At 68.5% G+C, this 225,586-nt stretch carries 216 protein-coding genes, 2 tRNA genes and 1 pseudogene (2 of these 219 running past the window's edge); 109 read left to right on the plus strand and 110 right to left on the minus strand.

The window, feature by feature from the left end; all coding sequences use genetic code 11:
• From phoB to H5U26_RS01150, 15 genes are all read right to left on the minus strand, one after another.
• On the minus strand, nucleotides 1-127 hold the start of the coding sequence (gene phoB, locus H5U26_RS01080; RefSeq protein WP_290615777.1) for a phosphate regulon transcriptional regulator PhoB. Its footprint begins 563 nt before the window's first position; only the first 127 of its 690 coding nucleotides appear in the window; the start codon lies at nucleotides 125-127; the stop codon falls past the left edge of the window.
• A gap of 74 nt (nucleotides 128-201) precedes the next feature.
• The gene (locus H5U26_RS01085; RefSeq protein WP_290615778.1) at nucleotides 202-885 is read right to left on the minus strand and encodes a dienelactone hydrolase family protein; all 684 of its coding nucleotides are present in this window, start codon (nucleotides 883-885) and stop codon (nucleotides 202-204) included.
• A gap of 55 nt (nucleotides 886-940) precedes the next feature.
• On the minus strand, nucleotides 941-1,846 hold the full coding sequence (locus H5U26_RS01090) for a dihydroorotate dehydrogenase electron transfer subunit (protein ID WP_290615780.1): 906 nt from the start codon (nucleotides 1,844-1,846) through the stop codon (nucleotides 941-943).
• Entirely contained in the window at nucleotides 1,836-3,122 is a 1,287-nt protein-coding gene (locus tag H5U26_RS01095) for an amidohydrolase family protein (protein WP_290615782.1), read from the minus strand. Before H5U26_RS01095 ends, H5U26_RS01090 begins: the two co-directional genes overlap by 11 nt.
• Entirely contained in the window at nucleotides 3,115-4,101 is a 987-nt protein-coding gene (locus H5U26_RS01100) for an aspartate carbamoyltransferase catalytic subunit (RefSeq protein ID WP_290616831.1), read from the minus strand. The genes H5U26_RS01095 and H5U26_RS01100 overlap by 8 nt, the downstream gene beginning before the upstream one ends.
• A 5-nt stretch (nucleotides 4,102-4,106) precedes the next feature.
• A complete protein-coding gene (gene pyrR, locus H5U26_RS01105) occupies nucleotides 4,107-4,568 on the minus strand; it encodes a bifunctional pyr operon transcriptional regulator/uracil phosphoribosyltransferase PyrR (RefSeq protein WP_366055871.1) in 462 nt (153 codons plus the stop codon).
• Between the two features lie 22 nt (nucleotides 4,569-4,590).
• Nucleotides 4,591-5,004 (minus strand): Holliday junction resolvase RuvX, encoded by a 414-nt coding sequence (gene ruvX / locus H5U26_RS01110; protein WP_290615788.1) that lies wholly within the window; start codon nucleotides 5,002-5,004, stop codon nucleotides 4,591-4,593.
• Complete coding sequence (locus H5U26_RS01115; RefSeq protein ID WP_290615790.1) at nucleotides 5,001-5,564, minus strand: YqgE/AlgH family protein; 564 nt, start codon at nucleotides 5,562-5,564, stop codon at nucleotides 5,001-5,003. The genes ruvX and H5U26_RS01115 overlap by 4 nt, the downstream gene beginning before the upstream one ends.
• Before the next feature lie 165 nt (nucleotides 5,565-5,729).
• Complete coding sequence (locus H5U26_RS01120; protein ID WP_290615792.1) at nucleotides 5,730-6,614, minus strand: energy transducer TonB; 885 nt, start codon at nucleotides 6,612-6,614, stop codon at nucleotides 5,730-5,732.
• 13 nt (nucleotides 6,615-6,627) lie between these two features.
• On the minus strand, nucleotides 6,628-7,590 hold the full coding sequence (gene gshB / locus H5U26_RS01125) for a glutathione synthase (RefSeq protein ID WP_290615794.1): 963 nt from the start codon (nucleotides 7,588-7,590) through the stop codon (nucleotides 6,628-6,630).
• Nucleotides 7,583-8,884, minus strand: coding sequence for a glutamate--cysteine ligase (gene gshA, locus H5U26_RS01130; RefSeq protein WP_290615796.1), 1,302 nt, complete (start codon nucleotides 8,882-8,884; stop codon nucleotides 7,583-7,585). The genes gshB and gshA overlap by 8 nt, the downstream gene beginning before the upstream one ends.
• Before the next feature lie 152 nt (nucleotides 8,885-9,036).
• A complete protein-coding gene (locus H5U26_RS01135) occupies nucleotides 9,037-10,965 on the minus strand; it encodes a KUP/HAK/KT family potassium transporter (RefSeq protein WP_290615798.1) in 1,929 nt (642 codons plus the stop codon).
• A 43-nt stretch (nucleotides 10,966-11,008) separates the two neighbouring features.
• Nucleotides 11,009-11,641, minus strand: coding sequence for a peptide-methionine (S)-S-oxide reductase MsrA (gene msrA / locus H5U26_RS01140; RefSeq protein WP_290615800.1), 633 nt, complete (start codon nucleotides 11,639-11,641; stop codon nucleotides 11,009-11,011).
• Between the two features lie 67 nt (nucleotides 11,642-11,708).
• Entirely contained in the window at nucleotides 11,709-13,037 is a 1,329-nt protein-coding gene (gene rimO, locus H5U26_RS01145) for a 30S ribosomal protein S12 methylthiotransferase RimO (RefSeq protein WP_290615802.1), read from the minus strand.
• Nucleotides 13,038-13,156: 119 nt separating this feature from the next.
• Nucleotides 13,157-14,323, minus strand: coding sequence for a pyridoxal phosphate-dependent aminotransferase (locus H5U26_RS01150; protein WP_290615804.1), 1,167 nt, complete (start codon nucleotides 14,321-14,323; stop codon nucleotides 13,157-13,159).
• 65 nt (nucleotides 14,324-14,388) lie between these two features.
• On the opposite strand from H5U26_RS01150, the gene H5U26_RS01155 reads away from it, so the two are divergent.
• The 6 genes from H5U26_RS01155 to H5U26_RS01180 all read left to right on the plus strand — a co-directional run bounded on the left by H5U26_RS01155 (nucleotide 14,389) and on the right by H5U26_RS01180 (nucleotide 19,361).
• Nucleotides 14,389-14,973 carry an RnfABCDGE type electron transport complex subunit B gene (locus tag H5U26_RS01155; RefSeq protein ID WP_290615806.1) on the plus strand — a complete coding sequence of 195 codons (585 nt, stop codon included), beginning with the start codon at nucleotides 14,389-14,391 and terminating at the stop codon, nucleotides 14,971-14,973.
• Nucleotides 14,970-15,635: an endonuclease III gene (gene nth, locus H5U26_RS01160; RefSeq protein ID WP_290615808.1), complete on the plus strand. Its 666-nt coding sequence runs from the start codon at nucleotides 14,970-14,972 to the stop codon at nucleotides 15,633-15,635. Before H5U26_RS01155 ends, nth begins: the two co-directional genes overlap by 4 nt.
• The gene (locus tag H5U26_RS01165) at nucleotides 15,635-16,054 is read left to right on the plus strand and encodes a DUF1841 family protein (protein ID WP_290615810.1); all 420 of its coding nucleotides are present in this window, start codon (nucleotides 15,635-15,637) and stop codon (nucleotides 16,052-16,054) included. The genes nth and H5U26_RS01165 overlap by 1 nt, the downstream gene beginning before the upstream one ends.
• A 331-nt stretch (nucleotides 16,055-16,385) precedes the next feature.
• Nucleotides 16,386-17,480 carry a fatty acid desaturase gene (locus H5U26_RS01170; protein ID WP_290615813.1) on the plus strand — a complete coding sequence of 365 codons (1,095 nt, stop codon included), beginning with the start codon at nucleotides 16,386-16,388 and terminating at the stop codon, nucleotides 17,478-17,480.
• Nucleotides 17,473-18,426, plus strand: a complete 954-nt coding sequence (locus tag H5U26_RS01175; protein WP_290615815.1) for a diacylglycerol kinase family protein — start codon at nucleotides 17,473-17,475, stop codon at nucleotides 18,424-18,426. Before H5U26_RS01170 ends, H5U26_RS01175 begins: the two co-directional genes overlap by 8 nt.
• Nucleotides 18,423-19,361: a hypothetical protein gene (locus H5U26_RS01180; RefSeq protein ID WP_290615817.1), complete on the plus strand. Its 939-nt coding sequence runs from the start codon at nucleotides 18,423-18,425 to the stop codon at nucleotides 19,359-19,361. Before H5U26_RS01175 ends, H5U26_RS01180 begins: the two co-directional genes overlap by 4 nt.
• Before the next feature lie 137 nt (nucleotides 19,362-19,498).
• Here H5U26_RS01180 and H5U26_RS01185 read toward each other — a convergent pair whose 3' ends face one another.
• Complete coding sequence (locus H5U26_RS01185) at nucleotides 19,499-20,656, minus strand: CDP-alcohol phosphatidyltransferase family protein (protein ID WP_290615819.1); 1,158 nt, start codon at nucleotides 20,654-20,656, stop codon at nucleotides 19,499-19,501.
• A gap of 101 nt (nucleotides 20,657-20,757) precedes the next feature.
• On the opposite strand from H5U26_RS01185, the gene H5U26_RS01190 reads away from it, so the two are divergent.
• Nucleotides 20,758-21,696, plus strand: a complete 939-nt coding sequence (locus H5U26_RS01190) for a metallophosphoesterase (protein ID WP_290615821.1) — start codon at nucleotides 20,758-20,760, stop codon at nucleotides 21,694-21,696.
• 109 nt (nucleotides 21,697-21,805) lie between these two features.
• On the opposite strand, the gene lptG is transcribed toward H5U26_RS01190, so the two are convergent.
• Entirely contained in the window at nucleotides 21,806-22,867 is a 1,062-nt protein-coding gene (gene lptG, locus H5U26_RS01195) for an LPS export ABC transporter permease LptG (protein ID WP_290615823.1), read from the minus strand.
• Nucleotides 22,864-23,940: an LPS export ABC transporter permease LptF gene (gene lptF / locus H5U26_RS01200; RefSeq protein WP_290615825.1), complete on the minus strand. Its 1,077-nt coding sequence runs from the start codon at nucleotides 23,938-23,940 to the stop codon at nucleotides 22,864-22,866. Before lptF ends, lptG begins: the two co-directional genes overlap by 4 nt.
• Nucleotides 23,941-24,214: 274 nt before the next feature.
• On the opposite strand from lptF, the gene H5U26_RS01205 reads away from it, so the two are divergent.
• The gene (locus H5U26_RS01205) at nucleotides 24,215-24,937 is read left to right on the plus strand and encodes a phosphocholine cytidylyltransferase family protein (RefSeq protein ID WP_290615827.1); all 723 of its coding nucleotides are present in this window, start codon (nucleotides 24,215-24,217) and stop codon (nucleotides 24,935-24,937) included.
• A gap of 118 nt (nucleotides 24,938-25,055) precedes the next feature.
• Here the strand turns inward: H5U26_RS01205 and H5U26_RS01210 are convergent, their stop codons facing one another.
• Together H5U26_RS01210 and H5U26_RS01215 are read right to left on the minus strand one after the other, a co-directional pair.
• A complete protein-coding gene (locus H5U26_RS01210) occupies nucleotides 25,056-25,847 on the minus strand; it encodes a nucleotidyltransferase family protein (protein ID WP_290615829.1) in 792 nt (263 codons plus the stop codon).
• Nucleotides 25,844-26,980: a GNAT family N-acetyltransferase gene (locus tag H5U26_RS01215; RefSeq protein WP_290615831.1), complete on the minus strand. Its 1,137-nt coding sequence runs from the start codon at nucleotides 26,978-26,980 to the stop codon at nucleotides 25,844-25,846. The genes H5U26_RS01210 and H5U26_RS01215 overlap by 4 nt, the downstream gene beginning before the upstream one ends.
• 283 nt (nucleotides 26,981-27,263) lie before the next feature.
• Here H5U26_RS01215 and H5U26_RS01220 point away from each other — a divergent pair, with 283 nt between their 5' ends.
• The 6 genes from H5U26_RS01220 to H5U26_RS01245 all read left to right on the plus strand — a co-directional run bounded on the left by H5U26_RS01220 (nucleotide 27,264) and on the right by H5U26_RS01245 (nucleotide 34,248).
• Nucleotides 27,264-27,692 carry an HIT family protein gene (locus tag H5U26_RS01220; RefSeq protein WP_290615833.1) on the plus strand — a complete coding sequence of 143 codons (429 nt, stop codon included), beginning with the start codon at nucleotides 27,264-27,266 and terminating at the stop codon, nucleotides 27,690-27,692.
• A complete protein-coding gene (locus H5U26_RS01225) occupies nucleotides 27,689-29,488 on the plus strand; it encodes a fatty acyl-AMP ligase (RefSeq protein ID WP_290615835.1) in 1,800 nt (599 codons plus the stop codon). Before H5U26_RS01220 ends, H5U26_RS01225 begins: the two co-directional genes overlap by 4 nt.
• A complete protein-coding gene (locus H5U26_RS01230) occupies nucleotides 29,481-30,407 on the plus strand; it encodes an NAD-dependent epimerase/dehydratase family protein (RefSeq protein ID WP_290615837.1) in 927 nt (308 codons plus the stop codon). The genes H5U26_RS01225 and H5U26_RS01230 overlap by 8 nt, the downstream gene beginning before the upstream one ends.
• 72 nt (nucleotides 30,408-30,479) lie before the next feature.
• Complete coding sequence (locus tag H5U26_RS01235) at nucleotides 30,480-30,722, plus strand: phosphopantetheine-binding protein (RefSeq protein WP_068804383.1); 243 nt, start codon at nucleotides 30,480-30,482, stop codon at nucleotides 30,720-30,722.
• Nucleotides 30,723-30,736: 14 nt separating this feature from the next.
• Entirely contained in the window at nucleotides 30,737-31,951 is a 1,215-nt protein-coding gene (locus H5U26_RS01240; protein ID WP_290615841.1) for an aminotransferase class I/II-fold pyridoxal phosphate-dependent enzyme, read from the plus strand.
• Nucleotides 31,948-34,248, plus strand: coding sequence for an ELM1/GtrOC1 family putative glycosyltransferase (locus H5U26_RS01245; protein WP_290615843.1), 2,301 nt, complete (start codon nucleotides 31,948-31,950; stop codon nucleotides 34,246-34,248). The genes H5U26_RS01240 and H5U26_RS01245 overlap by 4 nt, the downstream gene beginning before the upstream one ends.
• A gap of 32 nt (nucleotides 34,249-34,280) precedes the next feature.
• Here the strand turns inward: H5U26_RS01245 and H5U26_RS01250 are convergent, their stop codons facing one another.
• Nucleotides 34,281-35,174 (minus strand): hypothetical protein, encoded by an 894-nt coding sequence (locus H5U26_RS01250; RefSeq protein WP_290615845.1) that lies wholly within the window; start codon nucleotides 35,172-35,174, stop codon nucleotides 34,281-34,283.
• Between the two features lie 354 nt (nucleotides 35,175-35,528).
• On the opposite strand from H5U26_RS01250, the gene H5U26_RS01255 reads away from it, so the two are divergent.
• Nucleotides 35,529-36,488 carry a class I SAM-dependent methyltransferase gene (locus H5U26_RS01255; protein WP_290615847.1) on the plus strand — a complete coding sequence of 320 codons (960 nt, stop codon included), beginning with the start codon at nucleotides 35,529-35,531 and terminating at the stop codon, nucleotides 36,486-36,488.
• Here the strand turns inward: H5U26_RS01255 and H5U26_RS01260 are convergent.
• The 15 genes from H5U26_RS01260 to H5U26_RS01330 form a co-directional block, all read right to left on the minus strand.
• Complete coding sequence (locus tag H5U26_RS01260; RefSeq protein ID WP_290615849.1) at nucleotides 36,473-37,324, minus strand: sulfotransferase domain-containing protein; 852 nt, start codon at nucleotides 37,322-37,324, stop codon at nucleotides 36,473-36,475. The two genes, H5U26_RS01255 and H5U26_RS01260, sit on opposite strands and share 16 nt — an antisense overlap.
• A gap of 172 nt (nucleotides 37,325-37,496) precedes the next feature.
• On the minus strand, nucleotides 37,497-38,582 hold the full coding sequence (locus H5U26_RS01265; protein ID WP_290615851.1) for an ELM1/GtrOC1 family putative glycosyltransferase: 1,086 nt from the start codon (nucleotides 38,580-38,582) through the stop codon (nucleotides 37,497-37,499).
• Nucleotides 38,583-38,738: 156 nt separating this feature from the next.
• Nucleotides 38,739-39,719 carry a VOC family protein gene (locus H5U26_RS01270; protein ID WP_290615853.1) on the minus strand — a complete coding sequence of 327 codons (981 nt, stop codon included), beginning with the start codon at nucleotides 39,717-39,719 and terminating at the stop codon, nucleotides 38,739-38,741.
• A gap of 163 nt (nucleotides 39,720-39,882) precedes the next feature.
• Nucleotides 39,883-41,274, minus strand: coding sequence for a TIGR00366 family protein (locus tag H5U26_RS01275; protein ID WP_290615855.1), 1,392 nt, complete (start codon nucleotides 41,272-41,274; stop codon nucleotides 39,883-39,885).
• Between the two features lie 49 nt (nucleotides 41,275-41,323).
• A complete protein-coding gene (locus H5U26_RS01280; RefSeq protein WP_290615857.1) occupies nucleotides 41,324-41,743 on the minus strand; it encodes a thioesterase family protein in 420 nt (139 codons plus the stop codon).
• 13 nt (nucleotides 41,744-41,756) lie between these two features.
• Nucleotides 41,757-43,850: an acetate--CoA ligase family protein gene (locus tag H5U26_RS01285; RefSeq protein WP_290615859.1), complete on the minus strand. Its 2,094-nt coding sequence runs from the start codon at nucleotides 43,848-43,850 to the stop codon at nucleotides 41,757-41,759.
• A 67-nt stretch (nucleotides 43,851-43,917) separates the two neighbouring features.
• Entirely contained in the window at nucleotides 43,918-44,388 is a 471-nt protein-coding gene (locus H5U26_RS01290; protein WP_290615861.1) for a c-type cytochrome, read from the minus strand.
• 51 nt (nucleotides 44,389-44,439) lie between these two features.
• Nucleotides 44,440-44,790, minus strand: a complete 351-nt coding sequence (locus H5U26_RS01295; protein ID WP_290615863.1) for a hypothetical protein — start codon at nucleotides 44,788-44,790, stop codon at nucleotides 44,440-44,442.
• A gap of 30 nt (nucleotides 44,791-44,820) precedes the next feature.
• Complete coding sequence (locus H5U26_RS01300) at nucleotides 44,821-45,873, minus strand: LLM class flavin-dependent oxidoreductase (protein ID WP_290615865.1); 1,053 nt, start codon at nucleotides 45,871-45,873, stop codon at nucleotides 44,821-44,823.
• 12 nt (nucleotides 45,874-45,885) lie between these two features.
• A complete protein-coding gene (locus tag H5U26_RS01305) occupies nucleotides 45,886-47,091 on the minus strand; it encodes an aromatic ring-hydroxylating dioxygenase subunit alpha (protein ID WP_290615867.1) in 1,206 nt (401 codons plus the stop codon).
• A gap of 121 nt (nucleotides 47,092-47,212) precedes the next feature.
• Nucleotides 47,213-48,352, minus strand: coding sequence for an alpha-hydroxy acid oxidase (locus H5U26_RS01310; RefSeq protein ID WP_290615869.1), 1,140 nt, complete (start codon nucleotides 48,350-48,352; stop codon nucleotides 47,213-47,215).
• The gene (locus tag H5U26_RS01315; protein ID WP_290615871.1) at nucleotides 48,349-48,714 is read right to left on the minus strand and encodes a DUF971 domain-containing protein; all 366 of its coding nucleotides are present in this window, start codon (nucleotides 48,712-48,714) and stop codon (nucleotides 48,349-48,351) included. Before H5U26_RS01315 ends, H5U26_RS01310 begins: the two co-directional genes overlap by 4 nt.
• Nucleotides 48,715-49,404 carry an HAD-IA family hydrolase gene (locus H5U26_RS01320; RefSeq protein WP_290615873.1) on the minus strand — a complete coding sequence of 230 codons (690 nt, stop codon included), beginning with the start codon at nucleotides 49,402-49,404 and terminating at the stop codon, nucleotides 48,715-48,717. It lies immediately after the preceding gene.
• The gene (locus H5U26_RS01325) at nucleotides 49,401-50,390 is read right to left on the minus strand and encodes a 4-hydroxythreonine-4-phosphate dehydrogenase PdxA (RefSeq protein WP_290615875.1); all 990 of its coding nucleotides are present in this window, start codon (nucleotides 50,388-50,390) and stop codon (nucleotides 49,401-49,403) included. Before H5U26_RS01325 ends, H5U26_RS01320 begins: the two co-directional genes overlap by 4 nt.
• Before the next feature lie 82 nt (nucleotides 50,391-50,472).
• Entirely contained in the window at nucleotides 50,473-50,862 is a 390-nt protein-coding gene (locus tag H5U26_RS01330; protein WP_068804416.1) for a hypothetical protein, read from the minus strand.
• A gap of 200 nt (nucleotides 50,863-51,062) precedes the next feature.
• Between H5U26_RS01330 and H5U26_RS01335 the strand changes: the two genes are divergently transcribed.
• From H5U26_RS01335 to H5U26_RS01355, 5 genes are all read left to right on the plus strand, one after another.
• A complete protein-coding gene (locus H5U26_RS01335) occupies nucleotides 51,063-51,884 on the plus strand; it encodes a p-hydroxycinnamoyl CoA hydratase/lyase (RefSeq protein WP_290615878.1) in 822 nt (273 codons plus the stop codon).
• A gap of 3 nt (nucleotides 51,885-51,887) precedes the next feature.
• Nucleotides 51,888-53,045: an acyl-CoA dehydrogenase family protein gene (locus H5U26_RS01340; protein ID WP_290615880.1), complete on the plus strand. Its 1,158-nt coding sequence runs from the start codon at nucleotides 51,888-51,890 to the stop codon at nucleotides 53,043-53,045.
• Between the two features lie 100 nt (nucleotides 53,046-53,145).
• Nucleotides 53,146-54,711, plus strand: coding sequence for a class I adenylate-forming enzyme family protein (locus H5U26_RS01345; RefSeq protein ID WP_290615883.1), 1,566 nt, complete (start codon nucleotides 53,146-53,148; stop codon nucleotides 54,709-54,711).
• 3 nt (nucleotides 54,712-54,714) lie between these two features.
• Nucleotides 54,715-55,146 (plus strand): PaaI family thioesterase, encoded by a 432-nt coding sequence (locus H5U26_RS01350; protein WP_290615885.1) that lies wholly within the window; start codon nucleotides 54,715-54,717, stop codon nucleotides 55,144-55,146.
• 72 nt (nucleotides 55,147-55,218) lie between these two features.
• On the plus strand, nucleotides 55,219-56,832 hold the full coding sequence (locus H5U26_RS01355) for an NAD(P)/FAD-dependent oxidoreductase (RefSeq protein WP_290615887.1): 1,614 nt from the start codon (nucleotides 55,219-55,221) through the stop codon (nucleotides 56,830-56,832).
• A 143-nt stretch (nucleotides 56,833-56,975) separates the two neighbouring features.
• Here H5U26_RS01355 and dxs read toward each other — a convergent pair whose 3' ends face one another.
• Genes dxs through crtY form a run of 9 tightly spaced genes read right to left on the minus strand, consistent with a single transcriptional unit; the run spans nucleotide 56,976 to nucleotide 67,132 of the window.
• On the minus strand, nucleotides 56,976-58,904 hold the full coding sequence (gene dxs, locus H5U26_RS01360) for a 1-deoxy-D-xylulose-5-phosphate synthase (RefSeq protein WP_290615889.1): 1,929 nt from the start codon (nucleotides 58,902-58,904) through the stop codon (nucleotides 56,976-56,978).
• On the minus strand, nucleotides 58,882-59,892 hold the full coding sequence (locus tag H5U26_RS01365; protein ID WP_290615891.1) for a Rieske (2Fe-2S) protein: 1,011 nt from the start codon (nucleotides 59,890-59,892) through the stop codon (nucleotides 58,882-58,884). The genes dxs and H5U26_RS01365 overlap by 23 nt, the downstream gene beginning before the upstream one ends.
• A complete protein-coding gene (locus tag H5U26_RS01370; RefSeq protein ID WP_290615893.1) occupies nucleotides 59,892-61,364 on the minus strand; it encodes an FAD-dependent oxidoreductase in 1,473 nt (490 codons plus the stop codon). Before H5U26_RS01370 ends, H5U26_RS01365 begins: the two co-directional genes overlap by 1 nt.
• Nucleotides 61,361-62,047: a class I SAM-dependent methyltransferase gene (locus H5U26_RS01375; RefSeq protein ID WP_290615895.1), complete on the minus strand. Its 687-nt coding sequence runs from the start codon at nucleotides 62,045-62,047 to the stop codon at nucleotides 61,361-61,363. Before H5U26_RS01375 ends, H5U26_RS01370 begins: the two co-directional genes overlap by 4 nt.
• A 2-nt stretch (nucleotides 62,048-62,049) precedes the next feature.
• Nucleotides 62,050-62,418, minus strand: a complete 369-nt coding sequence (locus tag H5U26_RS01380; protein WP_290615897.1) for a DUF2141 domain-containing protein — start codon at nucleotides 62,416-62,418, stop codon at nucleotides 62,050-62,052.
• Between the two features lie 53 nt (nucleotides 62,419-62,471).
• Entirely contained in the window at nucleotides 62,472-63,386 is a 915-nt protein-coding gene (locus H5U26_RS01385) for a phytoene/squalene synthase family protein (protein WP_290615899.1), read from the minus strand.
• The gene (locus H5U26_RS01390; protein WP_290615901.1) at nucleotides 63,383-64,867 is read right to left on the minus strand and encodes a phytoene desaturase; all 1,485 of its coding nucleotides are present in this window, start codon (nucleotides 64,865-64,867) and stop codon (nucleotides 63,383-63,385) included. Before H5U26_RS01390 ends, H5U26_RS01385 begins: the two co-directional genes overlap by 4 nt.
• Nucleotides 64,860-65,948, minus strand: coding sequence for a polyprenyl synthetase family protein (locus H5U26_RS01395; protein ID WP_290615903.1), 1,089 nt, complete (start codon nucleotides 65,946-65,948; stop codon nucleotides 64,860-64,862). Before H5U26_RS01395 ends, H5U26_RS01390 begins: the two co-directional genes overlap by 8 nt.
• On the minus strand, nucleotides 65,945-67,132 hold the full coding sequence (gene crtY, locus H5U26_RS01400) for a lycopene beta-cyclase CrtY (protein ID WP_290615905.1): 1,188 nt from the start codon (nucleotides 67,130-67,132) through the stop codon (nucleotides 65,945-65,947). Before crtY ends, H5U26_RS01395 begins: the two co-directional genes overlap by 4 nt.
• A 135-nt stretch (nucleotides 67,133-67,267) precedes the next feature.
• Between crtY and H5U26_RS01405 the strand changes: the two genes are divergently transcribed.
• Together H5U26_RS01405 and H5U26_RS01410 are read left to right on the plus strand one after the other, a co-directional pair.
• Nucleotides 67,268-68,137: a MerR family transcriptional regulator gene (locus H5U26_RS01405; RefSeq protein ID WP_290615907.1), complete on the plus strand. Its 870-nt coding sequence runs from the start codon at nucleotides 67,268-67,270 to the stop codon at nucleotides 68,135-68,137.
• A gap of 2 nt (nucleotides 68,138-68,139) precedes the next feature.
• Nucleotides 68,140-68,574, plus strand: coding sequence for a pyrimidine dimer DNA glycosylase/endonuclease V (locus tag H5U26_RS01410; RefSeq protein ID WP_290615909.1), 435 nt, complete (start codon nucleotides 68,140-68,142; stop codon nucleotides 68,572-68,574).
• A gap of 55 nt (nucleotides 68,575-68,629) precedes the next feature.
• Here H5U26_RS01410 and H5U26_RS01415 read toward each other — a convergent pair whose 3' ends face one another.
• The 17 genes from H5U26_RS01415 to leuC form a co-directional block, all read right to left on the minus strand.
• Complete coding sequence (locus H5U26_RS01415; protein ID WP_290615911.1) at nucleotides 68,630-69,958, minus strand: LLM class flavin-dependent oxidoreductase; 1,329 nt, start codon at nucleotides 69,956-69,958, stop codon at nucleotides 68,630-68,632.
• Nucleotides 69,959-69,970: 12 nt separating this feature from the next.
• Nucleotides 69,971-71,494, minus strand: coding sequence for a Sapep family Mn(2+)-dependent dipeptidase (locus tag H5U26_RS01420; protein ID WP_290615913.1), 1,524 nt, complete (start codon nucleotides 71,492-71,494; stop codon nucleotides 69,971-69,973).
• Nucleotides 71,472-72,977 carry an amidophosphoribosyltransferase gene (gene purF, locus H5U26_RS01425; RefSeq protein WP_290615915.1) on the minus strand — a complete coding sequence of 502 codons (1,506 nt, stop codon included), beginning with the start codon at nucleotides 72,975-72,977 and terminating at the stop codon, nucleotides 71,472-71,474. Before purF ends, H5U26_RS01420 begins: the two co-directional genes overlap by 23 nt.
• Before the next feature lie 14 nt (nucleotides 72,978-72,991).
• A complete protein-coding gene (locus H5U26_RS01430; RefSeq protein ID WP_290615917.1) occupies nucleotides 72,992-73,489 on the minus strand; it encodes a CvpA family protein in 498 nt (165 codons plus the stop codon).
• 19 nt (nucleotides 73,490-73,508) lie between these two features.
• On the minus strand, nucleotides 73,509-74,351 hold the full coding sequence (locus tag H5U26_RS01435) for an SPOR domain-containing protein (protein ID WP_290615919.1): 843 nt from the start codon (nucleotides 74,349-74,351) through the stop codon (nucleotides 73,509-73,511).
• A gap of 33 nt (nucleotides 74,352-74,384) precedes the next feature.
• On the minus strand, nucleotides 74,385-75,689 hold the full coding sequence (gene folC / locus H5U26_RS01440) for a bifunctional tetrahydrofolate synthase/dihydrofolate synthase (RefSeq protein WP_290615921.1): 1,305 nt from the start codon (nucleotides 75,687-75,689) through the stop codon (nucleotides 74,385-74,387).
• The gene (gene accD / locus H5U26_RS01445; RefSeq protein WP_290615923.1) at nucleotides 75,686-76,546 is read right to left on the minus strand and encodes an acetyl-CoA carboxylase, carboxyltransferase subunit beta; all 861 of its coding nucleotides are present in this window, start codon (nucleotides 76,544-76,546) and stop codon (nucleotides 75,686-75,688) included. Before accD ends, folC begins: the two co-directional genes overlap by 4 nt.
• The gene (trpA, locus tag H5U26_RS01450; protein WP_290615925.1) at nucleotides 76,543-77,370 is read right to left on the minus strand and encodes a tryptophan synthase subunit alpha; all 828 of its coding nucleotides are present in this window, start codon (nucleotides 77,368-77,370) and stop codon (nucleotides 76,543-76,545) included. The genes accD and trpA overlap by 4 nt, the downstream gene beginning before the upstream one ends.
• Nucleotides 77,367-78,578 (minus strand): tryptophan synthase subunit beta, encoded by a 1,212-nt coding sequence (trpB, locus tag H5U26_RS01455; RefSeq protein WP_290615927.1) that lies wholly within the window; start codon nucleotides 78,576-78,578, stop codon nucleotides 77,367-77,369. The genes trpA and trpB overlap by 4 nt, the downstream gene beginning before the upstream one ends.
• On the minus strand, nucleotides 78,571-79,203 hold the full coding sequence (locus tag H5U26_RS01460) for a phosphoribosylanthranilate isomerase (protein WP_290615929.1): 633 nt from the start codon (nucleotides 79,201-79,203) through the stop codon (nucleotides 78,571-78,573). Before H5U26_RS01460 ends, trpB begins: the two co-directional genes overlap by 8 nt.
• A gap of 3 nt (nucleotides 79,204-79,206) precedes the next feature.
• On the minus strand, nucleotides 79,207-79,983 hold the full coding sequence (gene truA, locus H5U26_RS01465; RefSeq protein ID WP_290615931.1) for a tRNA pseudouridine(38-40) synthase TruA: 777 nt from the start codon (nucleotides 79,981-79,983) through the stop codon (nucleotides 79,207-79,209).
• 21 nt (nucleotides 79,984-80,004) lie between these two features.
• On the minus strand, nucleotides 80,005-81,660 hold the full coding sequence (locus H5U26_RS01470) for a FimV/HubP family polar landmark protein (protein ID WP_290615933.1): 1,656 nt from the start codon (nucleotides 81,658-81,660) through the stop codon (nucleotides 80,005-80,007).
• Between the two features lie 81 nt (nucleotides 81,661-81,741).
• The gene (locus H5U26_RS01475) at nucleotides 81,742-82,767 is read right to left on the minus strand and encodes an aspartate-semialdehyde dehydrogenase (protein ID WP_290615935.1); all 1,026 of its coding nucleotides are present in this window, start codon (nucleotides 82,765-82,767) and stop codon (nucleotides 81,742-81,744) included.
• 68 nt (nucleotides 82,768-82,835) lie between these two features.
• A complete protein-coding gene (gene leuB, locus H5U26_RS01480) occupies nucleotides 82,836-83,921 on the minus strand; it encodes a 3-isopropylmalate dehydrogenase (RefSeq protein WP_290615937.1) in 1,086 nt (361 codons plus the stop codon).
• Nucleotides 83,918-84,577 carry a 3-isopropylmalate dehydratase small subunit gene (gene leuD / locus H5U26_RS01485; RefSeq protein ID WP_290615939.1) on the minus strand — a complete coding sequence of 220 codons (660 nt, stop codon included), beginning with the start codon at nucleotides 84,575-84,577 and terminating at the stop codon, nucleotides 83,918-83,920. The genes leuB and leuD overlap by 4 nt, the downstream gene beginning before the upstream one ends.
• A 10-nt stretch (nucleotides 84,578-84,587) precedes the next feature.
• Nucleotides 84,588-84,713, minus strand: a complete 126-nt coding sequence (locus tag H5U26_RS01490) for an entericidin A/B family lipoprotein (protein ID WP_290615941.1) — start codon at nucleotides 84,711-84,713, stop codon at nucleotides 84,588-84,590.
• Nucleotides 84,714-84,716: 3 nt separating this feature from the next.
• On the minus strand, nucleotides 84,717-86,126 hold the full coding sequence (leuC, locus tag H5U26_RS01495) for a 3-isopropylmalate dehydratase large subunit (RefSeq protein ID WP_290615943.1): 1,410 nt from the start codon (nucleotides 86,124-86,126) through the stop codon (nucleotides 84,717-84,719).
• Between the two features lie 177 nt (nucleotides 86,127-86,303).
• Here leuC and H5U26_RS01500 point away from each other — a divergent pair, with 177 nt between their 5' ends.
• Entirely contained in the window at nucleotides 86,304-86,705 is a 402-nt protein-coding gene (locus H5U26_RS01500; RefSeq protein ID WP_290615945.1) for a hypothetical protein, read from the plus strand.
• Here the strand turns inward: H5U26_RS01500 and H5U26_RS01505 are convergent.
• The 4 genes from H5U26_RS01505 to H5U26_RS01520 are packed head-to-tail and all read right to left on the minus strand — an operon-like array spanning nucleotide 86,662 to nucleotide 90,328.
• A complete protein-coding gene (locus H5U26_RS01505) occupies nucleotides 86,662-87,843 on the minus strand; it encodes an MFS transporter (RefSeq protein WP_290615947.1) in 1,182 nt (393 codons plus the stop codon). The two genes, H5U26_RS01500 and H5U26_RS01505, sit on opposite strands and share 44 nt — an antisense overlap.
• Nucleotides 87,833-88,933 carry a chorismate synthase gene (aroC, locus tag H5U26_RS01510; RefSeq protein WP_290615949.1) on the minus strand — a complete coding sequence of 367 codons (1,101 nt, stop codon included), beginning with the start codon at nucleotides 88,931-88,933 and terminating at the stop codon, nucleotides 87,833-87,835. Before aroC ends, H5U26_RS01505 begins: the two co-directional genes overlap by 11 nt.
• Before the next feature lie 8 nt (nucleotides 88,934-88,941).
• Nucleotides 88,942-90,102, minus strand: coding sequence for a cation diffusion facilitator family transporter (locus H5U26_RS01515; RefSeq protein ID WP_290615950.1), 1,161 nt, complete (start codon nucleotides 90,100-90,102; stop codon nucleotides 88,942-88,944).
• Complete coding sequence (locus H5U26_RS01520; RefSeq protein WP_290615951.1) at nucleotides 90,077-90,328, minus strand: sulfurtransferase TusA family protein; 252 nt, start codon at nucleotides 90,326-90,328, stop codon at nucleotides 90,077-90,079. The genes H5U26_RS01515 and H5U26_RS01520 overlap by 26 nt, the downstream gene beginning before the upstream one ends.
• A gap of 88 nt (nucleotides 90,329-90,416) precedes the next feature.
• Here H5U26_RS01520 and mobA point away from each other — a divergent pair, with 88 nt between their 5' ends.
• The 5 genes from mobA (at nucleotide 90,417) to accC (ending at nucleotide 94,931) form a co-directional block, all read left to right on the plus strand.
• Nucleotides 90,417-91,052, plus strand: coding sequence for a molybdenum cofactor guanylyltransferase MobA (gene mobA / locus H5U26_RS01525; RefSeq protein ID WP_290615953.1), 636 nt, complete (start codon nucleotides 90,417-90,419; stop codon nucleotides 91,050-91,052).
• The gene (pyk, locus tag H5U26_RS01530) at nucleotides 91,049-92,476 is read left to right on the plus strand and encodes a pyruvate kinase (protein ID WP_290615955.1); all 1,428 of its coding nucleotides are present in this window, start codon (nucleotides 91,049-91,051) and stop codon (nucleotides 92,474-92,476) included. Before mobA ends, pyk begins: the two co-directional genes overlap by 4 nt.
• 204 nt (nucleotides 92,477-92,680) lie before the next feature.
• The gene (gene aroQ, locus H5U26_RS01535) at nucleotides 92,681-93,127 is read left to right on the plus strand and encodes a type II 3-dehydroquinate dehydratase (RefSeq protein WP_290615957.1); all 447 of its coding nucleotides are present in this window, start codon (nucleotides 92,681-92,683) and stop codon (nucleotides 93,125-93,127) included.
• A gap of 16 nt (nucleotides 93,128-93,143) precedes the next feature.
• Nucleotides 93,144-93,575: an acetyl-CoA carboxylase biotin carboxyl carrier protein gene (gene accB, locus H5U26_RS01540; protein ID WP_290615959.1), complete on the plus strand. Its 432-nt coding sequence runs from the start codon at nucleotides 93,144-93,146 to the stop codon at nucleotides 93,573-93,575.
• 12 nt (nucleotides 93,576-93,587) lie between these two features.
• On the plus strand, nucleotides 93,588-94,931 hold the full coding sequence (gene accC, locus H5U26_RS01545; RefSeq protein WP_290615961.1) for an acetyl-CoA carboxylase biotin carboxylase subunit: 1,344 nt from the start codon (nucleotides 93,588-93,590) through the stop codon (nucleotides 94,929-94,931).
• A 24-nt stretch (nucleotides 94,932-94,955) separates the two neighbouring features.
• Here the strand turns inward: accC and fmt are convergent, their stop codons facing one another.
• On the minus strand, nucleotides 94,956-95,894 hold the full coding sequence (gene fmt, locus H5U26_RS01550; RefSeq protein WP_290615963.1) for a methionyl-tRNA formyltransferase: 939 nt from the start codon (nucleotides 95,892-95,894) through the stop codon (nucleotides 94,956-94,958).
• The gene (gene def / locus H5U26_RS01555) at nucleotides 95,891-96,400 is read right to left on the minus strand and encodes a peptide deformylase (protein WP_290615965.1); all 510 of its coding nucleotides are present in this window, start codon (nucleotides 96,398-96,400) and stop codon (nucleotides 95,891-95,893) included. The genes fmt and def overlap by 4 nt, the downstream gene beginning before the upstream one ends.
• Nucleotides 96,401-96,550: 150 nt before the next feature.
• On the opposite strand from def, the gene H5U26_RS01560 reads away from it, so the two are divergent.
• From H5U26_RS01560 to topA, 4 genes are all read left to right on the plus strand, one after another.
• The gene (locus H5U26_RS01560) at nucleotides 96,551-97,576 is read left to right on the plus strand and encodes a LysM peptidoglycan-binding domain-containing protein (protein ID WP_290615967.1); all 1,026 of its coding nucleotides are present in this window, start codon (nucleotides 96,551-96,553) and stop codon (nucleotides 97,574-97,576) included.
• 152 nt (nucleotides 97,577-97,728) lie between these two features.
• On the plus strand, nucleotides 97,729-98,682 hold the full coding sequence (gene dprA / locus H5U26_RS01565) for a DNA-processing protein DprA (protein WP_290615969.1): 954 nt from the start codon (nucleotides 97,729-97,731) through the stop codon (nucleotides 98,680-98,682).
• A gap of 8 nt (nucleotides 98,683-98,690) precedes the next feature.
• The gene (locus tag H5U26_RS01570; RefSeq protein ID WP_290615971.1) at nucleotides 98,691-99,176 is read left to right on the plus strand and encodes a DUF494 family protein; all 486 of its coding nucleotides are present in this window, start codon (nucleotides 98,691-98,693) and stop codon (nucleotides 99,174-99,176) included.
• Between the two features lie 78 nt (nucleotides 99,177-99,254).
• On the plus strand, nucleotides 99,255-101,555 hold the full coding sequence (topA, locus tag H5U26_RS01575) for a type I DNA topoisomerase (RefSeq protein ID WP_290615973.1): 2,301 nt from the start codon (nucleotides 99,255-99,257) through the stop codon (nucleotides 101,553-101,555).
• A gap of 75 nt (nucleotides 101,556-101,630) precedes the next feature.
• Here topA and gyrB read toward each other — a convergent pair whose 3' ends face one another.
• The 4 genes from gyrB to dnaA form a co-directional block, all read right to left on the minus strand.
• A complete protein-coding gene (gene gyrB, locus H5U26_RS01580) occupies nucleotides 101,631-104,039 on the minus strand; it encodes a DNA topoisomerase (ATP-hydrolyzing) subunit B (RefSeq protein ID WP_290615975.1) in 2,409 nt (802 codons plus the stop codon).
• On the minus strand, nucleotides 104,032-105,111 hold the full coding sequence (gene recF / locus H5U26_RS01585) for a DNA replication and repair protein RecF (protein ID WP_290615977.1): 1,080 nt from the start codon (nucleotides 105,109-105,111) through the stop codon (nucleotides 104,032-104,034). Before recF ends, gyrB begins: the two co-directional genes overlap by 8 nt.
• 15 nt (nucleotides 105,112-105,126) lie before the next feature.
• Nucleotides 105,127-106,230, minus strand: coding sequence for a DNA polymerase III subunit beta (dnaN, locus tag H5U26_RS01590; protein ID WP_290615979.1), 1,104 nt, complete (start codon nucleotides 106,228-106,230; stop codon nucleotides 105,127-105,129).
• 214 nt (nucleotides 106,231-106,444) lie between these two features.
• The gene (gene dnaA, locus H5U26_RS01595) at nucleotides 106,445-107,764 is read right to left on the minus strand and encodes a chromosomal replication initiator protein DnaA (protein ID WP_290615981.1); all 1,320 of its coding nucleotides are present in this window, start codon (nucleotides 107,762-107,764) and stop codon (nucleotides 106,445-106,447) included.
• Between the two features lie 173 nt (nucleotides 107,765-107,937).
• Here dnaA and rpmH point away from each other — a divergent pair, with 173 nt between their 5' ends.
• From rpmH to H5U26_RS01640, 9 genes are all read left to right on the plus strand, one after another.
• Nucleotides 107,938-108,075, plus strand: a complete 138-nt coding sequence (gene rpmH, locus H5U26_RS01600; protein ID WP_068804510.1) for a 50S ribosomal protein L34 — start codon at nucleotides 107,938-107,940, stop codon at nucleotides 108,073-108,075.
• 2 nt (nucleotides 108,076-108,077) lie between these two features.
• Complete coding sequence (gene rnpA, locus H5U26_RS01605; protein ID WP_290616833.1) at nucleotides 108,078-108,422, plus strand: ribonuclease P protein component; 345 nt, start codon at nucleotides 108,078-108,080, stop codon at nucleotides 108,420-108,422.
• Nucleotides 108,419-108,658, plus strand: coding sequence for a membrane protein insertion efficiency factor YidD (yidD, locus tag H5U26_RS01610; protein WP_290615984.1), 240 nt, complete (start codon nucleotides 108,419-108,421; stop codon nucleotides 108,656-108,658). The genes rnpA and yidD overlap by 4 nt, the downstream gene beginning before the upstream one ends.
• Before the next feature lie 16 nt (nucleotides 108,659-108,674).
• Nucleotides 108,675-110,327 carry a membrane protein insertase YidC gene (gene yidC / locus H5U26_RS01615; RefSeq protein WP_290615986.1) on the plus strand — a complete coding sequence of 551 codons (1,653 nt, stop codon included), beginning with the start codon at nucleotides 108,675-108,677 and terminating at the stop codon, nucleotides 110,325-110,327.
• Entirely contained in the window at nucleotides 110,324-111,661 is a 1,338-nt protein-coding gene (gene mnmE, locus H5U26_RS01620) for a tRNA uridine-5-carboxymethylaminomethyl(34) synthesis GTPase MnmE (RefSeq protein ID WP_366055872.1), read from the plus strand. Before yidC ends, mnmE begins: the two co-directional genes overlap by 4 nt.
• Before the next feature lie 51 nt (nucleotides 111,662-111,712).
• Nucleotides 111,713-113,257, plus strand: coding sequence for a class I SAM-dependent DNA methyltransferase (locus H5U26_RS01625; RefSeq protein WP_290615990.1), 1,545 nt, complete (start codon nucleotides 111,713-111,715; stop codon nucleotides 113,255-113,257).
• Entirely contained in the window at nucleotides 113,254-114,534 is a 1,281-nt protein-coding gene (locus H5U26_RS01630; RefSeq protein ID WP_290615992.1) for a restriction endonuclease subunit S, read from the plus strand. The genes H5U26_RS01625 and H5U26_RS01630 overlap by 4 nt, the downstream gene beginning before the upstream one ends.
• Entirely contained in the window at nucleotides 114,531-115,655 is a 1,125-nt protein-coding gene (locus tag H5U26_RS01635; RefSeq protein WP_290615994.1) for a Fic family protein, read from the plus strand. Before H5U26_RS01630 ends, H5U26_RS01635 begins: the two co-directional genes overlap by 4 nt.
• A 309-nt stretch (nucleotides 115,656-115,964) precedes the next feature.
• Nucleotides 115,965-119,177, plus strand: coding sequence for a type I restriction endonuclease subunit R (locus tag H5U26_RS01640; RefSeq protein ID WP_290615996.1), 3,213 nt, complete (start codon nucleotides 115,965-115,967; stop codon nucleotides 119,175-119,177).
• Nucleotides 119,178-119,249: 72 nt separating this feature from the next.
• Here H5U26_RS01640 and H5U26_RS01645 read toward each other — a convergent pair whose 3' ends face one another.
• Nucleotides 119,250-120,272 (minus strand): LLM class flavin-dependent oxidoreductase, encoded by a 1,023-nt coding sequence (locus tag H5U26_RS01645; protein WP_290615998.1) that lies wholly within the window; start codon nucleotides 120,270-120,272, stop codon nucleotides 119,250-119,252.
• Between the two features lie 62 nt (nucleotides 120,273-120,334).
• Between H5U26_RS01645 and H5U26_RS01650 the strand changes: the two genes are divergently transcribed.
• On the plus strand, nucleotides 120,335-120,775 hold the full coding sequence (locus tag H5U26_RS01650) for a GNAT family N-acetyltransferase (RefSeq protein ID WP_290616000.1): 441 nt from the start codon (nucleotides 120,335-120,337) through the stop codon (nucleotides 120,773-120,775).
• A gap of 173 nt (nucleotides 120,776-120,948) precedes the next feature.
• Here the strand turns inward: H5U26_RS01650 and H5U26_RS01655 are convergent, their stop codons facing one another.
• Both H5U26_RS01655 and H5U26_RS01660 read right to left on the minus strand, forming a co-directional pair.
• Complete coding sequence (locus tag H5U26_RS01655; RefSeq protein WP_290616002.1) at nucleotides 120,949-122,427, minus strand: AMP-binding protein; 1,479 nt, start codon at nucleotides 122,425-122,427, stop codon at nucleotides 120,949-120,951.
• A complete protein-coding gene (locus tag H5U26_RS01660; RefSeq protein ID WP_290616003.1) occupies nucleotides 122,411-123,334 on the minus strand; it encodes a hypothetical protein in 924 nt (307 codons plus the stop codon). The genes H5U26_RS01655 and H5U26_RS01660 overlap by 17 nt, the downstream gene beginning before the upstream one ends.
• A 126-nt stretch (nucleotides 123,335-123,460) precedes the next feature.
• Here H5U26_RS01660 and H5U26_RS01665 point away from each other — a divergent pair, with 126 nt between their 5' ends.
• From H5U26_RS01665 to H5U26_RS01675, 3 genes are all read left to right on the plus strand, one after another.
• A complete protein-coding gene (locus H5U26_RS01665) occupies nucleotides 123,461-124,315 on the plus strand; it encodes an SMP-30/gluconolactonase/LRE family protein (protein WP_290616005.1) in 855 nt (284 codons plus the stop codon).
• Between the two features lie 87 nt (nucleotides 124,316-124,402).
• A complete protein-coding gene (locus H5U26_RS01670) occupies nucleotides 124,403-125,485 on the plus strand; it encodes an amidohydrolase family protein (protein WP_290616007.1) in 1,083 nt (360 codons plus the stop codon).
• 40 nt (nucleotides 125,486-125,525) lie between these two features.
• Nucleotides 125,526-126,743, plus strand: a complete 1,218-nt coding sequence (locus tag H5U26_RS01675; RefSeq protein WP_290616009.1) for an aromatic ring-hydroxylating dioxygenase subunit alpha — start codon at nucleotides 125,526-125,528, stop codon at nucleotides 126,741-126,743.
• 68 nt (nucleotides 126,744-126,811) lie between these two features.
• Here the strand turns inward: H5U26_RS01675 and H5U26_RS01680 are convergent, their stop codons facing one another.
• Both H5U26_RS01680 and H5U26_RS01685 read right to left on the minus strand, forming a co-directional pair.
• Nucleotides 126,812-127,276: an acyl-CoA thioesterase gene (locus tag H5U26_RS01680; RefSeq protein WP_290616011.1), complete on the minus strand. Its 465-nt coding sequence runs from the start codon at nucleotides 127,274-127,276 to the stop codon at nucleotides 126,812-126,814.
• Between the two features lie 39 nt (nucleotides 127,277-127,315).
• A tRNA-Glu gene (locus H5U26_RS01685) sits at nucleotides 127,316-127,391 on the minus strand.
• Between the two features lie 101 nt (nucleotides 127,392-127,492).
• Here H5U26_RS01685 and pcnB point away from each other — a divergent pair.
• The 10 genes from pcnB to H5U26_RS01735 all read left to right on the plus strand — a co-directional run bounded on the left by pcnB (nucleotide 127,493) and on the right by H5U26_RS01735 (nucleotide 133,734).
• Entirely contained in the window at nucleotides 127,493-128,821 is a 1,329-nt protein-coding gene (gene pcnB, locus H5U26_RS01690; protein ID WP_290616013.1) for a polynucleotide adenylyltransferase PcnB, read from the plus strand.
• Nucleotides 128,818-129,348, plus strand: coding sequence for a 2-amino-4-hydroxy-6-hydroxymethyldihydropteridine diphosphokinase (folK, locus tag H5U26_RS01695; RefSeq protein ID WP_290616015.1), 531 nt, complete (start codon nucleotides 128,818-128,820; stop codon nucleotides 129,346-129,348). Before pcnB ends, folK begins: the two co-directional genes overlap by 4 nt.
• Before the next feature lie 62 nt (nucleotides 129,349-129,410).
• The gene (gene panB / locus H5U26_RS01700; RefSeq protein ID WP_290616017.1) at nucleotides 129,411-130,205 is read left to right on the plus strand and encodes a 3-methyl-2-oxobutanoate hydroxymethyltransferase; all 795 of its coding nucleotides are present in this window, start codon (nucleotides 129,411-129,413) and stop codon (nucleotides 130,203-130,205) included.
• A complete protein-coding gene (gene panC / locus H5U26_RS01705; RefSeq protein WP_290616019.1) occupies nucleotides 130,205-131,074 on the plus strand; it encodes a pantoate--beta-alanine ligase in 870 nt (289 codons plus the stop codon). Before panB ends, panC begins: the two co-directional genes overlap by 1 nt.
• Before the next feature lie 33 nt (nucleotides 131,075-131,107).
• Entirely contained in the window at nucleotides 131,108-131,488 is a 381-nt protein-coding gene (gene panD / locus H5U26_RS01710) for an aspartate 1-decarboxylase (RefSeq protein WP_290616021.1), read from the plus strand.
• A 323-nt stretch (nucleotides 131,489-131,811) separates the two neighbouring features.
• Nucleotides 131,812-132,189, plus strand: coding sequence for a hypothetical protein (locus H5U26_RS01715; protein WP_290616023.1), 378 nt, complete (start codon nucleotides 131,812-131,814; stop codon nucleotides 132,187-132,189).
• Nucleotides 132,190-132,193: 4 nt separating this feature from the next.
• Nucleotides 132,194-132,790: a hypothetical protein gene (locus H5U26_RS01720; RefSeq protein WP_290616025.1), complete on the plus strand. Its 597-nt coding sequence runs from the start codon at nucleotides 132,194-132,196 to the stop codon at nucleotides 132,788-132,790.
• Nucleotides 132,791-132,795: 5 nt separating this feature from the next.
• Nucleotides 132,796-133,089: a DUF1330 domain-containing protein gene (locus H5U26_RS01725; protein WP_290616027.1), complete on the plus strand. Its 294-nt coding sequence runs from the start codon at nucleotides 132,796-132,798 to the stop codon at nucleotides 133,087-133,089.
• Nucleotides 133,086-133,439 (plus strand): DMT family protein, encoded by a 354-nt coding sequence (locus H5U26_RS01730; RefSeq protein ID WP_366055857.1) that lies wholly within the window; start codon nucleotides 133,086-133,088, stop codon nucleotides 133,437-133,439. The genes H5U26_RS01725 and H5U26_RS01730 overlap by 4 nt, the downstream gene beginning before the upstream one ends.
• Nucleotides 133,440-133,443: 4 nt before the next feature.
• Complete coding sequence (locus H5U26_RS01735; RefSeq protein ID WP_290616029.1) at nucleotides 133,444-133,734, plus strand: DUF2845 domain-containing protein; 291 nt, start codon at nucleotides 133,444-133,446, stop codon at nucleotides 133,732-133,734.
• 235 nt (nucleotides 133,735-133,969) lie between these two features.
• Here H5U26_RS01735 and H5U26_RS01740 read toward each other — a convergent pair whose 3' ends face one another.
• Nucleotides 133,970-135,376, minus strand: a complete 1,407-nt coding sequence (locus H5U26_RS01740; protein ID WP_290616031.1) for a DUF1329 domain-containing protein — start codon at nucleotides 135,374-135,376, stop codon at nucleotides 133,970-133,972.
• A gap of 381 nt (nucleotides 135,377-135,757) precedes the next feature.
• Here H5U26_RS01740 and H5U26_RS01745 point away from each other — a divergent pair, with 381 nt between their 5' ends.
• The 6 genes from H5U26_RS01745 to H5U26_RS01770 all read left to right on the plus strand — a co-directional run bounded on the left by H5U26_RS01745 (nucleotide 135,758) and on the right by H5U26_RS01770 (nucleotide 141,816).
• Nucleotides 135,758-137,092 carry an MFS transporter gene (locus tag H5U26_RS01745; RefSeq protein ID WP_290616033.1) on the plus strand — a complete coding sequence of 445 codons (1,335 nt, stop codon included), beginning with the start codon at nucleotides 135,758-135,760 and terminating at the stop codon, nucleotides 137,090-137,092.
• A 132-nt stretch (nucleotides 137,093-137,224) separates the two neighbouring features.
• Complete coding sequence (locus H5U26_RS01750) at nucleotides 137,225-138,097, plus strand: xanthine dehydrogenase family protein subunit M (protein WP_290616035.1); 873 nt, start codon at nucleotides 137,225-137,227, stop codon at nucleotides 138,095-138,097.
• Between the two features lie 4 nt (nucleotides 138,098-138,101).
• The gene (locus tag H5U26_RS01755; protein WP_290616037.1) at nucleotides 138,102-138,581 is read left to right on the plus strand and encodes a (2Fe-2S)-binding protein; all 480 of its coding nucleotides are present in this window, start codon (nucleotides 138,102-138,104) and stop codon (nucleotides 138,579-138,581) included.
• Nucleotides 138,581-140,899, plus strand: coding sequence for a xanthine dehydrogenase family protein molybdopterin-binding subunit (locus H5U26_RS01760; protein ID WP_290616039.1), 2,319 nt, complete (start codon nucleotides 138,581-138,583; stop codon nucleotides 140,897-140,899). Before H5U26_RS01755 ends, H5U26_RS01760 begins: the two co-directional genes overlap by 1 nt.
• A 7-nt stretch (nucleotides 140,900-140,906) precedes the next feature.
• Nucleotides 140,907-141,173 (plus strand): MoaD/ThiS family protein, encoded by a 267-nt coding sequence (locus H5U26_RS01765; RefSeq protein ID WP_290616041.1) that lies wholly within the window; start codon nucleotides 140,907-140,909, stop codon nucleotides 141,171-141,173.
• A gap of 142 nt (nucleotides 141,174-141,315) precedes the next feature.
• Nucleotides 141,316-141,816 carry a C40 family peptidase gene (locus H5U26_RS01770; RefSeq protein ID WP_290616042.1) on the plus strand — a complete coding sequence of 167 codons (501 nt, stop codon included), beginning with the start codon at nucleotides 141,316-141,318 and terminating at the stop codon, nucleotides 141,814-141,816.
• On the opposite strand, the gene H5U26_RS01775 is transcribed toward H5U26_RS01770, so the two are convergent.
• Nucleotides 141,717-143,648 carry an EAL domain-containing protein gene (locus H5U26_RS01775; RefSeq protein ID WP_290616043.1) on the minus strand — a complete coding sequence of 644 codons (1,932 nt, stop codon included), beginning with the start codon at nucleotides 143,646-143,648 and terminating at the stop codon, nucleotides 141,717-141,719. The two genes, H5U26_RS01770 and H5U26_RS01775, sit on opposite strands and share 100 nt — an antisense overlap.
• A 226-nt stretch (nucleotides 143,649-143,874) precedes the next feature.
• On the opposite strand from H5U26_RS01775, the gene H5U26_RS01780 reads away from it, so the two are divergent.
• The gene (locus H5U26_RS01780; protein ID WP_290616044.1) at nucleotides 143,875-144,747 is read left to right on the plus strand and encodes a thioesterase family protein; all 873 of its coding nucleotides are present in this window, start codon (nucleotides 143,875-143,877) and stop codon (nucleotides 144,745-144,747) included.
• A 55-nt stretch (nucleotides 144,748-144,802) separates the two neighbouring features.
• On the opposite strand, the gene H5U26_RS01785 is transcribed toward H5U26_RS01780, so the two are convergent.
• The 4 genes from H5U26_RS01785 to H5U26_RS01800 all read right to left on the minus strand — a co-directional run bounded on the left by H5U26_RS01785 (nucleotide 144,803) and on the right by H5U26_RS01800 (nucleotide 148,316).
• Nucleotides 144,803-146,161 (minus strand): L,D-transpeptidase family protein, encoded by a 1,359-nt coding sequence (locus H5U26_RS01785; RefSeq protein ID WP_290616045.1) that lies wholly within the window; start codon nucleotides 146,159-146,161, stop codon nucleotides 144,803-144,805.
• Nucleotides 146,154-146,465, minus strand: coding sequence for a hypothetical protein (locus tag H5U26_RS01790; protein ID WP_290616047.1), 312 nt, complete (start codon nucleotides 146,463-146,465; stop codon nucleotides 146,154-146,156). Before H5U26_RS01790 ends, H5U26_RS01785 begins: the two co-directional genes overlap by 8 nt.
• A 78-nt stretch (nucleotides 146,466-146,543) precedes the next feature.
• The gene (locus tag H5U26_RS01795) at nucleotides 146,544-147,413 is read right to left on the minus strand and encodes a VOC family protein (RefSeq protein ID WP_290616049.1); all 870 of its coding nucleotides are present in this window, start codon (nucleotides 147,411-147,413) and stop codon (nucleotides 146,544-146,546) included.
• Between the two features lie 33 nt (nucleotides 147,414-147,446).
• On the minus strand, nucleotides 147,447-148,316 hold the full coding sequence (locus H5U26_RS01800) for an alpha/beta hydrolase (RefSeq protein WP_290616051.1): 870 nt from the start codon (nucleotides 148,314-148,316) through the stop codon (nucleotides 147,447-147,449).
• A gap of 173 nt (nucleotides 148,317-148,489) precedes the next feature.
• On the opposite strand from H5U26_RS01800, the gene H5U26_RS01805 reads away from it, so the two are divergent.
• Nucleotides 148,490-150,121, plus strand: a complete 1,632-nt coding sequence (locus H5U26_RS01805; RefSeq protein ID WP_290616053.1) for an AMP-binding protein — start codon at nucleotides 148,490-148,492, stop codon at nucleotides 150,119-150,121.
• Here H5U26_RS01805 and H5U26_RS01810 read toward each other — a convergent pair.
• The 3 genes from H5U26_RS01810 to H5U26_RS01820 all read right to left on the minus strand — a co-directional run bounded on the left by H5U26_RS01810 (nucleotide 150,082) and on the right by H5U26_RS01820 (nucleotide 152,188).
• The gene (locus H5U26_RS01810) at nucleotides 150,082-151,005 is read right to left on the minus strand and encodes a PA2778 family cysteine peptidase (protein WP_290616055.1); all 924 of its coding nucleotides are present in this window, start codon (nucleotides 151,003-151,005) and stop codon (nucleotides 150,082-150,084) included. The genes H5U26_RS01805 and H5U26_RS01810 overlap by 40 nt on opposite strands.
• 50 nt (nucleotides 151,006-151,055) lie before the next feature.
• On the minus strand, nucleotides 151,056-151,448 hold the full coding sequence (locus H5U26_RS01815) for a PA2779 family protein (protein WP_290616057.1): 393 nt from the start codon (nucleotides 151,446-151,448) through the stop codon (nucleotides 151,056-151,058).
• 161 nt (nucleotides 151,449-151,609) lie between these two features.
• A complete protein-coding gene (locus H5U26_RS01820) occupies nucleotides 151,610-152,188 on the minus strand; it encodes a DNA-3-methyladenine glycosylase I (protein ID WP_290616059.1) in 579 nt (192 codons plus the stop codon).
• A 385-nt stretch (nucleotides 152,189-152,573) separates the two neighbouring features.
• Here H5U26_RS01820 and H5U26_RS01825 point away from each other — a divergent pair, with 385 nt between their 5' ends.
• The 3 genes from H5U26_RS01825 to H5U26_RS01835 are packed head-to-tail and all read left to right on the plus strand — an operon-like array spanning nucleotide 152,574 to nucleotide 154,498.
• The gene (locus H5U26_RS01825) at nucleotides 152,574-152,834 is read left to right on the plus strand and encodes a hypothetical protein (RefSeq protein ID WP_290616061.1); all 261 of its coding nucleotides are present in this window, start codon (nucleotides 152,574-152,576) and stop codon (nucleotides 152,832-152,834) included.
• 48 nt (nucleotides 152,835-152,882) lie between these two features.
• Nucleotides 152,883-153,713: a DUF692 domain-containing protein gene (locus tag H5U26_RS01830; RefSeq protein ID WP_290616063.1), complete on the plus strand. Its 831-nt coding sequence runs from the start codon at nucleotides 152,883-152,885 to the stop codon at nucleotides 153,711-153,713.
• Nucleotides 153,710-154,498, plus strand: a complete 789-nt coding sequence (locus H5U26_RS01835) for a DNA-binding domain-containing protein (protein WP_290616065.1) — start codon at nucleotides 153,710-153,712, stop codon at nucleotides 154,496-154,498. Before H5U26_RS01830 ends, H5U26_RS01835 begins: the two co-directional genes overlap by 4 nt.
• A 38-nt stretch (nucleotides 154,499-154,536) precedes the next feature.
• On the opposite strand, the gene H5U26_RS01840 is transcribed toward H5U26_RS01835, so the two are convergent.
• Nucleotides 154,537-154,613, minus strand: a tRNA-Met gene (locus tag H5U26_RS01840).
• Between the two features lie 122 nt (nucleotides 154,614-154,735).
• On the opposite strand from H5U26_RS01840, the gene H5U26_RS01845 reads away from it, so the two are divergent.
• Together H5U26_RS01845 and lysA are read left to right on the plus strand one after the other, a co-directional pair.
• Nucleotides 154,736-154,891 carry a lipoprotein gene (locus H5U26_RS01845; protein WP_290616837.1) on the plus strand — a complete coding sequence of 52 codons (156 nt, stop codon included), beginning with the start codon at nucleotides 154,736-154,738 and terminating at the stop codon, nucleotides 154,889-154,891.
• Nucleotides 154,888-156,135: a diaminopimelate decarboxylase gene (gene lysA / locus H5U26_RS01850; protein WP_290616067.1), complete on the plus strand. Its 1,248-nt coding sequence runs from the start codon at nucleotides 154,888-154,890 to the stop codon at nucleotides 156,133-156,135. The genes H5U26_RS01845 and lysA overlap by 4 nt, the downstream gene beginning before the upstream one ends.
• 48 nt (nucleotides 156,136-156,183) lie before the next feature.
• On the opposite strand, the gene H5U26_RS01855 is transcribed toward lysA, so the two are convergent.
• Entirely contained in the window at nucleotides 156,184-157,410 is a 1,227-nt protein-coding gene (locus H5U26_RS01855; RefSeq protein ID WP_290616069.1) for a porin, read from the minus strand.
• A 341-nt stretch (nucleotides 157,411-157,751) separates the two neighbouring features.
• Here H5U26_RS01855 and H5U26_RS01860 point away from each other — a divergent pair, with 341 nt between their 5' ends.
• The 10 genes from H5U26_RS01860 (at nucleotide 157,752) to modC (ending at nucleotide 169,131) form a co-directional block, all read left to right on the plus strand.
• Nucleotides 157,752-158,228: a histidine phosphatase family protein gene (locus H5U26_RS01860; protein ID WP_290616071.1), complete on the plus strand. Its 477-nt coding sequence runs from the start codon at nucleotides 157,752-157,754 to the stop codon at nucleotides 158,226-158,228.
• A gap of 15 nt (nucleotides 158,229-158,243) precedes the next feature.
• A complete protein-coding gene (locus H5U26_RS01865; protein WP_290616073.1) occupies nucleotides 158,244-159,791 on the plus strand; it encodes a Ppx/GppA phosphatase family protein in 1,548 nt (515 codons plus the stop codon).
• 4 nt (nucleotides 159,792-159,795) lie between these two features.
• Nucleotides 159,796-160,161, plus strand: a complete 366-nt coding sequence (locus H5U26_RS01870) for a LysR family transcriptional regulator (RefSeq protein ID WP_290616075.1) — start codon at nucleotides 159,796-159,798, stop codon at nucleotides 160,159-160,161.
• 227 nt (nucleotides 160,162-160,388) lie between these two features.
• A complete protein-coding gene (locus H5U26_RS01875; protein ID WP_290616077.1) occupies nucleotides 160,389-162,356 on the plus strand; it encodes an AsmA family protein in 1,968 nt (655 codons plus the stop codon).
• A 131-nt stretch (nucleotides 162,357-162,487) separates the two neighbouring features.
• Complete coding sequence (locus H5U26_RS01880; RefSeq protein ID WP_290616079.1) at nucleotides 162,488-163,993, plus strand: aldehyde dehydrogenase family protein; 1,506 nt, start codon at nucleotides 162,488-162,490, stop codon at nucleotides 163,991-163,993.
• Nucleotides 163,994-164,323: 330 nt separating this feature from the next.
• Nucleotides 164,324-165,130: a TOBE domain-containing protein gene (locus tag H5U26_RS01885; protein WP_290616081.1), complete on the plus strand. Its 807-nt coding sequence runs from the start codon at nucleotides 164,324-164,326 to the stop codon at nucleotides 165,128-165,130.
• 57 nt (nucleotides 165,131-165,187) lie between these two features.
• A complete protein-coding gene (locus tag H5U26_RS01890; RefSeq protein WP_290616083.1) occupies nucleotides 165,188-166,528 on the plus strand; it encodes an OprO/OprP family phosphate-selective porin in 1,341 nt (446 codons plus the stop codon).
• Nucleotides 166,529-166,564: 36 nt separating this feature from the next.
• Nucleotides 166,565-167,332, plus strand: coding sequence for a molybdate ABC transporter substrate-binding protein (modA, locus tag H5U26_RS01895; protein WP_290616085.1), 768 nt, complete (start codon nucleotides 166,565-166,567; stop codon nucleotides 167,330-167,332).
• 3 nt (nucleotides 167,333-167,335) lie between these two features.
• On the plus strand, nucleotides 167,336-168,010 hold the full coding sequence (modB, locus tag H5U26_RS01900) for a molybdate ABC transporter permease subunit (protein WP_290616087.1): 675 nt from the start codon (nucleotides 167,336-167,338) through the stop codon (nucleotides 168,008-168,010).
• Entirely contained in the window at nucleotides 168,007-169,131 is a 1,125-nt protein-coding gene (gene modC / locus H5U26_RS01905; RefSeq protein WP_290616089.1) for a molybdenum ABC transporter ATP-binding protein, read from the plus strand. Before modB ends, modC begins: the two co-directional genes overlap by 4 nt.
• Nucleotides 169,132-169,139: 8 nt before the next feature.
• Here modC and H5U26_RS01910 read toward each other — a convergent pair whose 3' ends face one another.
• A complete protein-coding gene (locus H5U26_RS01910) occupies nucleotides 169,140-170,672 on the minus strand; it encodes a sigma-54 dependent transcriptional regulator (RefSeq protein ID WP_290616091.1) in 1,533 nt (510 codons plus the stop codon).
• A 509-nt stretch (nucleotides 170,673-171,181) separates the two neighbouring features.
• Here H5U26_RS01910 and H5U26_RS01915 point away from each other — a divergent pair.
• The 8 genes from H5U26_RS01915 to H5U26_RS01950 all read left to right on the plus strand — a co-directional run bounded on the left by H5U26_RS01915 (nucleotide 171,182) and on the right by H5U26_RS01950 (nucleotide 178,327).
• Entirely contained in the window at nucleotides 171,182-171,400 is a 219-nt protein-coding gene (locus H5U26_RS01915; protein ID WP_290616094.1) for a molybdopterin-binding protein, read from the plus strand.
• 108 nt (nucleotides 171,401-171,508) lie between these two features.
• A complete protein-coding gene (locus tag H5U26_RS01920) occupies nucleotides 171,509-172,294 on the plus strand; it encodes a class II glutamine amidotransferase (protein ID WP_366055858.1) in 786 nt (261 codons plus the stop codon).
• Nucleotides 172,295-172,587: 293 nt separating this feature from the next.
• Complete coding sequence (locus H5U26_RS01925; protein ID WP_290616098.1) at nucleotides 172,588-172,761, plus strand: YezD family protein; 174 nt, start codon at nucleotides 172,588-172,590, stop codon at nucleotides 172,759-172,761.
• Between the two features lie 137 nt (nucleotides 172,762-172,898).
• Nucleotides 172,899-174,248 carry an OprO/OprP family phosphate-selective porin gene (locus H5U26_RS01930; RefSeq protein ID WP_290616100.1) on the plus strand — a complete coding sequence of 450 codons (1,350 nt, stop codon included), beginning with the start codon at nucleotides 172,899-172,901 and terminating at the stop codon, nucleotides 174,246-174,248.
• Between the two features lie 39 nt (nucleotides 174,249-174,287).
• A complete protein-coding gene (locus tag H5U26_RS01935; protein WP_290616102.1) occupies nucleotides 174,288-175,385 on the plus strand; it encodes a sulfate ABC transporter substrate-binding protein in 1,098 nt (365 codons plus the stop codon).
• 114 nt (nucleotides 175,386-175,499) lie between these two features.
• Nucleotides 175,500-176,336 carry a sulfate ABC transporter permease subunit CysT gene (gene cysT, locus H5U26_RS01940; RefSeq protein WP_290616104.1) on the plus strand — a complete coding sequence of 279 codons (837 nt, stop codon included), beginning with the start codon at nucleotides 175,500-175,502 and terminating at the stop codon, nucleotides 176,334-176,336.
• A 3-nt stretch (nucleotides 176,337-176,339) separates the two neighbouring features.
• Complete coding sequence (gene cysW, locus H5U26_RS01945) at nucleotides 176,340-177,218, plus strand: sulfate ABC transporter permease subunit CysW (RefSeq protein ID WP_290616106.1); 879 nt, start codon at nucleotides 176,340-176,342, stop codon at nucleotides 177,216-177,218.
• On the plus strand, nucleotides 177,215-178,327 hold the full coding sequence (locus tag H5U26_RS01950; protein WP_290616108.1) for a sulfate ABC transporter ATP-binding protein: 1,113 nt from the start codon (nucleotides 177,215-177,217) through the stop codon (nucleotides 178,325-178,327). Before cysW ends, H5U26_RS01950 begins: the two co-directional genes overlap by 4 nt.
• Before the next feature lie 31 nt (nucleotides 178,328-178,358).
• Here the strand turns inward: H5U26_RS01950 and H5U26_RS01955 are convergent, their stop codons facing one another.
• From H5U26_RS01955 to H5U26_RS01965, 3 genes are read right to left on the minus strand one after another with little or no spacing between them, the layout of a single operon-like run.
• Complete coding sequence (locus H5U26_RS01955) at nucleotides 178,359-179,414, minus strand: PA0069 family radical SAM protein (RefSeq protein ID WP_290616110.1); 1,056 nt, start codon at nucleotides 179,412-179,414, stop codon at nucleotides 178,359-178,361.
• Complete coding sequence (locus tag H5U26_RS01960) at nucleotides 179,411-180,652, minus strand: multifunctional CCA addition/repair protein (protein WP_290616112.1); 1,242 nt, start codon at nucleotides 180,650-180,652, stop codon at nucleotides 179,411-179,413. Before H5U26_RS01960 ends, H5U26_RS01955 begins: the two co-directional genes overlap by 4 nt.
• A complete protein-coding gene (locus H5U26_RS01965; RefSeq protein ID WP_290616114.1) occupies nucleotides 180,649-181,041 on the minus strand; it encodes a gamma-glutamylcyclotransferase family protein in 393 nt (130 codons plus the stop codon). Before H5U26_RS01965 ends, H5U26_RS01960 begins: the two co-directional genes overlap by 4 nt.
• A gap of 230 nt (nucleotides 181,042-181,271) precedes the next feature.
• On the opposite strand from H5U26_RS01965, the gene H5U26_RS01970 reads away from it, so the two are divergent.
• The 5 genes from H5U26_RS01970 to H5U26_RS01990 all read left to right on the plus strand — a co-directional run bounded on the left by H5U26_RS01970 (nucleotide 181,272) and on the right by H5U26_RS01990 (nucleotide 183,907).
• Nucleotides 181,272-181,442, plus strand: coding sequence for a hypothetical protein (locus tag H5U26_RS01970; protein WP_290616116.1), 171 nt, complete (start codon nucleotides 181,272-181,274; stop codon nucleotides 181,440-181,442).
• A gap of 363 nt (nucleotides 181,443-181,805) precedes the next feature.
• Nucleotides 181,806-182,501 carry a hypothetical protein gene (locus tag H5U26_RS01975; protein WP_290616118.1) on the plus strand — a complete coding sequence of 232 codons (696 nt, stop codon included), beginning with the start codon at nucleotides 181,806-181,808 and terminating at the stop codon, nucleotides 182,499-182,501.
• Nucleotides 182,498-183,124, plus strand: a complete 627-nt coding sequence (locus tag H5U26_RS01980) for a DUF488 domain-containing protein (RefSeq protein WP_290616120.1) — start codon at nucleotides 182,498-182,500, stop codon at nucleotides 183,122-183,124. Before H5U26_RS01975 ends, H5U26_RS01980 begins: the two co-directional genes overlap by 4 nt.
• Nucleotides 183,121-183,558 carry a DUF488 domain-containing protein gene (locus tag H5U26_RS01985; protein WP_290616122.1) on the plus strand — a complete coding sequence of 146 codons (438 nt, stop codon included), beginning with the start codon at nucleotides 183,121-183,123 and terminating at the stop codon, nucleotides 183,556-183,558. Before H5U26_RS01980 ends, H5U26_RS01985 begins: the two co-directional genes overlap by 4 nt.
• Before the next feature lie 109 nt (nucleotides 183,559-183,667).
• Nucleotides 183,668-183,907 (plus strand): hypothetical protein, encoded by a 240-nt coding sequence (locus H5U26_RS01990; protein ID WP_290616124.1) that lies wholly within the window; start codon nucleotides 183,668-183,670, stop codon nucleotides 183,905-183,907.
• A gap of 73 nt (nucleotides 183,908-183,980) precedes the next feature.
• On the opposite strand, the gene mgtA is transcribed toward H5U26_RS01990, so the two are convergent.
• On the minus strand, nucleotides 183,981-186,518 hold the full coding sequence (gene mgtA, locus H5U26_RS01995; protein ID WP_290616126.1) for a magnesium-translocating P-type ATPase: 2,538 nt from the start codon (nucleotides 186,516-186,518) through the stop codon (nucleotides 183,981-183,983).
• A 100-nt stretch (nucleotides 186,519-186,618) separates the two neighbouring features.
• Between mgtA and H5U26_RS02000 the strand changes: the two genes are divergently transcribed.
• Together H5U26_RS02000 and H5U26_RS02005 are read left to right on the plus strand one after the other, a co-directional pair.
• On the plus strand, nucleotides 186,619-187,626 hold the full coding sequence (locus H5U26_RS02000) for a lysylphosphatidylglycerol synthase transmembrane domain-containing protein (RefSeq protein WP_290616128.1): 1,008 nt from the start codon (nucleotides 186,619-186,621) through the stop codon (nucleotides 187,624-187,626).
• Nucleotides 187,627-187,983: 357 nt separating this feature from the next.
• Complete coding sequence (locus H5U26_RS02005) at nucleotides 187,984-189,474, plus strand: alkaline phosphatase PhoX (RefSeq protein ID WP_290616130.1); 1,491 nt, start codon at nucleotides 187,984-187,986, stop codon at nucleotides 189,472-189,474.
• 119 nt (nucleotides 189,475-189,593) lie between these two features.
• Here H5U26_RS02005 and H5U26_RS02010 read toward each other — a convergent pair whose 3' ends face one another.
• Nucleotides 189,594-191,252 (minus strand): sigma-54-dependent Fis family transcriptional regulator, encoded by a 1,659-nt coding sequence (locus H5U26_RS02010; protein ID WP_290616132.1) that lies wholly within the window; start codon nucleotides 191,250-191,252, stop codon nucleotides 189,594-189,596.
• Between the two features lie 228 nt (nucleotides 191,253-191,480).
• On the opposite strand from H5U26_RS02010, the gene H5U26_RS02015 reads away from it, so the two are divergent.
• Genes H5U26_RS02015 through H5U26_RS02035 form a run of 5 tightly spaced genes read left to right on the plus strand, consistent with a single transcriptional unit; the run spans nucleotide 191,481 to nucleotide 196,415 of the window.
• Nucleotides 191,481-192,836 (plus strand): aromatic ring-hydroxylating dioxygenase subunit alpha, encoded by a 1,356-nt coding sequence (locus tag H5U26_RS02015; RefSeq protein WP_290616134.1) that lies wholly within the window; start codon nucleotides 191,481-191,483, stop codon nucleotides 192,834-192,836.
• The gene (locus tag H5U26_RS02020; protein WP_290616137.1) at nucleotides 192,826-193,353 is read left to right on the plus strand and encodes a 3-phenylpropionate/cinnamic acid dioxygenase subunit beta; all 528 of its coding nucleotides are present in this window, start codon (nucleotides 192,826-192,828) and stop codon (nucleotides 193,351-193,353) included. Before H5U26_RS02015 ends, H5U26_RS02020 begins: the two co-directional genes overlap by 11 nt.
• Before the next feature lie 19 nt (nucleotides 193,354-193,372).
• Nucleotides 193,373-194,713: an aromatic ring-hydroxylating dioxygenase subunit alpha gene (locus tag H5U26_RS02025; protein ID WP_290616139.1), complete on the plus strand. Its 1,341-nt coding sequence runs from the start codon at nucleotides 193,373-193,375 to the stop codon at nucleotides 194,711-194,713.
• A 13-nt stretch (nucleotides 194,714-194,726) separates the two neighbouring features.
• Nucleotides 194,727-195,269 carry a 3-phenylpropionate/cinnamic acid dioxygenase subunit beta gene (locus H5U26_RS02030; protein ID WP_290616141.1) on the plus strand — a complete coding sequence of 181 codons (543 nt, stop codon included), beginning with the start codon at nucleotides 194,727-194,729 and terminating at the stop codon, nucleotides 195,267-195,269.
• A 9-nt stretch (nucleotides 195,270-195,278) separates the two neighbouring features.
• Nucleotides 195,279-196,415 (plus strand): alkane 1-monooxygenase, encoded by a 1,137-nt coding sequence (locus tag H5U26_RS02035; RefSeq protein WP_290616143.1) that lies wholly within the window; start codon nucleotides 195,279-195,281, stop codon nucleotides 196,413-196,415.
• A gap of 272 nt (nucleotides 196,416-196,687) precedes the next feature.
• Here the strand turns inward: H5U26_RS02035 and H5U26_RS02040 are convergent, their stop codons facing one another.
• On the minus strand, nucleotides 196,688-196,843 hold the full coding sequence (locus H5U26_RS02040; protein ID WP_290616145.1) for a hypothetical protein: 156 nt from the start codon (nucleotides 196,841-196,843) through the stop codon (nucleotides 196,688-196,690).
• 271 nt (nucleotides 196,844-197,114) lie between these two features.
• Between H5U26_RS02040 and H5U26_RS02045 the strand changes: the two genes are divergently transcribed.
• Complete coding sequence (locus H5U26_RS02045; RefSeq protein WP_290616147.1) at nucleotides 197,115-197,720, plus strand: PEP-CTERM sorting domain-containing protein; 606 nt, start codon at nucleotides 197,115-197,117, stop codon at nucleotides 197,718-197,720.
• A gap of 262 nt (nucleotides 197,721-197,982) precedes the next feature.
• The gene (locus H5U26_RS02050; protein WP_290616149.1) at nucleotides 197,983-198,177 is read left to right on the plus strand and encodes a hypothetical protein; all 195 of its coding nucleotides are present in this window, start codon (nucleotides 197,983-197,985) and stop codon (nucleotides 198,175-198,177) included.
• Between the two features lie 150 nt (nucleotides 198,178-198,327).
• Here H5U26_RS02050 and H5U26_RS02055 read toward each other — a convergent pair whose 3' ends face one another.
• Entirely contained in the window at nucleotides 198,328-198,927 is a 600-nt protein-coding gene (locus H5U26_RS02055) for a TIGR00645 family protein (RefSeq protein ID WP_290616151.1), read from the minus strand.
• Nucleotides 198,928-199,174: 247 nt separating this feature from the next.
• On the opposite strand from H5U26_RS02055, the gene H5U26_RS02060 reads away from it, so the two are divergent.
• Nucleotides 199,175-200,731 carry a bifunctional GNAT family N-acetyltransferase/carbon-nitrogen hydrolase family protein gene (locus H5U26_RS02060; RefSeq protein ID WP_290616153.1) on the plus strand — a complete coding sequence of 519 codons (1,557 nt, stop codon included), beginning with the start codon at nucleotides 199,175-199,177 and terminating at the stop codon, nucleotides 200,729-200,731.
• Here the strand turns inward: H5U26_RS02060 and H5U26_RS02065 are convergent.
• From H5U26_RS02065 to dndC, 7 genes and pseudogenes are all read right to left on the minus strand, one after another.
• Nucleotides 200,728-200,955: pseudogene (locus tag H5U26_RS02065) on the minus strand (IS630 family transposase); the annotation flags it as partial. The gene H5U26_RS02060 and the pseudogene H5U26_RS02065 overlap by 4 nt on opposite strands.
• A gap of 78 nt (nucleotides 200,956-201,033) precedes the next feature.
• A complete protein-coding gene (locus H5U26_RS02070) occupies nucleotides 201,034-201,966 on the minus strand; it encodes a restriction endonuclease (RefSeq protein ID WP_290616155.1) in 933 nt (310 codons plus the stop codon).
• Between the two features lie 86 nt (nucleotides 201,967-202,052).
• Nucleotides 202,053-202,757 carry a DsbA family protein gene (locus H5U26_RS02075; protein WP_290616157.1) on the minus strand — a complete coding sequence of 235 codons (705 nt, stop codon included), beginning with the start codon at nucleotides 202,755-202,757 and terminating at the stop codon, nucleotides 202,053-202,055.
• Between the two features lie 176 nt (nucleotides 202,758-202,933).
• Complete coding sequence (locus tag H5U26_RS02080; RefSeq protein ID WP_290616159.1) at nucleotides 202,934-204,472, minus strand: DndE family protein; 1,539 nt, start codon at nucleotides 204,470-204,472, stop codon at nucleotides 202,934-202,936.
• Between the two features lie 2 nt (nucleotides 204,473-204,474).
• A complete protein-coding gene (locus H5U26_RS02085) occupies nucleotides 204,475-206,556 on the minus strand; it encodes an AAA family ATPase (RefSeq protein ID WP_290616161.1) in 2,082 nt (693 codons plus the stop codon).
• Nucleotides 206,556-206,759, minus strand: coding sequence for a DNA modification system-associated small protein (locus tag H5U26_RS14875; RefSeq protein ID WP_366055859.1), 204 nt, complete (start codon nucleotides 206,757-206,759; stop codon nucleotides 206,556-206,558). The genes H5U26_RS02085 and H5U26_RS14875 overlap by 1 nt, the downstream gene beginning before the upstream one ends.
• Before the next feature lie 25 nt (nucleotides 206,760-206,784).
• Complete coding sequence (gene dndC / locus H5U26_RS02095) at nucleotides 206,785-207,930, minus strand: DNA phosphorothioation system sulfurtransferase DndC (protein WP_290616165.1); 1,146 nt, start codon at nucleotides 207,928-207,930, stop codon at nucleotides 206,785-206,787.
• 229 nt (nucleotides 207,931-208,159) lie between these two features.
• On the opposite strand from dndC, the gene H5U26_RS02100 reads away from it, so the two are divergent.
• Complete coding sequence (locus H5U26_RS02100) at nucleotides 208,160-209,836, plus strand: amidohydrolase family protein (RefSeq protein WP_290616167.1); 1,677 nt, start codon at nucleotides 208,160-208,162, stop codon at nucleotides 209,834-209,836.
• Nucleotides 209,837-209,839: 3 nt separating this feature from the next.
• Nucleotides 209,840-211,024, plus strand: coding sequence for a sodium/glutamate symporter (gltS, locus tag H5U26_RS02105; RefSeq protein WP_290616169.1), 1,185 nt, complete (start codon nucleotides 209,840-209,842; stop codon nucleotides 211,022-211,024).
• Here gltS and H5U26_RS02110 read toward each other — a convergent pair.
• Nucleotides 211,013-212,227 carry a zinc ribbon domain-containing protein gene (locus H5U26_RS02110; protein WP_290616171.1) on the minus strand — a complete coding sequence of 405 codons (1,215 nt, stop codon included), beginning with the start codon at nucleotides 212,225-212,227 and terminating at the stop codon, nucleotides 211,013-211,015. The two genes, gltS and H5U26_RS02110, sit on opposite strands and share 12 nt — an antisense overlap.
• A gap of 63 nt (nucleotides 212,228-212,290) precedes the next feature.
• Nucleotides 212,291-213,073: an exodeoxyribonuclease III gene (locus H5U26_RS02115; protein WP_290616173.1), complete on the minus strand. Its 783-nt coding sequence runs from the start codon at nucleotides 213,071-213,073 to the stop codon at nucleotides 212,291-212,293.
• Nucleotides 213,074-213,499: 426 nt separating this feature from the next.
• Between H5U26_RS02115 and H5U26_RS02120 the strand changes: the two genes are divergently transcribed.
• The 3 genes from H5U26_RS02120 (at nucleotide 213,500) to H5U26_RS02130 (ending at nucleotide 215,520) form a co-directional block, all read left to right on the plus strand.
• Nucleotides 213,500-214,081 carry a hypothetical protein gene (locus tag H5U26_RS02120; protein ID WP_290616175.1) on the plus strand — a complete coding sequence of 194 codons (582 nt, stop codon included), beginning with the start codon at nucleotides 213,500-213,502 and terminating at the stop codon, nucleotides 214,079-214,081.
• 130 nt (nucleotides 214,082-214,211) lie between these two features.
• Nucleotides 214,212-214,853 carry an orotate phosphoribosyltransferase gene (pyrE, locus tag H5U26_RS02125; RefSeq protein WP_290616177.1) on the plus strand — a complete coding sequence of 214 codons (642 nt, stop codon included), beginning with the start codon at nucleotides 214,212-214,214 and terminating at the stop codon, nucleotides 214,851-214,853.
• The gene (locus H5U26_RS02130) at nucleotides 214,783-215,520 is read left to right on the plus strand and encodes a hypothetical protein (RefSeq protein WP_290616179.1); all 738 of its coding nucleotides are present in this window, start codon (nucleotides 214,783-214,785) and stop codon (nucleotides 215,518-215,520) included. The genes pyrE and H5U26_RS02130 overlap by 71 nt, the downstream gene beginning before the upstream one ends.
• Before the next feature lie 22 nt (nucleotides 215,521-215,542).
• Here the strand turns inward: H5U26_RS02130 and H5U26_RS02135 are convergent, their stop codons facing one another.
• Nucleotides 215,543-216,877, minus strand: coding sequence for an aromatic ring-hydroxylating dioxygenase subunit alpha (locus tag H5U26_RS02135; protein ID WP_290616181.1), 1,335 nt, complete (start codon nucleotides 216,875-216,877; stop codon nucleotides 215,543-215,545).
• A gap of 77 nt (nucleotides 216,878-216,954) precedes the next feature.
• Nucleotides 216,955-217,566: an isochorismatase family cysteine hydrolase gene (locus H5U26_RS02140; RefSeq protein WP_290616183.1), complete on the minus strand. Its 612-nt coding sequence runs from the start codon at nucleotides 217,564-217,566 to the stop codon at nucleotides 216,955-216,957.
• 95 nt (nucleotides 217,567-217,661) lie between these two features.
• On the opposite strand from H5U26_RS02140, the gene H5U26_RS02145 reads away from it, so the two are divergent.
• The 3 genes from H5U26_RS02145 (at nucleotide 217,662) to H5U26_RS02155 (ending at nucleotide 223,487) form a co-directional block, all read left to right on the plus strand.
• Nucleotides 217,662-220,094, plus strand: a complete 2,433-nt coding sequence (locus H5U26_RS02145) for an acyl-CoA dehydrogenase (RefSeq protein ID WP_290616185.1) — start codon at nucleotides 217,662-217,664, stop codon at nucleotides 220,092-220,094.
• Nucleotides 220,091-221,875 carry a long-chain fatty acid--CoA ligase gene (locus H5U26_RS02150; protein WP_290616187.1) on the plus strand — a complete coding sequence of 595 codons (1,785 nt, stop codon included), beginning with the start codon at nucleotides 220,091-220,093 and terminating at the stop codon, nucleotides 221,873-221,875. The genes H5U26_RS02145 and H5U26_RS02150 overlap by 4 nt, the downstream gene beginning before the upstream one ends.
• A gap of 349 nt (nucleotides 221,876-222,224) precedes the next feature.
• The gene (locus H5U26_RS02155) at nucleotides 222,225-223,487 is read left to right on the plus strand and encodes a dicarboxylate/amino acid:cation symporter (protein ID WP_290616189.1); all 1,263 of its coding nucleotides are present in this window, start codon (nucleotides 222,225-222,227) and stop codon (nucleotides 223,485-223,487) included.
• A 145-nt stretch (nucleotides 223,488-223,632) separates the two neighbouring features.
• Here the strand turns inward: H5U26_RS02155 and H5U26_RS02160 are convergent, their stop codons facing one another.
• The 3 genes in view from H5U26_RS02160 to H5U26_RS02170 are tightly spaced (at most 51 nt apart) and all read right to left on the minus strand, a layout consistent with a single transcriptional unit that may run on beyond the window.
• The gene (locus tag H5U26_RS02160) at nucleotides 223,633-224,118 is read right to left on the minus strand and encodes a cold shock domain-containing protein (protein ID WP_290616191.1); all 486 of its coding nucleotides are present in this window, start codon (nucleotides 224,116-224,118) and stop codon (nucleotides 223,633-223,635) included.
• A 51-nt stretch (nucleotides 224,119-224,169) separates the two neighbouring features.
• A complete protein-coding gene (locus tag H5U26_RS02165) occupies nucleotides 224,170-225,570 on the minus strand; it encodes an MFS transporter (protein WP_290616193.1) in 1,401 nt (466 codons plus the stop codon).
• A gap of 5 nt (nucleotides 225,571-225,575) precedes the next feature.
• On the minus strand, nucleotides 225,576-225,586 hold the 3' portion of the coding sequence (locus H5U26_RS02170) for an SDR family oxidoreductase (RefSeq protein ID WP_290616194.1). It continues 778 nt past the right edge of the window; 11 of the gene's 789 nt are visible here — the last part of the coding sequence; its start codon lies beyond the right edge, outside the window; the stop codon is at nucleotides 225,576-225,578.

The raw sequence follows: 225,586 nt of genomic DNA on the forward strand, positions 1-225,586 counted from the left end.
CGACTAGGGCACGGGCGCGGCGCACGTCGCCGGCCACATCGCAGCGGTAGCCGCTGTCGGCCAGCGCGAAGGTGAGCATCTCGCAGATGGCCGGCTCGTCTTCGACGATGAGGATGCGTATAGGCATGGATGCCCGCCTGGTCTATCGAGGCGCGTATTGGGCGATAGCATTGTTTCAGTTCGGCGACAGGCCGTAACAATTCAGCCCAGGTGCCGGCGCAGGAAATCCAGGCTGCGCTGCCAGGCCAGACTGGCCGCCGCCGCGTCGTAGCTGGCGCGCTGGTCGCAGTTGAAGCCGTGATCGGCCGGGTACACGTGCACTTCCGTTTCCTTCAGTCCGGCGATGGCGGCGCGCAGCTTGTCGACGTCCGTCATGGGTATGAAATGGTCTTTCTCGCCGAAGTGAAACTGGATCGGGCAGCGGATGTTGCCGGCCTCGTCCAGGAAGTTGGCGATGCCGCCGCCGTAGTAGGCCACCGCCGCGTCCGGCTGCAGGTTGGCCGCGCTGCGGTAGGCCAGCAGGCCGCCCATGCAGAAGCCCAGCACCGCCACCTTGCCGCCGTGGGCGCGACAATCGGCGATGCAGGCATCGATGTCGGCCAGCGCCTTGGTGTGGTCGAGCGCCTGCATCAGCTCGAAGCCGCGACCGAAGTCGGCCTGCTCGTAGCCCAGCTGCACGCCCGGCTCACTGCGGTGGAACAGATCCGGCGCCAGGGCGTTGAAGCCGGCCGCTGCAAGGCGGTCGCACACCGAACGGATGTGACTGTTGACCCCAAAAATCTCCTGGATGACGACCACGCTGCCGGCCGGCTTGCCGGAGGCGGTGGCCAGGTAAGCCGAAAACTGGCCGTCGCTGGTTTTGAGGGTGACATCTTTGCCGGGCATGGGGCTGCTCCTGTGATGTAAAGGTTGATTCGCCGGGCGGGCCGCGGCGAGCGGCTCAGGCGCCGGCGGTGTAAAGGTCCGGATAGACCGCTGCGGCATCGAACACCGGTCCGTCCACACAGACCCGCGCCATGGCCGGTCCATCGGGCGTCGCCAGTTCGACCACGCAACCTGCGCAGCCGCCCACGCCGCAGGCCATATGCTCTTCCAGGCACAGCTGCGCCGGCAACCCATAGCGGGCGGCCACCGCCGCGGCGGCGCGCAGCATGGGCGTCGGGCCGCAGGCGGCGATCTGGGTTTGCGCCAGCACATCCGCGCCAAGGGTCGCCAGATAGGCGTCGGCCAGTTCCGTGACGTGGCCCTCGTAGCAACCGGGAAAGCCCTGCCCGGATGCCAGGCGGCTGGGAATGCCCCAGTCCTCGGCCAGCGGCAGGGCGGCGATGATGCCCCGCGGCATGCCGTCCACCAGCATGGCCGACGGGCGCGGCTGGAACGGAAACGCCACTTCGGAGCCCAGCAGCAGCAGCGGCTGCCAGGGCACCGGATTGGGTGAGCGCAAGGTCTGCGCCAGGAACAGCATCGGCGGCATGCCGACGCCACCGCCGATGGCGAGCACCCGCGGCCGCGTCGGATCGGGGCGAAACGGCCTGCCGATCGGCCCCAGCACGCTGATCGCCTCGCCGCGCTGGCGCGTCGCCAGCTGCCGGGTGCCGACGCCGACCGCCTTGTACAGCAGCTCGATCTGCCCGCTGTGCACCGTGGCACGCAGAATCGACAGCGGCCGGCGCATCGGCAGGTCCGGCCCGCAGCGCAGGTGCACGAACTGCCCCGGCCGGGCGCGCGCGGCGATGCCCGGCGCCGTCAGGCGCAGCAGGTAATGGCCGCCCGGCAGCGCCTCGTTGGCGTCGACGATGGCGTCCTGCAGCAGGATGCTGCCCGGCGCGCCGGCCTCACCGGCCATCGGCGGGCTCCTGCAAGCGATAGACGGCCTGCCCGCCCAGCAGCGTCAGCAGCACCCGGCCGCGCAGCGTCCGTCCCCACACCGGCGTGCACTGCGCGCCGCTGTGCCAGGTGCTGGCATCCACCGTCCAGGCGCGACCCGGGTCCACCACGCACAGGTCGGCCAGGGCCCCAACCGCCAGGCGCCCGCCGTCGCCCAGCACCGCCGCCGGGCCGCTTGTGACGGCCGCCAGGGCCCGCGGCAGGGGCAGCCCGCCGCCCTGCACCAGGTCCAGGATCAGCGGCAGCAAGGCCTCGAAGCCGGCCACGCCGGCGGCGCAACGGGCGAACGGCTGGCGCTTGGCCTCGCCATCGTACGGCCGGTGGTCGGAGCAGACGGCATCCAGCGTGCCGTCGGCCAGCGCCTCGCGCAGCGCCGCCCGGTCGCCGGCCTCACGCAGCGGCGGGCGCAGGTGAAAGGCCGGGTCGTAGGCGCCGATGTCCAGGTCCGTGTAGTGCAGGTTCCAGATCGGCGTGTCGGCCGTCACCGGCAGGCCGGCGCCCTTGGCGGCGCGCAACAACGCCACGCCGGCCGCGCTCGACAGGCCGTGCAGGTGGATGCGCGTGTCGCAAGTGGTGGCCAGCGCCAGGGCCAGCGACAGCGCCGCCACCTCGGCGGCAACCGGAATGCCGGTCAGGCCAAGCTGCGCGCTGACCGCGCCCTCGTGCATGCAGCCGCCGGCGGCAAGCTGCGCGTCCTCGGCATCGACCACCACCGTCAGATCGTGCCCGCGCGCATATTCGAAAGCCCGGCGCAGCACGCGCGCGCCGATGGGCTGGCCACCCTGGCCGACCAGCCGGCAGCCGGCGCGCCGCAGCAGGCCAAGCTCGGCCAGTTGCTCGCCGCAAAGGCCCGCCGTCAGCGCGCCGATCGGCGCCAGGCGCAGCAGGCCGAGCGCCCGCGCGCCGTCGCGCAGGCGGCCGATGACGGCCGGGCTGTCCAGGCCCGCATCCACGCGCGGCGCAACGGCAAGCTGGGTGATGCCGCCGGCCGCCGCGGCCAGCAGCTCGCCGCGTGACAGCGCATCCGGGCTGCCGACCTGGCCGGACAGGTCCACCAGCCCGGGCAGCACCCAATGTCCGGCGACGTCGATGATCTGCCCGCGCGCGCTGTCCGGCGCCGCGCCAAGGCCGATGATGCGCCCGCCCTCGATGTGCACGTCCAGCTGCGCGTCGGTGCCGCTGGCCGGGTTGATGACCCGCCCGCCGCGCAAGGTCAGGCGCGTGGTCTCAGGCATCGGTGTCCGCTCCCCGGCCGGCGGTCTGCGCCAGCACCGCCATGCGGATGGCGATGCCGTTGGTGACCTGCGGCAGGATCAGCGAGCGCCCGCCGTCGGCCACCGCGGAGGCGATCTCGACGCCGCGGTTGATCGGGCCGGGGTGCATCACCAGTGCGTCGGGTTTGGCCACCGTGAGCGCCGTTTCGGTGAGTCCGTACAGCTCGAAATACTCGCGATCGGACGGCACGAAGCCGCCGGCCATGCGCTCGCGCTGCAGGCGCAGCATCATCACCACGTCGACGTCGGCCAGGCCCTCGCGCGGGTCGTGACAGACCCGCGCCCCCAGTTGCGCCAGGCGCTGCGGCACCAGCGTGGCCGGGCCGACCAGGCGGATGTCGCTGACGCCCAGCAGGTGCAAACCGGCCAGCTGCGAGCGGGCCACGCGCGAGTGCAGCACGTCGCCGACGATGGCCACCTTCAGGCCGGCCAGGCTGCCGCGGCGTTGGCGGATCGTGTACAGGTCCAGCAGCGCCTGCGTCGGGTGCGCATGGCAGCCGTCGCCGGCATTGACCACCGCCACCTGCGGCGCCACGTTACGGGCGATCAGGTGCGCCGCGCCGCTGTCGGCGTGGCGCACCACGAAGGCGTCGGTCTGCATGGCCTGCAGGTTGGCGATGGTGTCGAGCAGGCTCTCGCCCTTGGAGGTGGACGAGGCCGGCACGTCCAGCGTCACCACGTCGGCCGACAGCCGCTTGGCGGCGATCTCGAAGGTGGTGCGGGTACGGGTCGAGGCCTCGAAGAACAGCAGCACCACGGTCTTGCCGCGCAGCAGCGGCACGTTCTTGACGCTGCGCGCGCCAACCTCGACCAGCGAGTCGGCCAGCGTGAACAGCTCCTCCAGCGTCTCGCGGCGCAGGCCCTCCAGCGTCAGCAGATGGCGCAGGCGGCCCTGCGCGTCGTACTGGATGGCGCCCAGTCGCTGCGCCAGGCCGGACAACTCGCTCACGCCGCCTCCAGGTCGAGGTGCAGCGGGTCGGGCCCGCTCAGGCGCAGCCGCTGGCCGGGGGGCACGTCCAGTCGCAGGCCGACCGCATCGGCGCAGACCGGCAGCTCGCGCCCGCCGCGGTCGACCAGCACCGCCAGGCGCACGCAGGCCGGGCGGCCGAAGTCGAACAGCTCGCGCAGCGCCGCCTGCACGGTGCGCCCGGTGTGCAGCACATCGTCGACCAGCAGGATGTGCCGGCCGTCGACGCTGGGCGGCAGGTTAGACGGGCGGACCTGGCCCTTGAGGCCACCCAGGCGCAGGTCGTCGCGGTAAAAGCCGGCGTCCAGGCTGGCCAGCGGGGCGCTCACGCCAAGGCGCTCATGCAGCCAGCGCGCCAACCACACGCCGCCGGTCTCGATGCCGACCAGCAGCGGATCGGGCAGCGCCAGCGCCGCGCAGGCGTCGGCCAGCTGCTCCAGGCTCGCGGCCAGTTGCGCGTCGCTAATGCTGCTCGGCAAGCCAGGTCTCCACGATGATGGCGGCGGCCATGGCGTCGCGTTCGCGGCGCACCGCCTCGTGCCGCCGGCCGTCGGCCAGCAGGCGCGCCTCGGCCTCGTGCGAGGAAAGGCGCTCGTCGACCAGCGCCACCGGGGTGCCAGTGCGTTCGCCAAGCGCGGCCGCGAACTGTCGCGCGGCCAGGCTGACCGGCGTGTCCGTGCCGTCGGCCGCCAGCGGCAGACCGACCACCAGTTGCGTCGGTCGCCACTGGGCGAGCAGGGCATCGACATCGGCCCAGCCGGCGGCCTGCGGATTGGGCAGCGTGGCCAGCGGCGTGGCCGTGCCGGTCAGCGCCTGGCCGGTGGCCACGCCGATGCGCTTGTGGCCGTAGTCGAAGCCGAGCACCAGGCCGCTCACGCGTGTCCGGCGCGGTTGGGCAGCAAGGCGATGTCGACGCCGATCGAGGCCGCCGCGGCCCGCCAGCGCTGGTCGGCGGGCAAGTCGAACAGAATTCCGGCGCTTGCGGGAGCCGTCAGCCAGGCATTGTCGGCCAGTTCCTGTTCGAGCTGCCCGGCGCCCCAGCCGGCGTAGCCCAGGCAGACCAGGAAATCGTCCGGGCCGACGCCGCGGGCGATGCTCGCCAGCAGGTCCATGGAGCCGGTCAGGCCGATCTGGTCGGTCACCGGCAGGGTGGAGTCCCAGCGCCCGAGCGGGCGGTGCAGGATCAGGCAGGCGTTTTGCTGCACCGGGCCGCCGCCGTACACCGGCTGGCCGGCGATGGCATCGGTGGCCGGTTTCAGGCCAACCTGCTCCAGCAGGTCGCCGAGCGTGATCTCCAGCGGCCGGTTCACGATGAGGCCCAGCGCGCCGTGCTCGCCGTGTTCACAGACATAGCTCACCGTCTGACGAAAATTGTCGTCCGCCAGCGCCGGCATGGCGATCAGCAGGTGGTGGCTCAGATCGAGGGTTTCGGCCATGGCCGCATTCTAGCAGTGGGGCCGGCTAGGCCTGATTGAAAAGGCAGAATCGGTGGTGCCTGTCGCGCCGCTTCGCTGCGCGATGCTTTGTCATGTACACCCCATCGCCTGTCCACAGCGCCATGCAGCGCCCCACACCACCACCGGGTCCGGTTGCACCCGCGATCACTCGCCCGCCAGGGCACGCCCATCCAGAAATTGCCAGGTGCGGGTGATGACCAGTATGTCCGCCTCGGCGCGGATGTCCGGCGGAAAGGGCGCATACGGCGCCGCCCAGCGCACGATGTCCTGCGCCGCCCGATCGAGGACCGGGTGCCCGGAACTGCGGCGCAGGGTGGCGTCGACCAGACTGCCGTCGGGACTGATGCGCACGGCCAGGACGAGGCTGCCGGACAGGCCCTCGCGGCGCGCCTCGGCCGGGTAGTTGAGCTTGCCGACCGCCTCCACCTTGCGCCGCCAGGCCTCCATGTAGGCGGCGTATTTGTATTCACGCGTGCGGGCGGTGATGAACTTCTCGCGCGGAATCTTGGCGTAGGCGCGCTGCTGGCTGTCCAACCGGGCCTCCAGCTGCGCGTAGCGACGGGCGCCGCTGAGGAGTTCATCGGCGCTCGGTGGCTGCGCCACCGGTCCCGGCTGCGGCGCGGTCGGCACCCGCGCGGGCTTCGGTGTGGTGCTCGTCAGCAGCTGGCGCTGGACCGGCGCCGGCGCTGCCACGGCCGGCTTCGGTTTCGGCGATGGCGCAACCGCTGCCGGTGCCGGCCGGCCGGGGGCAACGCTGGTCGGCAGGCGCGGCTTGGACTGGTTGCCGCCGCCGTCCTGACTGGCCTCGGCCAGGTAGTCGGCGGACCTGGGGGGCTTGGCGGCCGGCGGGCGCTGCACCAGGGTGATTTCCAGCCGCGGCGCGGCGGCCGGGGCCGGCGGCCGGGGCGGCGTGATGTGCAGTCCGATCGCCAGCGCAAGATGCACCGCCAGCGCGTACAACACGGTCAGCGCCAGCCGGCTGCTGGCCGGCGTCGCTGGCGCCGGCGGCAGGACGGGCGCGTAGCTCATGCAACGGCGGCGGTCAGCGCCCGGCCAGGCGGCTCTCGATGGCGTCGAACACCTGACCGGCGATGTTCAGGCCGTAGATGGCATCCAGCTCCCGCGCGCAGGTGGGGCTGGTGACGTTGATCTCGGTCAGATACTCGCCGATCACGTCCAGGCCCACGAACAGCAGGCCCTTCTCGCGCAGCGTCGGCCCGACCTGGGCGGCGATCCAGCGGTCGCGCTCGGTCAGCTCGCGGCCCTCGCCGCGACCCCCGGCCGCCAGGTTGCCGCGCGTCTCGCCGGCCGCCGGGATGCGCGCCAGGGCGTGCGATACCGGCTCGCCGTCCACCATCAGGATGCGCTTGTCGCCGTGCACGATGTCCGGGATGTAGCGCTGGGCCATGATCGGCCGGGCCTGGTAGCGGGTCAGGGTCTCGATGACGACGCCCAGGTTCGGGTCGCCCTCGCGCAGGCGAAACACGGACGCGCCGCCCATCATGTCGAGTGGCTTGAGGATCACGTCGCCGTGCTCGTCCAGGAAGGCCCGGATGTGCCGCTCCGAGCTGGTGACCAGCGTCGGCGGCGTGCACTGGCCGAACCAGGCCGTGTAGAGCTTTTCGTTGACCTCGCGCAGCGCCTGCGGGCGGTTGACCACCAGCACGCCGGCATGCTCGGCGCGTTCGAGCAGATACGTGGTGTACAGGTATTCCTGGTCCACCGGCGGGTCCTTGCGCATCAGGATCACGTCCAGCTCCGCCAGCGGGCCGTACACCTCGCCGCGAAAGGCGAACCAGTGCTTCGGATCGTCGAACACCTCGACCAGCTTGCGGTTGGCCAGCACCTGCCCGTCGCGCATCAGCAGGTCCGACTGCTCCATGTAGTGGATTTCGCAGCCACGCCGCTGGGCCTCCAGCATCAGCGCCAGGGTGGTGTCCTTCTTGGGCTTGATGTGGTCGATGGGGTCCATGATGACCCCGACCCGGTACTTGAACTCAGCCATGGGCGGCCATCTCCCGCGCCGCCGCCACCAGCGCCAGGCGCGCCACCACGCCGTAGGCATAGAAGCGGTTGGGCGCGGCGTCCGGCGCCTGGCCGCAGTCCGGCGTGTTGCAGGGTTCGACGAAGGCCAGCGGCTCGAAGTGCATGCCGGGTGCGTTCAGGTTCTCGTCCGCGCCGCGCCCGGTGTGCACCCGGTAGAAGCCGCCGACCACGTGCTGGTCGATCATGTACACCACCGGCTCGGCCACGGCCGGCGGATCGCCCACGGTCTCGAAGGTATAAACACCCTCCTGCATGATGACCTGGCGCACCGCCTGGCCCTCCTTGCTGGCCGCCATGCGCTTGCGCTCCTTGCGGTTCAGGTCGCGCACGTCGTCCACGCTGCGGGCGGTCATCACGCCCATGCCGTAGCTGCCGGCGTCGGCCTTGATGATGACGAACGGTTCGCGGTCGATGCCGTACTCGTCGTATTTCTTGCGGATCGAGGTCAGCAGCACGTCCAGGTTGCCGGCCAGGCAGTCCTCACCGGTGCCGGCCATGAAGTCGACCTCGCCGCACTGGCGAAAGTACGGGTCGATGAACCACGGATCCAGGTCGATGCGGGCGCCGAACTCGCGCGCCACGTCGTGGTAGTGACGGAAATGCTCGGACTTGCGCCGCTGCGTCCAGCCCAGCGCCATCGGCGGCACCACCGGCTGGCTGATGCCTTCCAGGATGGCCGGCCGGCCGCCGGAAAGATCGTTGTTCAGCAGCACGAAACAGGGATTGAAGCCGGCCACGCCGACCCGGTCGTCACGGCGCTCGATCGGCTCCAGGCGCAGGCGGGCGCCCGACGGCAGGCTCACGGTCTGCGGTTCGGCGAGGTCCGGCAGCAGCGAACCGATGCGCACCTCGTAGCCGGCGCTCTCCAGGATGCGCCGCAGCACGACGACGTTTTCCAGATAGAACAGGTTCCGGGTGTGGCTTTCCGGCACCAGCAGCACACCACAGGAGCGCGGGCAGACGCGCTCGATGGCGGTCTGCATGGCCTGCACGCACAGCGGCAGGAAGCGCTCGCCAAGATTGTTGAAGCCGGCGGGGAACAGGTTGGTGTCCACCGGCGCCAGCTTGAAGCCGGCGTTGCGCAGGTCCACCGAGCAGTAGATCGGCGCCGGCGTGGCGCGAAACTGCTCGCGAAACCAGCCTTCGATGGACACCTGTGCCTGCAGCAGTTGCGTCTCCAGGCGCAGCAGCGGCCCGGTCAGGGCGGTGGTCAGGTGCGGCACCGTCGACAGTATGGGCAAGGGCTCGGTCATGGCGTGACTTCAGATCGCATAGCGGCCCGGTATTGAAGCACAGGCCGTGCGTCAGCCTCGCGGCCGAGGCGGGCGTGGGAGCGGCTCCCTCGCCGCGAACATCCGGCCGCTCGTTCGGCCCGAAGGCTGGCCTCCCACGATCGCCTGCCGGATCAGGCGCGGTCCGCGTCGCGCGCCCGCACCGGCACCGCGGCTTCCACCCACAGGCCGATTTCCACCGCCTGGCGCGGCGGGATGCGGTAGAAATCGGTGGCGCGCAAGGCGTTGCGGAACATGAACACATACAGCCGCTCGCGCAGGCGGTCGAACCAGGGCATGTCGGGCGGCACGATCAGCGTCTCGCGGCCGATGAAATACGTCACTTCGGTCGGGTCCACCGGCAGGCCGTGGGCCGAGGCCGCCTCCATCGCGCGGGGCAAATCCGGGCTCTCGGCAAAGCCGTAGCGCACGAACAGCCTGTAGAAACCCTGCTCCAGCGGTTCCACGGCGAGGCGCTCGTCGGGCGGCACCCGCGGCGTGTCACGGTTCTCCACCGTCAGCAGGATCACCCGCTCGTGCAGCGCATGGGCATGGCGCAGGTGGTGCTGCAGAGCCGGCGGCACGCCCAGCTTGGGCGCGGTCATGAACACCGCCGTGCCCGGCACGCGGGCCACCCGCTCGCGCGCCAGGTACGAGAACAGCGTCGGCAGCGGCAGGGTCTCGGTGCGCAGCATGCCGATCAGGTTGCTGCGGCCCCAGGTCCAGGTGCTCATCATGCCGTACAGCACGGCGGCGGCCGCCAGCACCATCCAGCCGCCGGCCGGCACGCGCAGCATGTTGGCGCTGAAGAACGACACGTCCACGATCAGGAACAGACCGGTCCACAGCGCCGCAAACAACAGCGGCAGACGCCAGCGCCAGCGCATGGCCAGGAACAGCATGCCGGTGGTGATGATCATGGTGGTGCTGATGGCAACGCCGTAGGCATTGGCCAGCGCCGCCGAGGAACCGGCCGCCAGCACCACCGCCAGCGTAATCAGCATCAGCAGGGTGTTCAGCGCCGGCACATAGATCTGCCCGCCGGTCTCGGCCGAGGTCTGAACGACCTGTACGCGCGGGATGACGCCCATCTGGATCGCCTGGCGCGTCAGCGAGAAGGCGCCCGAGATCACCGCCTGCGAGGCGATCACCGTCGCCACCGTCGCCAGCGCGATCAGCGGGTACAGCGCCCAGTCCGGCGCCAGCTCGAAGAAGGGCTGCTTGACCGGCTCGGGCGAGCTCAGGATCAGCGCGCCCTGCCCGAAGTAGCACAGCAGCAGCGCCGGGAACACCAGCGCGAACCAGGCGTACTGGATCGGCCGGCGGCCGAAATGACCAAGGTCCGCGTACAGCGCCTCGGCGCCGGTCACCACCAGGAACACCGAGCCCAGGATGCGCACCGCAGCCCAGCCCTCGTGGTACAGGAAAGCCGCGCCGTAGGCCGGGTTGATCGCCGCCAGCACGCCCGGGTGGCGCACGATCTGCACCGTGCCGAGCACCGCCATGACCACGAACCACACGGCCGTGATCGGCCCGAACCACACCCCGATGCGCGCCGTGCCGCCGCGCTGGATGCGAAACAGCGCCAGCAGGATGCCGACCGTGATCGGCAGCACCAGCGGTGCCAGCTGCGGCGCCGCGACTTCCAGGCCCTCGATGGCGCTGAGCACCGAAATGGCCGGCGTCAGCACGCCATCGCACAGCACCAGCGCCGCCCCTAGCACGGCCATTTTCTGCAACAGCGGCCCCAGCCGGGCGCCGCCACGCTGTCGCTGCGGCCGCAGCAGCGCCAGCAGCGCCAGGATGCCGCCCTCGCCGCGGTTGTCGGCGCGCAGGACGACCATCTGGTATTCGATCGAGATCAGGATGGTCAGGGTCCAGAAGATCAACGACAGCACGCCCAGCACGTTGTCGTGCGTGGGCTCCACGCCATGCGCCAGGCACTCGCGCAGGGCGTAGATCGGGCTGGTGCCGATATCGCCATAGACCACGCCCAGCGCGCCCAGGCCGAGCAGGCCCAGGCGGCGCAGCCGCGGCTGCCCGGAAACCACCGGCGGGCTCACGCTGTCAGCCCTGCCGAAGGCGTTGCCGGGTGCCAGGCGATCATCATCCGCAGCGCACGCCCGTGCCACCCAGGCCGCAGTAACCGCCCGGGTTCTTGGCCAGGTACTGCTGGTGGTAGTCCTCGGCGTAATAGAACGGCCCGGCAGGGGCGATTTCGGTGGTCGGCGGGCCGTAGCCTGCGCCCGCCAGCGCCTTCGCGTAGGCGTCGCGGGAGGCTTGCGCCGCCGCCAGCTGGGCGGCATCGAAGGTGTAGATGGCCGAGCGGTATTGGGTACCGATGTCATTGCCCTGGCGCATGCCCTGCGTCGGGTCGTGGCTTTCCCAGAACTCGCGCAGCAAGGCCTCGTAGCTCACCCGGGCCGGGTCGAACACCACCAGCACCACCTCGGCATGGCCGGTGGCGCCGCTGCAGACTTCCTCGTAGGTAGGGTTCGGCGTGTGGCCGCCGGCGTAGCCGACCGCCGTGCTGACCACGCCGTCGATCTGCCAGAAGCGCCGCTCGGCGCCCCAGAAACAGCCCAGGCCGAACAGCGCCTGCTGCAGGCCGGCCGCGAACGGGCCCTTGATCGGCTGGCCGTTGACGAAATGCCGGTTCGTCACCGGCATGGGCGTGGCCCGGCCGGGCAGGGCCTGGGCCGCGGTTGGCAGTTCCAGCGATTTTCCGAACAAGCGCATGAATACCCCCGCAGGCAGCGTGGTTGCGACGCAAAAGTATAGGCGTGCGCCCGGAACCGGCCGGAATTCAGCCCAATTGGGGCACGGCGTACAGGTCGTGCTCGTCGGCGTCTTCGACCTCGACCAGCAGCACGTCGCCGACCGCCACGCCCTCGGCGTCGGTCAGATGGACCACGCCGTCGATTTCCGGCGCATCGGCGTAACTGCGGGCGATCACACCCTCGTCGCCGACCTCGTCCACCAGCACCTCGATGGTGCGACCGATCTTGTCCTGCAGGCGCCGGGCGCTGATCGCCGCCTGTTTTTCCATGAAGCGCGCCAGGCGCTCGCGCTTGATTTCTTCCGGCACGGCGCCGGGCAGGGCATTGGCCGCGGCACCGGTCACCGGCGAGTAGGCAAAGCAGCCGACGCGGTCCAGTTGCGCCTGGTCCAGGAACTCCAGCAGGGCCGCGAAATCGGCCTCGGTCTCGCCCGGAAAGCCGACGATGAAGGTGCTGCGGATGGCCAGGTCCGGGCAGATATCGCGCCAGGCGCCGATACGTTCGAGCGTGTTTTCCACGTGTGCCGGGCGGCGCATGGCCTTCAGGATGTGCGGGCTGGCATGCTGCAGCGGCACGTCCAGGTACGGCAGCAGCAGGCCGTCGGCCATCAGCGGGATCAGCGCGTCGACATGCGGGTAGGGGTACACGTAATGCAGGCGCACCCACACGCCCAGCTCGCCCAGCGCGCGGGACAGCGTCAGCAGGTCGGTGCGCAGCGGCCGACCGCCGTGAAAGCCGGTGCGGTATTTGATGTCCACGCCGTAGGCGCTGGTGTCCTGCGAGATCACCAGCAGCTCGCGCACGCCGGCGTCGACCAGCGCCTCGGCCTCGGTGAGCACCTCGCCAATCGGCCGGCTGACCAGGTCGCCGCGCAGGGACGGGATGATGCAGAAACTGCAGCGGTGGTTGCAGCCCTCGGAAATCTTCAGATACGCGTAGTGCGGCGGCGTCAGGCGCAGGCCCTGCGGCGGCAGCAGGTCGACATAGGGATCGTGTTCGCGCGCAGGCGGCGGCGGCAGGTGCTTTTGTACTGCGGCGACCACCTCGGCGTAGGCGTGCGGACCGGTGACCGCCAGCACCTGCGGATGGCGCTCGAGGATGGCGCTGGCGTCGGCGCCCAGGCAGCCGGTGACGATGACCTTGCCGTTTTCGGCCAGCGCCTCGCCGATGGCGTCGAGCGACTCCTGCCGGGCCTCGTCGATGAAACCGCAGGTGTTGACCACCACCAGATCCGCGCCGGCGTAGCTGTCCGACAGCGCATAGCCGCCGCCGCGCAGCTCGGTCAGGATGCGTTCGGAGTCCACCAGCGCCTTGGGGCAGCCCAGGCTGACAAAACCGATCTTGGGGGGGCTCATGCGGCGGGGACGGGAAACGCGAGGGGCGACGATTCTATATCAGCGCCCGTCGGGGCACCGGCTGGCACCTGGCGACCCGCCGCACCGGCCGGGCAGAAGCATGTCGTCGCGCGGCGCCTTCATGCCAACAGGCGGCCGAGCCGGTCGATGGCCTCGCCGAGGCGCTCGCGGGAGGTGGTGTAGGCAAAGCGCAGGTGCGTGCGCGCCGTGTGCGGACCGAAGTCCAGGCCCGGCGTGGCGGCCACGCCGCCCTGGTCCAGCAGGCGCAGGCACAAGGCGGAGCTGTCATCCGCAAAGCGCCCGCAGCCGGCATAGATGTAGAACGCGCCCTGAGGCGTCACCGGAATGTCGAAACCGAAGCCGCGCAGCGCCGGCAGCAGCAGGTCGCGGCGGGCCCGGAACTCGTCCCGCCGCTGGTCGAGCAGCGCCAGCGTGGCCGGCTCGAAGGCGGCCAGCGCCGCGTGCTGGGCCGGCGTCGGCGGCGCGATGAACAGGTTCTGCGCCAGTTTTTCGACCGGCCGCACCAGCGCCTCCGGCACCACCGCCCAGCCCAGGCGCCAGCCGGTCATGCCGAAGTACTTCGAGAAGCTGTTCACGACGATGGCGTCGGCGTCGCAGGCCAGCGCCGTGGTGGTGTCGGCGTCGTAGATCAGGCCGTGGTAGATCTCGTCGGCGATCAGCGCCACGCGGCGCTGGCGCAGCAGCGCCGCAATGCGGGCGAGTTCTTCACGGTCGATGACGGCGCCGGTCGGGTTGGCCGGCGAGGCCAGCAGAACGGCCCGCGTGCGCGGGGTGAGCGCGGCCTCGATCTGCGCCGCGGTCGGCTGCCAGCCGGTGTCCGGGCCGACCGGCAGCTCCACCGGCACGCCACCGGCCAAGCGCGCGAAGTGCCGGTTGCAGGGGTAGCCGGGGTCGGTCAGCAGCACCTCGTCGCCGGGGCCGATCAGCGCCCACAGCGCCAGTTGCAGCGCGCCCGAGGCGCCGACCGTGACCACCACCTGCCGCGGCTCGACCGCCACGCCGTGGCGCGTGCGGTAAAAATCGGCAATCGCCTCGCGCAGCGCCGGCAGGCCCAGCGCCAGCGTGTAATGAGTGTGGCCGTCCCGCAGCGCGCGGATGCCGGCCTCGACGATCGGCTCGACAGTCGCGAAGTCCGGCTCGCCGACTTCCATGTGCACGATGTCGCGCCCGGCCGCGGCGGCGGCCTGGGCGTGGCCCATCACTTCCATGACGTGAAACGGCGCGATGTCCGCGATGCGGGTGGCGGGGCGAAAACGGTCGGTCATCACGTGATGCGGCGGGCAGCGAACGCGGGCCGGCAGTCTAGCAGCGGGCGCTAAAATGCCGCGCCATGAGCTCGCTTGCCGACACCATCGACGCCCTGCTGCCGCAGACCCAGTGCGGGCGCTGCGGTTACGAGGCCTGCCGGCCGTATGCGCAGGCGCTGGCGGCCGGCGAGTGCGACCTGAACCGCTGCCCGCCGGGTGGCGAGCCAACCATCGCCGCGCTGGCGACGCTGCTCGGCCGTCCGGCGCAGGCGCTGGACCCGGCCTGCGGGCCGGCACCGCCGCCGCAGCGGGCGTGGATCGATCCGGCAGCCTGCATCGGCTGCACCAAGTGCATCCAGGCCTGCCCCGTGGACGCCATCGTCGGCGCCAGCAAGCGTCTGCACGGCGTGATCGGGCAGGAGTGCAACGGCTGCGGCCTGTGCGTGGCGCCGTGTCCGGTCGACTGCATTCATCTGTTGCCGCAGCCGGCCGAAAGCAGCCAACAACGGGCCGCGCTGGCGGCCACCAACCGGCGCCGTCACGACGCGCGCCGGCGGCGCCTCGCCGCCAAGGCCGCCGCTGCGCCGCCGGCGCCAAGCGGTCCCTCGCCTGAGGTCCAGACTGCCCTGGCGCGGGCGCGCGCATTGCTGGCTGCCCGCGGCGCATGAACGCCCAAAAACGCAGGCAGATCTATGAACGCCTGCAAGCGGCCCTGCCGGCGCCGACCACCGAGCTGCACTACCGCTCGCCCTTCGAGCTGCTGATCGCGGTGATCCTGTCGGCGCAGGCCACCGACAGGAGCGTCAACCAGGCCACGGCGACGCTGTTTGCCGCCGCCAACACGCCGCAGGCCATGCTCGCGCTGGGGGTGGAGGGCGTCACGGCGCACGTGCGGCGCATCGGCCTTTTCAACAGCAAGGCGCAGAACATCATCAAGACCTGCCGGATCCTGGTCGAGCAGCACGGCGGCCAGGTGCCGCGCGACCGGGCGGCGCTCGAGGCGCTGCCCGGCGTTGGCCGCAAGACCGCCAACGTGGTGCTGAACACGGCCTTTGGCGAGCCGACCATCGCCGTCGACACACACATCTTTCGCGTCGCCAACCGCACCGGTCTGGCGCCGGGCAAGACCGTTCGCCAGGTCGAGGACCGCCTGCTGAAGGTCACGCCGCCGCAGTTCCGCCGCAACGCCCACCACTGGCTGATCCTGCACGGTCGCTACACCTGCACCGCGCGCCGGCCGCGCTGCGGGCAGTGCCTGATCGCCGACCTGTGCGAGTGGCCGGACAAGGCCGCGGCGGTGGCGGCGGCCGGCACCGCGCAGGCCGCCTGATGTTCGGCCAGGACCGCGACAGCCTGCGCCGGGCCTACACCGAAGCCTGGCAGCGCCATCGGGACGGCCTGCCGCTGGACGCGCAGCAGCAGCGCATCGCCGATGTGGTGGCGCTGCACCCGGAATATCAGGCCTTCGTGCTGACGCCGGACGCGCTCGCGCAGGACTTCGACGGCAGCGACGGGCGCACCAACCCGTTTCTGCACATGGGCCTGCACATCGCCATCCATGAACAGCTCGCCACCGGCCTGCCACCGGAAGCGGCGCAGGCGCACCAGCGTCTGGCCCGGCGCCTGGGCGACGCCCACGCCGCCGAGCACCGGCTGATCGACTGCCTGGCGCAGACCCTGTGGCAGGCGCAGCGCGACGGCCGCGCACCGGACATGGACGCCTACCGCGAGGCGCTGCGGCGGCTGTAGAAAACGGCCCCGCGGCCGGACTTCATCTTGATCCTGGCTCAAGGCGCCCCGATCTGCCCTGCTAAACTGCCCGCCAGTTCCGGCCCTGCGGCCGTGCCTGCGCAAACCGCCGATGAACTCATGCCCTCATTGGCCGGGCACCTGCCGCGGGAACGCCATGCAGGCGCGCCGGTCTTCGCCGAGCCGGCCGTGGCTGAAGATTCGCGGCGGGGCGCCGCTCCCACAAGGACGCCGCTTCCACAAGGGGCCTCACCGACCCCGATCAGTCGCCAGTGCGTGCACAGAACGACAGAATCTCCCCATCCGCGCCCACGCCAATGGACCACCCGGGATGAATGCACCCTCGCCCAACACCACCCCCGACCGCTTCGAGCTCGAGCAAATGCGCCGCCTGGTGGCGGACCTGTTCGCCTACCGACCGGCGCTGTACTGGGTCGATTTCATCCTCAGCGCCGGCCTGGGCTACGCGCTGGCGCTGGCGTACCTGACCGGCAGCGGGCCGGCGTGGGCCCAGGCGCTGGCCTTCGTCGGTGCCGGCGTGCTGCTGTTCCGGGCCGGCACCTTCATGCACGAGATCGTGCACATGAACGGCCAGGTCATGCCCGGCTTCCGGCTGGCCTGGAATCTGTTCTACGGCATCCCGCTGCTGATGCCGTCGCTGATGTACCGGAACCACCTGGATCACCACAACGTCAACCGCTTCGGCACGCCGCAGGACGGCGAGTACCTGCCGCTGGGCAGCGCGCCCACCGGCGAGACCATCAAGTACCTGCTCCAGGTGCCGATCCTGCCGCTGCTGGCGGTGCTGCGCTTCCTGGTGGTGACGCCGCTGTCCTACCTGCATCCGGGCCTGCGACGCTGGGTGATGCGCCGCGCCTCGTCCTACGGCTCCAATCCCTACTATCAGCGCCAGGTTCCGCCCGACGAGCCGCTCGCGCTGTGGGCGCTGCAGGAGTGGGCCTGCTTTGCCTGGCTGGCATTCCTGACCGGCCTGTTCGTGACCGGCGTGCTGCCTTGGGCGCTGCTGGGCAAGGTCTATTTGCTGATGACCTTCGCCATCGGCCTTAACTGGGTGCGCAATCTGGCCGCTCACAAGTACGTCAACACCGGCGCGCGCATGAGCCTGCAGGGCCAGCTCGAGGACTCGATCAACATCACCGGTCAGACCTGGCTGACGGCGCTGCTGTTTCCGATCGGCCTGCGCTACCACGCACTGCATCACCTGTTCCCGGCCATGCCGTATCACTCGATGGGCGAGGCGCACCGGCGGCTGATGGCGCAGTTGCCGCCCGATGCAGCCTACCGGAAGACCGACTATCCCAACTTTTTCGCCGCCGTTTCGCAGCTGTGGCACGGCGCCCGGCAAAGCGCCGGCAACGGCGCGCTGATGCAGACCTGGCGCCAGCACGGCGCGCCCGGTGGCTGAACAGGCAAGCGTCGGCGTCATCAGCAATCCGGCCAGCCGGCATAACGCCCGCGGCGGCCTGGCGGCGATCGAGGCGGTGCTCGCCGGCCAGCCGGCGATTCCCCACCGGCAGGCCCGAACGCCGCAGCAGATCGAGGCCGCGCTCGCGCAACTGGCCGCCGCCGGCACGAGCTGCGTGGTGCTCAGCGGCGGCGACGGCACCGTGCAGGCGGCGCTGACCGCCCTGTCGCTGCGCTCGCCGTTCGCCTCGCCACCGAGGCTGCTGGTGCTGGCCAGCGGCACCACCAACATGAGCGCCTACGACCTGGGCAGCCACGGTCGTCCGGAGCGGCTGCTGCGCCGTCTGCTGACGGGCCGGCTCGCCCTCACGCGCCGGCGCGTGCTGTGCGTGCGGGAGGCCGACGGCACCACCCGCTGCGGATTTTTCTTCACTGCCGGCGGCCTGCCGCAGGCGGTACGGGATTGCCGCGCGTTTCGCGAAACCAGCGCCCTGCCGGGCATGCGCGGCGCGCTGGGCACGGCCACCTGGATCGGCGGGCGACTGCTGCGCCTGCTGGCCGGCCGCGAACCTTTCGAAGCCTTGGCGCTCAGCTATCAGCCGGACGCCGAACCGGTCCGCCGCTGCGAGGCGCTGCTGCTGCTGGCAAGCACGCATCAGCGCCTCGCCCTCGGGCTGAGGCCGTGGTGGGGCGCCGGCAGCGGCCCGATCAGGACCACGTTGATCAGCCGGCCAGCGCGGCGCCTGGCGCGGGCGCTGCCGGGACTGCTGCGCGGGCGCCCGCCGGCCTTTGCGAATGCCGCCGCCGGCTACCAAAGCCATGCAGTCAGCACCTTGCATCTGACGCCGACCGGCGGCTACGCGCTCGACGGCGAGGATTACTTTCCACCCGCCGGCAGTGAGCTGGCGATCAGCGCCGGCCCCGAGTTCGAGTTCCTGCAGCCATGAGCGGCCCTGCCGGCGAGGCCCTGCGTGAGGCCATCGACCGCCTGATCGACGCGCCTGCCCCGCCGGGTGCCCAGGCCCTGGCGCAGGCGCTGCGCGCGCGCCACGGCGCCAGCGTGGCGGCGGTGCTGTTCTACGGCTCGAACTTTCGCCGCGCGGACGACCGCGAGGGCCTGCTGGACCTGTACCTGCTGGTCGACGACTGCCGCACGGCGCTCGGCAGCAGCCTGTCCGCGCTGGCCTGCCGGCTGCTGCCGCCCAACGTCTATTACCTGGAACTGCCGGTCGATGGCCGCACCGTGCGCTGCAAGTACGCGCTGCTGGAGCTGGCCGTGTTCGGCCGCTACATGACCGCCCGGCAAAGCTATTTCTGGGGCCGCTTCGGCCAGGCCAGCGGCCTGCTGTACGCACGTGACGCAGCAGCCCGCCAGCAGGTGATGCGGGCACTCGCGCAGGCCGTGCTGACCCTGCTCGGCAGTGCGCTGCCGCTGCTGCCGAATGAAGTCGACGAAGCCGCCTGGTGGCAGACGGCGCTCGCCGCCTGCTACGGCGCGGAGCTGCGCCCGGAGCGGCCAGGGGCGGTCGAGGGACTGGTGCGCGATCTGGCGCCCTGGCGTGAACGACTCACGCCGCTGGCCGCCGCCTGCCTGGACGGCGTGCAGCGGCAGGACGGGCACTACCGCATAACGCTGGCGCCCGGCCGGCGCTGCCTCGGGCGCCTGGGCTGGACAGTCCGCCGCCTGCTCGGCAAGACGCTGAACGTGGCGCGCCTGGTCAAGGCCGCGTTCACCTTCGCCGGCGGCGCCGACTACCTGCTGTGGAAGGTCGAGCGCCACTCCGGCGTGCGCATCGAGCCAACGCCCTTGCTGCGCCGCCACCCGCTGCTGGGCATCTGGGGCGTGGCCTGGCGGCTGTGGCGACGGGGTGGCTTCAGATAGCGCCGGGCGACCTGCGCGCGGGCGCAGTCATCCGGTCCGGAAGATTCGCGGCGAGGGCGCCGCTCCCACCGCAGGTGTAGAAGGCCCGCCCTCGGACCGAAGATCGTCGACGCAAGCCCCGGCCGAACACGGACACCTCAGCTGGCAAACCAGCGCACGGCGCGGCTGCCGGTGGGGATTTCACGCCCGACCTGCTCCAGCCACGACACCAGCGGGCCGCGTTGCCGTGCAACGATCCCCTGAGCGACCCGCACCCACAGCAGCAGTGTCGACAGCACCGTCCAGCCGGCCACCAGCCACAGGCCCAGCGCCGGCTGGCCGACCAGGGCGCACAGCGTCAGCATCAGCAGGTTCGGATTGCGCCGGGCGGTGATCAGGCGGTTGTAGGAGTCAAACGGCCGCCACACGAACAGCGAGAACCTGGCGCAGAAGCCCTGGAAGCCGCCCTCGGCCAGGCGCCCGCCGATGTAAGCTGCCACGATCACCCAGATCAGCGTCTGCGTCGGCACGCTGCCCTCGGGCAGGCCCAGCGCCCAGGCGGCGTACCAGAACGGCGGATGGATCAGGTCGATACCGTGGTCCAGGATGTCGCCAAAACGGGTGGACTTGACCGTCACCCGCGCCAGCTTGCCGTCGACCGTGTCCAGAAAGGTCATCAGCCAGGCGCACACCAGGCCCGGCAGCCACCAGCCGCCCCAGAAGGCAAGGCCGGCGGCAACGGTCAGCGCCAGGCCGGTCAGCGTCACCTGATTGGGCGTGATGCCGCGCCGGGCACAAAAACCGGTCGCCGCCCGCGCCGGCGCCGGCCACCACCACTTGGTGATGAAATCGGTGACGCCCTTGTAGGCGGTGCCGAACAGGCGCCGCTCCAGGTCGGTCTGCTCGGCGGGCGTAACGTGCAGCACGTAGGGCGTCGAAACCTTGCGCAGCTTCTTCTGATAGGCGGTGGTCAACGTAGTGGGGAGCTCGACCACATAGCCGTCGGGCGGCTGCTGTCCGGTCAGCACGGCCTGCGCACGCGTCGCACCGCCCACCGGTGCGTGCAGCGCCACCAGCGGGCCGTCATCGCTCGCGCGCAGCGCCACGCCGGGCGCATCGACCAGCGCCGCGATTACCCGCTCGTCGAACAGATAATCAGCGCGCAGGCACAGCACGCTGCGCTGCTGCGGCGGCGCGGCCCCGTCATCCAGCACCTCGATGCCGAGCTTGCCCAGCACGCGCCGCAGGCGTTCGCGCCCGCCAAGGCCCCACAGACGAACCGGCGCTTCGCCGGCAAGATACGCGACCGGTTTCACTTTTCAGACCCACTCATCGGCTGGCAAAAAAGCGTGCAATCGTATATCAAGCCTGCGCCGCCATCCGCGCGCCGCGCCCGCCTTCAGGCCACCCTGCTTTCGTGTCCAGCATCAAACCGAACGAGCCGAACCCCGCCAACGCCCCGCCGAGCGAATGGGCGCTGGCGCATTTGTCGGACCTGCACCTGACCGATCCGCTGGCAGACGCGGACGCGCCGCTGGCGATCAAGCAGCGCCTGGGTCGCGCCTCCTGGCGTCGCCGCCGCAGCCACGTCCATCAGCCGGCGCTGCTGGCCGCCCTGGCGGCAGACCTGCACGCCCAGGCACCGCGCCAGATCGCCATCAGCGGCGATCTGGTGCAGATCGGGCTGCGGCGCGAGTTCGAGCAGGCCGCCGACTGGCTGGCCGGCTTTGCGCCGCCGGCGCGCCTGCTGCTGGTGCCGGGCAACCACGAGGCCTACGTGGCCAACACCTGGCAGGCCGGCCGCGAATGCTGGCGCCCCTACCTGCCGGGCCCAGCCGACGGCGAACCGTGGCTGCAGCGTCGCGACTGGCTGCTGCTGATCGGCCTGTCGAGCGCCGTGCCGAGCTGGCCTGGCCTGGCCACCGGCACGCTCGGCGGGGCGCAGATCGCCGCCCTGGACGCGGCGCTGCAAGCGGGCGCCGACGAAGGGCTGTTTCGGGTCATCGTCGTCCACCATCCACCGGCGGCCGGCGTGGTCGGCTGGCGCAAGCGCCTGACCGATCATCGCCAGTTCGCGCAGGTCATCGCGCGCCGCGGCGCCGGGGTGATCCTGCACGGCCACGCCCACCGGGCGACGCTGTCACACCTGCCCGGTCCGACCGGCCCGGTGGCGGTGGTCGGCGCGCCGTCGGCTTCGGCACTCGACCAACGCCCCGACCGCATGGCCGGCTACAACCTGCTGCGCATCCGGCCAGCCGCGCACGCCTGGCAGCTGCGCCTGAGCCGGCGCGTCTTCAGGCCGCAGACGCGGGACTTCGACTGGCAGGAACACCACGACCTGACCAGCCACGGCTGAGACGGCCGCCTGCGCCGTGACAGGGCCGCCGCAACCGGCGCCTTGTCGTGCAAGCGCGATGATCGCCCGGCACAGCCGGGCTCCTACACGCGAATGCCGCAGCGCTTCCCTATCGCAAGCGACGCAACAGGCGCCCGGCAAACAGCAGGATCAGCGTCGGCAGGGCCAGCGCCGTCAGCGGCGCCGGCAGGTGCAGCAGCAGACCCAGGTAACCGAGCGTCTGGGTGACGAAATACAGCCCGATGCCGGCCACCGTGCCGGCCAGCACGCGGCGACTGAGCGTGCTCGAGCGGTTGCTGCCCAGCACCAGCGGGATGGCCACCAGCATCATGGCCAGCGTCACCAGCGGTTGTGCCAGCTGCTGCCACAGGCGCAGCTCTTCCTGCGGCACCTGCTCGTTACGGGCCCGCAGATCGCGCACGTAGAAATACAGGTCGATCGGCGACAGGGCTTGCGGCGGCACCACCAGCACGCCCAGCTGCTGGGCATCCAGGAACGAGTCCCAGTCCAGCTGCGCCAGCTGCTGCGCGCGCGCCGGCGGCGGCTCGAACTGCTTGACCACCACGTCCTGGAGCCGCCACACGCGGTCCTGCTCCAGACTCGCGCGCTCGGCATGCAGATAGCGCCGCAGACGCCCGGCGTCATCAAAGTCATACACCGTCACATCGGACGGGGTGCGCCCGCGCAGCATGCGCCCGACGTTCAGGAAACTGCGCCCGTCGCGCGACCAGAAGCCGCCGCGAAAATCCACCGACACATCCTCGGCCAGCGCCGCGGCGCGCATGCGCTCGGCGCGCATCTCCAGTGCCGGCGCCACGAATTGGGCCATCAGCAGCATCAGCATCAACAGCGTCAGGCCGGGCGCCAGCACCATGCCGATCAGCCGCCGCAGCGGCAGGCCGGCGGCGCGCATGGCCAGGATCTCGTTGCCGTCCGCGAGCAGGCCCAGCGGCACCAGCGTGCCCAGCAGGGCGATCACCGGCGTGGCATCCAGCAGCCGGCGCGGCAACATCATCAGCACGTACAGGAATGCGTCGACCAACGTGTAGGCGCCCTCGACGTCGTCGAGCTGCTGGATCAGCTCGATGAAACTGAACAGCGCCACGAACACCAGCGCCACCAGCAGGTAGCCCTGCGCCATGGCGCGGGCGATGTAACGGGCGAGAATCATCGGTGGCGGCGACGCCGCCACTGTGGCAGCACGATCAGCACGGCCAGCACCACGCAGCCGAGCAGGGGAACGAGCAACACCCCGGGCCAGGGCGCCAGCTCGCCGTTCTCCACCGCATCCATCACCACCGCCAGCAGGTTGTAGTACACGATGCAGCCGAGCAGGCCGACCGTCAGCTTGCTGGAGCGGCTGCGCCGCGGCGGCATGCGGCTGATCGGCACGCCCAGCAGGCCCAGCAGGACGGTGGAGAACGGCGCGGCGATGCGCCACTGCAGCTCGGCCGTGTCCTTCGGATCCGCGGACGCCGCCAGCTCGCCGTTCGCGGTGGCCTTGCGGCGCTTGCGCACGATGGCCTGCTCCTCGTCCAGGCGCAGCGCCAGCGTGCGGTAGCTGATGATCATGTCGCTGCCCAGGCTGTCGCCCGTGCCCGGATCGAGCTGGTAGTAGCGGCCGTCGAGGAATTCCACGACCTGCCGCCCGTCGGAGTCGGTGAGCTGGCGTGCCCGCTGGGCGAACACCACCCCATCGGCCTGGCCGCCGCTGTCGGCGTGGGTGAACACCTGCAGCCGCTCGTCACCGTCGGCCGCTTCGCTGAACATCACCAGACCGCCGGTGAAGTCGGCATAGAACCGGCCCGGCGGCAGGCGCGTCAGGTCGAAGCGGCGCTCGGCGCTGGCCTCCAGCCGGTAGACGTTCTGATACAGCTGCGGGCGCACCACCAGCGATGCGACTGCCACTACCGCCGCCACCGGCAGCGCCAGCCACAGCACGGCCTGGAACAACCAGCGTTCGCCGATGCCGCAGGCTGCCAGGGCGGTGGTCTCCTGATCGCGCTGCAGGCGCCCCAGGCCGAGCGCCACCGACAGCATCAGCGCCATCGGCACGATGGCGTCCAGGCTGATGAACAGCTTCAGCCCGATCAACACCGCCGCCAGGCTGCCGGGCAGTGCGCCGCTGGCCGCCTCGCCCAGAAAGCGCGCCGAGCTGTAACCGGTAAAAACCAGCAGCAGGCTGCCGCACACCACCGCAAACGGGCTCGCCAGCTCGCGCAGCAGGTAGCGTCTGAGGATCATGGCAAACGGTAAGGGCGTGGCCGGGACTGGATGTATCGGGGGCCGGCAGTCTAGCAGGCCGCATCAGCTCATTCGCCAGACCGCCACCACCGGCGGGCAGCCAGTCGCCCTGACCCGCCGCTACGCCAGCCGGACCGCGAACGCCGCTGTGCTAGGCTTTGCGGCCGGCGCAGGCCTGCCTGTCCCGGCATGCCGACCGCCCTGCTGGGCGTCCTGCCCCTTTCCCGGTCGTCGCCTGGCGGCCATCTCGTTTCGCGGAGTTCCGATCCAACCCATGCAGGCCGTCATCCTGAGCGCCGGTCAAGGCCGGCGCTTGCTGCCCCTCACCGCCGATCGCCCCAAGTGCCTGGTCGACCTGCACGGCAAGACGCTGCTGCAGTGGCAACTGGACGCCCTGCTGGCGGCCGGCGTCGGGCCGATCACCGTGGTCACCGGTTACGCCAGCGAGGCGGTCGAGGCGGTAATCGCCAGCCACTACGCCGGGCGCCCGGTGCAGGTCCAGTTCAACCCGTTCTTCCAGGTGGCGGACAACCTTGGCAGTTGCTGGATCGCCCGCGCCGCCTTCGACGGCGAGCTGCTGCTGCTCAACGGCGACACGGTGTTCGAGCCGGCGGTCGTGCAGCGCCTGCTGGCGGCGCCGGCGGCGCCGATCCGCCTGGCCATCGACCGCAAGGCCAGCTACGACGACGACGACATGAAGGTCATCGTCGATGGCGAGCGCCTGCTGCGCATCGGCAAGCAGCTGCCGGTGGATGCGGTGGATGCCGAATCGATCGGCATGCTGCGCTTCGACGCCGACGGGGCACGACATTTTCAGGCGGCCGTCGAACGCGCGCTGCGCGAGCCCGACGGCCTGCGCTGGTGGTATCTGTCGGTGATCGACCGGCTGGCCGACGAGGGCCTGGTCATGACCTGCTCGATCGAAGGCCTGCGCTGGGCCGAGGTGGATTTCCCGCGGGATCTGGACGCCGCGCGGGCGGTAGTGGCCGAAGGCTGATCCGTCCCCGCTCCCGGCCCCCGACCTGTCCGCGGCGGGGGCGCCGCTCACACAGCGCTTCCGCGGTGTGGGAAGCCCGCCCCCGGGCCGAATGTCAGCCGAATGCTTCGGCGTTTCCTTAGCCGGCGCCGGCCAACAGTCGCTCGACCAGCTCGAAATCGGCCACCGAATCGACATCCACCGCCGCCCGCGGATCGTCCAGCAACACGGCCCCGAGCCGCGCCCCTACCCGCCGCGACAGGCGTTCTAGGCCCGCCTCCAGGGTCAGCCAACCGCACAGGTACGCCAGCAGCGTACCCGGACCGAGCGCCGCGGCCAGCCGGTGCGGCTTCTTGCGCTGCTGCTCGATGTGGCGCCAGAACTCGGGCGCGCGCCGACCGGCCGGGGTCAGAAACGCAAACAGATTGCAGCCGCAGTAGGCGCCATCCCGAAACCGCAGCGCCGTGCGGCGCGACTGCGGAAATGCCGCCTGCACCGCCGCATGGCGCGCCAGGCCGACGACGGCATCCTTGCCGGTCGCCTGCGCCGCGGCGCAGAAGGCATCGACCCAGCCGGCCTGCAGCAAGGCGTGGTCGGCCGTCGTGAGCAGCACCGGCGTGTCCGCCGGCACGCTGGCCAGACCCGCCAGTGCACTCTGGCTGGGCGAGGGCGCCGGCGCCAACCAGCTCAGCTCGCCGTCGGCAATCCGCCGCGCCAGCGGCGGGCAGGCGGCGATCTGCTCCCGGCTCGGGCCGACCAGCGTCACCCCGTCCACCGCCGTGCTGCCCGCCAGCGCGTCCAGCACGCGCAGCAGCATCGGCTGGCCGGCCAGAGGCACCAGCGCCTTGCCGGCGGCGCCGACGTGGCGTGCCACCGGATCGTCGGCGCCGCGGTCGCCGGCCAGCACCACGGCATGAAAGCGGGCGCTCAAAGCGCCTTGCCGTAGATGCGGTAGCGCTTGTAGCAGCGGCTGCCCAGCGACTCGATGATGCTGCGCATGCCGCGGTTGTCCTCCAGAATCCACGACATCTCAGCCTGCTTGACACCGCGCCGCAGACCGGTCTGGCGGGCGGCATCGATCACCAGCATGGCCAAGGCGGTGCCCAGCCGGGTGCGCTGCAGGCGTTGGCGCACGCCCATCAGCGCCACCCGCACGGCCTTCGGGTGGCGCACCTTGAGCCGCCACAGCAGCCTGGCCCAGCCAAACGGCAGCAGGCGGCCATGCAGGTCCGCGATCGCCTCGTTTAGGTTGGGCAGCACGGCGATCATCGCCACCGGCTCGCCGGCCACCTCGGCGATCTGCACGAAGCCGGGGTCGACCAGCCACCGCACCAGTTGCCCCAGGGCCTTGAACTCGGCCTCAGTGAACGGCACGAAGCCCCAGTTGCCGGCCCAGGCATCGTTGAAGATGTCGCGCAGGATGGCGATGTCGCGGTCCAGGTGCTTGAGGTCCAGCGACCGCAGCGTGACCTGGTCACGCTCTCGCTCGAGCAGGCGCTGGGCCGCCGGCGGGAATCGAAAATCCGTACCGACTATGTAGGCCAGCAGATCCTTGGCCTTGGCATAGCCCTGCTCCTGGACGCGCGGCCCGTAGTACGGCAGGGCATGGCCCATCATCACCATCGGCGGGGTGTCGAAGCCGTCCACCAGCAGCCCGCATTCCTCGTTGACGGACAGGTTGAAAGGTCCGCGAATCTCGGTCATCCCCTGGCCACGCAGCCAGTCTTCCGCAGCGCCCAACAGGGCCGCGAATACCTGCGGGTCGTCTTCGGCCTCCAGCAGCCCGAAATACCCGACCCGCTCGCCGTGCGTCTGCTCGTGCAGCCGGTCCACCTGCGCGCTGATGCGCCCGACCACCTGGTCGCCGCGCTTGGCCAGCCAGGCCTGCCAGCGGGCGTGCTCGAACAGCGGATTGCGGGCCGAGAGCAGTTCATGCCGCTCCAGCAGCAGCGGCGGCACCCAGTGCGGATCGTTCCGGTACAGGCGCTGTGGCAGCGCCCAGAAAGCACGCCTGGCCGACCGCCCCATCAAGGGCGTGACGGTCAGCGACGCCAGGCCGTTCATGCGCACAGCCGGCGCGAGGCAAACAGACGAAAACGGATCATCGACCACCTGGCGGACAAGGAAAGCGCGGCCCAACCGGCCGCCGATTTTTCGAACACATGTTGGATACGTTATATTCCGCGGCAATTTTACGATTGTGACGAAATCATGTATCCGGCTCCCCGGCCCATGCATGCGGTCATCGAAGCGAAAGCCACACAGGGTTCAACTTGCTCGCCGTACCAGCCCAAGCCTTGTCTGCCTTTCGATCAGCGGTACATATACCGCCTCCTGACAGCCCGGCATGAACGCCACGGCGCGAAAATTCGGCGACCCGGCCACGCGCATCGCCACCTGCGGTGCCTGGACCGTGCTGCTGCGCCCACGCCAGCCGACGCTGGGCGCGCTGGTGCTGGTGTGTGATGAACCGGTACGCGCGTTCGGTGATGTGAGTGCGGCGGGCTACGCCGATCTTGCCCGAACCACCCGCCGCGTCGAGGCCATGCTTGGCGCCGCATTTGCTTATGACAAGATCAATTACCTGATGCTCATGATGGTGGACCCCGACGTGCATTTCCATGTCCTGCCGCGCTATGCGCAGGTCCGGCACTTCGCCGGGCATGCGTTTTCCGATCTGGCCTGGCCCAACGCCCCGGATCTGGGTTTCGATCATGCCATCGACGCCGCGACGCAGGCCACCCTCATCGCGCGCCTGAAAGAGGCGTGGCAATGAGCGGTGCGGCCCGGGCCAACCCGGACTTCGGCCACCGCGCGTCCATGACCCAGCCGACGCCGACGCACAATACCCTGCCGGTGCGTTTTGCCGACTTCGATACGCTGACCGACGCGCTCGATTACGCGGCAGCGGGCACCACCGGCAGCAATTTCTACAATGCGCGCGGCGATCTGGCGCTGGCGCTCAGCTACGCCCAGCTGCGTCGGGATGCGCTGGATCTTGCGCAGCGCTTCGCGGCTCTGGGCCTGCCCCGGCAGGCACGCGTGGCGCTGGTGGCGGAAACCGACCCGGACTTCGTGCGGCTGTTTTTCGCCTGCCAGTACGCCGGCCTGGTGCCGGTCCCCCTGCCCGCGGCGGTGCACCTGGGCGGGCGTGAGGCCTTTGTGCGCCAGTTGCGCACCATGCTGGACGGTTGCCAGGCCAGTGTGGCGATCGCGCCGCCGGACTTCGGCCCCATGCTGCACGCCGCCGCCGTCGGTATGCCGCTCGCGTTCTGTGGCACGCCCGATGAGTTCCGTGCGCTGGCGCTGGCGGACCGCCCGCCGCAGCCGTCGCAGCCCGACGAGCTGGCCTATTTGCAGTACACCTCCGGCAGCACCCGCTTCCCGCGCGGGGTGATGATCACCCACCGCACCGTGATGCAGAACCTGCAGGGCATCGTGCGCCACGGCCTGGCCATCAGCGACGCTGACCGCTTCATGTCCTGGCTGCCCTTCTATCACGACATGGGACTGGTCGGACTGGTGTTCTCGCCGCTGGCCGCGCAGCGTTCCGTGGACTACCTGGGCACGCGCGATTTCGCCATGCGGCCGCGCCAGTGGCTGGCGCTGATGTCGCGCAATCGCGCCACCATCGCCTTCAGCCCGCCGTTTGGCTACGCGCTGGTCGGGCGCCGCCTGCGGCCGACCGATGTCGCCCAGTACGACCTGTCGGCCTGGCGCATCGCCGGTGTCGGCGCCGAGACCATCCGCGCCGAGACGCTGGAAAAGTTCGCAGCGGTGCTGCACGACAGCGGCTTTCGCGCCGAGGCCTTCCTGCCGTGCTACGGCATGGCCGAGTGCTCGCTGGCGGTCAGTTTCGCGCCGCTGGGCCTGGGCATCGACACCGACACCGTGGATGCCGAAGTGCTTGGCCATCAGCGGGTGGCGCAAATCGCCGACGCGCAGACCGCCAGCGTCAACCGCTTCGTCAATTGCGGCACGGTATTGCCGGGACATTGCCTGGAAATTCGCGACGAGACCGGACGCCGACTTCCGCAGCGGCGCTGCGGCACCATTTTCGTGCGCGGACCCAGCGTCATGTCCGGCTACTTCGGCGATGCCGCCGAAACCGCCCGCGTGCTGTCACCTGACGGCTGGCTCAATACCGGCGATGTGGGTTATCTGGCCGACGGCCGCCTGTTCATCACCGGTCGCGAGAAGGACCTGTTCATCATCAACGGGCGCAACATCTGGCCGCAGGATCTCGAATTCCTGGCCGAACAGCAGCCGGAGCTGCGCCCGGAAGATGCCTCGGCGTTCGCCGTGCCCGACGCCAACGGCGACGACCTTGCGGTGCTGGTCGTGCAATGCCGCGAGCACGACCCGCTGCGTCGCATCGACCTGGTCACCCGCCTGCAGGGCCTGATCAAGGCCGAGCTTGGCATTCCCTGTTTCATCGAACTGGTGGCCCCGCACACCCTGCCGCGCACCTCGTCGGGCAAGCTGTCGCGTTCCGGCGCCCGCCGCGACTTCCTGGAGCGCAACGGCAACCAGGCGCTGACGCCCGATCGCCTCGCCAAGAGCGTTGACTGACGCCGGCAGCGGAACGGTCGCCATCACCGGCGCCAGCGGTTTCGTCGGCGCTGCCCTGGCCCACCATCTGGCCAGCCAGGGTTGGCGTTTGCGGCTGCTGGTGCGGCCGGGCTCGCAAGACCGCCTGCCCCGGATCGACGGTGCGCAGGTCGTCACCGGATCACTGGGCGACGCGAATGCCCTGCGGCAGTTGCTGGACGGCGCCCCGGCACTGGTGCACTGCGCCGGGGCGGTGCGCGGACTGACGCGCGCCGACTTCGACCGCGTCAATGTCGACGGCGTACAGGCGCTGCTGGACGCCACCGACGCGGCCCAGCGGGTGGTGCACATCTCGTCGCTGGCGGCGCGTCATCCCGGCCTGTCGCACTACGCCGCCAGCAAGCTGGCCGGCGAGCAGCGGGTGATCGACCAACTGCCGCCCCAGCGGCGGGTCGTGCTGCGCCCGCCGGCGATCTACGGCCCGGGCGACCGGGAACTGCGTCCGCTGCTGGACCGGATGATGCGCGGCCTGGCGCTGCTGCCGGGCCCACCGGGGGCTCGATTCTCGCTGCTGCACGTCCACGATCTGGCCCGCGCCGTCGGCTGCCTGTTGGCGGGCGATGCCGGCTGGGGCCAGACCCACGAGCCGGACGACGGCCACCGGCCAGGCTACGGCTGGCAGGATCTGCTGGACGCCGTCGCCCGGCTGCGCGGCGCGCCGGTGCGAGCCGTGCGCGTACCCGGTCCGCTGCTGTCGGCGCTGGGCGCCTGCAACGAACTGGCGGCCCGGCTCGCTGGCCGCGCGCCGATGCTCAGTCGCGGCAAGGCACGCGAGCTGCGCTGGCCGGACTGGCTCGCCGGCGGCAACGCCAGCCTGCTCGGCTGCGGCTGGCGGCCGGAAATCACACTCGATCAGGGGCTGCGGGACACGCTTGGCTGAGCCGGGCCGCTATACTCCCGCCGCCAGCCGCGCCAGTTGCGCGCAGGGCAGCAGGCGAGCGGGAGGAACCACATGGCAGTCAGCGCACAGCGCATCCTCGAAACCCTGCAGGATCGCCTGAACGCTCTTACCGGCGGCAAGGCGGTCAGCGGCGACACCGATCTGGTCGGCGACCTGGGACTCGATTCCCTGCAGGTCATGGAATTACTGATGGAAATGGAAGACGCATTCGACATCTCGATCCCGGTCAACGTGATGGCCGACGTGCGCACCGTCGGCGAGCTTGCCGCCGCCGTGCAAGCCCTGCTCGCCTGATCCGGCGGCCCGACATGGCTCTGTTCGACAAACTCGCGAGCGCTGCCGCGGTTCGCCGCGACGTGATCAGCTCCGGCGGCCTGGTGCCGTTCGGCGTCACCGTGGAGCGCATCGTGTCGCCCACCGAGGGCATGGTCGCCGGCCGTCGGGTGATCCTGGGCGGCACCAACAACTACCTTGGGCTGACCTTCGACCCCGAGTGCATCGAGGCCGGTGCCGCCGCGCTGCGCAGCGAGGGCACCGGCACCACCGGTTCGCGCATGGCCAACGGCAGCTACGCCGGCCACTTGGCGCTGGAACACGAACTGGCACAGTTCTACGGCTGGCCCCAGGCGATCGTGTTCTCGACCGGCTACCTGGCCAACCTGGGCATGATCGGCGCGCTGGCCGCGCCGGGCGACGTGCTGGTCATCGACGGCGACTGCCACGCCAGCATCTACGACGGCTGCAAGCTGTCCGGGGCGGAAGTCATCCGCTTCCGGCACAACAATGCCGCCGATCTTGACCGCCGTCTGGCCCGCCTGGGCGAGCGCGCCCAAAATGCCTTGGTCATCGTCGAGGGTATTTACAGCATGCTGGGTGACCAGGCGCCACTGGCCGATATTGCCGCGGCCACACACCGCCACGGCGCCCTGCTGATGGTGGACGAGGCGCACTCGCTGGGCGTGTTGGGTGCCAACGGCCGGGGCCTGTGCGAAGCCGCCGGCGTGATGGACAGCGTCGATTTCGTGGTCGGTACCTTCAGCAAGAGCCTGGGCGGGGTCGGCGGTTTCTGCGTCAGCCCGCACGCCGAGCTTGGCCTGGTGCGCTACACCAGCCGGCCGTACATCTTCACCGCCTCGCCCTCGCCGGCCACCATCGCCTCCACCCGCACCGCGCTGGCTGCGCTGCGCAGCCGCCCGCAGCTGCGCCAGCGGCTGTGGCACAACGTGTCGCGCCTGCACGCGGGCCTGACCGCGATGGGTCTGCCGCCGGCGGCCGAGCCGAGCCCGGTGCTGGCGGTGCTGCGGGACAGCCGCGACCAGGCCCTGGCCGACTGGCAGCAGTTGCTGGATGCCGGTGTGTACGTGAACCTCATGGTGCCGCCAGCCACGCCGGGCGGCATCAGCCTGCTGCGCTGCAGCATCAGCGCCGCCCACACCGACGCGCAGATCGACCAAATTCTCGCCGCCTTCCGCGCCCTGCCGGGCGCCGGTCACGCTGTCGCGGGGCAGGCTGCTCTGGCATGAGCCAAGCCGCCTCGCGGTCGACCCCGCCGGCACAAGCGCCCCTGCTCACCCCGGTGGTTTTCGAGGCGGTGGCCGGGGCCGCCGCCAGTCCGTTGCCGCCGGTGCGCATCTTTCTTGGCACCGAACCGGCCCAGCACCGGGCCGAGCGGGTGTTTTTCCACTCCCTGAAAAAGGTCCGCGATCCGGCGCGCCGGTACGAGGTGTACCGCATGACGCGCCTGCCGGGCTTCGCGCAGGGCCCGTGGCGCACCGGCTTCACCAACTTCCGCTTCGCCATTCCGGATCTGGCCGGTCGCCACGGGCGCGCGATCTACAACGACGTTGACGAGATTTACCTGGCCGACCCGGCGCCGCTGTTCGACCTGCCGATGGGCGAGGCCGGCTATCTGGCCCTGACCCCGGCCGATACCGCCGTGATGCTGCTCGACTGCGCGCGCATGGCCGAGGTGTGGACGCTCGAGCGCGCGCAGCGCCTGGGCAAGAAGACGCTGCTGGAACTGGCGGCCGAGAAGCCCGGCCTGTGGGCGCCGCTGCCGGCGCAGTGGCACGCGCGCGACATGGAGTACCAGCCGGGCTTCACCGCCTGCCTGCATTACACGGCGCTGAACCTGCAGCCGTGGCACCCCGCGCCGGACCAGTATTCCTACCACCCGCACCCGCTGGGCGAGCTGTGGCGCGACCTGGAGCGCGAGGCCGATGCCGCCGGCTACGAGATTTTTTCCGCCGCAAACCCGAGCCCGGCCTTTGCCGGCGCGGTGGCCCGTCTGGCAGCGGCGCCGCGCTGGCAGTTGCCAGCCGATGTCGCTGCGCTGGCCGGTCGCCCGGGCAGCGTGGCGGCGGTGGGACCGCTCGATACCAGCGCGCTGGGCGCGCCCGAGGTGGCGGAGCTGACGATCGATGCGCTCGCCGACGCCAAGGCCGACCTGGTCGCCGCGGCTCGCCTGGATCAGTGCCCGGCGGACGATCTGCCGTGGCTGATCGACGCCCTGTTCGCCGCCGCTCAGCGCGCCGTCTACCTGGCCGTGGCGCCGGCCGCTGCCGAAGAGCCGGCGGATACCGAGGCCTGGTGGCGGGCACGCTTGCGCGCCGCCGTGCGCCGCCACCCTGGCCGCGCCTGGCGGCTCGACGTGCTGGATGCCGCCGGCCAGCGAACGCACGGCTGGCAGGCCAAGGCGCCCGCCGGCATGGCACCGACCGTGTGGCGGCTGCACGGCAAGCACGCCGGCGACAACGCGCAGATCGACGCCTTGGCCGCCGCCCTCGGCTGGCCGAGTCGGCCGCACCGCCTGCGCTTCTCGCCGCGGTCACGTCTGCCCGGCTGGCTCAAGGGCGCGAACCGGCTGGGCCTACTCGGCAGCGAGCCGGCGCTCGAACCGCCGTGGCCGGACCTGGTCATCGCCGCCGGCCGGCGCAGCGCCAACGTGGCGCGCTGGATCGTCAAACAAAGCGGCGGGCGCACGCGCAGCGTGCTGCTGGGCCGGCCGCGGGCACCGCTGTCGACCTTCGATCTGGTGATCACCACGCCGCAGTACGGTCTGCCGGTGCGCAGCAACGTGCTGCACCTGCCGGCACCGCTGGCGCTGCCCGCCACCGCCGACGACGCCACGCTGGAGGCCTGGCGCGCGCGCTGGGCGGCACTGCCGCGGCCATGGATCGGCCTGTTGGTGGGCGGCGACCGCGCGCCGTACCGGATCGATGCCGACGCCGCCCGGCGGCTGGCCGCGGCAGCACGGGCGCTCGCCGCCCAGCGCGGCGGCAGCGTGCTCGCCACAACCGGCCCGCGCACCATGCCGGCGGCGGCCGAGGCGCTGGTCGCGGCGCTCGGCGAGCGCGCCTTCTGCCACCGCTATGTGCCGGGGCAGGCGGACAACCCGTACCGCGCCTTGCTGGCACTGGCCGACCAGTTCATCGTCACCGGCGACAGCGCCTCGATGCTGGCCGAGGCGGCGGGCACCGGCAAACCGCTCGCGGTGTTCGAACCGCCCCGCCAAAGCACCGCCGCCAAGCGCCTGCTGCACTGGCTCGAACAGCGCCTGGGCCTTATCGAGCGCGGCGCCGGCAGCCGCGGCACGGCTCGGCAGCAAAACCGCCTGGGCCGCGCCTATGACCGCCTGCTGGCGGCCGGCATCGTCGATCGCGAGCGCGATGTCGCCGCCGTGCAGCGCAGCCTGGGACTGCTCACCCTGCCGGCCGAGCCCGCGCCGGCGCAACTCGGGCCGGCGCAGCGGGAGCGAGCGCTCGCCGACGCCGCCGTGCGGGCGCGCGAATTGCTGACTGCCGAACAACGCCTCGACTGAGTCGGCGGCTGGCCGGCGCTGGGCGGCGAATCTCAGGCGGCGGCTTGTCGACGCACCCGCGCCAGCACCTCGAAGGCGTCGTGGCGCACATGGTCGCGCGCCATCTGCTCGCGCAGCATGGCCTCGGTCACCAGCCCCTGATCGAGACACTCGCCGAGCAGCTGGAAGAAAAACGCCTCCACGGCCGGCTGCGGGTGCGGTTCGTAGGTCGCCCGCGGTGCCGGCTTGCCCTTGATGCTGCGCACCATGCTGCGCAGCCGCCCGCCCAATGAGCGATCCAGATGCCGCGCCGAGGGCGTGAAATCCACCGGCAGGCCGGTCTTCCAAGGCTGCGTGCGGCGCTTGGTTGTGTGCAGCATCTGCGTGGCCGGGGTGAGCCGGTCGAAGTCGTTCCACTCGGGCTCCAGCAGCCCGATGGTCGCCGGATCCTCGCAGCGCAGCGAGATCCAATCCATGTAATCGCGCCGCATCTGGAACAGCTCCTCGAACTGCTCCTCGCAGCGCCAGTGCGTGAGCCTGGCGCAGTCGAGCAGCATCACGCTGGAGGCGTACTGCTTGGCACCCTCCCGCGCCCGGCACATGATGGCGCTGCCGTGCATGTCGCGCGTCAGCAGCGCGTGCACGTCGCCCACCGCGAACACGTCCGGGTCCACCACCACCGCCCGGCCCTGGTAGCCCATCAGTGCCGGCGGCAGGAAACGCAGCGGCGTGAACGACTGCAGGTCATCGTTGCGCCACACGCGCGTGGCGCCGTCGCGCAGGAAGGCGCGCCCCTCGTGCGCTGCCAGGAACGGCTGCTCCTCGGCCTTGATGATGCGCACCTCGAAGGCGTCCGGCTGGCGCGAATTGCGGCGCATGGCGTGGGCGGCAACGATGGCGCCGATGATCTGCTTCTCGTTGGTGTGGATAAAGACCGTGCCGTCCACGCTCGCCTCCGCTGGCCGCCTGACGCGCCCTCAACTGGCGCGCCTTGTCGGTTCGAAGGGTACCCGCGTCGGGGTGCGCCGCCAATTGCCCGCCGTCAAGCGCCGCGCTGCTTGGCGCCGGCTCACGCCAAGCCGCTGGGTGGCGCCGCACAGCGCTGGGGCTGGCGGCGCGACTGTTAAACTTCGCCCGAGCCGCGTGCGATCGCCCGCCGCTCCCGCGGCACCCGACGCCAATCACGAAATCCCCGCCAGGCACGCCTGAACGCGCCGCCCAGCAACGGCCCGATCACCAGCTAACTGCCGCGTCGGCGTCATGCCCGCTGTGGGCCCCTGCATCAGACGAGGTCACCACGCATGTCGAGTGTTCCGGTTCCGCTGTCGTCGCTGACGGACGCGCTGGGCGTCACACCCGGGCAGATCGATGAGCTGCTGGAACCGTTCGTGTCGGCGCAGGTATCGCGTTTCGATCGGCGCTGGCAGACACAGGTCTGGCGGCAGCGCTACAAGGTCCTGCGCCGGCTGTGGCGCGCCCCGGGCCACCAGGGCTCCTTGCCACAGGGCCGCAGCGTCGAGGTGGTGCAAGCCGAGTATGGCGATGTCTGGTCACGCTGGGCTTTCGACCGCTACGACCTGCGGCAGGCTTCCAGCGACGCCACGCCGTGGCTATGGCGTGGTCAGCGCCTGCTGGCGAACACCCTGGGCGCCACGCGCTGGCGCCAGCTGCTGTTGATCAAGGCCATCGAGCGGGTGCGCCCGAAGACGGTGCTCGAGGTCGGCTGCGGCAACGGCATCAACCTGCTGCTGCTGGCCTGCCGCTTTCCGGACATTGCCTTCACCGGCATCGAACTGACGGCCGAGGGACACGCCGCGGCACAATCCTTTCAGCAGACCCATGCGCTGCTGCCGGAACATCTGCAGGCCTTCGCGCCGCAGCCGCTGGCCGACCTGCAGGGCTTTCGCCGGGTGCGCTTCGTGCAGGGATCGGCGACCGAGCTGCCGTTCGAGAACGGTGCCTTCGACATGGCCATCACCGTGCTGGCGCTGGAGCAAATGGAGCAGATCCGTGCCCGGGCGCTGGCCGAAATCGCTCGCGTGGTGCGCTCGCACGCGCTGATGATCGAGCCGTTTCGAGACGTGAACCGCGGCTTCTGGCAACGCCTCAATGTCGATCGGCGCAACTACTTTCGCGGCAGCATCGGCGAGCTGGCCGACCACGGGCTGCGCCCGCAGGTGGCCTGCGCCGATTTTCCGCAGAAATACATCCTGCGCGCCGCGCTGGTTCTGAGCGAGCGGGTGAATCAGCCCAGCGGGTAGCCGAAGCTGGGATCCAGTTCGGCCCGCACCTGGGCGTCGATGCGGGCCACCTGCTCGGGCGTGTAGACCTCCCGGTAGCCGCCCACGCGCCCGCTGCGCACCTTGAACGACTGCGGGTTGTTCACGTCGCGCGGCTTGAGCCGACTGGACGCCCGCGGATCGTCGGCGTTTTGCCGCTCCAGGCGCTGCATGTTCTGGAAGGAACCGTACTCGACCGCCGCGCGCACCGCGGCCGGATCGACACTGCCGGCCACGAAGCGGATCAGCTGTTCCAGGGCCTCCTGCGGGGTGCGGCGCAGGTCTTCGTAACGCACGCGCAGCACGTCGTCGCGACCGGCGGTTTCCGCTGCCAGGCGATTCATGAAGGCGATCAGATTGTCGAGCCCGGTGCGCGGATGCTGGGTGAATTCCCACAGATCCAGCGGTCCGTATGGATAGTCGTTGACCCAGTGCTTGCCCGGCTTCATGCGGTGCTGCCAGTGGTGGTAGAAGGACACCAGCACGTCCCCGGGCTCGCGCACCAGCAGTACCAGTCGTTTGCCGGCATGCCAGGGCTGCGCGCCGCGCGCGCTCCAGTCACGGATGTAATTGTCGTGACTGAAGAACACCCCGACCGGCGCACCCGCCGCACGCTCGTAGGCGGCCAGCATGGTGGCAAGCCAGGTGCGTCCACTCTTGGCGTGCGACAGCACCACCGCATTGGCGCGCCCGATGCAGCGCGCCTCGTGCCAGCCGCGAACCTGGCGCGCAAAGCGCTTGCGCCGCGGCGGCGGCAACACACGACCCGCTCGCAGCAAGACGGCGCGCAGCAGATCATCGACTCTGGCAATCGACACGATGCCTCCGCAAGGTGAGCGGCTCGAACATGACCGGCAGTCCAACACGGACGCGCTCGATCGTGTGAGCCATCGGAAAACTGTGGGAGCCCGGCTGTGCCGGGCGATCATCGCGCAACGACGCTGCGCTTCGACCGGGGTTTCTGCCGGTGGGCAGGGCGCTGCGGGCGCGTCACGGTGCAGAACCCTCCAGCAGGACCAGCACACGGCTCCGGATTTCGGCCAGCTGCGCCGACACGCCAGCGCCATCGGATGGCGGCGAAAAACCCCGGTCCAGTGGCCGCGCCAAATCGAGCCGGTACAGGACACGGTGTAGCGCCGTCAGATCGCGCTGTGGGCGGCCGAGCCGGGCCGGCCACAGCGCCCGGGCACGCAGCAGCACCCGCGCCAGCAGCTGCCGTGGCCCTCGCCAGGCTGGCAACTCGAAAATCGCCAGCGGCCGCCCCAGACGCGCCACCTCGACCAGCATCGAGGCGCTGTCACCGGTCACCACGAAGCGGTCGGCCAGGGCCAGCAGCGCCAGGTAGGGGTTGTCAGACGCCTCGGCGCTCCAACGGAACAGCCTCGCGCCCGCCGGCAGCTTCGCCGCCAGCGCGTCGGCCACCCCAGTCGGGGTACGCCGGCTGGTGCTCACGTACAGGGTGCCGGCGCCACCGGTCGCAGCGAGCGTGAGGGCGATCAGCGCTCGCGCCTGGTCGGGACCGAAGCGAAACGGCTGTGTGGGGCCGCCGACCAGCACGGCGGTAATCGGCCGGGCGAGTGCCGCGAATTCGTCGCGCCAGCGCTCAACTGCCTCGCCGATGGCGGCCGGCGGCGGCACGATCAAGGGCAACTCAAGATTGATCACGTTCGCGCGCGCGGGCAGACGAAACTGCGGCGCGGCGATGATCAGATCGAAAGCCTCGTAATGGCCATGCGGACGCCCGACCAGTACCAGCCGCGTGCGGCCCCGTGACTGTTCCCGCAGCCAAAGAGCCACGTTCATCAAACGCCGCCCGCTGAGCACCACCATGTCCGGCCAGGGCGGCTCCAGTGCATCGCTCGCCGCCCGGTCGAGGTGTCCCAACCCGGCGCGGATCCTGGGCTTGCCCCGATGCCAGCGCCGGCGCATGCGCAGGCGCTTGACCGTGACCGGCAGGCCGACTGCCTCCAGCAGCGTGTCCACCTGCGCGTTGTCGCCGGCCTTCTCGGCCTGCAGCGCCCAGATCAGAGGCGTTGGCCGGGCCGCGTCGGGCGCTGGCGGAAACGTGGCATTCACGGGCGGGCTTTCTCGCGGCACTGCGACAGGTGCAGGCCGGCTGTGCGTCAGGAAGGCGGGGATTATCGTTGCAAACGCCCACCGGCACGGCGACCGGGAGCGTTCCAAGTGCCAGGCTTCGCCGCGTGCGCCTCAGGCGCTGAACACAGACGTTCTTCAGTCCCCGACCACGATGCGGGCAATTTCCGGACTCGGGAACATCAGCTCCAGCCAGTTGTCGGCCAATGGCTGGATCACTTCCACGAACAGGCCAGCCAGCGGCTGGCCGCCGTCGAAGTAGGCAAAGGCCATCAGGCCCGGGATGCTGGCGGACTGGCCGACCACGATGCCGCGCGGCGCCAACTCGGCCGCCGCGCGCTGGAAGTCCTGCGGCGACGCCAGGCTGACCATGATGTGGTGCACGCACTCGCCGCGCCGGTCGAGCGCGTCGCGGTAGACGGTGGGGCCGCTGAGCGGCTCGACCAATTCGAAGCAGGCGCCCTCGCGCCGACCGATGGCCAGGCGGGCGGTATGTTCGACCGGCCTGCCGTAATACTCGCAGCCGGGCATCTGCGCGCTGTCGATGCCGATGTCGACCCAGGCCTCGATGCCCAGCAACGCGCGAAAGCGCGCCTTCGCTGCCTCCAGGTCGCGCACCATCACCGACACCTGATAGAGCTTTTGCACCGGCAGGATGGCCTCGCCCGGCAGGTGCAGCGGCTCGCCGTGCGGGATCAGCGCGTCGGCGTCGGCGAACACCAGGCCCAGGCCGCCCAGCGCCGTGCGGCTGTCGAGCAGCCGGCGCCGGCCGCCATGCTCCGCGTGCTCGGCCAAGCTAGCCAGACCGGCGGCCGCCTGCGCCTGCGTCAGCGCTGCCCAGTCGGGGGCCGGGATCACCACATGGCTTGGCCCCTCGCCGCAGCGGTCGAGCGCCTGCGCCCATACCCCGGACTGCGGCTCGATCAGCTCGAAGCCAACGCCGTTGGCGTAACCCACCGCCTGCCGGTGGGCATACTCGTACCCGTCCTCGGTGCGCCCGGCGCAGTCGGCGACGCGCCAGTCGTTGATGCCGAAAAAGCGTGCGTACTGGGCAGCGGCGGCGCGGCAGTCGCGTGTCAGCACGCCGACCCGGGCGATGGCGGTTACCGGCAGCGACATGGTGGCCTCCTTCGATGTGGGAGCGGCGCCCCCGCCGCGAATCTTCGATCGAGCATTCGGCCCGAGGGCGGGCCTCCCACACCGCAGAACCGCGGTGGGAAATTCCATGGCTCCGGTGCAGGCGCTGAATGCTTCGGTGTTTCCTTTGGATTCAGGTGTCGACTCAAAGATTCGGCGGGATGAACAGCATGGCAATCATCATCATGATGCCGATCGGCACGCCGACCATGAACGAGTACCCGGCAAAGCGGCCGAAGCGGATACCGGTGATGGCGACGATGGGGATGGCCATGTACGGGTGGATCAGGTTGGTCAGCGAGCCGCCGTGCATGTAGGCAAGCAGCGTGGTGGTCACGGAAACGCCCAGTTCGCGCGCCGCCGGGATGACGTAGGGCGCCTCGATGATCCACTTCGAGCCGGCCGAGGGCACGAAAAAGTCCATGATCCCCGAGTAGACGTAGATCACCAGCGGGAACATTTCCTGGCTGGAGAAGCGCACGAACAGGCTGCTCAGCCAGTGTCCCAGCTCGGTGCCGGTCATCAGGCCGAAGATGCCGCCGTAGAACGGAAACTGCAGCACCACGCCGTAGGCCGAATCGAGCCCGCGGCGCACCGCCTGCACGAACGACAGCGGGTTGCCGTGCAGCAGCAGGGCGAGACCTAAGAACACGGCGTTGTAGGCGTTGATGTTCCAGGCCCGGGCGAAGCCCTGCGTGGCCATGTTGTAGCCGAGCGTGAACAGGATCATGCCGCCGGCCAGGTAACACCAGATGCGCCGGTTCTCCAGCCAGCTGGCGGGCGTGGCGCGCTCGGCCTCGATGCTGGGCGGCTGCGGCAGGATGGCGTCCAGGCGCTCGGCGTCCAGCGTTACTACCGGCGTCTTGCCGCGCGGATGCAGGGCGCAGATCGCGGCGATACTGATTACCGACAGCAGCGCCAGCAGCATCAGGTTGAAGTGGGCAAACACGGTCTCGGTGACCGGGTACAGGCGATCGACGATCGGGCTGCCGGCGGCGGGCTTCATCATCGGGTTGTCGGGCGTGGCCATGATCAGCGCCGCCGAGCCGGACAGCGCGGCGTTGGTCACCGTGCCGACGCCCATGAAGGCCGCCGCGCACAGCACGCGGATGTCGGTTTTCGGATTGCGCCGCGCCACGAACGGGATCAGCAGCGCGCTGACCACGAAGCACAGCGCCCAGTTCAGCAGCCCGGTCACGGTGGTGGTGACCGCCAGCAGCAGCACCGCCTGCACCGGTTTGTCCGGATTGGGGATGCGCGCCAGGCGGTCGAACAGCCAGAAGCCGGGCCGCGACATCACGCAGGCGTAGGCCGCGAACACCGAGATCGAGAACTGCATGGTGATCTGCAGCAGTCCCCACATGCCGTTGCCCCAGGCGGTGACCGCCCGCAGCGGCTCGGCATCGGCACCGAACACCGCCAGCGCGAGGGCGATGGCGGTCAGCACCATGCACACCACCCAGGCGTCCGGGATGTAGCGCTCGGCCACGCCCGAGGCGGCGTTGCCGGCGCGGCTGAAGGCTTCCAGCAAGGCCATCTCCCCTCCGTGTCGCGTTGTCGGGCGCCGGTCTTGGCGCCGTGCCCGGTCAGGCCGGGATTTTTTTCTGCAAGCGGGCGTTGAACTTCTCGGCGTCGACCACGAAGCGCTCGTGCGTGCCCTCGGCGATCTTGTCAATGCCGTCGTGGGCGCTGACGGTGAACTTCAGGCGCTTGCCGTCCACTTCGTCCAGGCGCACCTGCACGGTCACCGTCAGGCCCGGCGGGGTGGCTGCCAGGTGCGACACGTTGATGTGCGTGCCGACGCTCTGCTCGGCCGGCCAGTCCAGGTGCGGCTTGATGGCGTCGATGCAGGCCCACTCCAGCAGCGCCACCAGGTAGCCGGTGGCGAACACCCGCGGCATGGCCTGGAAGTCCGCCGCCTCGGGGTAGATGTTGGGCACCGTCTTGGCGTCGGTGACGGTGAACTGGAACGTGTGCTCCAGGCCGGGTTTGAGGCTGTCTTTCATGGCAGATTTCCGGTCAGTCGAAACGCGCAAGCGCGTCGATGAGGGTGGTCGGCGTGCCGGCCGGCGGCACGATGACGGGGTTCAGGTCCAGCTCCTTGAGGCTGTCGCGGTGCTCGTAGGCGAACTGCGACAGGCCGACCAGGGTGCTGACCAGCGAGGCCGTATCCAGCGCCGGCTTGCCGCGGTAGCCGTTCAGGATCTTGCGCACGCCGATGCGGTCGATCATGACTTCGGCCTGCTCGGGCGTGATCGGGCACAGCGCGTGGGCGTGCTTGTCGAACAGCTCGGCCAGCACGCCACCGGCACCCAGCGTCAGCACCGGGCCGGCCACGTGGTCGTGCACCACGCCGGCCAGCAGTTCCAGGCTGTCCGACAGGTCCAGCATGGGCTGGGCGATGATCGACCAGGTGGCCAGTTTCTGCTGCTCGGCGATGGCGGCCAGCACCTCGACCGCGGCCGAGCAGGCGGCGGCGTCGGCGATGCCGACCTTGACCGCGCCATGTTCGGTCTTGTGCGGCAGGCCGGGCGATTCGAGCTTGAGCACTGCCGGGAACGACGGCTTGCCCTCGCCGGCCTTGCCGGTGTGGTCGAGCAGGGTCACGTGTCCGGCGCAATTCAGGCCGTACGCCGCCAGCGGCTTGACCATGTCCGGGAAGGTCGCCACCGCCGGACCCTTCCAGCGCTTGGGTTCGTCGTTGCACCAGCCCTGCGGCAGGTAACCGGGCTTGTCGAAGTAGTCACGCATGGCCGCCAGGCCGCGCGCCAGTGCCTGCCCGCCCTGCACGTTGGGCATCGGATCACTGTCCAGCCAGTCGCGGTAGGTGTCCTTGAGCGCACTGGTCTCGATGCAGCTGGCCAGGATGGGCTTTTGGAGTCGGCCCTGCCAGGTGGCGACCGGCGCGTAGAAGCGCTCGCCGCCGTCCCAGTTGCCGAACATGATCGACACCGCGTCGAAGCCCTCGTGTTTGATCATCTCGTCGGCCATCTGGTAGTAGACCTCGGCAAAACCGTAGATCTGCGCCGTGATGTCGAAGGGGTTGTTGAAGGTGACGTTCTCGACCCAGCCGGGCAGCAGCCGGGTGACGCTCTCGGGCAGCGGCGGCGTTTCGATGCCCTCGTCGGCGAAATAATCACCCATCAGCGCCGACCAGCCGCCGGAGATGCTGATCAGACCTGCCGTGCGCACCGGCCGCCAGCTGCGCGGCGGCGTGACGGCGAACACCGAGGCGCGGTCGAGCGCCTCGTCCAGCGTGTCGACCGGAATGGCGCCGGCCGCCTCGATGGCGGCGCGCGTGATCGCGCCGGTGGTGGTGATGGCGCCGGTGTGGCCCAGCGCCGCGCCGCGGCCGGCTTCGGACCGGCCGATCGCCACCACGATCACCGGCGTGTTGTTGGCCCGGCACTTCTGTACTGCTTCAACGAAGTGCGGGTAGTCGCCGAACTGCTCGACGTAGGTCACCACCACCCGCGTGTCGGAGTTGGTGGCCAGGAAATTGAGCGCGTCGGTGAGCGCGAAATTGACCTGATTGCCGGTCGAGATCTGGAAGCTGATGCCAAGACCGCGGTCCCAGGTCAGGCAGCACAGCGCGCCCAGCACGCCGCTGGACTGGCCCAGCAGCGCCACCGTGCCGTGCCGGTAGGGGCGGTTGATGGGGCCGGTCCACAGGTGCAGGCCGGCGCCGGCGTTGATGTAGCCGTTGCAGTTGGGGCCGATGATGATCAGGCCCAGTTTCTCGGCCTGCGCCCGCAGCGCCGCCATCTGCTCGGGCTTCTCGAAGCCGGCCGCCAGCACATAGGCGGCCTTGCAGCCGGTGGCGGCGACCTGTTCCAGCATGCCCGGCACGTGTTTGGCGCCCAGCAGCACGGCGGCGATATCGGGTTTTTCCGGCAGGTCGGCCAGTGATTTGAAGGACTGGAAACCCAGCACCGAACTGCGCGACGGGTTGACCACGTACACCCGTCCCTGGAAACCATGGCCACGCAGGCCATCGAGCAACTGGCGCGACCACAGCGTGTCCGGTGAGGCGCCGATGACGGCAACGACCTTGGGATTGAAAAACGCCTCGACGGTGGCGGCGTCGTAGTGAGCCGCGCGCACAGCAGTCATGAAACCTCCTTGACGAAAAACGGCCGCGGGCCGGGCACCGGTTGGCACCCGGCCCGCGGAATCAGATTCAGTTGAGCTTGAGAATGGCCTCGATCATCGGCCGTACCTGTTCGGCGCTCAGCTGCGGATGCGCGATCATCGGCGTCGGCCCCCACACGCCACCGCCGCCGTGCAGGACTTTCTGCGTCAGCTTGTCCACGGCCTGCGGGTCGGTGCGGTACAGCCCCGCCACCGCGCGCAGCGGCGGGCCAATGCGGGCGCCGTTCACGTCGTGGCAGGAATAGCAGCCGTCCTTGATCAAGGTATCCGGCAGGCCGGCGGCCGCAAACGTTGCAGCCGCGCTTTCGGGTGGCAGGGCGGCGGCAGGCTCGGCTGCCGGGGCTTCGACCGGTGCGGGTGCCGGCGCAGCGGCAGGTGCCGACGCCGCAGCCGGCGGCGTTGCAGGCGTGCTGCTGGTCGCCTTTTCGGGCTGGTCCTGATCCTTGCCACAGCCGGTCAGGCTGGCCATGGCCAATGCCGCCAGAAGAAGCCCCTTCATCGGTATGCCTGACACTTGTCCCCCTCCCGTAACGGTGTGTTCTGGTAACGATCAGCTCGCCAGCAGGCGCCGCTCCATTGTTTCCGACAGCACGTCCATGTGCTCCGCACCCAGGCTCTCCGGCACGTCCGGCCCTTTGAACAGTTCCACACTCACCGCCGCTTCCATGAACATCAGGCCCAGATACAGCAACGGTTTTTGCTCGGCCGGCAGGTCGTCGATCGAGAACCGCGACAACTGCTCGGCCAATGCCTCCATGCGCGGCAGCAGGGTCCGATAATAGTCCGTCAGTTCGATCATGCTGGACGCCAGACGCTTGCGCATCCGCGCGTCCTCGGTCGGCAGCGCCCAGGTACGAAAGCGCTCCAGATCTTTGAACTCGGTCGGCCACTCGTTTGCCATGCGATTTCTCCTTGGTGATTCGCCAGCCGGTCAACGCAATGCCGGCATGACCTCGCGCGCGAACAGCGTCAGCGTGCGGGCGATCTGCCACTCTTCGAGCCCCCCGAAGTCGCCCATCACGGCCAGTTCCTGAAAGTCGTAATACTGACGGCGAAAACGCGCCAGCCAGTCCACGAACTGCGTCGGCGTGCCAACAAAGGCGATGTCGTTCTTGATGACGTAATCGTAGGTGTAGTCGTTGAGCTGGTTCAGGAAACCGCCGGCGTAGAAGTGGAAACCGCCCTCGCGCAGGCGGGCCTTGGTCTCCTCGCTGTTGATGCTGGCCTGCGGCACTGCCAGATTGCGATAGCTTTGCATCATCGCCCGTTCTGCCTCGCGGTGGGCGGTGGCCTCGTCGGCGGCCAGAAAAGCCGGCACCACCAGTCCCACGTGAGGGGCGTTGCCGACTTCCTTGCAGGTATTGGCGTAAGTGTGGACCGCCTCGGCAAACATCGGCGGCGAAGCGGCACCGACGAACACGCCCCAACCCTTGCGGGCGGCGTCGCCGAATACCCGCGCGCTGGTGCCGGTCTGGAAGATTTTCAGGCTCGGTTGCAGCGGCTTTGGCACCACCTGCACGTCGCGCACCTTGTAGTGCTTGCCCTCAAAAGAGAAGCGTTCGTTGCTCCAGGCGCGCTGCAGGATTTCGAGCGATTCCTCGTACAGGCCGATGCTGTCGGCCATCGGCACGCTGGCCGGGTCAAACAGCCAGCCGTGGCCGCGCCCGACGCCCACTTCCAGCCGGCCATCGGTCAGGTGGTCGCACTGCGCGATTTCACCGGCCAGCACCAGTGGGTTGTGCACCGGCAGGGTGTGGCACATGGCGCGGAAACGGATATTGCGCGTGCGCTGCGCCGCCGCGGCAAAGAACGCCAGCGGGTTGACCGAAATGGAGAAGGTGGGGAAGAAGTGGTGTTCGAGTGTCATGAACACGTCGTAACCGAGCGCATCGCCCAGTTCCACGCTGCGCAGGGCCTCGTCGTAGCGCTGCTTGTAATTGGCGCCGGGCGAGGCCTGGATTTCGTTGTAGATGCCGAACTTCACGAATGTTTCTCCTCAGCGCCCGACCAGCCGCTCGACGGTGCGGTACAGGTGCCGCACGGCCGCTTCCTGGTCGGACAGGGTGATGCTCTTGATGGCGCCGGAATTGAGCGCCCGCTGCGTGACTTCGTTGGTGTACAGGTCTTCCCGGGACAGGTCGCGCAGCACGATCTTGCTGAACTCCTGGCTGATCATCTCGGCCGCCGACTTGGGTTTCGGAAAGTAATAGGCCAGTTCGTACACGGTTTCGTTCTGCGACACCGGCCAGAAGGCGTCCAGGTAGTACCAGCCGGCGCCGACGTTGATGCGCGAGAACGGGAACAGGATGTTGAGCTCGAAACCCCAGTCGGCGCTCTTGTCCTGCTGGGTGCCCGGATAGGCGCCGCGCCCGCCCGTGCCCTGCGTGAACGTGGAACCGAACTTGAAGGCGAGCTGCTCGGTCGGCGACAGGTCGTGCGCCGGGTTGCCGGGTACCGACAGGTGCTGGTTGCCGTTCGGCTGCAGCTTCATGTAGCTGATGTTGCAGTATGGGTTGTCGGTGCCGGTGAAGGCATCCGGCGCCGAACGCTTGTGCACGAAGGCCACGTGATAGCCCTCCTGAAAGGCGTTCATGGTCACCTTCCAGTTGGCCTTGACGTGGTAGCGCCAGCGTCCGGCGCAGATCATCTGGTCGAAGGGAAACGGCTTCAGGTCCTGGTTGAAGTCACCCATCGCCTGTTCCAGCGTCTGGCGCGGCGTTTCATCGAAATTGACGAACAGGAAGCCGGCCCAGGTGTCCAGGTGCACCGAAGGCAGGCCCATCTTTGACTTGTCGAAATCGAAGAACTGGCCCTCGTCGGGCACGAACTGCAGGCTGCCGTCGGTGGCGAAGGTCCAGCCGTGGAAGTCGCACTGCCAGCCGCGCGCGCAGCCGTCGGCGGCGCGCACCAGCCGATTGCCGCGGTGGGTGCAGACGTTGTGGAAGGCGCGCAGCTGTCCGTCCGGGCCGCGGGCGACGATGACCGAGGTACCCAGCACCTCGATGTCGCGCACAAAGAAATCGCCCGGATTGGGAATCTCCTCGGCGCGCTTCAAAAGGTTGAACCACTGGTGGCGAAAAATCGCCTCCCGCTCGCGGGCGAAAAATTCCGGCGTGACCACCGTGTCGGTGCTCACCGGACCGGTGTCCAGACCAAAGGCTTGCGTGTGGCCACACTGTGGCCGGCCTGCGGGTGCGTTCATGTCTCCTCCATGCCGGGCGCGGCGGCGCCATCAGGCGCGCCTGACCGGGCGATCATTTAGCGGGCGCCGGGACGGAATCTAACATGCCGATCGGTCCACGGCAGACAAAAACGACGCGCCGTCAGGGTTCGAGCGTATCGGGCCGCACTGCGCAGGCGCGGTGATTGCCGGTCAGGGCCATGGCGACGTCCAGTTCCTGGCGCAGGATGGCCAGCACGCGCTCGACGCCGCCCTGTCCGCCGGCACCCAGGCCGTACAGCGCCGCCTTGCCGATCATGCAGGCACGTGCGCCCAGCGCCAGGGCTTTCAGGATGTCGGCACCGCGCCGCACGCCGCTGTCGAGGATGACGTCCGCGCTGGTACCCACGGCATCGACCACGCCGGCCAGCGCGCTGATGGTGGATGGCGCGCCGTCCAGCTGGCGCCCGCCGTGGTTGGACACGATGATGCCGTCAGCCCCGGCGGCAACCGCCTGGCGGGCATCGTCCGGATGCAGGATGCCCTTGACCAGCAGCGGCAGATCCCACTCGGCGCGCAGCCAATCCAGATCGGCCCACGAAATGCTGGGATCGATCTGCGTGTTCATGAAGGTGCCGAGCGCCACCACGTTGCTGTCCTGCCCGCCCCAGCCGACCAGGTTGCCCAGCGTCAGGCCACGGTGCGGCGCCATGCGCCACAGCCAGGCGGGGTGGCGCAGCAGGTCGAGCGCGGTGCGGCGCGTGAAGCGCGGCGGCACGGTAAAACCATTGTGGATGTCCTTCTCGCGCTTGCCGCCGCGGCTCAGGTCGACCGTCACCACCAGCGCCCGGTAGCCGGCGGCGCGGGCACGCTGCAGCAGGCTGCGGGCGAATTCGCGGTCGCGAAAGATGTAAAGCTGGAACCACATATTGCCCGGCGCGGCGTCCATCACCGCCTCCAGCGGATGACTGGAGGCAGTCGACAGCACAAACGGGATGCCGGCCGCCTTGGCGGCGCGCGCCAGCGCCAGTTCGCCTTCCGGGCGCACCAGACCGCACAGGCCCATGGGCGCGATCAGCAGCGGCAGGGCAAGCTGCTCGCCCAGCAGCGTGGTGGACAGATCGACCTGACTGACGTCGGTCAACACGCGCGGCGCGAAACGCAGCGGCTCGAAGTCGGCGGTATTGGCCCGCAGGGTGATCTCGCGCTCGGCGCCGCCATCGACGAAGTCGAACACCATGCGCGGCAGGTAGCGCTGCGCCTGGCGGCGCAGGTCATCGACGCTGGCGTAAACGGCGCTCACGGCTGGCGTGACTGGCCCGCCTCGGCCAAGCGATCCAGATACCGCTGCCACAGCGTGTCCTGCTCACGGCCCAGGCGGTACAGGTAATCGAAGCCGAACAGGCCGCTGTCGTGGCCATCCGAGAAGGTGATCTGCAGCGCGTAATGGCCGACCGGCTCGAGCCGGGTGATGGCGACCTCCTGCTTGCCGCCGACCAGCACGCCCGGCCCCGGTCCGTGGCCCTGCACCTCGGCCGACGGCGAGTGCACGCGCAGGAACTCGGCCGGCAGCCGGAACACGCTGCCGTCGGCAAAGCGCACTTCGAGCGTGCGCGTCGCCTGATGCAGGACGATGTCGGTCAGCTCGGGCGTCGCGACGGCCATTCAGGCACCCCAGTTGCGGCACAGGGCGAGCAGGCCGGCCGGCGAATCGATGCAGGCGTCGGCGCCCCATTCGGTTACGTCTTCACCGGGCGCGATGTAGCCGTAAGCGGCCACCACGGTGCGCGTGCCGGCGGCCTTGCCGGCGACCACGTCGCGCCGATCGTCACCCACGAACACGCTGGCCGCCGGCGCCACGCCCAGGCGCTGGCAGGCCAGCAGCACGCCTTCGGGATCGGGCTTTGGCTGGCGCAGCAGGTCGGGCGTGATCAGGCAATCGGCGTCCGGCCACACGTCCAGCGCCCGCAGCAGCGGCAGCGCGAAGCGCTCCAGCTTGTTGGTGACGATGCCGATGCGCAGACCTCGCCCGCGCAGCTCGCCTAGCACGTCCGCAAAGCCATCGAACAGCGTTGCCCGGCGGGCGCAGGACTCGGCATAGATGGCAAAAAAGCGCTCCCGCACGCGGGCGTAATCCGCGTCCGGCGGTCCGATGTCGAGCGCGCAGGCGAGCATGCCACGCGCGCCCTGCGATACGTAGGGCCGCAGCTCGGACACGGCCAGCGGCGCCATGCCCTGCTCATCGCGCAGGCGGTTCAGCGCCTGCGCGAGGTCCGCCGCGGTGTCGGCCAGCGTGCCGTCCAGGTCCAGCAGGACCGCCGCCAGCGGCGCTGCCTGGCGGGCGGCCACACTCACGCCGCGGCGGCGTCCTTGTGAAAGCCCTTGCCGGCCGCCAGGCTGGCGGCCTGACGCATGGCGGTCAGCATCATCTCGTGGCTGGCGATGCCCTTGCCGACGATGTCGAAAGCCGTGCCGTGCGCCACCGACATGTGGATGTACGGCATGCCCAGGATCATGGCGCAGTTGCCGACGAAGCCCCAGGTCTTGACCGCGATGTGGCCCTGGTCGTGGAACATGGCCAGCACCACGTCGTACTCGCCGTCGATGCACCAGCGAAACACGCTGTCCGGCGAGGCCGGGCCGGTCACGTTGATGCCCTCGGCCTTGGCCCGCTCCACGCCGGGCGCGATCTGGGTCTTGTCCTCTTCGCCGTAGGCGTGGGCGTTCAGGCCCGCCACGACGATGCGCGGGTTGGGGATGCCCCAGCGGGTGAAATCGTCGTGGATGGTGCGCAGCGCCTTGTAGACAAGGTCCGGCGAGATGATGTCGCACACCTGACGCAGCGGGATGTGGTCGGTCAGGTGCACCACCCGCAGCGGGCCGGTGATCAGGAACAGGTAGGTCTTGCCGACCTCGACGCCGACCACCTCGTCGAACTTGCCGGCCATCTTCAGGGCATCGGTGTTGATCGGACCCATGATGGTGGCCTGCACCTTGCCGGCCAGGGCCAGGCTTTCCATTTCCTTCAGCCAGGCCGCGCTGGCGCGCCCGCACTCGGCATTGGCCTTGGCCGGGGTGATGAATTTCGGGTCCAGCTGACCGGTGTCGTAGACGTCGATCACGGCCGGATCCAGTCCCGCACCCTCGACATCGCTGACACGGCGGACCTTCAGCTTCAGGCCGAGCATGTCTACCGCCTGCTGCACGGACTCGGTACAGCCAAACACCACCGGCCGGCACTGCTCGTACATGCCGCCCAGCGCCAGTGACTTGACCACCACTTCCGGCCCGATGCCGCACGGGTCACCGATCATGGTGGCGACCACGGGTTTGTTGGACATGGTGTTTCTCCTTAGTTATGGGTGGCGATGGAGATGCTGGCCGCCGAGCGACGGCGTGCTCGCGAAGGTCGGCCGATGCTCGTCAGTCGTTGCGAACCAGCGCCAGTTTCAGGAACAGGCCCTTGAGGTTGTAGTCGATCTTGTTGTCCACCAGCGCGGCGACCCGGTTCAGGGTGCAGACCAGGTTGAATTTCTGGCCGTGGATCATGTAGCCGTCGGCCGGCATCAGGCTGTGCGGGTTGGTCTTGCGGTCCCGGTAGTAGTCGATTTCGAGCACGCCCTTGATGGACAGGCCCATGGCTTCGGTTGTCAGCATGAGCTGGCGGGCCCGCTCCTCGCTGTCGAAGCCCAGGTACTCGACCAGCCGCGCCGGGTAGGCGATGGCGTTGATGAAGCGCGATTCCTGCCAGCGCAGTGCCCCCACCACGCCGTCCAGTTCCATCAGATCCTGTAGTTTCAGCGGTTCAGACATGGCCTGTACGTGCTCCGTGCGTTGCGCCCGGGCACCGGCGCCCGGGCTTTGAAGATGTGTATGCCGTGCATGGTAGTTCAGCAGCCCGGTCAGCTGCCACCGGCGCCCGGCGCGCACCCCCTGCCAAACGATCGTTATGGTTAAATTGCCGTCCCGCCGTGTGCGGGTACTCCATCCATAGCGCCTTAAGGGGGCCTGTCATGTCCAGTTACGAGTGCATCAACCTGACCATCGACGGCGACGTCGCGACCATCCAGTTCAACCGCCCCGAAAAGAAGAACTGCATGAGCCCGACGCTGCACAACAACGTGCGCAATGCCCTGGTGGAGGTCGAAAAGGCCCGCGTCAAGGTGCTGGTGATCACCGGAATCAAGGACGCTTTCTGCGCCGGCATGGACCTGGAGCAGTGCTTCTTCGAACCCTTCGACGATCCGCAGCGCATGGCCGCCATCAACGACGACGTGTTCACCTGGTTCCAGCATCTGAAGAAGTTCCCGGCGGTCACGATTGCCAAGGTCAACGGCTGGTGCTTCGGTGGCGGCATGGAACTGGCCGGCATCTGCGACATCGCCATCGTGGCCGACGAATCCACCTGGGGCTTGTCCGAGGTCAACTTCGGCATCTTCCCGGGCGGCGGCACCTCGTGGGCCTACGCGCACAACATCCCGTCGCGCAAGAAGGCGCTGTACTACGGCCTGACCGGCGAGACCTTCACCGGCAAGCAGGCCGAGGAAATCGGCTACGCCACCAAGTCGGTGCCGCTGGCGCAGCTGGACGCCGAAACCGACCGCGTGGTGAAGATGCTGACCCGACTGGGCCGCACCGTGCTGCGCAAGACCAAGGAGGTCTACGAGAAGGTCAAGTGGATGGACTTCGAGGCCGCCGTCGACTACGAGATGGCCAAGCTGTGGGAACTTTCGCGCGAGACCAACGACGACTGGATCCGCACCGCGCTGGCCTCGTTCAAGCGGCGCGAGTTCAAGCCCGGCACGCAGTCCTACAAGCTGACCAAGGACGTCTGAGTCATGGACTTCTCGCTCAGTCAGGATCAACAAATGCTGGTCGACCTGTGCGAGAAGATCGCGCAGGGCTTCGAGGACAGCTACTGGCAGAAGATCGACGAGGAGTACGGCTTCCCGCGCGAGTTCTGGAGCACCCTGGTCGAGCAGGGCATCCTGGGCATCACCATTCCCGAGGAGTACGGCGGCAGTGGCCTGGGCATGGTCGAGATGTGCCTGGCCGCCGAGGCACTGTCCAGCAACGGCGGCGACTGCGGCGGCATGTTCGTCGGCGGGCCGGTGTTCGGCGGCTGCCTGATCAACTCCGCCGGCACGCCCGAGCAGAAGGCGCAGTACCTGCCGGGCATCGTCAAGGGCGAGCTGTGGGCCGGTGGTTTCACGGAGCCGAACTCCGGCTCCAACATCACCACCATCCGCACCGAGGCGCGCAAGGAAGACGGGCACTATCTGGTCAAGGGCCAGAAGATGTACATCTCCAACATCAAGGTAGCCAGCCATATCGGCATCATGTGCCGCACCTCGCCCTACGACCCGGCGCGCCGCACCGAGGGCGTGTCCCTGCTGGTCGGCGACCTGCCGGGGGAGGGCCTCGAAGCACGGCCGCTCAAGAAGATGGGCAGCCACTTCATGGACACCAACGCAGTGTTCTTCGACGACTTCAAGGTTCCGGAAAAGAACCTGGTCGGCGAGGAAGGCAAGGGCTGGAAGGCGCTCTACGCGGTGCTGAACCCGGAGCGGCTGGCGATTGCCGCCAGCTGCATCGGCACCGGCAACTACCTGATCCGCAAGGCGGTGCAGTACGCCAGCGAGCGTTCCATCTGGGGCAAACCGCTGGCCACCCACCAGGGCCTGCAGTTCCCGCTGGCCGAGGCGCGCATTCAGCTCGAATGTGCGCGCCTGAAGGTGTATGAAGCCGCCTGGCTGTACGACCAGGGCAGGGAATGCGGCGTGCAGGCCACGTCGGCCAAGTACGCGGCGGCGCATGCCTCGCTGTATGCGGCCGATCGGGCCATCCAGACCCTGGGTGGCGCCGGCTACATCAGCGAATCGGGCATCGAGCGGCACTACCGCAACCTGCGCCTGAACCGCATCGCGCCGGTCACCGACGAGATGACGCTCAACTACATTGCCCAGCACGATCTGGGCATGCCGCGCTCGTACTGAGCCCGGCACCCCGCCGCAACGGCGGGACATACGGCGGTTCACGGACGAACCGCCGACGTTTTCGTCAGGACGACCCACCGCAGCTTCCAGAGGGGACAAGATGACACGCGACACCAACCTGCGCGAAATGCTGCACCGCGCGGCCAAGTGGTTTCCGAACAACGAAGCCGTGGTGGATGACCTGTACCGCTACACCTATGCGCAGCTGAAAGACCAGGTGCAGCGCATGGCCAAGCTGCTGCACACCCGCGGCGTGCGCAAGGGCGATCGCGTGGCGCTGCTGATGTATCCGTCGGTGCAGCACGTGGTGGCGCTGTTCGGCGCCTTCGAGCTGGGCGCCATCCCGTCCGCATTGCACCTGCGCGAATCGCCCAAGATCCTGGCGGCGGTGCTCGAACGCCTTTCCCCGCGGGTACTGATCTACGACGGTGCCCTGGAGGAGCTGGCCGGTGAACTGCGCCGCGCGGCGCCGTTGGTAAGTTTTGCTGTTCGTGCCATCTCCGAACTCACCCCGCCCGACAAGCGCGAGGGCGGCGACGATCCGATCATCCCGCGCGACCTGGCCGAGTACGCGCTCGACTTCGAGCCGATGCCGATCTTCAGCCACGACACGTCCATGATCGCCCTGTCGTCCGGCACCACCGGCGTGCCCAAGGGCATCATGCACACCCACCGCACGCAGATCGAAAGCGCGCGCGGCGGTGCCCTGGTGTTCGATGCCGACCCGTATGCCTGCATCGTCAACGTGTCCACCACCGCCTTCATCGGCTGGTACAACTGCACCATCCCGTTCCTGAACGCGGCCAGCAAGATCGTGTTCATGGCCCAGTGGGACGCCAAGCGGTTCCTGCAGAAACTTCAGGACGAGCGGGCCACCTTCGCCTTTCTGGTGCCCACCATGTGGCGCATGCTGTTTCGCGAGGATCTCGACAACTACGACCTGTCCAGCCTGAAGAAGGCCGGCTACGCCGGCGAGCCGATGGACACCCGCACCATGGGCCTGGTGCGCGAAAAAATCTGCTCCAACATCATCAACATCTACGGCACCACCGAAACCGGTTCCTGCGCCGGCGGCACCATGATGTACAACGAGGATTACCGCGACCCGAGCAAGCAGGAGAGTGTCGGCAAGCCGTTCCTGAATGCCGATGTGCGCATCATCCGGCCCGGCGGTGCCCTGACCGATGAAGTGCCTCCCGGCGAGGAAGGCGAGGTCATCATCCGGGGTCTTTCGGTGGCCGATCAGGTGTGGGATCAGCCGGCCCTGGCGCGCAAGATCTTCGAGGATGGCTGGTGGCGCTCCGGGGACATGGGCACGCTGGACACTGACAACTATCTGTACCTGCGCGGGCGCCTCGACGACATGATCATCTCCGGCGGCATCAACGTGCTGCCGAGTCAGGTCGAGGAGGCCGTTCTCAGCCACCCGGCGGTCAGCGAGTGCGTGGTGATCGGCATTCCGGACGAACAATGGGGCCAGCGCATCGTCGCCTTCGTGGTGGCCAAGGAGCCGGTCACGCCCGAGCAGCTCAAGGCGCATGTCGAGGCCAGCGACCTTGCGCACTACAAACGCCCGCGCGAATACCGGCTGGTCAGCGAACTGCCGCGCGGCAACACCGGCAAGGTCAACCGCCGCATGCTGCGCTCGCAAGTGGCCGGCCGATAAGCCATGACGACGCCCACCGCCAAGCCGGACCTGACCGTCATCGACCTCGACCGCCCGCCGACCATGGCGCAGTTCGGCGGCACCATCGCCGAATCCGCGCCCAATTTCGCGCGCCTGGTGTTCCCGTTCGATCAGCGCTGGTGCAACCCGCGCGGCTCGGTGCAGGGCGGCGTGCTGGCCGTGTACGTGGACGAGGCGGTCGGCTACGCCATGATGGCGACCTTCCCGGATCTGAAAACCGTGTGGACCACCACCAGCCTGACGTTGAACTACCTGCGCCCGATCACCGGCGGCGACATCACCGCCATCGGCCGGGTGATCCGCGTCGGCGCCCGCACCGGCTATGTGGAGGGTGAAATCCTGGACGCCGACGGCGCGCTGTGCGTGAAGGCGGTGTCCGGCTTGCTGATCCTGAAGCGTCCGGACGCCACCTGAGCCGGCGTTCAACGCCGGCGGCAGGAGCTTCCATCACGATGGTGGGCGCCGCAACCGACAAGGAGGAGAGCCATGCCCGCGACCGAACACCGCCAACTCGACGCCGTCGTCATCGGCGCCGGCTTCGGCGGCATGTATGCCCTGCATTTGCTGCGCGGGTTGGGACTGAAGGTGCGGGCCTACGACGACGCCGACAGCGTCGGCGGCACCTGGGCCTGGAACCGCTACCCGGGCGCGCGGGTGGATTTTCCCGGCGGGCCCTACTACTGCTACACCTTCTCGCGCGAACTGGTGCGCGACTGGGACTGGCCGGAAACCCAGCCCGACCAGCCCTCGGTGCTGGCCTATCTGAACCATGTCGCGGACCGCTTCGACCTGCGGCGGGACATCGAACTGCGCGCCCGCGTCACCGCCGCCCGCTATGACGAGGCCGCGCAGCGCTGGCAGCTGGACATCGCCACCGGCGAGCGCGTCAGCGCGCGGTTCCTGATCTGCGCCACCGGCGCCCTGTCGGCCGCCAACCGTCCCGACATTCCCGGCCTGGACCGTTTCGCTGGCGAGTGCTACCACACCGGTCTGTGGCCACAGCGGCCGGTCGACTTCGCCGGCAAGCGGGTCGGCGTCATCGGCACCGGCTCGTCCGGCGTGCAGGCCATCCCGGTCATCGCCCGCACGGCAGCGCATCTGAGCGTGTTCCAGCGCACGCCGCAGTACGCCATCCCGGCGCGCAACCGCCCGCTCGACGCGGCGTTCAGGCGAGACACGCGCGAAAAGTGGCCGCAGCTGCGCGCCATGATGCTGGAAACGCTGGCCGGAACGCCGTTCCCGTCGCCGACCCGCTCGGCGCTGGAGGATTCCCCACAGCAGCGCGAGGCGCTGTACGAGGAACACTGGCAACGCGGCGGGCTCGGCATCGCGTTTGGCACCTACGGCGACCTGATGAGCAACGCCGAAGCCAACGCCACGCTGTGCGAGTTCGTGCGCGAAAAGATCCGTCGCGCGGTGCGCGACCCGGAGATCGCCCGCCGCCTGCTGCCCGATTACCCCATCGGCACCAAGCGCCTGATCCTGGACGAGGGTTACTACGAAACCTACAACCGCTCCAACGTCACCCTGGTCGACCTGCGCGAGAACCCGATCATCGAGATCACGCCGCAGGGCGTGCGCACCGCGCGCGGCGAGCATGCGCTCGACATGCTGGTCCTGGCCACCGGCTTTGACGCCATCACCGGCGCGCTGACACGCCTGAACCCGCGCGGGCGCGGCGGCCTGCCGCTGGCCGAGGCCTGGGCCGGGCGGTTCAGCACCTATCTTGGACTGGCCGTGCGCGGCTTTCCGAACCTGTTCATGATCCACGGCCCGGAGTCGCCGTCGGTGCTGTACAACATGCCGCTGGGCGCCGAACGACAGGCAGAGTGGATCAGCGACTGCATCGCCGACCTGCAAGAACGCGGCCTGGGCGGCATCGAAGCCGCCCCCGGCGTCGACCTGGAGTGGGGCAGGACGGTGGCCGAAATCGCCGACCAGACCCTGTTTCCGCGCACCGACTCCTGGTACACCGGCGCCAACATACCGGGCAAACACCGCCAGTTTCCGGTGCACCTGGACGCGCCGCGGTATTTCGCCACGCTGCGGCAGGTGGCCGCTGCGGGTTATGCGGGCTTCAGCCTGGAACCGGCACGCTGACACTGACTCGAGGCGGGCATTGGCGAGTGCTGGATGGCACTGGCTCGATAGGCCCGCGGGCGGGCTTGCCACGACAGGGCGGCGCCGTGGGAGCGGCGCCCTCGCCGCGAAGCTTCGCAGTGCCGCGCGCGAGAATCGCCCGCTCAGCGTCCCGCCGTGCGCAGGTTGGGCGTTGCAATGCATCCGGGCAGGCTGCTCACCAGGGCACGTCCAGCGGCGGCAATGCCGGCGGCATCCAGACCGAACTCGGCCAACTGCGCCGCCGGGTCGCCGTGCTCGACCAGCCGGTCCGGCACCGCCAGCAGCCGCGCCGGCACGCTGATCCCCTCGCCGGCCAGGGCTTCCAGCACGGCGCTGCCGAAGCCGCCGGCGAGGGCATGTTCTTCCACCGTCAGCAGCGCCCCGCAGCGGCGCGCCAGCTGCGCGATGGCCGGCAGGTCCAGCGGCTTGACGAAGCGCGCGTTGAACACCGCGGCACTGATGCCCGCCTCGGCCAGCCGCTGCGCGGCCTCCAGCGCCGGCGCCACGCGGCTGCCCAGCGCCACGATGGCCAGATCCTCGCCATCCCGCAGCAGCTCGCCGCGGCCAATCGGCAGCGCCCGGATGTCGGCATCCAGCGGCACGCCAAGGCCGTTGCCGCGCGGGTAGCGCAGCGCCGCCGGCCCGGGATGTTCGATGGCGGTGCGCAGCATGTGCCGCAGCTCGTTCTCGTCCTTGGGCGCCATCAGCGTGATGTTGGGCAGGCAGCGCAGGTAGGCGATGTCGTACAGCCCCTGGTGGGTGGCGCCGTCGGCGCCGACCAGCCCGGCCCGGTCCACCGCCAGGGTGACGTCCAGGTTCTGCAGGCACACGTCGTGCGCCACCTGGTCGTAGCCGCGCTGCAGGAAGGTCGAGTAGATGGCCACCAGCGGCTTGCGGCCGGTGGTGGCCAGGCCGGCGGCGAAGGTCACGGCGTGCTGTTCGGCGATGCCGACGTCGAAGAAACGCTGCGGCAGGACCTCGGCAAAGCGGCTAAGGCCGGTGCCGCCGGCCATCGCCGCGGTGATCGCCACGATGCGCTCGTCCGCCTGCGCGAGCTCCAGCACGGTGTCGGCAAAGACGGCGGTATAGGACGGCGCCGGCGCGGCCGGCTTGGGCATGTGGCCGGTGACGACGTCGAAGGGCGTCACGCCGTGGTACTTGAGCGGGTCCTGCTCGGCCGGCGCGTAGCCGGCGCCCTTGCGCGTCAGCGCGTGCACCAGCACCGGTCCTTCGCCGTTGCCGAGCATGCCGCGCGCGTTGGTCAAGGTCTCCAACAGCGCCGGCAGGTCGTGCCCGGACACCGGTCCGATGTAGCGAAAGCCAAAGGCATCGAACAGCGCGCCCGGCGTCAGCAGGGCCTTGGCGGACTGCTCGGCGCGCCGCGCCAGCTCCTGCAGCGGCTGCGGCAGCGGCGCCAGCACGTCCTTGGCCAGGCGTCGCAGGCGCCGCGCCGACGGCGCCGACAGCTTGCGCGACAGGAAGGCGCCCAGCGCGCCCACGTTCGGCTCGATGGACATTGCGTTGTCGTTGAGCACCACCAGCAGGTTCGGTTGCCTCAGGTGCCCGGCGTGGTTCAGGGCCTCCAGGGCCATGCCGGCGGTCAGGCCGCCGTCGCCGATCAGCGCGATGGCGCAGGCGTTCTCGCCCGCCGCCTGCAGGCCGCGGGCCATGCCCAGCGCGGCGGAAATCGAGGTGCCGGCGTGGCCGGCGCCGAAGGTGTCGAACGGCGACTCGCCGCGGCGCAGGAACTTGGCCGGGCCGCCCTCTTGGCCGATGCGGGCAAAGCCCTCACGCCGCCCGGTCAGCAGCTTGTGGGCATAGCCCTGGTGGCCGACATCCAGCACCAGCCGATCGCGCGGCGTGTCGAACACGTAATGCAGCGCCACCAGCAGTTCCACGGCGCCGAGGCTGGAGGCCAGATGCCCGCCGCTGCGCGCCACCTGGGCCACGATTTCCTCGCGCAGGGCGACGGCCACCGCCGGCAGCGCGGCGGCCGGCAGCTGGCGCAGGTCGGCCGGCGTGTGGATGCTATCGAGCAGGTTCTGGTTCATCGGCGAAGCCCTGCGAGGGACATGAGGGAGCGGGTTCGGCGGCGGCCTGCTGGCGCAGCGCATAGCGGCGCTCGCAGTAGGCGGCATCCTCCACCCACAGGCGCCGGGCCGCAAAGCGCATGTACGGCGCGATCAGGGCGCCCAGCCGGCGCGCCACGGCAAAACCCGGCCGCGCCGAGGTGGCGAACACCGCCTCGGTGATCTGGCAGCGGTCCGGGCCCAGCGCCGTGCCGTGCGTTTCCACCACCGAGCCGGTGCCCTCGCCGGCGACGATGGTCATGGCGATGCAGCGCGCCTGCGGGCAATGAAAGCGCGCGTCCACCTCGACCGCCAGGGGGCCGGCGACGCGAAAGGCCACGCGCACGGTGATGCTGTCCTCGGCGCGCTCGAGCACCGCCAGGCGGGCGAAGGAATGGCGGTGGAAGTGCGCGCCGTGCCAGGGATCGAGGCGGTTTTCCAGCACCTCGCGCGGCGTGCAGCGGGCCGGCAGCGTCATCACCGACACCAGCGCCTGGGCCGGGCGCGGCGGCAGCACCGGCGCCGGCAGCGGCGCCTCGCCGGGCAGCTGCACCCACACCAGCACGCCGTCGTCGTGGACCGGCAGCAGCGGATTGCACGGCGCCGCCGGGTCGAAGGCCAGGCCGTGCCAGGGGCAGATCAGGCGCCCGCCGGCCAGGTGCCCGTCCGACCAGCGTGCGCCCAGGTGCGGGCAGTGATCGGCCGTCGCATGCAGACCCTGCGCGCCGCACCACAGCACCAGCGACTGGCCGAGCACCTGTGCCGCCAGCGGCTTGTCGCGCAGCGCCGCGGATGCCGCCACCACGTGCCAACCACCGGCCGGGCGCGCCAGCGCGCGCCGCAGCGCTTCGGCGATCCAGCGCGGCTCGGCGGCCTGCCAGTCCGGCTGCGCAGCCGGCGGCGGCGGGCCCAGATCCTGCCCGAACAGCCACAGGCGCCGGCCGTGGCGGTCTTCGGTGCGGCGCAGCATCAGGCCACCCCCGGCAGCGCCGCCAGCAGCCCGCGCTGCGGCCCGCTCCACAGCGGCGCCGGGTCCACCTGGCGCGTGGCCAGCAGGCCGTTGGCCGCCAGCGTGCCGGCGGCCACCGCCCGCTCCATCAGCGCGCAGGCAAACGGCAGGCGCAGGTGATCGCCGGCCAGCCACAGCGAGGCATCGGCGGTGCCGACGCCCGGCCGGACGGCGGCGCTGCCGGGCGGAAAGGCCGGGCAGTCGGCGCGCAGCAGGAACTGCTCGCCGAGCAGCTGCGCCGGCGCGGTCTCCGGATACACGGCGTGCAGCGCGGCCAGCAGGCGCCGGCGCAGCTCGGCCGGGTCCTCGCACTCCAGGCCATAGGCGTGCAGCTCCAGCACCGCGCCGCCGCGGCGGGCGGCCCAGTCTCGGCTCGGCTCGTGAAAGGCGCTGTACACGGATACGTTGTCCAGAAGGTCGTAGCCGGCGGTGCCGGCGAAGGCGGCGCGCCCGGCCGCCAGCGGCCGGTCCAGCCACAGCCGCCACACGGCAAACGGCCGCGTCGCCTGCTGCGCGCGCACCGGCGCGCGCACCGCCGCGGCGAGCGCGGGACTGGCCGCCAGCAGCGCCTGCAGACCCGGCACGTCCAGCGCCAGCACCACGGCATCCGCGCTCAGCGTGGCCTCGCCGGCCCGCACCTGCCAGCCGGTGGCCTGGCGCTCGGCGGCCTGCGCCGCGCAGCCCAGGCGCAGCTGCACGCCCAGCGCCTGCAGGTGCCGCTCGAACGGCTGCCACAGCCACTGCCCAAACGGCCGCCGCGCCACGTCGAACACCAGCCCCTCGCGGTTGCCAAAGAAGTAGTAGTGAAACAGCATCAGCAAGTCGGCGGCCGAGAACTCACCGGTCGGGTTGAAGAAGCTGTGCGCGAACACGTCCAGCAGGCGCATGCGCGCCGCCGGCGGGAAGTTCAGCCCCTGCAGCCACTGCTCGGCGCTGATGCCGTCCCAGCGCGCCGGCGTGCGCTGCGGGTGCCAGGCGAGCATGGCCAGCGCGTAGCCGACGCGCACCTGCCGCAGATCGCGCAGGCCAAGGCCCACCTGGCGCATCAGCGGCCACAGCGTGAGCAGCGGATTGGCCGGCAGCTTGGCAAAGCTCAGCGGCCCGGCCGGGGTCAGGATCGGGTAGTCGGCGAGCGGCAGCAGGCCATCCAGCGCCGGGTCCACCCGCCGCAGCAGCGCGCGCAGGTTGTAGTAGTGGCGAAAGAAGGCGTGAAACCCGCGGTCCATTTCGAAGCTCTCGCCGGCCACCTGCACCGGCCAGGCCGCCAGCCGGCCGCCGAGGCCGGCCGCGCGCTCGAGCAGCGTCACCTGCGCGCCGCGCTCGGCCAGCACGCAGGCCGCCGCCACGCCGGCCAGCCCGCCGCCGAGCACCGCCACGCGCAGCGGCGCATCGAGCCGGGCGCGGCCAAACTGCGGCTGCTCGAAGACCTTCACGCCGGCCGCCGAGCAACGAAGGTGTGCACGATCTGCCGCTGCCACAGGCGCCCGGGAATGACGCGCAGCAGCTCGAAGCCAGCGCCGCGGATGCGCGCCGCCAGGGCGTCGCGGCGGTCGAACTCGCGCACGCTGCGTTCCAGGTACTCGAACAGCTGCGGCGCGCCCGACACGGCGGCGCAAAACGGCCGCACCAGCGCCCGGCACATGAAGGTCCACAGCCGCTCGGCGCCCGGCCCGGCCAGGCTGTAGTCGTGCACCGCCAGCAGGCCGCCGGGCACCAGCAGGCCGCGCAGCTGCGCCAGCGTGGCGTCCGGATCGGCCACATTGCGCAGGCCGTAGCTGATCAGGATGCCGCCGAAGGGACCGTCCAGGCTGTCTTGCGGCGCCTGCGCGTCGCCGCGCACGAACTCGATCGGCGCCAGCGGCTTGCGCCGCGCCTGCTCGAGCATGCCCGGCGAGCCGTCGAGCGCCACGATCGGCACACCCGGATGCGCCCGGCGCAGCGCCAGCGTCGACAGCCCGCTGCCACAGCACAGGTCCAGCAGCCGCGGCTGCGGCAGCGGTGCCAGCGCCCGCGCCGCGTCGCCGAGCATGCCCATGTAGCCGGGATTGAGCCGGCACATCAGGTCGTAGCGCGGCGCCACGGCGTCGAAGGCGTTCGGAACGGCGGGCTTTTCCATGCTCAGAAGTACTTCATGTCGATGATGACGGGCTGCCCCGGCTGCGGCACCAGGCGCGCATCCTCGAAGCGCGGCGGGCCGAACAGGATGCGCGGGTTGTTGGACACGCCAAAGCCTTCCTTTGGCATGCCGAACAGGCCGGTGGCCATGCGCTTGTCGCCATCCTCGTCGTGCAGCACCGCCACTGCCAGCGCCTGACCGTCCGGCACGTCGCTGAAGCGGGCCTGCACCTGATCGGCGTCGATCGGTACTTCCACCCGCATGGCGGCCAGTTCGCCGCGGTCTGGAAAACCGCGCGGCTCGATGAACAGCGCGAACAGCACGCTGCCCTGGTGGTTGCGCAGACCGCGCGCGATGACCTCTACGTCCATGGCCTTGCCCTGCCCTGTCAGACCCAAGCACACCACCAGCCCGATGCCGCGCGCTACAGACACAGCTCGGGCCCGAATCGCACCTGCCGCGCCGGCACGCGGGTAACAGCGCGCGCACTGGTCGCCGCGCCGCATTGGCCGGCCAGCGCCAGCAGCACCTGCCCGGCCTTGCGCCAGCCCGGCAGGTAGGCGCGCCCGGCCAGCGGCTGGTAGCCCTGACGCGCCAGCGCCGTGCCGATGCCGCGGTAGATGCCCGCCGCCGCCCGCACGGCCAGCCCGCAGCGCCAGTCGAGCGCACCGATGCCGCCCATGCCGCAGCGGTAGTAGGCGTCCGCTCGCGCCAGCAGGTCGCGCACCTGCGCCGGCAGGCGGCCAGCAAGGTCGGCGTCGATCGGCCCGGCCAGCGCGGTACGCACGGCCGCTTCATCGGCAAAACCCAGCGCGCGGTACGGCAGGTACAAACGCCCGCGCTGCCAGTCCTCGGCCACGTCGCGGCAGATGTTGGTCAGCTGCATGGCCATGCCCAGCTGCGCCGCCTGTTCCAGCGCCGCATCGTCGGCCACGCCCATCACGTGACACATCATCAGACCCACCACGCCGGCCACCCGATAGCAGTACAGGGCCAGGGCGGCATGATCGGCATACAGCGCCGGCTCGAGGTCCATGGCCATGCCGGCCAGCAGTTCCTGCGGGTAGTGGCGCGGCAGGGCGCGGCGGCGCACCACCTGCGCGAAGGCGTCCAGCAGCGGGTCGCCAGCCGGGCGGCCTGCGTAGACGGCATCCAGCTCGGCTTGCAGACGCGCCAGGCCGACCGCCGGATCGGCCGCCAGGTCCACCGTGTCGTCGGCGCGCCGGCACCAGGCGTACAGCACCAGCACGTCGGCCCGCACCGCCGGCGGCAACAGCCGCGACGCCAGCGCGAAGCTCTTGGAGTGGTGCTGGATGAAGGCGGCCAGCGGCGCGTTCATCGCGGGAAATCCTCGTCCACCAGCGTCATGGCGGCCTTGGCCGAGTTGATCACGCCCGGCATGCCGGCGCCCGGATGCGTGCCGGCGCCGACCAGATACAGGCCTGGAATGTGCCGGTCGCGGTTGTGCGGACGCAGATACGCGCTTTGCCACAGCACCGGCGCCAGCGAGAAGCCGTTGCCTTGGTAGGCGCCCAGCTCGCGCTCGAAATCGCGCGGCGTCATCCAGCGCTTGACCGTGACGTGGGCACGCAGGCCCGGCATGGCATGCGCCTCCAGATAGGCCAGGATGCGCTCGGCGTACTCGGCGCCGGTGCGGTCCCAGTCGATGTCGGCATTGCCCAGGTGCGGCACCGGCGAGAGGGCGTAGAAGGTGTCGCCGCCGGGCGGCGCCAGCTGCGGATCGGTCACCGTCGGCGCGTGCAGGTACAGGCTGAAATCGTCCGGCAGGTGATGCCCGTTGAAGATCTCGCGCACCAGGTCGCGGTAGCGCGGCCCGAACAGGATGGTGTGGTGGCGCACCTGGTCGCGGTACAGGCGGTCGGTGCCGAAATAGACCACGAACAGGCCCATCGACCAGCGCGAGCGGGCCAGGCGCCGGGCCATGCGCTGGCCGCGCGGCAGCTGCCCGTACAGCCGGCTGTAGGTGTGCATCACGTCGGCATTCGAGACCACCAGATCGAAACGCTGCTCGCCGCCGGCGTGCGTCAGGCAGTGGTGGCGGCCGTCGAGGCGCGCGCTGTGCACCGGGCAGGACAGGCGCATCTGCCCGCCCAGTTCCTCGAACAGCGCCACCATGGCGCGCACCAGCGCGTGCGTACCGCCGCGCACGAACCACACGCCGTGCGTGCGTTCCAGATGATTGATGAGGGCGTAGATGGCCGAGGTGACGAACGGGTCGCCGCCGACGAACAGCGGGTGAAACGACAGCGCCTGGCGCAGCTTGTCCGAGCCCACGTAGCGGCGCACCGCCCCGTACACGGAGCGTTCGGCACGCAGGCCGACCAGCTTGGGCAGCGACCGCAGCATGCTGGTCAGAGTGACGAATGGCGCGCCGGCGAGATTCTCGTAACCCTCGCGGTACACCGCCTCGCTGTAGCGGGCAAAACGCGCGTAGCCGGGCCCGTCGCCGGGGGCGATGCGCTCGATCTCCTGCGCCAGCTGCTCAGCGTCGGCAAAGGCCTCGAAGTGCGTGCCGTCCTCCCACTGCAGGCGATAGAACGGATCGAGCGGCAGCAGCTCGACCCGCTCGTGCAGGCGCGCGCCGGCCAGCGCGAACAGTTCTTCCAGGCACTGCGGCGCGGTGACCAGGGTCGGGCCCATGTCGAACACGTGGCCGTTTTCGCGAAACGCATAGGCGCGACCGCCGGGCAGGTCGCGGGCCTCGAACAAGGTGGTGTGGATGCCGCGCGCCTGCAGACGGATGGCTGCCGCCAGTCCGCCGAAGCCGCTGCCGATGACCGCCGCGTGCCGCTCAGCCATATGCGCGCTCCAGACCGGCCAGCTCGCTCAGCACCTCGCGCACCGCCGCCTCCGGCAGCGAGGCGGCGGCCAGCAGATCGCCGGCCTTGGCCAAGGCTTCGTGCGCGGCGGCCCGGCCGGCCTCGCCGACCACCTCGGCCAGCAGCGCGCACAGCGGTCGCCAGTCGGCGCCCGCGGCGGCGGCGCGGGCCTGTTGCGTCAACATCAGGTACTCCCCCTCGTTGCAACTCTGGGCGGCCAGCGCCCACACCCAGGTCGGGCGGCCGAAGCGCAGATCCTCGCCGGCCTTGTCGTGCCGGGACGGCAGCACGGCGGTGAGGTCGTCCAGCATCTGCAGCGCCACACCCACCTGCTCGCCAAACCGCATGAGCAGCGCCACGCGCCGCGCGCTGCCGCCGGCGGTGAGCGCGCCAAGCCCAGTGCACAGCGCGGTGAGGCAGCCGGTCTTGAGGCGGCTTTGTTCCGCCACCAGCGAAGCCACCGAATGCTGCGGCAGCGTCCATACCTGAACGCCAAGGTCGAGCGCCTGGCCACGGTGGCAATCCAGCAGCGCCGCGGTGATCAGCTGCGCAGCGCGGCGGCGCCGCGACGCCGGCAGGCGCATTTCCTCCAGCAGCGCGTAGGGCCAGAAATACAGCCAATTGGCGGCATTCAGCGCCCGCTCGGGGCCGATCAGGCGGTGCAGCGCCGGACCGTCGCGACGGCACTCGGCGCCGTCCTGGATGTCGTCCACGATCAGCGAGGCGCTGTGCAGGATCTCCGGCAGCAGGCACAGCGCCGGCGGCGGGTCGCCGCACCCGTCGACCAGGCGCCAGCCATGACGCAGAAGGCGCGCCCGCAGCAGCTTGCCCGGCCGGGACAGGAACTGCGCCAACGGCCGGTACAAGGTCTCCTGCCAGACCATGCCAGACACCCCTTCTGCGCCCGGCAGCTCACTTACCCGGTGCTCGAAGAACGCGCCCAGATCGAGATCGGCGAGCGCATCGGCGGCGCCCGCGGTACGACGCTGCCGCGGCCCGACGGCAAGGGGCCGTTCCGAGCCTGCCGAAGGCGCGGACGCCGAGACTGCCAGGGCTTTCATGATCCGGCCTCCGAAGTGTGCTGCCCGGCCCGCCAGGCACTGCCAAAACCGCGCGGCGGGCGCCCGACCAGCAGACGCGCCACATCCAGCGCCGTGCTCTGCAGGCTGCAGAAGCGGCCGATCACCGGCAACGGCAGGCGGTAGAAGCGCGCGAACGGATGCCACATCAGATCCGGCCGGAAGCCGCGAAACGCCAGCCAGTTCAGCACCAGCCCCAGACGAAAGCGCCGCCGGTGACGCCGCCATTCGGCCTGCAGTGCGGCCAGCGGCTGGCGCCGGTGACGTGCCAGCAGCGCCGCCAGACGCAGCGCGCTGGAAGCGGAATAGCCGGTGGCCGGATGAAACCAGCCACCGGCATAGCCAACCGTGAGCGGCATCCGCGGTGCCGGAGGCATGCCCCGCCAGGGCATCGGCAGCAGGCCGCTTTCCTCGCGCACCACCGCGCGGATGCGCCAGCCGCTGGCCGCCGCGTAGGCGTGGATCGCGGCGCGTCGCTGCGCGGGGTCCAGCTCGGGTGTGCGGGCAAAGGCGGTGTCCTCGATCAGCAGCCGCCGCGGCGCCAGCGGCAACACATACATGAAACGGAACTGCTGCCCCTGCGCCACGCGGGCATCCATCAGCACCGGCCGGTCCAGACCGCTGTCGGCATCGAGTTCAACCTCCAGGCCCAGGAATTTCTGATACCCACCGCCCTCGCCACGGCCCGCGCCAGCCCGGGCGTCGATCACCAGCGGCGCGCGCAGCCGGCGACCGTCGGCCAACGTCACGCTGTGCCCGTCCAACGCCGTCACCGCGCAGCCTGTAAGCAGGCACGCCGTCGCCTGCGCGGCGAAGGCGTCCTGCAGTGCCGTGGCGAGCGCCGCGGACGTGAGGCAGCAGTAAGGCAGGTCCAGTGTGCGCTCGAAGCCCGGAAATGCCACCCGATAGCCGGGCCAGCCGATCAACGGCAGGCGCACAAACCAGGAGCCGATGTCCGGCGGCACGTCGGCGCGGTGAAAGCACCAGGTGTGATTGCCGGCCGGCCGATCGGCGCGCTCGACCAGTGCCAGACGCAGGGTCGGCTCGGCGTCCAGCAAGGCCAGCGCGATCAATCCGCCGTGCAGCCCGGCACCGGCGATCACCACGTCGTACTGCATCGGCTCGGCGGCGCAGCGTGGCGCTGGCGCGGTATCGGTTGAAGTCATGGAAGCCTTGGATCGCATCGGGCCGGCGGCCGGCATTTATTGATTTGTCATGGACAAAATACGTTTTTTGGTCAAAAGTAGGGGCCGATTCTTGCTTTGTCAACTGTTTGACTTGGACAAATGGACATTTCGCACTTGTCGATCGCCGCTCTCGCCCAGGAGACAGGCATCGCCAAAGACACGCTGCGCGTCTGGGAGCGGCGCTATGGCTTCCCGCAGCCGGTGCGCAATGGGCGCGGGCAACGCCTGTATCCGGCGCAGCAGGTGGCGCGGTTGCGGCACGTGCGTCGCCTGCTCGATCAGGGTCTGCGCCCCGGCCAGGTGCTGACGCTCAGCGCCGAGGAACTGGCGCAGGCGGTCGAACGGCAGCCGCCGTCCGGCGAGCCGGAGCCGGCGGTGATCGAGCTCCTCAAGCGTCACGACGACGATGCCCTGCGGCAGGAACTGCGCGCCCGCCTGCTGCGGGACGGGCTGCGCCAGTTCGTCACCCGCGCCGCGCCGGCCATGCTCGCCGCGGTCGGCAACGGCTGGGCACGGGGCGAGGTCGAGGTGTTCGAGGAGCACCACTTCTCGACGCAACTGGACACCCTTCTGCGCGAAGCCATGATGCAGCTGCCAGCAGCCAACAGCGGCCCGCGCGTGCTGCTGACCACGCTGCCGGGCGAACCGCACACGCTCGGTCTGTTGCTGACGCTGGCGCTGCTGCGCCTCGAAGGGGTGGCCTGCATCTGGCTGGGCGCGCAGACTCCGCAGAGCCAGATCGTGGCCGGCGCACGCGCTTTCGGGGCGCAGGTCGTGGCGCTGTCATTCTCGGAGTACGTCGACCCGGGCGCGGTGCGCCGCGGCGTATCGCAGCTGCGCCAGCGACTGCCGCCGAACACCGAACTGTGGTGCGGCGGCCGCTCGGCCGCGCGCCTGAAGCGCCCACCCGCCGGGGTGGCCATCTTCAGCGATCTGGATCAGCTGGCGCAGCGGCTGCAGGGCCGGTCCGCGAAGGCCGACTGAGCATGCGCCTGTGGTCGGTACATCCGCGTTGCCTGGATGCCACCGGACTGGTGGCGCTGTGGCGCGAGGCGCTTCTGGCGCAGGCCGTGCTGCGCGGCGAAACGCGCGGCTATCGCCATCATCCGCAGCTGCGGCGCTTCCAGGAGTGCGCCGATCCGTGCCAAAGCATCGCGGCGTACCTGTGGCCGGTACAGGCCGAAGCTGTCCGCCGCGGCTACCGGTTCGATGCCGGCAAGATACGGGGTCCGGCGGGTGCGCCGATGCTGACGGTCAGCGTTGGCCAGCTCGACTACGAGTGGCAGCACCTGACCGCCAAACTGAGCCTGCGCGCCCCCGATTGGCTTGCGCAGCTCGACCGCGATCCGCAGCCACACCCGCTGTTCACCGTGGTGCCGGGCACCGTCGCGCCATGGGAGGTCATGCGCGCGACAAGGTGACCAGCTTCATCCTGCCCGTGCCGGGCGCTTCACGGGCGGCAGCCGCCCGGCGGGCTCAGAAAAAGCGGTTGGCCGGCCGCGGCAGGCCCAGGTGCTCACGCAGCGTTGCGCCTTCGTAGTCGCGCCGGAACAGGCCGCGCCGCTGCAACTCCGGCACCACCCGGTCGACGAAGTCGTCCAGGCCCCCGGGCAGGTAGGGGAACATCACATTGAAGCCATCACAGGCGCGGCTTTCCAGCCATTCCTGCATCTGGTCGGCGATCATGGCCGGGGTGCCGATCATCTCCAGCGTACCGAAGGCGCCGCCCACGTACTGCGCCAGCTGGCGCACGGTCAGCTTGTCGTTGCGGGCCATGTCGACCAGCTTCTGGCGCGAGGTGTGGCTGGCGTTGGTGGGCGGCAACTCCTCCGGCAGCGGGCCGTCCAGGTCGAGCTTCGACACGTCGAAGCCCAGCTGCACGGACAGGGTGCCGATGCCGCTGGCCGGATGGACCAGGCTGTCGAGTTTGGCCTTCTTGGCGCGCGCCTCGGCGGCCGTGTCACCGACCACCGCGAACGCGCCCGGCATGATGACCAGATGGTCCGGATTGCGGCCGGCCGCCTGCGCGCGGCCCTTGATGTCGGCATACACGCGCTGGGCCTGCGCCAGGTCGCTGACGCCCGAGAACACCATCTCGGCGGTTTCGCCCGCCAGTTGCCGGCCGGCATCGGACTGGCCGGCCTGCACGATGACCGGCCAGCCCTGCACCGGCCGGGCCACGTTCAGCGGCCCGCGGCACTCGAAGAACTCGCCGTGGAAGTCCAGCACGTGCAGCTTGTCGGGGTCGAAGTAGACGCCGCTGTCGACATCGCGGATGAAGGCGTCGTCGGCCCAGCTGTCCCACAGGCCGGTGACCACGTCGTAGAACTCGCGCGCGCGCCGATAGCGCTGGTCGTGTTCCAGGTGCTCCTTGAGGCCGAAGTTGAGCGCCTCGAAAGGGTTGGTGGAGGTAACGATGTTCCAGCCCGCGCGCCCGCCGCTCAAGTGATCCAGCGAGGCGAACAAACGCGCCACGTGGTAGGGCGCGTTGTAGGTGGTGGACATGGTGGCGATCAGGCCGATGCGCTCGGTCACCGCCGCCAGCGCCGGCAGCAGTGTCATGGGCGCGAACGAGGTGACGGTGGCGCTGCGCTTGAGCGCCTCCATCGGCATGTTGGGCACGGCCAGGTGGTCGGCCATGAAAAAGGCGTCGAACTTGCCGTGTTCGAGCTTTTGCGTGAGGCGCTTGATCAGCGGCCAGTTGAAGTTGGCATCCGGCGTGCCGCCCGGGTAGCGCCAGGCGGCGGTGTGGATGCTGATCGGGCGCATGAAGGCGCCCAGGCGCAGCATTCGGGATTCGCTCATGGCCGGTCTCCGTCAGGGTGAGGGCGGCGGCTGCAGGGTCACGCCGGCCGCCAGCTGCGCCAGGGCCGCCAGGTAAATGGCCATGCCGCGGCGCAGGTGGTCCACTTCGAGTCGTTCGTTCTCGGCGTGGGCCAGCATCGGCCCGCCAGGAAAGCCCATGCCGAAGGCCACGAATCCAGGAAAGGCCTTGGCGTAGGTGGTGCCGCCGATGGCCATCGGCGCCGTCTGATCGCCGGTGAACTGCCGGTAGATGCCAAGCAGGGTCTGCACCAGCGGCGTTTGCGGATCGACCCACAGCGCCTCCTTGCCTTCGATCACCTCGAGCCGGGCCTGGTAGGGCGCCAGCGCTTGCGTCAGGCGCGCGCGCTGGGTAGCCAGATCGAGACCCGTTGGCACGCGGATGTTCAGCTGCGCGCGCAGACCCTCGTCACTGCCCGACAGCAGGCCCAGATTGACCGTGGAGGCACCAAGGTTCGCCACGCTGTGACGCAGGCCAAGCGTACCGCCATCGGTTTCAAGACCGAGCTGCTCGGCAATGAAGGCAACCGCCCGGCCCTGCGCCGATGCCGTGTCGATACCCAGCGCCTGGCGCGCACCGTGCAGCAGGCGGGCAAGGTGGGTGACGGCATTGATGCCGGCTTCGGGCTTGGCGCCGTGGGCCGCCTTGCCGCGGGTGGTGATCTCGACCCCGGTGGCGGTCTCGCGCAGCGCAAAGCTGGCCGGCGTGGCGCCGCCCTGGTAGGCGCCGATGGCGGCCTTGAGGGCAGCGGCGAGTTTGGGCGGCTCGCCGGCAAGGGACGCGGTGGCCGCTTCCGGCACCGCATTGGGCGCCGTGCCGCCCGAGAACTGCCGCAGCACCGGGTCGGCCGCACCGTCGAACCGAACAGCCACATCCAGATAGCTCTTCTCGGCGTAAATGACCGGGAATCCGGCATCCGCGGTCCAGCCCTCGGCCGGCACCAGGCCGGCGGCACGCACGGCGTCCAGATCACGCCAGTCCATGTTCTCTTCGCTGCTGCCGACGATCAGGCGCACCGGCCGGGTGAGCGGCAGGCCGGAATCCTTGAGCGCCGCCATGGCGTACAGGCTCGCCGCCAGCGGCCCCTTGTCGTCCAGGCTGCCGCGGCCCCACACGGCGCCGTCGACCAGTTCCCCGCCAAAGGGCGGGTGCGCCCAGCGCGCGGCGTCTCCGGCCGGCACCACGTCCGCATGCACCAGGATGCCGAGCGCGTCTGGACCCTGACCCAGCTCCACCACGGCCACCTGCTGACCCGACAACAGCCGGGCCGCCAGACCCAGGGCCTGCGCACGGGCCACCACGGCATTCAGCAGCGCGGTCTTGTCGGCGCGATGCGGGTCGCCGGCGGCGGTGATGCTGGGGATGCGCACCCAGGCCTGCAGGTCGGCCACCGCGGCATCCAGGCGCGCGGCGACGGCGCTGTCGAGTTCGGCTCGATCGAACGCATGCGCCGACGCTGCCGCGGCCAGCAGCAGCGCGGCGCCAAGCAGTGATCTAGACCACGATCTGCAGTTCATCGCGGGCCGCCACGGCACGCAGCTGCTTGGCGCCGTCGCTGCGAGTCTGGCCGATGTGGTCCAGGTACGGCTGATCCACGTCGCCGGTCACGTAGCGGCCATCGAAGCAGGAGGCGTCGAATTCGGTGATTCCGGGGTTGCCCTCGCGCGCTGCGTCCTTCAGATCCTCCAGGTCCTGGTAGATCAGCCAGTCGGCGCCGATCAACTCGCACACTTCCTGCTCGCTGCGGCCGTGGGCGATCAGCTCCTGCGGGTTCGGGATGTCGATGCCGTAGACGTTGGGGTAACGCACCGGCGGCGCGGCGGAGGCGAAGTAAACCTTGCGCGCGCCGGCCTCGCGGGCCAGCTGCACGATCTGCTGCGAGGTGGTGCCGCGCACGATCGAGTCGTCCACCAGCAGCACGTTCTTGCCGTCGAATTCGAGCTCGATCGGGTTCAGCTTCTGGCGCACCGAGCGCTTGCGCTCACCCTGGCCGGGCATGATGAAGGTGCGCGCGATGTAGCGGTTCTTGATGAAGCCCTCGCGGTACTTGATGCCCAGTTCGGTGGCCATCTGCATGGCGGCGGTGCGGCTGGTGTCCGGAATCGGGATCACCACGTCGATGTCGTGGTCGGGCCATACCCGGTGCAGCTTGTGGGCCAGTTTTTCGCCCATGCGCATGCGGCACTTGTGGACCGAGATGTCGTCCAGGATCGAATCCGGCCGGGCGAAGTAGACCAGCTCGAACAGGCACGGCGTCAGCTGCGGCGCCTCGGCGCACTGGCGGGCATGCAAACGGCCGTCACGGTCGATGATCACCGCCTCCCCGGGCGCCACGTCGCGCAGCAGGCGAAAACCCAGACTCGACACCGCCACGCTTTCCGAGGCCAGCACGTACTCGGTGCCGAGCAGGCTCTCGCGCACGCCGATCACCAGCGGGCGAATGCCGTAGGGATCGCGAAAGCCGACCACGCCGAAGTCGGTGATCATGGCCACCACCGCATAGGCGCCGCGGCAGCGCCTGTGCACCGCGCGCACGGCGGCGAACACGTCCTCGTTCGCGGCGCGCACGCGGCCGATGCGCTGCAGCTCGCCGGCAAACACGTTCAGCAGAACCTCGGAGTCCGAGTCGGTGTTCAGGTGCCGCAGCTCGTCCTCGGTCAGCGCCTGGCGCAGCAGGTCGGCGTTGGTCAGGTTGCCGTTGTGGGCCAGGGTGATGCCGTACGGGGAATTGACGTAGAACGGCTGCGCCTCGGCCGCGGCCGAACTGCCGGCGGTCGGGTAGCGCACGTGGCCGATGCCCATGTTGCCGCGCAGGCGCTCCATGTGCTGCTGGGCGAACACGTCGCGCACCATGCCGTTCTCCTTGCGCATGTACAGGCGCCCGTTGTCGGCGGTAACCATGCCGGTGGCGTCCTGACCACGGTGCTGCAGCACCGTCAGGCCGTCGTAGATGGCCTGGTTGACCGCCGTCTGGGCAACGATGCCGATGATTCCGCACATGTCGCGTTACCTCGCTATCCGGCCCGGGGCGGCTGGAATTGCCCAAGCCCCCATTCAACCGTCGCCCGCAGCCACTGCGCCGACGAACGTGCCTGCGGCACCAGGCTCGAACCCTGCCACCACAGCGATTTCTGCAGCGGCGTGGCCTCCACCAGCAGCACCGTGGCTGCCACCAGCACCACCCCGCGCAGCACCCCGAACACGGCGCCCAGCGCCCGGTCGGTGCCGCGCAGCGGACTGCCCTTGAGCAGGCCGACCAGAAGGTGAGACAACAGCGCCAGCACAACCACCGCGGCGATGAAGGTGAGCAGCAGCGCCGCTGCCTGACGCGCCCCGGCGCTGGCAATGAGGCCCGCCAGCGGCCCCATCAGCAGACCGTGGAAACGCCATGCGATCCAGGCCGCCGCCAGCCAGGACACCAGCGACAGCAGCTCCCGCAGCAGGCCGCGCCATACACCCACCAGCAGCGACAGCACTACCATCAGCACGAACAGTACGTCGACCAGGTTCACGGCGCGGCGGTCGAGGCGATCACGGATAGGCCACGACGATGCCGTCGTGACCGGTTTCCTTGGCCAGGCGGTCACGCACGGCCTGCGCCTTGGCGCGATCCAGCTCCGGACCGACCCGCACCCGCAGCGCCTTGCCCTGCGGCGTCGTGATTTCTTCGGTGAATGCGCTGTGACCGGCCTTGCGCAACTGTTCACGCAGGTCGATGGCGGTCTTCAGATTACCGAACACACCCAGCTGCACCACCCAGGCCTGCTGGACGCTGGGCGCCGTCGCGGTGGCGACCGCTGCCGGGGCCACGGACTTGGCCGCCTGAATCGGCGCCGCCGGCGCCGGCGCCGGGGCAGCAGGCTTGGCCACCGGGATCGGCGCGGGGGCCGAAGCGGGCGCCGGCTTGGCGACCACCGCGGGTTTGGGTGCCGGCGGCGGTGCGGGCTTGGCCACCGGCGGCTTGCTGGCAACGACCGGTGCAGGTGCCGGCTTGACTGCTGGCGCAGGTGCACGCGGCGGGCTGGCGGGCGCCGGACGCGCTACCGGAACGGGCGGCCTGGCCTGCCCCGGCGAGGCGGGAGGCGCAAGCCCAGCGCCCGCGTCCGGCGGCACAACGTCGGTGTCGTCGCCGAGCGGTGGCGGCGGTGCAGGCGGGGGAATGTCTTCCGGTTCCGGGACAGTGCCGTCCAGCGGCGGGGCATCGACCGGCAGCCGGCTGGCCAGGCCATCGGTTGGTTCGGCCGGGATGTCGATTGCCTGTGGTCCCTGCGGCAACGGCTGACGCATGTCGCTCAACACCGGCACCAGGATGGCCGCCAAGGCCACCAGCACGATGCCACCCACGATCCGGTACTTGAGCCTGGCCTGATCCATCGACACTCCGGGATAGTCGGCAGCAGCCGCGAATTATAGCCCCGCGCCGTCACCGGCCGCCGGCAGCAGCCCGCTGCGCAACGCCTGTTCGACGGTGACGAAGGAGCCGAACACCAGCACGCGGCCGATGCCGCCGGTCGCTGCCGCGCCTTGCGCCGCCCGGCAGGCGGCCGCGACATCGCCATGGCAGGCAATCGCTTGCGACACGCCGGCGGCGCACAGCCGCGCGGCGAGTTGCTCGGCGCTGCTGCCGCGCGGCCCGGCCAAGCCGGCCAGATGCCAGCCATCGATCGAGTCCGCAAGCGGCGCCACCACTCCCGCGGCGTCCTTGTCCCCCAACATGGCCAGCACCGCCAGCGTGCGGCCTGCAACCGGATACGCGCGCAGGTTGGCGGCCAGATTGCGGGCCGCTTCCGGGTTGTGGGCGACATCGAGCACCCATTCGGGCGCGTGGCCACGGCGCTCGAAGCGCCCGGCAACCTGAGCGGTCCGCACGCCCTGCGCGATGGCTGCGTCGTTCACCGACAGGCGGGCCTGCAGGCACCGCACGGCCAACACGGCGCTGGCGGCGTTGCGCAGCTGCACGGCGCCGGCCAGCGCCGGCATGGGAAAAATGCACGCGTCGCCGCTGGCCTGCCAGTGCCAATCCCGCTCGTCGACAGGCGTTGCCACGTAGTCCGTGCCGTAACGCATCACGGTCGCGCCCACGGCAGCGGCATGCGCCGGCACGCTCGCCGGCGGGTCCGGATCGGCCACGATCAGCGGCCGACCAGGGCGGGCGATGGCGGCCTTCTCGGCGCCGATGGCCTCGCGCGTGTCGCCCAGGAACTGCTGGTGATCCAGATCGACCGAGGTGATGATCGCCAGGTCCGGGTCGACTGCATTGACGGCATCCAGCCGCCCGCCGAGGCCGACTTCCAGGATCAGCACCTGGCAGCCGGCGTCGGCGAACAGCACCAGCGCTGCCAGCGTGCCCCACTCGAAGTAGGTCAGCGACACCGCGCCGCGGGCGGCGTCGATGCGCTCGAAGGCGGCGCACAGGGCGGCGTCGTCCGGCAGCTGCCCGGCGATGCGGATGCGCTCGTGATAGCGCAGCAGATGCGGCGAGGTGTAGGCGCCGGTGCGGTAGCCGGCGGCGCGATAGATGGCCTCGAGAAATGCCACCGTCGACCCCTTGCCGTTGGTGCCGGCCACGGTGATGACCGGTACGCCGGCCAGCGGCGGCGCGAGGCGCTGCAAGACCTCGCGCACGCGATCCAGGCTCAGATCGATCTTCTTCGGGTGCGCCGTCTCCTGCCAGGCCAGCCAGTCCTCCAGGCGGCTGAAGCGCGCGCTCACGCGGCGGCGGCTGGCCCGCACAGCATCCCGAGCAGGCGCGCGATGTGCTCGCGCAGTTGCCGGCGGTCGATGATCTGATCGACGGCGCCATGGCTGAGCAGGAACTCGCTGCGCTGGAAGCCCGGCGGCAGCACCTCGCGCACGGTCTGCTCGATCACCCGCGGCCCGGCGAAGCCGATCAGCGCGTTCGGCTCGGCGATGATCACGTCGCCCAGCATGGCCAGACTGGCCGACACGCCGCCGGTGGTCGGGTCGGTCAGCACCGAGATGTACGGCAGGCCGGCCTCGCCCATGCAGGCCAGCATGGCCGAGGTCTTGGCCATCTGCAGCAGCGAAAACAGGCCCTCCTGCATGCGCGCGCCGCCGGAGGAGGAAAAGCACACCAGCGGCAGCTTCTGATCCAGGCACACCTGGGCGCCGCGCGCGAAGCGCTCGCCGACCACCGAGCCCATGGAGCCGCCCATGAAGCGGAACTCGAAGGCCGCCGCCACCAGCGGCCGGCCCAGCAGCGCGCCCTGGTAGACCACCAGCGCGTCGCGCTCGCCGGTTTCCTTTTGCGTGGCCAGCAGGCGGTCGCGGTAGCGCTTGGTGTCCTTGAACTTGTGCACGTCGACCGCTTCCAGCTCGGCGCCGATTTCCTGGCGCGGCTCGGCGTCCAGGAAGGCGTCCAGCCGCTGCCGGGCGCCGATGCGCAGGTGGTGGCCGCAGCGTGGGCAGACCTCGAGGTTGTGTTCGAGCTCGGTGCGGTACAGCACCGCCTTGCACTCCGGGCACTTCACCCACAGCCCTTCGGGCACCCGCTTGGAGGCGCCGCTGGTGCGGATACGGGCAGGGACCAGTCGGGTCAGCCAGTTCATCGCTTTCCTCCGGCAGCTTCGATGCCGGCGCGCAGCGCGCGCACCTGCTCCACGGCGCCGTCCAGCGCCGCCGGCCCGGTGATGCCGGCCGCGGCCGCGGCTTCGAGTTGTTCGATCACGGCGCTGCCGACCACCACCGCATCGGCAAAACCGGCGATCCGTGCCGCGGCAGCCGGCGTGCGCACCCCAAAGCCGACGCCGATCGGCAGCGTGGTGTGCGCCTTGAGCGCCTCGACATGCGCCTGCACGTCGGCCAGGTCCACCTGCCCGGCGCCGGTCACGCCGCGCACCGACACGTAGTACAGAAATCCGCTCGCCTGTGCCGCCACGGCCCGCGCCCGCTCGGGTCCGCTGGTCGGCGCCAGCAGGAAGATGCTGTCCAGGCCCGCGGCCTTGAGCGCCGCCGCGTGCTCGGGCTCTTCGTCAAACGGCAGGTCCACGGTCAGCACGCCATCCACGCCGGCGGTGGCCGCGGCGGCGGCAAAGTGCGCCACGCCCATCTGCTCGATGGGGTTCAGGTAGCCCATCAGCACCAGCGGCGTGGTCCGGTCGGTCTGCCGGAAGGCCTGCACCATCTCCAGCACCCGCCGCAGGTCCATGCCGTGGGCCAGCGCCCGCTCCGAAGCGCGCTGGATCACCGGCCCGTCGGCCATCGGGTCCGAGAACGGCACGCCGAGCTCCAGCACGTCGGCGCCGGCCGCCACCAGGGCGTGCAGCAGCTCGACGGTCAGATCGGGATGCGGATCGCCGGCGGTGACGAAGATCACCAGCCCGGCCCGCCGCGCCTGGCGCAGGGCGGCAAAGCGCTCGGCCAGGCGGCTCATACCTGCAGGCCCTCGATCGTCGCCACGGTGTGGATGTCCTTGTCGCCGCGCCCTGAAAGATTCACCACGATGCTCTGGTCGGTGCGCATGCCGGCGGCCAGCTTGCCGGCAAAGGCCAGCGCGTGAGAGGACTCCAGCGCCGGGATGATGCCCTCGGTGCGCGTCAGGTGATGGAAGGCCGCCAGCGCCTCGTCGTCGCCGACCGTCACGTAGCGCGCGCGGCCGGTGTCGTGCAGCCAGGCGTGCTCGGGACCGACGCCGGGGTAATCCAGGCCGGCCGAGATGGAATGCGTGCTGCCGATCTGGCCGTCCTCGTCCTGGATCAGGTAGGTGCGGTTGCCGTGCAGCACGCCCGGGCTGCCGGCGCTGATCGAGGCGGCATGGTGGCCGCTGGCCAGGCCATAGCCGGCCGCCTCGACGCCGTACAGGGCGACCTCGGGGTCGTCGATGAAGGGATGGAAGATGCCGATGGCGTTCGAGCCGCCGCCCACGCAGGCCACCACCGCGTCCGGCAGCCGGCCCTCGCGCTCGAGCATCTGCGCCCGCGTCTCGCGGCCGATGATGGCCTGGAAGTCGCGCACCATCTGCGGGTAGGGGTGCGGCCCGGCCACGGTGCCGATGATGTAGAACGTGTTCTCGACGTTGGCCACCCAGTCGCGCAGGGCCTCGTTGAGCGCATCCTTGAGCGTGCGCGAGCCGCTTTCGACCGCCCGCACCTGCGCGCCCAGCAGGCGCATGCGATAGACGTTGGCGGTCTGGCGGCGGATGTCCTCGGCGCCCATGTAGACCACGCACTCGACGCCCAGGCGGGCCGCCACGGTGGCGGTGGCCACGCCGTGCTGACCGGCGCCGGTTTCGGCGATCACTCGCGTCTTGCCCATGCGTCGGGCCAGCAGGATCTGGCCGACCGTGTTGTTGATCTTGTGCGCGCCGGTGTGGTTCAGGTCCTCGCGCTTGAGGTAGATGCGCGCGCCGCCGGCCTCGCGCGTCCAGCGCTGCGCCAGGTACAGCGCCGACGGCCGGCCGACGTAGTCGCGCAGATCCTGTTCCAGCTCGGCCCGGAACGCCGGATCCGCCTGCGCCGCACGGTAGGCGTCTTCGAGTTGCCGCAGCGGCCGCATCAGCGTCTCGGACACGAAACGTCCACCGTAGCGGCCGAAATAGCCGTGCGCGTCCGGCAAGGTGGCGTGGCGCGTTTCCTCAGCCATGCGGGCTGTCTCCTTCTCGAACCGCTTGCATGAACATTCCTATCTTTTGCGCATCCTTGATGCCGGGCGCACTCTCGACACCACTGCTGACATCCACCGCCCAAGGTCGCAGGCGGCGGATGGCCATCGCCACATTGCCGGCATCCAGGCCGCCGGCCAGCAGCAGCGGCCGCGGCAGCTCGGCCGGCACCACTGCCCAGTCGAAGGTCTGCCCGCTGCCCCCCGGCACGCCTGGCACGAAGGCGTCCAGCAGCAAGCCGGCCGCGTCGTCATAGGGCGCCGCGGCGGTGGCCAGATCGGCACCCGGCCTGACATGCAGCGCCTTCAGGTAGCGCCGGCCGTAGCGCCGGCACTCCGGCGCCGGCTCGGCGCCGTGGAACTGAATCAGGTCCAGCGGCAGCTGCGCCAGCACCTGCCGAATCGCGCTTTCGGCCGCGTCCACGAACAGCCCGACCACGCTCACCAGCGGCGGCAGCGCCGCGACGATGGCGCGTGCCTGGGCGATGCTCACGCAGCGCGGGCTGGCGGGGTGGAAAACGAGACCGATGGCATGTGCGCCGGCGGCAGCGGCAGTCAGGCCATCCTGCGGGCGGGTAATGCCGCAGATTTTAACGCGCGTGGGCATGGATCAGACCGGAAGCAGCGGCAGCGGCGGTTCTAGGCCGAAGTGGGGCGGGTAATGTACCGCCGCCAGGTACAGGCCGGCCGGCGGCGCCGTGCGCCCGGCCAGCGTGCGGTCGCGCCCGGCCAGCAGCTGCGCCGCCCAGGCCGGCGGGCGCTTGCCGGTGCCGATGTCCAGCAGCGTGCCGACCAGGTTGCGCACCATGTGGTGCAGGAAGGCATTGGCGACCACGTCGATCACCAGCCACGGGCCGTGACGGGCTATATCAAGGCGGTGCAGCGTGCGCCAGGGCGAATGCGACTGACAGCTGGCAGCCCGAAAGGCGCTGAAATCGTGCTCGCCCAGCAGCTGCCCTGCGGCGATCTGCATGGCCGGCACGTCCAGCGGCCGTGGCTCCCAGGCGACACGCTCATGACCGACCGCCGGCGCCTGCGGGCGGTTCAGGATCAGATAACGGTAATGGCGCGAAATGGCGCTGAAGCGGGCGTGAAACTCATCCGCCACCGGATGCCCGCCCAGGATGCGCACATCGCCCGGCAGGCGGGTGTTGACGCCGCGCAGCCAGGCCCGCTGCGGGCGATCGCGGCAGGTGTCGAAATGCACCACCTGCCCGAGCGCGTGCACGCCGGTGTCGGTGCGCCCGGCGGCCACCACCCGGATCGGCTCGTCGGCAACGCTGGACAGGGCCTTTTCCAGCGCTTCCTGCACCGACGGGCTGTGCGCCTGCACCTGCCAGCCGCAGTAGGCGCTGCCGTCGTATTCGACGTTAAGAGCGATCCGCAAAACGGTGGCTGGCGCCTGCCCTCAGGCGTCGAGGCGGGCCAGCAGAGCGGCGGCCTGCGCCTTCTGGGCCGGCGTACCCGTGCGCTGGATTTCGTCGTGAATCTGCCGCGCCGACGGGCCGTCCGCCATGCCGACATAGGCCGTCAGCAGGTCGATCTGGGTGTCGACCGGGTCGCCGAAACCGTCATCACTCGATGCCAACGGCGCCGCCGGCATTTCTACCGGCGCGGGCTGCGCCACCACCGGATCGACCCATTCAACCCGGGTCGCCGCCTCTGCCGCGATCCCGGCAGAGCCCGCCGTTGGCGCCACCGCCCCGCTGGCACTGGTCGCGTCGTCGTCGAGCAGCGGCCTGAGCTGGCTCGCCGCCTTGCGCCGCCGCACCCAAAGCAGCAAGCCACCCAATCCCAATGCTGCAACCGCCGCCGCCAGATAAGCGCTGGAGCCGCCACCTGCATCGGCCGCAGCCTCAGCGGGAGCAACCGATGCTGGAACCGCGGGCGAAGCGGGCGTTAGCGGCGAAGCCGGCGCAGCGGCGTCCGCCGCTCCACCGGCGGCCGCCTGTTCGACCGGCCGACCTGCCGGTTCCGCATTCGGTTCCGCTTTCACCAGCTCGGTCAGGGTCCGGATCTGCGCCTCCATGGCGCTCATGCGTTGTTGCAGGGATTCATTCTGCTGCTGCGCGGCATCCAGCGCTTCTTCCAGCAACTGCACGCGATTGCCGGGCGCCTCGGCGGGCGCCGTTGACGCCGCGGCGGCCGATTGGGCATCCTCGCTGCGCAATACACGCACCTCGGCATCAGGCGTCGGCGCGGCTTCACTCGGTGTCGGCAGCGCCGACGACGGCGCCGGCTGCTCGACCGGCGCCTGGGGCGCCGTCGCCGCAGCGACCGGTGGCGTCTGCGGCTCCGGTGGTGTCTGCGGCTGCGCATCGGCTACCGGTGCCTCGCTCAATGCCTGGGCGTCCGGGATGCTCAGGCGGCTGCCGGCCTTCAGCCGCGCTGGGTCACCATCGATGAAGGCCTGCGGGTTGGCGCGCACGATGCTCGACATCACCGCGTCGAGATCCGTATCGCCGGGACGCACGCGGCGGGCGATGGCCCACAGCGTCGTGCCCGGCGGCACCGGGCCGTACACGGCACCCGCCTTGGGCAGGCCGACGTTGGCAAACGGATTCGCCCGCGGCCGCGGCGCGGCCTGCTCCGGCATGGGCGTGACCAGGGGCGACCAGGCAGAGGAAGCAGCCGGTGTGCGCGCTACGGTCGTGCCAGCCGGATCGAGCAGGACGGTGTAATGGCGCGCCACCTGGCCGGTTGGGCTGACGGCCTGGACCACGAAATCGATATAGGGTTCGCGTACCGGCTCGTGCGAGCTCACCGCGACGTAGGACCGGCCGTTGCTGCCGACCTTAACGGCGAACCGCAGCATCACTCCGCCCAGGGCGCTGTCGATGCCCAGGCGCTGATGCACCTCGGCCGATGCCAGGCTGATCGTCGCCAACTCCGCCTCCGCCGGGGTGGCGCCAACCAGCTCGATGCGCGCATCGAGCGGCTGCCCGAGCGCCGAATCCACGCGCAGAGCGCCCAGCCCCAGCGCCTGCGCGCCCAGCGGCGCAAGCCCCAGCGGCAACAACAATGCCGGCGCCATCACTCGCCCAAAACGCTTGCGCTTGGCCACCGAAGCTCTCCCTTTTTCGCTGCCGCAGTGCGGATTTGACCAGAGGTTAGCGCAGCACGGCGGGCGCCACCAACCGCCGGCTCAGTCGCCCAGGTAATCGGCGATCAGCCGCTCGGCGATCTGCACGCTGTTGGTGGCCGCGCCCTTGCGGATATTGTCGGACACCACCCACAGGTTCAGGCCGCAGGGGTGCGAGATGTCCTCCCTGATACGGCCGACGAAAACCCAGTCCTGACCGGCCGCCTCGGCAGCGGTCGGATAGCCCCCCGGCACGCGCTCGTCGATCACCTGCACGCCCGGCGCCCGGGCGAGCAGCGCCCGCGCCTCGTCGGCGCCGAGCGGCCGCTCGAACTCCACGTGCACGACCTCGGAGTGCCCGTAGAACACCGGGATGCGCACGCAGGTCGGGTTCACCTCGATGTCGGCATCGCCCAGGATCTTGCGCGTCTCCCAGACCATCTTCATCTCTTCGCGGGTGTAGCCGTTGTCCTGGAAACTGTCGATCTGCGGCAGGGCATTGAAGGCAATCTGCTTCGGATACACCTTCGGCTCGATCGACTGGCCATTGAGCAGCGCCGCGCTCTGGCCGGCCAGCTCCTCGATTGCCTTCTTGCCGGTGCCGGACACCGACTGGTAGGTCGCCACGTTGATGCGCCGGATGCGCGCGGCATCGTGCAGGGGCTTCAGGGCCACCACCATCTGGATGGTGGAGCAATTCGGGTTGGCGATGATGCCGCGGTTGCGGTAATCGGCGATGTCGCCGGGGTTGACCTCCGGCACCACCAGCGGGATGTCGTCGTCATTGCGAAAGTGCGAGGTGTTGTCGATCACCACGCAGCCGGCCTCGGCGGCGCGCGGCGCATGCTCCGCCGACACCGACCCGCCGGCCGAGAAAAGACCAATCTGGGCCTTCGAGAAATCGAACGTGGCCAGGTCCTGCACGCGCAGGCGCCGAGCGCCGCAGGTCACCATCTTGCCGACCGACCGCTCGCTGGCCAGCGCGTACAGCTCGCCGATCGGGAAATTTCGCTCGGCCAACACTTCCAACATGGTCTCGCCGACGGCGCCGGTGGCACCGACGACCGCCACGTTGTACAGACGACTCATATCAACTCCGTTCGGGCACGCCGACAAATCTGCCCGGGATTTCGCTCGGCAGTTCCAGATTCAACAAATCAACCGCCGGCGCACAGCGCCGCCACCACCGCATCGCCCATGGCGGCGGTGGACAGCACCGGCTCGCCCGCCACCGCGATGTCGGCCGTGCGCAGGCCCTGGCGCAGCACGCTGGCGACCGCCTGCTCCACGCCGTCGGCGGCAGCCGCCTCACCCAGGCTGTAGCGCAGCAGCATCGCCACCGACAGCAGGGTCGCCAGCGGATTGGCCTTCTGCTGGCCGGCGATGTCCGGCGCCGAACCGTGCACCGGCTCGTACATGCCAAAACCGGTCTGGTTCAGCGAGGCCGACGGCAGCATGCCGATGGAGCCGGTCAGCATGGCCGCACAGTCGGACAGGATGTCGCCGAACAGGTTCTCGGTGACCACCACGTCGAACTGCTTCGGTGCCCGCACCAGCTGCATGGCGGCGTTGTCCACATACATGTGGCTGAGCTCCACGTCCGGGTACTCGCCGCCCAGGCGGACCATCACCTCGCGCCACAGCTGACTGGTCTCCAGCACGTTTGCCTTGTCCACCGAGCACAGGCGCCGGCCGCGCCGACGCGCGATGTCGAAGCCGGTGCGCCCGATGCGCTCGATCTCGGCCTCGCTGTAGACCATGGTATTGCGGCCCTCGCGGCTGCCGTCGGGCAGCCTCTCGACGCCGCGTGGCTCGCCGAAGTAGATGCCGCCGGTCAGCTCGCGGATGATGACGATGTCCAGGCCCGCCACCACCTCCGGCTTCAGGGTCGAGGCACCGGCCAGTTCCGGGAACAGCAGCGCCGGGCGCAGGTTGGCGTACAGGCCAAGTGCCTTGCGGATGCCAAGCAGGCCGCGCTCCGGGCGCAGGTGTGCCGGGCCGCGGTCCCACTTCTGGCCGCCCACGGCGCCCAGCAGCACCGCGTCGGCGTCACGCGCCAAGGCCAGCGTTTCGTCCGGCAGCGGCGTGCCGGTGGCATCGATGGCGCAGCCGCCCAGCAGGCCGCGGGTGAAACTGAAATCGAGGCCGAATTTCTCAGCCACCGCCCGCAGCAACTTTTCCGCTTCCGCGACGATTTCGGGGCCGATGCCGTCGCCCGGCAACAACAGGATGCGGTAACTCATCGGCCTGCTCCGGCGCGATCGGGAAACAGCCACGGCGCCTCAGCGGCGCGGCGCGCCTCGTAGGCGCGGATGGCGTCGGCATGCGCCAGCGTGAGCGCGATGTCGTCGAGGCCGTTCAGCAGGCGATGGCGACGGTCGGCGTCGACGGAAAAGGCAAACACCTCGCCATCGGGCGTGCGCACCTGCTGCGCCTCCAGATCGACCGTCAGCCGGTAGCCCTCGTTGGCGGCCACCGCCTGGAACAGCCGCTCGACGACGTCCTCGGGCAGCGTCACCGGCAGCAGGCCGTTCTTGAAGCTGTTGTTGTAGAAGATCTCGGCGAAGCTCGGCGCGATCACGGCGCGGATGCCGTAGTCGACCAGCGCCCACACGGCATGCTCGCGGCTGGACCCGCAGCCGAAGTTGCGCCGCGCCAGCAGTATCTGCGCGCCGGCGTAGCGCGGCTGGTTGAGCACGAAATCCGGGTTCAGAGGCCGCCCCGAGCAGTCCTGCCCCGGCTCGCCGTGATCCAGATAGCGCCACTCGTCGAACAGGTTCGGCCCGAAGCCGCTGCGCTTGACCGACTTTAAGAACTGCTTCGGGATGATGGCGTCGGTGTCGACGTTGGCCCGGTCAATCGGCACCGCCAGGCCATTGATAGACGTGAATTTTTCCATGGTCGGGCGCTTACTTGGCAGACTTCTCGATGGCCTCGCCACCCTTCTGGATGTCCTTGCCGACTCCCTCGACGGTGTTGCAGGCGCCCAGCATCAGCAGCACACCCGCGGCAAGCAACAGTTTCAGAGCACGCATCGGCTAACCCTCAAGTTGGCGCACATCGACGAAACGACCGGCGACGGCGGCGGCGGCGGCCATCGCCGGGCTGACCAGGTGGGTGCGCCCACCCTGGCCCTGGCGGCCTTCGAAATTGCGGTTGGACGTCGAGGCGCAGCGCTCGCCCGGCTCCAAACGGTCGGCGTTCATGGCCAGGCACATGGAACAACCGGCCTCGCGCCACTGGAAACCGGCGGCGCGGAAGATCTCGTCCAGTCCCTCGGCCTCGGCCTGGCGCTTGACCAGGCCGGAGCCCGGCACGGCGAGCGCCAGGCGCACGTTGTCCGCCACCTTGCGGCCCTTGAGCACCGCCGCGGCGGCACGAAAGTCCTCGATACGGCCGTTGGTGCAGGAGCCGATGAACACCTTGTCGATGCGCACGTCGGTCAGCGCCGTGCCGGGCTGAAGGGCCATGTAGCCAAGCGCCAGGCGCATGCTCTCGGCGCGCGCGGGGTCGGTTTCGGAGGCCGGATCCGGCACGCGGCCATCCACCGGCAGCACCATCTCTGGCGAGGTGCCCCAGGTCACCTGCGGCACCAGGCTGGCGGCGTCGATTTCAACCACGCGATCGAAGCGCGCATCCGGATCGGACACCAGTTCCCGCCAGGCAACGGCGGCTTGCTCGAAGGCCGCGCCCTGCGGCGCAAACGGCCGGCCACGGACGTAGTCGATGGTGATGTCGTCCACCGCCACCAGGCCGACTCGGGCACCGGCCTCGATGGCCATGTTGCACAGCGTCATGCGCCCTTCCATGGACAGCGCGCGCACCGCCTCGCCGGCGAACTCGATGGCGTAGCCGGTGCCGCCGGCGGTGCCGATGGCGCCGATGATGGCCAGGATCAGATCCTTGGCGTACACACCCGGCCCGAGTCGACCATCAACCCGCACCAGCATGTTCTTGGACTTGCGCTGCGGCAGGGTCTGCGTGGCCAGCGTGTGCTCAACCTCGGAGGTGCCGATGCCGTAGGCCAGCGCGGCAAACGCCCCGTGCGTGGCGGTGTGCGAGTCGCCGCACACCACGGTCATGCCCGGCAGGGTCGCGCCCTGTTCCGGGCCGATGATGTGCACCACGCCCTGGCGTGGGTCGTTCATGCGAAATTCGGTGATGCCGAAGGTGTCGCAGTTGCGGTCCAGCGTCTCCACCTGCTCGCGCGACACCGGATCGGCAATGCCGGCACTGCGGTCGGTGGTCGGCACGTTGTGATCGGCCACCGCCAGATTGGCCGCCAACCGCCACGGCTTGCGGCCGGACAGCGCCAGGCCCTCGAAGGCCTGCGGCGAGGTCACCTCATGGATCAGGTGACGGTCGATATACAGCAGCACCGAGCCGTCCGGCTCGGTGTGCACCACGTGGGAATCCCACAGCTTGTCGTATAAGGTCTTGCCGGCCATGGCATTTACCGTGTGTTGCGCAGTGAAGCTCGTGTGCCCGCGGCGGGCTGGTTTAAAGTCCGCGCGCGGTGGACCGCCGGCCGCTCGACAAGCGCTGGGACCACTCCCAGAATAGCGCCGCCGTTCGGGGCGGGTCCCGCACGCATCTGACTCAGGACGATCAGGCCGGGCCGTGCCATGACCTTTCGCGAACTCGCCATCTGGCTCGAAAACCAGCTGGGCACATGCCACCTGCTGGTGAACCGAGCGGCCAAGGAGCCGGCCGATCTGCTGCTGGCCACGGGGCTGCACGACCGACTGGTGAACGAGCTGATGCGGGCAGTATACAAAAGCAACCGCTGCTACCACATCCGGGCCGCCATCCAGGCCGGGCCGACACTGGCCGCCCTGCAGCCGGTGCGCGAGAAGATCCTCGATCAGCCGACTACCGACCTGTCGACGGTGCGGTTTCTGGATGCATTCGATAGCGCCGTGCGGGCCGCCTTCGGGCTGTCACAGATCCGGCGCGGCGAAGCGGGCGACGGCCCCGGCCAAATCATCCCGCTGCCGGGTTTGCGACGCCTGAAACAGGCCGGTTGAGCCAGGCCCACAGCCCGGCCGCGAGCAGCGCGGTCAGCGCCGCCAGTTCATACACGCGCACTGCGCCGGCGGAATCCCACAAAAAGCCGCTCACCACGCCGCCCAGCGCCCCACCGCCGCCCATGCACAGGCCGCTGTAGAGCGCCTGTCCGCGCCCCTGCAGTGCGGCCGGAAAGAAGCGCTGCACCTGCGCCAGCGCCGCCACATGAAAGGCGCCGAAGGTGGCCGCGTGCAGCAACTGCGCCGGCAGCAGCCAGGCCAGACTCCCCGCGCCGTGACCGATCAGCAGCCAGCGCAAGGCCGCCAGCAGCAGGCTGGCCATGAACACGCGCGAAGCGCCGATACGCGGCAGCAGCCGGGCCAGCGCCAGAAACACCCCGACCTCGGCCACTACGCCCAGCGCCCACAGGCCCCCGACCATACTGCGCGTGTAGCCCTGGTCCTCCAGAAGGATCGAGAAAAACCCGTAGTAAGGCCCGTGGCTGGCCTGCATCAGAAACGCCGCCGCCAGAAAGCCCACTGCCGCCGGGCTGCGCAAGGCGCCGCGCAGCGAGGCCTGCTCCTGCACGGCCGGCGGGCCGGGCCGGTCCGGCACCAGCAGGCTGCTGATGAGCGTCCCGGCCATGGTCGCCAGCAGTACCAGCAGCAGCGTGTCGAGCCCCGACCGCTCCAACAGCCAGCCGCCGCCCAGCACCACGCCGATGAAGCCGACCGAGCCCCACAGCCGGATGCGGCCGTACAGATTGCCGGTGCTGCCGAGGTGCCGCAGGGTGACGATCTCGAACTGCGGCAGCGCGGCGTTCCAGAAAAAGCCGAACGCCGCGGTGACCAGCGCCACCTGCCAGAAGCCCCGCGCCACGAACATGCCGCAGAAGATGAGCGTCATCAGCGCCGCCGCCAGGCGCACGACGACGATGCGCCGCGGCATGCGATCGCCCACCCAGGCGCTGGCCCAGGGGGCGAGGATGCGCGTCAGCGTGCCGACCGCCATTAACTGGCCGATCTCCAGCGCGCTCATGCCGCGCCCGCGCAGGAACACGGTCCAGTACGGCACCATCGCGCCCAGGATGGCGAAGTAGCACAGGTAAAAGGCCGACAGCCGCCAGTAGGGCAGCGCCGGCCGCGCCTCAGTCGTCAACCGCGCCGGGGATGATCGGGGTGCCCGACAGCACGCCCGTGTTTTGCGCCTGCTGGCGCAGCAGGTGGTCCATCAGCACCAGTGCCAGCATGGCCTCGGCGATCGGCACCGCGCGGATGCCCACACACGGATCGTGGCGGCCGGTGGTCACGATGTCGGTGTCCGCGCCGTGCAGGTCCACCGTGCGGCCCGGCAGGCGGATGCTGGAGGTGGGCTTCAGCGCCAGGCTGACGCGGATGTCCTGGCCGCTGGAGATGCCGCCCAGGATGCCGCCGGCGCGGTTGCTCAAAAATCCGGCCGAGCTGATTTCGTCGCGGTGCTCGCTGCCCTTTTGCGTGACCACCTCGAAGCCGGCGCCGATCTCGACGCCCTTGACCGCGTTGATGCCCATCATGGCGTGCGCGATGTCGGCATCCAGGCGGTCGAACACCGGCTCGCCCAGGCCCGGCGGCACGCCGGTGGCGATCACGTTCACGCGCGCGCCGACCGAATCGCCGTCGCGGCGCAGCTGCGTGATGAGCGCTTCCAGCTGCGGCACGCGCGCCGGATCGGCACAGAAAAACGGGTTCTCGTGCACCGCCGCCCAGTCGTTCAGGGCCAGCGCGATGTCGCCCATCTGCGCCAGATAGCCACGAATCAGAATGCCTCGGCCGGCCAGAAACTTGCGTGCCACGGCGCCGGCCGCCACCCGCGCCGCCGTCTCGCGGGCCGACGAGCGGCCGCCGCCGCGGTAATCGCGCAGGCCGAACTTCTGCTGATACGTGTAGTCGGCGTGGCCGGGCCGGAACTTGTCCTTGATCGCCTCGTAATCGCGCGAGCGCTGGTCGGTGTTGCGGATCAACAGGCCGATCGGCATGCCGGTGGTCAGGCCCTCGAACACGCCGGACAGGATCTCCACCTGATCGGCTTCCTGGCGCTGGGTGGTGAAGCGGGACGTGCCCGGCCGGCGCCGGTCCAGGTCCGGCTGGATGTCGGCCTCGGTCAGCGGCAGGCCGGGCGGGCAGCCGTCGATGACGGCGCCCAGCGCGGGGCCGTGGCTCTCGCCGAAGGTGGTGACGGTAAACAGACGACCGAAGCTGTTGCCGGACATGCGCAGGCTCAGGTAACGAAATGCACGGCAACGTCGGCGATGTGCGGCAGGTGCCGCAGCCGACCGCGCAGCTGCTCGGCCAGGGCACTTGCCGCGGCCGCGTCCGGCGCCAGCGCCAGCGGCAGGTGCAGCTCGACGCCGATTCGGTCCGCATCGTAGTGCAGCACCACCCCTTGCAGCCGATCCGCGCCAGCCAGGCCGGCGATGGTGCTGCGAATCTGCGCCTCCACGTCAGCCCGCAGCGGCAGCGTGCGGCCGCGCTCGAAGGACTGGTCATCCTCGGTGTCGATGTGCACCAGCACGTCGCTGACCTCATCCAGGTCCGCGATCAGCCGCTCGCGGATGTGCTCGGCAATGCGATGCCCTTCCGACACGCTGATGTGCGGATTGACCTGCACGTGCACGTCCACCAGCGCGTCCGGCCCGGCCTGGCGGGTGCGCAGCAGGTGCAGATCCTGCACGCCCTCGATGCCGCGGATGGCCTTGCGAATCACCGCCACCCGCTCGCGCGACAGGGCGGTGTCGGACAGCTCCGCCACGGATTGCCAGAGCAACTCCCAGCCAACGCGGGCGATCAGCACCGACACGCCGATGGCGGCCACCGGGTCCAGATACGGCACGCCCAGCAGGCTGCCGCCCACGCCCAGCAGCACCACCAGCGAGGAGATCGAGTCCGTGCGCTGGTGCCAGGCATTGGCCTCCAGCATGCGCGAGCGCGTTTCCCGCCCGACGCGCAGGGTGTAGCGATAGATCCATTCCTTCAGACCGATGGCGATCACGGCCACCAGCAGTGCCACCGGCTCGGGCGCCAACAGCGGCTCGCCGCTTAGCAGGCGCTGGGCGGCACGCAGGCTGATGCCGGCGGCGGTTGCCAGCAGCACCGCACCCAGAAACACCGACACCAGCGTCTCGATGCGGCCATGGCCGTACGGGTGCTTGCTGTCCGGGGCGCGCGAGCCCTGGCGCGCGCCGTACAGCACCGCCATGTCGCTGAACAGGTCCGAAGTCGAATCGATGGCGTCGGCGATCAGCGCCTGCGAGTGGGCGAAGATGCCACCGGCAAACTTGATCACGGCCAGGAACAGGTTGATGCCGGCCGCGATCAGCGTCACCCGCCGCCCGGCCTGGTAACGGCTGCCGCCTTCAGGCTGGGCGCTGGTCGCCGGCATCGCCGCCCACCTCCAGGATGATGGTCACCACGCCGTCGCGCTCGAAACTGTCGATGTGGCGGTGGCCGTTGATGCGGCACCAGGCGGGAATATCCGCCAGCACGCCGTGGTCGGTGCACCGCACTTCCAGCACGTCACCCGGGGCCAGTTCGCGAATCTTCGCCTGCGTGCGCAGCACCGGCAACGGGCACAGGAGGTAGCGGGCGTCGAGGGTATGATGGGCCATGGTCGTGGAGGGCCGTGACGGCGCAACGGTGCGCCTGCCGCCTCCCCGCAGCGCGCGAAGACAGCGCGAAAGGATAGCGCGTCGGCTCATGCCCGGTCACCTTGCAGCCAGCCCCGAGTCAAAGCTGTCGACGACTGCCGTCACCGGCCTGATCCTGGCCGGCGGAGGCGGCAGGCGCCTGGGCGGCATCGACAAGGGCCTGCTCGAACTCGACGGCGAACCGCTGGTGCAGCACGTGGCGCAGCGCCTCGTGGGCCAGGTCGGCACGCTGCTGCTGAGCGCCAACCGCAATCTGGACCGCTACCGCGCACTCGGCTTCGCGCCACTTACCGACGATCCGTACCGCGACGCCGGCCCGCTGGCCGGCCTGCGGGCCGGACTTATGGCCTGTGCCACGCCCTGGCTGCTGGCGGTGCCCTGCGACATGCCGTTTCTGCCGGTCGATCTGGGCCAGCGCCTGCTGCAGGCCGCGCCAGCCGACGACCCGCGTGCCAGGGTGCCCTGGGACGGCCAGCGCCACCACTACGCCTGCCTGCTGCTGCCGCGCACCGCGCTGGCGCAGGTGGAAACCGCACTTGATTCCGGCCGGCGCAGCGTGCGCGAACTGCTGCACGCAATCGGCTGGATCGGCGTGGATTTTGCTGCATCGGACCCACAGGCCTTCTGCAACATCAATGCGCCGGCCGATCTCGCCGCCCTCGAATGCCCCGCGGAGTCCCCATGACTGTCCAGCGCCAGACCCGCATCGTCGCCACCCTCGGTCCGGCCACCGACCCGCCGGGCGTGCTCGCGCAGATGCTGCGCGCCGGCCTGAACGTGGCGCGCATCAATTTCTCGCACGGCCAGCGCGCCGACCATGAGCGACGCATCGCCGCCCTGCGCGCGGCGGCCCAGGAAGTCGGCTGCGACGTGGCCGTGCTGGCCGACCTGGCCGGTCCGAAGGTGCGCGTGCGCGGCTTCCGGGACGGGCCGATAAACCTGGTTGCCGGCGCGCACTTCTGCATCGACGCCTCGCTCGGCGAGCAGGACGGCGACATCAACGCCGTGGGCACCGACTATGCCGAGCTGGCACAGGACGTCGCGCCCGGCGACCGCCTGCTGCTCAACGACGGCCTGATCCAGCTGCGCGTGCTTGCTGTGCAGGGCGAGGCCGTGCACTGCGAGGTCGAGGCCGGCGGCGTGCTCTCCAACCACAAGGGCATCAACAAGCAGGGCGGTGGCCTGTCGGCCGGCGCGCTGACCGCCAAGGACCGCGAGGACATCCCCATCGCCGCGGCGCTTGAAGTCGATTATCTGGCCGTCTCTTTCGTGCGCCGGGCACTGGACATCGAGCTGACGCGCGAGTTGCTGCGCGGCGCCGGCGGCCACGGCCGCATCGTGGCCAAGATCGAGCGCAGCGAGGCGGTGGCGGCGCTCGAAAGCATCGTCGAGGCGGCCGACGCGGTGATGGTGGCGCGCGGCGACCTGGGGGTGGAGATCGGCGACGCCGAGCTGCCCGGCGTGCAGAAACGCATCATCGCCGTGGCGCGCGAGCTGAACCGGCCCTGCATCACCGCCACGCAGATGATGGAGTCGATGATCGAAAACCCGGTGCCGACCCGCGCCGAGGTGCTGGACGTGGCCAACGCCGTGATGGATGGCACCGACGCCGTGATGCTGTCGGCCGAGACCTCGGTCGGCGCCTACCCGGTGCGGGTGATCGAAACCGTGGCACGGATTTGCCTGGGCGCCGAGCGCTACCCGGTCACCGAGCGCTCAGCGGCGCAGTTCGAGAGCCACTTCGCGCGTACCGACGAGGCCATCGCCATGGCTGCCATGTACGTGGCACGCAATGGCCGCATCAGCGCCGCCGTGGCGCTCACCGATTCCGGCCATACCGCACTGCTGCTGTCGCGCCTGCTGCATGGCATCCCGATTTTTGCGATGACCGAACACGCCCGCACGCGCCGCCGACTGGCCCTGATGCGTGGCGTGACGGCAGTCAATTTCGACCGTGGCGCGCGTCCCTACGAGCGGGTGGCACAGGACGCGCTGGAACTGTTGAAAGCCCGCGGCCTGCTCAGTACCGGCATGCGCGTGCTGATCACCAAGGGCGATCAGCCCGGCTCCGGGCGTTCCAATACCTTGCTGTTGATGGACGTGGGCTGAGCGGGCAACGCCGCCCTGGCGCGAGCGACGGGCGCGCCCACACCTGAAGGCATCGAGGGCGCCGGCTCCAGGCACCGCGCAAGACAAGGAGCCACCATCGATCGCCGCAAAGCTTGCGCCCGGTTTCGCACCTGTTCGCCGCCGATGTGGACAATTCGCGGCCGATGGCCAAGAATCCGCGGCCCACGCCCACCGGCAGCCCGCATGGCCAAGATCCTGTTATTGCACGGCCCGAACCTGAACCTGCTCGGATGCCGCGAACCGGCCATTTATGGCCACGACACACTGTCCGACATCGACGCCCGGGCGACGGCGCAGGTCACCGCAGCCGGCCACGAGCTGCTTTGCCGGCAGAGCAACGCCGAACACCAGCTGATCGACTGGGTGCAGGCGGCGCCCGGCGAGGGTGTGGCGATCATCGTCATCAACCCCGGCGGCTACACGCACACCAGCGTCGCCCTGCGCGACGCGCTGGCGGCGGTGGCGCTGCCGTTCATCGAAGTTCACCTGTCGAACGTGGCGGCGCGCGAGCCGTTTCGCCGGCACTCGTATTTTTCCGACCTGGCGCTGGGCACCATCAGCGGTCTTGGCGCGCTCGGCTACGAGCTGGCGCTGACCGCAGCGCTGCGCCGGCTTGGCAACCCAAACTGACAACCCAAGGATCCCGATGGACATCCGCAAGATCAAGAAGCTCATGGAGCTGGTGGAACAATCCGGCATCAACGAGCTCGAGGTGCGCGAGGGCGAGGAGTCGATCCGCCTGAGCAAGGCGCCCGCCGGCGTGATGATGACGCCCGTGGCCGCGCCAGCGGCCGCGCCCGCCGTGGTGCCAGCAGCTGTTGCCGCGGCGCCGGCCCAGCCGGCCGGGTACACACAGACCGCCCCGATGGTCGGCACCTTCTACCGGGCACCGTCCCCGGACAGTCCGCCGTTCGTCGAGGTCGGCAAGCAGGTGGCGGCCGGGGACGTGATCTGCATCATCGAGGCCATGAAACTGATGAACCAGATCGAGGCCGACAAGGCCGGCGTGGTGGCCGCCATCCTGGTCGAGGACGGCCAGCCGGTGGAATTCGGCCAGCCGCTCGTCGTCATCGCCTGACGGGCGCGCGCCATGTTCTCCAAAGTGGTGATCGCCAACCGCGGCGAGATTGCGCTGCGCGTGCTGCGCGCCTGCCGGGAGCTGGGCATCGGCACGGTGGCGGTGCACTCCACCGCCGACCGCGAACTGATCCACGTGCGCCTGGCGGACGAATCCGTGTGCATCGGACCGCCGGAGCCGAGCAAGAGCTACCTGAACATCCCGGCCATCATCGCCGCCGCCGAAGTCACGGACGCCGAGGCCATCCACCCCGGCTACGGGTTCCTGTCCGAGAACGCGCAGTTCGCCGAAAGCGTCGAGCAGAGCGGTTTCGTGTTCATCGGCCCGCGGCCGGACACCATCCGCCAGATGGGCGACAAGCTCGCCGCCATTGCCCTGATGAAGGAACTGGGCGTGCCGACGGTGCCCGGCTCGGGCGGGCCGCTGGGCGATGACGAGGCCGAAAACCTGCGCATCGCCGCCGACATCGGCTACCCGGTGCTGATCAAGGCGGCCGGCGGCGGCGGCGGGCGCGGCATGCGCGTGGTGCATACGGAGGCTGCCCTGAACGGCGCCATCGCCACCACCGGCCGCGAGGCCGGTGCGGCCTTCGGCAACCCCGTCGTGTACATGGAAAAGTACCTGACCCAGCCGCGGCACATCGAGTTCCAGGTGCTCGGCGACGGCGAGGGCGCGGCCATTCACCTTGGCGAGCGCGACTGCTCCGTCCAGCGCCGCCACCAGAAGGTGATCGAGGAAGCGCCCGCGCCGGGCATCACCCAGGAGCAGCGCCTGCGCATGGGCGAGCTGTGCGCCAGCGTGTGCCGGCAGATGCGCTACCGCGGCGCGGGGACCTTCGAGTTCCTGTACGAGAACGGCGAGTTCTACTTCATCGAAATGAACACCCGCATCCAGGTGGAACACCCGGTGACCGAGGCGATCACCGGCGTCGACCTGGTGCGCGAGCAGCTGCGCATCGCGGCCGGCCTGGGCCTGGGCTACCGGCAGGAAGACATCACCTGGCGCGGGCATGCCATCGAGTGCCGCATCAATGCCGAAGACCCGGTCAGCTTCGTGCCCTCGCCGGGGCGGGTGACGCAGTTCCACGCACCGGGCGGGCCGGGTATTCGCTTCGACTCGCACCTGTACGACGGTTACGCCGTGCCGCCGAATTACGATTCGATGGTCGGCAAGCTGATCGCCCACGGCGCCGACCGCGACATTGCCCTGGCGCGCGTGCGCACGGCGCTGCTGGAACTGATCGTGGACGGCATCAAGACCAACACGCCGCTACATTTGCGCCTGGTCGACGAGGGCGATTTCCGCCGCGGCGGGGTCAGCATTCACTACCTGGAAAAGCTGCTGGCCAACGCCTGATTTCGGATCAGGCCGGCGCCCCCCTCAACCTGGGGTGGGCGCTTCCAATTGCTCACCGGCCACCAGCTTTCGCCCGGCCAGGAATTCCCGCGCCGGCAACATGCGTCCGCCTTCCGGCTGCACATGGGTGAGCAACAGGCTGCCCGCGCCACAGGCCACCTCAATGCCCGACGGCCCGGCGCTGAGCACCTGTCCCGGCGGTCCGCTGCCAAGGCCCAGCTGTGCCCCGCCGACACGCAGCCGCTGGCCTCGCCACACGGTCCACGCCAGCGGCACCGGGGCAAAGGCGCGCACGGTGCGTTCCAGCACTTGCGCCGGTTGCGTCCAGTCCAGCTGCGCCTCGCGCTTGTCGATCTTGGCGGCGTAACAGGCGCCCTCGGCCGGCTGGGGTGTGGCGACCGCGACACCGGCCTCGAGACCTGCCACCACCTCAATCAGAGCCTCCGCGCCGAGCTGGGCCAGGCGCTCGCGCAGGCTGCCGCCGGTGTCGTCCGGCAGAATGGGCGTCGCGCGCTGCAGAAACACCGGCCCGGTGTCCAGACCGACATCCATCTGCATGATGCACACGCCGGTCTGGGCATCGCCGGCCAGCAGCGCCCGCTCCACCGGCGCCGCACCGCGCCAGCGCGGCAGCAGCGAGCCGTGCACGTTGAGCGCGCCCAGGCGCGCCGCGCCCAGGATGGCCGGCGGCAGAATCAGGCCATAGGCCACCACCACCAGCAGATCCGGCGCGAAGGCCGACAGTTCGGCGACGGCCTCGGCCGTGCGCAGGCTGGCCGGCTGACGCACCGCGAGTCCCGATGCCAGCGCCGCCTGTTTGACCGCCGATGGGTGCAGCTTGCGCCCCCGGCCCGCCGGGCGGTCCGGCTGCGTGTACACGGCGCGCACCGTGTGCCGGGCAGCCAGCAGTGCCTGCAGGCTCGGCACGGCAAACGGCGCCGTGCCGGCAAAGACGATGTTCAAGGACGTGCTTCGTCGCGCTGACGCTTGTCGGCCTTCTTGCGCAAGCGATCCTGCTTCAGGCGCGACAGGTAGTCCACGAACAGCTTGCCGTCCAGGTGGTCGATCTCGTGTTGCACGCACACCGCCAGCAGGCCGTCGGCGTCCATTTGCCGCGCCTCGCCGTCGAGGTCGAGATAGCTGACCGTCACCCGCAGGGCGCGCTCGACGGTGTCATACACGTCAGGCACCGACAGGCAGCCTTCCTCGCACTCCTGGCTGCCGTCGCGGGCGACCACGCGCGGGTTGATCAGCACCCGCAGCTGGTCGTGCTCGGCGCTCAGATCCATCACCACGACACGCTTTGCCACGCCGACCTGGGTGGCAGCAAGGCCGATGCCCTTGGCGGCATACATGGTCTGCGCCATGTCCTCGGCCAGCTGCCTGACCTGCGCATCGACGGCATCCACCGGGCGCGCCCGCTGGCGCAATCTCGGATCGGGATAGGTAAGTATGTCCAGCAGCGCCATGACCGTGGGAACAAGATTTATCTGGGCTACACTGCGCCTGCCTTAAGGGTTTGCCTCAAGGCGATCGCGTGGGAACCGATATTCGGTTGACAGGCCGCGACCGATTCTTGGGTCAGGCGCGCCACCCATCATACTGGCCGGAACTTGCCCATGACCAGACTTTGCCGTTCCCTGTTAGCTGTTCTGGCTGTCTTGCCGCTGCTGGCGCGCGCCGACGATCTTCAGTTGCGGCCCGACCACCCTGACGTTTACGTGGTGGTCCGCGGCGACACGCTGTGGGACATCTCCGGGCGCTTCCTGACCAAACCCTGGTACTGGCCGCAATTGTGGGGGGCAAACCCGCAGATCGCCAATCCCCACCTCATCTATCCCGGCGATCGGCTGCGCCTGGTGATGACGGCGGACGGCCCGCGCCTGATGCGCGACGGTCAGGGCCACGGCTCGGGTGGGATATCGCCGCAGGTGCGTGCGACGCCCATCGATACCGCCGTGCCGGCCATTCCGCTGGAGCACATTCAGGCCTTCCTGGAAGAAGCCGTGGTGCTGCACAGCAACCGGGCGGCTGATTTTGCATACGTTGCCTCGGCCGCGGACGAGCACATCGCGGTGGGCGCGGGCGATCGGGTCTACGGCCGCGGTACCGCCGCACAGCCGGGCGAGTCGCTGGACATCTTTCGCATCGGCGAGGCCTACCGCGATCCGGAAAGCGGCGAAGCACTGGGTTACAACGGGCTGTTCATCGGTCGCGGCAACGTACAGCGTGCCGGCGATCCGGCCACCCTGTCCGTGGCACAGGCGCGCCGCGAGGTGCTCGCAGGCGACGTACTGATACCGACCGACGACAGCCCGATGAAGGCGTCCTACATGCCGCATGTGCCGACCACGCCCCTGCGCGGCCATATCATCAGCGTCGTGGATGGTGTTTCGCAGATCGGCCAGTACAGCGTGGTGGTTCTGAGCCGCGGACAGCGCGATGGGGTGGAACTGGGCCACGTGCTGCAGGTGCGCCAGGTACCGCCGCCGATCGACGACCCGGTGACCCGCCAGCGCGTGCAGCCGCCCGGTGATCCGGCCGGCACGGTGATGGTGTTCCGGCTTTTCGAGCGGGTCAGCTATGCCCTGGTGATGACAGCCACCCGGCCCATGCACGTGCTGGACGAGGTCACGCCCCCCTGACACCAACCGCCGCCGGCCTTGCCCTGGCCCGCGTACCCGGGCTGGGGATTGCAGCCTGGCGTCGCCTGCTGGCGGCGTTCGGTTCGCCGTCGTCGGCACTGGGCGCGCATCGCGCGGCGTTGCTGGACTGTCTGGGCGGCAGGACGACGCTGGTGGACAAGATCCTTGCCGCGGGCGAAATGCCACCGCGCACCGACCTCGACTGGCTGCAGAATGGCCAGGACCGGCAGGCACTGTTTCTGGACCAACCCGGCTATCCCCCACAACTGGCGCATATCGCGGACCCGCCGCTGGCGCTGCTGGTGGAAGGCGATGCCCGCTTGCTGCTGGCGCCCCAGATCGCCATCGTCGGCAGCCGCAATGCCTCGCCGGCCGGCCGGGAGACCGCGTTTGCCATGGCCTCGGCGCTTACGCAATGCGGTCTGTTGGTAACGAGCGGCCTGGCCGAAGGCGTGGACGGCGCGGCCCATCGCGGCGCACTGTCCGGGCCCGGCCAGACGATCGCCGTACTGGGTACCGGACCGGACCGCGTCTATCCGCGCCAGCACCTGAATCTCGCCCAGGAAATCCGCCAGCGTGGCGTCCTGGTCAGCGAACAGCCGGTGGGCATGCCGCCGCGCAGCTTCAACTTTCCGCGCCGCAACCGGATCATCAGCGGCCTGTCGCTGGGTGTGCTGGTGGTGGAGGCGGGCGCGCAAAGCGGCTCCCTGATCACCGCCCGCCTGGCGGCCGAACAAGGGCGCGAGGTATTCGCCATCCCGGGTGGCATCCACAACCCGCTGGCACGCGGTTGCCACGCGCTGATTCGCGATGGCGCCAAGCTGGTCGAGAACGTATCGGACATTCTGGAGGAACTGCCGCCCTTCGAGCGGGGTCTGAGTCCGTTGTCCGCAGCACCGCCGGCCACCGACCGGCCGGCTGCGGCCACCAATCCGGTGCTGGCCAATATGGGCGACAGCCCGGTCAGTCTGGACCTGCTGGTGGCTCGCACCGGATTGACGGTGGCGGAAGTTTCCACCATGCTCTTGACGCTGCAACTGGATGGCCTGGTGACGGCCCTGCCCGGTGGCCTGTTTGGCCGCTGCGGTCCGCACCCGGCACGCTGAGGGTATCAATGAAGGAATCCGTTCTCGACGTGTTGATGTTCCTGCTGGACAACTACAGCGAGGACGGCGCGATGGACGACGATGACCGCGATGAACTGGCCGGCCAGCTGGCCAGCATGGGTTTTGGTGAAGGGGAGATCGACCATGCCTTCGACTGGCTCGAAAGCCTGGCGCAGGATGATGACACGGCCACCCAGACCGACTGCATACCCTGGAGCGACCATGCGCAGCGCCAGTTCTCGGCCCAGGAGCAATACCGCCTGACGCTGGAAGCGCGCGGCTTTCTGATCCTGCTGGGGCAGAATCCGATGGTCGACAGGCCATCGCTGGACCGCATCATCGACCGCGCCATGGCGCTCGATCTGGACGAAATCGACCTCGACGACATCAAGTGGATCACGCTCATGGTGATCTACAACCGGCCGGACACGGCTCACCTGTATGCCTACATGGAAGAGCTGGCCCAACCGGATGCGCTGCGGCGCCTGCAATAGCCCATCAGCCGCCCGCCTGGCGGCTGCCCCAGTCCGAATGACAACAACCGCACCGCCACGGCGGGCGCTGCGCGAACCATGAACCCAGCAAAAACCGTCGTCGTCGTCGAATCCCCGGCCAAGGCCAAGACCATCAAGAAGTACCTCGGCCCCGGCTACGAGGTGTTTGCCTCCTACGGCCATGTCAGGGACCTGGTGGCCAAGGAAGGGGCGGTGCAAACCGAACACAACTTCGCCATGCGCTACGAGGGCATCGAGCGCAATAACCGGCACGTCGATGCCATCGCCAAGGCGATGCGAAGTGCCGACCAGCTGCTGCTGGCCACCGACCCGGACCGGGAAGGCGAAGCCATCGCCTGGCATCTGGCGGAACTGCTGCGCGAGCGCAAGGTGCTCGCCGACAAGCCGGTGCATCGGGTGGTTTTTCACGAAATCACGCAGCGGGCGATCCAGGATGCGGTTGAGCACCCGGGCGAAATTTCCATGGACCTGGTCAACGCCCAGCAGGCTCGCCGGGCGCTCGACTATCTGGTGGGCTTCAACATCTCACCGCTGCTGTGGAAGAAGATCCGCCGCGGTCTGTCCGCCGGGCGGGTGCAAAGCCCGGCGCTGCGCCTGATCGTCGAGCGCGAGGAGGAAATCGAGGCCTTCGTGCCGCGCGAGTACTGGACCCTGGATGCCACCGTCGCCAAGGGCAAGGCCGCCTTTGCCGCCAAACTGGCGCAGTTCGAAGGCGAGAAGATCGAACAGTTCAGCGTGGTCGACGCCGAGCGCGCCGGGCTGATCCGCAGCACCATCGAGCAGCAGGCCCAGGGCCGGCTGCAGGTAGCCGCCATCACCCGCCGCTCGCGCAAGCGCAACCCCGGCCCGCCGTTCATCACCTCCACCCTGCAGCAGGAAGCCTCCAAGCGCTTCGGCTTCACCGCCCAGCGCACGATGCGCATCGCGCAGCAGCTGTACGAGGGCATCGACATCGGCAGCGGCCCGGTCGGCCTGATCACTTACATGCGTACCGACTCCACCAGCCTGGCGCAGGAAGCGGTAGCCGAGATCCGGGAGCTCATCGCCCAGCGATTTGGCAGCGACACGCTGCCCAAGTCGCCCAATGTGTTCAAGACCAAGAGCAAGAACGCACAGGAGGCCCACGAGGCGATCCGGCCCAGCTCCGCGGCGCGCACGCCCGAGTCGGTGCGCGCGTACCTGAGCGCGGACCAGCTGAAGCTCTACACGCTGGTCTGGAACCGCACCATTGCCTGTCAGATGAACCCGGCGGTGATCGACACCGTGGCGGTCGACCTGTGCCCACCCGGCCATAAGCCGACGCTGCTGCGGGCGACCGGCTCCACGGTGCGCGAGCCGGGTTTCCTGGCCGTTTACGACAACCGCGAGGATGGTGAGCAGGCCGATGCGAATCTGCCGGCGCTGGAGTTGGACGAGCTGGTCGAACTGCGCGCGCTCGAGGCGAACCAGCACTTCACCGAGCCGCCGCCGCGCTTCAACGAAGCCAGCCTGATCAAGGCGCTGGAAGAATTCGGCATCGGCCGGCCGTCGACCTACGCCAGTATCATCACTACGCTCCAGCAGCGCGAATACGTGCAGCTCGACGGCAAGCGCTTCATGCCCACCGACGTCGGTCGCGTGGTCAGCCGCTTTCTGACCGAGTTCTTCACCCAGTACGTCGATTACGACTTCACGGCCCGCCTGGAGGACGAACTGGACGCTGTGTCGCGCGGCGAGGCGGAGTGGGTACCGGTGCTGGAGCGCTTCTGGCAGCCGTTCCACGAGCGAGTGGTGCAGACCGAAACCTCGGTCGCGCGGCGGGACGTCACGCAGCAGCAGCTGGACGAGGCCTGCCCCGAATGTGGCAAGCCGCTGGCGATACGGCTTGGCAAGCGGGGCAACTTCATCGGCTGCACCGCCTATCCGGAGTGCAAGTACACGCGCGACATCAAGCCGGCCACCGGCGAGCCGGAGCCGCCACTGGAGCTTCTGGACCGCAAGTGTCCGGAGTGTGGCGGCGATCTGGCCTACAAGCGCGGTCGCTACGGGCGCTTCATAGGCTGCGTGAACTACCCCACCTGCAAGCACGTGGAGCCCCTGAACAAGCCCAAGGACACCGGCATCGGCTGCCCGGACTGCAAACAGGGCACGCTCATGGAGCGCAAGTCCCGCTACGGCAAGCTGTTTTATTCCTGCAGTCGTTACCCGGACTGCAAATACGCCGTCTGGGATCCGCCTCTGGCCCAGCCGTGCCCGAAGTGCGGACACGCCATCATGACCATCAAGACCACCAAGCGGCGCGGCGTCGAGAAACTGTGCCCCGACAAGGCCTGCGGCTATCGGGAACCGGCGCCGGAGCTGGCCGAAAGCGCCGCCTGAAGGCTGCCCAGGCAGTGATCGGCGGGCATTGCGCACTGGCCACCGCACCGATGGCCAGCGCGCAGTGCCTGGACCTCACACGTCCAGATTGGCCACGGCAAGCGCGTTGGTTTCGATGAACTCGCGCCGCTGCGACACTTCATCGCCCATCAGGGTGGTGAACATCTGATCGGCCGCCACCACGTCCTCCACCCGCACCCGAAGCAGGCGCCGGGTGGCGAAATCCATGGTGGTCTCCCATAGCTGCTCGGGATTCATCTCGCCGAGCCCCTTGTAGCGCTGCACACTGACCCCGCGCTGACCTTCGGCAAGCAGCGCTTCAAGGGCGTCCCCAAAACGCGCCACCGGGCGGCTGGTGTCGCCAATCCGCAGCGTGGCGCCAGGCCCGATCAGGCCAGCCAGGCGCTCTGCCATCACACCGATGCCGCGATATTCGGGCGAGTGCCAGAACGCCTGTCCCAGGGAAAACGTCGTTCGCACGCCGTGCTCGTGACGCTCAACCTGCAGCGCGCCTTGCGCACCGTCGGATGCGATCTGCCAGCGCGCGGTAAAGCGCGTGGAGCCGCCCGCGAGCGCAGCCTCCAGGCCCGCCGCCAGAGCCGTCATCGCGGATGCGTCCTGCAGGCGTTCCTCGGTCACGCGCGGCAACCCCAGAAGCGCATCCAGGATTCGCCGGTCAAAGCGCCGGCTGGCACGCTCGATCAAGGCCAGCGCGGCGGTGTAGTCCTTGGCCAGGGCTTCGAAATCCTCCACCGGCAGGGCTGGCGCATCCTGTGACGGATGAAGGGCCACGTTCTGCAGCGCCAGTTCCAACAGGTACAGGTTCAGCGTGCGGTCGTCCTTGAGGTAACGCTCCTGTTTGCCCTTCCTGACCCGATACAGCGGAGGCTGGGCTATGTACAAATGACCACGCTCTATCAACTCGGGCATCTGCCGATAGAAGAACGTCAGCAGCAAGGTGCAGATATGTGCGCCATCCACGTCGGCGTCGGTCATGATGATGATGCGGTGGTAACGCAGCTTGTCGGGGTTGTATTCCTCGCGGCCGATGCCGCAGCCGAGCGCCGTGATCAAGGTGCCGACTTCGGCTGACGCAAGCATCTTGTCGAACCGGGCCTTCTCGACGTTCAGGATCTTGCCCTTCAGCGGCAAAATGGCCTGCGAACGCCGGTCGCGGGCCTGTTTTGCGGAGCCTCCGGCAGAATCACCCTCGACCAGGTAGAGCTCGCACAGGCTCGGGTCCTTTTCCTGGCAGTCGGCCAGCTTGCCGGGCAGCCCTGCGATATCCAGCACGCCTTTGCGGCGGGTCATCTCGCGGGCCCGCCGGGCCGCCTCGCGCGCCCGCGCAGCATCGATGATCTTGGACACGATGGCGCGCGCCTCGGCGGGATGCTCGAGCAGGAAATCGCTGAACCTGTCGGCGATGGCCGCCTCGACGATGCCCTTGACCTCGGATGAAACCAGCTTTTCCTTGGTCTGCGACGAGAATTTCGGGTCCGGCACCTTGACCGACAGAACGCAGGTCATGCCCTCGCGGATGTCCTCGCCGGCCGTCTCGACCTTGGCCTTCTTGGCCAGACCTTCCTTTTCGATGTATTGATTCAGCGTACGCGTGAGACCGGTTCGAAAGCCGGCCAGATGCGTGCCGCCATCCCGTTGCGGAATGTTGTTCGTGAAGCAGAACATCGTCTCCTGGTAGGAGTCGTTCCACTGGATGGCAACCTCGACCCCCACATCGCCGCGCTGGTCCAGGAAATGGAACACCGTCGGGTGCAGCGGTGTCTTGTTGCGATTCAGATGCTCGACAAACGAGCTGATGCCGCCGACATACTCGAAAACCTCCTGCCGGTCGTCGCGTTCGTCATTCAGTTCGATGCGTACGCCGGAGTTCAGAAACGACAGTTCCCGTAGGCGTTTCGCCAGGATGTCGTAGTGGAACTCGACGTCGGTGAATACCACCGGGCTGGGGCGGAAATAGACCTTGGTACCGGTCGAGTCTGCGTCGCCCACGATCGCAAGCGGAGCCTGTGGCACGCCGTCGCGGTAGATCTGCTCGTGCAGTTTGCCGTCCCGACGGATGGTCAGCTTCAGGTACTCGGATAGTGCATTCACCACCGAGACTCCGACGCCGTGCAAACCGCCGGAAATCTTGTAGGAGTTGTCGTCGAATTTCCCGCCGGCGTGGAGCGTGGTCATGATCACTTCCGCCGCGGAGCAGCCTTCCTCGGCATGGATATCCACGGGGATTCCGCGACCATCGTCCTCGACGCTGACGCCCCCGTCACTGTGTATGACGACCTTCACGTGACTGCAGTGCCCGGCCAGGGCTTCGTCGATTGCGTTGTCCACCACCTCGAACACCATGTGGTGCAGCCCGCTGCCGTCATCGGTGTCACCGATATACATGCCGGGACGCTTGCGGACCGCATCGAGGCCTTTCAGTACTTTGATGCTGGAAGAGTCGTAAATGTGTTCGTCAGTCATGGGAGTCTCGGAAAGATGCCTGCACCAGCGCGCCCCGTTCCACGTGAAACACGGCGCCGACATCGGCGGTAAGTTCGGCGTGCAAGACCGGAGAGGTAACGAAACGCTGCAGCTGATGACTCGCCAAAGCCGCCAGCACGGCGCTCAGGTGACGGCCGTCCAACTCGGCGGCAAGATCGTCAAAGAAAATGAGGGGTTGCGACTCGGGCTTCAGCTTCAGCAAATCCTCAAGCTGCGCCAGCCGCAAAATCAAATAAAGCAACTTGATCTGCCCGGACGAAAGGTGCTCCAGGCCCAGCTTCTGTTCGGTGCGCACAAGCAGATTTGCCCGATGCGGCCCACCGGAAGTGTAGCCAAGACCGCGGTCCCTGTCTTCGGATTCGAACCAGTACTCGGCCAGGGTCACGCCATCACGCCAGCCACGTTGCAGATCCAGCGTCACACCAAAGTCGAGCTGAAGTCGTTGGCAAACCACATCGACACAGGCCTGCAGCCTGCGGACATACGCTGCCCGGCAGGAACTGATCGACTCTCCGGCCTCGCCCATCACATCCAACCACGGCGATGCCGGCTGTCTGGCGCGAAGCGCTGCGTTGCGTTGCGCCAGGGCCGCGTGATACCGCGCCCAGGTCACGTGAAATCCCGGTTCCACGTGAAACAAGCCCCAATCCAACACCGAGCGCCGCTCGCCGGATCCAATCCTGAACCGCCGCACCCCATCCTGGGACAGCGCCAGAACCGGCAGCAACCGGGCCAGCTCCGATGCCGCCTTGAGCGGCCGCCCATCCAACCGCATCCGCGTACCGGCCGCGTCCCGATCCAGACGGACATGCAATTCGCGTCCGTCGGCGTCATCGAACCACGCGCTGACATTCAAGCCAGAGGTCCCGCGCCGAACGACCTGCGTTGTATCCCGTGTTCGAAACGACCTCCCGACTGCAGCCAGATGGATCGCCTCGAGCAAGGATGTCTTGCCGCCACCGTTTGGCCCCACCAGCACGTTGAGCCCCGGCGCCGGACACCAGTCGATCGCTTCCAGGTTGCGCACATCGCGAACGATGAGTCGCGACAACCGCATCGATTTCCTCTACAGCCGCATCGGCATGATGACGTAGCGATTGAACCCGCCGGCCGGCTCCGTCAGCAGGCAGCTGCTGCCCGGATCCGACAGGTGCAGCCGCACCGACTCGCTGCGCAGGGCCGTCAGCACATCGATCAGGTAGCTGACGTTGAAACCGATTTCAAGGCTGGCACCGGCGTAATCGACTTCAAGTTCGTCCTCGGCGTCTTCGTTTTCCGCATTGTTTGCCGAAAGTCGCAACAGATTCGGTTCCAGCTGCAGGCGCACGGAGCGGTACTTTTCGTTCGCAAAAATGGCCACGCGGTTCAGGGCATCGCGCAAGGCCAGACGGTCGATATCGAGCACCTTGTCCTGATTGCGGGGCACCACCCGCTCGTAGTCAGGAAAACTGCCGTCGATCACCTTGGATTTGAACACGATGTCCGCAGCCGACAAGGTCAGGTGATCCACACCGACACACAGCCGCGCAGGGCTCTCGTCATCACTCAAAAGCCGCAGGGCCTCGATGACTGTCTTGCGCGGCACGATGATGCGCCGATTCAGTTCGGGTGCCAGTTCGAGCGGCAACTCCGTTATCGCCATGCGATGACCGTCGGTCGCCACCAGCCGCACCTTGCCGGCATTGATTTCGAACAGCATGCCGTTCAGGTAATAGCGCACGTCCTGTTGCGCCATGGCGAAGTGTGTTGCCTCGATGGCACGTCGCAGATCCCGCTGCGGCAATTCGAGCACCAGCTCATCCGCCGTGACATCAATACCCGGAAACTCCGCCGCCGGCAGGATACTGAGACTGAATCGGGACCGACCGGCGCGAACCGTGGCCCGATCGCCGCTGGCGTCGATCGTCAGCAGCGTACCGTCGGGCAGGGCACGGCACAGGTCGAGCAGCTTGCGCGCCGGCAGCGTCGTTGCTCCGGGAGCCACGCATTTGTCGAGCGTGCCGGGAACCGACAGTTCGACCTCGAGATCGGTCGCGGACAGACGAAACCCGTGCTCGGTAGCGGTCAGCAGCACGTTGGCCAGGATCGGCAGCGTCTGGCGGCGCTCGACCACCGCATGCGCAACCTGCAGGGGTGTCAGAAGCTGGTTGCGTTCCACGCTGATCTTCATGGTCGACCTCGATTAAGTTCCATGTATTGAATATTTAAAGCTTATTAGTATTAGCGCTGTGGAAAACTGGGTAACTAAAAATAATCAATTTACATCAATGAGTTGAATTTAGTTTTGGCGATGTAAAAAAAGCAACAGACACGGTTAACAGTCCCTGACGGCCGCCGTTGACCACGCTTTCCCGACCCGCTGTCCAAGGCTTATCCACAGGTTTTCAGCTGGTCAGGATGTGTCGAAGATTGATGTAGTCCGCGGCGATCGACTCGTCGTCGCGGCGCAGTTCCGTGACCCGCTCGCAGGCGTACAGCACCGTGGTGTGATCTCGCCCCCCGAACGCCGCGCCGATTTCCGGCAGGCTGCAGGAGGTCAGCTCCTTCGCCAGCGCCATGCCGACCTGGCGCGGGCGAACGAAGTTGCGCTTGCGGCTGCGAGCCGTCAGGTCGCTGCCGCGCAGCCGGTAGTACTCGGCTACCGCCTTGAGGATGGACTCTAGGGTCACCTGTCGATCCTGCGCCTTGATGATGTCCTTCAAGGCCTCGCGAGTCAGTTCCAGGCTGATCGGCGCATGTGTGAGCGTGGCATAGGCGATGACCGTCAGCAGTGCGCCTTCGAGCTCTCGCACATTGGAATGCACCCGCTTGGCGATGAAAAACGCCACGTCCTGGGGCACGGTCTTTTTGGCCAGATCGGCCTTGCTGAGCAAGATGGCGACGCGGGTTTCCATGTCGGGCGGCTCGACCGCAACCGACAGCCCCCACCCGAAGCGGGACTTGAGGCGGTCTTCCAGGCCCTTGATATCGCGCGGATAACGGTCACAGCTCATCACCAGCTGGTTCTTGCTCTCCAGCATCGAATTGAACACGTGGAAGAACTCTTCCTGCGAGCGCTCCTTGCCGGCCAGGAACTGGATGTCATCCACCAGCAGCAGGTCCAGGTTTCGGTAGTAGGTCTTGAACGCGTCGATCCTGTTCTGTTGCAGCGCCGAAACCATGTCCGACACGAACCGTTCGGCGGATACGTAGACGACCCGGGACTGCGGGCGCTGCGCGAGCACGGCGTTACCGATCGCGTGCAGCAGGTGCGTCTTGCCTAGACCCACACCGCCGTACAGCAGCAGCGGGTTGTACAGACCCCCCATGTTCTCGCTGACCAGCAGGGACGAGGCGCGGGCCAGGCGGTTGGATTTGCCTTCGATGAAGGCATCGAACCGCAGCGCCGGGTCCACGGCCGGGGCCGCCTGTCGCTTGCGCTTGTGCGGCGTCGCGGCGCCGTCGGGTGACGTCTTGACCGACTCTGGCTGCGCGACGCTGCTGCCAATCTCCAGCGTCAGATTCAGGCCGCGCTCGGCCACCAGTTCCCGAATGCGCTCCTGGAACTGGGCGCTCACCTGTTCCAGCACGAACTGATTGGGAGCCAGCAGGCGCAGCGTGCCGTTGACCAGGCTTGCCTGCAGTGGCCGAATCCAGGTATTGAAAAGCTGCGGCGACAGCTCGCTCTCGAGCTGGGCGAGACAGCCCTGCCAGGTGTTCTTCAAGGGAGCCCTCGACGGAAAACCGATCCGGGTTCTGTGCGCCGGTGCGGTCGCCCAGTTTACCCCTGTCAGCGCCGCCGATGCGCCGCGCGTGCTCTGTTCACCGGTTGACCGGGTGAAGGCTAGACCGTTATGCTTCCGCCCCTTTTTGCCAGCCCTTTTTGGATGACGCGGTCATGAAGCGTACGTATCAACCCAGCAACCTGCATCGCGCCCGCACGCACGGTTTTCGCGCCCGCATGCGCACCGTTGGTGGACGCAAGGTGCTGAACGCCCGTCGCGCCAAGGGCCGTCACCGCATCAGCTGCGTCTGATTCTGGCTGACCCGCCCCCCACGGGCTATCGGTTTACCCGCCAGCAGCGTCTGCTGGCGCCCCGTCAGTTCCAGGATGTATTCCGGCGTGGCCGGCGCCGGCGCCGGGGGGGGCTGGAAGTGATCACACTACGCAACGACGCCGGTCTGGCCAGGCTGGGCCTGGTGATTCCGAAACGCAGTGTGCGTCATGCGGTGCGCCGCAACGCCATCCGGCGCTGGGCGCGCGAATCGTTCCGCCAGCGCCAGCATGAACTGCCGGCAGTCGACGTCATCCTTCGCGTCCACAGTGCAGCCGTCACTCATGCCGATGTCGACGCGGCCCTCGCGCTGGAGATGGTCCCGTGAGGCGTCTGCTGTTGGGCCTGCTGCACGCCTATAGAATTCTGCTGAGCCCGTTCCTGGGGCGCCGCTGCCGGTTTCATCCCAGTTGCTCGACCTACGCCGTGGTGGCGGTGCGCCGCTTCGGCGCCCGGCGGGGCGGCTGGCTGGCGATGAGGCGCGTGCTGCGCTGCCATCCCTGGCATCCGGGTGGGCTCGATGCGGTGCCCGAGCACTGGCCGCGCCGCCCCGCCTGTCGCTGAATCAACCGGAATTACCATGGAAACCGTGCGGCTCGTGCTGGTGACCCTGCTGCTGGTCATCACCTTTTTCATCTACCAGGCCTGGCAGGCGCAGCGCCCGCAGCCGGTGCAGCCGCCGCCGATTGGACAGGGCACGCTGCCGACACCGGCGGTCAGCCAGACAGCGCCGGTTCCAAGCGCTCCGGCGGCCGCGGCCGGGCCGGTCGCACCACCGGCGGCGCGCCCGTCCGGTACGCCGGTCGCGGTCAGCACCGACGTGATGAACGTGCAGATCGATACCGCGGGCGGCGACATCACGCGCCTGGACCTGACCGCCTACCGTGCCCACGCCGGGCCGGATGCCCCACCCTACAGCATTCTGGATGCCGCCCCGCCGCGGCTGTTCGAGTCCCAGACCGGCCTGCTGTCGGCCGATGCCGGGCGCGCACCCGATCATCAGGCGGCGTTTACCGCCGCGGCCAACAGCTATCAGCTCGCGCCCGGCGCCGACACGCTGGAAGTGCCGCTGTCCTGGGTCGATGCCGGCGCGGGCATCGAGGTGCGCAAGGTCTATCGGTTCGCCCGCGGCCGCTATGACATCGGCCTGCGCTACGAGGTGCGCAACACCGGCAGCCAGCCCTGGCAGGCCCAGCCGTACGCGCAGCTGATGCGCAGGAAAGGTGCCGATGCCAAGGGCAGCATGTTCATGCCGGCCTCGTTCCAGGGTGCCGTGTACTACAGCGCCGCCGACAAGTACCGCAAGATCGGCTACGCCGACATGCTCAAGACGCCGCTGGCGACCACGCTCAGCGACGGCTGGGTGGGCCTTTCCGAGCATTACTTCCTGGCCGCATTCCTGCTCACCCAGGGCCAGGCCCAGAACTGCTACACCAAGGCGCTGGCGGACGAGCGCTTCCTGGTCGGCTGCATCGCCGGCCCGCTCAGCGTCGCGCCGGGCCAGACCGCCAGCTGGGAAACCCGCCTCTACGCCGGCCCAAAGGCGCAGGACAGCCTGGACGACGTCGCCCCCGGCCTGGCCCTGACGGTCGATTACGGCAAGCTGACCGTGCTGGCGCAGCCAGTGTTCTGGCTGATGCGCACCATCCACAATTTTGTCGGCAACTGGGGCGTGGCCATCATCCTGGTCACGCTGCTGATCAAGCTGGCGTTCTACCGGCTGTCGGCGGCCAGCTACCGGTCCATGGCACACATGCGCAAGGTGCAGCCCAAGATCATGGCCCTGCGCGAGCGCTACAAGGACGACCGCCAGCAGCTGAACGAAAAAATGATGGAGCTGTACCGCACCGAGAAGATCAACCCGCTCGGTGGCTGCCTGCCGATCGTGGTGCAGATTCCGGTGTTCATCTCGCTGTACTGGGTGCTGCTGGAGAGCGTGGAGCTGCGCCACGCGCCCTTCGTGCTGTGGATTCGTGACCTGTCGGGCGCCGATCCGTACTACGTGCTGCCGGTGCTGATGGGCATCTCGATGTTCCTGCAGCAGCGCATGACGCCGATGGCCGGCATGGAGCCGATGCAGCGGCGCATCATGCTGGCCATGCCGCTGGTGTTCACGGTGTTCTTCGCCCTGTTCCCGGCCGGGCTGGTGCTGTACTGGTTCGTCAACAACGTGCTGTCGATTTCCCAGCAGTGGTTCATCAACCGCCAGTTGGAGCGCAAGGCCGCGGCCTGAGCGCCCCCACGGACACCATCGCCGCCATCGCCACCCCGCCGGGCCGCGGCGGTGTCGGCATGGTGCGAGTGTCCGGCCCGGCGGCGACGGCAATCTGCAGCGCATTGACCGGCCGCCTGCCGCCGCCGCGCCACGCCCAGCTCGCCACCTTCCGCGACGCCGACGGCCAGCCCATCGATCTGGGCCTGTGCCTGTACTTTCCCGCGCCGCACTCGTTCACCGGGCAGGACGTGGTCGAGTTGCACGGCCACGGCGGGCCGGTGGTCATGGACATGCTGCTGGCGCGCGTGCTGGCGCTGGGCGCGCGTCAGGCCGCGCCGGGCGAGTTCAGCCAGCGCGCGTTCCTGAACGACAAGCTCGATCTGGCGCAGGCCGAGGCCGTTGCCGATCTGATCGACGCTGCCAGCACGGCCGCCGTGCGCGCCGCCCTGCGCAGCCTGGACGGCGCGTTCTCGCGGCAGATCGGCGCGCTGTCCGAGCGGCTGATCGAGCTTCGCGTACAGATCGAGGCCGGGCTCGACTTTCCGGACGAGGAACTCGACCTGCTGGCCGATGGCCGCCTGGCCACCGATGCCGCGCGTCTGGCCGATGAGCTGCGCGCCCTGGTCGGCCGCGCCGATGAGGGCCGCCTGCTGCGCGAGGGTATCAGCGTGGTGCTGGCCGGCGCGCCCAACGTCGGCAAGTCCAGCCTGCTGAACGCCCTGGCCGAGCGCGAGGCCGCCATCGTCACCGCCATCCCCGGCACCACGCGCGACGTGCTGCGCGAGTACCTGGCCATCGACGGCCTGCCGCTGCACCTGGTCGACACCGCCGGCCTGCGCGACAGCCACGACCCGATAGAGCAGGAAGGCATGCGCCGCGCGCGGGCCGAGATCGCCCGAGCCGATCAGCTGCTGTTCGTCACCGAGGCCAGCGCGCCGCAGCAGCCACCGCCGGAGCTGCTGGCGCAGGCCAGCGCCCTGACGCGCGTCATCAACAAGATCGACCTGACTGGCGAACCGCCCCGCACCGAGCCTGCGGGCGGCTGGACCGACGTGTACCTGTCCGTGCGCAGCGGCGCGGGCCTGGACCTGCTGCGCGCGCGTATCCGCGAAGCGGCCGGCTTTGCCGGCACCGAGGGCCAGTTCAGCGCCCGCCGCCGGCATGTCGAGGCCCTGCGCCAGGCGGCCGAATCGACCGCCCGCAGCGCCGAATTGCTGGCCGGCCGCGCCGGCCCCGAACTGGCCGCCGAGGAACTGCGCCTGGCCCAGCAGGCGCTGGGCGAAATCACCGGCCAGGTCAGCAGCGACGATTTACTCGGCCGCATCTTCGCCAGCTTCTGCATTGGGAAATAAGGCCGTATCGACAATACTTGCGCGCTGTCCCACCCGGAATAACAACAGCCCATGTCCGCCGACCTCGTCGCCATCGAAAACCGCCTCTGGGCCGCCGCCGACCAGCTTTGGGCCAACACGGGCCTCAAGCCCGCCGAGTTTTCCACCCCCGTGCTGGGCCTGATCTTCCTGCGCTACGCCGACAAGCGCTTTGGCGAAGCCGAGCAGCTGCTGGACACCAAAGGCATTCCGCCCGACGAGCGCGAGGCCATGGACTACCAGGCCGAGGGCGTGCTCTACCTGCCGCTGCAGGCGCGCTTCTCGCACCTGCTCACGCTCACCGAGGGCGCCAACCTGGGCCGCGCCATCGCCACCGCCATGGAGCTGGTGGAAGCGCACAACCCCGAGCTGCAAGGCGTGCTGCCGCGCGGCTACAACCTGCTGCCCAACGCCACGCTGGTGGAGCTGCTGCGCCTGCTGGCGCCGCTGGACCTGGAGGGTGACGCCTTCGGCAAGGTGTACGAGTACTTCCTGGGCAACTTCGCGCTCAAGGAGGGCCAGAAGGGCGGCGTGTTCTACACCCCCACCAGCATCGTGCGGCTGATCGTCGAGATCCTGCAGCCCTTCCACGGCCGCATCTTCGACCCCGCCTGCGGCTCCGGCGGCATGTTCGTGCAGAGCGCCGCCTTCGTGCAGCGCCACCAGAAGAACGCCACGCGCGAGCTGACCGTGTTCGGCACCGAGAAGGCCAGCGACACCGTCAAGCTGGCCAAGATGAACCTGGCGGTGCACGGCCTGTCGGGCGACGTGCGCGAGGCCAACACCTACTACGAAGACCCGCACAAGGCGCTCGGCCGCTTCGACTTCGTGATGGCCAATCCGCCGTTCAACGTCTCCGGCGTGGACAAGGACCGGCTGAAGGACGACCCGCGCTTTGCGCTCGGCCTGCCGAGCACGGACAACGCCAACTACCTGTGGATTCAGCTCTTCGCATCCAGCCTCAACGAGAACGGCCGCGCCGGCTTCGTGATGGCCAACTCGGCCGGTGACGCGCGCGGCAGCGAGCTGGAGATCAGGAAGAAGCTGATTCAGAGCGGCGCCGTGGACGTGATCGTCAGCATTGGCTCCAACTTCTTCTACACCGTCACGCTGCCTTGCACGCTGTGGTTTTTCGACCGGGCCAAGGCGCGCGGGCCGCTCAAGGACAAGGTGCTGTTCGTGGATGCGCGGCCGTTCTTCAAGCAGGTGACGCGGGCGATCCGGGAGTTCGCGCCCGAGCAACTGGAGTTCCTCGCCAATGTGGTGCGGCTGTACCGGGGAGAGGCGCCAGAGTTCGACGAAGGCAGCAAGGCGATGCTGGGCGAGCACTTTGCCGGGAAGACATACGCTGACGTGGCTGGGCTCTGTAAGGCTGCGACGCTGGCTGAGATTGAAGCGCAGGGTTGGAGCCTGAACCCAGGCCGGTATGTCGGGGTTGGCGCGCGCGCCGCAGACGAATTTGACTTCGCCGAACGACTAGAAGAGTTGAACGAGGAGCTAGAGTTGCTCAACGCCAGCGCGACTGAGTTGCAGGTGCGAATATCCGAGGGAGTAGCCGGTCTCTTGGAGGCACGATGAGCCGGGGGCCCTGGATTGATACCCCGCTATCGCGTATTACCTCAAAGATCGGTAGCGGTGCGACGCCCCGCGGCGGCAAGGACTCATATAGGGGGGATGGGATCTCTCTCATACGCAGCCTGAACGTCTACGACTTCGAGTTCGACCGAAACAACCTCGCGCACATCAACGATGCTCAGGCTGACCAACTGGCGAACGTGAAGGTGCAGCGCGGCGACATCCTCTTGAACATCACTGGCGCCAGCGTCGCGCGCTGCTGCATGGTGCCTGAAGATGTCCTGCCTGCAAGGGTGAACCAGCACGTCGCGATCATTCGGTGCGACCCGGACAAGGCGGACAACAGGTTTGTCTACTACTCCATCAACAGCCCAGGCTACAAGCATCACCTCCTCACCCTTGCGCAGGGTGGTGCAACCCGTGAAGCATTGACGAAGCAAACTATCGAACAGTTCCAGGTCTCGCTTCCGCCGTTGCCAATCCAACGGCGCATTTCTTCCATCCTCGCTGCCTACGACGAACTGATCGAGAACAACACGCGGCGCGCCGCGATCCTGGAGGAGATGGCACGTCGCATCTACGAGGAGTGGTTCGTCCGCTTCCGCTTCCCCGGCCACGAGGGCGTGCGGATGGTCGAGTCCGAGTTGGGGTTGGTGCCGGAGGGGTGGGCACCTTGCCGCCTTGAACGGGTCTGCTCCCGCATGAACTCGGGCAATACGCCCTCTCGCAGCAACCCCGACTACTGGGACGGCGGCACGGTGGCTTGGTACAAGACTAAGGAACTATGGGACGGCTACCTCTTCGAGTCTGAGGAGAGAATCACGGAATTGGCAGTCGCGGAGAAGAAGAGCCGCGTCTTCGAGGCTGGAACGATCCTGATGGCAATCTACGGCTCACCCACGGTCGGCAGGCTGGGCATTACGACCGGCAGGTGTGCATGCAATCAAGCTGCACTCGGGATGCTTCCAGACCCCACCAAGGTCACGTTCTGGATGCTTTACTACACGTTGTTGGCGCTGCGAGTGGAGTTCAACAACAAGGCGCAGGGCGCGGCGCAACAGAACATCAGCAAGGAGAAGGTCGCCGAGATGCCGTTCCTGCTGCCCGCGATGGAGACTCAGCGCCGATTCGATGAAGTCGTGGGACCGATGCAAGGGATGCTTCGCAATCTCCAGGAGCGCAACCGCAATCTGCGCACTACCCGCGACATCCTTCTGCCTAAGCTCATATCCGGTGAACTGAGCGTCGAGAACATTGAAATCGCAAGGGAGGCGCCGTGAGCGGACCCGTTCACTACCACCTGGGGCAGTTCCCGCCGGAGAAACTGGACTGGGAGCGGTTGATTCCACTGATCGGCCCTGCGAATGCGGCGCTGGCGCGTTACGACGGCCTGCTGTCGGCCATCCCCAATGCCGGCGTGCTGCTGTCGCCGCTGACCACGCAGGAAGCGGTGCTGTCCTCGCGCATCGAGGGCACGCAGGCGACGATGGGCGAGGTGCTGGAGGTGGAGGCCGGCGGCGAACCGGAGGGTATGACGGCACCGCGCCGTGCGGATGCGGAGGAAGTGCTCAACTACCGCCGGGCGATGCGCATCACCACCGGCGAGCTGGAGCACCGCCCGCTGTCCCAGCACCTGCTTCGGCAGGCCCACGCGGTGCTCATGGAGGGGGTGCGCGGCCGCGACAAGGCACCGGGCCAGTACCGACGCCAGCAGAACTGGATTGGCGAGCATAAGTGCGTGATCGAGGACGCGAGTTTCGTTCCCATTCCGCAGGTGCAGCTCGCTCAGGGCATGGATGACTGGGAGCGATACCTGCTGCGTGCCGATGTACCGGACCCGCTGGTGCAACTGGCGCTGGCGCATGTGGAGTTCGAGGCCCTGCATCCTTTCGAGGATGGCAACGGCCGGCTGGGGCGCATGTTGATCCCGTTGTTCCTCTATAGCCGACGTCTGCTGAGCGGGCCGCATTTCTATGTGAGCGCGTACTTTGAGCAGCGGCGCGAGGAGTATTACGGCCGCCTGCGCGCCGTGTCCGCTGGCGGCGAGTGGACGGCGTGGTGCCTGTTCTTCCTGGAGGCGCTGCGCACGCAGGCGGTGGAGAACGAAGGCAAGGCGCGGTCGGTGCTGGCGCTGTACGAGCGGGTGAAGCTGCAGGTGGTGGACGCCACGCACTCCCAGCACGCGATCCGCGCCGTGGACTTCCTGTTCCAGACGCCGATCTTCAAGGGGCCGGACTTCACGGCCGGTGCGGGCATCCCGAGGCCGACGGCGACGCGGATTCTGGGCCTGCTGCGGGAGGCCGGCCTGCTGCTGACCCTGCGCGAGGGGCGTGGACGCCGGCCGGGCTTTTTCGCGTTCCGGGAATTATTGAACGTCGCCGAGGGACACGATGTGTTTTGAGGCTCATGCGCGAGTCATTCGGTGATTTGTGGATCATGAAAATTGTTTTGTGAGCCACAAATATCGTTGTTCTCAACTCGTGAGCCTCAACTTTGGCGTGACGACCGCTGCTGGCCGAGATGTCGCGCAAGGCGCTGATCACGGCGGATGGCAAGCGCGGGCCGGGGGCCGTGTGGCGGCTGTTGCCGGCTGGATTGGATAGGCTGGCGGCCGAAGCCGGGGCTTAGCCAAGGATTTATCCAATCCGAGGCTGCGAAATCAAACCAAATTATTGAATCAACAGTAATTTATTTTGGATAGGCGAGGCGATTGAGCACTGATTCCAGCCAAGGCGCGAAGCATGTCGCGCGCGACGTCTCCGCAAGCTATGGCGAGCTGGCGCTCGTCGAGATGCCGGCGATCGAGCTGCTGACCTCGCTGGGCTGGAGTTTCAAGAACCTGTACGCCGAGACCTTCGGCGCGCAGGGCAGCGAGGGGCGCGAGAGCGAAACCCAGGTCATCCTGACGCGGCGCCTGCGCGCGGCGCTGGTGGCGCTGAACCCCGATCTGCCGGCCGACGCCTACACGCAAGCTGTCGAGCAGCTCGCGCAGGACCGCTCCAAGCAGATCGCCGTCAATGCGAACCGCGATTTCTACCGGCTGCTGAAGGACGGCGTGCGGGTGAAGGTGCCCGACGAGCACGGCGGGCACAGCACCGAGACCCTGCGCGTCATCGACTGGGCCACGCCGGCCAACAATCAGTTCTTCCTGGCCTCGCAGATGTGGGTGGCCGGCGACATGTACCGGCGCCGCTGCGATCTGCTGGGCTTCGTCAACGGCCTGCCGCTGGTGTTCATCGAGCTGAAGAAGCCGGCCGTGCCGCTGAAAAGTGCCTTCGACGACAACCTGCGCGATTATCGCGGCCAGTCGGTGCCGCAGTTGTTCCACCCCAATGCATTCATCCTGCTCAGCAACGGCTCGGACACCCGCGTGGGCACGCTGACCAGCGCCTGGGAGCACTTCTTCGACTGGAAGCGCGTGGATGACGAGGCCGAGGCTGGCAAGGTCTCGTTGGAGCGCGCACTGCGCGGGCTGCTGGAACCGGCGCGGCTGCTGGATTACATCGAGAACTTCACGGTCTTCGAGGAGGGCAAGGGCGGGCTGATCAAGAAGGTGGCCAAGAACCACCAATTTCTGGGCGTGAACAAGTCCATCGCGCGGCTGGTGGAGTTGCGCGAGACCGAGAAGCAGGAGCGCAAGCGCCTGGGCGTGTTCTGGCACACGCAGGGCTCGGGCAAGAGCCTGTCGATGGTGTTCTTCACGCAGAAGGTGCTGCGCAAGGTGCTGGGCAGCGCCACCTTCGTGATCGTCACCGACCGCGAGGAGCTGGACGACCAGATCGCCAAGACCTTCAAGGCCACCGGCGCGACGGCCCGCGAGGAAGTGCGCGCCACCAGTGGCGAACACCTCAAAGAGTTGCTGCGCGGCAACGAGCGCTACATCTTCACGCTGATCCAGAAGTTCCGGAACGAGCCGGGGCAGCCCTACCCGCTGCTGTCGGAGCGCGCCGACGTGATCGTCATCACCGACGAGGCGCACCGCAGCCAGTACGACATCTTTGCGCTGAATATGCGCAATGCCCTGCCCAATGCCGGCTTCATCGGCTTTACCGGCACGCCGCTGATCAAGGGCGAGGAGGAGCGCACGCGCGAGGTGTTCGGCGACTACGTCAGCGTCTACGACTTCGCCCGCTCCATCGAGGACGGCGCCACGGTGCCGCTGTACTACGAGAACCGCATCCCCGAGGTGCAGCTCACCAACCAGGAGCTGAACCGCGACCTGGAGGCGCTGCTCGAAGCCGCCGAGCTGGACGAGGCGCAGGAGAAAAAGCTGGAGCGCGAGTTCGGCCGCGAGTACCACATCATCACCCGCGAGGATCGGCTGGAGGCCATCGCCAAGGATGTGGTGGCGCACTTCACTGGCCGCGGCTATCGCGGCAAGGCGATGATGGTGTGCATCGACAAGGCCACCGCGGTGCGCATGTACGACAAGGTGCAGGCGCACTGGCGGGCGCAGATTGCGCGGCTGAAACAGGCGCTGGAGTCTGCCCAGGGCGACGCCCGCGAGGCGCTGATCGCCCGCATCCGCCTGATGGAAACCACCGACATGGCCGTTGTGGTGAGCCAGGGCCAGAACGAGGTGGAGGACCTCAAGGCCAAAGGGCTCGACATCGTGCCGCACCGCCAGCGGCTACTGAAGGAAGCGCTCGACGAGAAATTCAAGGACGAGGCCGACCCGCTGCGGCTGGTGTTCGTCTGCGCCATGTGGATCACCGGCTTCGACGTGCCGACCTGCTCGACCATGTACCTCGACAAGCCGATGCGGGCGCACACACTGATGCAGACCATTGCGCGCGCCAACCGTGTGGCGCCGGGCAAGGAGAGCGGCCTGATCGTGGACTACGTGGGCATCTTCCGCGCCCTGCAGAACGCGCTCGCCACCTATGCCCGGCCGGCGGCCGGTGCCGGCTCCGAGGGTGGCCATGAAGGCGGGCCGATTCTGGACAAGGCCGAGCTGGTGGCGGCGCTGCAGGCGGCGCTGGACGAAACGGTGCTGTTTGCCGGCGCGCGCGGCGTGCGGCTGGAGGCGATCGCCAAGGCGCAGGGCTTCGCGCGCATCGGCCTGATCGACGATGCGGTGGAGGCCTTCCTGGCCAGCGAGGCCGAGAAAAAGCACTACCTGCAACTGGCCAGCCGCGTGGCGCGGCTGTTCAAGGCCATCCTGCCCGACGCCGCGGCCAACGCGCTGGCGCCGCTGGCGGTGCTGGTGGCTTATCTGGCGGCGAAGATCCAGGCGCTGGGCGAGCCGCCCGACATCTCGGCGGTGATGAGCGATGTCGAAGCGTTGCTGAACGATTCCATCGCCACCGAGGGCTATCACATCGGCCCGGCCAGCCGGCCCGAGGCGCTGGTCAACCTGTCGGAAATCGACTTCGCGGCGCTGCAAGCCCGGTTTGCCCAGGGCCACAAGCGCACCGAGGCCGAGAAGCTCAAGCGGCTGATCGAGGGCCGGCTGGCGCAGATGCTGGCGGTGAACGGCTCGCGCATCGATCTGGCCGACAAGTTCCAGCAGCTGATCGACGAGTACAACGCCGGCAGCCGCAACGTCGAAGAATTCTTCGACGGGCTCAAGGACTTTGTCGCGGCGCTGACCGCCGAGGAACAGCGCGGCATCGCCGAGGGCCTGACGGAGGAAGAGCTGGCGCTTTTCGACATCCTGACCAAGCCAGAGCCGGTGCTGACCAAGGCCGAGGAGGCCGAGGTCAAGAAGGTCTGCCGCGAGCTGCTGGCGACCCTGAAGCGGGAAAAACTGGTGCTGGACTGGCGCGAGAAGCAGCAGGCGAAAGCGGCGGTGATGCAGACCATGAAGGTCGAGATGCGTCGCCTGCCGGCGCAGTACACCAAGGATGTGCGTGCCGAGAAGATGGCGCGCGCCTACGCGCATGTGTACGACCACTATCCGGGGGCGGGCCGGAGTGCCTAGTTAGCCGTATCGCCGTCCGCCGGCCGCCGCCGCCATAAGCCGGGCGCCGCGAGCGTTGGTTCCGAGGCGCCTTCAGTCGGCCAAGCCAAACGCTCCGGCCAGAAGTTCATACGACCGCTCGCGGTCGGCGTAGTGGTAGGTGACGGTGACCACGCTGACTTCGTCGGTGCCGTACTCGGCGGCCTGCGCCTCGATCTGCTGGCGGCACTCGTCCGGCGTGCCGATGACGGAGTGATCGAGCACGGCCTGGTACTGCGCTCGCTCGCCGGGGCCCATGGCCGACAGCAGGCGATCGACCTCGTCCGGGCTCGGCAGGTCGATGATTCGCCCGCGTGACAGGGCCTGGTAAATCCACATGCTGCGCGTGCTGGCGATGCGCATGGCCTCGTCCCGCGTGGGCGCGCACACGGCGGCCACGGCGATCATCACGCGCGGCTCTTGCAGGCTCTTGGACGGCTGAAAGGCGCGCCGGTAGGCCTCGACGATGGCCGGCGAGCGGGCGTGGGTGCCGATGAACAGCGCCAGCACGAAGCCGCTGCCAAGCTGGCCGGCCACCTCGGCGCTGCCGCCGCTGGAGCCGAGCATCCAGAACTGCGGCACGCCGCCGTCTTCCGGCACCAGGCGGATGCCGTGGAACGGGTGCTGTGGCGGCAGGTCGTTGTTCAGGTAACCCATCAGGTCGAACACCTGACGCGGGTAAAGGTCCGAGTTGATCGGCTGGCGCGGGTAGGCCAGGGCCGCCGTGGCCTGGCCATCGCCGCCCGGCGCGCGGCCCACGCCCAGATCGATGCGGCCCGGGTAGAGCACTTCCAGCATGCGGAAGGTCTCGGCCACTTTGTACGGTGGATAGTGCGGCAGCATGATGCCGCCGCTGCCGACCCGGATGCGCCGCGTGTGGGCGGCGATGTGGCCGATCAGGATTTCCGGGCAGGGGCCGGCGTAGCCGGGCGTGTTGTGGTGTTCGGCCAGCCAGTAGCGGTGATAGCCGAAGCGCTCGCAGGCCTGTGCCAGGCGCAGGCTGTCGTGCGGGCCGCGCGATGGGCGGCCGCCATCGTGGACGGGGGATTGGTCGGTGACGCTCAGTTTGATGGCCATGGGAGTGGGTGCTGCCGTGTGCTTGAATGGCGGCCAGTTTAAACGCCCACTCCGCTACCCCGATGCCGCACTACACCATCACCCAGGTCCGCTGGCCGGAGCACGCCGCCGAACTGCTGGCGATCCGCCGCGCCGTGTTCGTCGACGAACAGGGCGTACCGGAGGCGCTGGAGGTGGACGGCCGCGACGACGGCGCCTGGCATCTGCTGGCGCGCGATGCCGCCGGCCTGCCGGTGGGCTGCGCAAGGGTGTTGCCCGATGCCCACATCGGCCGGCTGGCGGTGCTGCACAGCGCGCGCGGGCAGGGCGTGGGACGCGATCTGCTGCTGGCCGCGGTGCGGCTCGCGCGGCGCCTGGGCATGGGCGATCTGTACCTGCACGCGCAGACCCGCGCGCGCGGCTTTTACGAAGCGGCCGGCTTCATCGCCGAGGGCGACGAGTTTCCCGAGGCCGGCATCGCGCATGTGCTGATGCGCCTGCCGGCCGGCACTGGCGCAGGTTGATGGCATAGCCTGGGTTCGACGCCTCGATCAAGGATGCCGGGGTAGGAGCGGCCCATGGCCGCGACCGCAACACTTCCGATCAATCACACCGCTTCGCCCGGGGTATACGTCCGCGTCGCGGGCATGGCCCGCTCCTACACGAGGACCGTCTGCCGGGCCGCTTCGGTGGCGCCTCAGCCGCCGCGCAGCGCTTCCTTGTTGATCTTGCCGGTGCGCGAGCGGGGCAGGGATTCCTGGCGGATGGTCACCTGGCGCGGCACCTTGTAGTCGGCCAGCAGGCCGCGGCAGTGGTCCACGATGTCGCCCGCGGTCAGCGTGGCCCCCGGTTTGGGCACCACCACCGCCGTGACCGCCTCGCCCTTGAGGCCGCCGGTGATGCCGATGACCGCCACCTCGGCCACCTGCGGATGTTTGTAGATGGCGTCCTCGACCTCCGGCGCGTACACCTTCAGGCCCGCCACGTTGATGACGTCCTTGAGGCGGCCCTGAATCCACAGGTAGCCGTCGGCGTCGAACATGCCGATGTCGCCGGTACGAAACCAGCCGTCCGGCATCATCTCGGCGGTCAGCGCCGGCCGCCTGAAGTAGCCCTGCATCAGGCTGGGGCCGGATAGCCACACCTCGCCGCTGTCGCCGGCCGGCACGTCGTGGCCCTCGTCGTCGACGATGCGCACGCCCGAGTAAGGCAGGCGCTGGCCGACGGCGCCGAATTTCTCGGGCGGGAAGCGCGCCGGACCCAGTACCACCAGCGGCCCGGTTTCGGTCAGCCCATAGCCCGAGGCCAGGCCGATGTGCGGCCAGCGGGCGTGGAACTGGTGCAGCATTTCCGGCGAGGCGGTCATGCCGAAGGTGAGCAGGTACTTGAACTTTGGCAGCCGATGCTCGCTGCGCGTGTGCAACAGCGCGTGCGCCATTGGCGGCACCATGTGCGCCAGGGTCATGCCGTGGCGTTCGGCCTCGTCAAGGAAACGGGATGGCACGAAGCGGTCGAACACCAGCAGCGCCATGCCGCTGCGCATCGCGGTGCCCAGCATCATGGGGCCGGAGATGTGCGACATCGGCACCGCCAGGCCGTAGACATCACCGGGTCCGATGCCCAGAACATCGATCATGGCCTGCATCGAATACGTCAGCGCATCATGGCTGAGCATCACCCCTTTCGGGCCGCCGACGGTGCCGGAGGTGTAAAGCACCACCGCCGTTGTGGTGACGCCATTGAGCGCCTGCGGGGCGAGCGGCGCCGGGCGGCCGGTCTGTTCGACATCGGCCACCGTGTACAGATCGATCGCGCCCGCCTTCGCAGCCAGCGCCTCGCGGGCTGCGGCTTCGCTGCCATTGGCCACCACCAGCAGCCGCGGCTGCAGGTCGGCCAGGATTTCGGCCAGTTCGTCGGCCTTGAGCACCGGGTCCAGCGGCACGAATACCGCGCCCAGGGCCACCGTGGCGTAGTAGCCGTCCGAGAACTCCGGCCCGTTTGGCAGCAGCATGGCCACCCGGTCGCCGGCCTTGACGCCCAGGCGCTGCAGGCCGTCCTGCCAGCGACCGGCGCGCTGCGCCAGCTCCCCGAAACTGAGGGCTTGGTCGTTGAACAGGAGCGCCGTGCCGTCGGGCCAGCGGCCGGCTGCGTCGATCAGTTCATGGGCGATGTTCATGCCGTCCCTCCTTCATCTCGCTGCGGCGCGGCCGCCAGCGGTTGTGGTTCCACATCCATTGTTCGGGGTGCTGGCGCACCCAGCCGCCGAAAATCCGGTGCAGCTCGGCCGTGATCGAGACCTCGTCGGCCTTGCGATCACCTGTTGCGGCAACCGTGAGCGCCGGCTCGAACACCAATCGGAAGCCATCCCCCACGCGCAGCGCACAGGCCGGCACGATGGCCGCGCCGGTGCGCAGGTGTAGCGAGGCCGTACCGGTCGCGCACCACGCAGGATGCCCGAGAAAATCCACCTTCACATCGGCCGAGCGCCGGTCGGCAACGATAAACAGAATGCCGTTGTCACGCAGCAACCGCAGGCAGGCGTGGGCATGTTCACGGCTCAGCGGCGTGTTGTAGAAGGTCAGCCCCATGCGGGTGACGGCCTCGGCCTCGGCCGCGTGCGCCACCGGGTTGCTGGGCAGGCGCAGCAGGGAGCCGGTGGCATGGCCGCGTTCGTTCAGGTAGCGCGGCAGCAGCGTCCAGCCGCCCAGATGCGCGGTGGCCAGCAGCACGCCCTTGCCGGCCGCCAGGGCAGCATCCAGGTGCTGCAGTCCCTCGACCTGGCACCAGTCGGCGATCGACAGGCCATGCCGTTGCGGCTCCCAGAACAGCTCGCCAAAACCGCGCGCCGAGTGCTCGAACACGCCCCGCACGATGGCCCGCCGCTGGGCGACCGACAGCGTGTCGCCATACACCAGGCGCAGGTTGCGGCGCACCAGGCGACGCCAGCCGCCGCCAAACGGACGCATCGCCGCCGCCATCAGCAGGCACCAGCGGCGCAGCGCCGCCGGATTCGGCATGGCGCGGATGACGCCCACCAACGACCAGAACAGCAGCCGCTGCACGGCAAGGACAAATGGGTTCACGCGGTGATGGCCCGGACTGGCGACGGGAGGCCCGACCGGGCCGGGCCGCGGGGGCGAATTCGGTGCAATGATACCGGCGAGCACCGGCAGCAAGACCGGCAGACACAGCAAACCGAGGAGAAGGCGATGCAGACGCTCACGTCAGAGGTGTACCTGGAAGGGCTCGTATTCGGCGAATGCCCGCGCTGGCACGGCGGCGCCCTGTGGCTGTCGGACATGTTCGGCGGGCGCGTGCTGCGCTCGACCGGCCCGGCGCAGGCCGAAACGGTACTCACGCTGCCCGGCGGGCGCCCGTCCGGGCTCGCCTTTCTGGACGACGGCAGTCTGCTGGTGGTGTCGATGCAGGACCGCAAGCTGCTGCGCCGCTGGCCGGACGGTCGGGTGGAGCCGTTCGCGGATCTGGCGCCGCACGTGACCGGCGACATCAACGACATGGTCCGCGCGCCCGATGGCGGGGTGTTCGTCGGCAACTTCGGCTTCGACCTGTTCGGCGGCGGCGAGGGCGGGCTGACCAACCTGCACCACGTCGATGCCCAGGGGCGCGTGCGGGAAGTCGCCAGCGAGCTCAACTTTCCGAACGGCATGGTGGTGACGCCCGATCGCAGCACGCTGATCGTTGCCGAAACCTTCGCCCACCGCCTGACGGCCTTCGACATCCGGGACGGCGGGCTGCACAACCGGCGGGTGTTCGCGACGCTGGGCGACTACGCGCCGGACGGCATCTGCCTGGACGCCGCCGGCGCGGTGTGGGCCAGCGCCTTTGTCGGCGATGCCTACCTGCGCGTCGAGCAGGGCGGCAGGATCACCCATCAGGTACCGACGCCCGGCCGGCGGGCGGTGGCCTGCAATCTTGGCGGCACGGACGGGCGCACGCTGTTCATGGTCACCGCCGACACCGACGTCGAGCGCCTGGCCAAGGGTGACTCCAGCGCCCGAGTGGAAACCGTGCAGGTTCCGATTGCGGGGGCGGGCTCGCCCTGAGGCTTGCCAAGGCGCCCGCCGGGTGCTATTCATCGGCTAAAACAAACGAACGTTAGGCAAACGCCGCTTTGAGAGGAGCCCGCCCCGATGGACGCCACCGCCCTGCGCCCGGCCGTCGACGCCGACGGCCACATCATGGAATCGCTGGCCGAAATGGCCGAGTACGCGCACCCGGCGGTGCGCGAGCTGTGTCTGAACCCGCAGAATTTCTTTCGCACCCCGTTCCCGACGCTGGACGGCGTGCACTGGCCAAAGCCCTCGGCCTTCAAGGCCGAGCACGGCGTGATGGGCGATCAGGAACTGGCGAGCAAGCACCGCAAGGGCTCGGCCGAGGACTGGCTGGAGTTTCTGGCGAACGCCAACGTCGAGTACTCGGTGATGTACACCAGCGAGGGGCTGACGGTCGGCCAGATTCGCGAGGAGGAATACGCGGTCGCCGTGTGCCAGGCCTACAACGACTATGTGGCGGACCGCTACCGGCGCGTCAGCCCCAAGCTGCTGCCGATGGCCCTGATCCCGATGCAAAAGCCGTCCGCGGCGGTGCAGGAACTGCGCCGGGCAGTCAAGGAGCTGAAGCTGCCCGGCGCCATGTTGCCCTCGACCGGCCTGCCGCTGGACCTCGGGCACGAGTACTACTGGCCGATCTACAAGGAAGCTGCCGATTTGGGCTGCGTGCTGGGTGTGCACGGCGGCTCCAACGTGGGCCTCGGCCTGGGCTCGGTCAACTCCATCCTGCCCTCGCACGTCGTCCACCACCCCATGGGGCTGATGATCGCGGCGGTGTCGATGATCCACAACGGCCTGTTCGAGCAATACCCCGGGCTGCGCGTGGCCTTCACCGAAGGCGGCTGCGGCTGGACCACGGTGCTGCTCGACCGCATGGCGCGCAACGCCGAGCTGGGCATGATGGGCGCCTACCGCACCTTCGAGCACTACCTCGGCAACGGTCAGGTGTTGGTCGGCTGCGAACCGGGCGAAGGCACTCTGCCCTACCTGATCAAGCGTGTCGGGCCGGATGCGTTTGCCTTTTCCACCGACTACCCGCACGAGGTGGATTTCCGCGCCGTGCGCAAGGAAATCGAGGCCGCCTACGCCCAGCCGGACCTCACGCTGGACGAGAAAAACAAGCTGCTGGGGGACAACGCGCGTCGGTTTTTCAGGCTGATATAAGCGCCGGTTCGGCGCTCGCGTTTCAGGAGGAGGAACCCTGATGAAACCCAACGACACCCTGCCGGCCTCATTGCCACGCTGGCCGGCGGCGTTCAACCAGGTGCCCAAGTGGGCATTCGAGGATGCCGACGTGTTCGCCCTGGAACACGAGCGCATCTTTCGCGGCCCGGTCTGGCACCCGGTGGCGCACGACGCCGAGTTGCCCAAGCCCGGCGATTACAAGACCGTTACCGTGGGCCGCACGCCGCTGTTGATCATTCGCGGCGACGACGGCGTGGTGCGCGCCTTCCACAACGCCTGCACGCACCGCAGCACGCGCCTGGCGATGGCCTTTCGCGGTCACAGCGGCGACATCGAATGCCCCTACCACCGCTGGGTATTCGATACCCGTGGGCAATTGCGATCGTGCCCGGGTGAGGCCGAGTTCCCGCCGGACTTCAAACGCGCCGACTACAACCTGGCCGCGCCCCGCACCGGGACTCACATGGGCCTGCTGTTCGTGAGCCTGCATGCCAGTCCGCCGCCGTTGATGGACTGGATGGGCCACATGGCAGGGCCGGTCAGGGATGCCCTGGGCGGCGATGGCCGGCTGACGCTGCTGGGTTATCAGAAGGTCCGCTATCAGTCCAACTGGAAGGTCTACATCGACAACGACGCCTTCCACGCGCCGCTGCTGCACGCCGCGTTTCGCATCCTGCGCTGGCAAGGTGGCAGCGGGCGCCAGAGCCGCTTGCCGGCCGGACACATGATGATCCTGTCCGAGGTGGCGGCCCAGCCCAGTGACGGCGGGCTGCTGCGCGACCCGAGCGTGATCGGCTACCAGGGCGGCGCTGAACCGCGCAACAAGGCGCCGGCCCAGGCGGCCGGTTCCAGCCTGTTGGCCTTCTGGCCGCTGACGGCGATCGCAAACCACCTCGACATCTTCAACATTCGTTATGCAAACCCGGTCGGGCTGGACCAGGTCGAGGTGCATTACGCCTACTTCGCCCACGCCGATGACGACGCCGACATGGTGCGCCACCGCCTGCGCCAGTCATCGAACATGATCGGTCCGAGCGGCTTCGTGAGCCTGGAGGACGCCACCGTATTCCTGCGCATTCAGCAGGCGCTGGACACTGACCCGTCGACCACCTTCTTCCTGAAGGGGTACCGCGAGGGCGCCGACCTGACCGAGACCAAGCAGAACGACGAGGCGCCCAACGCCCTGTGGTGGGAGCACTACCGGCAGTTGATGGGTTTTGTGCGCGAGGAAGCCTGAAAACGTTCCGAGCGCCTCGCCACAGGCGCGTTTCGTTTGCTGCGGGCGCCGCGCGGCGGCGATCGGCCTCAGGCCCCTGGGGTGGGCGCGTCGGTCGGGGCGTCCAATGGTGGCACCGGCCGTGGCCGGCGCTGCTCGTCGACGGCGACGAAGGTGGCGGTCGCTTCCGTGACCTTGACCACCTGTCCTAGCTCTGCGGCGCGCTCGGCGAAGGCCTCCAGCTGCAGCGTCAGGGAGGTGCGGCCGACCCGCACCACGCGGCCGTAGCAGCTGAGCAGGTCGCCCACGTAGACGGGGTGATGGAACTCGAAGGCGTTCATAGCCACGGTGACGACCCGGCCGCCGGCGCGGCGGCTGGCGAGGATGCCGCCGGCCAGGTCCATCTGCGCCATGATCCAGCCGCCGAAGATGTCGCCGGCGGGATTGGTGTCGGCCGGCATGGCCAGCACGCGGATGGCCGGCTCGGTGCCGGCAAGGACTGGATCGACCACGCGGGTGCCTCTTGATACGGTGGGGATTGCCCCCATCTTCATGCTTACGCAACATCCGGGCCGGTTGATTCGGCTGTCGGATGGCGCTCCCTAGGGGACTCGAACCCCTGTTTTCGCCGTGAGAGGGCGACGTCCTGGGCCACTAGACGAAGGGAGCCGGTGGCGTCAAAGGCAAGCTGATACTATAGCCCACACACGTCCTGTTGCGACAGGCGGGCACTGCGCCCGCCCCCGGGACGCTCCCTCAACACGAGACCTATGCCGGAACCCTCCCTCGGCCCGCCCCGCATCCTGCCCCGCAGCGAACATTCCATTTCCCGCGCGCACATCAGCAAGAGCGCGCTGAACGTCCTGTATGGCCTGCACAAGGCCGGTTACGAGGCCTGTCTGGTCGGCGGTGGCGTTCGCGATCTGCTGCTGGGCGTCACGCCCAAGGACTTCGACATCGCCACCAGCGCGTTGCCCGAGCAGGTGCGCGCCACCTTCCGCAACAGCCGGCTGATCGGCCGGCGCTTTCGCCTGGCGCATGTGCACTTCGGGCCGGAGATCGTCGAGGTGGCCACCTACCGCGCCTCGCACGACAAGGCCGAGGACGAAGCCGATGCCCGCCTGGACGGAGATCGCATCCTGCGCGACAACGTCTACGGCACGCGCGAGGAAGACGTGATTCGCCGGGACTTCACCGTCAACGCGCTGTACTACCGCATCGAGGACTTCTCGCTCATCGATCACGTCGGGGCGCTGGAGGACATCGACAAGCGCCGCCTGCGCACCATCGGCGATCCCGAGGCCCGCTACCGCGAGGATCCGGTGCGCATGCTGCGCGCCGTGCGCCTGGCAGCAAAGCTGGAGCTGACCATCGAACCGGCCACCGAAGCGCCGCTGTTCGAACTCGGTTATTTGCTCGAAACGGTGCCGCAGGCGCGCCTGTTCGATGAGACGGTCAAGCTGCTGCTGTCCGGGCATGGCATTCGCAGCTACGAACAGCTGAGTCGCTACCGGCTGCTCGATTACCTGTTCCCGGTGGAGTCCGCGGCGCTGGCGCCGGAGCGTGACCGGCTGATCCGCGCCGCGCTGACCAACACCGATCAGCGGGTCGCTGCCGGCCTGCCGGTGACACCGGCGTTCCTGATCGCGGTTTTGTTGTGGGAGCCGCTGCAGGAAGCGATGGCGCATCAACTGGTGCGCGGCGTGTCCGAACACGATGCCTTGATCAAGGCGCAGGAAGACGTGCTGCGCACGCAAAACGACCTGCTCGCGGTGCCCAAGCGCTTTACCCTGCCGGCGGCCGAAATCTGGTCCCTGCAAAGCCGGCTGCAACGCCGTCGCCAGCCCGACCGCTTGCTCGGCCACCCACGGTTTCGGGCGGCCTTCGATTTCCTGGCCTTGCGTGCTCAGTCCGAGCCGGATCTGCAGTCTGTGGTCAATTTCTGGGCCGCCCGTCAGGAAGGACTGGACCTGCCGATCGAAGTCGAAACCGACGGCGAGTCCCCCGACGGCGCGCCACCGCGCCGTCGCCGCCGTCGGCGTGGTCGGCGGCGCGGCGCCCAGGGCGCCTCTGCGCCACCGGCCGCCGCCGACGTATGAAAGCTTGGCCGGCGTTCATCGGCCTGGGCGCGAACCTTGAGGATCCGGCCGGGCAGATCGAGCGTGCGCTGGGCGCCATCGCCAGCCTGCCGCTGACCACGCTCGTGAAGCGTTCAGCCCTGTACCTCAGCCGCCCCATGGGGCCGGCCGATCAGCCGGATTACGTCAACGCGGTCGCGCAGGTGGACACCGGCCTGCCGGCCGCCGAGTTGCTGACCGAATTGCTGGCCATCGAGCGCCGCCAGGGCCGGCAACGCTGCGCCGATCAGCGCAACGGGCCGCGCACGCTGGATCTGGACCTGCTGCTGTACGCGGACCTCGTGAGCGACGATCCGGCCCTGACCCTGCCGCACCCCGGGGCCCACGAGCGGGACTTCGTGCTGGTGCCGCTGGCCGAGATTGCGCCGCGGCTGGTCATTCCCGGTCGCGGGCGGGTCAGTGAGCTGCTCGCCGGCTGCATGGACCACGGCCTGTGTCGCTATGACCAACCGGCCGCGGTCGCCACTGCGGCCGCGCTTGCGGGCTGACCCCTCTTCATTAGAATGTCGCGCCCCGCAGCCCGCCCGGGCTGCCGCGAGGAGCCAGTGCCATGGCCGTCACCCTCGATACCCTGCGCAAGATGAAGCAGGCCGGCCAGCGCATCGCCTCGCTGACCGCTTACGACTACTCCTTCGCCCGCCTGCTGGAAGCCGCCGCCGTCGACGTGGTGCTGGTCGGCGATTCGCTGGGCAACGTCATCCAGGGTCAGGCCACCACGGTGCCGGTGACGCTGGACGAAATGGTCTATCACACCCGTTGCGTGGCGCGCGGCCTGGAGCGGGCCTTGCTGCTGGCCGATCTGCCGTTCCTGAGTTATCAGGAAAGCCCGGTGCAGGCGCTGCGCAGCGCCGGCCGGCTGATGAAGGAAGGCCTGGCACACATGGTCAAGCTGGAGGGCGGTGCCGCGATGGCGCCGACGGTCGAGTTTCTGGTCGAGCGCGGCGTGCCGGTATGCGGCCACCTGGGCCTGACGCCGCAGTCCGTGCACCAACTGGGCGGCTACAAGGTGCAGGGCCGTGGCGAGGCGGCGGCGCAGCGCTTGCGCGACGACGCGCTGGCCCTGCAGCAGGCCGGCGCCGCGCTGCTGGTGCTCGAGGCCGTGCCGCGCGCCCTGGCGGCGCAGCTCACCCGCGACCTTGCCATCCCCACCATCGGTATCGGCGCCGGCGTCGACTGCGACGGCCAGGTCCTGGTGTTGCAGGATGCGCTGGGCATGAATCCGGCCCCGGCGCGCTTCGTGCGCAATTTCCTGAAGGGTCACGACGACCTGGGCGCGGCGCTTGCGGCCTACGTGCAGGCGGTCAAGGACGGCAGTTTCCCGGCCGCCGAGCACGGTTACGACTGATGCTGCAGACCAGCGACGCGGCAACCCTGCGCGCCATGCTGCACGGCTGGCGAGCGGCCGGTGAGCGCGTCGCCTTGGTGCCGACCATGGGCAACATCCACCAGGGTCATTTGCGCCTGGTCGATGCTGCCCGCGCGCAGGCGGCGCGGGTGGTGGTCAGCGTGTTCGTGAATCCGACCCAGTTCGATCGCCCGGATGATTTTGATCGCTACCCCCGCACGCTGGATGCCGACGCCCAGGCGCTGGCCGGTCGCGGCGCGGACCTGCTGTTCACGCCCGATGTCGAGACTCTGTACCCGCACGGCCTGGATCTGGCCGCCTACGTCGAGCCGACGCACAGCGCCCAGCCGCTGGAGGGCGAGTTCCGGCCCGGCCATTTCCGCGGCATGGCCACCGTGGTGACCAAGTTGCTGAATCTGGTGCAGCCGGATTGCGCCGTGTTCGGCGAGAAGGACTACCAGCAGCTCGCCGTGGTGCGCGCGGTGGTGCGCGAGCTGCTGCTGCCGGTCGAGATTATCGGTCTGCCCACCGTACGCGAGGCCGACGGTGTGGCCATGAGTTCGCGCAACCAATACCTCACGCCGGCCGAGCGCGCACTGGCGCCGCGCCTTTATCAGGCGCTGCAGGCGGCGGCCCGCGAGGGCGCGGCGGTCGACGCGCCGCTGCCCGCCATCGAGGCTTACCACACGGCAGCCCTGAACGACGCAGGTTTCCGTGTTGAATATTTTCGTTTTCGCAATGCACAATTGGCGCCCCCCGCGCCGGCCGACGGCCGACGTGTGGTATTAACCGCTGCCTGGCTGGGGAAGGCCAGGCTGATCGACAACCACCCGTTCGATGTCGCCCGCGGCCAGGGAACGCCGGGCTGATCGTCCACACGCCAGTCACCGCAGGTACAGGCAATGATTCAGTACATGCTGAAGGCCAAGCTGCACCGGGTCACCGTGACCCGGGTCGAGCTTGACTACGAGGGCTCGTGCGCCATCGATGCCGACCTTCTGGACGCAGCCGGCATCCGCGAGTACGAGCAGATCGACATCTACAACATTGCCAACGGCGAGCGGTTCACCACCTATGCCATCCGCGCCGAGCGCGGCAGCCGCGTCATTTCCGTCAACGGCGCCGCCGCCCACAAGGCGAGCGTCGGCGACAAGGTCATCATTGCCGCCTACTGTGGCCTGGATCGTGCCGAGGTGCTGATTCACAAACCGCGCCTCGTGTATGTGGACGCCAACAACGGCATCACCCGCATCGGCAACGACATTCCGGAACAGGCGGCCTGAGCCGTCGACTCCTGCCCGGCCGGTGTGGCCGCCGCTCGGCAGATCCCTTCAAGGCCGCATCGGGCGCATTTGAGATCATAAAAGCGCAAAGTCACCGCTCATCGGCCTGCTGTGGGCCGGGCGCACCCGCCTGCGGCCGATCATGATGACCACGCTGTTCGGGCTGCTGATCTCGACCCTGGTGACGCTCAGCTTCACGCCGTGCCTGCTCCGATTGCTGCGCCGCGATGGCCCGCAGACAGTGCACCCGGCGTGACGCGCCAACTCGCTGCCACCGGGGGGGCGGTGCTACCCTGCCGCGCCGCACCTGGCTCACTGATCCGATGTACCCACCTCGACTGCCGCTGTTCCTGCTCGCCGCCTACGGCCTGATCGTGCTGGGCGAAGGCGCCTCGAGCGCGCTGCACAGCGGCGTCGGCACCGACCTGTCGCGGGCCGTCATCACCGTGGCTGGCGTGCTGTGGCTGCTGCACGGCCTGCGGCGCACTCAGGCCTGGGCCTGGTGGCTGGCGACCGGCGGTGCGACGGTGTTTCTGATATCGGTCAGCACCGCGCTCGTGATGGCCGGATTGGCCGGCCAACGGCCCAACCTGCCGCCGTCGCTGTATGCCAAGAGCGCGCTGCTGCTGGGCGCCGCCTGCCTGCTGCTGCTGCCGGCCAGCCGGCGCCGCTATCTGGGCCGGCGCGACGCGGCATCCTGATACCGTGTTCGGGCAAACGCTGGCGCAGCGCCTGGCGCGACGCTATCGCCGCGAAGGCGATGCCTATCTAGTGGAAGTGCACCTGCGCGAGCTGCGGGCGCTGTTCAACTCGCTCGACCCGGCGCCGTTCCTGGACAAGGACCTGGACGATGAGGCCGAGCAGTACATCGTCGGCGCGGTGGAGGAATTCCCGCTCGGGACGCCGCTGAAGCTGGTGTTCCACGTGCCGGCCACCACACCGGACGACCCCGGCCCGGCGTTGCTGGCGGACAGCATACGTGGCTATTTCGACTACCGGGCGGCGCACGCCGGGCGGCGGCTCGATCTGCTGCTGCGCCAGGGGCGGCTGTCGCTGTTGATCGGCGTCGGTTTTCTGTTTGCCTGCCTGGGTGCGCGCAGCGTGGTGGTCGGGACCTTGACCGGCACCCTGCGCGACATCCTGGCCGAGGGCCTGCTGATCAGCGGCTGGGTCGCCATGTGGCGGCCGCTGCAGATATATCTTTACGACTGGTGGCCGCTGGTCCGCCACCTGCGGATACTGCGCAAGATTCGCGACCTGCCGGTGCAGCTGCGTGTCACCGGCCGGCCGCCCGCCCGGTGATATTGATGCCCGCCTACCTGATCTACCGCGCCCACGTGCACGACGCCGACGCCTACCGCGCCTACATGGCGCGCACGCCGGACGCCATTGCCGCCTTCGGCGGACGGTTCCTGGCCCGCGGCGGCGCGACGCTGACCCTGGAAGGCGAGCCCGAGACGGCGCGCGTCATCATCGTGGAATTCCCGGACCTGGCCGCCGCACAGGCCTTCTACGATTCGGACATCTACCGGGCGGCGATACCGTTTCGCCAGGGCGTGGCGGACGTGCAGATGGTGGTCGTGGACGGGCTCCGGACGTGAGCGACGCCGGCTTTGCGGTGCTGCGCACCGGCCTGCTGCTGACCCTGTCGAACGTGTTCATGACCTTCGCCTGGTACGCACACCTGCGCGATCTGCAGCACAAACCATGGCTGCTGGCGGCCCTGATCAGCTGGGGCATCGCCCTGTTCGAGTACCTGCTGCAGGTGCCGGCCAACCGCCTGGGTTACGGTCCGCTCAGCCTGGCGCAGCTGAAGGTGATGCAGGAGATCATCGCGCTGTCGGTGTTCGTGCCGTTCGCGGTGTTCTACATGCACCAGCCGCTGCGGCTGGATTACCTTTGGGCGGCGCTGTGCCTGATCGGGGCCGCGTATTTCATCTTTAGAGGTTGAGACCATGAAAATCCGGCCAGCGCTGATCCTGATGGCGGCATGTGTGCTGGCGCAGGGAGCCTGGGCCGGCATACGCTGCGGCAGCAAGCTGATCGATGTCGGCGATTTTTCGGCCTATGTGCTCAGGCAGTGCGGTGAGCCCCAGTCCCGGCAGGTCGTGTCCGGCGCCGTCGGCGCGGACAGCCCGCTGGTCGAGCAGTGGGTCTACGACTTCGGGACCAGCAAGCCCTTGCGGGTGCTGACCTTCGTCGGCGGGCGCCTGCAGCGGATCGAAGACGGCGGCCGGCCTCGCTGAGGGAAGCTGACAAATCCATCCTGGATTTTCCAGCGCCATTGGGAAAATCGGGTAGCGCAGCTTTGCTGCGCGATGATCGCCCGGCGTAGCCAGGCTCCCCAGTTTTCCGATGGTTTACGGCGTTTCCCGATCCGACGGCCGTTGACTCAGGCCTCGTCCCGCACAAAGCCCATCGCCTTTCTATACCACTCCCGGCGCGGCACCATGCCGCGCCGGGAGTCCTTGCTCGGATGCCCTACCGCACGCCGAACTTGCGAAGACCGGCCGGGGTATACAGCTCCGGATCCGGTCGACCCTTGGCGGTGAAGTCCGGCGGCGCGGCCGTGCCCTGCGGACCGACGTTGTAGAAGGAGTTGAGCGCCGAGTGCCGGCCGGAGATGAGGTCGGAGTGGTCGTCACCCCAGAAATAGGGCAGCGGCACGTTGTAGAAATTCATCAGATAGGACTCGGTCACGCGCCACAGATCGCCGCGGGCGTCGAACATGTCGCCGAGTGCGCCGTCCCAGCTGTCCTCGTCGATATAGGCGAAACGGTGCGGCGACAGGTGGCGAAAGCCGGGCTTCAGCGTGGCCTCCACCACCCACACGCGGTGCAGTTCGTAGCGCTTCAGGTCCGGGTTGTTGTGGCCCTTCATGACGATGTCTTTGAAAGTCAGCCCCGGCTGGGCGAGCTTGTAGCTGTTGTAGGGGATGAACATTTCCTTGCGCTGCAGCGGCCCGTACTCGTACCACTCCTCCTGGCCGGTCAGCCAGAACACCCAGCGCGAGTCGCCCGTGCGCAGGCCGTCCGAGCCGGTGCCGGGGCTGTCGTAGAAGCCGATTTCCGGCGCCTTGCGCACCCGGCGCTGACCCGGCACGTACAGGTAGGCGTCGAAGGTGGTGTCCTGCAGGTACAGGCAGGCGCTGAAGATGGTGCCGGCGGTGCGCGGCGGTGCGAGGTCCTCCTGCGAGGCGCACAGGCCGCCGCCGCCCAGCCGGGTGAAGCGTTCATGCGTCAGCGGGGCGTCACCGCCGGCGTCCGGGCCGATCCATAGCGGCATCAGGAAACGGTCGAGCTTGACCTGTTCGGCGTAGCTGCCGTCCGGGAAGGCGTTGTAGCCATAGGCCGTTGCGGTATACCACTTACCGACGAAGCGGAAGGTGTGGTTCCACATCACCTCGGCGGCGTCGTTGGGGATCGGGAAGAACACCCCCGGCTTCCAGGTATCGGACGCCAGGCAGCGCGTTTCGCGGTTCGGGCCGGGCGAGGGCTTGCACCAGTCGGCTCGGGTGGCGTTGTACAGCGAATTGTCGTAGTGCCATTGTGGAAACGACGCGCTGCGGCGACTCGGATACACATTCATCTTGTATGTGTCCGGGTACTTCTTGAACATCGCGATCTGCCCCGGCGTGAGCTTGTCGGCGTACTGCTGATAGTTCTGCGCCGTGATCGTGAACAGAATCTTGTCGTCGGCGTAGGGGTCGATGTACCAGTCGCCCTCCTTGTAGCCGGCTGGCGGCGTCTTGATTCCCCCCTCCCAGGCCGGAATCGTCCCGTCCGCGTTGCCGGCCCGGATGGCGCCAAACGGCGTCAGTTCGGTGCCCTCGAGTCCCAGCTTTGCCGCTTCCTCGGGCGACACCTTGGCGACCGCTCCGGTCGCCAAGACCGCGCCAACCGCCAGAAAAACGCAATTGCGCCGTATATGCATCACCGTCCTCCTCATGCAACAAACCAGCACCGTGCAGGTGCGCCATGTGCGCATCAGGCAATGCCGGCCATCCATGGCCGAGGAGGCTCAGATCCTTGGGTTCCTCGAAAATCCGGGCGCCGGACGGATTGCTCCGCTCGGCACTTCTCGTCAGCCTCCCCGCCCTCGCCTGGAAATCCGTTTTTATAGTTCGGACACGGTCGATGCTGGCACTGGCCGGCAGTCATGTCAACGGTCGTTCAGTTAAGGTCGGCCGTCGACCAACGGACCAGGCGGTCGGCCGCAGCCGGCTGCTATGCTGCACAGTAGGACATCGTTGGGGGGAGGGGTAGAGGCATGAACGCCGGCGCGCGTCAGGGTTTGCCGCAGTGGTTCGATCAGGCACGCTTTGGCGCCTATCAGGTGCGCGTGGTGCTGTTGTGCTTTCTGGTCACCACCTTCGATGGCTTCGATACGCAGGCGATCGCCTTCACCGGGCCGGCGCTCGCACAGGCGCTGGGTGTGGGGCCGCGTGGGCTGGCACCCATCGTCACGGCGGGCGTGGCCGGCATGGCGCTCGGCGCGGTGCTGTTCGGGCCGCTGGGCGACCGTTACGGCCGACGCGCGGCGGTGTTGCTGGCAACGGCCGTGTTCGGTGTGTTCTCGCTGCTGACGGCTTTTGCCGTCGATGTCGAGCAGCTCATGGTGCTGCGTTTCCTGACCGGCATCGGCATGGGTGGCGCGGCGCCGAACGTGTATACGCTGGCGTCGGAGTTCTCGCCCCATCGCCACCGCGGGCTGGTGATGCTGCTGGCCGGGCTCGGCTTGCCGGTGGGCGCCATCTTGGGTGGCCTGATCGCCGGGCAGGTCATCCCGGCCTGGGGCTGGCAGGGCGTGTTCGTGCTGGGCGGCGCAGCGCCGCTGCTGTGCCTGCCGCTGCTGTGGATTCTGTTCCCGGAATCGCCTTACTACCTGGCGCGACGCAATCAGCAGTCGGCACTCATAGCTTTGCTGGCGCGGGTGGCGCCCGCCGCTGCGCCGACCGCCGATACGGTGTTCACGCTGCCGGAGGCGCCGACCCGCGTCGGTGCCGCGGCCTTGTTCTCGCCGGCCCTGCGGCACAACACGCTGGCCATCTGGGGCACCTATTTTTTCAACTGGGTGGCCTGGTTCGGGCTGGTGCTGTGGATTCCGTCGGTGCTCACCGCCGCCGGCCTGCCCCGGGAACAGGCCGGCCTGGCGACGGTGACGCTCAATGGCGCGGCGCTGGTGTTCATGCTGCCGCTGGCCTGGCTGTTGCCCAAACTGCCGGTACGCCGGGTCATCCTGCTGCTGCTGGCAGGCGCGGTGCTGGTGTCGCTGATGCTCGCGCGGGCCGGCGGCAACTGGCCGCTGGTGTTCGCGCTGGTCGGGCTCAGTGGCCTGTGCGTAGGCGGTCCGCAGATTGCCCTCAACTATCTGGCGGTGTCCATTTATCCGACCGCAGTGCGTGCCAGCGGGGTCGGCTGGGCGATCGGCATGGGGCGCCTGGGTACGGTGGCGGGTGGCGCGGCCGGCGGACTGGTGCTGGCGGACTTCGGCCCACAGGGGTTTTTCCTGGCCCTGATCGTGCCGCTGGCGCTCGCCATCTTGGCCGCGTTGCTGGTACGCAGCGCCGATCATTCCGGCCCCGGTGACAACATCGGCGACTAGTTGCTAGAGTCCGCAACTTGGGTATTACTGCACGCTGGCGCGACGCGCGGCAGGCCGTTGCCTTTCCACCACCATCCCGCCGCACAAGGCGGGATTCTGCCCACCCAGATCAGAGAAGGAGTCAAAACGCCTATGCACAGCTTCGATTACGCGGCGCCCACGTCGCTGGGCGAGGCTCTCACGCTGCTGGCGGGGGCGCGCGGCAATGCCCGCGTGCTGGCCGGCGGCACGGACCTGATCGTCAACATGCGCGTCGGCCGGCGCAAGCCGGGCCTGGTGGTGGATGGCAAGCGCATTCCGGAACTGAACGAGCTGTCGCTGACCGCCGACGGCCTGACGCTGGGTGCCGCCGTGTCCTGCCGGCGCGCCTACGAGCACGCCGAGGTGGCCAAACGCTACCCGGCACTGGTCGATTCCATGAGCCTGATCGGCAGCGTGCATATCCAGGGCCGCGCCACGGTCGGCGGCAACCTGTGCAACGCGGCCCCCAGCGGCGACTCCATCCCGACCCTGATCGCGCTGGGCGCGGTGGCGCGGGTGCTCGGGCCAAACGGAACCCGTGAAGTGCCCGTCGAGGACTTCTGCGTGGCCCCCGGCAAGACCTGCCTGGCCGACGACGAACTGCTGGTCAGCGTGTTCATCCCGGCGCCGACGGCCAACAGTGGCGCCCACTATCTGCGCTTCATTCCGCGCAACGAGATGGACATCGCCATCGCCGGCGCCGGCGTGAGCGTGGTGCTGGACGCGGCCAAACAGAACTTCGTTTCGGCGCGCATCGCGCTGGCATCGGTCGGCCCGACGCCGATCTTCGCCCGCGAAGCCGGCGCCCTGCTGGCCGGCAAGCCGATCAGCGAGGATAGCATCCAGCTTGCCGCGGATTCCGCGCAGGCGGTCGCCAGGCCGATTACCGACATGCGCGGCACGATCGAGCAGCGCAAACATCTGGTCAAGGTGCTCACGGCCCGCGCGCTGCGCGGCGCCATCGAGCGTGCAAAGGGAGCTTGAAGCCATGGCAAAGAAAACACACGTCGAAACAACCCTCAATGGCGAAGCGCTGGAATTTCTGGTCGAGCCGCGGCAGAGCCTGCTCGAATCCCTGCGCGACGTGGTGCACATGACCGGCACCAAGGAAGGCTGCAACGACGGCAACTGCGGCGCCTGCAGCGTCCTGCTCGACGGCGTGCTGGTGAATTCCTGCTGTGTGCTGGGCGTCGAGGCACAGGGCCGCACCATCGAGACCGTCGAGGGCCTTGGCACCGCCGACAATCTGCACCCCTTGCAGCAGGCGTTTCTGGAAGAAACCGGCATGCAGTGCGGAATCTGCACGCCGGGCTTCCTGATGGCGTCCAAGGCGCTGCTGCAAAAAACACCCAATCCATCCGAGGACGAGGTTCGTCTGTGGCTGGCCGGCAACCTGTGTCGCTGCACCGGCTATGACAAGCTGGTGAGGGCGGTCCTGAAAGCCAGTAAGGCAATGGAGGCTGCGTAATGAACATGGAACCCGAATACAAACCCCGTCAGTGGCGTGTGCTGGGTACGACTCCGGTACGCCGCGACGGTATCGACAAGGTCACCGGCCAGGCCAAGTTTGGCGACGACGTGCACCTGCCGGACATGCTGCACGGCAAGGTAGTGCGCAGCCCGCATCCGCACGCTCGCATCAAGCGCATCGACATCAGCAAGGCGATGGCCCTGCCGGGCGTCAAGGCGGTCATCACCGGTGCGGATTTTCCGCCGCTGAACCAGGCCGTGGTGGCGGCCGGCGAGGGCGGCAGCGTTAGCATGCAGGACATCGCCGACAACTGCATCGCCAAGCACACCGTGTTCTACGACGGCCACGCCGTGGCCGCCGTGGCGGCCGAGAATCCGCACGTGGCCGAGGAAGCCGCGGCGCTGGTCGAGGTCGAGTACGAGATCCTGCCGTTCATCCAGGATGTGCGCGAGGCGGTCAAGGACGGCGCGGTGGTGCTGCACGACGACTACGTGCCCGGCGCCTTCCTGTTCCCGACCCAAAAGGCGCTGCCCAATGCCGGGCGCCTGCAGCTGGCGGCCGGTGACGTGGAGCAGGGCTTCAAGGATGCCGACATCGTGGTGGAGCGGGAATACACCACCGCCACCGTGCACCAGGGCTACATCGAGTCGCACATCACCACCTGCCGCTGGGACAGCGACCAGCACCTGACGGTGTGGACCTCGACCCAGGGCGCGTTTGCGATTCGCGATTTTCTGGCTTCCATCCTGAACCTGCAGCTGTCGCAGATCCGCGTCATCCCGATGGAGATCGGCGGCGGTTTCGGTGGCAAGGACGTGGTCTATCTGGATCCCCTGGCGGCGCTGCTGGCCAAGAAGACCGGCCGTCCGGTGAAGATGGCCATGACCCGCGCCGAGGTGCTCAAGGCCACCGGCCCGAGTTCGGGCACTTACTGCCGCGTGAAGATCGGCTGCAAGAAGGACGGTACGCTGGTTGCGGCCGACCTGTACCTGCTGTTCGAGGCCGGCGCCTACCCGGGTGGCCCGATCGCGCCCGGCGCCCTGTGTGCGCTGACCCGCTACAACATCCCGAACGTGGTCATCGACGGCTACGACGTGATGCTGAACAAGCCCAAGATCAAGCCGTACCGTGCACCCGGCGCCACCCAGGCGAACTTCGTGGTCGAGACGGTGATCGACGAGCTGGCCGAGAAATGCGGCCTGGATCCGATCGACTTTCGCCTCAAGAACGCCACCGTCGCAGGCGATCGCCTGATCATCGGCATGCCGGTGCCGCCGATCGGTACCGTCGAGATGCTGCAGGCGGTCAAGAAGCACCCGCACTACACGGCACCGCTGGGCGGCCCGAACCGCGGTCGCGGCGTTTCCTACGCCTTCTGGTTCGGCGCGGGTCTGACCTCCAGCTGTGAGATCCACGTCAACGCCGACGGCACCATCAACCTGGCCACCGGCTCGGCTGACCTGTCCGGCACGCGCATGACCCTGGCCATGCAGGCGGCCGAGGCGCTGGGCGTGCCGCTGAGCGACATCAGCTCCAGCGTGTCCGATACCGACTCCATCGGCTACACCTTCCAGTCGGTCGGCAGCCGCACGACCTTCGCCACCGGCTACGCCATCATCAAGGCGGCGCAGCTGGTGCTCGAGCAAATGAAAAAGCGCGTGGCGATGATCTGGGAGGTCGATGTCGCCGACGTCGACTGCACGGTGGAGACCGCCGGCGTGGCCGATTTCGTCGACCGCAACGACCCGCACCGGCGCATGCACTTCAAGGAAGTGGCGGCGCGCATGGACGAGACCGGCGGGCCGATCTCGGCCGATTTCACTGCCAACCCGCATGGCGTCGGCTTCCAGATCGCCGCCAACATCTGCGACGTGGAAGTGGACCCGGAAACCGGCAAGGTGCAGATCCTGCGCTTCACCGCCTTCCAGGACGTCGGCAAGGCCGTGCATCCGGACTATGTGGCCGGGCAGATGCAGGGCGGCGCCGTGCAGGGCCTCGGCTGGGCGCTCAGCGAGGGCTACTGGTACAACAAGGACGGCCGCCTGGCCAACGCCAGCCTGCTCGATTACCGCATGCCGACCGCGCTGGACGTACCGATGATCGACACCGTCATCCTGGAGACCCCCAATCCGGGCCATCCGTTCGGCATCCGCGGTGCCGGCGAGGTGCCGATCGTGCCGCCGCCGGCAGCGGTTGCCAATGCCATCTACAACGCCGTGGGCGTGCGCATGACCACCCTGCCGATGGCGCCCGGTGCGGTCCTGGAAGCCCTGTGGGCCAAGGAAGGCAAGCACGCCTCGGTGAAGGTGGCCTGAGACCGGAATGGCGAGCGTCTGGATCCCCGCCACCCTGCAGCACCTGACAGGTGGCGAGGCGGTGGTTCAGGCGCCCGGCAGCACGGTGCGCGAGCTCGTGTCCCGGCTAGACCAGACCTATCCCGGACTGAAGGCGGCCATCGTGCAGGACGATGGCCGCCTGAAACCGGGCGTTGCCGTGGCGGTCGACGGCTACGTCACCAGCCTTGGCCTGTTCCAGCCGATCAAGGAACACAGTGACGTCCAGTTCGTGCCCGCCATCGGTGGTGGCTGAGGCAGGGCCTGTTGCATGCTCGTGCCTGCCGCGGCGGGCTTCCTTCGGCGGTGGCGGGCGGTCGTGGGCGGGCGCGTTGTTGGTGTTGTGGCTGGCCACCCTCGGGCTGGCCGGATGCGGCCACGCACCGGCGCGAACCGGCTTGGCTGCCCCGCCCGCAGCTCCCTACCAGGACAACCTGCTGGCGGCCGAAATAGCGGCATCGATGATCGGCACGCCGTATCGCGCCGGCGGCGATCGGCCGCGTGAAGGTTTCGACTGCAGCGGCCTAGTCAGGTATTCCTATCGCCTGCTGGGCCTGGATCTGCCGCGCACGGCCGATGCGCAGCGGGCGGCCACGCAGCCCGTGGCCGAAGGCGCGCTGGCCATCGGCGACCTGCTGTTTTTCCGTATCAATGGCGCCATCAGTCATGTCGGCATTTATTACGGCGACGGCGAGTTCGTGCACGCACCCTCGAGCGGCAAGGTGGTCATGCGCAGTCGGCTCGATGAACCCTACTGGCGGGCACGCCTGGACGCGCGCGGTCGACCGCTGCCGGGGCTTCAGGGCAGTGCCGGCAGCAGCCCGCGCAGCAGTTCCGGGGTGCTCACCAGCGCGGGCAGGTCGGCGGCGGCCACCGGCGCGCTGAGCAGGAATCCCTGACAGTAATCACAGCCGCGCTGGCGCAGAAACTGGAGTTGTTCCGCGTTCTCGACGCCTTCGGCAACCACTGACAGGCCAAAGGTTCGTCCGATGGCGATCAGCGCCTCCACCAGCTGGGTGCTCAGGGTGTCGTGCGGCAGGCCGGCAACCAGGCTGTGGTCTAGCTTCAGGCTGCGGATGGGCAGGCTGCTTATGTTGCGCAGCGACAGCATGCCTTGGCTGACATCGTCGACCGCGAGATACATGTCGGTGGCCGCGGTCACGTCACCGAGCGCGCGGCCCAGTTCCTGCGCCATGATGCTTTCGCTCACTTCCAGGCGCACGGCGGCGCTGGTCAGGCCGTGGCTGTGCAGCACGCGCCGGAAACGGCCGGCAAAATCGGCGCGCCGCAGCTGCGCGGCCGACAGGTTGGCGCAGACAAAGAAATCCTCGCCCAGCACCCAGCGCCACTGCGCCAGTTGCGCGCACAGGCGGTCCAAAACCCAGTCGCCGATCTCAAGGATCAACCCGCTGGTTTCGGCAACGTCCAGAAACTGCGCCGGATGCAACACGCCAACGCCCGGTCGATGCCAGCGCAGCAGCGCCTCCGCACCGACGAAACGCGCGCGCTGCAGATCCAGCAGTGGCTGGTAGAGCAGTTCGAACTCGCCGCGCAGCAAGCCCTGCTTGAGGCCGGCCGTGAGTTCCTGACGGCGCTGCGAGACGGCGTCGGCGTGTGTCGAAGCCACGCGGTAGGCGCCGCGCCCGCTGCGCTTGGCCGCGTACATGGCTTCATCGGCCACCCGCAACAATCCCTCGGCGTCACTGGCATGATCCGGATACACCGCAACGCCGATGCTAAGACCCAGCTGCAACGTGCGGCCGGCGGCCTGCAGCGGGGCATCGAGCGCGCCGAGTACACGCTCGGCGATGCGGCTTTCGAATCCGGGTGGAAAGCTTTCGGCCAGCATCACCAGTTCATCTCCACCCACCCGCGCCAGCAGCTCGCCCGAACGGCGTACCGCGGTCAGGCGTTGCGCCACAGCGACCAGCACGGCGTCGCCGACGTCGTGGCCGAAGGTGTCGTTGATCTGCTTGAAACCGTCCAGATCCAGATACAGCACCGCCACCCGACCGCTGTCGCGATCGGCACGCGCCAGTGCCGAGTCGAGCTCCTGGTGCAGGCGCACCGCGTTGGGAAGCCCGGTCAGTGTGTCGTGTTCGGCGCGAAACTCCAGCGCCCGGGCGGCCGCACGCCGCTCGGTCGCATCGTGCAGACTCACCACCGCGGCGCCGCCGGCCTGCGGTAGCGGGCGGATTTTCCACTCCAGCGTGCGGCCGTCGGGCGCGGTCCATTCCTGGAGTCCCTGGCGATCGCCGTTCAGGTTCAATTGGTGGCCGTGCAGATCGGCCTGGGTCTTGCCCAGCAGTCGACCGGCGGCTGGGTTTGCCAGGGCGACCCGCTGATCCGCTTCCAGCAGCAGCACGCCGTCCGGATTGGCCGCGAAGGCCAGGTTGATCTGCGCCTGCCTGAGCGCGGCCAGCAGCTCGCCGCGGCCGAAATCACGCCGCAGCCAGACGCAGCCGGTCGGCAATCGGTCGTCGAGCACGCTGGCCTCGTCGGGCGGCTCGTCCAGCACCAGCAGCAAAGGCAGCTCAGGGGCGAGTGTGGCCAGGTCGCAATCCGGCAGCGCGCGCGTCAGCCCATCCAGGGACCAGGCGGCCAGGAGCACGGCGTCAGCCTTGATGGTCTGCAGCGCCGCAGACAGGTGCTGGGCGTCGACCGGATGCAGATCGATGGCAACCGTGGCGGTCGACGCCAGGCGCTCGGACAGGCTTTCACCCGTGCGCACGGCCGTATCCGCAAATAGGATCCGCCAGTGCTGCCGATGGCCCTCGTACGACGACAAACTCAGCTCCCTCGTGGACCGGGGACGTTTCCCGGAGCGCGCTATCCGCAGGCCGCCCGCGCCGGCCAGCCGATTTCGATACAGGCACAATGAGGGCATTGTCCGGCATGCCGATCCGCGGCCATTGGCCGGAAGGACAAGCCAGCCATCGCATCGGGAGCAGTCGCGGATGAATCCGGCCGGGAGCAGTCAGTTCGAACACGACAGCCGCTTCGTGCACGCCGGAAAGGGCGTGTATGAGGGCGAGCTGTCCGCCGCCTGGGCCATCGGCGCCGTGCCCAACGGCGGCTATGTCATGGCGGTTGCGTGCCGGGCGCTGGCCGCGGCGCTCGACCTGCCGCATCCGGCGAGCATGACCGGCCATTACCTGGCCCCCACCGAAGCCGGCCCGGTACGCATAGAAACCCAGATCATCCGCCGTGGGCGCCGGATCAGCGTGGCGACGGCGCGGCTGGTGCAGGGCGACCAGGAACGGGTGCGCTTCACGGGCGCCTTTACCGATTTTGCCCTCAGCACCGGCATCGACCTGACCACAGTATCACCGCCCGAGATATCCGAAGTTGCCGCTTGCGTGCCGATGGCGGGACTCACACCGTATCCAGTTGCCATTCACGACCGGATACTCGCGCGTTTGGACCCGGCCACCGCCAGCCACTGGCACAGCGGCGATCCGGCGGCCGACACGCAGCTTCGCGCCTGGCTGGGCTTCGCTGACGGCGCCGATCCGGATGTGTTCTCGCTGCCCCTGTTTGCCGACGCACTGCCGCCACCGCTGTTTCGGCGGGTGGGCTTCAGCGGCTGGGTGCCGACGGTGGAACTGACGGTGCACGTGCACCGCGTGCCGGCGCCCGGCCTGCTGCGGGCGCGCTTCGTCACCCGCCACGTCACCGGCGGATTGCTGCATGAGGACGGTGAACTGTGGGACAGCGCCGGCCAGCTGGTGGCCTTGTCACGGCAGCTGGCCATCATCAACGGGGCGGCAGCGGCCCGGGAAAGCGAGCGTTCGAAGCCGGTCGGCGCGCCGCCGGAAGGTGCGGCATGAGAGCGATCCGGCTTTCCGGCCCGCCCCGCCAACGGGTGCGGTGAGGCGCTAAAGCCTAGGCGCCGGTGTCGGTCGGCGCCTTGATTTCGCCGCGCAGGCCAAGCTCCACCTGGATGCGACGGGCGACGCGTTCGGCGTGCTGGCGATCGTCGAATGGTCCGGCGGTTACCTGATGGCGGCCGGCGAATGGCCGGTGCGAGGCCGGTACCGGCGGACCCAGGTGTCGCAGCTGCGCCACCAGCTTGCGGGCATTGTTCTCGCCGCTGTAGTCGCCCAGGTCCAGATACCAGGCATCCTGTGGCGGAGTCGGTGCTGGCGGCGCGAGCGCCTGCTGGGCCGGCGCGGCATACAACGGGGCCGTGGCCAGATAGGCGCTTTGGTCCGGTGCCTCGCGCAGCACCGGCAGCGGATATCCGGGCTGCGCCTGCACGTAGGTACGCACGCGGCCCCAGTCGACGTCGGCGTCGCTGCGGCCCCGGGCAGCCAGCGCCTTGCGGATGGCAACCGCGGCGACGGCTTCGCCGGCGCTAGCCGTCATGGCATGTTCTTCCAGCGGCCGGTGCACCTCCAGCAGCAGCTGGTCGCCCTGCCAGCCGGCCAGGATGGGTTGATCCACGACGGTCAGATCGGAGCCGACCTCCGCCTGGTCGTACAGCCGGGTGATGTCCTCCGGATACAGCTGCAGGCAGCCGTGGGTGACCCGCAGTCCGGTACCGGACGGTTTGTTGGTGCTGTGAATGATGTAGGTCGGCCATCCCAGATCCAGCACGTGCGTGCCGATCGGGTTGTCCGGCCCGCCTGGCACCACGGCCGGCAAGGGGTCACCACGCAGCGCATGCGCCCTGCGCACGGAGGCTGGCACGCGCCAGTCCGGGTAGGCCCGCTTGCGGGTCACGCGCGTAGTGCCAAGAGGCGTCGGATACTCCTCGCGGCCCACGCCGATGGGATAGCTCACCACCCGCCGCCTGCCGGCGGCATCCGGTGGCAGGAAATGAAACAGCCGCCGGGCCGCGACATTGGCGACCAGCCCGCTGCGCGGTGCGTCCGGCAGTATCTGTGCCACCGGTAACACGACCTCGCGACCGTCTCCGGGCAACCACACATCCACGCCGCGATTGGCCCATTCCATCTCGTCGTAGCCCAGGTGAAAGCGCCTGGCGATGTCGAGCAGAGTCTCGTCGCCGCGTACGCGCGTCACCTGGGTCGTGCCGAGCACCTGTTGCGCAGGCGCCAGATCGAAGATCAGCTGCGGGCCGGGCGATGCCGCGCGCGCTGGCGCGGCGATCTTGGGTGCCGCAGGCGGCAGCGGAACGACCGGCTCTTTCATGCAGCCGGTGAGCAGCAGCGAAAGCAACAACAGGCCTGGCAGGCAGGCCTTGCCGGCGTTCAGGCGGTCGGTTGCCCGCTCAGGCATTGCCGACGTTGCGGTCGAAGGGTGAGTGGAAATACGAGCTGTCCTCGGCCGATTCGCGCGCCTCGCCGAGCAGCTGCTGCAGGCGCATTTCGGCGGTGGCCATCTCGGCGCAGGAGCGGCACGACGGGTCGGCGCAGGGCTGATGCGTATACAGCCAGAAATGCACGATCCCGGACAGCATGCCGGACGCGATTTCCCAGGCATCGGCCTCCGGGTTGGCGTCCAGGAACTCGTTGCCCAGAGCGACCACGCGGTCGGCAACGTCGTCGAACAGGGAGTCGGAATCGGAGTCGGCGGGGTTCATGGTGATAGCCCTCGCAGGCATGGCGGCAACGGCGTGCATTCTAGCGCCGCCCGGCCCGCACGGACCGATCGCCGGGCCTCACACCGGCGGGCGCAGCGGACCGAGGTGGCCCCAGAAGCTGATGTCGTCGTACTCGACCACCTGCCAGCTTTCCTGATCGTCGATGGTGCGCCCGCCGCAACCGTATTCCAGTTCGAAGCCCGACGGGGTCATCGTGTAGAACGAAACCACCTCGTCGTTGGTGTGCTTGCCCAGCGACATGGTCACCGTGCGGCCCTGGCGCAGGGCCAGTTCGTTGGCCATGCCGACGTCGTCGAGCGAGTTCGCCTCGATCATGATGTGGTGGAACACGTCCTGCGGGCCACCCAGCAGCGCAAGGCTGTGGTGACGCGCGTTCAGATGCATGAAATAGGCCATGGACTGCACCGGCTTGATGAAGATGTAGTCGGACATCTTGAGCCCGATGACGGCGTAGAAAGCCATCATGGCCTCGACCGAGCGGGTCATGAACACCACGTGCCCGAGACCCAGCTCGCCGGTCTTGAAGCCGCCGAACTGGCGCGCCGGCGTGAACGGGCAGCCGCTGAGCTGGCCATAGAACAGCTCCACCCGGTTGCCGCCCGGGTCGGTGAACACGCGCAGATCCACCACCCTGCGGAACGCACGCTCCGCTTCGGTGCCTTCAGCCGCCGGATAGCCCAGCGCCGTCAGCTCGGCCGTCAGGCGCTCGAGTTCGGCGCGCGTGCCGACGTCCCAGCCGCTGTAGGCAAAGCCAGGCGTGGCCGACTTGTGGATGGCAAAGCGGTGGTGCTTGCCGTCCATGCGCAGGCGCAGCGCATCGGCGGTCTGATCGACCGCCTGCATGCCCAGCACGCCGGTGGCGTACAGGCGCCAGTCGTCCAGATCGGTGGCGTTGAAGCCGACATAGCCGAGCGTGTGCAGACTCATGGGTTTCCTCTCCGGTGCAAATGCGTTGGGCGCTCAAGCCCGCAGAAAATCGAGATGCAGCTGGTTGAACAGCTCCGGCTCTTCCCACTGCGGCCAGTGGGCGCTGTGCTCCAGCACCACCAGGCGGGCGTCCGGAATGTGGCGCATGGCCTCCTGGGCCAGTTCCACCGGCTGGCCGGGATTGTGGCGCGTCCACAGCACCAGGGTTGGACATTGGATGTCCTTCATCAGCTCGGGTCGCATCCACTGCGCGGTCCAGGCGTCGTCCACCACCCGGCCCAGTGTGGACACGGCGATCTTGCCCATGTGCTGCTGCATGCCCGGCTGCGCATAGATGGCATAGCGGATGGCCACCACCTCGTCGGTGAGGGTCTTGTCCGGTTCGGCCATCAGCCAGGCCATGCGCGCGCGAACCGCATCCATGGTCAGGTTGCCAGCGGCTTTCTTGGACCGCTCCAGGGCGTCGATCAGTTCCTGTTTGCCCTTGGCGTTGGGCGGCGCCAGGATGCCAGTGTTCAGCACCAGCTTCTTGACCCGCTGCGGCTGGCGGATGGCGGTCCAGGCCGACACCATGGCGCCCAGGGATTCGCCCGAAAGACACGCGCTGTCGGCACCGACGGCGTCCATGAAGGCCAGCAGGTGGTCGGACCACACCTGCATGGTGTAGTCGCCGTCGTAGTGGTCGGTATAGCCGTGGCCGAGCATGTCGATGGCGTAGACGTGGAAATGCTTGGCGTGCGCGGCCAGATTGCGCATGTAGGCCTCGGCATGGCCGCCGGTGCCGTGCAGGAAGATCAGCGGCGGGCCATCGCCGCACTCGATGGCGCGCGTGCGGTAGCCGCCGGCCTGATAGAAAGTCTGCCGAAACGGCACGCCCAGCATGTCGACCCAGATGGTGCTCATGTCCTGCTCCCCGGCTGCGTTGTTTTGGCGTGGTCTTGGGGTGTAGAAGTGCGCCCACGAACGGGCGTTCACTTGCGGGGGGCGCAGTTTAGCAGCCCGCGCGGCGCCGGTTGCCGGCGCTTTGTGCCATCGCATTGACGAAAAACAGATCAGGAACAGGAAGGAGAACAGGCATGGAACCCTTGCTCGTAAAACACATCGTCGAGCGCGCTGCGATTTGCTTCCCGCGCCGCGAGATCGTCGCCCGCACGGCCGGCGAAGGACGCTTTGCCTACACCTATGCCGATTTCCACCAGCGCCTGCAGCGCGCCGCACAGGTGCTGGACCGGCTGGGTGCCGGGCGCGGCGAAACCGTCGGCGTTCTGGGCTGGAACACCCACCGCCACCTCGAAATCGACTACGCGACCATCTGCAAGGGCTCGATCTACCTGGCCCTGAACTTCCGTCTCGACGTGGAGGCCCTGGTCTACACCTGCAACCTGGCGCAGGTGCGCGTGCTGGCGGTCGATCCCGAGCTGCTGCCGCTGGCCGAGCAACTGGTGGCGGCCGGCGCCAATACCGTGCGCGCCTTCCTGCTGCTGGGCGACGGGCCGGCACCGGCCACAAGGCTCGCGCCGCTGTTCGATTACGAAAGCGAACTGGCCACGGCGCCCGCCGACTACGCCTTCCCTGACGACGTGGACGAGAACGCCACCGTGTGCGTGAGCTTCACCGGCGGCACCACCGGCCGGCCCAAGGGCTGTCCATACTCGAACCGCTTCCTGGTGCTGCGGGCGCTGACACGGCAATCCGCGCAGTCGCTGGGCCCGTACCGCGGCGACGACGTGCTGCTGATCATCCCGCCGATGTTCCACGCCCACGCCTTCAACCTGCCGATGGACGGCATGATCGCCGGCGCCAAGCTGGTGCTGCCCGGCGTGCACCCGGACGGTCACGCGGTGGCGCGGCTGGTGGCCGATGAGCGCGTGACCCGGCTGATGGCCAACCCGGTGCTGGGCAAGCTGGTGCTGGCCGCCGCCGCCGAGCGCGATCACGACCTGTCCAGCCTGCGCTACGTAGGCTTCGGCGGCGACATCGTGCCGCGCGAAATGGCGCAGCGCTTCCTGGCCATGGGCGTGAAGCTGCGCTGCGGCGGGCACGGCATGGCCGAGTCGCTGGCCGACCACACGGCGGCGTTTTACGACGAGCTGGCCGGCGCCGACCCGGACGCCGCCTTCACGCGCATGCTGGAGGAGAACTGCGGCCTGCCGATCGTCGGCGCGCAGGTGCGCGTGGTGCGCGAGGACGGCGCGCCGGTGGCCGCCGACGGCGTCGAGACCGGCGAGATCCAGCTCAAGGGCTGGCACGTGATCGGCGAGTACTTCCGCGACGAATCCACTACCCGGGCGCTGTTCACCGCCGACGGCTGGCTGCGCACCGGCGACGTCGGCGTGCGCTTTGCCGATGCCAGCATCGCGTTCGTCGGGCGCACCAAGGACATGATCAAGTCCGGCGGCGAGTGGATTCCGGCCCTGACCCTGGAGCACGCCCTCTCGGAGCACCCGTCGGTGGCCGAGGTGTGCGTGATCGGCGTGCCGCACCCGACCTTTGGCGAACGGCCACTGGCGCTGGTCACCGCCCGGCCGGGTCAGGTGATCGACCCGGCGGCGCTGCGCGAGCACCTGGCCGGCCACCTGCCGCGCTGGATGCTGCCGGACTGCCTGGCGGTGGACGACATCGCCAAGACCACCGTCGGCAAGTTCAACAAGGCACTTTTGCGCGGGCGCTATCGGGCCTTCTTCGAGCGGGCGACGGCCGCCGACTGAGAGCCGGCCAGCTCCAGGCGCGTCTGCTGCAGCACCGGGCGCAGGCTCTCAGGTTCCAGGCGCCTGGCCAGCGCCCGGTCCAGCAGGGTCCGCGCCTCACCACGGCGCCCGCTGCGGGCCAGCAGTTCGGCCAGATTGTTGATGGCGCCGGCATGTCCCGGCTGCAGGACGATTGCCATGCGCCAGCTCGCCTCGGCGGTGGCCTGCATGCGCTGCGCGTACAGGCTGTTGCCGAGCGCGAAGTGGGCGGTGGCCAGCGCCGGCCAGACCGCCGTGGCTGCGCGGTAGGCCGCCACGCGCTGCCCGACCGGCAGCGATGCTTCGGCAGCGGCGACCGCCGCCAGGTAACGCTGGGCATCGGCCTGCGCCGGCAACCGACCCGGTTGCAGGGCCACGAACGCCCAGTTGCCGCCCGGCTCCCAGCTGCGCAGGAACGGGTCCAGGCCGGTGACGAGACGGCGTTCGGTGCCGGAGCGCAGCACCAGCTCGCGCCGCGCGGAATCGAAGCCGATCACGACGGCGTAGTGCCAAGTCTGCAGTGGCCAGACGCCCAGGCGCTGCAGCACGACCACCGGCAAGCCGGCCTGCAGCTGCGGCACCACATCGGCCAGGCCCTGGACCGGATAGGCGATTCGGCCGTGGCGCCGGGTGGCGGCCAGCATCTCCGCCTGCAGGCTGCCGCGGCGGCCCGGCAGGTAGACCTCACGGCTCAAGTCGTCAGCCGCGACCGGCACTCCGGAGGCGCCCAGAACGGTCGCCAGTGCGGCAGGCCCGCATTCGAACTCGCGTTGCGGGAAAAACGGCGTTTCAGTGAGCTCTGCGGCGGAGGACAGCGCCGGTTGGTGCGTTTGCAGATGGGTGCAGCCGACCAGCGCCAAGGTCATCAGCAGCGCCGGCCAGACGAGCGGTGGCCGGCCGGCGCTGCTGCGGCACGTCATCTGCGGTTGAAGACGTGCAGAACGCCGGCCAGGTCGAGCACCAGCAACACGATGGCCACCACGCCAACCACGGCCAGCGCACCACTGCCCGCCGGCTGCGCATCCATGTGTTGCTGCAGGTCCACCAGTTCGCTGTCGCTGAGCGCGGCCACGCGCTGGCGGGCATCGGCCGGATTCACGCCGCGCGCGATCAGTTGCTGCTGCACGTCGTCGCGCGCCAGCGCCTGCAGGACCTGGTCACGCAGCCCCTGGCCCTGAGCGGCCGACAGCTGCATCTGCGTGCTGACGGTGGCGGCCTGGGCGGTGCTGGCGATCAGGCCGAACGCAGCCATGTGCAGTGCGAGCAGCCCTGCGATGGCTTTCCTGAAAGCTCCGTTGCATTCGTTCACGGTACTACTCCTGAGTTGCCGCTTGGGTTGCCGGCGGACCGGGAAACACCCGGCCCGCGCCGGGCGGGGGCATTAAAACGCCCGCATCACCGGCTCGCAAGCGTGGTCGCGATGGGGCGGCGGCAGTCGGCTGCCGGCGCGGCGAGTCGCCGAAGATTCGTTCAGCGACCGACCAGCGCCGCCCACCGGGGACAGCTTTGCAGGTGATCGTTGACCACGCCGACCGCCTGCAGGTAGGCGTAGCAGATGGTGCTGCCGACGAAACGGAAGCCGCGCCGCTTCAGGTCTGCGGAGAGGGCATCCGACAGCACCGTGCGGGCCGGCACGGCGGACATTTCATGCCATACGTTGTGGATCGTCCGGCCGTCCACCTGCTGCCACAGGTAACGGTCGAAGCTGCCGAATTCGGCCTGCACGGCAAGAAACGCCCGCGCGTTGCCGATCGAGGCATCGATCTTGAGCCGGTTGCGCACGATGCCGGCGTCCGCCAGCAGCCGCGCCCGGTCGGCGTCGTCGAAAGCCGCCACGCGTGCCACGTCGAAGTCGCAATACGCCGCCCGATAAGCCGGGCGCTTGTTCAGGATGGTCGACCAGGACAGGCCGGCCTGCGCACCCTCCAGGATCAGGAACTCGAACAGCCGGCGATCGTCATGCTGCGGCACGCCCCATTCGCTGTCGTGATAGGCGATGTCGAGCGCGCGGCGCGCCCAGGGACAGCGCCCGGCGGACGCTTCGCTCATCGCCACCTCGGCCGGCACTTCAACGATGTCTTCAACATCTTTCCTCCAGCGGCTGGCCGCCCAGGTGGCGCAGGGTCAAGACCGCGCCGGTTCGCGGGCAGTGCTTCGTTGTTGCTGAAATCCCCGGCGACGATTTCGCGCTTGCCGCGTCGAGCGCCCGCAGCGCCGCTGCCCGGTTGTCCTGCCAGCGTGGTTTTAACATGGCGGTTGTCTCGTAAAGACTCGCGCGCCGCCTGGGGGCAGGCGTAGTTACCATTTGCATCGAGCGTGTAACGTTGCCCCCGGCAACGCATCTGAGGCCCCGGACCGCGGTCATGCCCGCGGTTTCCTGGCCGCCTTTGCCGGGCGGTGTTTCCCCATTCATTCTTCCCAAGGAGTAACCGACATGGCTGGACGTAAATCCCAGGGTCTGCTGATCGCCGGCGCCGCGGCGGCACTGTTTGCCGCCGGTGGCCTGGCACCGGCGAGCGCCCAGGCCGAAGACGCCAAGGTGCAGTGCCTGGGTGTGAACGCCTGCAAGGGTCAGAGCGACTGCGCCACCGCCAGCAATGCCTGCAAGGGCCAGAATGCCTGCAAGGGCAAGGGCGTGAAGGCGATGACCGAAGCGGAATGCAAGGCCGCCGGCGGCACCGTCGCGTCCGAGTGAGCGGTCGGGCCGGGGCGGCGCCGCGGTCCTGCGTTTAGGGCAGGATCCATGTCCGCGTTACCGCCGCTGGGCTTCGGCCTCGGCCTGCGCAAGGAACACTTTGCCGACCTGCTGGCCGCGGCGCCGGCCGGCGTCGACTGGTTCGAGGCGATTTCCGAGAACTTCATGGTCGCCGGCGGCAAGCCGCTGGCGGTGCTGGAACGCGTGCGGCGCGACTTTCCGCTGGTGCTGCACGGCGTGTCGCTGTCGATCGGTGGCATCGATCCGCTGGCTGGCGATTATCTGGACCGCCTGGCGGCGCTGATCGACCGCATCGAGCCGGCCTGGGTGTCGGATCACCTGTGCTGGACCGGCGTCGACGGCGTCAACCTGCACGACCTGCTGCCGCTGCCGTACACCGAGGAGAGCCTCGCCCACGTCGCCGGCCGCGTGCGGCAGGTGCAGGATCGGCTGCGGCGCCGGCTGGTTCTGGAGAACCCGTCGACGTATCTCGCCGCCGCCGGCAACAGCCTCACCGAGTGGGAGTTCCTGGCCGCCCTGGCCGAGCAAACCGACTGCCTGCTGCTGCTCGACGTGAACAACGTTTATGTGTCCGCCTGCAACCACGGCTTCGATCCGCTGCGCTATCTGGCGGCCATCCCGCCCGCGCGGGTGGCGCAGCTGCACATCGCCGGTCACCGCGACGTGGACGGCTTCAAGATCGACACCCACGACGCGCCGGTCTGCGAGGCCGTCTGGGCCCTTTACGCGCAGGCGGCGCAGCGATTTGCGGCGGCGGCAACGCTGCTCGAACGCGACGACGCCATCCCGCCGCTGCCGGAGCTGATCGCCGAGCTGGACCGGGCGCGTGCCATCGCCGCCCGGCGCGAAGCGGCGTGAACGCGCTGGCCGATTTTCAGCGCGCCCTCGCCGGCCACGTGCTGACCGGCGAGGCCTTGGCGCCCGGGCTGATCGTGGGCGGCGGTCCGTTTCCCGCCGCCCGGCGCCTGGCGGTCTACCACAGCGCCTACCGGCTGCGCCTGACCGAGGCCCTGGCCGCTGATTTCCCGCTGCTGTGCGGCTTGCTGGGCGAGGACGGCTTTGCGCGCCTGGCAGCGGATTACATCGCCGCTTGTCCGTCGCGCTCGTTCACGCTGCGCGATTTCGGCCATGCGCTGGCCGATTTCCTTGCGCATCACGAGCGGTACCGCCGCCGGCCCTGGCTGCGCGCCACGGCGATCTTTGAATGGTCACTGCTGGCGGCCTTCGACGCCGCAGACGTGGCTCACCTGAGGATGGCGGACCTGGCCGGCGTGCCGCCGGCGCAATTCCCGCGGCTGCGGTTTCGCATTGCGCCCGGGGTGCAGGTGCTGCGCCTGCGCTGGAACGTGCCGCAGGCCTGGCGCGCCTTGCAGGAGGGTACGGCCCTGGAGCCGCCACAGCGCCTGCCGGCAGGCGTCGATTGCCTGATCTGGCGGCGCGAGGAGCGGGTGTATTTTCGTACCCTGCCGCTCGACGAGGCGGCGCTGCTGAAGGCACTGATGAAAGGCCGCAGTTTCGCGGCCGGTTGCGGAGCCCTGGCGCGCGTCGGGGTCGATGCGGATGCCGGTCGACGGGCGGCCGAATTGCTGACGACCTGGCTGGCGGACACGCTGCTTGCGATGCCCTGCGGAAACGCTGAATGATTCAGACGTTCCTGGACGCCGATTGCGCGGCGCAGGAATGGTGGCTATGGGTGGACTCGAACCACCGACCCCGGCATTATGAGTGCCGTGCTCTAACCGGCTGAGCTACATAGCCATTGCCCGGAAGGGCGCGTAGTTTAGCAGCAAAGAGTTTGCCGGCCGAAGCCTTTCGGCAACATCTCGCCGGCTCCCGATCGTTCCGCCGCGTCCTGCCTGAAGGAGCCTCCCGTGTACCGCATGTTCCGTCGCCCCGGCCGGGCGTTTGCCGCCGTGGGTCTGCTGCTGCTGTTGTCCGGCTGTGGCCAGACCGGGCCGCTGTACATGCCGCCGCCGGAGGCGCCCGCCGCGCCGCCGGCCGCCGAATCGAACCCGCCCGCCCAGCCGGCACCGTGAGCCCCTTGCAGTACCGCGACGGCGCGCTGCACCTGGAGCGCGTCGCGCTGGAGGCCGTGGCGCAGCGTTTCGGCACGCCCTGTTACGTCTACTCGCGGGCCGCCATCGAGGCGGCCTACCGCGCCTACGATGCCGCGTTCGGCGACCGGCCGCACCGGGTCTGCTATGCCGTCAAGGCCAATTCCAACCTCGCCGTATTGAACGTGCTGGCGCGTCTGGGCGCCGGCTTCGACGTGGTGTCGGGCGGCGAGCTGGCGCGCGTGCTGCGCGCCGGGGGCAAGGCCGATCGGGTGGTGTTCTCCGGTGTCGGCAAGAGCGCCGCGGAACTGCGCCAGGCGCTCGCGGCCGGCATTGGCTGCTTCAACGTGGAATCGGCAGCTGAGCTGGAACGCCTGAACCGGGTGGCGCTCGATCTGGGCATGCAGGCACCGGTCGCGCTGCGCGTGAATCCGGACGTCGACGCCGGCACCCATCCGTACATCTCGACCGGACTCAAAGAAAACAAGTTCGGCATCCCGGCCGGCGATGCGCTGGCGCTGTACCGATGCGCCGCCAGCCTGCCCGGCCTGCGCGTGCATGGGATTGCCTGTCACATCGGCTCGCAGTTGACGGACCTGGCTCCGCTGCGCGAGGCCGCCGGGCGCATCGCGGCGCTGCGCGAGGCGCTGCTGGCCGAAGGCATTGCCATCGACCAGGTGGACCTGGGCGGGGGACTCGGCATCGCCTATCGCGACGAGACCGTGCCCAGCACAGCTGATTACGTCGCCGCCATCAGTGCGCCGTTTGCCGGCAGCGGGGTGGGGATCTCGATCGAACCGGGCCGCTCCATCGTCGGCCCGGCCGGCGTGCTGCTGACACGGGTCGAATATCTGAAACCCGGCGCGCAGCGCAACTTCGCCATCGTCGATGCGGCCATGAACGACCTGCTGCGCCCGGCCTTGTACGACGCGCATCACGCGGTGTTGCCGCTGCGCGAGGCCGGCGGCGAGGCCAGGGTGTGGGAGCTGGTCGGGCCGGTGTGCGAGAGCGGCGATTTCCTGGCCCACGCACGCACGCTGGCGCTGGCCGAGGGCGATCTGCTGGCGCTGCGCGACGCCGGCGCCTACGGCTTTGCGATGAGCAGCAACTACAACACCCGGCCGCGACCGGCCGAGGTGATGGTCGATGGCGACCGGATGCACCTGATCCGCGCCCGCGAGACGCTGGACGACCTGTGGCGCGGCGAGGCGCTGCTGACCGAGTGAGCCGGCGGCGTGTGGTGCGGCTGCACGCTGCACCACACGCCGCAAGCCTCAGAACGAGAAACCGACGCCGGCGTTCACGCCGTGATCGTCCAGGCTCGAGGTCGGACCGTTCTTGTCCATGTAATCGAGCTTGAGCACCACCTGCTCCGACAGCCAGTAGTTCACACCGACGTCGATTTGCTTGAACGCACTGTCGGCACCGTCGCCGGCGGCAGTGTCCCAGCGGTTGTAACGCGCGAACACACCCCATTGGTCGTTCACGCGCCAGGACGGCTCCACATACCAGCCGTTCTGTTCGTCGCGGCCAAGCGCCTGCGCCTGATCGCCGCCGATGTCCCAGCCGGCGTACAGCGCCCGCAGTCCGAACGGTCCGCGCTGCAGCACGGCGTGCGTCTCCCACAGGAAGGCACGGGCGCGTGCGCCTTCGCCCTGCGTCAGGTCGTCCTGGTACTGCCCCGACAGCGCCAGCTCCAGACCGGGAATGCCCTGGTAGCGGATGCGGGCGGTCATGGCGGGGTCTTCCGCCACTGCATTGGCCACTTTCTGGCGGCCGCTGCGCAGGCGCAGCGCGTTGCTGCCGGTAACCGGCGTTTTCAGCCCGGAATGCGCCGCGACGTTATAGCCCCAGCCGGGCGCCAGTTCGCCGTGCAGGCCGACTCCGCCCTCCCACCAGGAGGTGGGAATGATTTCGGTCTCGACCGGGTTGCGTTCCACGCCGTAGAACGTGTCCGGCTCGTGGTGCTCGTTCAGGATGCCCAGCGGCAACAGAAACAGGCCGACCTGTGCATGCTGGCTGTCGGTCAGGTCGCGCTCGATATACGCCTGTTCGAGCTCGATCTCGCCTTTCTGGCCCTCGCCGGCGATCGAGTGTTCGAGCTCGACTTCGGCAAACAGTCGCGTGCGGGCGTCGAACTCGTGCCCCAGGAACAGCACGAAGCGGTGAAAGTCGATCTCGTCCTTGCTCTGCAGGCTGTTCCAGTGCATCTCGCCGTAGGCGCCCAGGCTGGTCTTCTCGGCCCAGGACGGGCCGCGCGCGGCGGCTTCCTGTTCGGCCTGTGCCACGGCCTCGCCGGTGGCGGCCACCTGCTGCTTGATCTGCTGGTTTTCGGCCTTCAGCGTGGCGATTTCCTGCTGCGCCGCAGCCAGCTGCGCCTGCAGTTGCGCCAGCGTCTGTTCGATGGCGTCGATCGACGTGGCGCCGTGCGCCGTGGATGTCACCGCGCCGCCCAGCAGTGCGGCAGCGAGCGCGCCACGCGCGCAATTTCGACCTTTCATGGTCCCTCCCTCGTGTGTTGACGCCGTGGCCAAGGTGCCAGGGCGGGAGGGAGTCTATATCACAACAAGAACGATTCGCATTCAAGATATCGATTATCTGGGGCCCGTCAGGTCGGCGTGTGGGATAGCGCGCGACCGGATTGCCAGGGTTCCGACGTGGCCACCGTCCAGAACGCCATGACGAACCGCCCGTCCGGAGGCGAACGCGGTTTTTCGGGTGTGGTCTCGGCAGGCCGGGCGGACTCTCTCGCGTGTGAAACGCCCACGGCACGGTCGGAAAAGCCATCTACGGAATTGGCGGCGATAATACGAAGACACGCCCTCACCACGCCCGAGTCGCTGTGCGCTGCCTGGTCATACGCCATGCCCCCGCCGAGTCCGGTCTGCCGGATGCCGACCGCCCGCTGAGCGCGGCCGGCGTCAGCCTGCTGCGTCAGGTGCGCGGCGCGCTGCAGGCGCTGGTGCCGGATCTCGACCTGATCGCACACAGCCCGCTGCGCCGGGCCCGCGAAACGGCCGCCTTGCTGGCGGAGGTGTTCGCAGTACCGACGCAGGAAACCGCTACCCTGGCCCCGGGCGGGCTCGACGATTTGGCGCCGTGGCTGGTCGGGCAGGCCGACGCGGTGGCACTGGTCGGCCACGAGGACGATCTGAGTTACTGGGTGTGTCACATGCTGACCGGCGAGGCAGGACGGTTTTTTAACTTCGAACGGGCGGGCGCCTGCCTGCTCGAATTTCGTGGTCCGTTGCGCCCCGGAGCAGCCCAGCTGCGCTGGCTGCTGGGGCCCGAGCACCTGGCCCGCATGGCGCGCCGCTGAGGCTACCGAGAACCGATGAATACGCCTGCCATGGCCATTACGCCGCCCGCGCAAGCTCCGGCACTCGTCGCCGCGTTCGACACCATCGCCGCGGTCGATCTGGGCTCGAACAGCTTCCACCTGATGGTGGCGCGCGTCACGGGCAGCGAACTGCAGGTGATCGACCGCCTGCGCGAGCCGATACGCCTGGGCGCGGGCCTGGATGGGGACGGCAATCTGACGCCGGCGATCTGCGCCGATGCGCTGGCCTGCCTGCGCCGCTTCGGCGAGCGCCTGCGCCGGCTGCCGGCAGGCGCGGTGCGCGCGGTGGGCACCAATGCCCTGCGCCTGGCCGCCAACAGCGAGCGCTTTCTGGCCGAGGCGCAGCGGGCGCTGGGACATCCGATCGAGGTCGTCTCGGGCGTCGAGGAGGCGCGGCTGATTTACCTGGGCGTCGCCCACAGCATTCCGGACGACGGGCGTCAGCAGCTGGTGATCGACATCGGCGGCGGCAGCACCGAGATGATCATCGGCCGCCATTACCAGCCGTTGCGGCTGGAGAGTCTGTACCTGGGCTGCGTGTCGCACAGCCAGCGGTTCTTCGGTGACGGGCGCATTACCGCCGCCCGCCTGCGCGACGCCGAACTGGCGGCTCTGGTCGAGCTCGAACCGATCATTTCCGACTACCGTGCGCTGGGCTGGGAGCGGGCCATCGGCGCCTCCGGCAGCATGGTGGCGGTGGCCGATGCGCTGCGCGTGGCCGGCCTGGCCAATGGTGGTATCACCGCGTCCGGGCTGCGGCAGCTGCGCAAGCGCGTGCTCAAACTCGGCCGCGTGGAGAAGCTGTCGCAGCTGCAGGTGCGGGCCGATCGGCTGCCGGTGTTCATGGGCGGGCTGGCCATCGTGACGGCGCTGTTCGAGGGGCTGGGCCTCGCGCAGCTTGAAATCTCCGACGGTGCGTTGCGCCAGGGTCTGCTCTACGACCAGCTCGGCCGCATCCACAATGCCGACATCCGTGATCTCACCGTGGCGCAGCTGGCGCGCCGTTACCACGTGGACGGCGCGCACGCCCGGCGCGTGGCGCGCACCCTGCAGCGCTGCCTGGGCATGGTCGGCGCGGCCTGGGAGCTGACCGATCCGCACCACGCACGCCTGCTGACCTGGGCCGCGCAGCTGCACGAAATCGGCCTCGACGTGGCCCATGCCCAGTACCACAAGCACGGCGCCTATATCCTGGAGCATGCCGACCTGGCCGGTTTCTCGCGCCAGGAACAGCACCAGCTGGCACTGCTGGTGCGCGTGCACCGGCGCAAGTTCGCGCTCACGGAATTCGCCACGCTGGCCGACGACACGCGCCGGTCCCTGACCCGCCAGGCGGTCCTGCTGCGGCTGGTGGTGGCGCTGCATCGCAGCCGCGCGGCGCTGCGCCTGCCCCGGTTCACGCTGCATGCGGCGGGCAACACGCTGACCATCGACTTCCCGCCCGGTTGGCTGGAGCGCCATCCGCTGACCGGCGCCGACCTGGCGCAGGAGGCGCAGTTCCTGGCCGCAGCCGGTTTCACGCTGCGGGTCGAAGGAGGCTGAGGGCGTGGCGGATGCCGGTGTGCCGCGCCTGCGTCTGCGGCTCGATCTGGCCGCTGGCATATCGTTCGGTCCGGGCAAGGCCGCGTTGCTGCAGGGCATCGCCGAGACCGGCTCGATCGCTGCCGCCGGGCGACGTATCGGCATGAGCTACAAACGCGCCTGGCAGTTGGTGGATGGCCTCAACCGCGATTTTGCCGCCGCACTGGTGAGCACGAGCCGCGGCGGCGCCCATGGCGGCGGTGCGGCACTGACGCCGCTGGGCGCGGAGGTGCTGGCCGCCTACAGGGCCCTGGAGGCGCAGGCCTCGGCCGGTTTGCACGATGGCCTGGTCCGCCTCGCGGACAGGCTCGCGCCCTGTGACTCTGGTTGAACCGGATCACGATGACGCCAAAAGGCCGATGAGCTGCGCCTCCTGGGTCGCGGTTGACCGGAACGCAACGAAACACGGGTGCCGTCTGGGCTATCGCCGGCTTGCCACCGACCAGCGCCAGCAAAGCATTCGCCTGCATCCCTGGCTGCACAAGCCTGTAAGGCGCGGTGCAATGCCCCCCGGCTGACGGAGTCCAATGCCATGCAGCCGGGGTATCGGAGCTGGACATGGCGCGCACGCTACGCTGGACAGGGGGAGTGTTGTTGGCAATCGCCGCGGTTGTGGCGCTTGCCGTGGGTGCACTGCAGATACTCGGCTGGAACGTCTTGCGAGGGCCGATTGCCACGGTGGTCACGGCCCGCACCGGGCGGCCGTTCGCGATACATGGCGATCTGGACGTGGACCTGGGCCTTACGCTGCGCGTGACTGCCCGTGACCTGGAGCTGGGCAATCCGCCGTGGGTCGATCCGAAGCGTCCGATGTTGCGCATGCGGGAGCTCGACCTGAGCCTGCGGCTGCCGCAGCTTCTGCGCGGGCGCGTGGTGTTGCCTCGCCTGATGCTCGACCAGCCGCAGGTGGCGCTGCTGCGCCGTGCTGATGGCAAGACCAGCTGGCAGCTTGGCAGTGAGGAGGGCGGCGACGGTAACAATCCGCCGCGCATCCGCGAGCTGGTGATCCGCGACGGCCAGGTGGAGCTGGAAGATGCGATCCGCGGCCTGAACCTGCAGGCCGCCGTAAGCTCTTCCAACCGCCTCGACGCGCCGCTGGGGCAGCAACTTCGGGTAACTGCCGAAGGGCGATACAACGGCCAGCCGTTCCGCCTGACAGCGCGCGGTGGCTCGCTGTTTGCGCTGGCCGAACGCGGCACACGCTACCCCGTGGCCCTGGATGTGCGCGCCGGCGATACCCGCATCACGCTCAAGGGCTCCGTCGGCACGGACGCCGCGCAAACCCTGGATGCCCGCCTCACGGTGAGCGGTCCTGACACCGCGGAGTTATACGGATTGCTCGGTGTGGTCCTGCCCAATTCGCCGCCGTATTCGGTTAGCGGCCAACTGCGCCATGCGGGCAATGCAGTTCGCTTCGATGACCTCAGCGGGAAGATCGGCGACAGCGACCTGGCGGGCAGCATGCGTTTCGACACCGGCGGGCCGCGGGTGCGCATGACGGCGGACCTGCGCTCCCAGCGGCTCGATTTCGACGATCTCGGCTCCTTGCTGGGCGCGCCGCCCGCCACGGGCAATGGCGAGACCGCATCGCTCGAGCAGAAGGTCCAGGCGACGCAGCTTGCACAGGAAGGACGCTTGCTTCCCGATGCGCCGTTGCACGCCGATCGGCTGCGCGCGATGGACGCCGACGTGCGCTACCTCGCCGCGAGCGTCGATGCGCGCACCGTGCCGCTCAAGGACGTGCGCGTGGAGGTGCAGCTGAAGGATGGCGTGCTGCGCCTGTCGCCGGCGAGTTTCAGCTTTCCACAGGGTAACCTGGAGCTGTGGCTGACCCTGGACGGTACGCGGGATCCGGCCGCCACCGATCTTGACGTGCGGCTCAGCAAGGTGCTCATGGACCAGCTGACGCCCCAGATCGATGGTGTTCCCGCGCTCGCCGGCACACTCGACGGCCGGGCCAGTATGGCCGGACGCGGCAACTCGGTCCGCGATTTCGCAGCCCATGCCAATGGACGCATGGGGCTCGCCATGAACGGGGGGCGCATGAGCCACCTGGCCGTGGAGCTGGTCGGCCTGGACGTGGCGGAGGCACTGGGCGTGTTGATCGGGAAGGACAAGCCGGTCGACATTCGCTGCGCCGCCGGGGCACTGGCATTGCAGGACGGGCAGCTGCGCATCAAAAGCATGCTGATCGATACGGAAGACTCGCTGGTCATCGCCGGGGGTGGGGTCGATCTGGCCACGGAACGCCTTGATCTGAAGCTGCAGACGCACTCGAAAGATGCAAGCCTGCTGTCCGGCCAGACGCCAGTGACGCTGAGCGGTCCGCTGCGGCGGCCGGCAGTGGGCATCGAGTCCAAAGGCCTCGCGGCGCGTGGTGCGGCGGCCTTGGCGCTGGGGGCGGTGCTGACACCGGTGGCTGCCATGCTGGCGTTCATCGACCCGGGGCTGGCACAGGACAGCGATTGCGCGGCCCGCTTGCGTGAGGCAGGCGCAGCTGCCGCAGACGCGCCCCCAGTGCGCTGACGGGTGCTGCGTTCGTTGTACCGCACGCGTCCGAACGTTATAGTTGGTAGGAAATAACGATAAGTATTGCAGAGCTGCTCGCCGGCAACTCCCGTTGAAAACCATTCCTCAGTTCGAGTCAGGATGTCCAGATGAACAAACCCTTGGAACAGTCGCACCCTACCGGGCTTTACCAGGCCCAGTACGGGCATTTCATCGGCGGCGAGTGGGTGGAGGGCGACAGCGGCAAGACCATCGACCTGCTCAATCCGGCCACCGGTCAGCGCCTGTCGCGCATTCAGGCCGGCAATGCCGTGGATGTCGAGCGGGCGGTGCAGGCCGCCGCCAGCGCATTCACCACCTGGGGCCACAGCACGCCGGGTCAGCGCCAGGAACTGCTGCTCGAGCTGGCCCGGCGCCTGAAGGCGCGGATGCAGGATTTCGCCCTGCTCGAGACGCTCAACAACGGCAAGCCGATTCGCGAGGCGCTGCATTTCGACCTGCCGACCACCATCAGTCAGTTCGAACTGTTCGCCGGCGCGGCCTTCCACCTGCATGGTCAGTCGCTGGATTACCCGGATGCGATCGGCATCGTGCACCGCGAACCCTACGGCGTGGTCGCGCAGATCATCCCCTGGAACGTACCGCTGGTGATGATGGCGACCAAGATTGCCCCCGCGCTGGCGGCCGGCAACACGATCGTGCTCAAGCCGGCCGAGACGGTCTGCCTGTCGGTGCTGGAGTTCTTCCGCGAAGTGGCCGACGTGCTGCCACCGGGCGTGGTGAACGTGGTCACCGGCTACGGTGCCGACGTTGGCGAGGCGCTGGTTTCCCATCCGCTGGTGCGCAAGGTGGCCTTCACCGGTTCCATCGCCACCGCCCGCCGCATCATGGGCTATGCCGCCACCAACGTGATTCCGCAGACCCTGGAACTGGGCGGCAAGTCGGCGCACATCGTGTGTGACGACGCCGACATCGACGCCGCGGTGGAAGCGGCGGCCCTGTCGACCATCTTCAACAAGGGCGAGGTCTGCATCGCCGGCACGCGCCTGATGCTGCACGAGCGCATCCGCGACGAGTTCCTGGAAAAACTGGCCCGCACGCTGGACACCGTCAAGCAGGGCGACCCCACCGATCCGGCCACGCAGATCGGGGCTCAGGCCTCCGTGATGCAGCGCGACAAGGTGCTGTCCTACATCGACATCGGCATGCAGGAAGGTGCCAAGGTGTACCGTGGCGGCAAGCGCGCCAGCGGCCCGGGGCTGGATGAGGGCAACTTCATCGAGCCGACCATCCTGGTCGACGTCGACAACAGCATGCGCGTCGCCCAGGAGGAAATCTTCGGCCCGGTCACCTGCGCCATTACCTGGAAGGACGACGACGAGGTGTTGCGCCTGGCCAACGACAGCAGCTACGGGCTGGCCGGCGGTCTGTGGACGCGCAACCTGACCCGCGCGCATCGCATCTCGCGTGCCATGCAGACCGGCACCGTCTGGGTGAACCGCTACTTCAACCTCAAGCCCGGCATGCCGCTGGGCGGCTACAAGCAAAGCGGCTTCGGGCGGGAGTTCTGTTTCGACATCCTGAACCACTACACGCTGACCAAGAGCGTGGTGATCAACCTGGAGGAAGGGCCGCTGGGTCTGTTCCAGGGCTGACGACGAATCTGGCCCGGCCGCGTTGCGGCCGGGCCTTTTTTTGGCCATTCGTTATAGTCGTTGGTACTCAACGCGACGCCCGGCGCAGATCCGGCAACGCCGGACATTTCGCCTCAAGACTTCGCCACAAACGGAATGTCGCGTCTGCCACAAACCGTACAGCGGCAGGCATCAAGACGCCCGTTGAATCCAAGAATGATTAATACAACCAACGGAAAAATATAGTTTTTATATATTTTCCCCTGAGTTGGCCCGGATTTTGATGAATGCACGTCGAGGTTGCTTCGCCACCCGTTATGCATACCGATGCAAAACGCATCCGGAGGACACATGACCCCGCAAGCGCGCTGGGAAGTCAAAGGCTCGGTCGAACTCGGCCCCGACGGCCAAGGCCCGCTGGAGGATCGGCGCATCCGGCTGCTGGAGCGGATCGGCGCCACCGGCTCCATCAGTCAAGCGGCCAAGGCCATGGGCATGAGCTACCGCGCCGCCTGGAACGCCGTCGATGCGCTGCGCAACCTGGCCGGCGAAGCCCTGCTGGTGACGCAAAGCGGCGGCAGTGCCGGCGGCGGCACCCGATTGACCCCGGCCGGTGAACGGCTGGTGCGCACCCACCGGCTGGTTCACGAACACCAGCGACGCTTCCTGATCGGGCTGCAGGCGCAGCTCGAACAGGCAGACACCTATCAACTCATCAGGAGATTGGCCGTGAAAACCAGCGCCCGCAACCAGTTCTTCGGCACCGTGACCGGCATCCGCGTCGGTTCGGTAAACGCCGAGGTGACGATCACCCTGAACGAGCACGACCGTCTGGTCGCCATGATCACCATGGAGAGCCTGTCGGAACTCCAGCTCGCGCCCGGCAGCGAGGTCTGGGCGCTGGTGAAGGCACCCTCGGTGCTGCTGACCACGCCGGATCCGCACATCAAGCTGTCGGCCCGCAACCGGCTGTGCGGCACGGTGTCGCGCATCACCCGCGGCAGCGTCAATGCCGACGTGGTGATCGACCTGCCGGGCGGCACTGCGGTCAGCGCCATCATCACCAACGACAGCCTGGACAGCCTGGGATTGCGCGAAGGCGATCCGGCCTGCGCGGTGTTCAAGGCCGGCAGCGTGATCCTGGGCGTCAATGCCTGAGCGGCTGCCGCGGTGGTCCGCCACCTGATTTAAAGCACAACGCACAGGGAGAACTCCATGCTTCGCAGAGCAATTACGGTCGCCATCTGTACCGGTTTGGCCCTGGACACCGCATACGCCGCCGACACGCCGCCGGCCGACCTTGCGGCCATGCAACGGCGCCTGGACCAACTCGAAAGCCTGGTCGGGAAGCTCCAGTCCGAACTGGACGCGGAGCGCACCGCGCGCCAGCGCGTCGAGGCCGACACCTGGATACGGCCGGTCACCGACGGCAAGAGCCTCAAGCTGCAGTCGCCGAGTGGCGATTTTTCGTTCCAGGCCGGCGGTCGGCTGGACGTCGATTACGCCCACTACAACGCCGACAAACAGCCGCTGGGCGATGGCACGGATTTTCGGCGGGCACGGATGTACGTCCGCGGCACGCTGGCGCGCGATTTCGATTACCTGTTCGAGTACGAGTTCGCCGACAACAACAGCAGCAACACCCGTACCCGCGGCATTACCGATGCCTGGCTGCGCTACAAGGGCTTTGCGCCGGCGCTGCTGACGGTCGGCAATTTCAAGGAGCCGTTCGGCATGGAACAGCTCACCAGCGACAACACCACGCTGTTTCTCGAACGCGGCGTCAACGACATCCTGACCCCGGGGCGTGCGGTCGGGGCCGAGCTGCGCACGGCCGGCACCCAATGGAGCCTGGCCGGCGGCGTGTTCGGCGAAAAGCCCGAAGGCGATGTGTCGAACGAAGGTGACGAGGGCTGGGAAGTCGCGGCGCGCGCCACCTTCGCGCCGCTGCTGACACCGAACGCTGTCATTCACCTGGGCGCAGCCGTGCGCCGCGACGATCCGAACGACTCCACCAACGCGCTGCGCTGGCGCACCAAGCCGGAGTCCAACATCACCAGCGTGCAGCTGGTCGATACCGGTGTCCTGGCCAACACCAACAGCTTTCTTGCCGGCGGCGCCGAGCTGGCGGGCATGTGGGGACCGGTCACGCTGCAGTCCGAATACATGCGCATGTCGCTGGACCGCAAAGGAGCTGCGACCGATCCGGACTTCTCGGGCTGGTACGTGCAGACCGCCTGGTTGCTGACCGGCGAGCGCCGGCCCTACAAGGTGGCCGAAGGTGTGTTCGACCGCGTGCAGCCCCTGGGCAGCGTCGGGCTGGGCGGCATCGGCGCCTGGGAACTGGCGGCGCGCCTGAGCGAAGTCGATCTGAGCGACAGGGGCGTGGTCGGTGGGCGCGAGCGCAACCTGACGCTGGCCATCAACTGGTACCTGACCTCCAACATCCGCCTGATGCTGAACCACATCGACGTGCTGACGCTGGACAGACCCGGCAACCCGGCCAACGGCGACGAGCCCTCCGTCTGGGGCGCACGCCTGCACGTGGATTTCTGAAGCCTGTTCAGTCGCCCTGCCGCAAGGAGAATCGTCATGAAGAATCGTTTTGTTAACCGAGTCCTGGCGCTTGCAACCGCGTTGCTGCTGGTCGCGCCAGCGTCCCGCGCGCAGGAGGTGGTGGCCGCCGTCGCCGCCAACTTCGCCGCCGCCATGGCGCGCATCGAGCCGGCCTTCGAGCAGGCCAGCGGCCACCAGCTGACCGTGGTGCTGGGCTCGTCCGGCAAGCTGGTGACGCAGATTCAGCAGGGCGCGCCCTTCGACGTGCTGCTGTCCGCCGATGTCGAGCGCCCGGACGTGCTGGCGAAAAGCGGCCTGGGCGTGCCGGCCTCGCGCTTCACCTACGCCATCGGCCGGCTGGCGCTGTGGAGCCCGGACCCGCAGGCCATCGGTGCCGATGGCGTGGCCTACTTGCGCGCCGGCAGCTTTCGCCATCTGGCCATCGCCAATCCGGCCGTCGCGCCTTATGGCGCCGCGGCCCAGCAGGTGCTCGAAAAACTGGGTTTGTGGGCGGCTGTGCAGGACAAGGTCGTGCGCGGCGAGGACATCGGGCAGGTCTATTCGATGGTCGCCAGCGGCGCCGCCGAGGCCGGCTTCGTCGCCTTGTCCGCCGTCATTGCCGGCCCCAAGCCGGGCAGCCACTGGACGGTGCCGCAGGAGATGTACCCGCCGCTGAAGCAGGACGCCATCCTGGTCACGCGTGCCCGCGCCAATCCGGCGGCGCAGGCCTTCCTCGATTACCTGAAAACCCCGGCCAGCCGCGACGTGATTCAATCCCTGGGCTATGACCTGCCCGCCCCCTGAAGCATGACGGTCGATCTGGGCCCGGTCTGGCTCTCGCTGCGCCTGGCCGGCGTCACGGTGGCGCTGCTGCTGCTGGTCGGCACGCCGCTGGCCTGGTGGCTGGCGCATACGCGCACGCGCGCCAAACCGCTGATCGAGGCGCTTACCGCGCTGCCGCTGGTGCTGCCGCCGACGGTGATCGGCTTCTACCTGCTGGTGCTGTTCGCGCCGGCCGGCGTGCTGGGCGAACCCTGGCTGCGCCTGACCGGGCAGACGCTGACCTTTTCCTTCAGCGGCCTGGTGCTGGCCTCGATGATCTACTCGCTGCCGTTCGTGGTGCAGCCATTGCAGGGCGCCTTCGAGGCGGTCGGACGCGGTCCGCTGGAAGCCGCGGCCACGCTGGGTGCCGGGCCGCTGGATGCGTTCTTCACCGTGGCCAGTCCGCTCGCGCTGCGCGGCTATGTAACCGCCACCGTGCTCGGCTTCGCGCACACGCTGGGCGAGTTCGGCGTGGTGCTGATGGTCGGCGGCAACATCCCCGGCCGCACGCGGGTGATCTCGATCGCCATCTACGAACAGGTGGAAACCCTGCAGTACGCGCAGGCGCATGTCCTGGCCGGTGGACTGCTGGTGTTCTCGTTTGCAGTGCTGGTGCTGGTCTATGCGCTGAACCGCCGCTTTCCGGTGCATGCCGCGTGAGCGTGCTGGCCTTCGACCTGGCGGTGGACCACGGCGCGTTTGCGCTGCGCGCCTGCGAGACGCTGCCGCTGGCCGGCATCACCGCCGTGATGGGTGCCTCCGGCAGCGGCAAGAGCACCTTGCTGCGGGCGCTGGCAGGGCTGGATGCGGCGGCGCGCGGGCGCGTGCAGCTCGGCGGCACGGTGGTGCAGGACGACGCCGGCGGCGTGCGCCTGCCGCCGCACCGGCGCGGCATAGGCTACGTGTTCCAGGACGCGCGGCTGTTCGCGCACCTTCGCGTGGCCGGCAATCTGCGCTACGCGCTCCAGCGGGCGCGGCCGGGCGCCGATGCGCCGGGTTTCGATGAGGTCGTCGCCGCGCTCGATCTGGCGCCGCTGCTCGGTCGCCGCGTGGCCGGCCTGTCCGGCGGCGAGCGCCATCGTGTGGCCATCGCCCGGGCGCTACTGGCCAATCCGCGCCTGCTGCTGCTGGACGAACCCTTGGCCGCGCTGGATCTGAAGCGCAAGGCGGAGCTGCTGCCCTACATCCACCACTTGCCGGGGCGCTTCGGCATTCCGCTGATCTACGTCTCCCACGCGGTGGAGGAAGTCGCCCAGCTCGCCGATGAGGTACTGATCCTGACCGCCGGCCGGGTGGTGGCCCGCGGCGAAGCGCATGCGGTGCTGGAACAGCCGCAGGCCGAGGCCGTGTCCGGCCATTTCGAGGCCGGCGTGCTGCTGCACGCGCACGTGCTCGGCCAGGCGCCGGACTACGCCCTGACCGAGGTGGAGGTGGGCGGCCAGCGGTTGTGGTTGCCGCACATCGACGACGCGCCCGGCGCGCCGGTGCGCCTGCGGGTGCGCGCCCGCGACGTGGCGATCGCCCTGCAGCGCGTCGAAGGCGTGAGCATCCGCAACCAGTTGCAGGCCACCGTGCTGCGCATCGACGCCGAGCCGGTCAGCGCCTATGCCGAGCTGCTGCTGGCCCTGGATGGCGCCGATGACAGCGGCCCACACCTGCGCGCCCGCATCACCCGCGAGGCGGTGGCGGCGCTGGGTCTGGTGGTGGGCCAGCCGGTGTGGGCGCTGATCAAGGGGGTTTCCTTCGATCGGCGGGAGCTGGTTGCCAGCCAGTCCGGCTGAGAGCCTGCTCAGTCGTCAGCTGGCCGATGCTGCGCGGGAACCACGCCGAGCTTGCGCATGCGCGCCCGCAGCGTGTGCGGGTTGATGGCCAGCAGCCGGGCGGCGCCGCGGCGGCCCTCTACCCGCCCCTGCGTGCGCGCCAGGGCGGCGCGAATGTGCGCCGCCATGGCTTCGTCGAGGGTCGGAAACTCGCCGGCGCTGGAGCCGACTGCCGCCGCAGTACTGGGCAAGGCCGGCGCAGCCATGCCAAGCGCTGCGGCGCAATCGAGCCGATCGCCGCTGCCCAGCAGCGCGGCGCGCTCGATTACGGTGGCCAGCTCGCGCACGTTGCCCGGCCACGGGTAATCAGCCAGCCGTGCCAGTTCGCGCGCGTCCGGCAGTCGCGGCGGCAGGCCCAGTTTCAGGCATGCCCGCCGCGCAAAGTGATGCGCCAGTTCCGGGATGTCGTCGCGTCGTTCGCGCAGCGGCGGAATGCGGATCGGGAACACCGCCAGGCGGTACCACAGGTCTTCACGAAAGGCGCCCTGCGCCACCATGGCCGGCAGGTCGCGGTGGGTGGCGGCGACGATGCGCACGTCCACCTGCAGCGTCTGCTCGCCACCGACACGCTGCAAGCCGCCGTCCTGCAGCACCCGCAGCAGGCGCACCTGGGCCGACAGCGGCAGTTCGCCGACCTCGTCCAGAAACAGCGTGCCGCCGTCGGCACGCTCGAACCAGCCGCGGCGCTGGCCAATGGCGCCGGTGAAGCTGCCCTTCTCGTGGCCGAACAGCTCGGAGTCCACCAGTTCCGGCGCCAGCGCCCCGCAGTTGACGCGCACGAACGGCCCGCCGGCGCGGCGCGAGCGTTCGTGGATGGCGCGTGCGACCACTTCCTTGCCGGAGCCGGTCTCGCCCAGCAGCAGCACCGAGCTGTCCGAACGCGCCACCTGCGCCACGCGCTGCATCACCGTATGCAGACCCCGGTCGGCGCCGACGATGGTGTCGGCCACCGCATCGCGACCGAGTCGGGTCAGCAGCAGCTGGCGTTCTTCTTCCGCTATCGCCCGCTGTTGATCCAGTTCGTGCAAGCGCACATCGCGCGCCAGTACGGCGGTCAGCGGTTCCAGCAGGGTGGCGAATTGCCGCCGGTGGCCCGCCTCGAAGCCGCCCGGGCGGGGCGTCAGCACGGCAAGCCCGAGCAACGGACCACCGTCGTGCAGCAGTCCCACCAGCAAGGCTTTGCCAACAGGCGCCGACAGCGCAGCGAGCGCCTCCGGCCGGGCTGATTCGTCGGTCAGATGGAGCACCGGGCTGCGCTTCATTTCACCGCTCAGCGCCTTGAATGCCGTCGGCGTGACTTGCCAGTGGCGCCCGGCCAGCGAGGCCGTGTCGGCGGCGGTCTCGAACCGCCGGGCAGCGGCATCGCAGCGAATCAGTTCCAGGCGTGCGTGTGGCAGCGCCGTTGCAAGCCGCGCGGAAATGGCCTTTACCGTCGCGGCCAGATCGGCGCCGTGTCCGACCTCGTGCCAGAGCGCGAGCAGCAGGTCGGTGTCGGTCGTCATGCGTGATTCCGTCATGTAACTGGCTGTAAGGAACTAAAAATCGATCTTTCGCGGCGGCTCGCGCGCCCGCCGCGCAGGCGGTGGCTGCGGGGCGGGCCTGCTGCCTGGGCGGCGCCGCGGGCTTGCGCACATATCGGCAACAGTTGACGGCAGGCCGTGAAATGATACAGCTGTAATGGCCATATGTGCTCGAAGGAGCCAGAAAAAGCCTGGGATGGATTTCAACCCTCTGTAGTGATTGAAAAAAGTCAAAACAAAAAGATGGCGCGGTAATTGCTAATTCGCCTTGATGGGCGTTGCCGAGCTTGTGCGCCCGCTGGCGCCGGTCAAGCTTGGCCGTCCGCTGCGCCCGCCTTCGTCGGCTGCGTCGAGGGGGCGACCGTCAGGCGCGCTTCATCGGCCGGCCGCACTCGAGGGCCGGTTCGGGCGGGGCTTTTGGCGGCGCGTACTTTTCAATCGTGCCGGCGGCGGGGCGTGTTCCCGCTGCCGGGCTAGAAGGAGATTTGGCAATGGGTGTGCAGGCAATCAACGCGCGCAATCAGTTCCGGGGCAAGGTCAAGGAGATCATCCGCGGTGATGTGGTGAGCGAAGTCGACGTCGAGACGCCGGCGGGTATCGTGACTTCGGTGATCACGACGCGCTCGGTGGACGAGCTGGGTCTGAAGCCCGGCTCGACGGTCATCGCGCTGGTCAAATCGACCGAAGTGATGATCGCCACGCTGGTGTGATGCCCTCACGGCGCCACGCCGGCAATCGCGCGCAAGTTCGGTCGCAAGGCTCTGCACCCTCAGGTTTCGCGGTCCGCGCAGGAGTGGCCAATGTGCCAGTTGCTTGGAATGAACAGCTACAAGCCGGCGTCGCTGCAATTCGCACTGCAGGGCTTCATGCGGCGCGGCGGTGACACCGACCACCATGCCGACGGCTGGGGCATTGCCCACTTCGAGGGCGGGCAATGCCAGCTCACGGTGGACGTGGCGCCGGCGGCGTTCTCCCCGCTGGCGCAAGCCGTGGCGCGCCGAAACATCAAGGTGCGCAACGTGATCGTTCACGTGCGGCGCGCGACGCAGGGCAGCGTGGCATACGAGAACTGCCACCCGTTCGTGCGCGAGCTGTGGGGCCAGACCTGGGCTTTCGCTCATAACGGCGACCTGCGCGATCTGCCGCAAACATCGGCCATGCACTATCGGCCGCAAGGCCAGACCGACAGCGAACGCGCCTTGTGCCTGCTGCTGGACGGCCTGCGCGAGCGCTTTGGCGAGCAGCCGCCCTCGCTGGCGCGCCTGCAGGCCGAGGTGCAGCGACTTTCCGCCCGGATCGGCGCGCATGGCGCCTTCAACTACCTGCTGTCCAACGGCGAGCTGCTGTTCGCGCATGGCTCGACGGATCTGTTCCAGCTGTGCCGGGAAGCGCCGTTCGGGGCGGCCCGGCTCGTCGATTGCGATCTGAGTGTGGACTTTGCGCGCCTGAATCACTTGGATGACCGCATCGCGATCGTCGCCACCCAACCGCTCACGGTGGACGAGGACTGGCGGGCCATTCCGCCGGGCGAGCTGCGCCTGTTCATCGGCGGGCGCGAGGTGAGCGATGCGGCGCCCGAGCGCGAGTTCGCTTTCGCTTGCTGAAGTCTTGAGCCTTGCACGCGTCGTGGCCGGTAGGGCCTGGCCGGCTGGCGACGCGGGGCAACCCATGAAGGGATGCACCGTGCCTGGCACTGTTAATTTCCGTGATATTTGACGGAATGCCACTGCATATCACCAGTTAACAGCATATAAGCTGGAAAAAGAATGGCCGATACCAGCGGCCTAATATCGTCAACTAATTGTTATTGAATAAATAACAATTTAATCAGTGTCGATGGCATGGGCGTTGCTATTGGCTACAGCCAAATGTCGCATCGCCGATCCTGGATTTAGCCATGACCCAGCCCTTGTCGCCTGACGCGCTGCCGAATGAAACCCTGCGCCGGGTAATTGAAGCGCTGCGCGGGCTGCGCTATGGCGCGGTGGAAATCACCGTCCACGACGGCCGCGTGGTGCAGATCGAGCGCACCGAGAAACTGCGCCTGTCCTCATCCGGCGAGCAGTGTTGACCGTGACTCGCCATCCCGAACGGGTCTGACCCGTTCCGGCCAGCGCACGCGCGCAGCCGGTCTTCTCGCAAAAGCAATCACGCACGACCGACCGGGCTACCGGAGGCTTCAAGTGAAAAAATCCGGAGCACTTTTCCATGAAAGCCTTTATGCACGCCCTGCCGATGCTGGGCGGCTTGGCCGTCCTGTGGGCGGCGCCGGTCGCCACGCAGGCGGCCGCTGACGTGAATACCAGCCTTGAACAGCGCGTCGAGCAGCTCGACCAGGAGCTGCGCGTGCTGCGCCGGCAACTCGAGATCGACCATGAAGCGCGTGACGCGCAGGCGCTGGCCGACCAGCAGAAGGGCATCAAGGTCACGCACAACGGGCGCAGCGTGAAGCTGGCGTCTTACGACAATGCCTTCGTGTTCCAGCCGATCGGCCGGGTCCAGGTGGATTACGCGCATTACGACGCGGACAAGCAGCAACTGGGCGACGGCACCGCCATCCGCCGGGCGCGCCTGGGCGCGCAGGGCACGGTGTTTCGTGTCTGGGATTACAAGGTCGAGTACGAGTTCTCGGACAGCAAGGCCAACCCGGCCGCCAGCGGCATTCGCGACGCCTACATCAGCTACACCGGATTCAAGCCGGTGTTGCTCACGGTCGGCAACTTCAAGGAGCCGTTCAGCTTCGAGCAGGTCAGCAGCGACAGCGCGCTGACCTTCCTGGAGCGCTCGCTGATCGACGTGTTTGCGCCGTCGCGGCACATTGGCGCCGCGGTGCAGACCTCCGGCGCCAACTGGAGCGTGGCCGGCGGTCTGTTCGGCGAGCGGCCCCAGGACGATGCCGCAAGCGAAGGCGACGAGGGCACCGACATCACCGGTCGCGCCACCTGGGCGCCGTTCTGGGACAACGGGCAGGTGCTGCATGTGGGCGCCGCGCTGCGTCGCCACGACCCGAACGATTCGACCAATGCCCTGCGCTTTGCCAGCCGACCGGAGACCAACATCACCGATGCGCAACTGGTCGACACCGGCGTGCTGACCGGTACCGATCACATCGACAGCTATGGCCTGGAAGCCGCCGGCGAATGGGGGCCGTGGTCGCTGCAAAGCGAGTACATCGGCACCAAGGTGAATCGCAAATCGGCCAGTGACGTCGATCTGAACGGCTGGTACGTGCTGACCAGCTGGTTCATCACCGGCGAGAGCCGTCCCTACAAGGTGAGCGAGGGCGTGTTCGACCGCGTCACGCCTCTGGGCGTGGTTGGCCAGGGCGGCATCGGCGCCTGGGAGCTGGCACTGCGCCTGTCGCAGCTGGACCTGAACGACGGCGCGCTGGTCGGCGGCAAGGAACGCAACCTCACCGTGGGCCTCAACTGGCACCTGACGCCCAGCATCAAGCTGCAGGCCAATTACATCAAGGTGCTGGAAGTTGACCGCCCTGGCAGACCCACCGACGGTGACGAGCCGAGCGCCTACACCGTGCGCGCCCAGGTCGATTTCTGACCCGCGCCGTCTCACTCAGCCTCACTCAGGAGTTCAGTCATGACCTTTGAAACCTATTTCTGGGAACTGGAGCAAAGCCGGCCCGATTTCGAGCCGGAACCGCCCCCACAGCGCAAGCCGGCCGGCGGCAGCGCCATCCTGGTCGCCCTCGTGCTCGGCCTGCTGGTGCTGCTGGGGGGCGTTGGCGCCGCGCTGGCCGCCGACCGCACGCTGCTGAACGTCTCCTACGACCCGACGCGCGAGCTGTACGTCGACTTCAACGCCGCCTTCGCCAAGCACTGGAAGGACCAGACCGGCGAGACGGTCACCATCAACCAGTCGCACGGCGGTTCCGGCAAGCAGGCGCGGGCGGTGATCGACGGCCTGGCCGCGGACGTGGTGACCTTTGCTCTGGCCTACGACGTGGATGCGCTGCGCGTCAACGGCGGGCTGATTCCCGCCGGCTGGATCAACCGCCTGCCCAACAACAGCGCGCCGTATACGTCCACCATCGTGCTGCTGGTGCGCAAGGGCAATCCCAAGGGCATTCACGACTGGGACGACGTGGTGCGCGACGGCGTGTCGGTGATCACGCCAAACCCCAAGACCTCCGGCGGCGCCCGCTGGAACTACCTGGCGGCGTGGGAGTTCGCCAAGCGCAAGTACGGCAGCGACGACAAGGCGCGCGAGTTCGTGACCAAGCTGTATCGCAACGTGCCGGTGCTGGATTCGGGCGCCCGCGGCTCGACCACCACCTTCGTGCAGCGCGGCATCGGCGACGTGTTCCTGTCCTGGGAAAACGAGGCCTACCTGGCGCAGAAGGAACTCGGGCCGGACCAGTTCGAGATCGTCTACCCGTCGCTGTCGGTGCTGGCCGAAGCGTCGGTAGCGGTGGTGGACCGGGTGGTGGACCGGCGCAAGACGCGCGATCTGGCCGAGGCGTACCTGCAGTACCTCTACAGCCCCGAGGGCCAGGACATCGCCGGCCGGCACTTCTACCGGCCGCGTGATCCGGCGGCGCTGGCCAAGTACGCGAGCACCTTCAAGCCGATCCCGCTGTTCACGGTGGACGAGGCCTTCGGCGGCTGGGACAAGGCGCAGGCCACGCATTTCGCCGACGGCGGCATCTTCGACCAGATCTACGCCGCCGGGCGCTGATCCCCTCCGGCACGGAACCTGGCGGGGCCCGGCCCCGGCGCGTGGGAGTTCCTCCACTCCATTCCGCGCCGGGGCCGGGCCCCCACCGGGCCGACCGAAACAGGAACCACTCGAATGCTTTCCCAGATTCGCTCGCGCAGCGTGCTACCCGGCTTCGGGCTCACGCTCGGTTTCACCGTTCTTTACCTCAGCCTGATCGTGCTGATTCCGCTCTCGGCCACCTTTCTGAAGGCCGCGCAGCTCGGCTGGGAGGGCATCTGGCAGGCGGTCAGCAGCCCGCGCGTGCTGGCCTCGTATCGCCTGACCTTCGGTGCGTCCCTGTTCGCGGCCACCATCAATCTGGTGTTCGGCCTGCTGGTGGCATGGGTGCTGGTGCGCTACCGCTTTCCCGGCCGGCGGCTGGTGGATGCGCTGGTGGACCTGCCGTTTGCCTTGCCCACGGCGGTGGCCGGCATCGCGCTGACGGCGCTGTACGCGCCCAATGGTTGGCTGGGCGCGCTGCTGGTGCCGCTGGGCGTGAAGGTGGCCTTCACGCCGCTGGGCATCGTGGTGGCGCTGATATTCATCGGCCTGCCGTTCGTGGTGCGCACGGTGCAGCCGGTGCTTGAGGATGCCGAGGCGGAGCTTGAAGAAGCCGCGGCGAGTCTTGGCGCCGGCCGGCTGACCACGTTCCGGCGCGTGATCCTGCCGACCATCTGGCCGGCGCTGCTGACCGGCTTCACGCTGGCCTTCGCCCGGGCGCTGGGCGAGTACGGGTCGGTGATCTTCATCGCCGGCAATCTGCCGTTCGTGTCCGAGATCACGCCGCTGCTGATCATCACCAAGCTTGAGCAATACGACTACGCCGGCGCCACGGCCATTGCCGCCTCGATGCTGACGCTGTCGTTCCTGCTGCTGCTGCCGATCAACCTGCTGCAGGCCTGGAGCCGGCGGCGCACCGGTGGAGTCTGACGCATGGCCCGGCACAACCCCGCTTTGCTGGAACCGCTGTGGCTGCGCGTGGGCCTCACGCTGCTCGCGTTGGCGTTCCTGGTGGCGTTCCTGCTGCTGCCACTGGCGGCAGTGCTCACCGAGGCGCTGCGCCAGGGGCCAGCGGCCTACTTCGCCGCGCTCAGCGAACCGGACGCACGTTCCGCCATGCGCCTGACGCTGATCGCGGCTGCCATCGCCGTGCCGCTGAACCTGGTGTTCGGCCTGGCGGCGTCGTGGGCCATCGCCAAGTTCGAGTTCCCCGGCAAGAGCCTGCTGATCACCTTGATCGACCTGCCGTTCGCCGTCTCGCCGGTGATCGCCGGCCTGATCTACGTGCTGCTGTTCGGCGCCCACGGCTGGCTCGGACCGTGGCTGATTGAGCACGACGTGCAGATCGTGTTTGCCGTGCCGGGCATCGTGCTGGCGACGATTTTCGTCACCTTCCCGTTCGTCGCCCGCGAGCTGATCCCGCTCATGCAGGCGCAGGGCTCGGACCAGGAAGAGGCGGCGCTCACGCTGGGCGCCGGCGGCTGGCGGGTGTTCTGCAAGGTGACGCTGCCGAACGTGAAGTGGGGCCTGCTGTACGGCGTGATCCTGTGCAACGCCCGGGCGATGGGCGAGTTCGGTGCGGTCTCGGTGGTGTCCGGTCACGTCCGTGGCCAGACCAACACGCTGCCGCTGCATGTCGAGATCCTCTACAACGAATACAACTTCGTTGCTGCTTTTGCCTGCGCCTCGCTGCTGGCCCTGCTGGCACTGGTCACGCTGGGCATCAAGACCCTGGTGGAGTGGCGTACCAGTGAAGCCCAGGACGCGCCGATTCCAGACAGTGCCCCCCTCCCGCACGGACAAACCGCATGAGCATCGTGATCGATCAGGTCAGCAAGCGCTTTGGCACCTTCCAGGCGCTCGACGACCTCAGCCTGCACATCCCCACCGGCGAGCTGGTGGCGCTGCTGGGCCCGTCCGGCTGCGGCAAGACCACGCTGCTGCGCATCATCGCCGGCCTCGAACAGGCCGACGCCGGGCGCATCGAGTTCCACGGCGAGGACGCCACCGGCCGCCACGTGCGCGAGCGCGGGGTCGGCTTCGTGTTCCAGCACTACGCGCTGTTCCGGCACATGACGGTGTTCGAGAACGTCGCCTTTGGCCTGAAGGCCCGGCCGCGCAAGCTGCGCCCGCCGGCGGCCGAGATCGCCCAGCGCGTGCAGCGGCTGCTGGAACTGGTGCAGCTCGGCTACGCCGCGGCGCGCTATCCGCACCAGCTTTCAGGCGGCCAGCGCCAGCGGGTAGCGCTGGCGCGGGCGCTGGCCATCGAGCCGCGGGTGCTGCTGCTGGACGAACCGTTTGGCGCGCTCGACGCCAACGTGCGCAAGGAACTGCGCCGCTGGCTGCGCCGCCTGCACGAGGAACTGCACGTGACCAGCGTGTTCGTGACCCACGATCAGGAGGAAGCCATGGAAGTGGCCAGCCGCATCGTGGTCATGAACCGCGGCCGCATCGAGCAGGTCGGCACGCCGGACGAGGTCTACGAACAGCCGGCCACGCCCTTCGTGTCGAGCTTCCTGGGCAGCGTCAACCTGTTCCATGGCCGCCTGCACGACGGCTGGGCGCACATCGGCAACTGGCGCGCGCCGGCGCCGGAACACGCCACCGCCAGCGGAACTGCGGCCGCCTACCTGCGCCCGCACGAGATCGAGCTGTCCACCGACGAGGCCGGCGCGCTGGACGCAGCGGTGGTCTGCGGCGTGCGGGCCATGGGCGCGCTGGTGCGGATTGAACTGGAGCGCGGCGCCGATGCCGGCCTGGTGGAGGTGGAGCTGCCGCGCGAACGCTACGCGCAAAACCCCTACGCGATCGGCGAGCGGCTGTTCCTGCGCGCCCGCCGCGTGCGCCTGTTTGCCCAGGACCCGCACGGCGCCGCGGCCGGCACGGCAGTCGCCGCCGATCGCAGCCTGCCGCCGCCCTGACGGCAGCGCGCCGGCCACCCGAGCGTCAGACTCAAAACCCCAGGCCGAGCTGCCCGCCGGCGGGCGGGCGAAAGTGCTGCGTGGAAAGCGCCGGCGCCTGACCCAGGCCAAGGCGCCGGCTGGCCAGAGTGAAGCGCTGGGCGATCAGCTGTGCCTGCGGGCCGTGCCCGCGCTGGCGTTCGCCAAACTCGCTGCTGGCCAGTTCGCCGCGCCAGCTGGCGCGGATGGCGTTCATCACGTGGCCGGCGCGCAGCGGCTGGTGGTGCGTGAGCCAGTCCTCGAACAAAGCCGCCACCTCGCCCGGCAGGCGCACCAGGGCGAAGCCGGCAAAGCGCGCCCCGGCGCCGTGGGCGGCCTCCAGGATGCGTTCGAGTTCGTGGTCGGTCAGCGCCGGCACGATGGGCGACACCAGCACACCCACCGGCACGCCGGCCTGCGCCAGTCGAGCAATGGCATCCAGGCGCGCCTGCGGTGCCGCGGCGCGTGGCTCCAGCGTGCGGGCCATGTCGGCGTCCAGCGTGGTGACGGACAGGAACACGGTCGCCAGTTCCTGCCGTGCCAGCTCGGCCAGCAGGTCGATGTCCCGGCACACGCGCGCCGACTTGGTGACGATCGCCACCGGGTGGCGGCAGTCCAGCAGCAGTTCCAGCACGCTGCGGGTGATGCGCCAGTTGCGCTCGGCCGGCTGGTAGGGATCGGTGTTGGTGCCCATGGCCAGCACCTGGCAGCGGTAGCCGGGCTTGCGCAGGGCGTCGGCCAGCAGCTGCGCGGCACGCGGCTTGGCCAGGATGCGGGTCTCGAAATCGAGCCCCGGCGACAGGTCCAGATACGCGTGGCTGGGCCGGGCGAAGCAGTAGATGCAGCCGTGCTCGCAGCCGCGGTAGGGATTGAGCGACTGGTTGAACGGCAGGTCCGGCGAGTCGTTGCGGGTGATGACCGAGCGCGTGGCGTCCACGCTGACCACGGTGCGCGGGCCGGTTGCCGGTTCGTCGGCGGGATCGCTTACCCGCGCCTGGCGGGCGTAGCGCGGGGTGGGGTTCTGGCCGGTGCCGCGGCCCTTGGGCGGTGGCGAGGCGGGGTCGTTCACGCCGCCGCTTCCGCCACGGCCTTCTTGATCGCCTGCGTGCGGGCGGCGCGCAGCGCCTCGCGCATGGCCTCGCCGGTCAGGCCGCGCTGCACCAGGGCCGCCACGTCCACGCCGCGCGCGGCCTCGAAGGCCAGTTGCAGCCGCTGTGCCTGCGGGTAGGGCCGCTGCTCGAAGCCGCTGCGGCCGCGGTGATCCGCCTCGCAGGCCAGCAGGAACTGCGCGAAACGCTGCGGCCGGCGCAGGGCGTCGGTGCGTTCCAGCACCTCCAGCAGCGTGCCGGGGCGCAGCTCCAGCGCGCGGTGGGCGTTGCCGTGGTCGCGGGCCACGGCGATCGCCAGTTCCCGATAGGCCACCGGCACTTTCAGGCGCTCGCAGAGCGCTTTCACCAGCGCCACGCTGCGCCCCTCGTGGCCGTGATGAGTCGGCCACTGCTCCGGTGGCGTCGTGCCCTTGCCCAGATCGTGCATCAGGGCGGCGAAGCGCACCTGCGGGTCCGGGCCGAGGCGCGCGGCCTGTTCCAGCACCATCAGCACATGCACGCCGGTGTCGATTTCCGGGTGCGGCTCGGCCGGCTGCGGCACGCCAAATAGGCGGTCGAGCTCCGGCAGCACCCGTGCCAGCGCCCCGCAGTCGCGCAGCACGTCGATGAAGCGCTGCGGATCGGGCTCGCGCAGCGCCCGCTCGAACTCCTGCCACACCCGCTCCGGCACCAGGGCATCGACCTCGCCGGCCTCGACCATGCGCCGCATCAGGTCCGCCGTTTCGTCCGCCACCACGAAGCCCAGACGGTGAAAGCGCGCCGCAAAGCGCGCCACGCGCAGGATGCGCACCGGATCCTCGGCGAATGCCGGCGACACGTGCCGCAGCCGGCGGGCGGCCAGATCGGCCTGGCCGCCGAAAGGATCGATGATGTGCCCGTCCGCATCCTCGGCCATCGCGTTGATGGTCAAGTCGCGCCGCTGCAGGTCCTCCTCCAGCGTCACGTCCGGCGAGAAACTCACTGCAAAGCCGTGATAGCCGCGCCCGGTCTTGCGCTCGGTGCGCGCCAGGGCGTACTCCTCGCCGGTCTGCGGGTGCAGGAACACCGGAAAGTCGGCCCCCACCTGCTTGAAGCCGGCATCGATCAGATCCTGCGGCGTGGCGCCCACCACCACGTAGTCGCGGTCCTGCACCGGCAGGCCGAGCAGGCGGTCGCGCACCGCGCCGCCGACCAGGCAGGTTTGAAACGCCAGCTTCATCGACCCGGCCCGCGCCACATGCCCGTGCGGATGCGCCGCGCGCCGCGCAGCGGGCCGTTATGCCAGTACACCCAGGCGCTGAGCCGGCGACCGGCCAGGCGCACGGCCGCCGGCTCGCGCCGGTACTCGCCGCCGTGCGGTGCCTGTGGATCGCAATCCTCGTAACGGTCGAGCGCGGCCAGTACGCCCGGCCGCGTCAGGCGGTACAGCTCGCCTTGGATACGCTCGCCCGGTCGCCGACTCGGCAGGGCCGCCGGATAGCACCCGCAATCGTGCAGGCGCCCGGTGACCGAGGCCCGCCCCAGGCACACGGCCGCCGGGCGCAGGCGCGGGTGGGCGCGCTGGCCCCGGCGCAGGCTGCCGTATACGAACACAAGCGGCTTGAGCATGATCGCGCGGAAGTTTCGGTGGGTGGTGGTTATTATCAGCGCAGGTTACGCCCGGCCGGATTTGGCGCCGCGACATGCCGGGCGGCCCGTCCAGGCCTTCGCCGCCTTGCCGGCGACCTCAGCCCACCCGCAAAACAGGAACGGCCGACCGCGTTGCCGTCTACCGCGGTCCATCGCGCCCGCTGGTACGCCCGCTGTAAACCGATCAACGACAGGGAGTGCACGCGACTTTGGACCAGGCCACCCACAACAAGATCGTCTCCTTCATCTACCTGCTCTACGACTGCGCCTGCGGCACCGACAGCATGCTCACCACCGACGCGGGCAAGCGCGCGAGCAATCGCCCCTTGCGGGGCCGGGTTTCCCATCCCGAACTTCACACCGTCCACCGCTGGAACTGACTCATGGCCCGCACAGCAACTCCACGTCCGCCAGCAGCGCCAACCTCGGCTTCGAGGCCAAGCTGTGGGCCGCCGCCGACGCGCTGCGCAACAACATGGACGCGGCCGAGTACAAGCACGTCGCAAGGCCAAGCGATGGCGTTCTCGTGGATCGAGACGAGGGAAGTCCGCCCACCAAAGTTGCGTGCCTAGGCCGTACTCAACGCTTCCCAGCATCCAATATCCGAAAGCGTTCTGGACGCCTTACCGAACTACGATGTAATACCCGTTCTGGGGGTCGGCTCGCGAGCAGGTCCGCCAAGAGTTGGCCGCTTGACGTGAGCCGAGTGGGTATCCTGAATGGGCGAACAAGGAGACTCGACCATGCCTGTAGTCAAGCGCGTCGTGTGCCTTGCTAACTCGCGCAAGCTCAACGGCCGCTGCGTCGCCGGCATCGAGCTTTCCGCAGACAAACGCGTCGGCTGGATCCGGCCGGTCAGTGCGCGGGAGCACGAGGAGGTGTCGGAGTACGAGCGCCAGTACGCGGACGGCAGCGACCCGCGGCTGCTCGATCTCATGGACGTGCCCCTGATCACGCCGAAGCCCAAGGACTACCAACAGGAAAACTGGCTCCTGGATCCCGATCACTACTGGCAGCGCGTCGCGCGACTGAAGTGGAGTGACCTCGCCGCACTGGCAGACCCGGTTGGTCGGCTGTGGGTGGACGGGGACAGCACCTATAACGGGCTGAACGATCGCATCGACCTTGCTCAGGCCAGCGGTATCCGGAGTTCGTTGATCCTGATTCGCGTCGATCGCATGACCCTGTCTGTGTTCAAGCCGGGCGAGGCCTTTGGCAACCCCAAGCGGCGCGTGCAGGGTCGTTTCAAGCACGTCGGTGCGGACTATCACCTGTGGGTCACCGACCCGATCTACGAACGGGCATACCTCGCGAAACCGGATGGTGATTACCAGATCGGCGAGAGCTTCCTCACGGTGAGCCTGGGCGAGCCGCACAACGGCTGCTGCTACAAGCTCATCGCCGCCATCATGGAGCAAGCGGGAGGGCCGAAGCCATGACCATCCAGCAACCGATCGTCGTCTTCACCATCGGCCACTCGACGCACCCGCTGGACGCGTTGGTGTCCTTGCTCAACCAGCACGCCGTCACGGCGCTCGCCGACGTGCGCTCGGCGCCCTTCAGCCGTTTCAACCCGCAGTTCAACAAGGACGCACTGGCCCGCAATCTCAAGGCGCGCGGTATCAAGTACGTGTTTCTGGGGCGGGAGCTCGGGGCACGTTCTGACGACCCTTCCTGCTACGAGAGCGGGCGCGTTCAGTACGGACTGCTCGCCCGCACGGAGCTGTTCAAGCAAGGCGTCGGACGGGTGATAAATGGCGCCGGGGAGCACCGCATCGCCCTGATGTGTGCGGAGAAGGAGCCTTTGGAGTGCCATCGCACGCTGTTGGTGGCACGCGCTCTGGACGAACAGGGTGTCGAAGTCGCCCACATCCTCGGCGATGGGCGGCTGGAATCCCATCGTGCTGCGATGGAGCGACTGCTGGATGTCACGGGGTTGCCGCATGAGGACCTCTTTCGCTCGCGGTCGGACCTGATCGCGGAGGCGCTGGCACGGCAGGAGGAGAAGGTGGCGTACGTAGACGAGAGGCTGCTGGCCGAGACGGAGGGAGGAGCGGAATGAAGCTGTTCACCATTGGATTCACGAAGAAGTCCGCGCGCCGGTTCTTCGAGCTGCTTCGGTCTTCGGGCGCGAAGTGCGTCGTGGATGTGCGCCTCAACAACGTCTCCCAGTTGGCGGGCTTCGCCAAAAAGGACGACCTGGCCTACTTCGCCAAGGAAGTCTGTGGAATAGGCTACCTGCACCTGCCCGTACTAGCGCCTACGCAGGAGATGCTGGACCGCTACAAGAAGCAAGGCGGCAACTGGCAGGACTACGAGCGGCAGTTCCTCGATCTGATGCGGCAGCGCCGGATCGAGGAGACCATCTCGAAGGAAGCGGTCGCGGACGGGTGCCTGCTTTGCAGCGAAGACAAGCCCCATCACTGCCACCGCAGACTCGTGGCGGAGTACCTCAAGGATCGTTGGGGCGACGTGGACATCGTCCATCTAACGTAGGCGGCCTAAGCATTGAGCGCCTTCACCGATCCATCGTCGACGACGCTGCCCTCGCCTGGCTCGAAGCGCCGGGCTATCTGAAGCATCGCGGGCAGGCGCTACCGCGTCGATGAAGAAGGCGGCCAAACGCATCCGCGAAGACATCGCGCCGAAGGTCGCCGCCGACGCGGCCTACCAGAATGCGAAGCAGAACACCCCGCACACCGCGCGCATGGCGCACGACCAGGCGCTGCATAAGGCGATGCAGATCCTGCTCAAGGACGACACACAGGTTTACAAGCAGTACGTCGAGAACGAAGCGTTCCGGCGCCAGGTCAGCGACACGGTTTACGCGCTCACCAGCCGCTGAGCACGCGACAGCGGCAGCCGTCTCGGCTGTCCACTGCGGGATGTAGCCAATCGCATGTGCTTAGGCGGATGGTTCAGGCGAGGCCCCGGAACAGCCGCCGCTTGGCCAGTTCGGTGGCGATCAGGTACAGCGCCGTGATGCCCAGCACCGCCGCCAGTACGTTCAGCGGTAGCGGCGTGAAGTCGAACAGCGCGTGGTTGAACGGCAGATAGGGCAGCGCCAGCGTCAGTCCGGTCAGCAGCAGCGTCAAGCGCCACAGCAGGCGGCCGGGAGGGCTGCGATAGGCGGGCCGGGCGGTGCGTACCACCAGCAGCACCCACAGCTCGGTCAACAGCGATTCCACGAACCAGCCGGTGCGAAAGTGCGCCGGCGCACCGTCGGTCAGCCACAGCAGCAGCGCGAAGGTCAGGCCGTCGAAGACCGAGCTGATCAAGCCGAAAGTGAGCATGAAGCGGCGGATGGCGGCCACGTCCCAGCGGTGCGGCTTGGCCACCGCCTCCGCATCGACGCGGTCGGTGGCGATGCCCATCGCCGGCAGGTCGGACAGGAAGTTGTTGAGCAGGATCTGCTTGGGCAGCAGCGGCAGGAAGGGCAGAAACAGGCTCGCCAGGGCCATGCTGACCATGTTGCCGAAGTTGGCGCTGGTGGTGGTGTAGATGTACTTGAGGGTGTTGGCGAAGGTGCTGCGGCCGAACTCGATGCCGCTGCGCAGCACGTCCAGATCGTGGCGCAGCAGCACGAAATCGGCCGCCTCCTTGGCCACGTCCACCGCCGTCTCGACCGAGATGCCGGCGTCGGCGGCGTGCAGGGCCGGGGCGTCGTTGATGCCGTCGCCCAGATAGCCGACCACATGGCCGCTGCGCTTCAGGGCCAGGATGATGCGTTCCTTCTGGTTCGGGTCCACCTCCGCGAACAGGTCGGTGCCGGTGGCCCGCTGCCACAGCGCCTCGTCGCGCATGTCGTCGAGTTCGGCGCCGGTGATGACGGTCGGCGCGGTCATGCCCACCTGCTGCGCCACATGCGTGGCCACCAGTCGGTTGTCGCCGGTGATGATCTTGACCGCCACGCCCAGGCGGCGCAGGTCGGCCAGCGTGCGCTCGATGTCCGGCTTGGGCGGATCGAAGAACAGCAAAAAGCCTTCGAAGCACAGGTCGGTTTCGTCGGCCGCGTGGTAGGACGGTTGCGCCGGCAGGGTCCGGCTGGCCACCCCCAGCACGCGAAAGCCCTGTGCGCTCCAGGCGGCGAAGCGTTGCTGCAGCTGCGCGCCTTGGCCCTCGTCCAGGGCCAGCGCGGCATCGCCCAGGCGCAGGCGGTCGCACACCGCAAGCACGTTGGCGAAGGCGCCCTTGGTCAGCAGTTGCGGGGTGCCGTCCGAACCTGCGGCGACGATGCTCAGCCGTTTGCGCAAAAAGTCGTACGGCACCTCGTCCAGCTTGCGCCAGGCGGCGACATCCAGACCCGCCGGCGCGCCGCTGCCGACGATGGCCTCGTCGAGCGGGTTGCCGATGCCGGTCTCGAAGTGGGCATTCAGGTAGGCGATCTGCGCCACCCGCGCCGAGGGTTCGCCGTCGCTGCCCAGCGCGCCGTCGAGGCGGATCACGCCGGCGGTCAGGGTGCCGGTCTTGTCCGAGCACAGCACGTCCATGCTGCCGAGGTTCTCGATCGCCGCCAGGCGGCGCACGATCACGCCGTTCTTGGCCATCGCCCGCGCGCCATGCGACAGCGTGATGGTCATGATGGCCGGCAGCAGCTCGGGCGACAGGCCGACTGCCAGCGCCACCGAGAACAGCAGCGCCTCGATCACCGGGCGGTGGAAGTAGACGTTGATGGCAAACACCAGCAGCGTCAGGCCCACCATCACCTGCGTCAGCAGGTAGCCGAAGCGGTGGATGCCGCGCTCGAACTCGGTCGGCGGCGAACGGCGCCGCAGCCGGTGGGCGATGGCGCCAAAGGCGGTCGTGGCACCGGTGTCTACCAGCAATGCTCGCGCCGTGCCGCTGCGCACCGAGGTGCCCATGAACACGCAGTTGTGGCGTTGCGCCAGGCCAGCCTTGGCCGGCGCCGTGCCGGGGCTTTTTTCGACCGGGAAGGTTTCGCCGGTCAGCACGGATTCGGAGACGAAAAAGTCCTTGGCCTCCAGCAGCACGCCGTCGGCCGGCACCAGGCTGCCGGCCGACAGCAGCACCACGTCGCCAGGCACCACGGCTTCGCTGGGCAGGCTGACGGGCTGGCCGTCGCGCAGCACCGTGACTTTGCTCGCCACCCGCTGGCGCAGGGCCGCCACCGCCACCGAGGCGCGGTACTCCTGGATGAAACCCAGCCCGCCGCTGCCGAGCACGATGGTCAGCACGATGGCCGCGTCCAGCCATTCGTGCAGAAAAGCCGACAGTGCGCCCGCGAACAGCAGGATCAGCACCAGCGGATCGGTGAACTGCTTCAGCAGCAGGGCGGCTGGCGCCATTCGTTCGCCGTCGGGTAGCCGGTTGGGGCCGTGCTCGGCCAGCCGCTGGGCGGCCTGGGCGCCGGTCAGGCCATCGGGCCGGCTGTCCAGTGCGTCGAACAGCGGCTGTGGCGGCAGGGACCAATAGGCTTCGAGCTTGGCGTCGGCCATGGCGGGACTCGTGGGTAAAGGTCGTCCAGTGCCGGCGAAGTATAGTGACGCCGCCGTGTCGGCCTGCTTCCTGCCGGTTCCACTCGTGGCTGCATCGCCCGTGCCTGCCGTTACCCGATCAATCACCGCTGGCGCCGGTCGCCTTGCCATCGCCAGCTGGCTGCTGGGCTTGCTGCTGTTGGTGGCGGTGGTCGTGGTGGGTCTGCACCTGGGCGAGATCAACCAGGTTGTCGCCCTGCTCGGCGGGCTGCGCCTGCCCTGGCTGCTGGCGGCGCTGGCGCTGCAGGCGGCGACCTACGCCTGCGCCGCGGCGGTATGGCAGCGCGTGCTGACCCGCGCCGGCCAGCGCCAGACGGTTGCCGGCCTGATGCCGCTGAGCCTGGCCAAGCTGTTCACCGATCAGGCCATTCCCAGCGGCGGGCTGAGCGGCAACATCCTGTTCGTGCATGCCATGCGTCGACGTGGCGTGCCTGCGGCACCGGCGATGGCGGCGCTGGCCGTGAGCATGATCAGCCACTGCCTGGCCAACCTGCCGCTGGCGTTGCTGGTGGGCATCGCGCTGGCGCGCCGCGGGCTGCTGAATCCGGCGCTGGCGGCGCTGCTTGGCGCATACGCAGTGTTCGCCATGCTCATCGCCAGCGCCGTGTGGGCGGTCGTCACCGGCCATGGACTGCCGCGCTGGCTGCCGGCGCGGCGCTTTCCACGGGCGGCTCATCTGCTCGATGCGCTGGCCCGTACCACGCCCGGCATGTTGCGCTGGCGGGTGATGCTGCCGGCGGCGGCGCTGCAGGCAGCGATCGTGCTGTGCGATGCCGCCACGCTGTGGGTGATGCTGTGGGCGCTTGGCCAGGCGGTGGCGCCGACGCTGGTGCTGGCGGCCTTTCTGAGCGCAAGCATGGTGATGGAGATGGGGCCGATCCCGCTTGGCCTGGGCAGCTTCGAGGCGGCGTGTGTTGGCGTGCTGGGCCTGGCCGGCGTGCCGCTGGCGGCGGCCTTGCCGGCCACCTTGCTGCTGCGCGGCTTCACCCTGTGGCTGCCGATGTTGCCGGGACTGTGGCTGACACGTCGCGAGCTGCGGGGCGTCAGCCGCGAGCCCAAAGCAGCCTAACGCTCGCCGTCCCGCCGATCCGGCCGGGCAGGGCAGGACTTCGGTTTGGATCAGCGTTTCCGGCAGCCGCCGCGCAGTTGACGGCGATGAACGGCTCCAAACGGCGGGTGCTGGGGTGAGGGCTGGAGGCGCTGGATGTGTGGCAGCAGGGCCCGGTCGATCACGAACAGTCGTTGGTCGATGAAAGGAAAAAGATGGCCGCGCAGCAGCGCGCAGGCGAGGTCCTGGCCGCGGACCGGGCCCGTCTGTCACGCTGCTGTAACCGCTTCTTAAAGCTCCTGACTCGGCAGCGGCCTAGGGTGAATGCCCCGCCAGTTCATTCCGGCGGCGGTTCAATTCACCTGATCAGGAGGCTTCATGAAGCTGTCGAAACTCTCCCTGGCGCTGCTCGCGGCTGGGCTTGGCGGCGTGGCCGTCGCCGACGACGCGGATACCCGTGACTTCGGTCTTTTCGTCCAGAACACCCTGCGCGCAACGGCGCGCGCCACCCTGGGTCTGCCCCGGCCGCTGACCGAGTCGGCCCCGGAAACCGCAGGCGCCTACCGTACGGCGGAACAAGCGGCCCGGGAGCAGGTGCTCATTCCGGCCGGTCTGCGTGCTGCCTACCTGACGCGGGAGGCGGCGAATTCCACCGACATGCTGGCGTTCTATCCGGCGGCGGCGCCCACGCACCTGATCAGCTGCATCGAGGGCGGCCGTGAGGAACTGGCCGGTGACGGCCTGCCGGGCTATGCCGCGGGCGACAAGTTCAATCCGTCGGTGCAGCGCATCAACCTGGCCACCGGCGCGGTGGAAACCATCCTGCGCGGCATGAGCGGTTGCGACGGTATCCGCACCACGCCCTGGGGCACCGTTTTGGCCACCGAGGAAGAGGACGACGGCGGCGCGTATGAAATCCTGAACCCGCTCGCCACCACCAATTACGCCGTCCAGGACCGCGCCAGCGGCCAGATCGTGGACGCATCCGGCGTTACCGACACGGACGAGATCGCCAAGCGTACGGCGCTGCCGACCATCGCCTGGGAAGGGCTGGAAGTCCTGCCCAGCGGCGTGGTCATCGGTGGCGACGAGCTGCGGCCGGGAACCGCGGACGATGACGTCGACGGCGGCGCCATCTTCAAGTTCGTGCCGACGACGCCGCACGGCGGTGGCGCCATTGCCAGTCTGGCCGCCTCACCGCTGGTGGCGGGCAGCGTCCACGCCATGCAGGTGTCCTGCGTCGGCAACAAGCAGCAGTTCGGCCAGGGCTGCGAAATCGGCAACGCCGGCTGGATTCCGGTGGGTGCTGCCACCGCCCGCAGCGATGCTGACGTTGGCGGCGCGACCGGCTACTACCGGCCCGAAGACCTGCACCTGGACCCGGTGTTCCACGACGAAGCCAACCCGGATGCGGTGCGCTTCTGCTGGACCAACACCGGCAACGAGGGCGCAGGCAACTATGCCGAGGTGATGTGCGGCATCGACAGCGCGCCGCTGACCGCCAGCGCCAGCCAGCGCACGGTGGTGGTGAACCGCTTCGTCGAGGGCGACACCGACTTCAACTCCTTCGACAACCTGGCCTTCCAGCCGCACACCGGCGCCCTGTACGTGATCGAGGACCACAACAATGGCGATGTGTTCGCGTGTCTGCGCGACGGTGCCGATCGCGACATCAAGACCGATGGTTGCGTGAAGATGCTGTCCGTGAAGGACAGCTCGGCCGAACCGACCGGCTTCATCTTCGACGCCAGCGGCACCCGCGCCTACGTGTCGATCCAGCACTCGAACGACGGCAACATGCCGCTGGTCGACGGCTACCAGACCGACGACGTGCTGATGATCACCGGCTTCAAGCTGCCGAAACGCTGATTTTCCCCGCCTGAGTCTTGGGGGGCTTCGGCCCCCCTTTTTTTCGCCTCGGCAGGCCGACGGTCGCGCCGTCGCACTGCCCCGTCAGTTCGCTCGCAGGCGCTGGCGCGGCAGGACCTTCAGCCAGCCCGACGGTGCTTCTGCAGCCGCAGCTGTACCTGCCGGCGAGTCAGGCCCAGCTGGCGCGCGGCGGCGGCGAGGTTGCCGTTGGCATCGGTCACTGCCTGTTCCAGTAGCGCGTGTTCGATGGCATCGAAGCGGCGCCGGCCGGTGTCCGCGGCGAGCAGTGCGGCCGCCTGTGCGCGCAGGGCATCGGCGTTGTCACTCAGGCGGCCGGCGGTGTCGAGTGCAAAGGCGGCCGGGCGGGTTGAACCGCCGCGCAGCGCCAGCTGCGGCAGATCGATGGCCTCGCCGTCGCCCACCAGCAGGACGGCCCGCTCGATGAGGTTTTCAAGCTCGCGGATGTTGCCGGGAAACTCATAGGCGAACAGCGCCTCGACCGCGCGGGCGGTGAAGCCAGGCACCGACTTGCCATGTGCGGCGCAGAAGCGGCGCAGCAGGTAGGCCATCAGCAGCGGGATGTCGTCGCGCCGCTCGCGCAGCGGCGGGATCGGCACCGGGAAGGTGGTGAGCCGGAAGTACAGGTCCTCGCGAAAGCGCTTGGCCTCGACTGCGAGGTGCAGATCCTCGTTGCAGGCGGCCATGACGCGTACGTCGACGCGGCGGGTCTTGCTGTCACCCACGCGTTCGATTTCGCGCTCCTGCAATGCGCGCAGCAGCTTGCCCTGGGCGGCCAGGCTCAGGCTGGTCACCTCGTCCAGGAACAGTGTGCCGCCGTCGGCGCGCTCGAAGCGTCCGGCGCGCGAGCTGCTGGCGCCGGTGTAGGCGCCCTTGGCCACGCCGAACAGCTCGGTCTCGATCAGCGTCTCGGGCAGCGCCGCGCAGTTGACGGCGATGAACGGCTCGTCGCGGCGGCGGCTCATGCGATGCGCCAGGCGCGCGAACACCTCCTTGCCGACGCCGGTTTCGCCCACGAACAGCAGCGTGGCGCGGCTGTCGGCGGCCTTGCGCAGCAGATGCATGGCAGCGCCGAAGCCGGCCGAGATGCCGACCACGCCATCGGTTTCGCCGGCCTCCAGGTCGGTAAAGCGGTTCACGGATGATTCGGGCTGGTAATAGCGGGTGTCCGGCGCCTCGGTCAGCCACTCGTCGAGTGGTTTGCCGATCAGTCGGCAGGCCTCGTGGCCCATGCCGCGGCATTCCACCTCGCGCATCAGGATCGGCCGGCCGGCAAAGGCGCTGGCAAAGCCGCTGGCGTAGCCGGATTGCATCCAGCACACCGGCTCCGGGCTGGTGCCGTAGGCGTCGACGTGAACGCTGGCCTCCAGCGAGTCGTGCACCAGGAACTCGCCCGCGAAGGCGCCGCTTTCCGGCTCCGCGTGCAGGCGCACCACCTGCGACCAGCCGAAGCCGGCCAGCGCGTGCACCTGCGGTCCGACCGCGAAGGCGTCGAAGTAGCTCACGTCCGGGCGCAGGCGCCGCGCTGCCTCGGCATCGCGGCCGCCCTCGGCATAACCGATGCGCGACAGCAGCTCGCGCGCCACCGCCGGTCCCAGGCGGTCGATCAGCTCGCGCCGCAGAGCGCCGTAGACGCTGGCTGTCAGCAGCACGCCGCGCTGGTCGCGCACCCAGATGCGGCCGGTGTCGGGCGTGAAGCGAACCTGCTCGGCCAGGTCACGAATGTCGGGCAGGCTGGGGGCGGGTACGGCGTTGAGCATGATGTACGTCGGGGTAACTTGCATTGCGCGAAGTATGACGAAAGATGACGTCAGCGTCACTTTCTATTTCATGCGCGAAGCCCATTCTGGTAACAAACGGCCGTAAACCCGCGTCGCCACGCCAATCGGCGGATTTGGCACGCCGTCTGCAATGTGACGGTCACACACGCCGCTTGCCGTAGCCGCTACGCGGCGGCGGCGATTTCGAGCTTCGAGGAGGAGTCACGGATGACCGACTACGCTGGTCTGGTATCGGCGGCGGGCGCCATGCAGCGCCGCCAGATGTACGCCGACCCTGCCGTCTACGAACAGGAGCTGGAGCGCATCTTCGGCCGCTGCTGGCTGTTTCTGGTCCACGAGTCGCAGATCCCGCAGCCGGGCGACTTCTTTCGCACCTTCATGGGCGAGGACGACGTGCTGGTGGTGCGCCAAAAGGACCGCTCGATCAAGGCCTTCCTGAACACCTGCACGCACCGCGGTAACCGCCTGTGCCGGGCCGACCGCGGCAACGCCAAGGCCTTTGCCTGCAACTACCACGGCTGGGCCTTCGGCGCCGACGGCGCGCTGGTCAACGTGCCGCTGGAGAAGGACGCCTACTTCAGCGAAATTGACAAATCCCGCTTCGGCCTGGTCGAGGTCGAGCAGGTGGCTTCCTACAAGGGCCTGGTGTTTGGCTGTTTCGATCGCGGCGCGCCCAGCCTGGCCGATTACCTCGGCGACATGAAGTGGTACCTGGACGTGTGGCTGGATGCCCTGCCGGGTGGCAGCGTGCTGCTCGGCGAGGCGCAGAAGGTGGAAATCCCCACCAACTGGAAGCTGCCGGTCGAGAACGTCTGCGGCGACGGCTACCACCTCGGCTGGGCCCATGCCGGCGCCATGAAGGCCGTGCAGAGCATGGATTTTTCGGGCTTCACGGTGGGCAACGCCAGCGTGGATCTCGAAGGCGGGCTGTCCATTGCCGGCCTGAACGGCCACTCGCTGCTGGCCACGCTCGATGGCGTGTCCGGCTACAGCTTCTATCCGGACAATGGCGACATCATGCGCTGGCTGGAGGCCAACCGGCCGACGGTGATCGAGCGCCTCGGGCGCGTGCGCGGCGAGAAGTTCTGGGGCTCGCAGCTGAACTTCACCATCTTCCCGAACCTGCAGTTCCTGCCGGGCCTGAACTGGTTCCGCGTCTACCACCCCAAGGGCCCGGGCCGCATCGAGCAGTGGACCTGGGCCATGGCCGAGCAGGCCATGCCGGAAGCCATCAAGCAGCGCATCCTGGACAACCAGCTGCTCACCTTCGGCCCGGCCGGACTGTTCGACAACGACGACGGCGACAACCTGGCCGCCTGCACCGAGCAGTCGCGCGGCTGGCGCACCCGGCAGATGGACGTCTACACCAACATGGCCCAGGGCCACAGCGGCCGCCGCCCCGGCCTGCCGGGCGACATCGCCGTCGGCGTGGTCAGCGAGCACAACCAGCGCTACTTCTACCGCCGCTGGCAGGAACACATGGCCGCCGCCGACTGGCGCGCGGTGCCCCAGTACAACCTCAATTCCCTGCACGCTGCGGAGGGCCTGGCCCATGCCGGCTGAAACGCACGCCCTGCTGTCCATCGACCAGCATCTGGCGCTGACGCAGACGCTGTACCGCGAAGCCCGCCTGCTCGACGAGGAACGCTACGCCGACTGGCTGGAGCTGCTGGCCGATGACGTGCATTACCGGATGCCGCTGACGGCACGCCGCTTTCGGGCCGACCGCAGCGCCGCGCTGGCCGAGGGGCCGGGCTACGTGTTCGATGACGACAAGGGCCGCCTCGGTCTGCGCGTGCAGCGCCTGGAATCGGGCCTGGTGTGGGCCGAGGACCCGCGCAACCGGGTACGGCGCATCGTCAGCAACGTCGAGATTTATCGGGCCGAAACTGACGGCGAGGCCACGGTCCATTCCGTGATCGAGGTGCACCGCAGCCGCATCGACGCCCAGCAGCGGCGCCTGACCGCTGGTCGTACCGACCTGTGGCGCCTGGAAGGAGGCAGCTGGCGTCTGGTGCAGCGGCTGATCCAGTTCGACCACCCAGTGGTGATCGACAGCAATCTGAACGTGTTTTTCTAAAGACGAGGAGGAGGCGCCCATGAGACCCCACGAGCAGGCACAGCCACCGCAGGACTATTTCCGTTATGTGAACGTCGACGCCGGCTGGGTCGACCGGCGCATTTTCTGGGACGAGGCCATCTACGAGCGCGAGCTGGAGGCCATCTTCGCCCGCTGCTGGCAGTTCGTGGCGCACGACTCGCAAATCCCGAACGCCGGGGATTTCGTCACCACCTACCTCGGCGAGGACGGCGTGATCGTGTCCCGCCATACCGACGGCAAGGTGTATGTGTACCTGAACGCCTGCCCGCACCGCGGCAACAAGATCTGCTTTGCCGACGAGGGCAACGCGCGCCGCTTCACCTGCAACTACCACGGCTGGGCCTTCAGCACGGCCGGCGAGCTGACCGGCCTGCCCAGCGAGCGCGAAGCCTATGACGCCGGCGACATCGACAAGGCCGCCTGGGGGCCGCGCCGGGCGCGGGTCGAAACCTACAAGGGCATGATCTTCGCCACCTTCGATCCGGACGCGCCCGGCCTGGAGGAATACCTCGGCGACTACCGCTGGTACCTGGACGCGTTCCTGGACAACGACGAGGGCGGCATCGAGTTCCTGCCCGGCACCATCAAGTCCTACGCCAACGCCAACTGGAAGTTCGGTGTCGAGAACTTCATCGGCGACGCCTACCACGCCTGGTGGACGCACGACTCGGGCGGCCGCGCCATGATGGGCGGGCCGTTCCCGGCCTACGACCCGAAGGACACCTATCACGCCAGCGTCAACGGTCACGGCTGGGAGTTCGCGCTGGAAGGATTTGGCGACATCGCCATCCTGGGTTCGCAGGAAGTCATCGACTACTACGCGGCGCTCAAGCCGAAGATCGCCGCCCGGCTGGGCGAACTGCGCGCGCGCCTGTTCGGCTCGCTGGCCTCGGCCGCCATGTTCCCGAACATGACCTTCCTGCCCGGCATCCACACCTTTCGCATGTGGCTGCCGCGCGGCCCGCGCAAGCTCGAACTGCGGGTCTGGACGGTGGTGCCGAAAAACGCCCCGCAGTCGGTCAAGCAGGCCATCAACATCGGCTGCAACATGACCTTCAACCCCGCCGGCACGCTGGAGATGGACGACGGCGAGAACTGGGAGGGCAACACTCGCACCAACCGCGGCTGGGTCAGCCGGCACGAGAAGCTGCACTACGGCTGCGGCAAGAGCCGCCAGATCGAGCACCCGGAACTGCCGGGCATCGTCCACGAGGGCCAGTTCAACGACGCCAACCAGCGCCTGTTCTACCAGCGCTGGGCGGACCTGATGAACGCCAAATCCTGGTCCGACGTGCCGCAGCGTTACGCGCCGCGCTACGCCGGCCGGCCCACCCGCTGACCGGAGAGCGCCCATGAACGCCATCGCCAGGGACGTGCAGGCAGCCGCGCAGCCGCCATCACCGGAGCTGATAAGCGAAGTCCAGCAGTTCTACTACCGCGAAGCGCGCCTGAAGGACCGCCAGGACTACCGCGCCTGGCTGGCGCTGCTGACGCCCGACGTCCACTACTGGATGCCGGCCCGCGTGCAGCGCTACCGGCGCGACGAGCGCGCGCCATCCGTGCTGCACAGCGCCTACTACAACGACCATCTCGAGCACCTGGAAAAGCGCATTGCGCGCCTGGAAACCGGCACCTGCTGGACCGAAGACCCGGCCACGCGCACCGCGCACTTGGTGCACAACGTGGAGGTCGAGCACACGGATGATCCCGACCAATACCGCGTGCATTCCATCTCGGTCGTGTACCGCAACATCAACGAGGACGAGGAGCACACCCTGCACTGCCTGCGCGAGGACCTGCTGCGGCGCGTGGACGGGCAGCTGCGCATCGCCCGGCGCCTGCTGACCGCGCAGCAGAATATCTTCATGAACAAAAGCCTGAACGTATTCCCCTGAGGAAGCCCTGTGACCGATTACCTGCGTTATTACCTGTGCTCGCTGGTGGTGCTGGCCGGCATCGTCGGCTTCATGCTCGGCGGCTGGTGGATGTGGGCCGGCGTGGGCACGTTCTTCGTGCTGGCCGGGCTGGACGCCGTATCGCGGCCGGATCATTCCGTGCGTCGCTTCCGGTACCCGCGCCTGGCCGATGTGCCGCTGTACCTGCACTGCGTGCTGATGGTGGCGCTGTACGCCGCCTTTGCGTGGCGCATGCAGGCCGGGCTTGGGGTGCAGGGCGCCGTGGCGACGGTGCTGGTGCTGGCCGGCGCGGTCGCCTCGCTGGTGTGGCTGAACGCGGTTCCGAACGTGCCGGTGGCGCACGAGCTCATGCACCGCAAGGACTGGCTCTCGCGCGGCTTGGCCAAGTTCATCAGCGCCATGTTTGCCGACGCGCACCGCGACATTCCGCACCTGTACACGCACCACATCCATTTCGATACCGAAGCGGACGCCGACTACGCGCCGCGCGGCAGCAGCGTGTATCCGTTCATGTGGCGCTGTACCAAGCGCAATTTCGAGGAACTGCTGATCGCCGCCCGCAAGCGGCAGGCGGTTACCGGCGCCGCACTGTGGTCGCCGCGCAACTTCCTGTTCTGGGAATTCGCGTTGCTGCTGTCGATCCCGCTGGCGGTGGGCCTGTACGGCGGCCCGCTGGCCGGCGCGTTGACCCTGCTGGCGCAGATCAGCAGCAAGTTCTTCCTGGAGGCGCTCAATTACATCCAGCACTACGGCCTGGTGCGCGTGCCCGGTTCACCGACCCGGCTGCACCACACCTGGAACCACCTGACCTGGATCGACCGCACCATCGGCTACGAGATCACCACCCACGTCGATCACCACATCGATCCGGACCTGCGCTTCGACCAGCTGGTGCCGCACCCGGATGCGCCGCAGATGCCGAACCTGTTCGTGTGCGCCGTCAGCGCCTTCATCCCGCCGCTGTGGTTCGCGCGCATTGCCAAGCCGCTGCTCAAGGACTGGGATTTGCGCTTCGCCAGTCCGCAGGAGCGGCAGATCGCCCGCGAAGCCAACCGCCGGGCCGGCTGGCCGGATTGGTTGGCCGAGCAGAGCGAAGCTCCGTTCGCTCAAGGCGCCCCCGCCTGATTGCCGGGCGACGGCGCCTCACGCGTGCCGCCGTTCCTGCAGATGGTGGGCCTGTGGGACTCGAACCCACAAGCGATAGGGTATTGGCGGCACCGTTGTGTGGCCTGCAGCCGCGCGCCATCAAACTTTGATAGGGCCGCACATTCCTGTGAAGGTCAGCGCATTCCAGGTCTTCTTGATTGCTCGTCCGGTCTCTTGGCTCACAAACAGCGACGACCGGCTGCCGTGGGGCCTGCCAAGGAAATAGGGGCGCATCGTTTCCCATGTCTCGGCTATCTCTGCCAGTGCCAGCCGCCTTTGCCTGGCGGATGCAGGCCGGGCTCGGGGTTCAGGGTGCCGTGGCCGACCGTGCTGGTGCTGGCCGGCGCGGTCGCCTCGCTGGTGTGGCTGAACGCGGTTCCGAACGTGCCGGTGGCGCACGAGCTCATGCACCGCTCCTGTTCGACTTTTAACTGGACACTACTTGAGGCTGACCGTGAACTGAGGCGCGCGCTCCGTGTCGGTTGCCGCCCCCGACACCGAAGTCGGGCACCGGCATGGCCCGTGGCAGGCCTCTGCGATTCGGGGGTTGACGCCGCATTGCACGGAAAATAGGATGCTGGTACGGTCGGACCCGAACCACTCCCTTGGCCCCTGGCCCGGCAGATCTTTCGTCGACATTCACCTCTTGTCAGTAACACGAAGTTCTACGGAGTTCTAATGATGATGAACAAACTCGGCTTTGCGGTCACGCTGGCGGGCGCCTTGGCGTTTGCCCCAGTCGCATCGCAGGCAGTGCCTGCAACCTATACCTTCAGCGGCGTCGGTTCCGGAACCTGGGGCGACGGCTCGACCTTCACCAATACCGACTTCTCCTTCGTGTTCAGCGCCGACACCTCGGACATCGTCGACGATGGTGTCGGCTTCTTCCGGCTGTACAACGTCGGCGGCAGCTTCAGCGAAGGCGGCTCGACCTTCGCCCTGGCACCGACCAGCACGATCGTGGTTTCCAGCGATCCTTCGCTGGCGCTCGCGAACTTCTTCAATGCGACTGTCGAGAACGGCCTCGGCGGCATGAATGCAGACCTGATTGGCTATGACCTGTCGGAGTCGCTGGGGCCGCTTGCACTCTCGCCGCTGACGCCGACCTTCAACGGCGGCAGCTTCGCGTTCGCCGACGGCAACGGGTCGGTGCAGATGACCGGCAACAGCGTGCTGTCATTCCAGGCGGCGGTCGTGCCGGAACCCAGCACCGTGGCCCTGATGGGACTCGGCTTGGCCGCAATCGGCCTCACGCGTCGCCGCACTGCCGGCGCCGGCCGGTAACCGCCTCCGCGTGCGCGAGGGCGAGGGCGAGGTTCAGTAGACGACCACCGAGCGGACTGACTCCGCCGCGATTCTTCAACTCGACGCCGTGGGTGATGAGCGTACGTGTGATCAGCGGGTGGGCGCCGAGTCCCCGTCCATGTACCAGTCGACGATCCCGGGCATGTCGGTTCTCCCGCCCGCGCCACCGAAGGCTGAGCCTGTCTAGACCCGGCCGCTGACGAGTTGGAACGGTCGCGCACGATCTCCTGTCCAGCGCAGCATGGCATGCATCCTGTGCCCCATCCCTCCGTGGTTCGGGCGCATCGCCAAGCCGCTGCTCAAGGACCGGGATTTGTGCTTCGCCAGTCTCCAGCAGCGGCAGATCGCCCGCGAGGCCAACCGCAAGGCCGGCTGGCCGGATTGGCTGGATGAGATGGGAGCTGCGCCTGTCGCCGCAGCAATTGCCGGCGCCTGAGAGGCCCCGCGCGCACCGGAAGTCTCACCGGTCGCGCTGCAAATCCCGCCTTGGCGTGCGCGGAACAGGAACATTCGGCGCCCGGGCCTTTTCGCCCTGAGCGCTGGACGCGGCCAGCATCCGGCCGCCCTGTGTTGCCGCGCCGCAGGCTCAGTGAGCCTGGCGGTTTTTCGCATTCAGCGCGCTGGACGAGCCCATCACCCAGTCGGTCCATGCGATACCCAGCGCGGACAGAATGAAAACCACGTGGATGATGGTCTGCCACATGACCGCGCCTTCCGTGAGCGCAGTGCATCGCACGCCGGCGGCAGCCGTCGCGCACAGCGGCAGGGCGCCCAGCGTGCCGGCTTCGATGAACGTCTTGAGCAGATGAATCGACGAAATGCCGATGATCGCCAGCGCCAGCTTCACCTTCAGCACCGTGGCGTTGACGTGCGAGAGCCATTCCGGTTGATCCTGGTGGCCCTCGATGCCCAGTCGCGACACAAAGGTCTCGTAGCCGCCCACGATCACCATGATCAGCAGGTTGGAAATCATCACCACGTCGATCAGCCCGAGCACGATCAGCATGATTTCCTGCTCGCTCAGCGACACGGCGCCGTGGATCAGATGCCACAACTCCTTCAAAAACAGCACCACGTACACGCCCTGTGCGGCGATCAGGCCCAGATACAGCGGCAACTGCAGCCAGCGTGAGGAAAAAATCAGCGCCGGCAACGGCTTGATCTTGCGCGGTGGGGTGGACGTCATGAATTAACTGCCTGAACGGTGGGGTGGGGCTTGCGCGTGCAGCGGGCGCGGATGGTAGCCGGACGGCGTGGCTGCGGCAAAGACGCTGGGCGCTCAGACCGGCACTTCGTGCCACGGGTGCGCACCTGGCAGGAGGCGCTGGAAATGATGGTGGCCGATCAGCCGGCCGGCCCGGAGTCGGGGCATGATGCCGGCGTGCCGGTATCCTGAACAAAGCGATCCACTCCCCAATCTGGCAAATATCCGAATGACTGACGACACCCACGCCGCCTCGACCGGCGCCGACATCAAGCTGCGCCTGCGCAATCTCGTGGCGGACGACTACCCGGCCATCAAGAAGATCATGGACCGGGTCTACCCGGGCATGGGCGGCGCCTGGCCGCGCAAGAAGTACCTGGCCATGCTCAAGACCTTTCCGGAGGGCCAGATCTGCATCGAGGACAACGGCGTGGCGGTGGCGGCGGCGTTCTCGGTGATCGTCGACTACGACAAGTTCGGCGACGAACACACCTACGACGAGATCACCGGCAACGCCTACCTGACCACGCACGACCCAAACGGCGACGTGCTGTACGGCGTGGACGTGTTCGTCGATCCGGACTACCGCAACCTGCGTCTGGGCCGGCGCCTGTACGAGGCGCGCAAGGAGCTGTGCAAGAACCTGAACCTGCGCGCCATCATCGCCGGCGGGCGCATTCCCAACTACCGCGACTACGCCGAGCGCATGACGCCGCAGGAGTACATCGAGGCGGTGCGCCGGCGCGAGGTCTATGACCCGATCCTGAGCTTCCAGCTGGCCAACGATTTCGAGGTCAAGCGCGTGCTCAAGGGCTACCTGCCGGAGGACAAGGAATCGCAGGGCTACGCCACGCTGCTGGAGTGGTTCAACATCTACTACGAGCCGAAGGACTCGAAGCTGTTCGGCGCGCGCAAGACGGTGGCGCGCATCGGCTGCGTGCAGTGGCAGATGCGCCAGATGCACAGCGTCGAGGAACTGGTCAAGCAGGTCGAGTATTTCGTCGACGCGCTATCGGACTACCGCTGCGACATTGCGCTGTTTCCAGAGTTCTTCAACGCGCCGCTGATGGGCCTGGCCGAGCACCGCAATACGGCCGAGGCGATCCGCTTCCTGGCCCAGTTCACGCCACGCATCCGCGACGACATCCAGCGCCTGGCGGTCAGCTACAACATCAACATCATCGCCGGCTCGATGCCGCTGCTCGAGGATGGCGAGCTGTACAACGTGGCCTACCTGTGCCGCCGCGATGGCTCCGTCGACACCCAGTACAAGCTGCACCCGACGCCGCACGAGAAGCGTGACTGGGCCATGGAAGGCGGCAACCGGCTGACCGCGTTCGACACCGACTTCGGGCGCATCGGCGTGCTGATCTGCTACGACGTGGAGTTCCCGGAACTGGCGCGCCTGCTCGGCGACCAGGAGATGCAGATCCTGTTCGTGCCGTTCTGGACCGACACCAAGAACGGTTACCTGCGCGTGCGCCGCTGCGCCCAGGCACGGGCCATCGAGAACGAGTGCTACGTCGCCATCGGCGGCAGCATCGGCAACCTGCCCCAGGTGGACAGCGTGGACATCCAGTACAGCCAGACGGCGGTGTTCTCGCCGTCGGACTTCTCCTTCCCGCACGACGCCATCATGGCCGAGACCACGCCCAATACCGAGATGACGCTGATCGTCGACGTCGACCTGGACAAGCTGCAGATGCTGCAGAACGAGGGCTCGGTGCGCAATTACCTGGATCGCCGCCGCGACCTGTACCGGGTGCAGTGGCTGGGGGAGGGCTAGAGTCCAGTCCCGTCAATACGTGAGCAAGGTTGACGCAGCTTTTCGAGGATGGAATCAGCAGTGCCGGTCCAGCGAAACGGCCGGCAGTTCGTGTTGCAGGCCGTGACGAAGTGGTCGATGCGCTGCACGAGTCGTTTGAGGCCGGTGAAGGATCCGCGCCGAATGGCTTTGTCGGTGATCAGCGCGAAGAAGCGCTCAGCCTGATGGGGCCATGAACTGCAGGAGAAATTGGCTGTGTAGCTGACAGGAATAAATCGGCAATCCGGGCGGTGCCTGCGGGTCAAGCGCCGGGACTGGCAGCATCAGGATGCTTCGTCCTCAAAATAATCGCTGTCGATCTTCGGAATCCTGACCGTGCGTGAGCTGATGCCGACCTCGTGGTCGATCATCAGGCCGGCCAGGCGCGCGCCGTCGATCAGCACGATGCCCTCCACGGATCTTGCAAAGTCCACGGCCTGCGACGAGTACGTTGATGTGGTGATGAACACGCCCTTTTTCGCCTTCTGCCCGGCGAGCGCTCCGTAGAAAGCCTGCAGATCAGGGCGGCCCACGCAGGCCTGCCAGCGCTTGGCCTGGACGTACACCTTCTCCAACCCGAGGCGGTCAAGCGAGATGATCCCGTCAATTCCCGCGTCGCCGGAGCCGCCCACGCGCTGCAGGTCCGCTCGGTTCGCGCCGTAGCCCATGCGGTGCAGCAGATCAAGAACGATGGTTTCGAAGAAGGCCGGCGACACGTTGGCCAGCAGCTCAAGCAGCTCCGATTCGGCCGATTGGCGCAGTTCCAGCAATGCCTGACCGAGCCGGTCGTCGGGGCTTGCTACCGACTCGCAGTGCAGTGGCGCACAGGTCGGTAACGGCGGCTGGACCAGCGCAGGGCCATTCGATTGCCGCAGCTTGACGTCGGGGTATCCCGTCGCCAGCTGCTGGGCCAGTTCCGCCGTGAACGGACCGGGATGCTCCGCAGCGAACCTGAGCCCTTCGGGCGTGGCCTTCCAGATACCTCGCCGTGGGCTGCCCGATAGCCCGGCCCGTTTCAGCCTGTCGTGCGCCCATCCAGCGCGGTTTTTGTACATGAGCTGCGCGCCGCTTGGCAGCGGTTGCTGCCGATCTTCCTCGGTGAGTCGAAGTGCGTCTGCGGCGGCCTCATGCGCTTGCCGGGCAGGTACGCCATCGGGGTGCTGCACCAGGTAGCGCAGTACCGGCTCGATGAACTGGTCGTATGTCGGGACAGCCATATGCAACAACGTACAAAACGGACCGACCCCGAATTTAACCCACTATTTGCCGGACACCTTGCCGCGCCTGCGGCGGCCAAAATCCCTCACTCCGCCGGCGGCAGCCCGTACCCCAGCATGCGCCGCCGCTTGATGTCCTCGTAGAAGCTTTCGATGCCTTCCTCGCGCAGGCAGTGGCCGAGCGTGGAGCGCGGGATGCCGCCCAGCACGTGGCGGCCGTCGGCCACCAGCGCCGGTATGCGCAGGATGCCGTAGCGGGCGGCGCGCTCGATGTCCGCCGCCAGCAGGCTGCGGGCGTGTTCGCCGAACACGTCGTGCTGCCAGCGCTCGCCGTCCAGGCCGATGTCCTCGGCGCAGCTGCGCAGCACATCGTAGTCGGCGATGTTCCGGCACTCGGTCAGGTGCGCACGCTGCACGCGATCGAAAAAGTCCCAGTGCGCGCGCTGGCCGCCCTGCATTTCGGCCGCCTTGGCGCCCAGCTGGTTCGGCAGCGAGTAGGGGTAGTCGAAATCGCGCGTCATCATCAGCTCGCAGTCGATGCGCGGGTCCGGCTCGAAGGCGCGCGCGTCGGCCCAGTGCACCATCACCACGTCGCGCTTGGCCTCGCGCTTGTCGGCGTAGAGCTGGCGGTTGAACAGCATCGGCGACACCGCCAGCGGGTAGCAGCGCTGCACCATCTGCACGTCCGGATGCGCGGCGGCGAACGCGCGCAGGCGCTCGGAGGCCTTGTAGCACCAGGCCGAAAGGCAGTCGTGAAAGAACTCGATGACGATCGGGTGGCTGTCGGTCATGGCGGCTCTCCTCGTTGTGGTGGTGGCTTGCAGTGTCGCGCCGGTGGGTGCGGCGCTCAAGCGCACCGCAGCGCGCAACCCTAAGACGAATCTAGGTCAACCCACCGCGCAGACGACGGTTTCCAGGCCCCGACTCCGGACTAGGTGCAGCAGCTTTTGAGTTTCCTTATGGAGACTTAGCCCCAACCAGCTACCCGCCGAGGGGATGGATCGGCACTGAGTTTGACCCAGGCCTGTCCCTTCTCCAGCACCGCGAGGTTCGCCGTCGGCCCAATAATGCGCCGAACCGCCTGAGCGTTTGCATTAGTACGAAATGCCGCCACCAAGCCCATCTCGTCGAGAAACTCGTCATCCTCACCGGAAAAGTCGTCCGGGCCTTGCGAGATCAGCATCAACGCTCCGCCCTTCGAGCGACTGAGCCGCACGAGTCCTGAAAGCCCGGGCAACTTCGCTCCGAGGATGCGGTGCGCCTCGTCAATTACGCACAGCACTCGCAGGGCACGATTACCCTCAGAATCTGTCGGTGCGTCGGCAAGACTATTAAGATACCGGTCTAAGGCATCGGTAATCAAAGTGACCACAGACACCTTCACCAAATCGGGCAGGTCAGCCGTCAGGCGGATGATCCATGAACGCCGGAAGAACTCGGCTGGTGGCAGGTCAGGCGTGAAGAGTTCAAAGCGACAGAGATCAGCCAATGTCGTGGTGGCGCCATCATCCTGCTTGCCTTGCGCTGCATAGATCGCTTTCAGCGCGTCGCGCACATCGCTCAACCGGCATGGCGTTTTAGTTCGTAATGCCTGCTCCGCGGCATCTCCAACCAATCCCTTTTGCAAGGGACCAAAGCCACTTCCCTTGAGAGTAGCGAGGCTGTCACGCAAGCGCTGCGCGGCCAGTGCAACGTCGGTTTGCGTGCGCTCAGCAAGTGCAAGCACATCCAATGGAATGGGTTGGTGAGGTGGCGCTAGCACAGTCGCCCCAAACGCCTGATCCAGCGCGTTGTGGCTGTCATTCATGTCGCCTTTGAAGTCGAAGGCAATCAAGGACACAGGCGTCTGCTTGCGGATCGCGCGCAGCATATATGCGGCAGTGCGCGTCTTGCCGCTGCCTACCGCGCCCATGACCGCAGCGTGGGGGCTGTTACCTGGTGCATTAAGCGGCCATACAACGCGCTCACCGGTCATAACGTCTGCGGCGATCTCGCCGAACGGCACGGCGATAGCTGTAGGCGAAAGTCCTTCAGACTGTCCATCTTCGCCACCGACGTGCTCAGCTGCCGGTCCCTCTGGCAGCGCTGCCTGCGCCACGGCGCGCCAAAACTCGCCTTGATCGCCCGATGCTTCGTTCATAGTCGCGGCAAGCACGCCAAGGCCACGCGCCCAATGAGCTGCCACCCATCCCTGAAATTGGCGTAAGTTCTGTGGCGGCTCCCCGGCGTACTCAATGATCAGCGACACCCAAGCAGCCAAATCCACACCCGTACCAAACAGTGTGTCGCCCTTAATTCCACGACCAACATCGCCCTGTGTTTCTTCTGGGGGCTCCGAAATCGCAAGCGATCTGGCGATAGCCAAACGTGCCGGCACGTTGAACGCACCAAAACCAAGAGCATCTTTCAGACGCTTCGCCTGATCGTCGGCAATTGCGGTTGTACGAAACGACGCGGTGGCAATCTCATCGAGCCCGATTGCAGGAGAATTGGACTCACCGTTCATTTTTAAATCCCCTGTCCCGGAAAATAGCCCTCAACCGGCCAGCTCAAACCAATATCGCCATTTGTGCTGTTTTCGATCCGACACGCTTTAAGCACACGCGACCGTATGGCATCCAGATATGGACCCACGACCTCTGTGTTGGTCGAAATCAATATCACCTGACCATCCCGTCGTACCAGATGACGAAGCACGTTCAGGCGATGTTCTTGGTCCAGCCTGCCTAAGGGGGTATCAATCACTAGAGGAAATACGCGGCCCGAAACATGGGCAATGGACCAAAACAACGCCTGAGTAAAAATCTGCTTCTCGCCAGCGGAAAGGTCGAATTCTCGCAGATTTCGTCCATTAGGCGCGAGCAGCATAACTTGCCCGTCATTGGTGATTTCGACACGGCTGAGATAATCATCGCGGTGTGCCATCGCCGTTACTGCACGCGTCATTGCTGATGCAATGGCCTGCGCCTGGATCGGCCAAGCATCGGAAGCCAGATCGTCCAACATCAAAGCAACCTCCTCAGCGCGCTTGGCGAGCCGCGCCGGCCGCGCTGACTGATCAAGCTGCCCAGTTAACCGCCCCAGCTCCTTACGCTTCTGTTCAAGATCGGCGTTGCGCGACGCGATTAAGCTGCTTTTCTCGCCACGCTCCTCGCTCAGCGCACGGATAACTTTATTGAGTTCGGCGATACGCACACGTTTCTCTTCTAGCTGCGGCGCTGTTACCTCCGACGCTTGGATGGTCGCGTTAATGTTGCGTAGTGCTGCCGCGGCTCGTGCCATCGATCCAAGCAACGATGACACCGTGCCAACTGTGACCTTTGCGGCCTGATCAAGCCGCGCCAGTACACGTTCGCCCATTGCTCCTTGCGCGTGCATGTGCCTGAATGACTCCGCAGCATCATCCGGCGCTGGATGCCAGAGTCGGTCGAGTGCACGGCGCACCGCCTCTCTCACCCATTCACCCTGCTCAGGCACCAGCGGCGGCACGATAGTAGTAAGCTCGTGCTCTATTCCCGCAATGACGTGCTCGATCCGCCCCTGCCCTTCCTTGGCCGAGGCCAGCCATTGCGCGAGCCGCTGCTCGCGCGTCAATCGTTCAGCGAGCTGAGTCCGTAGCCCGCCACCGGACAAGGCGAGTGGCAAGTCGCCGCTGGCGATCTGGAAAAGTTTTTCCTTGGCGATGTCGTAGGCCTTTTCCTGATCGGCGCGTTCCTTGATCAACTCTTCAAGTTGAGCACGAGTTCCGGTTCCATAACCAGCCAGTTCACGTGTGAGCGCATCTCGTTCTGCTTCGGCATTCGCAAGGCCTGGGGAAATCTGGTCGAGACGTTGTATAGCATTCTCAACTTCTACCGCCAGCCCCGCGATTGTAGATTCCAGCGCGGTCACCGCATCGGTATTCACACCGCGCGGTACGTCGCTGCGCCGCCGGGTTGCGTAGTCGCGCAGGCTCTTGCTCAAGGTACGGAGCCAAATGAGACCAAGCAGGCCTTCAATCCCATCGCGTACCTGAACAGCCATGTCGCGTTCGGCATATACGGAGGCCGCTTCGCCATCGAAAAGAAAGAAGCCGGCCAAAGACGCTGGCATGAAGGTGCGAGCGATCCAATCGCGATACCACCCTTGCGGGTCGGCCTCGGCTGGCCCGGGACCGATCACTTCGCGGGCCAATCCCTTCATGATTCGGACGGTTTCGGCACCTTCACCGGGGCGCAGACGACCAGCATCTGTGAAATGCCATATACGCTCAATGACGATCGGCTCGCCGGTTTGGTCCTGAAAGGTGAGCACGATCTGGCATGAACGCCTGCCGGCGCGAATTGCGTGCCCATTCAGCGCACGTTCGATGAAAGCGCGAAATGATTGCCCTCTGTTTTGTTCATCGGCGGCCGCCGCGGCGCGCGAGATGAGGGGCAAACCGTAGGCGCCGTAAAGCCCCAGGGCGATTGCTTCGAAAAGTGTCGTTTTTCCAAAGCCGTTCTGGCCGCCGATCAGGATGACATTACGGTCGCCGTCCGGCTCCGGGAAATCGAAGCGGGCTGCCTCATAAGCCTTCCAGTCACGTAGAGAAACAGAGCGAAGGTGCATTAGTCGTGCGCCCCAACGTCGGCGTCCAGCACCTCGTCAAAGGCCTGCCACAATCCATGGCGCCGTTGCATGGTGCTTTTATCGATAACCTCTTCGATAAGGCGCTGCAAGTCGCCAACTGGCAGTCCGATTTTGCGGCAATGATTTTCGATCAACCGCCTGCCGTCTTCCTGATCAAATAGCACAACTATGTCGCGTGGCATTTGCTACCCCTCCCTGAAGCGTGAATTACAGTGCGCACGCTTCCGCGGCCCACAGTGCGCCCTGTGCGGCATCGTCTGCCCAGATTGTTTTGATCCGGGCAATCTCGTCTGGGCTGATCAGTTGCCGACCTACCGCAGCCTGCAGGTCGAGTAAACGGTCAAATATCTCTTCCCGCGCCTGCAGGGTGAACGGCCCCGGTACGAACACGCCTTCCGCGGTTACCGTGATCCGTCCGTCACGCCGTCGCGCCATGCGCCGGTGTGGATCATTGCGGATTGAGACGAGCCAATCGCGAAAGGCAATGAGCGGTCCGAACTCAGCAAACCCAGCTTCGACAAAACCTTCGAGACTGCGATCCTTCTCAACCACGGTGCAGGTCCAACAACCGAAGCGGGACGACGAAGTGCCGCAGGAGGGAGCATCCGATTTTTGCGTGACAACAGGACATTCGCCACCACCAGCATCGCGATAAAGCTTGATCAGTGCCGTGTGGCTTCCACCCCAGGGCGGCATCGTTGCGCCCAGGAACTCCCAAATGTCGTCGGTAGAAAGATCCACGATGGGTCGGTAGACCATGCAACCCGGCAAGTCGTTGTGGCGGTTGAGTCTTTGGCCATTGTCGTAGCGCGCGACGCTGCCGGCGCGGGTGGCAGATTCGTCCCGCCGAACCCCCAGCAGAAGAATGACTTCGCCCGACACGGTGACTTGATCGCGGATGTATCGACTAGTGGGCTGAATCTTCATGCGATCCGTACACCAGCGAAACGTCCGATTCGGCGATGGATAGCCCCGACCGATCAGGTTTACCCAGAATGTGGCGTCCGGATCCGGGCGGGAGGTCACGACATGCACGGGCAGGCGCCATGCATCTGCTGCCCGACGTAACTCATCCTGCACGGTGTCGATGTGCCCCATTACCAGCGGGCTTTCCACCAGCGTGTCGTTCGAAATGACATGCACTTCACGCCGCCGGTCCTCCGGCGCGAGTGACAGCAGTAGTTCAAATACCAGATGGAGTACGACCGTGCTGTCCTTGCCACCCGAGTAGCCGACGATCCATGGATCCTGGTGGGGGGCCAAGTACTCGTCACGCAGGTCAGCACGGATGGAAGCAAGCGCCTTGTCCAGTACAGGATCGAGCGGTTGAGGTGGTGAGAAAGGGTCAGTCATGGTGCGGCGATCATCGCGGAGGCTGAAGGTGGGCGCAAGCACATACTCGCTACTTGAACGGTGATTCGCTGCGGAGCCTATCAGAGCATGTGTGCACGACGCTCCAAATTCAAGCGCCTTGACCGCCCGGTCGGCGGGCGGAATGATGGCCGCTGGCCCGCCGCTACACGGATGCGCCGGCTCGCCCCACCGTACCGACATACCAACATACCGGCGAGGAGAAACCCCCATGAACCACGACCTTCTGATCCGCGGCGGCAGCGTCGTCGACGGCACCGGCGCCCCGGCCCGGGCCGCCGATGTGGCCATCCAGGGCGATCGCATCGTCGCCGTTGGCAGCGAACTAGGCGGCGCGCGCGAGACGCTCGACGCCTGCGGCCTGGTGGTGTCGCCGGGCTTCATCGACCCGCACACGCATTACGACGCGCAGTGGTGCTGGGATCCGCTGCTGACCAGCAGCGCCTGGCACGGCGTGACCTCGGTGGTGATGGGCAACTGTGGGGTCGGCATCGCGCCGTGCCGGCCGGCGGCGCGCGAGATGGCGATGATGGACCTGGTCAACGTGGAGGCCATGCCGGCCGAGGTGCTGCGCAGTGGCATCCGCTGGCAGTGGGAAACCTTTCCGCAGTTCATGGACGCCGTAACCGGCGGCGGCATCGGCCTGAACGCCGGCTTTCTGCTGCCGCTGGCGGCGCTGCGCCATTACGTAATGGGCGAGCAGTCCGGCGAGCGCGGCGCCAATCCGGCCGAGATCGCGCAGATGGCCGATCACCTGCGCGCCGCCATGGATGCCGGGGCGCTGGGCTTCAGCACCACCGTGCTGGCGCAGCACATCGGCCACGGCGGCAAGCCGCTGGCCGCCCGCCTGGCCAGCCGCGATGAGTTGAAAGCCCTTTGCAACGTGCTGCGCGATCTTCGCCGCGGCACCATCCAGATCGCCATGGGCGGCGTCGGCGGCGCGTTGAGCGCCGAGCAGCAGGACCTGCTGCACTTCTTGCTGGACGAAAGCCGGCGCCCGCTGACCTGGACCTTCCTGTTGGTGCCGGTCGGCAATCCCGAGCGCGCCCTGCAGACACTGGAGGAAACCGACTGGCTGACGCGCATGGGCGCCGTGCCGCAGGTGTCATGCCGGCCGTTCCTGACGCAGCTGGAAATGACCAATCCGTTCATCTTTGCCGACCGCAAGACCTTCGCGCCGCTGTTCAACACCGACAACGCCCGGCTGGCCGCGGCCTACCGCGACCGCCATTTCCGCGACACGCTGCGCGCCGAACTGGCGCAGCCGGGAGCGTTTTCCAGCGACTGGACGCGGCTCGAACTGCAACAGGTCAACGATCCGGCGCTCGGCGGCCTGGTCGGCCGCACGGTGGCCGACATCGCCGCCGAGCGCGGCGCCGACGGCCTCGACACGTTCCTGGACATCGCGCTCGAGGACGGTCTGGGCGCGCGCTTTCTGTACACGATCTCGAACATCGATCTGGACGTGGTGGCCAGAATCATCAATGACCCGCGCACGCTGATCGGCGCTTCCGACGGCGGCGCGCATGTGGACCAGATTTGCGACGTCGGCTACGCCACCTGGCTGCTGGGCACCTGGGTGCGCGAGCGCAAGGCCATGAGCCTGGAGTACGCCGTGCAGCGCCTGACCGGCGACCCGGCACGGGTGTTCGGCATCGCCGACCGGGGGCGTATCGCGGCCGGCCTGAAGGCGGACATCGCCGTGTTCGACCCGGCCACGGTCGGCTCGGATCGTCTGGCGCGGGCGGTGTTCGACCTGCCCGGCGGGCGGCGGCGGCTGGTGTCGGACGCGCGCGGCATCGCCGCCACGGTCATCAACGGCCAGCTGCTGATGCGCGCCGGCGATGTCAGCGCCAGCCGCGCCGGCGCGCACATGCAGGCGGCCTGAGGCTTGTTTGCCCTTGGCATGATCGAGACGCTGGCGCTGGCGGCGCTGGCAGTGGCGGTCGGCCAGGGGCTGCGGCGCTGGGTGCCGGTGCTGGCGCGCTACGACCTGCCGGCGCCGGTGCTGGGCGGGCTACTGGTGGCGGTCATGGTCAGCCTGCTGCGCCGGGACGGGCAGGATCTGGTGCGCTTCGACACCACGCTGCAGGCTCCGCTGATGATCGCCTTTTTCACCACCATCGGCTTTGGCGCCAGCCTGCGCCTGTTGCGAGTGGGCGGCGTGCAGGTGGCGTGGTTCCTGGCCATCGCCACCGTCGCCGCGCTGCTGCAGAACCTGCTCGGGGCGAGCCTGGCGCTGGCGATGGGCCTGCCGCCGCTGCTGGGCGTGCTGGCCGGTTCGGTCACGCTCACCGGCGGCCCGGCGACCGGCCTTGCCTTCGCGCCGCTGTTCGAGCAGGCCGGCGTCAACGGCGCCACGGGGGTGGCGGTCACGGCCGCCATGAGCGGCATCGTCATGGGCGGCCTGTTTGGCGGCCCGGTGGCCGGGCGCATCATTGCCCGCCGGCGGCTGTACTCGACCACTGCCCGTGCGCTGCCCGCGGCGGAGCCCGCATCCCCGGAACAGGCGACCGACACCGCGGCGCCGCTGCAGCGGGCGGTGATCCTGATCCTGCTGGCGATGTGGCTCGGCGACTATCTGGCGCGCGGCTTCACGGCCCTGGGCATCACCCTGCCGGCCTACATCGGCGCCATGCTGGCGGCGGCCGTGCTGCGCAACCTCGGGGACCGGCAGCCGCTGCTGCATGTGCCGACGCAGGCCATGCAGGACCTGGGCGCCGTGGCGCTGTCGCTGTTCATCGCCATGGCGCTGATGACGCTCAAGCTGTGGGAGCTGGTCGATCTGGCGCTGCCGCTGCTGGCGCTGCTGCTGGCGCAGGCGCTGCTGCTGGCGCTGCTGTGCCAGTGGGTGTTTCGGCTGATGGGGCGGGATTTCGACGCCGCCGTGATGGCCGGCGGTTTCTACGGCTTCATGATGGGCACCACCGCCAACGCAGTCGCCAACATGCAGGCCCTGACCGACCGCTACGGCCCGGCGCCGCGGGCCTTTCTGGTGGTGCCCTTGGTCGGTGCGTTCTTCATCGATTTCGTGAACGCGCTGCTGATTACGGCGTTCCTGAACCTATTGGGCTGATCCCCGACCCATCGCCTGCCCGCACTCCCGACAATAGCGGCCGTGCACGTGGCTGGCCAGCCCGCAGTGCGGGCACGGCGCGAATTGTCCGAAGCCGCAGGCCGGGCAGAACGCGCTGTCCGGCGGCAGCGCCAGGCCGCAGTCCTGACACTGGCCGCGGGCGATGCGCCGGGAGAGCAGCTTGTCGCGCGCGAACAGCTTGTTCTGCACCACGTAGATCAGCGTCAGGCTGGCGGCGACGGCAAGCGCGATCACCAGGTAATTCCACAGTGCGACCAGGTGCGCCGATTCCAGCAGCATCATCAACTGCCGCAGAAAGCGCCGCGGCAGGATGTCGTATACCAGCTGCAGCAGCTTGCACAGCACCGGAATGAACGCCACCACCAGCAGGTGCGCGGACACCAGCGTCTGCACCGCCCGGCCGCGGCGGATGCTGGCCGCATTCCAGGCATAGAAAAGCCCCAGCAGCGGCGCCAGGAACAGCAGCTCCCAGCCCAGACGGCGCACCGGATACCAGGTCTCGAGCTGCCGCAGATCGGCGCGCAGGCGCTCGCGGTCGTCGGCCTGCACGGCGTCGATGCGCTGCCACAGCGCCTGTACGCGGGCCTCGCCGGCGATGGCGGCTTCGAGCTGCGCCAGGCGGCCGGTCGCCTCCTCGAGTGCGCCGGTCTTGGCCGCCAGCTCACGGCCCAGCGTGTCGGCGCGCGTCGGCGCCTCGGCGCCGGCGATCTTTTCGAGCAGCGCCGTGTCGTAGCTGCCCTTCAGGCGCTCGATCTGCGTGCGCAGGTCGGCACTTTGGCGACGCAGCGCACGCGCATCGTCGAATCGCTTGGCCAGTGCGCCGTCGGCCAGCACGGCGTCGATTGCCCCGACCACGGGCGCGCACACCGGATGCGGGTTGACGCCGGACGCCCGTGCCTGCCAGGCGGATGCCGCCGTGTGCGCGTTCACCACCTCGCCGAGCTGTTCCAGTCGCCCGGCAGGCGTCCATTGCCGGTCGAGCACGATGTCGCGGCAGCGCGCCGGCACCGCCTCATATGGCTGCGCGAGCTGCGCGGTGTGCCGGGCCAGGCCGTCGAAGATCGAGCTGAGCACGAACGCATCGAGCAGCAACACGATGACCAGCGCCGCCCGGCTGAGCGGCTGGCGGTTCAGTTGCGTCAGATGGACGCGGACTGTGCCCAGGCTGCGTGCGAACGTCATCGAAGGCTCCCTCCCCGCTGATCAGACCGACGCCAGTGTGCCATCGGCGCGCGCCGGCGCCGGTCAGGGCAGCTCGATGGCGTACTCCATGATCAGCGGCGCGTGGTCCGAGAAGCGCTCGTCCTTGTGGATGCGCGCGCTGCGTACCGTGTCCCGCAGGCCGGGCGAGACGAGCTGGTAGTCAATGCGCCAGCCGACGTTCCTGGCCCAGGCCTGGCCGCGGTTGGACCACCAGGTGTATTGCTCGGCCTCCTGGTTGACGACGCGAAACGCATCCACCCAGCCGATGTCGCCGAACAGCACATCCAGCCAGGCCCGCTCCTCGGGCAGGAAGCCGGAGTTTTTTTGGTTGCCGCGCCAGTTCTTGATGTCGATGTTCTTGTGGGCGATGTTGATGTCGCCGCAGATGATCCACTCGCGCCCGTCGGCCAGCATCTGCTTCAGGTGCGGCGTCAGGCGCTCCATGACCCCGAACTTGATCTGCTGGCGCGCCTCGCTGCTGGAGCCCGATGGCAGGTACAGCGACACCACGCTCAGCTTCCCGTAATCGACCTGCAACCAGCGCCCCTCGGCGTCGAAGTCCGGCCAGCCCAGGCCCTCGACCACCCGGTCCGGGGCGCGTTTTGTGTATATGGCAACGCCGCTGTAGCCGGGCTTCGTGGCATGGTGGAAAAAGCTCTGGCAAAGGTGCGGCGCCCGCATTTCCTCGGTCAATTGCGGGTGCTGGACGCGGGTTTCCTGCAGGCACACCAGGTCGGCCTGTTCGCGCGCCAGAAAGTCCGCCAGGCCCTTGCGCCAGGCCGAACGAATGCCGTTCACGTTCAGGGTGATGATTTTCAGGGGCATGTGTGTTTGGCCCGGCTGCGCAGCCAAGGCACTGTTTGTGGCAGGAAAATCGAGGGCGGCAGTCTAGCAGCGTGGGGTTGGTCGGCCGCAGGCTTGGGCCTTGTGCAACCTCCGATATCCGGCGAGCTTGGCTGGAAATTGATGGCGAGCGGCGGGCGTGCGCTCGTTGTAATGTTGTACAACTCCGGTTTAGTGGGATGAGATGGTGCACTGGGCGCTTTTGGATGGGGGCTGATCACGCGGGCGGGAGCGCCGCCTGCGCGCCGGCCGGGACGCAACGCAAGCCGCGGGTGTGATGCCTTGAACAGACTCGATACAACGCCAAGACCGGCCCGCTCGGGCGCCGCAGGGTGCCGGCTGCGGTGTGCGATGTGGATGTTTTTGGCAGGGACTTGGACTGCTACGCAGGCAGCGGAGCCGCTGCGCGTGTATCGCTACTACGACGCGCGCGGGGTCATGCATGTCGAAAGCGTGCTTCCGCCCGGCCAGGCGCAGTCCGGTTACGAGGTGCTCGACCGGCGCACGCTCAAGACGCTGGCGGTCGTCACGCCCGCGCCCAGCCCGCAGGAACTGGCCGATCAGGAGCAGCGTCGGCGCGAGGCGGCGGCCGCACAGGCGGCGGCGCAGCGCAGCGCGCAGGCCCGGCAACGCGACGCCGCCCAGCAGATGTATCGGGACCAGATGCTGCTGCAAACCTACGCCAGCGAGGCGGAGCTGATCCGCCTGCGCGACAGCAAGCTGGAATCGACGGCCCTGATCCTGCGCTCGGTTGAGCAAACCGTCGGCCACCTGCGCGGCAACCTGGCGCAGATGGACGCAACGATCGTCGAGCACCAGGCGGCCGGTCGGGTGCCACCGGCTGACTTGCTCGAGGCGCGTGCCAGGACGGCGGCTGATCTTGACGAACAGGAGCGGGCGGCAGAACGCATTCACGCCGAGCAGGCGGCGATTCGCGACACCTTCGAGTCCGATCTGAACCGTTACCGCCTGCTGATGGGTGCGCGCTGAGCGCTCGGCTTGCGTGACAAGTCCTGACCCCCGGCGCAGCAGATTCTTCGTCCGGGGCAAAGCTGTTTGGCGCCTGTCCGTCAGGCGAGGGCGATAATTCAACTGATTGTTATGGAAAGGTAAATATCAGGTGGAAGCTTATCAGCGCGAGTTTTTCGAGTTCGCCATCGGCAGCGGCGTACTGAAATTTGGGCAGTTCACCCTAAAGTCTGGCCGAAACAGTCCGTATTTCTTTAACGCAGGACTGTTCAACAGCGGCCAGCGCCTGCGCCGCCTGGGCGGTTTCTACGCGGCGGCGCTGGTGCGCTCGGGAGTGGCCTTCGACATGCTGTTCGGGCCCGCCTACAAGGGCATCCCGCTGGTGGCGGCCACGGCCATCGCGCTGGCCGGCGAGCATGGCCGCGATGTGCCCTTTGCCTTCGATCGCAAGGAGGCGAAGGACCATGGCGAGGGCGGCGTGATCGTCGGTGCGCCCCTGGCCGGCCGGGTGGTGGTGGTGGATGACGTGATTTCGTCGGGCCTGTCGGTGCAGCACTCGGCGGACCTGATTGGCGCCGCCGGGGCCGATCTGGCGGCGGTGCTGGTGGCACTCGACCGGCAGGAGCGCGGCCAGGGTGAGCGTTCGGCAGTGGCCGAGGTGACGGCGCGCCACGGCGTGCCGGTGATCGCGGTGGCAGGACTCGAGCAACTGGTGCAATTTCTTGAAGAAGATTCGCAACACGCACCGGCTGCGGACATCCGCGCCTACCGGGCCCGCTACGGCGCGAGCTGAAGCACGCGGGATCGCGTGGCTGCTGCTGGCCGTCTTGTGCACAAGCGCGCAGGCCGTCGATGCGGGGCGCCTTTTCCGCTACCGCGACGAGCGCGGGGTGATGCACATCGGCACCAATCTGCCGGCCGGCCAGGTACAGGCCGGTTATGAGGTTCTGGACAGTCGCAGCCTGAAGTTGCTGAACGTGATCCCGCCGGCGCCCAGCGCCGAGCAACTGTCCCGGCAGGCCGCCGAGCGCCGCACGGCAGCCGTCGCCGAAGCGGCCAACAGCAGGGCCGAACAGGCGCGCCAACGGGACATCGCCGAGCAGCGAAACCGCGACCGGATGCTGCTGGAAACCTACGCGGACGAGTCCGAACTGGTGCGTCTGCGTGACACGAAGCTGGAGAGCCTGGACCTGATCCTGCACACCGTCGACAACACCATCGTCCATCTGCGCAGGAACCTTGCGCAGATGGACGCGACAGCGCAGGAGCACATCGCGGCCGGTCGCCAGTCGCCGGCTTCGCTGGTGCAGGGCCGCGCCCGGACGGCGGCGGATCTGGCCAGTCAGGAGCTGGCCGCCGAGCGGACGCGCGCCGAACGGCTGGCCGTGCGAGCCCGCTTCGACGCTGACCTGGACCGCTACCGCCGCCTGACCGGAACCCTCAAGACCGCCGGGTCCTGATTCACGATACGTGCCGGGCCGATCAGTCCGCCTGCGTCATCAGGCGCAGCCACTGCCGGTACTGGGTGTGGGTGAAGGTCTCATCGTCGATGTCGCTGCCGCTGAACTGCGGCGCAAGCCCTATTGCCCTGGCGTTGTCGTCGGCGCCGGCGGTCACATGCGTCATGCCGCGAAAATGCCCCTGCAGATACGGCCGGCGTGAGGCCGTGAAGCCGCGCTGGCAGGCTTCCATCACCGCCTGATCGTCCGGCGTGGCCAGGCCCGCCGGCCCCAGGAAGTCCTCGAACTGGCGCAGTCGGCGTTCGCGCGCGGCTTTTGGCTCACCCCTGGGCGCCACGCAGTACACCTCGATCAGGGTCTGATCGACCGACAGCGGATGCACGATGCGCACCGTCGAGGACGACTGGTCCATCAGCAGCAGGTTCGGGAACACCACCAGGTTGCGCACGGCGTCGATCATCCAGCGCGCCTTGTCCGGGCCGAACTGGCGCGTGATGCGCTCGCGCTGGAAGCCCAGCGGGCGGTCGTCGCCGTTGGGCATCAGGCCCCAGTCCATGCTGTGGCCGTTCTCGAACTGGTAGCTGCCGCCCGGCAGGCTGGCCATCTGCGTCGGGTCGATGGTCTTGAGGGTGTTGGTGGCTTTCTTTTGCCGCTCCAGGATCAGCCCGATGTAGCTGGTGTGGACCGGAAAGAAGTGATAGCCGTCGATGTTCTCCAGCTGCATCTTCCAGTTGGCGCGGCAGGTGTAGCGGATGCCGCCGCGCAGCAGCTCCAGGCCGTCCGGGGACTGGTCGGCCATGGCGTCGATGACCGCCGCCGAGCCGCCAAGGTACTGCGCAAGCGGCTCCACGGACTCGTTCAGGCTGCCGAACACGAAGCCGCGGTACACGCCGACCTTGACCCGCGCCAGATCGTGCGACAGGCCGGCGAAGTAGTCCGGGTAGCCGCCGCGCGGCTCGGCATCCACGTTCACGCAGCGGCCGCTGCTGTCGTACACCCAGCCATGATACGGGCAGGTCAGGGCGCGCCTGTTGCCGCGCTTGCTGCTGGTCAGCTCCGCGCCGCGGTGCGAGCAGCTGTTCAGGAAGGCGTGGACCTGCCCGTCCTCGCCGCGCGTGACCAGCACCGGCTTGCGGCCGATGCGGGCGGCCACGAAGTCGTTGGCGTTCGGGATCTGGCTCTCGTGGGCCAGGTAGACCCAGGTCGACTCGAAGATGTTGCGCATTTCGAGTTCGAAGATGGCCGGGTCGGCAAAGATGCGCCGCGCCACCTCGAAGCGACCCTGGTCCGGGGCGTCCTGCACGCAGTCGAGCAGTTCGGCGAGTTTCAGGCCGTCGCGGTCGGTGATCTGGTCCATGTTCCACTCCTCGTTGCAAAGGCCGGGCCGGTCTGTGCCGGCCTCTGGCGGGGGAAGTTTGCCGACGCGGCCGGCAGTCAGCCCAGCGCGGCGATGATTTGGTCGGCGGTCGCGATGTCCAGGCGCCCGGCCATGCGCCGCACGGTGATCTCGTGCGCCTCCTGCGTGCCGCACACGCAGCAGTCCTCGGCCAGGATGTTGCTGTAGCCGCGGTCGTTGGCGTCCCAGGCCGTGGATTCCACCACCGCGTCGGTGCTGACGCCGCTCAGGATCAAGTCGGTGATGCCGCGGCCGTCGAGCAGCTCCTGCAGGCCGGAGCTCACGAAGGCGCTGAAGATGCACTTGTAGACCACCGGCTCGCCCGGCAGCGGCTTGACCAGTTCGGCCGGATCGCCGCCCCAGGTGCCGCGCTTGCACACCTTGCCGCCGCCGACCATCTCAAAGAACGCGCCGCGGTGCGGCCAGCGCGGCTGCACGCCGGCTTCAAGATCGATCAGCACATGGATCACCGGTACGGCGCTGGCCCGGCAGGCGTCCATCAGGCGGCGCAGCTTGTTGAGCATGCCGGTCTGCTGGATCATGCCGGCGAAGCCCAGTTGCTGTGCCATGGGGGAATCCGGATGCGTGATGTCGTTTTGCACGTCCATTACCAGCAGGGCGGTCTTGGACTTGTCGATGCTGAGGGCCATGGATTTTCTGCAGCCTATGGTCGGGTTGCGCGCCTGAACGGTCGCCCGGATTGTAGGGATCGCTCCCTGGCCCGGCAATCGACGCGGGGTGGCCAATGACCGCCGCGCTGTGGCTGCTGGCGCTGCTGCTGATGGGCAGCGTGGTGGCTTATCGCCGACTCGAGCGCACGCCGGCCACCACGGTGTTGGGCGCGACGCTGCTGCTGGCGAGCGTCGGCGGCCTGTCGTGGTGGCTGGCGCTGCCGCTGTGGCTGCTGTGGCTGGCCGTGACCGTGCTGCTGTTTGCCGATGACTGGCGGCGCGAGTATGTGACCGCGCCGGTGCTGGACTTCTATCGCCGGAAACTGCCGCCGCTGTCGGACACCGAGCGCGAGGCGATGCAGGCCGGCAGTGTGTGGTGGGAGCGCGAGCTGTTCTCCGGCCAGCCGGATTGGGAGCGGCTCGGCGGCTTTGCCGATCCGCCGCCGAGCGACGACGAGCAGGCCTTCCTGGACGGCCCGGTCGAGCGGCTGTGCGCGCAGCTCGACGACTGGCGCATCACGCACGTCGACGCCGATCTGCCGCCGCAGGTGTGGCAGACGCTGCGCGAGGAAGGCTTCTTCGGATTGATGATCCCGACCGAGTTCGGCGGCAAGGGTTTCAGCCACCGGGCGCATTCGGCGGTGGTGATGAAACTCGCCAGCCGCAGCGTGACTGCCGCCATCACCGTCATGGTGCCCAATTCGCTCGGGCCGGCCGAGTTGATCCGCCACTACGGCACGCCGGCGCAAAAGGATCATTACCTGCCGCGCCTGGCCAGCGGCCAGGACATTCCCTGCTTTGCCCTGACCGGCCCGCAGGCCGGGTCGGATGCCGGGGCGCTGCCGGATGCGGGCGTGGTCTGCCGCGGCCAGCATGAAGGCGAGGAGGTGCTCGGCGTGCGCCTGAGCTTCGAGAAGCGCTACATCACCCTCGGTCCGGTGGCGACGCTGATCGGTCTGGCCTTCACGCTGCGCGATCCGGATCGCTTGCTCGGCGGCGCGGTCGAGCGTGGCATCACGGTGCTGCTGCTGCCGGCCGATACGCCCGGCGTGAGCCGCGGCGAGCGCCACTTGCCGCTGGATGTGCCGTTCCAGAATGGCCCGCTGCACGGCAAGGACGTGTTCGCGCCGCTGGAGTGGATCATCGGCGGCGAGGCCGGCATCGGCCGCGGCTGGCAGATGCTGGTCAGCTGTTTGTCGGAAGGCCGCGGCATCTCGCTGCCGGCGCTGTCCACCGGCGTGGTCAAGGTGGCCGCCCGCCACACCGGCGCCTATGCCCGGGTGCGCGAGCAGTTCGGGCTGCCGATCGGCCGCTTCGAGGGCGTGCAGGAGGCCCTGGCCCGCATCGGCGGCCAGTGCTACCAGATGGATGCGGCCCGCCGCCTGACGCTGTACGCGCTGGACGAGGGTGAGCGGCCGGCGGTGGTGACGGCGATCCTGAAATACCACCTCACCGAGCGCGGCCGGCGCGTGGTCAACGACGCTATGGACGTGCAGGCCGGCAGCGGCGTCATGCTCGGGCCGCGCAATTTCCTGGGCCGCTACTATCAGGTCATGCCGGTGGCGATCACGGTCGAGGGCGCCAACATCCTCACCCGCAGCCTGATCATCTTCGGCCAAGGCGCGGTGCGCGCTCACCCGTACGTGCTGGACGAAATGCAGGCCGCGCAGGAGGAAGACCCCGACCTGGCGCTGAAGCGCTTCGATCCGCTGCTGCTGGCGCACGGCGCCTACCTGCTGGGCAATGCCGCGCGCAGCTTCTGGCTGGGTCTGAGTCGGGGCCGCCTGGCGCAGGTGCCCGGCGACGGCCCGCTCGGCCGCTACCAGCAGCGCCTGTCGTGGATGAGTGCGGCCTTTGCGCTGGCCGCGGACATCACCATGCTGGTCGTGGGCGGGGACCTGAAACGCCGCGAGCGCCTGTCGGCGCGTCTGGGCGACGTGCTGTCGGAGCTGTACCTGGCCAGCGCCGTGCTGTGGCGGCACGCCCAGCAGGGCCAGCCGCAGGACGACCTGCCGCTGCTGCGCTGGGCGATGGATGACTGCCTGGCGCGCATGGCCAGCGCCTTCGATGGTCTGTTCGCCAACTACCCCAACCGTGCGCTCGGTTGCCTGCTGCGTTGGCTGGTCTTTCCGACCGGCCGGCCGAGCCGCGGACCGGACGACGCGCTGGATAAGCAGGTGGCGGAATTGCTGCTCGCGCCGGGCGAGACGCGCGACCGCCTGACGGGCGGCATTTACCTCACGCGCGACGCGGCCGAGGCCATCGGCCGGCTGGAGCTGGCCATCGAACAGGCCGACCTCGCCGGCCAGGCGCAGCGCAAGCTGCGTGGCGCGCTCAAGGCCGGCGCCCTCTCGGCTGACCAGGACGTGCTGGCCCAGGCGCAGGACGCCGGCGTGCTGGATGCCGGCGAGGCAGCAGTGCTGGCGCAATACCAGGCGCTGGTGCGCGAGATCATTGCCGTCGACGCCTTCCCGGCCGACAGCTTCGCGCGCTCCGCTACCGCGTGACCCGCAGCGCGCCGCACGCCGTCATCCCCTGGCAGCAGGCCGGCACGCTCGCCGGCCTGCTGCGCGAGCGTCTGGCGCGCAGCCCGGACGCTGTCGCCTATCGGCATTTCGTGGACGACGTCTGGCATGCGCTGAGCTGGCGCGAGGTCGCGCGGCGGGTCGGCCGCTTTCAGGCCGCGCTGCGCAACGAGCATCTGCCGGCCGGAGCGCGGGTGGCGGTGATGCTGCCCAACGGCCCGGACTGGGTATGTTTCGACCTGGCCGCATTGGCGCTCGGCCTGGTGACGGTGCCCATCTACCGCGACGACCGGCCGGACAACGCCGGCTACGTGCTGGAGCACTCCGGCGCCGCCCTGCTGCTGACCGAAAGCGCCGACCAGTGGCAGGCGCTGCTGCCGCACGGCTACCTGGGTGCCCTGCAGCGGGTGGTGCTGGCGCAGGGCGAGGCCGATGACGACCGGGTGCTGTCGCTGAACCACTGGCTGCCGGCGCAGGGCGAGTTTGCGGTGGAGTGCACCGACGGCGAGGCGCTGGCCAGCATCGTCTACACCTCCGGCACCACCGGCCGGCCCAAGGGCGTCATGCTTCGTCATCGCAACATGCTGTGGAATGCCGCGGCGGCGGAATCCATGGTGCCGGTCAGGCCGGACGATGTGTTCCTGTCCTTCCTGCCGCTGTCGCACACGCTCGAGCGCACCATCGGCTACTACCTGCCGCTGCTGGCCGGCGCTACGGTCGCCTTCGGGCGCGGTATCCAGCACCTCGCGGACGATCTGCTCGCCGTACGTCCGAGCGTGCTGGTCAGCGTGCCGCGCGTGTTCGAACGCAGCGCCGTCGCCATCCGCGACAGCATCGCCAAGCGCCCGTGGCCGGTGCGCCAGCTGTTCGCTGCGGCGCTCGAGCTCGGCTGGCGGGATTTCGAGCGCGCACAGGGCCGGGCGCGTGGCACGCCACTGCTGGCCGCCCTGCCGTTGCTGCGCCGCCTGGTGGCGCGGCCGGTGCTCGATCGCCTCGGCGGTCGGCTGCGCGTGGCCATCTGCGGCGGCGCCGCCCTGCCAGCGGACGTGGCGCAGCTGTTCATCAGCCTCGGCCTGCCGCTGCTGCAGGGCTATGGCCTGACCGAAGCCAGCCCCGTGCTCACCGTCAACACGCTGGACGACAACCGGCCGGACAGCGTCGGCCTGCCGTTGCCGGACGTGCAACTGCGCCTCGGTGCGGGCGACGAACTGCTCGCCAAAAGCCCCGGCGTGATGGCCGGTTACTGGCACGACGCCGAAGCCAGCGCCGCCGTGATCGATGCCGACGGCTGGCTGCACACCGGCGACATCGCCGCCCAGCGGGGCCGCCACTGGTACATCACCGGCCGCCTGAAGGACATCATCGTGCTCGCCAACGGCGAGAAGGTGCCGCCGGTCGACATCGAACAGGCGCTGATGCTCGACCCGCTGATCCATCAGGCCCTGCTGGTCGGCGAGGGGCGGCCGTATCTGGCCGCCATACTGGTGCTGCATCGCCAGCAGTGGGCGCAGCTTGCCGCCGAACTGGGGCTGGATGCCGACGCCCCCGCCTCCCTGACCGACCCGCGCGCCGAACGGGCGGTACTGGCACGCACCGAGACCGCGCTGCACGCCTTTCCGGGCTACGCCCGGCTGCGCCGCGTGCATCTGACCCTCGAGGAATGGACCGAAGCCAACGGTCTGCTGACCGCCACCCAGAAGGCGCGACGCGGGAAGTTGGCTGAACGCTACGGCGAGGTCATCGAGGCACTGTATCGGGCATGAGCCCCATCCAGTCCGGCAGGCAGCCGGCAGTCGGTGCGCGGCGGAATCCGCAGAAAGCATCGCCAGAACGCCGCGGCTTGCGCCGCGCCCCACCACAGCAAGGGCTTGCTGCCGCTTGCCAGCCGAAGGCAGGACATGAGGGCGAGGGGTCCGGTTTCTGGCTCGACGCACTGGCGCACGCGGCGCGCAATCCCTGCGACCAGATCGGCCACCTTGCGCAGGGCGTGGTGCCGGTGCGGGCCGGGCCGGTGTCGGGCGGGATGTTGCATGGAACGCAAGCTTGCCGGGCCGAGCCGCCGGGCGCCTGAATTTCCTGGCCGCTTCAACTCGAACCGGACCCCGACATTTCATGAAAAAACTGCTCGGCAACGTAGGCCTCGTCATCATCGCCCTGCTGGCCGGGGCGGCATTCGGACTGGCCGATCCGGCCACCGCTCCGGCGCTGGCGCCGGTCGCAAAGTGGGTGCTGCAGCTGATCAAGGCAGCCGCCACGCCACTGGTATTTTTCGCCGTGCTGGAGGCGATCTTGCGCTTTCGCGTCGCCGGTACGGATTTCCTGAAGCTGCTGACGATCGCGTTGGTCAACGCCATTTTCGCGATAGCCATCGGCATCGCGCTGGCCAATGCACTGCAGCCGGGCCAGTACTTGCGGCCGTTGATCAGCGCCTCTGCGGCCACCCTGCGGCCGATCGATTTTGGCGACCTGCTCGCCCGGCAGTTGCCCAGCAGCGTTGTTCAGCCGTTCGTGGACAACAGCATCATGCCGATGGTGATGGTGGCGATCGCGTTCGGCTTTGCCTGGCGCCGCGTGCGACTGACGCGGGACGCCGACACCCTGCCACTGATGGACAAGGGCGAGGTGCTGGTCTCGGTGCTGCGGGACGTGTGGGAGACGCTGCTGATCTGGATCGTCAAGCTGGTCCCGCTGGCGGTGTTTTGCGCCAGCGCCAACGTGACTGCCGAGCACGGACTGGCGTCGTTCACCGGCCTTGGACGGTACGTTGCCCTGTGCCTGCTGGGCATGGCGGTGCATGTGCTGGGCACCTACAGCGTCTGGTTGCTGCTGTACGCGCGCATCGGGCTGCGCCGGTTCTGGAGCCAGGCTGCGCAGCCGGTGCTCTACGCGTTCAGTGTCAACAGCAGCCTGGTGGCCCTGCCCCTGACGCTGCGGGCACTTGACCGGCTGGGCATTTCGCGGCGCGCATCGACGCTGGCCGCGTGTGTCGGCACCAATCTGAACAACGACGGCATCATTCTGTACGAGGGCTTTACCCTGCTGGCGCTGGCGCAGGCCATGGGCATCGACATGAGCCTGGGCGCGCAGGTGTTTGCCGCGCTGTATTGCGTGGTGGCGGCGATGGGTGTGGCCGGCGTGCCGGAGGCCGGCGTGGTGGCGCTGACACTGGTGCTGGGTGGACTGGGATTGCCGACCGAGGCGCTGGCGGTGCTGCTGTCCGTGGACTGGATCATTGCCCGCGCCCGTTCCCTGCTGAACACCACTTCGGACATGGTCGGCTCGGCGGCGCTGGATCGGTGGCTGCGCTTGACCACAGCCACCCTTGCTGGTGCCGGCTCCGGCGCTACTGCGCCGGAGCCGGCAGGGGAGCGCTGAATGAAGCCGTTCTGGGTTTCCGTGCGCCCGCCAGCGGGAAAAACCCGGTGGGAGCACAGCTTTGCTGCGCGATGATCGCCCGGCACAGCCGGACTCCTACAACGCGGTGATCACCCGCCGCAGCCGGGCTACGGTTTTCCGATGGCTACAGCCCGCTCAGCCAGATATGGCCCACGGCGCCCAGGATGATTCCCAGCACCAGTCCGGCGGCGAATGGCAGATAGGGCCGCGCCGCGCGTCGCGGGGCGCCGGCGGCAGGCGCGCGGTTGGTTGAACGCGGGCGGGCCGCAGCCGGCTTGCCGCCGGGCTGAACCACGGCGACCGCGCACGGGCCCTTGTCACCCTGCTGGGCCTCGAACTCGACCTCCAGCCCGGGGCGCAGGGCTTCCTTGTCGCCCGTGAAATCGGTGTAGTGAAAAAAATATTCGGTGCCCTGGTCGCCTTCGATGAAACCAAAACCCTTGCGGAAGTAAAAACGTTTGACGGTGCCTTTCATGGAGCTGCGCTGAAGAGTGGGTGGCTGCGCGGAAGCGGTCGCGGTGACGAGGCGCAGGACGATCTGGAAGCGGCGCGAACCGGGTTGCGCGACCGGTCGGCGGATCCCGCCAGCAACGGCGTGGTCGCCCACCATCGCGCCCGTTCGCGCCGCCAGCCCCCGCCCGTTGCGGGCCAGGGCCGGGCATTATAGCCGCCCGACCCGGTCGCGCGGTGCCGGCGCCAGGCGCAGCAGGCGCCAGGCCAGCAGCGTCTGTGCCGCTGCGACTGCCAGGCTTGCCGCATAGACGGCGCCCACCGCGCGCCGGACCACCTCGGCGTCGACGTGGGCGCTGAGTCCGGCCAGGGTGGCGATGACGCCCGCCAGCGCCGAGCCGAACGCGATGCCCAGCGTGCGCACGGTTGGGATACTGCCGGCGGTGATGCTCTCCTCGCCGGGACTGGCGTGCTGCATGGTGAAGGCGATCAGGTGGATGCTCAGCGCACCGACGCCAAAGCCGAGCATGACCAACGCCACGCCCACCGCCGGCGCGGCAAGCTGCCCCAGTCCGGCCAAGAGAACGCCGGTCATGGCCAGGATCAGCAGCGGCCCGCCGATGATGGCGCGCCGCTCGGCGGCGCCCTGCCAGCGCGCGGTGGTCAGCGAGGCGGCGGTCCAGCCGACCGCCAGCAGACTGGCGAAGTAGCCGGCGTGCAGCGGGCGCAGGTGATAGACCTGCTGCATCAGCAGCGGCACGAACACGGTAATGGTGGTGTGCAGGACCGACGAGGTCACGAACAGGCCGTAGGCCACGCCCACCGGTGCCCGCAGCGACGCGGCGCGGCGTGGAAACAGTCGCACCGCGCCACGCCGGTCCAGAGCAAAGGCGCCGCCGACCAGCAGCAGCGCGAGCGCCAGCGCCGCCAGGCGCAGCGGCGTGCCAGCCAGCTGACCGGCCGCCGCCACGCCGAGCACGCCGGCGCCCAGCAGTCCGACCCGGCCAAGCGGAAACGGCTGGCGCGCGCGCCCGGCCAGCACCTGCGGCAGATGGCGGGCGGCCAGCAGGCTGAACACGGCGATGATCGGCACATTCACGCCAAACGCACCGCGCCAGAAACCGGCCTCGGCAAACAGGCCGCCCAGCGCCGGGCCGATCAGCGCCGCCGCCGCCCACATGCCTGAAATGGACGCCAGCATCAGCTTGCGCAGCTCGGCGCTGTACAGCTCGCTGACCAGCGCCATCGACTGCGCCACGATCAGGCCGCCGCCGAAGCCCTGCACCGTGCGCGTGGCCAGCAACACCGGCATGTTGGGCGCCACCGCACACGCCAGCGAGCCGGCCAGGAACAAGCCGCCGGCCAGCACATAGGCGTGACGCGGGCCGTAGGCGCTGCGCAGCGGCCCCGAGCTGGCGGCGCCCACGATCGAGCCGACCATGTACAGCATCGACACCCAGGCGTAGAAGCGCACGCCGCCGATGTCGGCCACCACGGTCGGCATCACCGTGGCGACCAGGAACACGTCCATGGCGTGCAGGGCGATGCCGAGCGCCAGCGTCACCGTCAGCGGTGCCCGACCCTCGCGCAGCAGATCGGCAAAACCGGCCATCGGCGTCAGATGCAGC

It is taken from the genome of Immundisolibacter sp. (genome assembly GCF_014359565.1).
Taxonomy (GTDB): Bacteria; Pseudomonadota; Gammaproteobacteria; order Immundisolibacterales; family Immundisolibacteraceae; genus Immundisolibacter.

Coding starts and splice junctions, on each gene's coding strand:
- topA (WP_290615973.1), top strand. CDS start 99,255: ATGAACCCAGCAAAAACCGTCGTCGTCGTCGAATCCCCGGCCAAGGCC.
- H5U26_RS02070 (WP_290616155.1), bottom strand. CDS start 201,966: ATGGCTGTCCCGACATACGACCAGTTCATCGAGCCGGTACTGCGCTAC.
- trpB (WP_290615927.1), bottom strand. CDS start 78,578: ATGGCTGAGGAAACGCGCCACGCCACCTTGCCGGACGCGCACGGCTAT.
- H5U26_RS01950 (WP_290616108.1), top strand. CDS start 177,215: ATGAGCATCGTGATCGATCAGGTCAGCAAGCGCTTTGGCACCTTCCAG.
- H5U26_RS01285 (WP_290615859.1), bottom strand. CDS start 43,850: ATGACTGCTGTGCGCGCGGCTCACTACGACGCCGCCACCGTCGAGGCG.
- H5U26_RS02005 (WP_290616130.1), top strand. CDS start 187,984: ATGAAGCTGTCGAAACTCTCCCTGGCGCTGCTCGCGGCTGGGCTTGGC.
- H5U26_RS01500 (WP_290615945.1), top strand. CDS start 86,304: ATGACCTTTCGCGAACTCGCCATCTGGCTCGAAAACCAGCTGGGCACA.
- H5U26_RS01625 (WP_290615990.1), top strand. CDS start 111,713: ATGTCCGCCGACCTCGTCGCCATCGAAAACCGCCTCTGGGCCGCCGCC.
- H5U26_RS01795 (WP_290616049.1), bottom strand. CDS start 147,413: ATGAGTCTGCACACGCTCGGCTATGTCGGCTTCAACGCCACCGATCTG.
- H5U26_RS02050 (WP_290616149.1), top strand. CDS start 197,983: ATGGCATGCATCCTGTGCCCCATCCCTCCGTGGTTCGGGCGCATCGCC.
- H5U26_RS01415 (WP_290615911.1), bottom strand. CDS start 69,958: ATGAGCGAATCCCGAATGCTGCGCCTGGGCGCCTTCATGCGCCCGATC.
- H5U26_RS01085 (WP_290615778.1), bottom strand. CDS start 885: ATGCCCGGCAAAGATGTCACCCTCAAAACCAGCGACGGCCAGTTTTCG.
- H5U26_RS01435 (WP_290615919.1), bottom strand. CDS start 74,351: ATGGATCAGGCCAGGCTCAAGTACCGGATCGTGGGTGGCATCGTGCTG.
- H5U26_RS01735 (WP_290616029.1), top strand. CDS start 133,444: ATGAAAATCCGGCCAGCGCTGATCCTGATGGCGGCATGTGTGCTGGCG.
- mobA (WP_290615953.1), top strand. CDS start 90,417: ATGCCCGGTCACCTTGCAGCCAGCCCCGAGTCAAAGCTGTCGACGACT.
- H5U26_RS01410 (WP_290615909.1), top strand. CDS start 68,140: ATGCGCCTGTGGTCGGTACATCCGCGTTGCCTGGATGCCACCGGACTG.
- H5U26_RS01800 (WP_290616051.1), bottom strand. CDS start 148,316: ATGAGCACCATCTGGGTCGACATGCTGGGCGTGCCGTTTCGGCAGACT.
- H5U26_RS01350 (WP_290615885.1), top strand. CDS start 54,715: ATGACGACGCCCACCGCCAAGCCGGACCTGACCGTCATCGACCTCGAC.
- leuD (WP_290615939.1), bottom strand. CDS start 84,577: ATGGAAAAATTCACGTCTATCAATGGCCTGGCGGTGCCGATTGACCGG.
- gshA (WP_290615796.1), bottom strand. CDS start 8,884: ATGACCGAGCCCTTGCCCATACTGTCGACGGTGCCGCACCTGACCACC.
- H5U26_RS02030 (WP_290616141.1), top strand. CDS start 194,727: ATGAACGCCATCGCCAGGGACGTGCAGGCAGCCGCGCAGCCGCCATCA.
- H5U26_RS01325 (WP_290615875.1), bottom strand. CDS start 50,390: ATGTCCAACAAACCCGTGGTCGCCACCATGATCGGTGACCCGTGCGGC.
- H5U26_RS01785 (WP_290616045.1), bottom strand. CDS start 146,161: ATGCCTGAGCGGGCAACCGACCGCCTGAACGCCGGCAAGGCCTGCCTG.
- aroQ (WP_290615957.1), top strand. CDS start 92,681: ATGGCCAAGATCCTGTTATTGCACGGCCCGAACCTGAACCTGCTCGGA.
- lptG (WP_290615823.1), bottom strand. CDS start 22,867: ATGATTCTCGCCCGTTACATCGCCCGCGCCATGGCGCAGGGCTACCTG.
- H5U26_RS01570 (WP_290615971.1), top strand. CDS start 98,691: ATGAAGGAATCCGTTCTCGACGTGTTGATGTTCCTGCTGGACAACTAC.
- H5U26_RS01255 (WP_290615847.1), top strand. CDS start 35,529: ATGTCGAGTGTTCCGGTTCCGCTGTCGTCGCTGACGGACGCGCTGGGC.
- accD (WP_290615923.1), bottom strand. CDS start 76,546: ATGAACTGGCTGACCCGACTGGTCCCTGCCCGTATCCGCACCAGCGGC.
- H5U26_RS01985 (WP_290616122.1), top strand. CDS start 183,121: ATGAAGCTGTTCACCATTGGATTCACGAAGAAGTCCGCGCGCCGGTTC.
- modB (WP_290616087.1), top strand. CDS start 167,336: ATGACGGTCGATCTGGGCCCGGTCTGGCTCTCGCTGCGCCTGGCCGGC.
- H5U26_RS02080 (WP_290616159.1), bottom strand. CDS start 204,472: ATGAACGGTGAGTCCAATTCTCCTGCAATCGGGCTCGATGAGATTGCC.
- H5U26_RS01930 (WP_290616100.1), top strand. CDS start 172,899: ATGAAAGCCTTTATGCACGCCCTGCCGATGCTGGGCGGCTTGGCCGTC.
- rpmH (WP_068804510.1), top strand. CDS start 107,938: ATGAAGCGTACGTATCAACCCAGCAACCTGCATCGCGCCCGCACGCAC.
- H5U26_RS01330 (WP_068804416.1), bottom strand. CDS start 50,862: ATGTCTGAACCGCTGAAACTACAGGATCTGATGGAACTGGACGGCGTG.
- H5U26_RS01760 (WP_290616039.1), top strand. CDS start 138,581: ATGAACATGGAACCCGAATACAAACCCCGTCAGTGGCGTGTGCTGGGT.
- H5U26_RS01420 (WP_290615913.1), bottom strand. CDS start 71,494: ATGAACTGCAGATCGTGGTCTAGATCACTGCTTGGCGCCGCGCTGCTG.
- accC (WP_290615961.1), top strand. CDS start 93,588: ATGTTCTCCAAAGTGGTGATCGCCAACCGCGGCGAGATTGCGCTGCGC.
- H5U26_RS01780 (WP_290616044.1), top strand. CDS start 143,875: ATGAATCCGGCCGGGAGCAGTCAGTTCGAACACGACAGCCGCTTCGTG.
- H5U26_RS01880 (WP_290616079.1), top strand. CDS start 162,488: ATGAACAAACCCTTGGAACAGTCGCACCCTACCGGGCTTTACCAGGCC.
- leuB (WP_290615937.1), bottom strand. CDS start 83,921: ATGAGTTACCGCATCCTGTTGTTGCCGGGCGACGGCATCGGCCCCGAA.
- H5U26_RS02045 (WP_290616147.1), top strand. CDS start 197,115: ATGATGATGAACAAACTCGGCTTTGCGGTCACGCTGGCGGGCGCCTTG.
- accB (WP_290615959.1), top strand. CDS start 93,144: ATGGACATCCGCAAGATCAAGAAGCTCATGGAGCTGGTGGAACAATCC.
- aroC (WP_290615949.1), bottom strand. CDS start 88,933: ATGTCCGGCAACAGCTTCGGTCGTCTGTTTACCGTCACCACCTTCGGC.
- H5U26_RS01315 (WP_290615871.1), bottom strand. CDS start 48,714: ATGGCCGTCGCGACGCCCGAGCTGACCGACATCGTCCTGCATCAGGCG.
- H5U26_RS01650 (WP_290616000.1), top strand. CDS start 120,335: ATGCCGCACTACACCATCACCCAGGTCCGCTGGCCGGAGCACGCCGCC.
- H5U26_RS01920 (WP_366055858.1), top strand. CDS start 171,509: ATGAACAGCTACAAGCCGGCGTCGCTGCAATTCGCACTGCAGGGCTTC.
- H5U26_RS02160 (WP_290616191.1), bottom strand. CDS start 224,118: ATGGTGGGCGACCACGCCGTTGCTGGCGGGATCCGCCGACCGGTCGCG.
- H5U26_RS01655 (WP_290616002.1), bottom strand. CDS start 122,427: ATGAACATCGCCCATGAACTGATCGACGCAGCCGGCCGCTGGCCCGAC.
- H5U26_RS01935 (WP_290616102.1), top strand. CDS start 174,288: ATGACCTTTGAAACCTATTTCTGGGAACTGGAGCAAAGCCGGCCCGAT.
- H5U26_RS01220 (WP_290615833.1), top strand. CDS start 27,264: ATGAACGCCACGGCGCGAAAATTCGGCGACCCGGCCACGCGCATCGCC.
- H5U26_RS01755 (WP_290616037.1), top strand. CDS start 138,102: ATGGCAAAGAAAACACACGTCGAAACAACCCTCAATGGCGAAGCGCTG.
- H5U26_RS01750 (WP_290616035.1), top strand. CDS start 137,225: ATGCACAGCTTCGATTACGCGGCGCCCACGTCGCTGGGCGAGGCTCTC.
- mgtA (WP_290616126.1), bottom strand. CDS start 186,518: ATGGCCGACGCCAAGCTCGAAGCCTATTGGTCCCTGCCGCCACAGCCG.
- H5U26_RS01155 (WP_290615806.1), top strand. CDS start 14,389: ATGAGCTCGCTTGCCGACACCATCGACGCCCTGCTGCCGCAGACCCAG.
- H5U26_RS01810 (WP_290616055.1), bottom strand. CDS start 151,005: ATGACCTTGGCGCTGGTCGGCTGCACCCATCTGCAAACGCACCAACCG.
- H5U26_RS01765 (WP_290616041.1), top strand. CDS start 140,907: ATGGCGAGCGTCTGGATCCCCGCCACCCTGCAGCACCTGACAGGTGGC.
- purF (WP_290615915.1), bottom strand. CDS start 72,977: ATGTGCGGAATCATCGGCATCGTTGCCCAGACGGCGGTCAACCAGGCC.
- H5U26_RS01890 (WP_290616083.1), top strand. CDS start 165,188: ATGCTTCGCAGAGCAATTACGGTCGCCATCTGTACCGGTTTGGCCCTG.
- panB (WP_290616017.1), top strand. CDS start 129,411: ATGGCCGTCACCCTCGATACCCTGCGCAAGATGAAGCAGGCCGGCCAG.
- H5U26_RS01275 (WP_290615855.1), bottom strand. CDS start 41,274: ATGGCCTTGCTGGAAGCCTTCAGCCGCGCCGGCAACGCCGCCTCGGGC.
- leuC (WP_290615943.1), bottom strand. CDS start 86,126: ATGGCCGGCAAGACCTTATACGACAAGCTGTGGGATTCCCACGTGGTG.
- crtY (WP_290615905.1), bottom strand. CDS start 67,132: ATGACTTCAACCGATACCGCGCCAGCGCCACGCTGCGCCGCCGAGCCG.
- H5U26_RS01560 (WP_290615967.1), top strand. CDS start 96,551: ATGACCAGACTTTGCCGTTCCCTGTTAGCTGTTCTGGCTGTCTTGCCG.
- H5U26_RS01345 (WP_290615883.1), top strand. CDS start 53,146: ATGACACGCGACACCAACCTGCGCGAAATGCTGCACCGCGCGGCCAAG.
- H5U26_RS02140 (WP_290616183.1), bottom strand. CDS start 217,566: ATGGCCCTCAGCATCGACAAGTCCAAGACCGCCCTGCTGGTAATGGAC.
- msrA (WP_290615800.1), bottom strand. CDS start 11,641: ATGCGCTTGTTCGGAAAATCGCTGGAACTGCCAACCGCGGCCCAGGCC.
- H5U26_RS01245 (WP_290615843.1), top strand. CDS start 31,948: ATGAGCCAAGCCGCCTCGCGGTCGACCCCGCCGGCACAAGCGCCCCTG.
- yidC (WP_290615986.1), top strand. CDS start 108,675: ATGGAAACCGTGCGGCTCGTGCTGGTGACCCTGCTGCTGGTCATCACC.
- H5U26_RS01240 (WP_290615841.1), top strand. CDS start 30,737: ATGGCTCTGTTCGACAAACTCGCGAGCGCTGCCGCGGTTCGCCGCGAC.
- H5U26_RS01790 (WP_290616047.1), bottom strand. CDS start 146,465: ATGAACCCCGCCGACTCCGATTCCGACTCCCTGTTCGACGACGTTGCC.
- H5U26_RS01915 (WP_290616094.1), top strand. CDS start 171,182: ATGGGTGTGCAGGCAATCAACGCGCGCAATCAGTTCCGGGGCAAGGTC.
- trpA (WP_290615925.1), bottom strand. CDS start 77,370: ATGAGCCGCCTGGCCGAGCGCTTTGCCGCCCTGCGCCAGGCGCGGCGG.
- H5U26_RS01460 (WP_290615929.1), bottom strand. CDS start 79,203: ATGCCCACGCGCGTTAAAATCTGCGGCATTACCCGCCCGCAGGATGGC.
- H5U26_RS01520 (WP_290615951.1), bottom strand. CDS start 90,328: ATGGCCCATCATACCCTCGACGCCCGCTACCTCCTGTGCCCGTTGCCG.
- H5U26_RS01280 (WP_290615857.1), bottom strand. CDS start 41,743: ATGAAAGACAGCCTCAAACCCGGCCTGGAGCACACGTTCCAGTTCACC.
- panC (WP_290616019.1), top strand. CDS start 130,205: ATGCTGCAGACCAGCGACGCGGCAACCCTGCGCGCCATGCTGCACGGC.
- lptF (WP_290615825.1), bottom strand. CDS start 23,940: ATGATCCTCAGACGCTACCTGCTGCGCGAGCTGGCGAGCCCGTTTGCG.
- H5U26_RS01675 (WP_290616009.1), top strand. CDS start 125,526: ATGAAACCCAACGACACCCTGCCGGCCTCATTGCCACGCTGGCCGGCG.
- H5U26_RS01270 (WP_290615853.1), bottom strand. CDS start 39,719: ATGTCGCTGCCGGTAACCGCCATCGCCCGGGTCGGCGTGCTGACACGC.
- H5U26_RS02025 (WP_290616139.1), top strand. CDS start 193,373: ATGAGACCCCACGAGCAGGCACAGCCACCGCAGGACTATTTCCGTTAT.
- H5U26_RS02110 (WP_290616171.1), bottom strand. CDS start 212,227: ATGACGTTCGCACGCAGCCTGGGCACAGTCCGCGTCCATCTGACGCAA.
- cysT (WP_290616104.1), top strand. CDS start 175,500: ATGCTTTCCCAGATTCGCTCGCGCAGCGTGCTACCCGGCTTCGGGCTC.
- H5U26_RS01960 (WP_290616112.1), bottom strand. CDS start 180,652: ATGAAGCTGGCGTTTCAAACCTGCCTGGTCGGCGGCGCGGTGCGCGAC.
- dndC (WP_290616165.1), bottom strand. CDS start 207,930: ATGACTGACCCTTTCTCACCACCTCAACCGCTCGATCCTGTACTGGAC.
- H5U26_RS01305 (WP_290615867.1), bottom strand. CDS start 47,091: ATGAACGCACCCGCAGGCCGGCCACAGTGTGGCCACACGCAAGCCTTT.
- H5U26_RS02075 (WP_290616157.1), bottom strand. CDS start 202,757: ATGACCGACAGCCACCCGATCGTCATCGAGTTCTTTCACGACTGCCTT.
- pcnB (WP_290616013.1), top strand. CDS start 127,493: ATGCCGGAACCCTCCCTCGGCCCGCCCCGCATCCTGCCCCGCAGCGAA.
- H5U26_RS01825 (WP_290616061.1), top strand. CDS start 152,574: ATGGCTGGACGTAAATCCCAGGGTCTGCTGATCGCCGGCGCCGCGGCG.
- H5U26_RS02115 (WP_290616173.1), bottom strand. CDS start 213,073: ATGCCCCTGAAAATCATCACCCTGAACGTGAACGGCATTCGTTCGGCC.
- H5U26_RS01670 (WP_290616007.1), top strand. CDS start 124,403: ATGGACGCCACCGCCCTGCGCCCGGCCGTCGACGCCGACGGCCACATC.
- H5U26_RS01490 (WP_290615941.1), bottom strand. CDS start 84,713: ATGCGTGCTCTGAAACTGTTGCTTGCCGCGGGTGTGCTGCTGATGCTG.
- H5U26_RS01395 (WP_290615903.1), bottom strand. CDS start 65,948: ATGAAAGCCCTGGCAGTCTCGGCGTCCGCGCCTTCGGCAGGCTCGGAA.
- cysW (WP_290616106.1), top strand. CDS start 176,340: ATGGCCCGGCACAACCCCGCTTTGCTGGAACCGCTGTGGCTGCGCGTG.
- def (WP_290615965.1), bottom strand. CDS start 96,400: ATGGCGCTGCTGGACATACTTACCTATCCCGATCCGAGATTGCGCCAG.
- H5U26_RS01680 (WP_290616011.1), bottom strand. CDS start 127,276: ATGAAGATGGGGGCAATCCCCACCGTATCAAGAGGCACCCGCGTGGTC.
- panD (WP_290616021.1), top strand. CDS start 131,108: ATGATTCAGTACATGCTGAAGGCCAAGCTGCACCGGGTCACCGTGACC.
- H5U26_RS01170 (WP_290615813.1), top strand. CDS start 16,386: ATGAATGCACCCTCGCCCAACACCACCCCCGACCGCTTCGAGCTCGAG.
- H5U26_RS01295 (WP_290615863.1), bottom strand. CDS start 44,790: ATGGCAAACGAGTGGCCGACCGAGTTCAAAGATCTGGAGCGCTTTCGT.
- H5U26_RS01475 (WP_290615935.1), bottom strand. CDS start 82,767: ATGAGTCGTCTGTACAACGTGGCGGTCGTCGGTGCCACCGGCGCCGTC.
- H5U26_RS01725 (WP_290616027.1), top strand. CDS start 132,796: ATGCCCGCCTACCTGATCTACCGCGCCCACGTGCACGACGCCGACGCC.
- H5U26_RS02015 (WP_290616134.1), top strand. CDS start 191,481: ATGACCGACTACGCTGGTCTGGTATCGGCGGCGGGCGCCATGCAGCGC.
- H5U26_RS01375 (WP_290615895.1), bottom strand. CDS start 62,047: ATGGAAAAGCCCGCCGTTCCGAACGCCTTCGACGCCGTGGCGCCGCGC.
- H5U26_RS01090 (WP_290615780.1), bottom strand. CDS start 1,846: ATGGCCGGTGAGGCCGGCGCGCCGGGCAGCATCCTGCTGCAGGACGCC.
- H5U26_RS01235 (WP_068804383.1), top strand. CDS start 30,480: ATGGCAGTCAGCGCACAGCGCATCCTCGAAACCCTGCAGGATCGCCTG.
- H5U26_RS02165 (WP_290616193.1), bottom strand. CDS start 225,570: ATGGCCGGTTTTGCCGATCTGCTGCGCGAGGGTCGGGCACCGCTGACG.
- H5U26_RS01225 (WP_290615835.1), top strand. CDS start 27,689: ATGAGCGGTGCGGCCCGGGCCAACCCGGACTTCGGCCACCGCGCGTCC.
- H5U26_RS01115 (WP_290615790.1), bottom strand. CDS start 5,564: ATGGCCGAAACCCTCGATCTGAGCCACCACCTGCTGATCGCCATGCCG.
- H5U26_RS01390 (WP_290615901.1), bottom strand. CDS start 64,867: ATGGCTGAGCGGCACGCGGCGGTCATCGGCAGCGGCTTCGGCGGACTG.
- H5U26_RS02055 (WP_290616151.1), bottom strand. CDS start 198,927: ATGACGTCCACCCCACCGCGCAAGATCAAGCCGTTGCCGGCGCTGATT.
- H5U26_RS01715 (WP_290616023.1), top strand. CDS start 131,812: ATGTACCCACCTCGACTGCCGCTGTTCCTGCTCGCCGCCTACGGCCTG.
- folK (WP_290616015.1), top strand. CDS start 128,818: ATGAAAGCTTGGCCGGCGTTCATCGGCCTGGGCGCGAACCTTGAGGAT.
- H5U26_RS01095 (WP_290615782.1), bottom strand. CDS start 3,122: ATGCCTGAGACCACGCGCCTGACCTTGCGCGGCGGGCGGGTCATCAAC.
- H5U26_RS01865 (WP_290616073.1), top strand. CDS start 158,244: ATGAATACGCCTGCCATGGCCATTACGCCGCCCGCGCAAGCTCCGGCA.
- H5U26_RS01335 (WP_290615878.1), top strand. CDS start 51,063: ATGTCCAGTTACGAGTGCATCAACCTGACCATCGACGGCGACGTCGCG.
- H5U26_RS01355 (WP_290615887.1), top strand. CDS start 55,219: ATGCCCGCGACCGAACACCGCCAACTCGACGCCGTCGTCATCGGCGCC.
- H5U26_RS01975 (WP_290616118.1), top strand. CDS start 181,806: ATGCCTGTAGTCAAGCGCGTCGTGTGCCTTGCTAACTCGCGCAAGCTC.
- H5U26_RS14875 (WP_366055859.1), bottom strand. CDS start 206,759: ATGCCACGCGACATAGTTGTGCTATTTGATCAGGAAGACGGCAGGCGG.
- modA (WP_290616085.1), top strand. CDS start 166,565: ATGAAGAATCGTTTTGTTAACCGAGTCCTGGCGCTTGCAACCGCGTTG.
- H5U26_RS02135 (WP_290616181.1), bottom strand. CDS start 216,877: ATGGACCAGATCACCGACCGCGACGGCCTGAAACTCGCCGAACTGCTC.
- H5U26_RS01980 (WP_290616120.1), top strand. CDS start 182,498: ATGACCATCCAGCAACCGATCGTCGTCTTCACCATCGGCCACTCGACG.
- H5U26_RS01875 (WP_290616077.1), top strand. CDS start 160,389: ATGGCGCGCACGCTACGCTGGACAGGGGGAGTGTTGTTGGCAATCGCC.
- dxs (WP_290615889.1), bottom strand. CDS start 58,904: ATGAACCAGAACCTGCTCGATAGCATCCACACGCCGGCCGACCTGCGC.
- dnaN (WP_290615979.1), bottom strand. CDS start 106,230: ATGAAGATCAGCGTGGAACGCAACCAGCTTCTGACACCCCTGCAGGTT.
- H5U26_RS02040 (WP_290616145.1), bottom strand. CDS start 196,843: ATGAGCTCGTGCGCCACCGGCACGTTCGGAACCGCGTTCAGCCACACC.
- gyrB (WP_290615975.1), bottom strand. CDS start 104,039: ATGACTGACGAACACATTTACGACTCTTCCAGCATCAAAGTACTGAAA.
- H5U26_RS02145 (WP_290616185.1), top strand. CDS start 217,662: ATGACCGCCGCGCTGTGGCTGCTGGCGCTGCTGCTGATGGGCAGCGTG.
- H5U26_RS01925 (WP_290616098.1), top strand. CDS start 172,588: ATGACCCAGCCCTTGTCGCCTGACGCGCTGCCGAATGAAACCCTGCGC.
- H5U26_RS02060 (WP_290616153.1), top strand. CDS start 199,175: ATGACTGACGACACCCACGCCGCCTCGACCGGCGCCGACATCAAGCTG.
- H5U26_RS01645 (WP_290615998.1), bottom strand. CDS start 120,272: ATGGCCATCAAACTGAGCGTCACCGACCAATCCCCCGTCCACGATGGC.
- H5U26_RS01215 (WP_290615831.1), bottom strand. CDS start 26,980: ATGAACGGCCTGGCGTCGCTGACCGTCACGCCCTTGATGGGGCGGTCG.
- H5U26_RS01165 (WP_290615810.1), top strand. CDS start 15,635: ATGTTCGGCCAGGACCGCGACAGCCTGCGCCGGGCCTACACCGAAGCC.
- H5U26_RS01630 (WP_290615992.1), top strand. CDS start 113,254: ATGAGCCGGGGGCCCTGGATTGATACCCCGCTATCGCGTATTACCTCA.
- H5U26_RS01150 (WP_290615804.1), bottom strand. CDS start 14,323: ATGACCGACCGTTTTCGCCCCGCCACCCGCATCGCGGACATCGCGCCG.
- H5U26_RS01845 (WP_290616837.1), top strand. CDS start 154,736: ATGTTCCGTCGCCCCGGCCGGGCGTTTGCCGCCGTGGGTCTGCTGCTG.
- H5U26_RS01990 (WP_290616124.1), top strand. CDS start 183,668: ATGAAGAAGGCGGCCAAACGCATCCGCGAAGACATCGCGCCGAAGGTC.
- H5U26_RS01805 (WP_290616053.1), top strand. CDS start 148,490: ATGGAACCCTTGCTCGTAAAACACATCGTCGAGCGCGCTGCGATTTGC.
- H5U26_RS01965 (WP_290616114.1), bottom strand. CDS start 181,041: ATGCTCAAGCCGCTTGTGTTCGTATACGGCAGCCTGCGCCGGGGCCAG.
- H5U26_RS01910 (WP_290616091.1), bottom strand. CDS start 170,672: ATGACGACCGACACCGACCTGCTGCTCGCGCTCTGGCACGAGGTCGGA.
- H5U26_RS02155 (WP_290616189.1), top strand. CDS start 222,225: ATGAAAAAACTGCTCGGCAACGTAGGCCTCGTCATCATCGCCCTGCTG.
- H5U26_RS01380 (WP_290615897.1), bottom strand. CDS start 62,418: ATGGACGTAGAGGTCATCGCGCGCGGTCTGCGCAACCACCAGGGCAGC.
- pyk (WP_290615955.1), top strand. CDS start 91,049: ATGACTGTCCAGCGCCAGACCCGCATCGTCGCCACCCTCGGTCCGGCC.
- rimO (WP_290615802.1), bottom strand. CDS start 13,037: ATGAGCCCCCCCAAGATCGGTTTTGTCAGCCTGGGCTGCCCCAAGGCG.
- H5U26_RS01290 (WP_290615861.1), bottom strand. CDS start 44,388: ATGAAGGGGCTTCTTCTGGCGGCATTGGCCATGGCCAGCCTGACCGGC.
- gshB (WP_290615794.1), bottom strand. CDS start 7,590: ATGGCTGAGTTCAAGTACCGGGTCGGGGTCATCATGGACCCCATCGAC.
- H5U26_RS01120 (WP_290615792.1), bottom strand. CDS start 6,614: ATGAGCTACGCGCCCGTCCTGCCGCCGGCGCCAGCGACGCCGGCCAGC.
- H5U26_RS01820 (WP_290616059.1), bottom strand. CDS start 152,188: ATGAGCGAAGCGTCCGCCGGGCGCTGTCCCTGGGCGCGCCGCGCGCTC.
- H5U26_RS02085 (WP_290616161.1), bottom strand. CDS start 206,556: ATGCACCTTCGCTCTGTTTCTCTACGTGACTGGAAGGCTTATGAGGCA.
- nth (WP_290615808.1), top strand. CDS start 14,970: ATGAACGCCCAAAAACGCAGGCAGATCTATGAACGCCTGCAAGCGGCC.
- H5U26_RS01665 (WP_290616005.1), top strand. CDS start 123,461: ATGCAGACGCTCACGTCAGAGGTGTACCTGGAAGGGCTCGTATTCGGC.
- H5U26_RS01365 (WP_290615891.1), bottom strand. CDS start 59,892: ATGCTGCGCCGCACCGAAGACCGCCACGGCCGGCGCCTGTGGCTGTTC.
- H5U26_RS01340 (WP_290615880.1), top strand. CDS start 51,888: ATGGACTTCTCGCTCAGTCAGGATCAACAAATGCTGGTCGACCTGTGC.
- H5U26_RS01515 (WP_290615950.1), bottom strand. CDS start 90,102: ATGCCGGCGACCAGCGCCCAGCCTGAAGGCGGCAGCCGTTACCAGGCC.
- H5U26_RS01745 (WP_290616033.1), top strand. CDS start 135,758: ATGAACGCCGGCGCGCGTCAGGGTTTGCCGCAGTGGTTCGATCAGGCA.
- H5U26_RS01830 (WP_290616063.1), top strand. CDS start 152,883: ATGTCCGCGTTACCGCCGCTGGGCTTCGGCCTCGGCCTGCGCAAGGAA.
- H5U26_RS02010 (WP_290616132.1), bottom strand. CDS start 191,252: ATGCTCAACGCCGTACCCGCCCCCAGCCTGCCCGACATTCGTGACCTG.
- H5U26_RS02020 (WP_290616137.1), top strand. CDS start 192,826: ATGCCGGCTGAAACGCACGCCCTGCTGTCCATCGACCAGCATCTGGCG.
- H5U26_RS01385 (WP_290615899.1), bottom strand. CDS start 63,386: ATGAACGCGCCGCTGGCCGCCTTCATCCAGCACCACTCCAAGAGCTTC.
- H5U26_RS02100 (WP_290616167.1), top strand. CDS start 208,160: ATGAACCACGACCTTCTGATCCGCGGCGGCAGCGTCGTCGACGGCACC.
- H5U26_RS01855 (WP_290616069.1), bottom strand. CDS start 157,410: ATGAAAGGTCGAAATTGCGCGCGTGGCGCGCTCGCTGCCGCACTGCTG.
- H5U26_RS01205 (WP_290615827.1), top strand. CDS start 24,215: ATGCAGGCCGTCATCCTGAGCGCCGGTCAAGGCCGGCGCTTGCTGCCC.
- H5U26_RS01180 (WP_290615817.1), top strand. CDS start 18,423: ATGAGCGGCCCTGCCGGCGAGGCCCTGCGTGAGGCCATCGACCGCCTG.
- H5U26_RS01885 (WP_290616081.1), top strand. CDS start 164,324: ATGACCCCGCAAGCGCGCTGGGAAGTCAAAGGCTCGGTCGAACTCGGC.